This window comes from Actinotalea sp. JY-7876, from assembly GCF_014042015.1.
In the GTDB taxonomy this organism is placed as follows: domain Bacteria; phylum Actinomycetota; class Actinomycetes; order Actinomycetales; family Cellulomonadaceae; genus Actinotalea.
Genome location: NZ_CP059493.1, coordinates 2581552 through 2810501, shown reverse-complemented (window position 1 = coordinate 2810501; position 228950 = coordinate 2581552). Strand labels below are relative to the sequence as shown.

Genomic DNA, 228950 nt, shown 5'->3' with positions numbered 1-228950 from the left:
TGCAGCGTCAGCGCGCCCTCCCAGCCGGGACGGCTGACGGCCTGCGCGCCGGTGGCGAGGACCGCGGCGTCGGCGCGCAGCTCGCGCGCGGCCGTGGTGAGCGTGACGCCGTCGTCGTGCACCGCGAGCCCCGTGGCCGGCTCGGCGAGCGCGATGTCGGCGCCCGCGAGGTCGGCGCCCACCTCGTCCCGCAGCCAGGCGGGCGCGGTGCGGGTGAGCAGCTCCTTGGACAGCGGCGGGCGGTCGTAGGGCTCGAGCCCCTCGGCGCCGAGCAGGGTGACGTCCCCGGCGAAGCCCTGGTCGCGCAGGGCCGTGACAGCCATGGCACCCGCGAGGCCCGCGCCGACGACCAGGACCGAGGAGACGCGCACGCGCCCACGGTAGTCTCCCGGGCGTGAACCCCCAGCCCGAGGTCGAGCGCCACCGGGCGCCGGCCCTGTGGCTCGTCGTCGCGGCGCTGGTGGTCACGGTGCTCGTCACCGTGGCGCGCGGGGCGTTCGACGGTGCGGCCGTGCTCGTCAGCACGCTGGTCGTCGCGGCCATCGCGCGCCTGATCGGCCGCGGGCGCCGCCCCGAGGGCCTCGCGGTGCGCACCGCGTGGGTCGACGCGACGATCCTGCTGGCCCTCGCCGCGGGCATCGCCACCTTCATGCTCACCCCGGGCGTCTGACGGGCCCGCGCTCCGGCGGGGTCAGGTCTCTCGATGTCGAGTAACCTGACCGCGAAGCACAGCACACGCCGCCGGGCGCCCGGCACGGTCGCCAGGTCCTGCCTCCGCAGGTGGCCCGTGTCCTCGTGCGCGCCGACCACCTGAGCAACGGGAGTTTTCGCATGGGCAAGATCAAGGTCGTGGGTCCGGTCGTCGAGCTCGACGGCGACGAGATGACCCGCATCATCTGGCAGTTCATCAAGGACCGCCTGATCCACCCCTACCTCGACATCGACCTGCGCTACTACGACCTGTCGATCGAGAACCGCGACGCGACCGACGACCAGGTCACGGTCGACGCGGCGAACGCGATCAAGGAGCACGGCGTCGGCGTCAAGTGCGCGACGATCACGCCCGACGAGGCGCGCGTCGAGGAGTTCGGCCTCAAGAAGATGTGGGTCTCGCCCAACGGCACGATCCGCAACATCCTCGGCGGCGTCGTCTTCCGCGAGCCGATCATCATCAGCAACATCCCGCGCCTGGTGCCCGGCTGGAACAAGCCGATCATCATCGGTCGCCACGCCCACGGCGACCAGTACAAGTCGACGAACTTCAAGGTTCCCGGCGCCGGCCGGATCACGATGACCTTCGAGCCGGCCGACGGCTCCGAGCCGCAGCAGTTCGAGGTCGTGACGATGCCCGAGGCGGGCGGCGTCGCGATGGGCATGTACAACTTCAACGAGTCGATCCGCGACTTCGCGCGCGCCTCGTTCGCCTACGGCCTGCAGCGCGGCTACCCGGTCTACCTGTCGACCAAGAACACGATCCTCAAGGCCTACGACGGCCAGTTCAAGGACATCTTCGCCGAGGTCTTCGAGGCCGAGTTCAAGGCCGACTTCGACGCGGCCGGGCTGACGTACGAGCACCGCCTCATCGACGACATGGTCGCCGCGGCCATGAAGTGGGAGGGCGGCTACGTCTGGGCCTGCAAGAACTACGACGGCGACGTCCAGTCCGACACGGTCGCCCAGGGCTTCGGCTCGCTCGGCCTCATGACGTCGGTGCTCATGACCCCCGACGGCAAGACCGTCGAGGCCGAGGCGGCGCACGGCACCGTCACGCGCCACTACCGCCAGCACCAGCAGGGCAAGCCGACGTCGACCAACCCGATCGCGTCGATCTTCGCCTGGACGCGCGGCCTCATGCACCGCGGCAAGCTGGACGGCACGCCCGAGGTGACGCAGTTCGCGCAGACGCTCGAGGACGTCGTCATCTCGACGGTCGAGAGCGGCAAGATGACCAAGGACCTCGCGCTCCTCATCGGGCCGGACCAGGAGTGGCTCACCACCGAGGAGTTCCTCGCCGCCCTCGACGAGAACCTCGCCGCGCGGCTGGCCTGAGCGCCCGCCCTCCCCGACCCTCCCGACAGCCTCCAGAAGGAGTCAACGATGACCGCACCCGTGAACGTCACCGTCACCGGCGCCGCCGGTCAGATCGGCTACTCGCTGCTGTTCCGCATCGCCTCCGGCGCGATGCTGGGCGAGCAGACGCCGGTTCGCCTGCGGCTCCTCGAGATCCCCCAGGCGGTCAAGGCCGCCGAGGGCACCGCGATGGAGCTCGCCGACTGCGCGTTCCCGCTGCTCGACTCCGTCGACATCTACGACGACGCGCGTGCGGCCTTCGACGGCGTCAACGTCGCCCTGCTCGTGGGCGCGCGGCCGCGCGGCCCGGGCATGGAGCGGGGCGACCTCCTCGAGGCGAACGGCGGGATCTTCAAGCCCCAGGGCGAGGCGATCAACGCCGGTGCCGCCGACGACGTGCGCGTGCTCGTCGTGGGCAACCCGGCGAACACCAACGCGCTGATCGCCCAGGCCCACGCGCCGGACGTCCCGGCGCAGCGCTTCACGGCGATGACCCGGCTCGACCACAACCGCGCGCTCTCGCAGCTCGCGGAGAAGACCGGGGCCGGCGTCAAGGACATCGACAAGGTCACGATCTGGGGCAACCACTCGGCCACCCAGTACCCGGACGTCTTCCACGCCACGATCGGCGGCCGTCCGGCCGTCGAGGTGATCGACGACCAGGCGTGGCTCGAGAGCACGTTCATCCCGACCGTCGCCAAGCGCGGTGCGGCGATCATCGAGGCGCGTGGCGCGTCGTCGGCGGCGTCGGCGGCCAACGCGGCGATCGACCACGTGCGCTCGTGGGTCCTCGGCACGCCGGAGGGCTCCTGGACGTCGGCGGGCATCGTCTCCGACGGCTCCTACGGGGTCCCGGCCGGGCTCATCTCGTCCTTCCCGGTCACGTCGACCGGCGGCGACTGGGAGATCGTCCAGGGCCTCGAGGTGAACGACTTCTCGCGCACGCGGATCGACGCGTCGGTCGCCGAGCTGGCCGAGGAGCGCGACGCCGTCCGGCAGCTGGGGCTGATCTGAACCGCGGGACGGCACGACGCCTCGCCACGGCCCTGGCCGTCGGCGGGGCGCTCGTGCTGTCCGGGTGCGGGGGCGCCGCCGCGAAGCCCGAGCCGGAGCCCACGAGCGCGTCCGAGGACGTCGAGTGGGAGGACCCCTTCGACCACGGCGAGGACGGCGACCGGCTCCACGCGATCATGGCCGACCACGACGCGGTGCTCGACGCGTGGTACGAGGCCGAGGCCGCCGGCGATCTCGCCGCCTCCCAGCAGGGTGCGCTCGCGTACGCCGACGCGCTGCGGCCGATGCTCGGGGCCCTGCGGGACGAGACGTTCACGGCCGACTACCAGAAGGAGCACGCCGACACGGTGCTCGTCGCGCTCCAGGACGCCATCGCCTCGGCCGAGAACGCCGCCGCCGCACCGACGCAGGAGGAGTACGACGCGGCGGTCCTGGCCGGCTACGACGAGATCGGCGCTCGCGCGCACCTCGCCGTCCTCCTCCACTGGGTCTGACGGTGCCCGCGGGAGGTGCGGCGCCGCCCGTCCGGGTGGCGCTGCGCGTGCGTCCGGGCGCGTCGCGCAGTCACGTCGGCGGCTCGTACGCGGGCCGGCTCGTCGTGGCGGTGACGCCTCGCGCCGTCGACGGCGCCGCGACCGAGGCGGCGCTCGAAGCCGTCGCCCAGGCGTTCGGGGTGCGCCGTCGGCAGGTCGAGCTCGTCAGCGGCGCGACCAGCCGCGACAAGGTCGTCGCGATCGAGGCGTCCCCGGAGGCGGTCGCCGCCCGCCTCGGGGCGCTCCTGGAACCCTGAGGCGCGGCGAACCAGCGAGCTCGGTGACGGGTCCTGCCGACGTCGCCGTTCAGCGCGGGGCGGGCGGCGTGACAGCATGCGCGGATGCTGACGATGATCGGGCCCGTGCCCACGCACGAGCTGTTCGTCGCGCTGGGCGTCGGTGTCGCGCTGCTGATCCTCGTGGTGGAGGCGCGACGGCGCGGGCACACGGACGACCGCCTGCTGGTGGTGGTCACGGGCGGCCTCGTCGGTGGGGCGCTGCTCATGCGGCTGGGCACCTGGCTCCAGCACGTGGACCTGCGCGAGAACGCGTCCCTGGTCGAGCAGTGGGTGCACGGCAACCGGAGCGTGCTCGGTGGCCTCGTCGGCGCGTGGCTCGGTGTGCACGTCGCCAAGCGGCTCAGCGGTTACCGCGTCCGGACGGGTGATCTCTTCGCGCCGGCGGTGGCCGGGGGCATGGCCGTCGGTCGCGTCGGCTGCCTGCTCACCGAGCTGCCCGGGGAGCCGACCCGCGGCGCCTGGGGCGTGGTGCTCGACCGCGAGGCAGCGGCGCGCCTGGGCGCCCCGGCCGGCGTCCCGCTGCACCCGTCCTTCGCCTACGAGATCGCGTTCCACGCGGCGGCCTTCGCCGTCCTGTGGTTCTGGCTGCGGCACAAGCCGCTGCCGCCGGGGGAGACCTTCGTCTGGTACGTCGCCGCCTACGGGATCTTCCGCTTCCTCGTCGAGTTCGTCCGGGGCAACGAGGAGGTGTGGGCGGGCCTGTCGCGCGGACAGCTCTTCCTCGCGGTGACCGTGCCGCTCGTCCTCGCCCGCATCGTCGTCCACGCCCGCACGGAGTCCGGCGCGCGCCGGCCAGAGCTCGAGGAGGCCACCGCGTGAGCCCACGCACCGGACCCGGCATGCCACTGCGCGGGGGGCGCATCCACCGCTACGTCAACGCGTTCTGCCCGCTGTGCCACGAGGAGCGACCGGACCGCCCGCTCGCCGAGGTCCCGCGGCTGTCCGGGTGGCTGGTCGAGCGCGACGAGCGCATCTGGCTCGAGCGCGGCTGCGCGACGCACGGCCTGGTCAGGACCCTCTACGACGAGTCGCCCGAGATCCTCAGCTACCTCGAGCAGTGGACGGCGCCGACCAAGGCGCACACGCCCGACGTCGTCGGCAACTTCGCGCCCGTGCCCGCCGCCTACGCACACGGGCTGCCCGAGATGCAGACGCAGCACACCTGCATCCTGCTCGAGGACCTGCTCGACCACTGCAACCTCAAGTGCCCGACCTGCTTCGCCGCGTCGGCGCCCGCGCTGGCGTCGGTCGCGCCGCTCGAGGAGGTGCTGGCGTCGATCGACACGCGCCTGGCGCGCGAGAACGGCCGCATCGACGTCCTCATGCTCAGCGGTGGCGAACCCACCCTCTACCCGTGGCTCACCGAGCTGCTCGACGCGGTCGCGACGCGGCCCGTGGTGCGCGTGCTGCTCAACACGAACGGGCTCCTCATCGCGCGTGACGACGCCCTGCTCGCCACGCTGCGCCGGCACCGCGAGCGCGTGGAGGTGTACCTGCAGTTCGACGGCGTCACGGCGCAGGCCTCGACGCACCACCGCGGCGCCGACATCCGCCGGTTCAAGGACCGGGCGCTCGAGCGGCTGTCCGAGGCCGGGGTGTTCACCACGCTGACGATGACCGCCGCGCTGGGCGTCAACGACGACGAGATCGGCGACGTCGTCCGGCGCGGCATGGCGACGCCCTTCGTCGGCGGCGTGACGATCCAGCCCGTCTTCGGCTCCGGTCGCAGCGCGGGCCTGGACCCGATGGACCGCCTCACGCACACGGGGGTGCTCGCGCGGTTGGGGCCGCAGACCGACGGCGTGGTGACGTGGCGCGACATGACGGCCCTGCCGTGCTCGCACCCGCACTGCTGCTCGGTCGGCTACCTGCTCCGGGACGACGCGGGCACGTGGCGCTCGCTCGTCGCGCTCATCGGTCCGCAGCGGCTCAAGGAGTGGCTCGACCTCGAGCCGGACGTGCTGGCGAACCGCATCGCCGACGACGCCATCCCGGCCCAGCTGCGTGCGGCCGTCAAGGGGTCCCTGCTCGACCTCCTCTCGGAGCAGTCGTCGCTCTCCCACCCGTCGATGGCGACCATCTGGCGCGACATCTGCACCGCGTGCGACCTCGGCATCAGCACCCTCGCGACCCTCGCCGCCTCACGCCTGCCGGGTCAGCAGGACCGGATGCGGCGCCTCCTCGGGGAGCGCGTCCTGCGCGTGACGATCAAGCCGTTCATGGACATGAACACGATGATCGAGGAGCGGCTCACGCAGTGCTGCGTCCACGTCGCGACCGTCGAGGAGGAGTCGCGGGCGCACCAGTGCGCGCCGTTCTGCGCGGTCCAGGCGTGGGCGCCGCTGTCGCGGAGCCGGATCTCGAGCGCCGCGGGCGTGCCCCTCGCCGCCGCGACGGCGGCTGGGTCGGGCCGTGCGACGCGCGGTACACCGCCCGAGCGCCCGTCCCGGGTCTCGCTCCCGATGGTGCCCCGGTGAGCGACCCCCGGCAGGTCCGGCCGCCGCACGAGGCGGTCGCGGGCTCCGGCACCGCGGCGCCGCCGGACCCGCTGCGGCTGTGCGTCTTCGCGACGGTGGCGCTGCTGGGCTGGGTGCTCGGGCCGTGGGCGCTGCTCGGCTTCGCGGTGCTGGCGATCGTCGGGTACGCCCGGGCCCGGCGCGCCGGCCTGCTCCGCTCGCGCTGCAAGCTCGGCGACACGCGCCTCGTCCTGCTCTACCTCACCCTCCTCGCCGGGGCTGCCGCCACGGCGATCGTCCTGTCCCTGACCTGACCAGCGTCCCCACCGAGGAGCCACCGTGTCGCAGCAGCCGCCCCCGCAGGACGACCCGCAGCAGCCGGGCGCGCAGCCGGACGGCCAGCCGCCGTACGGTCAGCAGCCGCCGTACGGCCAGCCACAGCCCTACGGTCAGCAGCCCTACGGTCAGCAGCCCTACGGTCAGCAGCCCTACGGTCAGCAGCCTTACGGTCAGGGCGCCGCCGACCCCTACGCGCCGGTGCGCACGCCGTCGTCCAACAAGCGCAAGTTCTGGATCGGCGCGGCCCTCGCGATCCCCGCGCTCGTGGCCTGCTTCGTGGTGGCCGGTGGACTCGGGGGCCTGCTCCGCGGGGTCACGCACAGCGGCGGGATCGAGCAGATCGTCTCGACGATCGTCGGGATGGTGGCGGTCGGTGCGGTGATCGCCGGGGTCGTGGTGGAACGGACGCGCTGGTACGCGATCGGCGTGCTGGCGGGGGCGGCGATCCTGGCCATCGTCGCCGCGGGCGCCTGCGTCGCGTTCCTCGTCGCCCTCACGGCGAGCTACGGCGGCTAGCGCTCCGGGTGGCGGCCGTGGACGCCCGCTGTCCGCACTGCGGACGAGCTGCGGGCGCCACTGCAACCGCCTGACGGATCGCACGCACGGCCCTCCGGGGTGGTCGCGCGTCCACTGCAAGGGCGCGCCGCCACGCGTTGCCCGGCCTTGCGGCCCGGCGTTACCGTCGCGCCACCCGGCGGAGTTCACCCGGGTGAACATCGGTGGTGACAAGGGAGTCCCCATGACCTCGGCCCTCACGGCCTCGTCGACCCGCGCGCGCTCGGCGGCGCGGATCGGCTCCGTCCTCGCGCTCGCCCTCACGGCGACCGTCGTGCCGCCCGGTCCGGGCTCGGCGCCCGCGACCGCCGCGGACCGCTCGGTCGCCCTGGTCGGCGACCTGCAGAGCGAGCTCGGCTGCGCGGCCGACTGGGCGCCGGACTGCGCCGCGACGGAGCTCGCGCCCACGGGCGAACCGGGCCGCTACGCCGCGGAGTTCGAGGTCCCGGCGGGAGCCTGGCAGTACAAGGTCGCGCTCGACGACGCCTGGGACGAGGCGTACGGCGCCGACGGCGGCGGCGACAACACCCCGCTCGTCGTCGCCGGACCGACGCGGCTGCGCGTGACGTACGACGACGCCACGCACCGCACCGGCCTGGTCCCGCTGGACCTGGGAGGCGCGGCCTCGGACGCCGACGCCGCGCTCGTCGCCGACCCGGTGCGCCAGCCGGGCTCGGCCGAGCAGTTCTACTTCGTCATGACGGACCGGTTCGCCAACGGGGACCCGGGCAACGACACGGGAGGGCTCACCGGCGACCGCCTCGCCACGGGGTTCGACCCGACCGACAAGGGCTTCTACCAGGGTGGTGACCTCGCCGGCCTGCGCGCGCAGCTCGACTACATCGAGGGGCTCGGCACGACGGCGATCTGGCTCACGCCGTCCTTCCTCAACCGGCCGGTCCAGGGCACCGGCGCCGACGCCTCGGCCGGCTACCACGGGTACTGGATCACGGACTTCACGCAGATCGACCCGCACCTCGGGACGAACGCGGAGCTCGAGGCCCTCATCGCCGACGCCCACGCGCGGGGCATCAAGGTCTACTTCGACATCATCACGAACCACACGGCCGACGTCGTCGACTACGCCGAGGGGCAGTACTCCTACGTGGACCAGGCGACGCGGCCGTACACCGACGCCGCCGGCACGCCGTTCGACCCCGCCGACCACGCCGGCACGGGGTCGTTCCCCGAGCTCGACCCGGCCACGTCGTTCCCCTACACGCCCGTCGTGGACCCGGCCGACGCCGACCTCAAGGTCCCCGCGTGGCTCAACGACCCGACGCTCTACCACAACCGCGGCAACTCGACCTGGGCGGGGGAGTCCGTCACGTACGGCGACTTCGACGGCCTGGACGACCTCATGACCGAGCACCCGACGGTCGTCGAGGGCTTCGTCGAGGTCTACCAGGACTGGGTGGACCTCGGCATCGACGGCTTCCGGATCGACACGGTCAAGCACGTGAACCCCGAGTTCTGGGAGCAGTGGACCACGCAGGTCCTCGACTACGCCCACGCCCAGGGCAAGCCGGACTTCTTCATGTTCGGCGAGGTGTACGACGCCGACGCGGCCAAGCTCTCGCCGTACGTCCGCACCACCGACATGAGCTCGGTGCTGGACTTCACCTTCCAGGCCGCCGCGTCGACGTATGCCCGCGGCACGGGTCCGCAGACCCTGCGGCAGCTGTTCGCCTCCGACGACATGTACACGACGCCGACGACGAGCTCCACCGCCCTGCCCACGTTCCTCGGCAACCACGACATGGGCCGCATCGGCTACTTCGTCGCCCCGCAGGGCGACGGCCTGGCGCGCTCCGAGCTCGCGCACAGCCTCATGTACCTGACGCGCGGCCAGCCCGTCGTCTACTACGGCGACGAGCAGGGCTTCGCCGGCCTCGGCGGGGACAAGAGCGCGCGGCAGACCCTCTTCGCGTCGCAGACGCCCGAGTACACCGACCAGGAGCTGCTGACGGGGCAGGCCCTGGGTTCCGTCGACCGCTACGACACGGGCGCCCCGCTCTACGAGCACATCGCGGGCCTGGCGTCGGCCCGCAGCGCGACGCCGGCGCTCGCGACCGGCGCGCAGCTCGAGCGGCCCGTCACGGGTCCGGGCGAGGGCTCCGTCTACGCGTTCTCGCGCGTCGACCGCGAGGAGAGGGTCGAGCACCTGGTCGCCGTGAACAACGCCGCGGTGCCCGCGACCGTCACGGTCGACACGCTGACGCCGGGCGCCGGCTTCGCCGCCCTCGCCGGATCGCCGGACGACCACGCGGCCGTCACCGCGGCCGACGACGGCACCGTCGAGCTCACGGTCCCGGCGTTCGGCGCCGTGGTCCTGGTGGCCGACGGCCCGGTCGCTGCGGGGGCGGACGACCTGACGGTCGCCGTCCCCTCCCCGGGCGCGGCCGTCACCGGGGTGGCCCCCGTCGCGGCCGAGGTCGCCGACGTCTGGGCGGAGACCTCCTTCGCGTACCGCGTGGTCGGCGACGAGGACTGGACCCCGCTCGGCACGGCGGAGGACACCACGCCGCGCGTGTTCCACGACACCGCCGGCCTGGCGCGCGGGACGCTCGTCGAGTACCGCGCCGTGAGCGTCGACGCCGCGGGCGACCGCGTGGCGGCCTCGTCCTTCGCGTCCGTGGGCGTCGCCGTCGACGGCGCCGTGCCGGACGAGCAGCCCGCCGAGGGTCGCGAGGACCTGCTCGTCACGGTCGCGGGCGACCTGGACAGCGAGCTCGGCTGCTCGGCCGACTGGCAGCCCGACTGCACCGCCGTCGCCCTGACGCACCGCGGCGCGGGCGTGTACTCCGGCACGTTCGAGGTCCCCGCGGGCGACTTCCAGTACAAGATCGCGATCAACGGCACCTGGGACGAGAACTACGGCGCGGGCGGCGTGCGGGGCGGCGACAACGTGCCGATCTCGGTGCCCGCGACGCAGCAGGTCACGTTCGTCTACGACGACGCCACGAAGTGGTTCACGTCGAGCGCCCAGGGCCCGCTGCTGACGCTGCCCGGCTCCTTCCAGAGCGAGGCGGGCTGCCCGGCGGACTGGTCGCCGGACTGCGTCGTGACCTCCCTGCAGGACCCGGACGGCGACGGCACCTTCACCTGGACCTCGCGTCCGCTGCCCGCGGGCACGTACGAGGTCAAGGTCGCGCACGGCCTGACGTGGGACGAGAACTACGGGGCCGGCGGCGCGCCGGGCGGCGCGAACATCGCCTTCACGGCGTCCGCCGACGAGCGCGTGACCTTCACGTACGACCTCGCCACGCACGTCCTGACGGTCGGCGTCGTCGACCCGCCGCTGGCCGGCGTCGGCACCGCGCAGGCGCACTGGCTCGACGCCGGCACCATCGCGTGGCCCGCGGCGCTCCTGCCGGGGACGGACGCGTCGGCGCAGACGTGGCGCCTGCACCACGCGCCCGACGCGTCGCTCGAGGTGGTCGACGACGCCGTCCAGGGCGGCGAGGCGATCGAGCTCGCGCTCGACGAGGGCGGCCTCACGGCCGAGCAGCTCGCCGCGTTCCCGCACCTCGAGGGCTTCCTCGCGCTGAGCGTGGACGCCCCGCGGGCGGAGGTCGAGGCGCTGCTGCGCGGTGAGCTGCTCGTCGGCCAGTACGACGCCGCCGGCGCGGCGACGGCGATCACGGGCGTCCAGGTCCCGGGCGTGGTGGACGACCTCTTCGCGCAGGACGCGGCCGACCGCGCCCTGGGCGCGACGTGGCGGTCCGGCCGGCCCGACCTGGCCCTGTGGGCACCGACGGCACAGGACGTGGACCTCCTGCTGTGGACCCCGGACCGCCGCGGCCGGCTCGACCTCGACGCCGAGCCGCAGCGGGTCGCGATGGACCGCGGGGCCGACGGCACGTGGACGGTGCGCGGCCAGAAGGCCTGGGCCGACGCGGCCTACCTCTACGAGGTGACCGTCTACGCCCCGAGCACGGACGCGGTCGAGGTCAACCGCGTCACGGACCCGTACTCGGTCGCGCTGACGCTCAACTCGACGCACTCGGTGCTGGTGGACCTGGACGACCGCGACCACCAGCCGCGGCTGTGGCGCACGGCCGACCAGCCCGAGGTCGAGCCCGTCGACCAGACGATCTACGAGCTGCACGTGCGCGACTTCTCGATCAGCGACGAGACCGTCCCCGCGGAGCTCCGGGGCACCTACGGGGCCTTCGCGCAGGAGGGCACGGCGGGCCGGCAGCACCTGCGGGAGCTGGCCGACGCGGGGCTGACGACGGTCCACCTGCTGCCGACGTTCGACATCGCGACGATCGAGGAGGACCGCGGCGCCCAGGCGACGCCGCCGTGCGACCTCGCGTCCTTCCCGCCGGACTCGCCCGAGCAGCAGGCCTGCATCGAGCAGATCCGCGCCGGCGACGGCTACAACTGGGGCTACGACCCGCTGCACTTCAGCGCCCCGGAGGGGTCCTACGCGCGCGACGCCCACGGCGGTGCCCGGGTCGCCGAGTTCCGGACCATGGTCGGCGCCCTGCACGACGACGGCCTCCAGGTCGTCCTGGACCAGGTGTTCAACCACACCGCCGCCAGCGGCCAGGACCCGAAGTCCGTGCTGGACCGCGTGGTGCCCGGCTACTACCACCGGCTGGACGCGACCGGGCAGGTGGAGACGTCGACGTGCTGCCAGAACCTGGCCACCGAGCACGCCATGACCGAGAAGCTCATGGTCGACTCCGTGGTGACGTGGGCCCGCGACTACAAGGTGGACGGCTTCCGCTTCGACCTCATGGGGCACCACAGCGTCCAGACCATGCAGGCCGTGCGCGAGGCGCTCGACGCGCTCACGCCGCGCCGCGACGGCGTCGACGGCTCGGCCGTCTACCTCTACGGCGAGGGCTGGAACTTCGGCGAGGTCGCCGACAACCGTCTGTTCACCCAGGCGACGCAGGGCCAGCTCGACGGCACGGGCATCGGGACCTTCAGCGACCGGCTGCGCGACGCCGTGCGCGGCGGGGGACCGTTCGACGAGGACCCGCGCGTCCAGGGCTTCGGCAGCGGGGCGTTCACCGACCCGAACGGCGCCCCGGTCAACGGCTCGCAGGACGAGCAGCGCGCGCGCCTGCAGCACCAGGCCGACCTCGTCCGGCTCGGCCTCGCGGGCAACCTCGAGGACTTCGCGTTCCTCGCGAGCGACGGCACCGTGCGCACCGGCGCCGAGCTCGACTACAACGGGCAGCCCGCGGGCTACGCGACGTCACCCGAGGAGGTCGTCACCTACGTCGACGCGCACGACAACGAGACGCTCTTCGACTCGCTGACGCTCAAGCTGCCCCAGGACACGCCGATGGCGGACCGCGTGCGCATGAACACGCTGTCCCTCGCGACGACCGCCCTGTCGCAGACGCCGTCGTTCTGGCACGCCGGCACGGACCTGCTGCGCAGCAAGTCCCTGGACCGCAACAGCTACGACTCGGGCGACTGGTTCAACGAGATCGACTGGTCCGGGCAGGGGACGACCTTCGGGCGCGGCCTGCCGCCCGCGGCGGACAACGAGGCGAAGTGGCCCTACCAGGCGCCGCTGCTGGCGGACCCGGCGCTCGCGCCCACGCCCGCGGACATCGAGGCGGCGGGGGACCAGGCGCAGGACCTCCTGCGGCTGCGGTTCTCGACCGAGCTGTTCCGGCTCGGCGACGCGGAGCTCATCCGGGAGAAGGTGACCTTCCCCGGCAGCGGCCCCGACGCCGCTCCCGGCGTCATCGCGATGCACGTGGACGACACGGTCGGCCGGGACGTCGACCCCGAGCTGGACGGCCTGCTGACGGTGTTCAACGCGTCCGACGAGCCCGCCGTGATCGCGCTCGCGGACCTCGCGGGCGCGGACTACGAGCTGTCGCCGGTGCTCGCCGAGGGCAGCGACGACGTCGTGCGTCAGACCACGTGGGACGAGGCCAGCGGCACCGTCACCGTGCCGGCCCGGACCGTCGCCGTCCTCGTCGACGGCGAGGACGGCGACGGTCCGGGCACCCCGGGCGGCGGCTGGTGGCAGTGGTTCTGGGGCTGGATCGGCGGCTGGTGGCCGCCGTCGTGGTGGCCCTGGTGACGTCCGGGCGTCACGCCGCCGGCACAGCCTGCGTGCCCTCGTGGACCAGGGCCGCGATGTGCCGCTTGATCTCGTTGAACGCGGGCCCGGTGACGTCCCGGTCCTCGCCGAGGCCGACGGGGACGACCTCGCGGACGTGACCCGGCACGCCGTGCGAGGCGCCGCCCGCCATGACCACGACGCGGTCCGCGAGCACCACCGCCTCCTCGATGCTGTGGGTGACCAGCAGCACCGTCGTCCCGGTCTCGCGGTGGATGCGGCTCAGCTCCACCTGCATGGTGCTGCGCGTCAGGGCGTCGAGCGCGCCGAACGGCTCGTCCATGAGCATCACGGCCGGGTCGTTCGCCAGCACGCGGGCGATCGCGACGCGCTGCTGCATGCCGCCGCTGAGCTCGCCGGGGTAGGACCTGGCGAACCGGGTCAGGCCCACCGTCGCCAGGAAGCGCTCGGCACGCTCGGCGACGACGTCGCGGCTGTACCGCTTCTGCTTGGGGCCGTACGCGACGTTCTCCTGGACCGTCAGCCACGGGAAGAGGCCGTAGTCCTGGAAGACGACGCCCCGGTCCGGCCCCGGGCCGGTGACCGGCTCGCCCGCGACGGTGACCGAGCCGCCGGTCGCGGTCTCGAACCCGGCGATGATGCGCAGGAGGGTGCTCTTGCCGCAGCCGCTCGCGCCGACGACGGTGACGAGCTCGCCCGCCCGGACGTCGAGGTCGACGCCGGCCATCGCGGGGACGGTGTCGGTGGGGCGGTAGCGCTTCTCGAGGGCGACGGTGCGGATGTCCCCGGGCAGCTGGGGCCGGTCGGTTCCGATGCGAGGCATGGTGGCTCCTAGGAGAGGGTCGGGCGGCCGCGGGTGACGAGCGTGACCAGGCCGGCGAGGAGCCGGTCGGCGAGGAAGCCCGCGAGGCCGATGACGACCATCCCGGCGACGATGAGATCGGTCTTGGACATGTCCCGCGCCTGGGTGATCATCGACCCCAGGCCGGTGCTGATGCCGACGGTCTCCCCGACGACGAGGATGACCCAGGACAGCCCCAGGGCGATCCGCAGGCCGCCGACGATGCTGTGCATCGCGCCGGGCAGGACGACGTTGGTCAGGACCTGCGCCGGACGCGTGCCGAGCATCGCCGCGGCCTCGAGCAGCCGCTCCGGGACTCGGCGCACGCCCGCGATCGTGTTGAGCAGGATCGGGAAGAACGCGGCGAGGAAGACCAGGAAGATCGTCGAGCGGTCCCCGAAGCCGATGATGAGCAGCGCGAGGGGCGCCCACGCCGTCACCGGGATCGGTCGGACGACGTTGAGCAGCGGGTCGAGCATGCGGAACACGGCACGGAAGCGCCCCATGAGGACCCCGAGGGGGATCGCGCAGAGCGCCGCGAGCCCGAACCCGGACAGGACCCGTCCCGTGCTCGCCGCGAGGTGCTCCCACAGCGAGCCGCTGAACGCGTCGTCGAAGACGCCGCCGACGGTGATGTCGACGATGCGGCGCAGCACGTCCTCGGGGGCCGGGACGAAGGCCATCTTGATGCCGAAGGGCAGGGTCCAGGCGTTCTGGACGCCGAGCTTCCACAGCACGAGGGCGAGCACGGGGACGGGCACGGCCAGGGCGACGGCCGCCGCCGTGGCCCGGGGGTCGCGGGCGGGGCGGGGCCGGCGCGGCCGCCCCGCCCGCGCCGCGGGCGAGCCCGTGGTCGCGGCGGCGGGGACGGCGAGCGGTGCCTCGGACGGAGCGGTCGCGGTCATGGCGGGTTCCTTCACGTCGGGGCCGGGCTCAGGAGCCGGCGGTGGAGGACTCGACGAAGGTCGGGTCGATGACCTCGTCGGCGGTGGGCGAGGCGTCGAGGTAGCCGAGCCCGTGCATCTGCTCGGCGAGCGCCTCGACCTGGGCGCGGTACTCGGCGTCCAGGGACCAGCGCGGCCAGATGTTGCCGATCGCCGTGTCGACCACGGCGGCGTCGAGGCCGAACTGCTCGACGACGCCGCTCGACCACGCCTCGGGGTCGGCGAGCATCGCCTCGGTGGCCTCGATGTGCGTGTCCACCACCGCCTGCACGAGCTCGGGGTCCGAGTCGATGAGGCGCTGCGTGGTGACCAGGCCGATGTTCACCTTGCCGACGGGCGTGTCGTAGGGGGAGACGATCTGGTGGGCGCCGTCGAGCATGGCGATGGAGGGGCCGAGCTCGGCGCTGGCGAAGGCGTCGATCTGCCCGCTCGCGAGCGCGTTCGCCATGTCGGAGAACGGCAGGTTGACGAGATCGAGCTCCTCGATGTCGACGCCGTGCTCCTCGAGCGTGAGCCGCAGCAGGATCTCCTGCGACGCGCCCTGCGGGTAGCCCACGGTGCGTCCGACGAGGTCGGCGACCGAGGTGATGTCCGTCGTGCCCACGATGTTGGACCCGCCGTCGGCGGCCGCCGCGACGACCACGACGTCCTGGCCCGCCGCGACACCGGAGAGCGCGGACGGCACACCCGTGACCCCGAAGTCGACGTTGCCGCTGACCACGGCGTTCTTGATGTCGGGGGAGGTGTCGAACTGGACGACCTCCACCTCCATGCCGTCCGGGAGGAAGTCCTCGTACAGGAACGGGGCGAACAGGTGCGGCTGGCCCTTGAGGGTCCCGACGGTGACGGTGCCCGTGGCGCCGTCGGGCTCGTCGGCCCCGGCGGCCGCGCAGCCGCCGAGGCCGGCCAGTGCGGCGACGGCCAGGAGGGCGGTGGTGGGCCGCAGTCGTGCGGTCGGTCGTGCGGTCATGATGATCTCCGGTCGGGTGAGGGGTGGGAGCAGGTCCGGGCGCCGGGCGGTGCCGGTCAGGTGGTGCCGGTCAGGTGGTGCCGGGACGGTCGCGACGCCGGCGGTGCGCGCGCCAGCCGCCGGCGGCCGTGATGTCGGGCTCCTCGCCGGTCAGCGCGCCCGTGAAGCCGACGACGGCCCGGCCGTCGGCCAGCCGGACGCGGCCGAGCGCGAGCGGCGCGTCGACGGTGGTGAGCAGGGTGCCGAGCGCCGCGGGGGAGAGCAGCCACTCCTCGCCGGGCAGCGCCGCACCCGCGCCGGCGGCGGTCCGGACCACCACCGGGCGCAGGCCGTCCGCGGCCAGGTGCATGGCGTAGTCCGGCGCCGTCGTGACGTCGCCGACGAAGCGCGCGCCGAGCTCCTCGAGCTGGGGGTTGCGCGGCTCCCCGCGCAGGTGGGCGCCGAAGACGACCACCGGGACGCCGCCGCTGGGGTAGGGCTCGGGCGGGAGCCCGGCCTCCCCGGCGAGCACGGCGGCGAGGTCGAGCCCGACCTGGTCCTCGAACCCGCGGGTCACCACGGTGACGCCGAACAGCCCGCCGTCGGCCGTGCCGCCGGGCACCGCGACCGCGGCCATGCCGAAGAGGTTCACGAAGTTCGTGTACGTGCCGAGCCGCGCGTTGACCCCGAGCGGGTCGGCCGCGACCGCGGCGAGCGTGGGGTGCTCGGGCGCGGTCGGGACCAGCAGGGCGTCGTACCCCGCGAGCGCCGCCAGGGACTGCGCCCGCAGCGCGCGCAGGCGCTGCTGGTCGCGGACGACGTCGGCGCCGATGACGGTCCCGGCGCCGCGGGCGATCGTGGCGACCGACGGGTCGGCGTGCTCGGGGTGCGCGGCCAGGAAGTCGCCGAAGGCGGCGTAGCGCTCCGCGACGAGCGCGCCGTCGTAGAGCAGTCGCGCCGCGGCGAGCAGCGGCGTGAGGTCGATCTCGCCGACGCCGGCGCCGGAGGCCTCGAGCCGGCCCCGGGCCGCGGCGAACCGGGCCAGCGCCTCGGGCGAGAGGCCTGCCAGGTCGGCGGCACGGGGCACGGCCACGCGGGGTGCCGCGGGTGCGGCGAGCCGGACGTCCGCGGGCCAGGTGCTGGAGGCAGGGTCGGCGGAGGCGGGGCCCGTCATGACCCGGATCGCCGCGGTGGCCAGGGCCAGCGTCGGCGCCAGGATGCTCACGCAGTCGTACGACGCGCACGCCGGCACGACGCCGTCCTTGGGGACGAGACCGAAGGTCGGCTTGATCCCCACCACGCCGTTGAAGGCGGCCGGCACCCGGCCGGAGCCCGCGGTGTCCGTGGCGACACCGATGTCGACGACCCCGAGCCCCACCGCGGCGCCGGACCCGGCGCTCGAGCCGCCGGAGACGCGGTCGGGCACCAGGGCGCTGCGGACGGCGCCGTAGGGGCTGCGCGAGCCGGTGAGGCCGGTGGCGAACTGGTCGAGGTTCGTCTTGCCGAGCAGCACGGTCCCGGCGTCGAGGAGCCGCTCGACGGCGGTGGCGGTGCGCTCCGCGATCCGCTCGAAGTCGGGGTGGCCGGCCGTCGTGGGCAGCCCGGCCACGTCGATGTTGTCCTTGACGGCGAGGACCGTGCCGGCCAGCGGCAGGTGCTCCCCGGCGGCGAGCCGGGCCTCGACCGCGGCGGCGTCGGCCAGGGCGTCCGCCTCGGGTCGCAGGGTGATCCAGACCTCCGGGCGGTCGACGGCGGCGAGGCGCGCATAGGCGTCGAGCACGCGCTGCGTGGGGGAGGGCCGCACGTCGTCCGGCGCGGTCGCGGGTGCGGGGGTCAGGGTGCTCACCGGGCGTCCCGTCCGTCGAGGTGGCCCATCCGTGCCATGGCGAGCGCGTGCGCCGCCCGCTCCACGACGACGTCGCGCGAGGAGCCGACGTGCGCGTGCAGGGCGTCGAGCGCCGTGGTCAGCCGCCCGGCCAGGACGTGCTCGGCGATCTCGACGTGCTCGTCGACGGTCGCCCGCATGCGGTCGGTGGTGAGGTAGTCGTACATCCGTACTCCCCTGATCTTCTGGTTGACCTGGGCGAGCGCCGCGGTCAGGGCGTGGTTGCCGGAGCTGTCCAGCAGCACGGCGTGGAAGCGCTCGTCGACCGCCACGAAGCCGGCGGTGGGCGCCGGGGGCGTGTCGCGCATCTCGTGCCAGCGGGCGAGCTCGGCCTCCAGGCGGGCGCGGTCGTGCCGGACCGTGGGGTCCTGCACCGCGCGGCGGATGCCCTGCAGCTCGAGGGTGATCCGCAGCTCGTAGAGCGCGGCGAGGTCGGCGAACGTCGGCATGTAGACGTACAGCCCGCCGCCGCGCTTCTCGAGGAGGCCGTCGGCGAGGAGCCGGGTCAGCGCCTCGCGGACCGGCGTCCGCGACACCCCGAACAGGTCGGCGAGCCGCTCCTCGCCCAGGCGCTCCCAGGGCGAGAAGCGTCCGCTGACGAGCTCGTCCCGCAGCGACTCGTACACCTGCTCGCGGCGCGAGCGACGGGCCTGGGGGCCCGTATCCACGCGTGTGCTCATGCCTGGATACAGTTCTGGATCCGTGTTTCGGGAGCGCCGCCGCGGGGTGAACGGGGCGTTGCCACGTGTCACGGTCCTGTTTCGTGCCGGCTCACCCGGACGGCCGAGCCGCCGGCCGGGCGCGGGTGAAAGAGGGGGTGAGGTGCCACGGCGCGGCTCGTTCCCGGCCGGGCCGCGTCGCTAGGTTCGCTGTGTGCACCGCTTCCACGCCCCTCCCGGATGGCCCACCCCGCCGACCGGCTGGTCGCCGCCCTCCGGCTGGCGGCCGGACCCGGCCTGGCCCGCGCCGCCCGCCGACCACGTCTGGTGGGTCGACGACCTCGCCGACGGCCCGGTGCCGGCGGCGCCCGTCCGGAGGGAGCCCGGGCCGACGGCTCCACCGCCCGGCATGCACGTCCCGGCGCTGGTCCCGGACGAGCCGGACGACGCGCGCGCGGCGGTGCCGGTGCGCCGGGTCCAGGCCGAGCCGGCCGGGGCCGAGCGGACGTTCACCTCGACGCGCGCCGTGGCCGAGTCGGACTGGGCGCTGTACCACCGGGCCACCGACGACGCGGTGCCGCTGCCGGCCCCGGGAGCCCCCGGATGGGCGGAGACGGTCATCGGCCCGGACGGCACCGTGACGTTCGTGCCCCGCGGGGTCGCGTGACGCCGGGGACGGTCTGAGCCGTCCCCGCCCCCGTCAGCGCGTGGACGCCGCGGCGGCGAGGGCCGCCTGGAGTCCCGCGACGTCCGTCGCGCCGGTCGTGAAGGACCGCACGGCGGCCGCGACCGCGTCGAACGTCGCGAGCGCGACGGCGCCGTGGGTCAGCGAGCCGACGACGGTGCTCTCCCGGAACGAGGCCATCGCCGAGCGCTGGTAGGGGCCGAAGTCCGCCGGGTCGGCGTCCGTGCGCGCCGGGATCGAGCCCTTCGCGCGGCTGAAGGCCGTCTGCCCCTCGCGCGACGCCACGGTCTCGAGCCAGGCCCGGGCGCCGTCGGGGTTCCGCGCCCCGACGGGCAGGGTGAAGGAGTCGGCGAGGAAGTCGAAGACGCCGTCGGTCCCCGGTACGGGGAAGTGGACGACGCCGGTCCCGACCTCCCGGCCCGCGCCCTCGAACGCCGGCAGCGCCCAGTCGCCCATGACCGTGAAGGCGGCCTGGCCGTCGATCACCCGCTGCGTGGCGTCGGGCCAGTCGAGCTGGTCCCGGTCGGGGTTCGTGAGGCTCAGCAGGGTGCGGAAGTCCTCCAGGGCGGCCGTGACCTCGGGGCCGCGCCAGTCGGTCGTGCCGTCCCACAGGCCGGTGTAGGCCTCGGCCCCCAGGCCCGCCAGGAGCACGGTCTCCAGCAGGTGCACCTGGGTCCACGTCGTGCCCACGGCCAGCGGCGTGACGCCCGAGCGCCCGACGGTCTCGAGAGCCGCCACCCACTCGTCGATCGACGCGTACGTCGCGTCGGGGTCGAGGCCCGCCGCGGCGAGCACGTCGGGGTTCGCCCACACGACGTTCGCGCGGTGGATGTTCGAGGGCACCGCGTAGATGTCGCCGTCGACCGTGAGCGTCGCCACGAGCTCGGGCGGCAGCACGTCGCGCAGGCCGAGCTCGTCGTAGAGGTCGGAGAGGTCCTCGAGCCGCCCGCCCTCGGCGTAGTCGGCGAGCTCCGCGCCGGCGTGCGCCTGGAAGGTGTCCGGCGGGTCCTGGGCCGCGAGCCGCGAGCGCAGCAGGTCCTTGGCCGCCGTTCCCGCCCCTCCGGCCACGGCGCCGTCCACGAGCCGCACGTCGGGGTGCTGGGCGGCGAAGACCCCCACGACGGCGTCGAGGCCGCGCTTCTCGGAGCCGCTCGCCCACCACGTGAAGACCTCGACGCGGGAGGTCGCCTCCGGCGCCGCGACGGTGCCGCCGGCGGCGCAGCCCGCGAGGAGCAGGGCGGCGACGGCGGCAGCGATCAGCCGCGCTGTGCCTGACCTGCGCATGGGCTCCGCCTTCGTCGCCGTGTGCCGACCGCGCCAGGCTATCCTCGGGCGTGGCCAACGAGCGGGTGCCGCCAGGCTCCCAGACCTCTCTGCGCGAGGCCAACCGCGCCCGCATCGTGACCGCAGTGCAGCAGCAGGGTGCCATCACGCAGGTCGAGCTCGCCGGCCTCACCGGCCTGTCCGCCGCGACGATCTCCAACATCGTCAAGGAGCTCGCCCAGGCCGGCGTCCTGAGCACCGCGCCGACGTCGCGCAGCGGCCGCCGCGCCCAGCTCGTCACCCTGGCCCGCAACCTCGGCCTGCTCGCCGGCGTGCACGTCGCGGAGCGCTCGATGCGCGTGGCGCTGGGCGACGTCACCCAGCGCGTGCTCGCCGAGCAGCGGCTGCCCCTGCCGCCCGAGCACCGTGCCGACGAGGGCCTCGACCGCGCCGCGATGCTGGTGGAGGAGATGGTCGACTCGCTCGGGGCCGCGCCGGGCGAGGTCCTGGCGCTCGGGGTGGGCGTCCCCGCGCCGGTCGACGTGCGTACCGGCCGCGTCTCGGGCGTGGGGATCCTGCGGGGCTGGGACGGCGTGGACGTCCCGGCCGTGCTCTCGCACCGCCTCGGCGTGCCGGTCCGCGTGGACAACGACGCCAACCTCGGCGCGCTCGCGGAGGTCCGGCTGGGTGCGGCACGCGGACGGTCCCACGTCGCCTACCTGCGCGTCTCGCACGGCGTGGGCCTCGGGCTCGTGCTCGACGGACGCGTCTTCCACGGCCGGGTCGGCGCGGCGGGCGAGCTCGGTCACCTCGTCGTCGACGAGGGCGGGGCGCCGTGCCGGTGCGGCAACGACGGCTGCCTGGAGGGCGTCGTCGGCTCGAGCGCCGTCGTGCGGCGCATCCCGGAGCGGCACCTGACCCTGCGGGACCTCGTGGTGCGCGCGCGCGAGGGCGACGAGGGCTGCCGGGCGGTGGTCGCGGACGTCGGGCGCCGGCTCGGCGCGGCGATGGCGGGCGTGTGCACGCTCCTGGACCCGGAGATGATCGTGGTGGGCGGCGAGCTCGCGCACGCGGGCGAGGTGCTGCTCGGCCCGCTGCGCCGCGAGGTCGAGGAGCGCGCCCTGCTCTCGACGGCCGGTCCCGTCGAGGTGGTGGTCGCGACGCTCGGCGACCAGGCCGAGGTCCGCGGGGCCCTCGCGCTCGCGGTCGACGCGGCCCAGCTCGCGGCGCCCGTGCCGATGGCGGTCCGGTGAGGCGCGTCGCCCGGTGCGTCGGGCTGGTCGTGGCCGCCCTGGCCCTCGCCGCCGGCTGCACGGTGCAGCCGGGCGCCCCGCCGTCGTCCGACGCACCGGGCGCCACGATCGCCCTCCTGCTCCCGGAGTCGAAGACCTCGCGCTACGAGGGCATCGACCGGCCGGTGTTCGAGCAGGTGGTGGCCGAGCGCTGCGCCGACTGCGACGTGCTCTACGCCAACGCCGGGCAGGACGCCGCGCGCCAGCAGCAGCAGGCCGAGTCGGCGCTCACCCAGGGAGCGGACGTCCTCGTGCTCGGCGCGGTCGACGCGGCCGCCGCGCAGAGCATCGTGGTGGCGGCCGCCGACCGTGGCGTCGCGGTCGTCGCGTACGACCGGTTCGTCGCCGGCGCCCCGGTCGACTACTTCGTGGCGTACGACGCCGCCCGCGTCGGGCAGCTCCAGGGCGAGGCGCTCGTGGCGGCCGTCGGGCCGACGGCTCCCGGCGAGGGCGTGCTGCTCGTCCACGGGGCGTCGACCGACCCGAACGCCGCCGGCCTCAAGGCCGGGCTCGCCGCGGCGCTCGAGGGCTCGGGACTGACAGTGCTGGCCGAGTACGACACGCCCGACTGGAGCCCGGACAAGGCCCAGGAGTGGGTCCAGGGCCAGCTGACCCAGTACGCCGGCCGCGTCGTGGGCGTCTACGCCGCGAACGACGGCACGGCGGGCGGCGCGATCTCGGCGATGCGTGCCGCGGGGATGGACCCCGTCCCGCCCGTCACGGGCCAGGACGCCGAGCTCGCCGCGGTCCAGCGCATCGTGGCCGGTGACCAGCACATGACCGTCTTCAAGGCCATCAGCCAGCAGGCGCGCACCGCCGCCGAGCTGGCGGTGCGGCTGGCCCGCGGCGAGACGCCGCAGGCGACCGTCCAGGTCGGCGGCGTGCCGTCGATCCTCCTGGCTCCCGTGGCCGTGACCCGGGACCAGGTGGCCGACGTCGTCGTGGGCGGCGGCGTGCACAGCACGGAGGAGATCTGCGTGGAGCCGTACACGGACGACTGCCGGGCCCTCGGGCTGCTGGACGCGGGGGCGGGCTCGTGAGCGCCGTCGCGGAGCACCGCGCGGGTCGCGCACCCGGCGCGGACGGCCCGGTGATCTCGCTGCGGGGCGTCTCGCACAGCTTCGGCGCGGTGCGGGCCCTGGTGGACGTGGACCTGGACCTGCACGCGCACGAGGTCGTCGCGGTCGTCGGCGACAACGGCGCCGGCAAGTCGACCCTGGTCAACGTCCTGTCCGGCGTGCTCGTGCCGGACGCCGGCGAGGTCGTCGTCGAAGGGCGCGAGACCCACCTGCGCTCCCCGGGCGTGGCGCGCCAGCTGGGCATCGCGACCGTGTTCCAGGACCTGGCGCTCTGCGAGGACCTCGACGTCGTCGAGAACCTCTTCCTCGGCCAGGAGATCCGCCGCGGGCCCCTGCTCGACGAGGTCGCGATGGAGCGCGAGGCGTACCGCCTGCTCGCGCTGCTCGCGGCGCGTGTGCCCTCGGTGCGCGCGCCCGTGCGTGACCTGTCGGGCGGGCAGCGCCAGGCGGTCGCCATCGCGCGTGCCCTGCTGGGCGAGCCGCGTGTGCTCGTGCTCGACGAGCCGACGGCGGCGCTCGGCGTCACGCAGACGGCCGAGGTGCTCACGCTCGTCGAGCGCGTGCGCGAGCGCGGGTACGGCGTCGTGCTCGTCAGCCACAGCATGGCCGACGTGCAGGCCGTCGCGGACCGCATCGTCGTGCTGCGCCGGGGGCGCCTCAACGGCGACTTCGACGCGGACCGCACGAGCTACGAGGAGATCATCGCGGCGATCACGGGCGCGAGCCCCGTCCGGCGTCGTCGGCGGCAGGAGGACGTATGAGCACGGGCACCTGGACGACCGCCGGCGTGGTCGGTCGCCGCCCCGTCGGCGCTCCCGTCGGACCCCCGCCGCTCGGGTGGCGGGACCGCGAGCCGGGCTCGCTGCCCGTCGTCGTGGGGCTGGTGGTCCTCGCCCTCGTGTTCCAGGCGTTCAACAGCAACTTCCTGTCGAGCGACAACCTCGTCAACCTCACGCTCCAGTCGGCGACGACGGGGGTGATCGCCCTCGGCGTCGTGCTGGTGCTGCTCGTGGGCCAGATCGACCTCTCGGTCGGCGCCGTCAGCGGCCTGGCGGCGGCGGTGGTCGCCGTCGGCTTCGTCCAGGCGGGGTGGCCGCTGTGGGTGGCGGTGCTCGTCGCGGTCGCACTCGGGGCCGCCGTCGGCGCGGGGTACGGCTGGCTCTTCACCCGGCTCGGCGTCCCCAGCTTCGTCATCACGCTCGCCGGCCTGCTCGTGTGCGTCGGCCTGCAGGTGCGCGTGCTCGGCACCACCGGCTCGATCAACCTGCCCTACGAGTCCTGGCTCGTGCGGTTCAGCCAGCAGACGTTCCTCGCGCCCGCGACGTCGTACGCGCTCGCGGCGCTCGTCGTCGCCGGGTACGCAGCCACGCTCCTGGTCGGACGCCGGCGCCGCGTGGCCGCCGAGCTGCCCGCGGAGGGCCTGCGGAGCATCGCCGCGCGCACGGCGGTGCTCGCGGCCTGCCTCGGCCTGGCCACCTGGTACCTCAACCAGAACCGGGGCGTCGGCGCGATGTTCGCCCTGTTCCTGGTCCTCGTGCTCGCGGTGGACGTGCTGCTGCGCCGGACCCGGTGGGGCCGCTCGGTGCGGGCCGTGGGGAGCAACCCCGCCTCGGCCCGCCGCGCCGGGTTCGCCGTGCGGCGCGTGTACGTGTCGGTCTTCATGGCGTGCACCGCGCTGGCGGCGCTCGGCGGCGTCCTGTCCGCGGGCCGGCTCGCGGCCGCGAACCAGGGGACCGGCGGGTCGGACGTCAACCTCACGGCCATCGCCGCCGCCGTGATCGGCGGCACGAGCCTGTTCGGCGGCCGGGGCAGCGCCTGGTCGGCGGTGCTCGGCGCCCTGGTCATCCACTCGATCTCGAGCGGGCTGACGCTGCTCAACCTGGACGCGTCGATCCGCTACATCGTGACCGGTGTGGTGCTGGCCCTGGCCGTGACGATCGACGCGCTCTCGCGCCGGCGGGTCACCGCCGTGCCGTGAGCGCGCGGCTCAGCGGAAGACGATCGTGCGGTGCCCGTCCAGCAGGACGCGGTGCTCGGCGTGCCACCGCACCGCGCGCGCGAGGGCGCGGCGCTCGACGTCCTGGCCCAGCGCCACGAGGTCCTCGACCCGCTTGCTGTGGTCGACCCGCTCGACGTCCTGCTCGATGATCGGGCCCTCGTCGAGGTCGCCGGTGACGTAGTGCGCCGTCGCGCCGATGAGCTTGACGCCGCGGTCGTGCGCCTGCGCGTAGGGGCGCGCGCCCTTGAAGCTGGGCAGGAACGAGTGGTGGATGTTGATGACGCGCCCGCTCAGGGTGCGGCACAGGTCGTCGGACAGGATCTGCATGTAGCGGGCCAGGACCACGAGCTCGACGTCGAGCTCCTCGACGAGCGCGAGCAGCCGCGCCTCGGCGGCGGCCTTGGTGTCGCGCGTGACCGGCACGTGGTGGAACCCGATGCCGTAGAAGGCGGCCACGTCGGCCAGGTCCGTGTGGTTCGAGACCACCGCGACGATGTCGACCGGGAGGCCCTCGGACTGCTGGCGGAACAGCAGGTCGTGCAGGCAGTGCGCGGCCGTGGAGACCATGACGAGCGTGCGCATCCGGCGGCCCGCGACGTCCAGCCGCCACGTCATGGCGAACTCGTCGGCGAGGTGCGTCAGGGCGGCCCGCAGGTCCGCCTCGGGGGCGGACGCCTCGACCTGCACGCGCATGAAGAACAGGCCCGTCTGCGGGTCACCGAACTGCTGGGACTCGGTGATGTTGCCCCCGTGGGCGGCGAGCAGCCCGGCGACCGCCGCGACGATGCCCGGCCGGTCCGGGCAGGACAGGCTGAGCACCCAGTGCGTGGGGGCTGTCGGCGGAGCCGGATCGGGCGACGTGGAGGTGCTGGTCACGGGCCCGAGGCTACCGGCCGAGGCGCCGCGTCTCGCCAGCGGAGCGTCGCGGGCACGTGCCCGCGCCCGGATGGGAGCATGACCGGCATGAGCGAGCCCGAGGTGAGGATCGACGTCGTCGGCGACGAGGCGGCAGGTGAGCTGCTGACCGTGCGGCGTGCCGCCTTCGTCAGCGAGGCGCAGCTGTACGGGGACCCGAACATCCCGCCCCTGACGCAGACGCTCGACGAGCTCCGCGCCGACCTCGCCGACCCGTCGGTGGTGACCCTCGGTGCGTGGCTCGGCCACCGCCTCGTCGGGTCCATCCGCATCGGCCAGGAAGGGACCAAGGCGACGCTCGGCCGGCTCGCCGTCGTGCCCGACATGCAGGGCAAGGGCATCGGGACGGCCCTGCTCCTCGCCGTGCCGGAGCGCCTGCCGGCGGACACCTCCGAGCTCTGGGTCTTCACCGGCCAGGACTCGGTCCAGAACCTGCAGATGTACACGAAGCACGGCTACGAGCACCAGTACGACCAGGCGGCGGGGGACCTCACGTACGCCTACCTGCGCAAGATCCTGGGCGACGACGCGGAGGCGGTCGCCGACTGATCCTTGCGCGCCGGTCGCCGACCGGCGCCGCGCCGCCCCGACGGCGGCCCCCCGCCCGCCCCCGCACCGCCGCGCACCCCGCTGCTGCGAGGCGTCGGCGCGTCCTAGGTTGCGCGCCTGACTAGTCAGTCGTACTGTCTAGCCATGGACGAGGTGCGCTGGCCCGGGGAGTGGCTGCGGGGCGTGCTGTCGCTCTGCGTCCTCGCCGTCGTCGCGGAGGGCGAGACCTACGGGTACGCCGTCGCCCAGCGCCTGCAGGCCGCCGGTCTCGGCGCGATCAAGGGCGGCACGCTGTATCCCGTCCTGACCCGGCTCGAGGAGGACGGCCTCGTCACCTGCGCGTGGCGCGAGGGCGACGCCGGCCCCGGGCGCAAGTACTTCGCCGTCACCGACGCCGGGCGGGCCGAGCTCGCCCGTCGCGTCGCCGACTGGACCACCTTCACCCAGCGGGCCGTGGGCCTGCTCGACCCCGAGGGAGCGCGACGATGACCACCGAGGTGCGGGCCTACCGTGACCAGCTCCTGCTCGAGCTCCGCCTGCGCGACGTCCCCGGCCCGCGGATCGCCGAGGCGCTCGCCGAGGTGGACAGCCACGTCGCCGAGACGGGCGAGGGTGCCCTCGAGTCGTTCGGCCCGCCGCGCGCCTACGCCGACGAGCTCGCCGTGAGCCTCGGCCTGCCGGCTGGACGCGGCTGGTGGCGCACCATGCGAGCCGGGTTGACGTGGCGCGAGGCCCTCGTCGCCGCCGGTGCGGCGGCGGTGTCGTTCGCGGGCACGTGGCTGCTCCTCGACGGCGCCGTGGGCCTGGCGGACGGGGAGCCGGCGGTCGGGGGCCAGCCCGCGCTCGGGGTGCTGCTCGCGGGCCTCGCGCTGCTGGCGGCTCTCGCCGGCGGCGTGGTCCTGCGGACGCGTGCCGCGGCCGACCCCGTGCTCGACCCGCGCACGGGCCGCGACATGGCGCCGCGCGTCCCGCTGTGGGCCTGGCTCGTCGTGTGCGGAGGGCCCGTGGCGCTGCCGCTCGCGGCGGTGGCGGTCCGGCTGCTCACGGACTGAGGTCGCTCGTTGCTAGCATGACCCGGGTCGCGACTGGCGCAGGTGGGTCACCACCAGGGAGCGACGCAAGCATCAGACTTCGGGTCGTACGCCTGGGCCCCGGGTCACCACACCCTGTCGTGTGCGTGCCCGGACCGAGCCGGGGCCACCACGCACCCCTGATGCCGAGGAGAGTCCCATGAGCTCCGACCGAACGCTCGACCAGCCGCTGTCCGAGCTGGACCCCGAGATCGCCGCCGTCCTCGACGGTGAGCTGGCTCGCCAGCGCGACACGCTCGAGATGATCGCGAGCGAGAACTTCGTGCCCCGCGCGGTCCTGCAGGCCCAGGGCTCCGTCCTGACGAACAAGTACGCCGAGGGCTACCCGGGCCGGCGGTACTACGGCGGCTGCGAGCAGGTCGACGTCGCGGAGACCCTCGCGATCACGCGGGCCAAGGAGCTCTTCGGCGCCCAGCACGCCAACGTCCAGCCGCACTCGGGGGCCACGGCGAACGCGGCGGTCATGCACGCGCTCGCGAACGCGGGGGACCGGCTCCTCGGCCTCGAGCTCGCGCACGGTGGCCACCTCACGCACGGCATGAAGATCAACTTCTCGGGCAAGCTGTACGACGTCGGCGCGTACGGGGTCGACCCCGACACGTTCCTCGTCGACATGGACGTCGTGCGCGAGCGGGCCCTCGAGCACCGCCCGCAGGTCATCGTCGCGGGCTGGTCGGCGTACCCGCGGCACCTCGACTTCGCCGCCTTCCGCGCGATCGCCGACGAGGTCGGCGCGCGCCTGTGGGTCGACATGGCGCACTTCGCGGGCCTGGTGGCCGCCGGCCTGCACCCCAGCCCGGTGCCGCACGCCGACGTCGTCTCCTCCACCGTCCACAAGACGATCGGCGGCCCGCGCTCGGGCTTCATCCTCACCACGGACGAGCTCGCGAAGAAGATCGACTCCGCCGTCTTCCCGGGTCAGCAGGGCGGCCCGCTCATGCACGTCATCGCCGCCAAGGCCGTGTCCTTCAAGATCGCCGGCACGGCGGAGTTCCGCGAGCGCCAGGAGCGCACCCTGGAGGGTGCGCGGATCATCGCCGACCGGCTCTCGCAGCCCGACGTCGCCGGTGCCGGGGTCTCGGTCCTCACCGGCGGCACGGACGTGCACCTCGTGCTCGTCGACCTGCGGAAGTCCGACCTCGACGGCCAGCAGGCGGAGGACCTCCTGCACGCCGTCGGCATCACGGTGAACCGCAACGCGGTGCCCTTCGACCCGCGCCCGCCGCGCGTGACGTCCGGCCTGCGGATCGGCACGCCGGCGCTTGCGACGCGCGGCTTCGGCGCGACGGAGTTCACCGAGGTCGCCGACCTCATCGCGACGGCCCTGGTGCAGGGCCAGGCGACGGACGTCGACGCGCTCGCGGCGCGTGTCGCCCGCCTGACCGAGGCGTTCCCGCTCTACCCCGGCCTGCAGCAGTGACCGCGCGCGTCCTGGACGGGACGGCGACGGCCGCGGCCATCAAGGCGGAGCTGACGACGCGCGTCGCCGCGCTCGCCGAGCGCGGCGTCCGCCCGGGCCTCGGCACGCTGCTCGTCGGGTCGGACCCGGGCTCCACCTGGTACGTCAACGGCAAGCACAAGGACTGCGCGGAGGTCGGCATCGCGTCGATCCGCGAGGACCTGCCCGAGACCGCGACGCAGGAGGAGATCGAGGCCGCCGTCGAGCGCCTCAACCGGGACCCGGCGTGCACGGGCTTCATCGTCCAGCTGCCGCTGCCGAAGGGCATCGACACCAACCGCGTGCTCGAGCTCGTGGACCCGGACAAGGACGCGGACGGCCTGCACCCGACCAACCTCGGGCGCCTCGTGCTGCGCGTCAACGAGGCGGTCACCTCCTCGCTGCCCTGCACGCCGCGCGGGATCATCGAGCTGCTCGAACGGCACGGCGTCGAGCTGAACGGCGCGCACGTCGTCGTCGTCGGGCGGGGCACGACGGTGGGCCGCTCGATCGGGCTGCTGCTCACGCGGCGCGCGGTCAACGCGACGGTCACCCTCACGCACACGGGCACGCGGGACCTGGCGTCGCACACCCGCACGGCCGACGTCGTCGTGGCGGCGGCGGGCGTGCCCGGCATCATCACGGCCGACATGGTCAAGCCCGGCGCCGCCGTGATCGACGTCGGCGTCTCGCGGGTCACCGACCCGGCCACCGGCACGACCCGCGTCGCGGGCGACGTGGACCCGGGCGTCGCCGAGGTCGCGGCGTGGCTCTCGCCGAACCCGGGCGGCGTCGGGCCGATGACGCGCGCGATGCTGCTGGCGAACGTCGTCGACGCCGCGGAGGCGGCCGCCCCCGCCTGACGCGATGAGTTCCGGACGGCCCGCTGGTCATCATCTCCGGCGGGTCCGTCCGGGACCCGGGGAGAGGAGACCGTCATGGGAGACGTCCGACCGCACCTGTGGTTCAGCTCGGGTGCCGAGGAGGCGGCGGAGTTCTACGCCGCGACGGTGAAGAACTCGGCGGTCACGCGGGTCGCGCGGGCGCCCGAGGGGGTCCCGGGGGTCGAGGGCGGCGTCGCGTTCATCGTCGACTTCGTCCTGGACGGGATGCCCGTGACCGCGATCAACGCGGGTCCGCAGTTCCGGCTCGACGAGGCGTTCTCGTTCTACCTCACCTGTCACTCGCAGGAGGAGGTGGACCACTACTGGGAGGCGCTCGCGGCGGGGGGCGGTGAGCACAGCGAGTGCGGGTGGCTCAGGGACCGCTGGGGCGTCTCGTGGCAGGTCGTCCCGGCGCAGCTCGACGACATCATGGCCGGCCCGGACGCCGAGGGCGTCAACCGCGCGATGCAGGCGATGCTCGGCATGGGCAAGCTCGACATCGCGGCGCTGCAGGCCGCGTACGACGGCCGCGAGGTCAGTGCTCCGACGGCGTGACGGCGTCCGCGGCGTCGTCCGGCGCGGTGGCGTAGGTGAGGCAGAAGGGGTGGCCGGCCGGGTCCGCGTAGACCCGGAAGCCCGGCTCCTCCCACGGCAGCCGGCGGGCCCCGAGCGCCAGCACCTGCTCCTGGGCACGCTCGATGTCCGCGACCTCGATGTCCAGGTGGAACTGCTGCGGGACGGTCGGGTCCGGCCACGTCGGCGGCACGTGGTCCGGCGCGTGCTGGAACGAGAGCACGCGCCGGTCGGGGCCCGCGCCGGGCGGGCCGAGGTCGATCCAGCCCCCGTCCTCGCGCACGATCTCCAGGCCGAGGACGGCGGCGTAGAACTGCGCGGCCGCGCGCGGGTCGACGCAGTCCAGGACCACGGTCTCGAGGCGTCCGATCATGCGCCCATGCTGCTCGCGGCGCGTGACGAGCGCCACCCCTGACGGCGCCCCGACCCGTCGGGGGCGTTTGGTTGGATGGTCCGGTGCTGAGCATCGCGACCGTCAACGTCAACGGGATCCGCGCCGCCGTGCGGCGCGGCATGGACGCGTGGCTCGCGTCCCGGCGGCCCGACGTCGTCCTGCTGCAGGAGGTCCGCGCGCCGCAGGAGTCCGTCGCGGACGCGTTCGCGCCGGGGGAGTGGGACCTCGCGCACGCGGAGTCCGAGGTCAAGGGGCGCTCCGGCGTCGCGATCGCGTCCCGGCTGCCGATGCGTGCGGTCCGGATCGGCCTCGACGGCACCCTCGACGTCCCCGGCAACACCGGGCGCTGGGTCGAGGCGGACCTCGAGCTGCCGGCGGGGCGCACGCTGACCGTCGTGTCGACGTACATCCACTCGGGCACCGTGGGCACGCCGTCGATGGCCGAGAAGTACGGCTTCCTCGAGCGGGTGACCGCGCGGCTCGCCGAGCTGCGGGCCGACGGCGGCCTCGCCGTCGTGGCGGGCGACGTGAACATCGCCCACACGGAGGCGGACATCAAGAACTGGAAGGGCAACGTCGGCAAGGCGGGCTTCCTGCCGGAGGAGCGCGCCTACCTCGACCGCTGGTTCGACGCCGGCTGGGTCGACCTGGGCCGGCGCCTGGGCGGCGACGGCCCGGGGCCGTACACGTGGTGGTCGTGGCGCGGCAAGGCGTTCGACAACGACGCCGGCTGGCGCATCGACTACCAGATCGCGTCCCCCGAGCTCGCGGCCGCCGCGGTCAAGGCCGAGGTCGACCGCGCGGCGACGTACGACGCGCGCTTCAGCGACCACGCGCCGCTGGTCGTGGGCTACGACGTCTGAGCCCCGGGGGCGTCAGCCCGTGCCGCCGCGCAGCGCGGTGATCGGCTCGATGCCGGCCGCCTTGAGCGCCGGGTAGGTGCCCGCCCCGAGCCCGATCAGGCCGCCCAGGAGCGAGGCCCCGATGGCCACGAGCGGGTCGAGGATCGGCGTCCACTCCTTGCCGAGCGAGACGGCCACGACGACGAGCACGCCGATCGCGGCGCCGATGAGGCCGCCGAGGAGGCCGATCACCATGGACTCCGCCAGGAACTGGTTGCCGATGTTGCGCTTGCTCGCCCCCAGGGCGCGGCGCAGCCCGATCTCGCCGATCCGCTCCCGGACGGAGAGCAGGGTGATGTTGGCGATGCCCAGGCCGCCGACGAGCAGGGCGACCGCGCCCAGGGCCAGGAAGATCGCGTCGATGTCCGCCTGGACGTTCTCGCGGACGGCCGACGCCGGGGGCGGCACCTGGACCTCCAGCGAGTCCGGGTTGTTGGGCGCGAGCGCCAGCGGGGCCTGGTCGCCCACGACGGGTCCGGCGCCGACGGCGATCGTCGCGTGCGCCTGCTCCAGGCCCTGCAGGCCGAAGACGGCGCGCGCGGTGCCGACGGGCAGGATCACGGCGTCCAGGAGGTCGCTGCGGCGCTTGACGTCGTCGATGATGCCGATCACGGTGAACGAGCGCTCGCCGATGAAGATGGACGGCTGACGGTCCACGCGGTGCACGCCCAGGCGGGTCGCGGCGCGCGACCCGAGCACCACGACGCGGTCGGCGCGCTCGTCGTGGCCGGCGTCGAAGTACCGACCCGTGACGACCGAGCCGCGGACGGCGTCGAGCAGGCCGGGGCTGGTGGCCCGGACCTCCGGTGACGCGAGCGTCGGCGCCGACGGGTCGTTGACCGGCACGGCGGTGATGGTCGCGCCGTCGACGTCGACCGGTGCGACGGCGCCGGCCGCCTCGACACCCGCGAGACGCCCCAGGCGGTCCTCGACGTCCCACGGGATGGTGCCCGCGGCGCGCTCACCGCCGGCGGTGCGCGCCGTCGCGGGCTCGACGACGACCTGCGTCGCGGCGACCGCGTCGAACTGGGCGGCGATCTGCCCGGCCGCGGTCTGGGCGAGGCCGACCGTCACGACCAGCGACCCGACGCCCAGCACGGTCCCGATGATCGTCAGGACGAGGCGCCCGGGGCGGGCACCGATGCCGTGGGCGGCCTCGTTGACGAGGTCGCGCAGGCCGAACCGGTCGCCCTTGGGGCCGCGCGGCACGACCGACGTCGGCCGACGGCGCCCGGCGCGGGCGAGCAGGCGCCGGGGCAGCGCCGTCAGCGGAGCGATGCCCGCCATCACGCCACCTCGGTGAGCAGGCCGTCGGCGATCCGGATGCGCCGCTGGGCGCGCGCGGAGACGCCGGGGTCGTGCGTGATGACGACGAGCGTCAGGCCGTCGGCGTGGAGCTCGTCGAACAGGTCGAGCACGCCCGCGGAGTTCTCGGAGTCGAGGTTGCCCGTCGGCTCGTCCGCCAGGAGCACCGCCGGGCCCGCGACCACCGCGCGGGCCACGGCCACCCGCTGGCGCTCGCCGCCGGACATCACCGTGGGCAGGAAGTCGAGGCGGTGGTTGAGCCCCACCCGGTCGAGCGCCGCCAGCGCGCGGTCGCGGCGCTCGGCGCGCGGGACGCCGCTGTACAGCGTGGCGAGCAGGACGTTGTCGAGCACGCTGCGGTGCGGCAGCAGGTGGAAGGACTGGAAGACGAAGCCGATGCGCCCGCCGCGCAGCGTGGCGCGGTCCTCGTCCGAGGCCTGCCCGGTGGCGAGCCCGTCCAGCAGGTAGTCGCCCTCGGTCGGCCGGTCGAGGAGGCCGAGGATGTGGAGCAGGGTCGACTTGCCGGACCCGGACGGCCCGATGATCGAGACGTAGTCGCCCCGCTGGACGCGCAGGTCGACCGACTTCAGGGCGCGGACCGGCTCGGTGCCCGGGAACGTCCGGCTCAGACCCCGGAGCTCGATGACCGGCGGCTCGACCCCGGGCTCCGGTTCGGGCGCGGTGACGTCGAACAGCTCGACGACGCTCATCCGTCGCTGCCCTCGTCCTCGGCCTCGTCCGGCGACTCGGTCTGGCCCGCGGCGGTCACGCCAACGACCACGCGGTCACCCTCCGCGAGAGTGCCGTCGATCGCGGTGACCTCGACGAAGCCCGCAGCGGCGAGTCCGGTCTGGACCGTGACGAGCGTCGACTCGTCGCCGGACAGGACCTCGACGCGCGCCTCGCCGCCGGGGCCGGCGGTCAGCGCCGCGGTCGGGACGGCGAGGACCTCGCCCTCCGTCGAGCCCACCTCGATCGTCATCCGCACGTTCGCGCCCTGGAGCTGTCCGCGCTGCTCGTCGGTCAGCGCGTCCGGCACGACGACCAGGCGCATCCGACCGTCCGCACCGGCGCCGCCGGCGCCGCCGCTCTCGCCGCCGCCCTCGCCCTCGCCCTCGTCGCCGTCCTCGCCCTCCGCGTCGGCCGGCGGTGTGCCGATCGACTGCACCGTGCCCGGGATCTCGCTGCCGTCGGGCATCGTGATCGTCGTCACCGCGCCCACGGGGACCAGCGCCGCGTCCTCGGCGGAGACGTTCCCGGCGATCTGCAGCGTCGCGCCCGACACCTTCGCCACGGGAGCACCCTCCACCGTCGCGCCCCGGCGCACGTCGACGTCGTCGACCCGGCGAGGGAGGTTGGACAGGAACACGACCTCGGCCGCGGGCAGCGGCGTGATGACGTCCTCCTGGGCCCGCGCCAGCTCCTCGCGGGCGTCGTCGAGAGCCCGCTGGGCGGAGGCGAGGGCGGCGCGCTCCTCGGCCGCGTCGGGGGCGGCGAGCCCCTCCTCGCGGGCGGCGACCGCCTGGGCGAGCATGCCCTGGGCCTCGACGACGGCCGTCGGGTCGCACGGGGACTCGGGCGTCCCGCCGCCCTCGCAGGCGGCCCGCGCCTGGTTCAGGCGGGCCTGGGCGGTGTCGGCGGCCGTGTCGAGCGCGATGCGCTCGGACCGCTTGATCCCCGCGCCCGCGGTGGCCACCGCGCGCTGCGCGGCGCCGACCTGCTCCTCGGCGGCGCGGACGCCGTCGCGGGCCGTCTCGACCGCCTCCTGCGCCTCCTCGCCCCCGGTGGGCACCTCGTACCCGGCGCGCTCGTAGAGGGCCTGGACGGCGGCGGCGGTCTGGGTGTCGTAGGCGTTCGACGCCACGTCACCCGGGTTCAGGCCGAGCGAGGCCAGCGCGGCCTTCAGCTGGAGCACGTCCGGACCGGAGACGCCGACGCGCAGCGTGCGGTACACCGGCAGGTCGCCGGGCAGGAGGATGACGGGTCGTCCGGCGATCTCGAGCATGACGTCGCCGGCGTTGAGCGTCGCACCCACGGCGGGCACCCGCCCCGTGACGACGGCGGTCCCGCCCAGGTCGCCGGCCTCGATGGTCACGTCGACCGGGTCCTCGTAGACCACGTCGCCGCGCAGGACCACGTCGTTCTCGAGCTCCTTGAGCTCGACGGGGACGGTGATCGGTCCCGGCTCGGGCGGCGCCGCGTTGGCCGCCGCGTCGGCAGGGGAGACGATCAGCTGGCTGAGCCCCAGGCCCGCACCCAGGCTGACCACCGCGGTGAGCGCCATGATCCAGATGGTCCTCGTGGACCCGCTCATCTTCGGTGCCTTCATCGCCCTGCCCCTCGTCGCTGCGCGCCGTGCGCGTCGTGTCGCGTGCTCGTCGTCCGTGTGGTGCCGGTGGCTCGTGTCGTGCCGGTGTGGTCCTCACCGGCGGGCGGGGCGCCCTCACACCCCGCCCGGCCGGTGGCCGCGCTCCGGTGCCCCTCGCCCGGGGGCCCGCAGCGGTCTCAGCGAGACGCGACGACGGCGTCCCGCCAGGCCTCGAGCTCCTGCTTGTGGGCGTCGTAGAACGCCTGCTGGTGCTCGACGTTGATCTCGGCCTGCGTCCGCAGCATGTCGACGTCCTCGCGGCAGGTGTAGTCCGCCAGAGCGGTCTTCATCTCCTCCTCGGTGATGGCGCCGAGCTGCTCCTGGACCTGCTCCTCGACCGCCGCCCAGTCCTCCTCGGTGGTGTTCTCGTCGAACGACGCGCCCGCGTACACCTCGTCGTAGACCGCGTTGACCTTGTCGTAGATCGAGGTCTCCGCGTCCGTCGGCGCCGCGAAGCCGGGGTAGCCGGCGTCAGCCATGCAGGAGGCCCACTCCGCGTTCAGCTCGACCAGCTTCGGGTCGTTCTCGATCTCCATCCACATGGCTTCCATCTCGTCCTGCAGCGCCTCGAACTCCTCGCCGCCGACGCCGTTCTCGACGTCCACCTCGTGCTGCGCACGCCCCTGGCATCCGCCGGTCTCCCAGGTCCACTCGACCGGCTCGTCGCCCGTGCTCTCGACCGGCGGGCCCCAGAGCGCCTCGTTGTACGCCTGCACCTCGGTCTCGGACATGGCGCTGACGAGCTCGTCGTTGGGGTTGACCCACTCCTCTGCCCCGGGAGCCTCGGTGCCGTCGCCGTACGGGTTCGTGGTCGCGCCGTAGCCGTACTTCTCGGCGAACTCGAGGGTGCCCCACTCGACGTCGAGCTCCTCGCCCGGGTCGAAGCCGCCGCCCTGCGTCCAGTCGACGGGGATGTACTCGAAGCCCTGCTCCGCCATGCAGGCGGCGGTGCGCTCCTCGACATCCATCATCTGCTGGTTCATGGCCTCCTCGTTGTCGCCGCGGTACATCTCCTCGTACAGCTCGTCGATCGGGCCCTTCGGCAGGTCGGACGAGGAGGAGGCCCCACCGTCGTCGTCGTTGCCGCCGCCGCCACCACCACCGCCGCACGCGGCCAGGACGAGGAGGAGGGCGGCGCCCGCGGAGGCGGTCGCCGTGCGGTGCAGGGTGCTGGTCATGGGACGCCTCTCGAGGTGCGGTCGTGGTCGTGCGGTGCGAACGTATCCAGGCGCGTGCCTCGCGCAGATCGTCCTGCGGGATGACCTTGTGCGGCACCGACTCGGACGTCCGGATGAGCAGGCGGGTGCGGGCCGGCCCGCGGGTAGCACGCCGACGGGCGGGGCGCGCCGTCGCGCCCCGCCCGTCGGCCCTGCGGTCAGTCCCGCCCGGCGGGACCGCTCGCGGTCGCGAGCAGGAAGGCCGGGGCGGTGAGCCCCTCGGCCGCGAAGGCCTGCGCGACGGCGCGCGAGACGCGGTCGACGTCGCGCGTGCGTACGAGAGCGACCGCGGAGCCGCCGAAGCCGCCGCCGACCATGCGGCCGCCCAGCGCACCGGCGGCGGTGGCGGCCTCGACGGCGACGTCGAGCTCGCGGCAGCTCACCTCGTAGTCGTCGCGCAGCGACGCGTGGGCCGCGCTCAGGACGGGGCCGACCGCGTCGACGTCGCCCGCGTCGAGGAGCCGCTCCACCTCGCGGACGCGCTCGATCTCGGTCACGACGTGCCGCACCCGCCGGCGCACGACGTCGACGTCGTCCTCGCCGGTCGACGGGTCGAGCGAGCCGAGCGCCGCGAGCGCGGCGTCCAGGTCCGTGACCTCCCGGAGCGTGGCGACACCGAGGTGGGCGGCCGCGCGCTCGCACGCCGCGCGGCGCCGCGCGTACTGGCCGTCGGCGAGCTGGTGCTCGGCGCGCGTGTCGACCACGAGCAGGGTCAGCCCGTGGCGCTCCAGGTCGAGCGGGATGTGGCGCGTCGACCCGTCGCGGCAGTCCAGCAGGAGGGCGTGACCGGCACGGCAGCGCAGCGAGGCGGCCTGGTCCATGCCGCCCGTCGGCGCGCCCGCGATGTCGTTCTCGGCCCGGATGCACGCCTCGGCCAGGGCGGCGCGGCCGGCGTCGTCGCCGCCCAGCCCGAGCCCGTGGAGGTCGTCGAGCCCGACGGCCACCGCGCACTCGAGCGCGGCGGACGAGGACATCCCGGCGCCGTACGGCACGCACGAGTCGACGACGGCGTCGAAGCCGTCGACCGCGTGGCCCGCCTCGCGCAGCGCCCACGCGACGCCGACGACGTAGGCGGCCCAGCCGGGTACCGTGCCCGGCGCGACGTCGGCCAGGTCCATCGTGACGAGCCCGCCGTCGGCCTCCTGGGCCGACGCGAGGCGCACCGTGCCCGGCGCGAGGCCGGCGTCGGCCCGGCGCCGGCGCAGCGCGACGTAGGTGCGGTGCGGCAGGGCGATCGGCAGGCAGAGCCCGCCGTTGTAGTCGGTGTGCTCGCCGATGACGTTGACCCGCCCGGGTGCGGACCACACGCCGTCGGGCGCGGCGTCGAACCGCACCGTGAACGCGTCCGTCGCGCGCACGGCGGCCTGCGCCCGGTCCCACGCGACCAGCGGCTCGACGGCGCTCACGCCGCGACCTCCTGCAGGCGCGCGGCGATCCGCTCGGGCGTCGTGTCGCTGATCCAGGCGCCGACGCCCGACTCCACGCCGGCCAGGTACTTGAGCTTGCCGGGCGCGCGGAGCACCGAGAAGACCTGCAGGTGCAGGCGTCCCAGCTCGCGGCCCTCGCCGACGACGGCCTGGTGCCAGCCCGCGATGTAGGGCAGCGGGATGGCCCGGCCCGGCTCGCCGTCGGGCGCGTCCGGCTCGACGAAGAACCGGTCGAGCCGGCGCAGCAGCTCGAGGTAGGTGACCGCGAGGTCGTCGCGCTCGGCGCCCGTGAGGCCGGGCAGGTCGAGCACGTCGCGCTTCGGTGCGAGATGCACCTCGACGGGCCAGCGCGCGGCCGCCGGCACGTACGCGACCCAGTGCTCGGACTCCAGCACGACCCGCGTGCCCGCCCGCCGCTCCGCCGCGACGACGTCGTGCAGCAGGTGGCCGCCGGTGCGCTCGCGGTACGCGGCGGCCTGGCGCAGCATCGCCTGCGTGCGCGGCGCGACGAAGGGGAACGCGTAGATCTGCCCGTGCGGGTGGGGGAGCGTCACGCCGATCTCCTGGCCGCGGTTCTCGAAGCAGAAGACCTGCTCGATGCCGGGCAGGGCGCCGAGCTCGGCGGTGCGGTCGGCCCACGCCTCGACGATGGTGCGCACCCGCCGCGGTGTCAGGTCGGCGAAGGAGCTCGTGTGGTCGGCGCTGAAGCAGACCACCTCGCAGCGTCCGGCGGCCGGGGCCGCGGGCCACAACGGCTCGCCGTCGACGTCCCAGCCGTCCGCGCGCGTCAGGCCCGGCAGCTGCATCAGCGCGGGGAAGCGGTTCTCGAACACGACCACGTCGTAGTCCGTGTCCGGCACCTCGCCGTCCGAGTAGCCGGAGCCGTCGTCGGCGGTCCGTGCCGGGCACAGCGGGCAGGCGTCGGCGGCCGGCAGGAAGGTGCGGTTCATGCGGTGCGAGGCCATCGGGACCCACTCGCCCGTCAGCGGGTCGAGGCGCATCTCGGGGCCCTGAGGGCTCCCGCCCGGCTGGGCGGGGGCGAAGCGCTCGCCCAGCGGGCGGGGGTCGTCCAGGCGCCTCGTGGCGCCGCCCGAGACGTACGGCTCGGAGTCGTCGAAGTAGAGGAACGGGCGACCGTCGGCGAGCGTCGTCGCCGTCCTGCGGACGTGCGCGCGGTGGTCGTCGGTCGGGGTGCTGCCGGTCATGACTCTCCTGGTGGGCGCGCCGGGGCCGCGGACGGGCCGGTGCTCCGGTCGGGCGGCTGGGTGGCGCGGGGGGCGTCGTCGTCGTGGCCCGAGAGCTCGCGGCCGCCGGGTCCGCCGTCGTCGTACGTGGGGGCCAGGACGAGGCGGTCCACGCGCTCGCGCAGATCCGCGGCGGCCTCGTCGGGCAGGGCGTCGTCGCACACGAGCACCGCCACCTCGGACAGGTCGGCGATCCGGCTCAGGCCGACGGCGCCCCACTTGGAGGTGTCGGCGAGCACGACGGTGCGGGCCGCGGCCCGCACGAGCGCGCGGTCCGTGTCGGCCTCGAGGAGGTTCGGCGTGGTCAGCCCGGCGTCGAGGTCGACGCCGTGGACGCCGAGGAAGGCGACGTCGACGCGGAGCGTCTCGAGCGTGCGCAGAGCGATGGGTCCCACGAGCGCGTCCGACGGCGTCCGGGTGCCGCCGGTGAGGACGACCGTGAGCTCGCGGTCGTCGGGGCGGTGCAGCGCGTCGGCCGCGGGCAGCGAGTTGGTCACCACGGTCAGGGGCCGCAGCGCCGGGCTCGCGGCGATGAGCTCGGCGAGCGCGTGCGTCGTCGTGCCGGCCGAGAGCGCGACGGCGCTCCCCGGCTCGATCTCGGCCAGGGCCGCCCGTGCGATCGCGCGCTTCTGCGAGGCGGCGAGCTCACGCTTCGCGCCGAAGGCGGGCTCGTGGGCGGCCTGGCGTGCGTCGACGGCGCCGCCGTGGACCCGGTGCACGAGCCCGCGGCGCGCGAGCTCGGCGATGTCCCGGCGGATCGTCATGTCCGACACGTCGAGGCTCGCGACGAGGTCCGCCACCCGCACCGCCCCGGCGGTGCGGACGCGGGCGAGGATCAGGTCTTGCCGCTGCTGCGCAAGCATGTGAACAGTATCGGCCACGACCAAACAGAACACAACACGCCAGGCCCGAGCCGCACGCCGAGCCGCTGAGCCCGCCGCCTCCCACCCCTGCCCGCCGCGCCCCGCCCCGCCCCGCCCCGGCCCGCAGCCTCCCACCCCGGCCCCGCCCTGCGCGGATGTTCGGACGCGCACATCCGCGCGGATGGAGGTGAACGGAACGCCTCCAAGCGCACGGATGCGCGGGTCCGAACATGTGCGCGTCGGGGTGCGCGCGACGGCGTGGGCGGCGGCGCTGGCGGCGGTCGCCGTCGGGAGGGCCGGTCGGCGGTGGTCAGGGGGCGGCGGGTCGGCGGGTGGTCAGGAGGCGGCGGGTCGGCGGCGGTCGGCGGCGGTCCGGGTGGTCAACGGGTGACGGGGGAGAGGCCGAGCGATCGGCCCGCGAGCCCGCGCGAGCGGTGGGCGAGGGCGGAGGCGATGTCGCGCAGCACGCGGGCGCCGGGCGAGTCCGGGGAGGTCAGGACGACCGGGGTCCCGGCGTCGCCCGCCGCGCGGAGCTCGAGGTCCAGCGGGACCTGGCCGAGCAGGCGCACCGGCGCACCGGTCGCGCGCGTGAGGTTGTCCGCGACGGACTGCCCGCCGCCGGCGCCGAAGACCTCGACGCGCGTGCCGTCCGGCTGCTCGAGCCAGGACATGTTCTCGACGACGCCGACCAGCTGCTGGCGCGTCTGGAGCGCGATCGAGCCGGCGCGCTCAGCCACCTCGGCGGCGGCGGGCTGCGGCGTCGTGACGACGACGAGCTCGCTGGTCGGCAGCAGCTGCGCGACGGAGATCGCGATGTCACCGGTCCCCGGGGGGAGGTCCAGCAGGAGCACGTCCAGGTCGCCCCAGAAGACGTCGGCGAGGAACTGCTGCAGCGCGCGGTGGAGCATCGGCCCGCGCCACACCACGGGCTGGCCCGCCGGCACGAACATGCCGATCGAGATCACCTTCACGCCGTGCGCGACCGGCGGCAGGATCATGTCGTCGACCTTGGTCGGTGCCTGCGTGACGCCGAGCATCGCCGGGATCGAGAACCCGTAGACGTCCGCGTCGACGACGCCGACCTTGAGGCCCTGCTGCGCCATGGCGACCGCGAGGTTCGCGGTGACCGAGGACTTGCCCACGCCGCCCTTGCCGGACGCGATCGCGTAGACCCGCGTGAGGCTGTCCGGCTGGGCGAACGGGATGACCGGCTCGGCCGCGCCGCCGCGGAGCATGGAGCGCAGCTCGGCCCGCTGCTCCGCGCTCATCACGCCCAGATCCACCGTCACGGACGAGACCCCCTCGAGCGCCTGGACGGTGGCGGTCACGTCACGCGTGATGGTGTCGCGCATCGGGCACCCGGCGGTCGTGAGGTCCACGCCGACGACGACGGCGGCCGCGCCGTCCGCGGCGGGCGACAGCTCCACCGAGCGCACCATCCCGAGCTCGGTGATCGGGCGTCGGATCTCGGGGTCGATGACGCCGGCCAGAGCTGCGGTGACGGACTCGACGGTGGGAGCAGGCATGCCGTCCATCGTAGGTCGGAGCGCGTGCGCCCCGGGACGTCGCGGGCGGGCCGCCCGCGGCTCAGCGGCCGTCGGCCGGGACGTCCTCGGCGGGGTGCTCGCGGGCCTCGCGCTGCTCCTGCATCTCCTCGAGCAGGTTGCGCAGCTCGGAGCGGACGAAGTCGCGCGTCGCGACCTCGCCGAGCGCGATGCGCAGCGCCGCCATCTCGCGTGCCAGGTACTCGGTGTCGGCCAGCGAGCGCTCGGACCGCTGCCGGTCGTGCTCCAGCGCCACCCGGTCGCGGTCGTCCTGGCGGTTCTGCGCCAGCAGGATGAGCGGCGCCGCGTAGGAGGCCTGCACCGAGAAGAAGAGGTTGAGCAGGATGAACGGGTACGGGTCCCACTGCAGGCCCCACAGGGCCAAGACGTTCGTCGCGACCCACAGGATCACGAACACGGTCATGTAGACGAGGAAGCGTCCCGTCCCCATGAACCGGGCGAACCTCTCCGCGAGGCGCCCGACGGTGTCGGGGTCCATGGTCGGCCGCAGCGAGCGGCGCGGGATCTTCGGGGTGTCGAGCCGCTCAGCCACGCCCCGCCTCCCGCTGCTCGGTCATCGCCCGGTCGGTCTCCTCGGCATCGTTCTCGCGCCAGTCCTGCGGCAACAGGTGGTCCAGCACGTCGTCGACGCTGACGGCGCCGAGCAGCCGGCGCTCGTCGTCCACGACCGGCAGCGCGAGCAGGTTGTACGTCGCGAGCAGGCGCGTGAGCTGGCTCAGCGGCGCGTCCACGCCCACCCGCTCGATCTCCGCGTCGAGCAGGCCCCCGATGGGGTCGTGCGGCGCCTCGCGCAGGAGCCGCTGCAGGTGCACGACGCCGAGGAAGCGCCCCGTCGGCGTCTCGAGCGGCGGGCGGACGACGAAGACCATGGACGCCAGCGCGGGCGTGAGGTCCCGCCGGCGCACGTGGGCGAGCGCCGCGGCGATCGTCGTCTCGGGGCCGAGGACGACGGGCTCGGTGGTCATGAGACCGCCCGCGGTGTCGTCCTCGTAGGCGAGCAGGCGCCGCACGTCGCGGGCCTCCTCGGGCTCCATGAGCTCGAGGAGCTCCGTGGCCTGCTCCACGGGCAGCTCGCTGAGCAGGTCGGCCGCGTCGTCCGGCTGCATGACGTCCAGGACGTCGGCGGCCCGGCCGAGGCTCAGGGCCGACAGGATCGCGACCTGGTCGTCCTCCGGCAGCTCCTCGAGGACGTCCGCGAGCCGCTCGTCGTCGAGGGCCGCCGCGACCTCCATCCGGCGCACGGACCCGAGCGTGTGCATGACGTCGGCGAGGTCGGCGGGCTTGAGGTCCTCGTAGGAGGCCAGGAGCAGGTCGGCGCGCTGGGCGCCGCGCGGCGCGAGCGAGCGGACGTCGCCGACGTCGACCAGGAGGGTCTCGCCGCGCCGCCGGATGAGGGCGCCCTTGCCCGGGGGCTGGCGCCGGACGAACAGCTTGGTCAGGTGCCAGTCCCGCGAGCGCTGCTGCTCGATGGCGCAGTCCACCACGGTGGCCGAGCCGGAGCCGTCCGCCAGGTCCACGTGCCGGTCCAGCAGCTCGCCGATGACCAGGGTCTCGAACGGGCGCTGCTCGAAGCGCCGCAGGTTGAGCAGGCCGGTGATGATCACCTGACCGGAGTCGATGCTGGTGACGCGCGTGAGCGGCAGGAAGACGCGGCGGCGACCCGGCACCTCGACCACCAGGCCGACCGCGCGCGGCGCGCCCTTCGCGGCGAGCAGCACGACGACGTCGCGCACGCGCCCGACCTGGTCCCCGATCGGGTCGAAGACGCTGGTGCCGGCGAGGCGCGCGACGAAGACCCGGGTCACGGCGCTGCTCACGCCGTCAGACTAGTGGCCGGGGCCGCCGCGGGCCGGGGCGCGCCCCCTGGCCGTGCGACGCCTCCTGGGCGAGAATCGGCCCATGACGATGAACGGGACGTCCAGGGTGCCCGGTGTGCCGACGCTGCCCAAGGGGGAGCAGGTCGCGCGCTACCCGACCTACCTCGAGGCGCAGCGCGCCGTCGACCACCTCTCGGACAAGGAGTTCCCCGTCCAGAACGTCACGATCGTCGGGACGGACCTGCAGATGGTGGAGCGCGTGACGGGGCGCCTGACGTACCCGCGCGTCGCGCTCGCCGGCCTGGCGTCGGGCGCCTGGTTCGGCCTCTTCGTCGGCCTGCTGCTCTCGTTCTTCGCCAGCCCCGAGGGGGCCGTGCTCCCGCTGTTCCCGGCCATCGCGATCGGTGCCGCCTTCGGCATCCTCTTCTCGGTCATCTCCTACGCCCTCACGGGCGGCAAGCGCGACTTCACCTCGTCGAGCCAGATCGTCGCGTCGTCCTACTCGCTCCTGTGCGCGGGCGAGCAGGCGCACCGGGCGCGCGCCCTGCTCGGCGAGATCGGGGCGACCGTCGCCGGGGGCGTGCCGGGCGTGCCGCAGCAGGCGCCGGTCACCGCGCCGCCGCAGGCCCCGTACCCGCAGGCCGTCCCGCCGCAGACCCAGGTCCCGCCGCAGGCCGCGCCTCAGGACCCCTACCCGCCCCAGCAGCCGGCGCCGGGGCAGGCGCCCTACCCGCCCCAGCAGCCGCCCGCCGGCCCGCAGTCCTGATCCGGTCCTGATCCGGTCCTGATCCGGGCGGTCAGGCCTCGATCAGGCTCCGCATCCACGCCTCGACGTCGTCGGGACGCCGCGGCAGGGCCGCCGAGAGGTTCTCGTTGCCGTCGGCGGTGATGAGCACGTCGTCCTCGATGCGCACGCCGATGCCCCGCAGCTCCTCCGGCACGGCCAGGTCGTCCGCCTTGAAGTACAGGCCCGGCTCGATCGTGAACACCATGCCGGGCTCGAGGACCGCGTCGAGGTAGAGCTCGCGGCGTGCCTGGGCGCAGTCGTGCACGTCGAGGCCGAGGTGGTGGCTCGTGCCGTGCACCATCCAGCGGCGGTGGAACTGGCCCTCGGGCGCGAGCGACTCCTCGACAGTCCCCGGCAGCAGGCCCCACTCGCCGAGGCGTGCTGCGATCACCTCCATCGCGGCCGCGTGCACGTCGCGGAACCGGCTGCCCGGCCGCGCGACGGCGAAGGCGGCGTCGGCCGTGTCGAGGACCGCCTGGTAGACGCGGCGCTGGACGTCGGTGAAGGTGCCGTCGACCGGCAGCGTGCGCGTGATGTCGGCCGTGTAGAGCGAGTCGACCTCCACACCGGCGTCCACGAGGACCATCTCCCCCCGGCGGACGCGGCCGTCGTTGCGGATCCAGTGCAGCGTCGTCGCGTGGTCGCCCGCGGCGGCGATCGTCTCGTACCCGACCGTGTTCCCCGCCTCGCGCGCGTGGCCGTCGAACGTCGCCTCGATGACGCGCTCGCCCCGCGCGTGCCCCACGGCCCGACCCAGGTTCCGCACGACGCGCGCGAACCCCTCGATCGTCGCCGCGACCGCCGCGCGCATCTGCTCGACCTCGTACTCGTCCTTGAGCAGGCGCAGCTCGCTCAGGGCCTCCGCCAGCTCGGCGTCGAGGGCGTCGCGGTCGTCCGCCGCATGCTCGCGCACCCCGTCCACCAGCGCGGTCACGGCGTCGTCGGCGCCGGGCACCACGCGCACGCGCACGCCGTCCTCGCCGACGTCCTTGGCCAGAGCGGCGGCGAGCTCGTCGAGGTTCGCCGTCGTCAGGCCGGTGAGGACCGCGAGGTCGGACAGGGAGGGGCGGGCGCCGACCCAGAACTCGCCGTAGCGGGAGTCGGCGAAGAACTCCTGCGTGTCGCGCCCGGACGCCGGGCGGAAGTAGAGGACCGCCTCGTGGCCGGCGTCGACCGGGTGCAGCACGAGCACGGCGTCGGGCTCCTGGTCCGTGCCCAGCCCCGTGAGGTGCGCGAAGGCGGAGTGCGGCCGGAAGCGGTAGTCCGTGTCGTTGGAGCGCGTCTTCAGCGGGCCGGCGGGCACGACGAGGCGCTCGCCCGGGAAGAGCGCCGAGATCGCGGCGCGGCGTGCCGCGGCCCACGAGGCCGACGGCAGCGGTCCGGCGGGGCCTTCCGGGCGGTCCGCCCACCGGTCGGCGACGAACGCGAGGAACGCCTCCGACGTCGGGCGCTGCGACCGGTTGGAGCCGCGGTCGGCGAGGGGCTGCTCGGTCGTCCCGGGCTCCGCGGCAGGGTCGGGCGACGTCGCCGTCGGCGGCGCGGGAGCGAGCGCCCCGGCGGCCGCCGGGTCGGACGCGCTGTGCTGGTCGGTGCGGTGCTGGTCTGCCATGCACCCATGCTCGCACTGCCGGGACCCTCGGCGGCAGGTGCGGTCCCGCGCGCACCTATCCTTGTCCGGTGCGCATCGACCTCCACACCCACTCGGTGGCGTCGGACGGTACGGACGCACCGGGCGAGCTCGTCGCGGCGGCGGCCGCGGCCGGGCTCGACGTCGTCGCGCTGACGGACCACGACACGACCCGCGGGTGGGCCGAGGCCGAGGCCGCGGTGCCGCGCCACGGGGTCGCCCTGGTCCGCGGGGCGGAGGTCTCGTGCCTCGTCGACGGCCGGATGAGCGTCCACCTCCTGAGCTACCTGCACGACCCCACCCACCCCGGCCTCCTCGCGGAGGCGGAGCGCACGCGCGAGGCGCGGCTCCAGCGGGCCCGGGCGATGGTGGACCTGATCGCGGCGGACCTCGACCTCACCTGGGACGACGTCGAGGCCCAGACCGTGCCGGGCACGACCGTCGGCCGTCCCCACATCGCCGACGCGCTCGCCGCCAAGGGGCACGTGCCCGACCGCTCGGCCGCGTTCGCCACGGTGCTCGCCGTCGGCTCGCCCTACTACGTGCCGCACTACGCGCCCGACGCGGAGACGGCCGTGCGTCTCGTGCGCGCCGCGGGCGGCGTCCCCGTGCTGGCCCACCCCGGCGCCCACGTGCGCGGTCGCATCCTCAGCGACGACGCGATCGGTCGGCTCGTCGATGCCGGTCTGCTCGGGCTCGAGGTCGACCACCGGGACCACGACGAGTCCCAGCGGCGTCGGCTCGCCGGGATCGCGGCCGACGCCGGTCTGCTGGTCACGGGGTCGAGCGACTACCACGGGGCCGGGAAGCCGAACCTCCTCGGGGAGTTCACGACGTCGCCCGAGGTGCTCGAGGCGATCGAGGCCCGCGGTCTGCTGCCCGTGGTCCGCCCGTGAGCGCCGTCGTCGACGGGCAGCTGCTCGCCTCGGCGTTCATCACCCTCTTCGTCATCATGGACCCGCCCGGCACCGTGCCGATCTTCCTCGGGCTCACCGGGACGATGACCCGGCACCAGCGGAACCGGGCGGCCCGGCAGGCGATCCTCGTCGCGTTCGGCGTCATCGTCTCGTTCGCGCTGTTCGGCCAGCAGCTCCTCGCCTACATGCACATCTCGCTGCCCGCGCTGCAGGCGTCCGGCGGGCTGCTGCTGCTCCTCGTGGCCATGGAGCTCCTCACGGGCAAGTCCGAGGAGCCGCAGCCCTCCGGCAACCAGGGCGTCAACGTCGCGCTCGTGCCGCTCGGCACCCCCCTGCTCGCCGGCCCCGGCGCGATCGTCGCGACCATGGTCTTCGTCCAGGGGGCGCGCGAGCCGGCGGACTGGGTGGCGATCGGGCTCGCCGTCGTCGGCGTCCACGTGTGCCTGTGGCTCTCGATGCGCTTCGCGGGCGTCATCCAGCGAGTCCTCAAGGACAGCGGGGTCACGCTCGTGACCCGGATCGCCGGTCTGCTGCTCGCGGCGATCGCCGTGCAGCTCATGGCCGACGCGATCCGCGCGTTCGTCGAAGCGGGGTAAGGGCTCGGTCGGGGTTCGGGCGTGGTGCCTGGTTCGGGCGTCGTGCGTCGTTCGCGCGGCGCGGGCAGGTGACGCGGATCGGCCGCTGCCCGGCGGTGCCACCGGCGCGGGGTCGTGTCGGTGGTCGCCCGTAGTGTGCCGGTATGTCCAGGTCGCGGGTTGTCGGTGGTGCGGCCGGTGCGCCGCGCCCCGGTGGTGCCGGTGGTGGCCGCGAGGTGGATCCGCAGGTGGAGGCGTGGGTGTGGGCGGTGTGTCACGCGGTCGCGGCGGAGCTCGCCGAGGCGGCGCCGGGCGTGGGGTTGGCCGAGCGGTTGGCGGGGTTGGAGCCGGCCGACGTCGACGAGGCGGGCCTGGTGGAGGCGCTCGCCGCGTGGGAGCGGGTGGTCTCGTGGGCGGTCGCCGGGCAGGCTCGGGTGATCGCCGAGCTGGCCTCACGTGAGCGCGGTGCGCGCGGGGAGTTCCTGGCCGAGGAGGTCGCGGTGGCGTTGTCGGTGACGCGCCGCGTCGCGGAGGAGAAGGTCGCCTTGGCCGTGGGCCTGGGCCGGATCCCCGCGGCCGCGGACGCGCTGGCGGGTGGCCAGGTCGACGTGCGGCGGGCGACGGTGCTGTGCGAGGAGCTCGCGCACGTGCCCGACGAGGTGGCGCAGGACGTGGCCGCGGCGGTGCTGCCCGGTGCGGGCTCGTGCACCGCCCCGCAGCTGCGGGGCCGGCTGCGGCGCCTGGAGCTGTGCCGCGATCCCGACGGTGCGCACAAGCGCCATGTCCGGGCGCGCGAGCAGCGGCGAGTCGAGCTGCACCCGGCGCCGGATGCGATGGCGTGGTTGAGCGCGTACCTGCCCGCCGACGAGGCGGTGGCGATCCACACCGGCCTGACCGCCCTGGCGGGGGACGCGTCGCCGGGCGATGCGCGGACGCTGGACCAGCGCCGCGCCGACGCGCTGGTGGACGTGACCACGCGCTGGTTGGACGCCGGGGTCCACCCCGACGGGACGCCGTTGCCGGTGCGGCAGGGTCGCCGCCCCCACCTGGCGGTGACCGCCTCGGCGGCCACGCTGCTGGGGCTCAGCCACGAGCCGGGCGAGCTCGCCGGGTACGGGCCGATCCCACCGCAGATGGCCCGGCGGATCGCCGCCCGCTCGACGTGGGAGCCGTTGCTGACCGACGCGTGGAGCGGTGCGCCGCTGGCCCGTTCGACGCGCCGCTACACCCCGACCCAGGCGCAACGCGACGTGGTGGTGCTGCGGGATGTGACGTGCACCTTCCCTGGGTGCCGGATGCCCGCCGCGCGCTGCGATATCGACCATGTTGTGCCCTACCGCCCCGACGACGAGCAGCGGGGGACGGGTGAGGCGCCCGATCCGGGCGTTGGTCCGGACCCGCAGGCTCGCGAGGGTGAACGCGACCAGACCAGCGTGGCGAACCTGCAGGCCTTGTGCCGCCACCACCACCGGGCCAAGACCCACGCCGGGTGGACACCGCACCGCGAGGCCGACGGCACGACCCTGTGGCGCTCACCCACCGGCCGGATCTACCCCCGCGCGCCCGAGCACGCACCGCCACCGGTCCCACCGCGACCACCCAGCGATTACGACGAGCGCATCGACCTCTACCCACCCCCACCCTTCTGAGCAGCACCCTCTGAGCAGCGGGGTATCGGCTCGCGGCACGACCTGGCGGCGGCCCAGCGGTGCGCAGGGACGCCGGAGTGGTGCGCGGGGAGCCGCGAAGACGCCGGAGCGGTGCGAGGCGGGCCGGAGTCGTGGGCGGGGATGGGTCCGCGCGCTGGTTCAGGCCGGCGGGAGGCGTACCCCGGCGTGCCGGAGCTCCAGGGCGGCGAGCGCGCGGACGACGGTCTCGTCGCCGCGGCGCCAGTCGCCGGCGGGGTCGTCGCTCACCCGGCTCAGCGTCGTCAGGGGAGCGCGGGCGAGCGCACGCAGGGCGAACAGGTCGAGGTCGGTCCCGGCGGCGACGAGGCGACGCGCGCTCGCCGAGCGACGGGCGAAGCGGACGCGGAGCGCGACCCACGTGCCGGCCACGAGGAGCACCGGCCACAGCGCGACCGACCACCCGGCGAGGACCGCGGCCTGCGCGACGCCCTCCTGCAGGTCGACGCCCGCCTGCGTCAGCGTGCCGGCGGCGTCCCCGGCGGCGTCGAGCGGGGCGCGGAGCTCGTCACCGATCAGCGGCACCTCGGCGACGCCGTCGCCCGCCCCCCGCAGACCCTGCTCGAGCGACGTCCCGGCATCCGCCATGGTCCGGCCGGGCGCCGCCAGCGCCGCCACGAGGTCGTGGACGACCACGCCCGCCCAGATCCAGGCGGCCACCCAGGCGACCACCGCCGCGTCACCGATCAGCTGTCGCGTGCGTCGGGCCGGGTGCTCCGCGTAGAGGCTCATGCCCCGATCCTGCCGGGAACCGGCGCGGTCAGGTGACCGACGGCGCCGTGGAGCGCGCCGGCAGTACGGCCCGGGACGACGAGACCCCCGAGCCTCGCGGCCCGGGGGTCTGGTCGATCGGTGCTCAGCCCTCGCTGGGGCCGGCTGCGCTCGTCGTCGCCTCGGAGCCGGTCCCCGGGCGCCCGCCGCGCGTCCGACGGCGGTTGCGGGAGCGCTTGCGCGCTGCCTCGCCGCCCTCGCTCGGGGCACCGCCGCCGGCCTCGGTCACGTCGGCGGCTGCGCCGTCCGTGCGCGGGGCGTGCTCGCGCGCGCCGCGCGCCTCGCCACGCCGTCCGCCGCGCTCACCGCGCTCGCCGCGCTCACCGCCGCGTTCCCCGCGCTCGCCGGAGCGCTCGCCGCGACCGCCGTCGCGCCGCTCACCGCGACCGCCGTCACCGCGACCGCCACGCAGGCCGTCGCCTCGACCGGCGTCGGGCCGGCCGCCGCTCTTCGCCTGGCGCTTGCCGGTCTCGCCGAGGTCCTCGAGCACCTCGGCGTCGAGGCCGGCGCGCGTCTGGGCGGCCTTGGGCAGGCGCCCCTTCGTGCCCTCGGGGATGTCGAGGGTGGTGTAGAGGTGCGGCGAGCTGGAGTACGTCTCGACCGGCTCGGGGTAGCCGAGGTCGAGCGCCCGGTCGATGAGGCCCCAGCGCGGGACGTCGTCCCAGTCGACGAACGTCACCGCGGTGCCGGTGCGCCCGGCGCGGCCCGTGCGGCCGGTGCGGTGCAGGTAGGTCTTCTCGTCCTCGGGGCACTGGTAGTTGATGACGTGCGTGACGTCGTCGACGTCGATGCCGCGCGCGGCGACGTCCGTCGCGACCAGGACGTCGATCTTGCCGGAGCGGAACGCGCGCAGCGCCTGCTCACGCGCGCCCTGGCCCAGGTCGCCGTGGATCGCCCCGGCGGCGAAGCCGCGCTCGGCGAGGTCGTCCGCGACCTTGGCGGCCGTCCGCTTGGTGCGTGCGAAGACGATGGTCAGGCCGCGGCCGCGGGCCTGGAGGATCCGCGCGAGCACCTCGACCTTGTCCAGTGCGTGCGCCCGGTAGACGACCTGCTTGATCGCCTTGAGCGTCGCGCCGCCGTCGTCGGGGTCCTGCGCGCGGATGTGGGTCGGCTGCGTCATGTACCGGCGCGCCATCGCGACGACCGCACCGGGCATCGTGGCCGAGAACAGCATGGTGTGGCGCGACGCCGGCGTGCGCGTGAGCAGCTTCTCGACGTCGGGCAGGAAGCCGAGGTCGAGCATCTCGTCGGCCTCGTCCAGCACCACGGTGCGCACCCGGGTGAGGTCCAGGATCCCCTGGTTCATCAGGTCGATCATGCGTCCCGGCGTGCCGACGACGACCTCGACGCCGCGCGAGAGCGCCTCGACCTGCGGCTCGTAGGCCCGGCCGCCGTAGAGCAGGACCACGCGGACCTTGCGGTGCTTCGACGCCGTCTGCAGGTCTCCGGCGACCTGCCCCGCGAGCTCGCGCGTCGGCACGATGACGAGCGCCTGCGGCTTGCCCGGGGCGGGGAGCTGCTCGAAGCCCTCCTCGCCGGGGGCGACGACGTGCTCGAGCAGGGGGAGTCCGAAGCCGAGGGTCTTGCCGGTACCCGTCTTGGCCTGGCCGATGATGTCGTGCCGCGACAGGGCGACCGGCAGGGTCATCGCCTGGATCGGGAACGGGTGCGTGATGCCGGCGTCGGCGAGCGCGCGGACGATGTCCTCGCGGATCCCGAACTCGGCGAAGGAGGGGTTCTGCGTGCTCTGCACGCTCTGGCTCGTCGTGCCCTGGCCCTGGCCCTGGACCTGGTCCTGGTCCTGGACCGAGGCGGCGTCGGCCGCCTCGGGCTGCTCGGGCACGAACGGCTCGGTGGTGCTCGTCGTCATGGTTCTCCGGTGGTCGGCCCGAGGGGCCACACGCATCGGGCGACGTCGCGTCGCACCGGGAGCGGGCCGCGCCGCGGGCGGGGGCCGGCAGCCGATCGTGGAAGGCGCCGCCCTGGCGGGGCGTCGCGCTGCGGTGGTTCGGGGGTGGTTCTCGGGTGCAGCGTGCGCTCGCGGGCGAGGATGTCGGGACGACCGGTCAACCGATGTACGAAGTCATGCTACCGGACATGCCTTGGCGCGCGCCCGGCGCGACGGGGCGGCGCGCCGGGCGCGCGCGGCTAGCCTGGTGCGATGACCATCCCCGTGGCCCCCGATCCCTCAGCGAGCCCGGCGACGGCGGGCTCCGCGATCGCGCAGGACGGCGTCGCGGCAGCCGATCCGGCCTCCGCCGAGAGCACGAACGCGGTGCTCGGGATGATCGCGTACGGCCAGCTCGCGGCGTTCTCGAGGCTGGCGGCCGACGCCGCCCTCGCGCCCGAGCTCTCGCAGCGTCTGCGCCTGAGCCGCCTGGCCGGCCTCGCGCTGCGTCGGCTGGACCGGGTGGCCGAGCGCCTGGAGGAGCTCGGCCACGACCTCGAGCCGGTCATGGCGCCGTTCGCGGGCGTGCTCGTCGAGTTCGACCAGCGCACCGCCCCGGGGACCTGGTGGGAGCGGCTGCTCAAGGGCTACGTCGGCTACGGCGTGGCCGACGACTTCAGCCGGATCGTCGCGCAGCGGCTCGACCCTGACACGCGCGACATGGTGGTCGACGTACTCGCCGACGAGGCGTACGCGGAGCTCGTCGTGGACGCCCTCGCGGCCGCGGCCGCGCAGGACCCGACGCTCGCGTCCCGCCTCGCGCTGTGGGGACGGCGCCTGGTCGGCGAGGCGCTCGGCGTCGTGCAGCGCGTCCTGGCGGACCACCCAGACCTGCGTGGCCTGCTCGAGGTCGGCACACCCGGCGACGCCCAGCAGCGGCTGTTCTCCGCCCTCACGGCCGAGCACAGCCGCCGCATGGAGCGCCTCGGGCTCACGCCCTGAGGTCGGCCGGCCTCGTCAGAGGTTGTGGAAGCCGACCTTGCCCTTCTCGTCGCCGCCGATCTCGACGTAGCCCACCGCGGACGCCGGGACCACGACGCGGCGGCCGCGGGTGTCCGTCAGCTCGACGGGCGCGCCCACCTCGAGCGCCTTGAGCACGCCCTTGACGACGTCGTCCGAGGTCTGGTCGGTCTCCAGCACCAGCTCCCGTGCTACGTGCTGCACACCGATCGTGATCTCCACGCCCATCGCCTCCGTCTGTCGCCGTCGTGCCTGCGTCCTGCCTGCCGTTCATCCTAGGCAGGCCCGGCGGGCTCGGCCCGCCCTGTCCGCGCAGGGCTGATCACGCCGCGCGCCCGGCGGGGCGCCGGTCACGTGCCGGTGGGCTCGGGGGACTCGCGGTCGCGGACCAGGCCCGCGACGCCGCGCCAGGCGAGCTGGGTGACCAGCTCCACGGTGTCCTCGACGCCGACCTCCCGCGAGCGGTAGCGGGTCGTGGCGGCCACCCGGGCCATGCCCACGAGGGCCGAGCTCAGCAGCTCCGCCTGCTCCGGGGGCAGCCCGGCCAGCTCGCGCAGGGCCCGGCAGATCGCGTGCGCGGCGTCCGCGGAGGCCTGCTCGACGCGCGAGCGCACACCGCTGTCCCGGGTCACGTCCGACTCGAACAGCAGGGAGAAGGAGTCGCCGGCGTGCTCCACGAACTCGACGTAGGCCTGGACGATCCCGCGGACGACGGCGCGGCCGTTCTGCTGGTCACCCCGGCCGGCCGTCGCCAGGGCGTCGTCGACGGCGGCCACGAGCGCCTCGCCACGGTGGTCGACGACGGCGAGGTACAGGTCGAGCTTGGACGGGAAGTGGCGGTAGAGCACCGGCTTGCTGACCTCGGCACGCTCGGCGATGTCGTCCATCGAGACGTGGTGATAGCCCTCGCGCGCGAACAGGTCCTGCGCGACGGCGAGCACCTGGGCGCGTCGCGTATCGCGATCCATGCGCGCGGCGCGGGGCCGGTGCCCAGGACTGGTCATCCGCCGATGCTAGCGAGAGGGCTCCCACGCGGCGGGGCCCGGACCTCGGCCGTGGTACCCGGACTCGCCGCCCGGGTGTCACCATGGGTCGGTGCCCTCCCACGTCGACCCGTCGCCCCGGGGCCGCGCCCCGGTGCGCCGCCTGCTCGAGCGCCGCGTGCCGGCGGGCGCACTCGCGGTGGCGGCGCTGCTCGGGCTCGGCGCCGGCGTCGCAACCGGTGCCGTGGCGCAGGGCCCGACGACCGTCGCGGTCGCGCGCGCCCTCGAGCGCGACGTGGTCGGGGCGGACGGACCCTCGACGTCGGAGCCGGCGCCCTCCGCGGAGACCGACCCGACGGGGGTCGCGCGGACGGCCGACGGTGTCGCCGTGCCGCGCGACGTGCCCGCCGCCCCCGCCACCGTGCCGCTGCCCGCGCCCCCGGCGGCCGCCGCCGTGCTCGACCCCAACGCCGTCGACGCCGCGGGTCTCACGCTCGCCGACCGGCAGGCGGGCCTGCTCGCGGCCGCCGTCCCGGAGTCGGCGTCGGGCACGCTCGTCGTCGTGCCGGGGAGCGTGGCCGCGCCGGCACCGGAGCGCCCCGTCCGGACGATCCGCGTGGAGGTCGAGGTCGGTCTGGAGGTCGACGGCGCCCTCTTCGCCGAGACCGTGATGGCGACGCTGAACGACCCGCGCGGGTGGGGCGCCGACGGCTCGGTGACCTTCGCGCGGACGGACGGGCCCGCCGACATCCGCGTGGTCCTCGCCTCGCCGTCGCTGGTCGACGAGATGTGCGCGCCGCTCGAGACCGAGGGCCTCTTCTCGTGCGGCACCCGGGGCCACGCCGTGCTCAACGTCCGGCGCTGGGTGCAGGGGACCGACGAGTTCGCCGACCGCACGACGTACCGGCAGTACCTGGTCAACCACGAGGTAGGCCACCTGCTGGGCAAGCGCCACGTCGAGTGCCCGGCCCCCGGGGCGACGGCGCCGATCATGCAGCAGCAGACGGTCGGCGTCGCGCCCTGCGTCGCCAACGGCTGGCCGTTCCCCGGCTGACCGTTCTCCGGCTGACGCTCCGGCGGCGGGTCCGCGGGCCGGAGCGGATCAGTCCCCGACCCGCTCCAGCACCACCTCGGCGAGGCCCATCTCGACCGGGCCGGTGGGGTGCGCGCCCCCGGCGAGCGCGTCGAGCGCGTCCGTGAGCTCGTCGAGCTCCACGGGGTCGAACGCCGCCGCCGCGTACGGGTCCGTCCGCCACGTGCGCACGTTCATCGCGTGCAGCGCCGCCATCGCGGGCACGGCGGGGCGCAGCGGCACCACGTCCGCGTGCAGGACGCGCGTGCCCGGCGTCGCCCGCGCGAGGTCGGCCAGGCGGGCGCCGATGTCCAGGGCCTGCCCGTGGTGGCGCTGCAGCTGCGCGACGAGCTCGTAGTAGCGCGCGAGCACCGGGTCGGCGGACGACATGTGCGCGGTCTCCTGGGCCAGCAGCCGACCGGCGGGCGCGAGTGCGGAGGTCCACACCGCCAGCGCGCCGCCCGGGTCCGCGAGGTGCGTGAGCAGGAAGCGTGCGAGGGCCAGATCCACCGGTGGCACGGGGAGCGGCGCGACCGTGACGTCGTGCTCCACGATCTCCGCGCCCGCCGGCAGGCCCGCTCGGCCGCGGGCGACGTACTCCGCGGAGCGCTCCAGACCTACGGTGCGTCGCGCGGCGCCGACGTCGTGCAGCAGACGGGTCGTGTGGCCGGGTCCGCACCCCAGGTCGACGGCCAGCCCCGGCGCCTCCGGTCGCCAGCTCGCCAGGAGCGACCGGGTCGGCGGGTCGAAGACCTCGGCCAGCAGGGCGAGCCGTCGTGCCGCCGTCGGCGTGTCCCCGAAGGTGTAGGTGTCGCCGGCGGGCGGCGCGGCCGTCGTCGGTCCGGTGCTGGGGTGCTCCATCCCCGCAGCATGCCCGGCCGGTGCGGTGGGGCGACAGGGAGGACGGACGGTCCGCGGGCGTGGGCCGCCGAGGGGGCGGTCCGGGGTGTCGGTGGCGCGTGATGGGATCGTGCGCGTGACGGTCACCCTGGTTCCCCCGCCGGTCCGCACGGCCGCGCTCGCGCCGGACGCGGACCAGCGGCGTGTCGTCGAGCACCGCGGGCCGGCGCTGCTGGTCCGCGGGGCCGCGGGCACCGGCAAGACGACGACGGCGCTCGCGCTCGTCGCCGAGCGCGTGGCGTCGGGCGAGGTGCGCACCGAGGACGTGCTCGTGCTCGCGCCCACGCGACGCGCCGCGGCGCGCCTGCGCGACGACCTCTCGGCGCGCCTGGGCCGGACCACGGGGCAGCCCGTGGTGCGCACGCCGGCGTCCGCGGCCTTCTCGATCCTGCGCGCGCGTGCCTCGCTCCTCGGTGAGCCCGCGCCGACGTTGATCTCCGGCCCGGAGCAGGACCTCGTCCTGGCGGAGCTGCTCGCGGGTCACGCGGCGGGCGAGGGGGCGCGGGTGGCCTGGCCGGCGCGCGTGCCGGCGGCCGCGGTCGGCCTGCGCGCCTTCCGGGACGAGCTCCGGGACCTGCTGATGCGGGCGGCGGAGCGCGGCCTGCGCCCGGCCGAGCTGGCACGCCTCGGCGAGGAGCACGGGCGGCCCGAGTGGGTCTCGGCCGCCGCCGTCTACGCCGAGTACCTGGACGTCACGCGGCTGCGCTCGGGGACGCCGGACGCCGGCGCCCGGTACGACGCCGCCGTCGTGGTGGACGAGGCCGCCGAGGCCCTCCACGCCTGGGAGCAGGAGGTGCCCGGCGCTCCGCGCCCGTCCTGGCGGCTCGTCGTCGTGGACGACTACCAGGAGACCACGGCGGCCACGGCACGGCTGCTGCACGTCCTGGTCGCCGGCGGCGCCGACCTCGTGCTGCTCGCGGACCCGGACGCCGCCGTCCAGACCTTCCGCGGTGCGACCCCGGGTCTGGCCGAGCGGGCGGGCGCCGCGCCGGGTTCCGGGCTGGGGGCCTTCGGCGCGGACGAGGTGGTGCTCGGGACCGTGTGGCGGCACGGGGGCGCGCTGCGCGACGTGGTGCGTGCGGTGACGCGCGAGATCCGCGGGCCCGGCCGGAGCCAGCGGGCCGCGGCGCCCGCGCCCGGGGCGCACGACGGCGAGGTCACCGTGCGGTTCCTGCGCTCGCCCGCCCAGGAGGCCGCCTACGTCGCGCACGCGCTGCGCTCGGCGCACCTGCACGACGGCGTGGCGTGGAGCCGGATGGCCGTCGTGGTGCGGTCGGGCGGGCAGGTGACCGAGCTCCGCCGCGCCCTGCTGGCGGCCCAGGTGCCCGTCGCCGTCGTGGGCAGCGACGTCGCGCTGCGCGCCGAGCCCGCCGTGCGGCCCCTGCTCCTCGCGCTCGGGGCGGTGCTCAGCCCCCGTGAGCTCGACGCCGAGCTCGCGGCGGAGCTACTGGTCTCGCCGCTGGGCGGGATCGACGCCGTCGGGCTGCGGCGCGTGCGCCGGGCCCTGCGGGCCGAGGAGCTCGCGGGTGGCGGGGACAGGTCGAGCGACGAGCTGCTGGTGGAGGCGCTCGGCGCACCCGAGCGGTCCGCCACCCTGCCGGTGCAGGTGCGTCGCCCGGTGCAGCGCCTCGCGCGCGTGATCGGCGCCGGGCGCGAGGCGGCCGGTGCGGCGGGGGCCGGGGTCCTCGACGTGCTCTGGGCGCTGTGGTCGGCGGCGGACCTCGCGGAGCCGTGGCGCCGGCGGGCGCTCGCGGGCGGGACCGGCGGCGCCCGCGCCGACCGGGACCTGGACGCGGTGCTGGCGCTGTTCAAGGCCGCCGAGCAGTTCGTCGACCGCCTGCCGATGGCGCCCCCGACCGCGTTCCTCGACCACCTGCGCGCGCAGGACCTGCCGGCGGACTCGCTCGCGGCCCAGGGCGACGTCCAGGAGTCCGTGCCCGTCCTGACGGCGGCGGCAGCCGCGGGCGGTGAGTGGGACGTCTGCGTCGTCGCGGGCGTCCAGGAGGGGATCTGGCCGGACCTGCGGCTGCGCGACTCGCTGCTCGGTGCCCAGCACCTGGTCGAGCTCCTCGCGGGCCGGGCGGTCCCTGCCGCCTCGGCCGCCGCCCCCGGTGCCTCCGTGCCGGCGGTCTCGGCCGAGGCCCGCGCGGCGGTGCTCGACGACGAGCTTCGGGCCTTCGCCGTGGCCGTGTCGCGCGCGCGGCGGCGCCTGCTCGTGACCGCCGTCCAGGACACCGACCACCAGCCCTCGGGGCTGCTGGACCTCCTGGGCCCCGACCCGGCCGAGGGCGCCGGCGACCCGCGGCTCGTAGCCGTGCCGCCGCCGCTCGACCTGCGCGCGGTGGTCGCGCGCTGCCGCGCGACGCTCGAGGGCGCGGCGCTGGCCCGCCCGCTCGCGGAGCCGGCGCTCGCGGACCACCCGGCCGCGGCGCTCCTGCGCCGGCTGGCCGCGGAGGGCGTGCCCGGTGCGGACCCGGCCCAGTGGTACGGCGTGTGCGAGCCATCCACGTCGGCGCCCCTGTGGCCGGCCGACGGGCCGGTCCCGCTCTCGCCGTCGAAGATCGAGTCGGCGGCGACCTGCGCCCTGCGGTGGGCGCTCGAGGCGGCCGGCGGCACCGCCGCCGACTCCGGCGAGCAGTCCCTGGGCACCCTCGTCCACGCCGTCGCGGCCGCGCTGCCCCGGGGCGATGAGGCCGAGCTCGCCGCGCTCCTCGACGAGCGCTGGGGCGAGCTGCGCCTGGGCGACGGCTGGGTCGGCTCCGTCCAGCGCCGCCGTGCGGACGCCATGGTCCGGCACCTGGCGCGGTACCTGCGCGACGCCGGTGACGTGGTGGCGGTCGAGGAGCCGTTCGAGGCGCGCGTGGGCCGGGTGCTCCTGCGCGGCACGGTCGACCGTCTCGAACGCGTGCCCGCGGACGACGAGGGCCCGGACCGGGTGCGGGTCGTCGACCTGAAGACCGGCCGCGCGACCGTCTCGGCGGACGCCGCCGGGCGGCACGCGCAGCTCGGGGCCTACCAGGAGGCCGTGGCCGCCGGCGCCTTCGCCGAGCGGGTCGGCCAGGCGCGTCCCGGCGGTGCGGCCCTGGTGTACGTCGGCACCACGCAGAAGAGCCCACCCGTGCGCGAGCAGGCGGCGCCGGAGCGCGACGCCGAGCCCGACTGGGCCCGGCGCCTCCTCGACGACGTCGCCACGACGGTCAGCGCGTCGGCGATGGCGGCCACGACCAACGACCTGTGCCGGCGCTGCCCGGTGGCGCGCTCGTGCCCCGCCCAGCCCGAGGGGCGGGTGGTGGGCGCATGACGCTCACGGAGCTCGCGGCGGACGCCGGGGCCGTGCCGGCCGGTGGGCCCGCCGAGGCGCCCGTGCGGCTCGGCGCCGCCGACGTCGCGCGGATGCTCGGCCTGCCCGAGCCGACACCCGAGCAGGTCGCCGTCATCGAGGCGCCGCTGGAGCCGTTGCTCGTCGTGGCCGGGGCGGGGTCGGGCAAGACGGAGACGATGTCGGCGCGGGTGGTCCACCTCATCGCGAACGGCCTCGTGCAGCCCGACCAGGTGCTCGGCCTGACCTTCACGCGCAAGGCGGCGGGGGAGCTGTCCGAGCGGGTCCGGCGCCGGCTGCGGGCGCTGCGGCTGGTCTCGCGCCGCGACCTGGACCAGCCCACGCTCGTCGTGCCGACGATCTCGACGTACAACTCCTACGCGGCCGGGCTCGTGGGCGACCACGCGCTCCGCCTCGGCATCGAGCCGTCGTCGCGCCTGCTCGGCGAGGCGGCGCGGTGGCAGCTCGCGCACGACGTCGTCGAGCACTGGGCCGGTGACCTGGACGTGGACCTCGCGCCGTCGACCGTCACGGCCGCCGTCCTCGACCTCGCGGGCGGGCTCGCCGAGCACCTCGTGGAGCCGGACCGGCTGCGCGACGAGGCGGCGCGGCTGGTCGACCGCCTCGCGGCGCTGCCGCCGGGCACGGCCCGCGCCAAGGACGAGAAGCTCGTGCGGGAGGTCGGCGCCTCGCTGGCCCTGCGCGCCCGGCTCGTCGACCTCGTCGAGGAGTTCACCGCGCGCAAGCGCGAGGGCGACCTCGTCGACTTCGCCGACCAGGTGGCCCTCGCCGCGCGCCTGGCCCGCGAGGTCCCCGACGTGGGCGCCGGTGAGCGGGCGCGCTTCGCCGTCGTGCTCCTGGACGAGTACCAGGACACCTCGGTGGCGCAGCTCAGCCTCCTGCGGCACCTCTTCGGCGGCGCTGGCGACGGCCTCGGGCACCCGGTCACCGCCGTCGGCGACCCCCACCAGTCGATCTACGGCTGGCGCGGCGCGAGCGCCGGGGGGCTCGAGCGCTTCCCGCTGGACTTCCCCCTGCGATCGGGGCCCGACGGCCCGGTCCCCGCGGCCCACCGCGCCCTGTCGACGTCGTGGCGCAACGACGAGCAGGTGCTGCGCGTCGCCAACGCGACGGCGGCCCCCCTGCGCGCGGCCGCGGAGCGGGGCGCCGGGGTGAGCCTGCCCGAGCTGCGGGCCCGGCCGGGCGCGGGCGCCGGTGAGGTCGTCGCCGCGTACCTGGAGACGATCGAGGACGAGGCGCGCGCGGTCGCGGAGTTCGTGCGCGAGCGACGGACCCGCCCCGACGACGGCACCGGGACCGCGGAGCCGCGGACGGCCGCGGTGCTGTGCCGCAAGCGCTCGCAGTTCGCGCCGCTGCAGGCGGCCCTGCTCGACGCCGGGCTGCCGGTCGAGGTGGTGGGCCTGGGCGGGCTGCTCAGCGCGCCCGAGGTGGTCGACCTGGTGGCGGCCCTGGAGGCGGCGCACGACCCGTCACGCGGCGACTCGCTGATGCGGCTGCTCACCGGCCCGCGGGCCCGGCTCGGCCTGGCGGACCTGCACGCGCTCGGCGACTGGTCGCGCGAGGCGGGCCAGGACCAGCACCCGCGGCAGGGACGCGGCACGAGCGGTCCCGACGTCCTCGACGAGCGGAGCATCGTCGACGCGCTCGACGCCCTGCCCCCCGCCGGCTGGGTGAGCCGTCGCGGACGCGAGCTGTCGGCGCCGGGTCGGGCGCGCCTGGCCGACCTCGGCACGCTGCTCCGGGCGCTGCGCGGGCTGACCTTCCTGCCGGTGGTCGACCTGGTCGCCGAGGCTGAGCGCCTGCTCGGGCTGGACATCGAGGTCGCGGCGCGCCCGGGCATCGCACCCGGCACCGCCCGGGCCAACCTCGACGCCTTCCGCTCGGTCGCTGCCGGGTTCAGCGACACGGAGGGCGGGACGCTGGGCGCGTTCCTCGCGTGGCTCGACGCGGCCCAGCGCGAGGAGCGCGGGCTGGAGGCCCCGGTCGGCGACATGGACCCCGGCGCGGTCCAGCTCCTGACCGTGCACGCCTCGAAGGGGCTCGAGTGGGACGTCGTGGCGGTGCCCGGCATGGTCGCGAAGACGTTCCCCATGAGCCCGCGCACGTCCGGCTGGGTCAAGGACCGCGGGGCCCTGCCGACGAGCCTGCGCGGCGACCGAGACAGCCTGCCGGACGTCGAGCTCTCGGTGGCGACGGACCGTCGTGACGCCGCGGAGCGGATCGAGCAGTACGTCGCCGACCACGGGGCCCACCAGCTGGACGAGGAGCGGCGGCTCGCGTATGTCGCCCTCACCCGCGCGCGGCGGCACCTGTTCGTGTCCGGGTCCGTGTGGCGCGACGCGCAGCGCCCGACGCCGCCGTCGGTGTTCCTCACCGAGGTGGTCGAGACCGTCGGTCCCGGTTGTGTCCTCGAGTGGGCGCCCGACCCGGCCGCGCCCGACGAGGACGGCGTGCCGCGCACGCCGCAGAAGCCGCCGCCGCCGGTCGCCGCCGCGCCGACGTGGCCCTCACCCGCGCCGTTCGGGGAGCGGCGGCACGCCGCCCTGGCGGCGGCCGCGGCGGCGGTGCGGTCCGGCGGCGGCGAGGGTCCGGCGCTCGGGACCGGTGCCGCGGGCCAGAGCGGTGCGCGTCCCGCCTCGGAGCTCGAGCAGACCGTGGAGCTGCTGCTCGAGGAGCGGCGCCGGGGCCGGGCGGAGCAGTCGGGCGTCGCCCTTCCCGCGCACCTGTCGGCGTCCGCCCTGGTCCGCCTCGCGGCTGACCGCGACGCGTTCGCGCTCCAGCTGCGCCGACCCGTGCCGCTCGCGCCGTCGACCCACGCCCGGCGGGGGACCGCGTTCCACGCCTGGGTCGAGCGGTACTACGGGCGCGCGGCCCTGGTCGACGTCGACGCGCTGCCCGGGGCTGGCGACGAGGCCGCCGACGTGCTCGACCTGGCCGCGCTGCAGGAGGCGTTCCTCGCGTCACCGTGGGCGTCGCGCACGCCGTCTGCGGTCGAGGTGGACGTCGAGACGCCCGTCGGCGGCGTCGTGCTGCGCTCGCGCATCGACGCTGTCTTCCCCGAGCCGGACGGCGGCGTGGTGGTGGTCGACTGGAAGACCGGCCGGCCGCCCGCCGACGCCGCGGGCGCTGCGGCGCGTGAGCTGCAGCTCGCCGTCTACCGCCTCGCGTGGTCGCGGTGGACCGGCAAGCCCCTCGACCGGGTGCGCGCGGCGTTCTTCTACGTCGCGGCGGGGGTCACGGTCCGCCCCGAGCGGCTGCTGGGCGCCGAGGAGCTCGAGTCGCTGCTGCGGGGCGGGGGTGGTGCGCCCTCCGCCTGAGACGGGGTCAGGCCGAGCCGGGCGACCGGACGTCGTCCTCGTCCGCGCCGGGGGCCGGGTCCTCGGGCTGCTCGCTTCCGGCCGGCGCGCTGCCGGTCTGCTCGCCGTCGGCCTGCTCGCCGTCGGGCTCGCCCGGCGCGTCGGCGGGGGCGTCATCCGGGGATGCGTCGTCGCCGGCGGCCTGCGGCTCGTCCGTGGCGTCGTCGCGCGCCCGACGCGCGTCGGCGTCGTCCGCACCGTCCTCGCTCACGTCCGCCTCGTCCTCGCTCGCGTCGCCGTCGACCACGGCCTCGTCGCGCTCTGCGTCGTGCGGCTCCGCCGCGTCGTCGGGCCCGTCGGTGGCCGTCCAGCCGGGGGCCACGGCCGGCGCGGGCACCTCGACGACGGGGGAGACCTCGGCGGTGTGCGCGGCGAGGTCGTCGAGCATGGCGGTGGCGTCGTCCACGATGGCCGCGTCGTCCGAGCGCACGCCGTGGAGCAGCCACCGTGCCAGGGCCAGCTCGCCGGCGAGCAGCGCCCGCGCGGCGAGGTTGCGGTCGGTGAGCTCGGTCCGGCGCAGGTTGTACGCCTCGAGGATCGGGTCGACGCCCTCCTGCGGCGCCGCCACGAGCAGCCAGGCGAGGTCGTCGGCGGGGTCGGCGACCTTCGCCTCCGACCAGCCGAGGATGCCCGCCGCCTCGTCGCCGCGGCACAGCACGTGCTCGGCGGACAGGTCGCCGTGGACGACGGTCGGCCGGAAGCGCCACATCCCGACGTCCTCGAGCGCACGCTCCCAGCGCCGCAGCAGCGACGTCGGCACGTGGCCGGTCCGGGCGGCCTCGTCGACCTCGGCGAGCCGGCGTCGGCGGTAGTCCTCCGCCTCGTACACCGGCAGCCCTGCGTCCTCCACCACGCTCGTGGGCAGCTCGTGCAGGGACGCCACCGCGCGCCCGACGGAGGCGGCCAGGCCGGGGCCGGGGCCGAGCCGCTCGAGGCGCAGGGGCCGGCCCGGCAGCTGCGCGTGCACGAAGGCGCGTCCCCCCTCGGGCAGGTGTGCCGATCCGACGGTCCGCGGCACGTCGAACGGGAGGTCGCCGGCGTCCACGTGGCGCACGAGCGTCTCGAGCAGCGCCACCTCGGCCTCGAGCGCGGCCCCGGCGCCCGGGGTCGCGGGCGCGCGGACGACCCAGCGCCGGCCCGTCGCGTCGATGACGACGGCGGTGTCCACGCCGGCCGCGGGGTGGGCGGCCCGCCGCACGTCGAACGCGTCCAGGCCGGGCACAGCGACGGTGGCGAGAGCCGCGAGGGCGAGCGGAGAGCGTGGCACGGCCCCACGGTAGGCGCACCGCGCGGCGGCGGCGACGTGCCGTGCCGCGTGTCACCGAGCGGACGGGACCCGGACGGCACCCGGACGTGACCGGCTGCGGACCGGCGCCACCCGGGACCCGCCCGGCCCGACCGCGTGGGCCGGGCCGGGCGCCCGTACCGTGGACCGGTGGACTGGACGCGGCTGCCCCTCGCTCGCACCGACCTGGAGCGGGCGGCGCACCGGCGCGCCGAGCCGGACCTGCTCGCCGTGCTGGGGTCCGAGCCGTCGACCCGCGTCCTGCTGCTCGCGGACGGGCGCCTCGCCACGCGGCCGACGCCCACCGGTGCCGAGCTCGACCTCGTCTCCCCGCGGGAGGCGGACGCCGTCCTCGCGGACCGACCCGTGGGCGCCGGGGCCCCCCTGGTCATGTTCCTCGGCGAGGACGGGGTGAGCGCCTACCTCGCGTACGCGGTCGACGAGGTCCCGGGCGGCGGGGTGGACCTCGAGGGTGTTCCCACGGGCGGCGCGGGCACCGCCGGCGCGTCGCGGCAGTGGTCCACGCTGCGCGACGTCGGCCACGTCCTGCCGGACCGCGACGCCGGCCTCGCCGCGGCCGCGGTCGGGCTCGCGGCGTGGCACGAGCGGCACCCGAGGTGCCCGCGGTGCGGCGCCGTCACCCAGCCGTCGGCGGCGGGCTGGACCCGCACGTGCACGGCCGACGGCACCGACCACTACCCGCGGACCGACCCGGCGGTGATCATGGCGGTGCTCGACGGCGACGACCGGCTGCTGCTCGGGCACGCGGCGCACTGGCCCGAGCGTCGCTTCTCGACGCTCGCGGGCTACGTCGAGCCGGGGGAGTCGCTCGAGGCCGCGGTGCGCCGTGAGGTCCACGAGGAGGTCGGCGTGCGCGTGGGCGAGGTGACCTACCGGGGCAGCCAGCCGTGGCCGTTCCCGGCCTCGCTGATGCTCGCCTTCACGGCGCGCGCCACGTCCACGGCCATCGAGGTCGACGGCGTCGAGGTGACGCAGGCCAGGTGGTTCACGCGGGAGGAGCTCGCCGCCGCCGTCGCCGACGGCGAGGTGCTGCTCCCGATGCGCACGTCCGTGGCCCGCGCGCTCATCGAGGACTGGTTCGGCGGCCCGCTGGAGGCCTGACGGACTCAGACGGCGAGGCGCTGCTGCACCTCGGCGAGGGAGGGGTTCGTGGCGGCGCTGCCGTCCGGGAACAGCAGGGTCGGCACCGTCTGGTTGCCGCCGTTGACCTTCTCGACGAACTCGGCCGCGCCGGGCGTCTCCTCGATGTTGACCTCGGAGTAGCGCACGCCCGCGGAGTCCATCTGCGACTTCAGGCGCCGGCAGTAGCCGCACCACGTCGTGGTGAACATCGTCACGGTGCCCTCGGCCGGCAGTGCTGTCGCGTCGGTCATCGGTTCTCCTTCTCGTCGCTGTCCGGCTCGGCGGGGGCCGGCCGCTCCGGGCCGGCGCGTGCACCGTCCCTCCCGCCAACCATCATCGCCGCCCGGGGCTTCCCGTTCGCGTCGGGACGTGTCGGCGGCGGCTGAGAGACTGCGGGTGATGTCCGCCGACCAGCTCCTCGACGCCCTCGACCCCGACCAGCGAGAGGTGGCCCTCGCGCTCACCGGTCCCGTGTGCGTGCTCGCGGGCGCCGGCACGGGCAAGACCCGTGCCATCACCCACCGCATCGCCTACGGCGTCCGCACCGGCACCTACGCGCCCTCGAGCGTCCTCGCGGTGACGTTCACCGCGCGCGCCGCGGGCGAGATGCGCACCCGGCTGCGCGGGCTCGGCGTCGCCGGGGTCCAGGCCCGCACGTTCCACGCCGCCGCGCTGCGGCAGCTGTCGTTCTTCTGGCCCCAGGTGGTCGGCGGGGCGCCGCCGCGGATCCTCGAGCACAAGGCGCCCGTCGTCGCCGAGGCCGCGACGCGCCTCGGCCTGGGCGTCGACCGGCTCAGCGTGCGGGACCTGGCCTCGGAGATCGAGTGGTCCAAGGTGAGCCTCGTCGCGGCCGACGACTACGTGCGCGCCGCGTCCGCGACCGGGCGGCCCGCCCCCGCGGGCTACGACCGCGCCACCGTGGCCCGCCTCATCGCCGCGTACGAGGACGCGAAGGACGCCCGGGGTGTCATCGACTTCGAGGACGTCCTGACGATGCTCGGCCACGTGCTCGAGAGCCGGCGCGACATCGCCGAGACGGTGCGCGCGCAGTACCGCCACTTCGTCGTCGACGAGTACCAGGACGTCTCGCCCGCGCAGCAGTACCTGCTCGACCAGTGGCTGGGGGGACGCACCGAGATCTGCGTCGTCGGGGACCCGAGCCAGACCATCTACTCCTTCACGGGCGCGACGCCGCACCACCTGCTCACCTTCGGTCAGCGGTACGCGGGCGCCACGGTCGTGCGCCTGGTGCGCGACTACCGCTCCACGCCGCAGGTCGTCGACGTCGCGAACCGGCTCCTCGCCTCGACCGGCCGCCGCCGCGGCAGCGGGCTGGAGCTCATCGCCCAGCGCCCGTCCGGGCCGCCGGTCGGCTTCACCGCGTACGACGACGACGAGGCCGAGGCCCGCGGCGTGGCCGCCCGGGTGGGCCGCCTGATCGCCGCCGGCACACCGGCGCGCGAGATCGCCGTCCTGTACCGGACGAACGCGCAGTCGGAGGCCTTCGAGCAGGCCATGGCCGACGCTGGCATCGGGTACCTCGTGCGGGGCGGCGAGCGGTTCTTCGGCCGCAAGGAGGTGCGCGACGCGCTCGTGCTGCTCCGCGGCGCCGCGCGCTCGACGGCCGACATCCCGATGCCCGAGGCCGTGCGCGACGTCCTGGCCTCCGCCGGGTGGAGCCCCGACCCGCCGGCCGCGCGCGGCGCGGTGCGCGAGCGGTGGGACTCGCTGCAGGCGCTCGTCGCGCTCGCCGACGAGCTGGCCGCCGCGGCTCCGCAGGGCCGCACCCCCTCGCTCGTCGACCTCGTCGCCGAGCTCGACGAGCGCGCCGCCGCCCAGCACGCACCCGCGGTGGACGGGGTGACGCTCGCGTCCCTGCACGCGGCCAAGGGCCTGGAGTGGGACGCGGTGTTCCTCGCCGGGCTCAGCGAGGGCCTGATGCCGATCTCGCTCGCCGAGACGGACGAGGCCGTCGCGGAGGAGCGCCGCCTGCTGTACGTCGGCGTCACCCGGGCCCGCGAGCAGCTCGAGCTGAGCTTCGCGCGCGCGCGGCACCCGGGCGGACGCGCGGGCCGCCGCCGGACGCGCTTCCTCGACGGCATCTGGCCCGACGGCGACGCGCGCCGCCGCACGGGTGCCGCGGCCCTCCGGGCGACCGGCGCGCTCGGTGACCAGGACCCGGTGCTCGTCGCGGCGCTGCGCGAGTGGCGCGAGGCAGCCGCGGCCGAGGCGGACCGTCCCGTCTGGACCGTGCTCGCCGACGCGACGCTGGCGGGCATCGCCGAGCTGCGACCGTCGACTGTGGGCGAGCTGTCCCGGGTGCGCGGCATCGGCCCGGCCAAGATCGACAAGTACGGTCCGGCCCTGCTGGAGATCGTCGCGCGGCACCGCTGACGGCGCCCGCCGCACGGGTGGCGGAAGGTCGTCGAAACTCGTGGGAATAATCGGTTGTGGCGCCTCGCGGCGCGGCTCTAGGGTTCTCGAGTCCTTGTTGGAGGCACGGCCGAAGAGGCCGGGGCCTGAGTCGAGAGGAGGTGGGTGCACTGATGGACACGATGACCGTGGTGACGTTCGATCTCGCCGAGCGCTCTCTGCCGCGTCCCGCCGCGCCCGCCTTCGCCCCGATCCAGGGGACAGGTGTGCGCGCTGCCGGCGGCCTCGGCCGGCGACTTCGCGGGCGCACCCCGTCCACCGAGCCCGACTCCCACCCGGGGGCATGCCTGGTCTGATCGACCAGACGCCTCACCGGCCGCGGAGTCCATCTCGGGACCCGCGGCCTTCTTCATGTCCTTCCGCTCCGGGCGGTCGGCGAAGGTCCACGGTCCCCGCACCGAACGACCAGCTGATCAGACTCCGGACCAGGAGGACCACCGTGCGGCTCACCTCGCTGCTCGACACCCTGAACGACAGCGGATCCGGCCCGTGGCCCGAGACCCGCCGTACCGACCGACCGAGCCCGACGGCTCCCACCGACGCCGAGACCTTCGACCAGCTGGTCGCCACCCTCATCCCGTGCCGCGAGAACGACGCCGAGCTCTGGTTCGCCGAGTCGACCGCGCAGGTGGAGGCGGCCAAGGCGCTGTGCCGGCAGTGCCCCTTGCGCGCCGGGTGCCTGGAGGGTGCGATCGCCCGCCGGGAGCCCTGGGGCGTCTGGGGTGGTGAGGTCTTCGTCGGCGGCGTCGTCGTGCCGCGCAAACGCGGCCGTGGCCGTCCGCGCAAGGACGAGACCTCGGCGGCCTGACCACCCGCTCCCTCCGAGCCAGGCCCCCGGCAGCACGCTGCCGGGGGCCTCGGCGTCCCGGGCTCAGCCGGTCGCCACCGGGTCGGGCGCGGTGCAGCCGCACTCGTGGCGTCGCGGCCAGGCCACGACGTGGGGCAGCACGTCCGGCAGCCGGAGCAGGAGCGACGCGTCGTGGACCGTCACGGGCCGCCCGTCGACGTGGGCGAGCGCCTGCGCGGTGGCGAGCGCGGCGGTGGCCAGCGCGAGGGTGGTCTCCTCCGGGGCGGCCGGCGCCCGGGCGAGCTGCGCGGCGAGCGTCGGCCAGCGGTCGTCACGCGCGGTGCGCTCGAGGTCGACGCAGCGCAGGCACCCCGTCCTGCCCGGCACGACCAGCGGCCCGACGAGCGCCGACGCCTCGCGCACGACGACCGAGAGGTGGCTCCGGCCCGCCTCGTGCAGCAGGGCGTAGCCGACGGGGTCGGCGACGTGGTGCTCGACCACCACGACGAGGTCCGGCTCGCCGTCGGACGTGCGGACGTCGGGCGCGACGTCGCGCAGCAGCCGGGCGACCGCGTCGGCGCGCGGACGCCCCACGTCCTGGTCGCGCAGGCCGCTCGCCCCCACGTCGTGCCGGGTCACGTGGCCGGCGTCCTCGAGCACGAGGGTGCCCACGCCGGCGCCGGCCAGGCCGGCGGCGACGCCGGTGCCGACCCGGCCCAGGCCGCGTACCCCCACGACGGCGCGTGCGCGACGGCGCAGCACCCGCGCGCCGTCGGCGTCGTGGGCCAGGAGGGCCCAGGCCTGCTCGTCCGGCGAGGCTCCGGGCGGCGGGCACGCCACCAGCAGCTCCGCCGAGGTCAGGTGCGCCACGACGGCCGAGGTCGCCGCCTCGGGCGCCCCGGCACGCCGCAGGGTCGTGACGACGGCGCGCCGGTCGGCGCCGGCCGGGAGCTCGCTCAGCGCCCGCGCGGCGGCGGGCGGCAGCCCGGAGACGCCGAGCGCCCAGCGCGGGTCGGTGCCCACCTGGACCTCGTCGGCGCCGCGCCACAGGACGGGCAGCCGCCCGCGGAGCCGCCGCTCGGGTGCCGACGAGGTTCCCACGCGTGCCGCCACCCGGTTCCCCCCGCCGCCCCGGTTACGCGGTCCGTGCGGGCCGCCAGAGCAGGCTGCCGCGGCCGCGCCCACCGGCGGCGTTGTCCACAGGACCAGTCGTCGCCGGTCCAGGGCCGGACATGCCGAGAGGCGGCCCCCCGACCGGGGAGCCGCCTCTCGCGGTGTGGTTCAGGCCTTGCCGAGGATCCGGTTCAGCTTGGTGCCGCACACGGGGCACACACCCTTGGCCATCTTGCGGCCGTTCGCGACGACGACGTCGCCCTCGGCCTCGCGCTTCTCCTTGCACTTCACGCAGTAGAAATCGCCCTTGTAGGTCTCGGCCATGAGGTTCTCCGTTCAGAAGGCTTGCGCACCGGACGTGATCGACCCGGCCGGCTTCGTGAGCGCGACCAACAGCTGGCCGGGCGTCACCGTGCATCGGACAGCGTAGTGCTCACCGGACATCGCGCACGTGCGGGGGACCTGCGGCGCGCCGCACGGGCGATCCCCGGGGTGCGCGCGGGGGAGATGTCCACCGTGGCGCCCCAACCCTGTGCCTGGCGATCACGGACGGCTAGCGTGCTTCCGTGGTCCGGACCCGCCCCTCCCTCGACGCCGCGGTCGCCGCCGCGCTCGCCGACGTCGAGGTGCGCCGGAGCCGGCGGCGCGTGCGCACCGTGACCGCGTTCCGCGAGAACGGCCGCATCGTGGTCGCGATCCCGGCCCGGTTCACGCGCACGCAGGAGCGCGAGTGGGTCGAGCGGATGGTCGCGCGCCTCGCGTCGCAGGACGCGCGCCGCCGGCCGTCGGACGTCGAGCTCGCGCGCCGGGCGGCCGAGCTGTCCGAGCGCTACCTCGCGGGCCGGGCGCGGCCGTCGAGCGTGCGGTGGTCGTCCAACCAGGGACGCCGCTGGGGCTCCTGCACGCCGTCCCAGGGCACCATCCGGATCTCGACGCGCGTGCGCGGCCTGCCCCTGTGGGTGCTCGACTACGTGCTCCTGCACGAGCTCGCGCACCTGCTCAGCAGCGGGCACGGGCCGGACTTCTGGGCGCTCGTGGCGGCCTACCCCCGCGCCGAGCGGGCGCGGGGCTTCCTCGAGGGGTACGCGTACGCCGCCGACGCCGTGAGCGACGGCGGGGACGACGTGGCGGGCGGCACGGACGTCGACGACGGCGCCGACCTCGACGACGGCCAGGACGTCGTGGAGGAGGACGTCCCGGACGGTCAGCTGTTCTGAGGCCCGCCCGGGCCCTCGTCGGCGCGGAAGATCTCGTCGATCGCGCGGTCGACGTCCGACTCCTCGCCCGCCGCCGCCCGCCGAGCCGTGTAGGCGTGCGGGTCGTCGAGGTCCTCGGCGGTCGGCAGGAAGTCCGGGTGGTCCCACACGTGGTCGCGCGCCTCGAGGCCGCCGTCGGCCTTCACGTGCGCCCACAGCGCCGCGGCGTCGCGGCTGCGGCGGGGGCGCAGCTCCAGACCGACGAGGGTGGCGAAGGTGTCCTCGGCGGGACCACCCGCCGCGCGGCGGCGGCGCATCATCTCGCGCAGCGCGGCGGTGTGGGGCAGGTGCGGCGCGGTCGCGTCGGTGCTGACCTCGTCGACCCAGCCCTCCACGAGCGCGAGCGCCGTCTCGAGGCGCGCGAGCGCGGCCTGCTGGGCCGGCGTCGTGCCGAGCGAGAAGACGCCCCCGGAGAGCGCCTCCTGCAGGGCGCGGGGGTCGGTCGGGTCGATCGAGCGCACGGCCTCCTCGAGCGAGTCCGTGTCGATCGTGATGCCGCGGGCGTAGGCCTGCACGGCGCCGATGAGGTGAGCGCGCAGCCATCCGACGTGCGTGAAGAGGCGCGCGTGGGCGGCCTCGCGCACCGCGAGGAAGAGCCGGACCTCGTCCGCCGGGATGTCGAGGCCCTCGGCGAAGGCGTCGACGTTGCGGGGGAGCAGGGCGGTGCCGCGGCCCTCGATGAGGGGCAGCCCGATGTCGGTGGTGCCGAAGACCTCGCGCGCGAGCGTGCCGGCGGCCTGGCCGACCTGCATGCCGAAGACCGCGCCGCCGAGCTGGCGCATCATCGCGCCCGGTCCACCGGCGCTCCCGCCGGCGAAGGGGTCGACGCCCTCCGGGAGCTGGCTCGCGAGCGCCCCGGCGAGCGCGTCCGCGACCGAGGCGGCGACCGGCTCGGCGAGCGTGCGCCACGTGTCGAGCGTCTGCTCGACCCACTCGGAGCGGCTCCAGGCCTGGCGCGGACCGCCGGCCGGCGGAAGCTCCGTGGCGGTGTCCAGCCAGAGCTCCGCGACGGTGAACGCCTCCACGACCTCGCGTCGGGCGGCCTCGCCGACCGACGGGTCGCCCTCGGCGACGGCCGCCTGCCGGGCGAGGTCGTGCGCCAGCTCCCAGTTCACCGGACCGTCGCCCGAGGCGGCGAGCATGCGCTGGATCTGGCCGAGGATCTGGCTCAGGACCGCGGGGTCGTCGGGCAGCCCGGCCGCCGCGGCCATCTGCGCGAGGTCCAGCGGCGTGCCGTCAGGGCCGGTGAGTCCGAGGGCGCCGAGCCCACCGCGCTCCGACATCTCGCGCAGGACCTCGTCGGCGTCCGGGCCGAGGACCTGGCGCAGCAGCTGCTCCCACTGCGGCGGCACGCCGGATCCGGAGTCGTCGGCGTCGTGCGGCGGCGTGCTCATCGGTGTGCTCCTGAGACGATGGGCTGGGGCGCTCCACGGTAACCACAGCTGGACGGCCCCGAGGGGAGGGCGGACGTGATGAGCAGCGGTATTCGCTCAGGGCGCAGCGCCGCGGGGGACCTCGTCGTCGTGGGCCGCGGACCGGTCGCCGCGGCGGTCGTCTCGCGGCTCGCCGCGGCAGCGGACCTGGCGCAGGGGCTCGTGCGCGCCCTGCCCGACCTGCCCCTGGAGGCGCCGGGTGACGCGGTCGCCGGTGCGCGCGTCGTCGTGCTCGTCGCCGACGAGGCCGACCTGTCCGCCCCCGACCGCACGGGCCGTTCCGACCCGGACCCCGAGCGTCGCCGGGCCGAGGCCGTGGCGCTCGCGCAGCGGGCCGTGGCCGCCGCCCGGACGGGGCACGTCGAGCACGTCGTCGCCGTGACGTCCGCGATGGTGCACGGCGCCGCGCCCGGCCGTGCCGTCATCACCGACGACGAGCCGCCGTCCACGACACCCGGGGCGGGCCTGGTCGGGGACCTCGTCGCCGTCGAGGCGGTCCTCGCGCGCGCCGCCGCCCGCCGCGGCGCGAAGGCGCCGCGGATCGCCGTCCTGCGCCCGGCCGCCGTCGTCGGACCGGGCGTGGACACCCTGGTGACCCGCCACTTCGCCGCCCCCCGCCTGCTCGTGCTGCGCGGGGTCGAGCGGCCCTGGCAGCTGGTCCACGTCGACGACGTCGCCGCCGCGGTGGAGGTCGCCGTGCGGGAGCGCTGGACGGGGGCCGCGACGGTCGCGGCGGGTCCGCTGCTCAGCGCCGCGGAGGTCGCGCGCCGGGCGGGGATGCGGCGGATCGAGCTCCCCGCGGTCACCGCGTTCGGGACCGCCGAGCGGCTGCACCGCGTGGGGGTGCTGCGGGCGCCCGCGGAGGAGCTCGCGTTCACCGTCTACCCGTGGACGGTGGAGCCCGCGCGGCTGCGCGCCGTGGGGTGGGAGCCGGTGCACGACGCGTACGCGTGCCTCGACGTGCTCCTCGCCGGGGTGCGGGGGCGGACCGTGCTGGCGGGCCGCGAGGTGGGCGGGCGGCACGTCGCCCTGGGCGCGGCCGGTGCCGCCGTCGCGCTCCTCGGTACCGCGGCGGCGTGGCGCCAGGCCCGCGGCCGCGGCTACGGCTGAGCCGACCCGCCGGGGGATGATGGGCGCGTGACGCAGCAGAGCGAGCCGGGCCACCACGCCGCCGGGCCACCCGACGGACCGTTCGCCCAGGGACCGTTCGCCGAGGGACCGGGCTCCCGGCCCGAGCCGGCGCCGCTCACGCCGCGCGCCATCACGGCGTCGGTCGCGACGGTCGTCACGGCGGTGCTGCTCGCCGTCTGCGCGGCGCTGCCGCTGCCGTACGCGATCGAGTCGCCCGGGCCCACGCGCGACACCCTGGGCGAGGACGACGGCACGCCCCTGATCACCGTGGAGGGTGCGCCGACGTTCGACTCGAGCGGGGAGCTGCTGCTCACCACCGTGCGTGTCGCGGGCGGCCCCGGCTCGGCGGTCTCGCTCCCGCAGGTCGTGGCCTCGTGGTTCGACCGGACCCGCGCCGTGCTGCCCGTCGAGCAGCTGTACCCGTCCGAGGAGACCCGCGAGGAGGTCGAGGAGCGCAACCAGGCGGCGATGGCCTCGTCCCAGGAGAACGCGACGGTCGCGGCCCTCGAGGAGCTCGGCTACGAGGTGCCCACGCGGCTCGTCGTCGCCGACGCCGTGCCGGGGTCGGGCTCCGAGGGCGTCGTGCTGCCCGACGACGTGATCGTCTCCGTCGACGGCACGCCCGTGGACGCGTTCTCCGAGCTCGACGACGTGCTGGGGACGGTGGAGCCCGGCGCCGACGTGGTGCTGGGGGTCGAGCGTGACGGCGAGCCCGTCGACCTCCGCGTGACGACGACGCAGGGACCGGACGGCACGGCGCTGCTCGGCGTCTACCTCGCGCCCGAGTTCGAGCTGCCCGTGGACGTCACGATCGAGATCGACTCCATCGGCGGACCGAGCGCGGGGACCATGTTCGCGCTCGGGATCATCGACCGGCTCACCGAGGCGGACGAGACCGGCGGCCAGACCATCGCCGGCACCGGGACGATGGACCTCACGGGCGCCGTCGGCCCCATCGGCGGCATCCGGCAGAAGCTGGCCGGCGCCAAGGAGGACGGGGCGACCTGGTTCCTGGCGCCCGAGGCCAACTGCGACGAGGTCGTCGGCTACGTGCCCGACGGCCTGCGGGTGGTCTCCGTGGCGACGCTCGCCGAGGCGCGCGAGGCAATGACGGCGATCGGCGCGGGCCGGGGCGAGGAGCTGCCGACCTGCTCGGCAGCCCCCCGCACCCCGGCCGGCTGAGGTCCCGCCGCCCTCAGAGCAGGGTCGCCGCGACGGCGTGCACGAGCCCGGGCACGAGGTCCGGGCCGCCGCCGACGCGGTCGTCGGCGTCGTCGGCGCGCGTCCGCACGGCGCACCACGTCTCGCCGCCGCGCAGGACGCCGACGGCCAGGCGCACGTCCTGCCGGTCCGGGTGCGCCATGAGGTAGGCGAGCGCCGCGTCCGGGTCGTCGGGCATGGCCTCCTCCGCCTCCGGCGGGAGCATCACGCGCTCGACGACGACGGCGGCGCCGTCGACCGTCTCGGGCCACGAGAGCCGCGCGAGCAGGTCCTCGAGCGAGTCCGCGGCGGGCAGGTCCTCCTGCTCGACGGACGTCAGGTGGTTCGGGTCGCGACGGGCGCGCGCGACCACCTCGGGCGGCAGCTGACGCTCGAGGCCCGGCTCGGTCTCGAGCGCCCGACCCGTCGCCACGAGCGCGAAGACCCGCACCGGCCCGTCCCACCCGGCGCCCGCGACGTGGCGCTCGATCTCGTGGACCGCCTCGGCGAGGGCCGCCCGGCCGGGCGTCAGGGGGGCCGCCGTCGCGCCGGCGGCGGCGGGGTCCGGGGCGGCGTCGGCGTGGTCGCGGGGGGTGGCGTCGGTGGGGTCGCTCATCCCCTCATCGTCTCAGGCGTGTGGGAACCTGTCCGCAGGCGTCAGCGTTCACACGGTGACGCGGGCGCCGCGCGCGCACCCGCCGATCGACCGTTCCGACCGACACGAGGTACCGAGCTGTGACCTTCGCACCGACCCCACGCCCCGCCGCGCGACCTGCGGCTCGGCGTCGGGGAGCCCTCATCCCCACGCTCGTGGTGCTGGTGATCGCGGGCATCCTGCTCATGATCACGTCCCAGGTCTGGACGGAGGTCCTCTGGTACGACCAGCTCGGCTTCGTCGACGTCCTGCGCACCGAGTGGGTGACCCGCGGCGCGCTGTTCGTCGCCGGCTTCCTGCTGATGGCGGGCGCCGTCTACGCCTCGCTCCAGGTGGGCTATCGGACGCGGCCCGTGTACGCCCCGTCGACGCCGGAGCAGGCGTCCCTCGACCAGTACCGCGAGATGATCGAGCCGCTGCGCCGCATCGTCATGCTCGCGGCGCCGGCCGTGCTCGGGTTCTTCGCCGGTGCCGCGGCGTCGGCGCAGTGGGCCGACGCGCTGCTGTTCCTCAACGGCGGGCAGTTCGGCCAGACGGACCCCCAGTACGGCCTGGACCTGTCGTTCTTCATGTTCGACCTGCCGATCCTGCGCTTCGTCGTGTCCTTCCTCATGGCCGTGGTGGTCATCGCGGGCATCGCCGGGATCGCGACCCAGTACCTCTACGGCGGCCTGCGCATCGGCGGGACGGGTGACCGCACGACGCCGGCCGCCCGCGTCCAGCTGGGCGTGACGGCCGCGCTGGTCATGCTTCTCATCGGCGCCAACTACTGGCTCGACCAGTACTCGCTGCTGACCAAGGCCGGCGAGCTGATCCAGGGCGCGTCCTACTCGGACGTCAACGCCGTCCTGCCGTCCAAGCGCATCCTCACCGCGGTCGCCGTCCTGGTCGCGGTGCTGTTCCTCGTCGCGGCGTTCCGTGGGACGTGGCGCCTGCCCGCGATCGGCGTCGGCCTCATGGTCGTGTCCGCGGTCGCGATCGGCGGGATCTACCCCGCCGTCGTGCAGCGCTTCCAGGTCGCCCCGAACGAGCAGGAGGCGGAGAGCGAGTACATCCAGCGCAACATCGACGCCACCAAGGCCGCGTTCGGTCTCGAGGACGTCGAGGTCATCCCGTACGACGCGGCGACGGAGGCCGAGGCCGGCGCGCTGCGCGCGGACGCCGAGACGGCGGCGAGCATCCGCCTGCTCGACCCCGCGATCGTCAGCCCCTCGTTCCGCCAGCTGCAGCAGAACAAGCAGTACTACGACTTCCCCGACACGCTGTCGGTCGACCGCTACGTGATCGACGGCGAGAGCCGGGACACGGTCATCGCCGTGCGCGAGCTCAACCTCGACGGCCTCGGTCAGGACCAGCGCACGTGGGTCAACGACCACACGGTCTTCACCCACGGGTTCGGCGTCGTCGCCGCGTACGGCAACACGACGGCGGCCGACGGCCGGCCCGCGTTCTACCAGGGCGGGATCCCCTCCGAGGGCTCCCTCGGCGACTACGAGCCGCGCATCTACTTCGGGCAGAACACGCCCGAGTACTCGATCGTCGGCGCCCCCGACGACACCGAGCCGTGGGAGCTCGACTTCCCGGACGACGAGGCCGGCGGGCAGGTCAACACGAGCTTCCCGACGGACGAGATCGAGGCCGGGCCCAGCATCGGCAACCTGTGGAACCAGCTGCTCTTCTCGCTGAAGTTCGGCTCGGAGCAGATCATGTTCTCCGACCGGGTCACCGAGGAGTCGCAGATCCTGTTCGACCGCGACCCGCACGACCGGATCGAGAAGGTCGCGCCGTACCTCACGCTCGACAGCCGTGCGTACCCGGCAGTGGTCGACGGCAAGGTCCTGTGGATCGTCGACGGCTACACGACGGGGGACACGTACCCCTACTCCGCCTCGCGCCCGCTGGACGACGTCACGGCCGACGCACTCACGGCCACGTCGGACACCATCGCGGCGCTGGCTCCGCAGGAGGTCAGCTACATCCGTAACTCGGTCAAGGCGACCGTGGACGCGTACACGGGTGAGGTGACGCTGTACGCGTGGGACGAGGAGGACCCCGTCCTCGCCGCCTGGCAGAGCATCTTCCCGGCGACGATCGAGCCGATGAGCGAGATCGACGGCGAGCTCATGAGCCACCTGCGCTACCCGGAGGACCTGTTCAAGGTCCAGCGGAACCTGCTCGCGACGTACCACGTCGACACCGCGGCGGAGTACTACTCGGGCCAGGACTTCTGGCGCAACCCGCAGGACCCGGTCACCGAGTCCCAGCTGCAGCCGCCCTACTACCTGACGCTGCAGATGCCGGGGCAGGACGATCCGACCTTCTCGCTGACCTCGACCTTCGTGCCGGGCGGTAACACCGACCGTGAGGTGCTCACGGGCTTCCTCGCCGTGGACGCCGAGCCGGGCAGCACGGACGGCGAACCGCGCGAGGGCTACGGCCAGCTGCGGCTGCTCGAGCTGCCACGCAACTCGACCGTGCCCGGACCGGGGCAGGTGCAGAACAACTTCGACGCCAGCCCCGAGGTGTCCCAGAACCTCAACCTGCTGCGCCAGGGCAACTCGACGGTGCGCAGCGGCAACCTGCTGACGCTGCCGGTCGGCGGCGGTCTCCTGTACGTCCAGCCGGTGTACGTGCAGTCGTCCCAGGGCACGCAGTTCCCGCTCCTGCAGCGCGTGCTCGTCTCCTTCGGTGACCAGATCGGCTTCGCCGAGACGCTCCAGGAGGCGCTGGACCAGGTGTTCGAAGGTGACGCGGGCGTCGAGGACGTCCAACCGGGTGAGGACGCCGAGGTGGTCCCGGACGCGCCGGTGGACCCGGACGCGCCCGAGGTGGTCGACCCGGACGCGACGGCCGAGCCGACGACGGAGCCGACGACGGAGCCGACCACCGCGCCCACCACCCAGCCGGCGCCCTCGGGCGACCCCCGGGCGCGGCTCGACGCGGCGCTGGCGGAGGCCCAGCAGGCGATCGAGGCCGGCCAGTCGGCGCTCGCGGAGCAGGACTGGGTCGCCTACGGCGAGGCCCAGGACCGCCTGCAGGCGGCGCTGGAGGCGGCTATCGCCGCCGAGCAGGAGCTGGAGGGCTGACCGGCCCGCATCCCGCAGGACCGTGAAGGGCTGCCGTCGCACCGCGACGGCAGCCCTTCATGCGTCGGGGACCCGCTCGGCGTGTGTGGACCGCTGCTGTCGCTGCGCGGGAGCCCGGGTCCGCGGTTCCGTCGGTGGCGCGGTGCGGCCCGGCCCGGGCCGACGGTCCTGCGGGCCGGCCAGCCGACCGGCGGGCACCGCGGCGTGTCGGAGGTCACCGGTGAGGGAGGAGGCGCGATTTGCCCCGGGGTCCGGGCGGCACGTATGGTTACGGAACCGACGCGGGGTGGAGCAGCTCGGTAGCTCGCTGGGCTCATAACCCAGAGGTCGCAGGTTCAAATCCTGCCCCCGCTACTTGTGAAGTAGCAGTTCAGAGGCCCTTTCGATCTTCGGATCGAGAGGGCCTCTGGCGTTGGCGGACGCGGAACGTACGCCACAGGCGAGTCCGGACACCCCCGCACGGGGGTGTCCGGACTCGTACGGGATGGTGTTCTTCGCGCGGCCGCCTCGACGACGAGCGGTCACGCCGCACCGTCTACGGCCGACCAGCCGGTCCGGGTGCGGGTGCGGGTGCCGCAACGATCCGAGTCGCGGGTGCCGATGCGGCGAACGGCCCGGGCACGACCGGGTCCCGTGGAACCCCGAAGACGTCGGCGCTCAGGTCCAGATCGGACCCGTCGGGATTGGTGTACGGCATCTCGGCCTGGTAGCTCGTCCCGAGGCGCGCGGTCGTCACCGGAGCGACGACGTCGATCCCGCCCGCGTCGCTCACGTCCACGCGGACGGTTCCGGCGTCGGCGTCGACCACCTCGACGCGCACCGGTGACGTACCGGTCACGACGGCCGTGGGCTCCGCGCGGAACGGCTCGGCACCCTCTGCGTAGAGGTTGCCCTCGATCCAGACCGGGAGCCGTGGCCCGGCCAGGTCGCTGCCGCGCTCGTTGGGGTACTCCTGCGCCGTCGGGTAGGCGTCGTACTGCGACGTGCCGACGGGGGTCGGGACGAAGGTCGCCTGGCCGGGCACGCCGTCCATGTCGATCGCGCCGGACCAGAAGCTGGCGAGCGCCGGTTCCGCCTGCGCGTCCGCTCCGGTCGGTTCGCCGGTCGCGCGGTCACCGACGAAGAGGTTGTTGTAGAACCGGTTGTCGCCGCCGGGGATGTTCGAGACGCCGTAGACGGCCGTCGAGTGCGGGACGTGGTACGGGGTGTACCGCTGGTGCTCTGTGCAGTTCGCGATGCGACCCGCGATGTAGTTGTGGACGTAGGCGCCACCGGTGGACATGTCCTTGACCGCCCACGGCGACAGGAAGAGGTTCGAGTCCACGAGGTACGGGCCGTGGCAGACCTCGACCATGAAGTCCTCGGCGGTCGAGGCGTAGAACACGTTGCCCCGCACCAGGGTGCCCTGGGCCTGCCAGTCGAGCCACAGCGCGCGGTGGGTGTGATGGATCGTGTTTCCGCTGATCACGGTGTCGATGGCGGCGTGCAGTTTGATCCCCGCCACCTCGGCGCCGTGCCACTGTCGCTTCACGTGGATGCGCGAGATGTGGTTGTCGGCGACGGTCGAGAACGCCGCCCCCAGGTGCCCGACGACGCCGGCCTGCTCGCAGTCCCGGATCGTGTTGCGGCGCACGGTGTGGGAGCCGACGTGGTCCCGGTGCCACGGGTGCGGCTCGCCTGCGTCGGGCCCGCCCAGGACGAGTGCCCGCTGGATCACCTCGCGCTCGCGCTGCGTGCCGCCCTTGGCGCCCTCCGGCCCCGCGGCCGCCTCGTTCTGCCCGGTGCTGGCCTCCTTGCCGAGCGAGACGCCGACGTTCTTCGAGTCGGTGATCGTGTTGTCCTCGATCACCCAGCCCTTCGACCAGTGCGGGCCGATCAGACCTTCCTGCAGCGCGGTGGGCGGTGCCCACTGCGTGGCGGCCTTCGTCAGGGTGAACCCGCGCACCGTGACGTAGTCGATGCCCGTCGCCGTCGGCCAGAGGACGAAGGTGCGCGCGTTGATCTCGATCTCATGCGCGGCCGGGTCTGCGCCCCCGAAGTTCGCCCAGATCGTCGTGACGTCGTCGCCCACCTCGCAGTACCAGGTCAGCAGCGAGCCCTCCGGGTCGAACGAGTCCGGGGTGACCTCGGGGTGCTCGACGCCGCCGAGCGTCAGGGACTCGTACATCGACTTTCCGTCGAGATACACCTCGCCCGTGTGCCAGGTGTTGACCTGGTCGAAGAACCAGTCCCCGCCGATGCGCTCCGCGTACGGGTTGCGCTCCCCGAACAGGGCGTTCGGCACCTCCGTGAACCAGACGCGGCCCTCGGCGCCGGGGTGGGGGCGCCAGTCGGTGATCACCTCGGCACCGGAGATCGTGACGGGCTCGAAGCGCCCGTCCGGGCCCACCGCGGCCTGGTAGGTGATCGGCGCGTCGACCGTGCCGCCGCGCGGCGGGTTCACCCACTCTCGGTACACACCTTCGTGCACGGCGACGGTGTCGCCCGGCATGGCAGCCTGAGCGGCCCGGTTGATGGTCCGGAACGGGTCGTCGGCCGACCCGTCAGCACGGTCGGAGCCGGTGGTGGTGACGTGCAGGATGGTCACGACAGCGCCTTTCGTCGTTCACTCGGTCGTGGGCGGGGAGGAGCAGCACGGCGGAAGCGCGTCAGACCTCCGCCTCCTCCGGCTGCGATGTCACGTACCCCCGGTCGACGAAGAACCGCTCGAGCAGGGAGCACCACCACAGGAGGATGAGGCCGGGTGCCACGAACACCGCGGGCATGAAGTTCCAGACGGCGAAGCCCGCGAGGAGCACGGCGATCCCGAGCAGGAACGTCAGGCTGGGCGTCGTCAGGCCCAAGGTGAAGCCGTTGCGCACCTGGCGCCACGTGGGGTTCGTGAAGCGGGCTGCGAGGGGGAGGCACCAGAAGACCAGGAGCAGGAGGAAGAGCCCGATGACGAGGAGCGGCACCAGGACCTCGGCCAGCCCGAGAGTGGGCAGGTAGGAGACCGTGAGGATGCCGAGGGCCGCGACCGGGACGGCCAGCAGGCCGATGAGGGTCGCCTGCCTCCAGCTCTGGCGCGCGGCCTTCGTGGCGACCGCCCAGAGACCTGCGTCCTTGCCCAGCACGTACCGGCGGCAGAGCTCGTAGGCGACCACCGTTCCTGCTCCCGCCGTGACGACGAGGCCGAGACTCAGGAGCCAGACCAGGCTGATCACGATGACGGAGCCGAGCGAGTCCAGGATGCGCCACAGTCGCGATCCGGGGTTGTACCGGAAGATGGTTGAGCCCTCTCAGTGCGGAGTGCGGGTCCCGAGGACGGGGCCGGCCTCCCGCGGTGCGCGGGAGGCCGACGTCGTCAGCCCTTCACGGAGCCGATCATGAGACCGGACACGAAGTGCTTCTGCAGGAACGGGTAGACGAGCAGGATCGGGACGGCCGCCACCATGGTGATCGCGGACCGCAGCGCGATCGGTGTGGTGAGCTGCCCGCCCGCTCCCACGGCTGCCGCGTTGCCCGCGGTGTTCGCGCCGGCGTTCATCGAGCTCGACAGCAGCTTCTGCAGCTCGTACTGCAGCGTGGACAACCACTGCTCGCCCGAGTTGTACAGCAGCGTGTCCAGCCAGGCGTTCCAGCTGCCGACGGCCACGAACAGCCCCACCACGGCCAGCGTGGGCTTGCACAGCGGCATCACGATCTGCCACCACGTGCGGAACTCGCCGGCGCCGTCGATCCGTGCCGACTCGGTGACCTCGTCGGGGATCGACTTCATGTACGTGCGCAGGATGATCAGGTTGAACGCGCTGATGATGGTCGGCACCCAGTAGGCATGGAAGCTGTTCAGCATGCCCAGGTCCTTGATGAGCAGGTAGTTCGGGATCAGCCCGGCGTCGAAGTACATCGTCAGCACGAAGATCAGGGTGATCGGGCGGCGGAAGATGAACTCGTTGCGGCTGAGCGCGTAGGCGAGCATCGAGGTGAAGAACAGGTTCGTCGCCACCACGACGACGGTCTTCATGACGCTCATGAAGAACGCCTGGTAGATCGTGTCCATGTTGAGCACGACCTCGTAGTTCTTCAGCGAGAAGACCCGGGGCCAGATGCCGATCCCGCCACGGACAGCGTCCATGCCGTCGTTCAGGGAGATGGCAAGCGTGTTCAGCAGCGGGTAGACCATGAGCACCGCGAGGAGCACCAGGAAGGTCGTGTTGAGCGTCGTGAAGATGACGCGCTCGGTGGTCCACGCGCGACGCGGTGACCCTCCTCGTGACGCGCGCCGGACGCGCGGCTTCGTGACGGAGATACTCGACATGACAGCCTCCTAGACCAGCGTCTCTTGGTTGAGCCGCTTGGCCGCTTGGTTCGCCGAGCCCACGAGGATGATGGCGACGACGGTCTTGAAGATGCCCGCGACGACGGCGAGGCTGTAGTTGCCCAGCTCGTAGCCGTAGCGGAGCACGAAGACGTCGATGGTCTCGGCCCTCTCGGAGATCAGGCCGTTGCCGAGGAAGTACGGCAGCTCGAAGTTCGTGGACAGGATCCAGCCGCTGTTGATGATGAGCAGCACGACGATCGTGGGCATGATCCCCGGGAGCGTGATGCTGAACATCTTGCGGTAGCGGCCCGCGCCGTCGACCTCGGCGGCCTCGTACTGGGTCGGGTCGATCGCGGTGATCGCGGCCAGGTAGAGGATCGTGTTCCAGCCCAGCTCCTTCCACAGGTTCGTCCCGGCGACGATCCCCCAGAAGTAGTTCGGCTCCGTCAGGAACAGGACCGGGTCCTGGACGATGTTCAGGCTCATGAGGGCCTGGTTGATGAACCCGCCGGACGAGGGCAGCGAGAGCGCCACCGATGCCAGGCTCGCCACGATGACCCAGCTGAGGAAGTGGGGCATGTACGTGATGTTCTGCAGGACCCGCTTGAAGGGCAGGTTCTTGACCTCGTTCAGCAGCAGCGCGAGGACGATGGCCCCGACCGTCCCGACGACCAGGGTCAGGACGGACTGTCCCAGCGTGTTGACCACGACCCGGCGGAACCGTTCACCGTTGACACCGGTGAACAGGTCGACGAAGTTCTCGAAGCCGACCCACTCCTGGTTCAGGATGTTGCCGCGACCCGGCTTGTAGTCCTGGAAGGCGATCGCCCAGCCGTAGACCGGGACGTACTTGAACAGGATCTGGTACAGCAGCAGCGGGACGGCCATCGCGAGCAGGGCTCGCTGCGCCCGGACCCTGTCCCAGGTGATCTTCCGCTTGGGGTCCTTCAGGCCCTTCTTCCGGGCCTTGCGGCTTGCACCCGAGCTCACGGGTTCCAGGGCCGGTTCGAGCCCGGCGGCGGTCACCACGTTGCTGACCGGGGCTTGCGTCATCTGTCCAACCTCGCCGTCAGGAGCAGTCGATGGTCCTCGAGAACGCCTCGTGGTGGGGGGCGGCGTGCGCCCCCCACCACGAGTGCTCGCGGACTGTTACCAGTTGGACAGTCGTTCCTGGATGCCGGCGTTGATGGCGTCCTCGTACACCTGGACGTCGATGTTGCCGATGGCGCCGACGTAGGCCTCCCAGTTCGCATCGAACTCGGCAGGGTCACCGGCGATGATCTTCGGCAGGTGCTGCACGTTGGCGTCGGTCAGCTGCTGGTTGACCTGGTTGGCGTCGTCGGAGAGCGCGATGTTCCACGCCGGGTAGTACTTGGGGTTCTCCGGCGGCGCGTTCACGAACTCGCGCCAGGTCTTCTTGTCGTACTGCTCCATGAAGCCGCGGTCGTAGTCGGTCAGCGTCTCGAAGAACTCGGTGGGCTGGTCGTCCGGGCTGAAGGCGTTGCCGTCGGAGAACTGGCCCTGGTGCTTGGGCAGCATGTCGAGCAGCGCCTCGAGACGGTTGGAGGCACGCCACGTGAGGTCGCGGGCGTTGGCGCGCTGCTCCTCGGTGCGGACGAACATGCCGTCGTCGCCGACCTCGTAGTCCTCGCCCTCGATGCCCCAGGAGAGCACCTTCTGCCAGGGCTCGCTGAGCATGATGTCGAGGAACTTCAGTGCCTTCTCCGGCTGCTCGCTGGAGGCGGACACACCGAAGCCCTGGTTGGTGTTCATGACGTCGCGGTCGGCGTACCAGGGCTCCACACCGTCGTAGACGGGCATGAGGGGCACGTAGGTGTACTCGTCCTTGCCGGCGCTGCGGAGCGAGTCGCTGGCGGTCTGGAAGTTCCAGCCCTGGTCGTGCATGCCGAGCACGTTGCCGGCGGCCAGCTTCGCGGTGTACTGGTCGAACGTCAGGGTGAAGGACTCGGGGTCGACGAGACCCGCGTCGTACTGCTCGTTGAGGACCTCGTAGAAGTCCCTCGCGATGTCCTTGTCGGCGTAGATCTCCGCGTTGCCGTCCTCGTCGACGATCACGCCACCGTTGTTCGGCGAGCCCGACAGCAGCGCCGGCGGGTTGGTCATGCCCCACTCACGGCCCGTCGACGCCAGCAGCTCGAAACCGACGGTCGGGATGCCCTCCGTCTCGGGGTTCTCCGCCTTGAAGTTCTCGATGAGCTCGAAGTACCGCTCGAGCGTCATGTTCTCGAGGTCCGGGTAGCCGGCGTCCTCCAGCACACGCTTCTGGATCCAGAACGCGGGCCCGTAGTACGTGCCGCCCGTGATCTCGCCGTAGAAGCGGTTGTAGTTCGGGATGATGTACAGACCCGGGTCCACCTCGGTGCCCGAGTAGCTCATCTTGTTGATGTCGTCCTCGACGTGCGTGGCGAGGTTGGGGTAGTCCCCGGTCTCCAGCATGTCGTCCAGGGGCAGCAGGGCGCCGCCCTCCAGGAGACGCATCTTCAGGTCGGTGGTGCCCACGAGGTCGGGGAACTCGCCGCCCGCGAGCATGACGCCGATCTTCTGGTCCACGTTGTCCGGAGTGACGATCTCGTACTTCAGGGTGACACCGAGCTGTTCCTCGAGCAGCGCGGTGATCTTGTTGTCGTTCGCAGGGACCTGGCTGGCCGACGTGATCCAGGTCGTGATCGTCGTCGGGTTGCTGGGGGTCAGCGTGCCCGACTGGTCCGCGAGATCACCCTCGGGGATGACGACGTCCTGCGGCTCGTCGGGGGCGTCGTCAGCGGAACATCCGACAAGCCCTGCGGACACGGCCACAGTCAGGACAAGGGCTGAAAGCTTCGTTCTTGCGGTACGCACCGGGGTCTCTCCCTTGAGAACGGTTCCGTCGTCCTCGAGCGGAACCAGTGCACGTCGGACGCACGTCGGCGTCCTCATCCCGGGTGGGATTTTAGCGTTAAAGTAGAGACGCCGTCAGAAGCCGTCAAGTCCCTCCACGTCTCAAGATGGTCACGGCCGCATCCGGAGGTGGGAACGGCAGGCCACCTCGTGGAGGACGGCGTTCCTGCGGCCCGGGCGCTGAGGCCTCGAGTTCGCCCCTCAGAGCCGGGTGGAACGCCGGGAGCTCACGCAAAGTCTCGTGATCAAGGGCCTTGCCACGGTTCGTTTTATCGATATATTGAGCGCGCCACGGCGGCGTGGCCGGGCCCCTCCGGGTCGGTGAGCGCATGCTGGACCGGCAGGATGACGCGGGAAGAAGGACGCGCATGGTGAGGATGGCGGACGTGGCGCGCGAAGCCGGCGTCTCGGTGATGACCGTGTCGAACGTCCTCAGTGAGCGGCTTCCGGTCGGCGAGGCGACGCGCTCCCGCGTCATGGCCGCCGTCGAAGCCCTCGGGTACGAGGTCAACCTGACTGCGCGGCACCTGCGGGCCGGACGGACCGACACCGTCGCCTTCGTCGTTCCGAGCTTCCACGACTACTTCAGCGAGCTCGCCGACCAGGTTGCCCCCCTGATCGAGGCGGAGGGCCGTCACCTCGTCCTCGAACGGACGAGCGCCAACGCGGAACAGGAGATGGAGGCGCTGAGCGTCGCGCGGCTCCAGATGTACGACGGCGTCCTGCTCTCCATCGCCGGGCTCGACCTGGAGCCGCTGGAACGGGTCCGCACCTCCACGCCGATCGTGCTGCTGGGCGAGCGCGACGTTCCCGACCGCTTCAACCACGTGCGCCTGGCGAACGAGTCAGGTGCCCGCCTCGCCACGGCACACATGATCGAGCGCGGATCGCGCCGCATCCTCGCGCTCGGATGCTCTCTCGACGCCGCACACATGATGACCACGGACCGCCGCGTCGGGTGGGAGAACGCGTGCCGCGAGGCCGGCCTCGCGGCCGACCCGGCCTACGTCGTGCCCGTCAGCGACTACACGTCTCTCGGTGGTCGCGAGGCGATGCTCGAGGTCATCGCCTCGGGGCTGCCCTTCGACGGGGTCTTCGCCGTCACCGACATGGTCGCCCTCGGGGCGCTGTCCGCCCTGGCAGAGAGTGGGCTGCGCGTCCCCGTCGACGTCCAGCTCGTCGGGTTCGACAACCTCGACATGTCACGCTTCATCCCTCCGGGCATCACGTCGGTCGACGTCGACCGCGAGGGCGTGGCCGAGGCGGCGGTCAGACTCTTGCACCGCCAGATGTCGGGCTGGACCGGTCCTGCCGAGCACGTCGTCGCACCCGTCCGCCTCGTGGTGCGTGGTTCCACCCGGGGCGGCGCCTAGCCGCACGCGAGCGAGCGGCTCTCCGCCTCACCCACTCGCACCCGGTCAGAGGAGACCAACCCCGTGAGCACCCCTGTGCCTCCGCCCGTCCGCACGACAGTCCGCGCGTCGCTCACCTTCACCAATCCCGTCATCTTCGCGGACGTTCCCGACCCGGACGTCGCCGACGACGGTCGGCACTACTACATGGTCAGCACGACCATGTACTTCGCTCCGAGCGTGCCGATCATGCGATCGAGCGACCTGGTGCACTGGTCGATCGCCGGCTACACCGGCCCGATCCTCGACGACACGGACGCGCTCGCCCTGCGCAACGGGCAGAACGCCTACGGACAGGGCAGCTGGGCCGCGAGCATCAGGTACCACGAGGGCACGTTCTACGTCGCGGTCGCCAGCCTGACCACCAGGAAGACGTATATCTACGCGACGCCCAGCATCGAGCACGGGCCGTGGACGAGGTCGGTCCTCGACGGCTACGCCCACGACCCGTCGCTCCTGTTCGTCGACGAGCATGCCTACCTCGTCTTCGGCGGCGGAGTGATCGACCTGCGCCGGCTCGGCCGGGACGGCGAAGGGACCTTCGTCTGGGACGGCCCGGCGACGCGGCTCGTCGAGGACGCCAACGTCGACCAGGCCACCGGGCTGGACGCAGAGGGTGCGCACGCCTACAAGATCGGCGACCACTACTACGTCTTCATGATCGAGTGGCCGACGGGCGGGATCCGCCAGGAGGTCGTGTGGCGTTCGACGTCGCTGACGCCGCAGTCCCAGGGCGGAACCTGGGAGGGCAGGGTCGTGCTCAGCCAGGCGGTGCGGGTCGAGGGGCGCCAGGGCGACGGCGCCGCTCAGGGCGGCGTCGTCCAGGCGGCTGACGGGCAGTGGTACGCCATGCTCTTCCAGGACGAGGGCCCGCTCGGGCGCTCACCGCAGCTCGCGCGCGTGACCTGGGACGAGGACGGGTGGCCGGCCTACACGCTCGACGCCACGATGGCGGTCCCCGCAGGGGCGCCGTCGGCGGGAGCGACGGACCTCCTCGTCTCGGACGACTTCGACAACCAGCCCGGGCCGGCCGGCTACTGGAACACGGCCGACGCCGGTGCACTGACGACGTCGGCCGAGAACCGCTGGAACGGGTCGAGCCTCGGGCTGGCGTGGCAGTGGAACCACAACCCCGACAACCGGTTCTGGTCGCTCACCGACCGGCCTGGCCACCTGCGGCTGACCACGGGCAGCATCGCGTCGGGCATCCTCGACGCCCGCAACACGCTCACCCAGCGCACGTGGGGGCCCGCGAGCGCCGCGGCGATCTCGCTGGACGTCTCCGGGATGAAGGACGGCGACGTCGCCGGCTTGTCCGCGTACCAGCTGAAGTACGGGTACGTGGGGGTCGAGATGGCCGACGGCGCCCGTCGGCTCGTGATGCGCCGTGCCGACCGGCACGGGAGCACCGCCTTCACCAGCGCTCATGTGCCGTTGACGGCCGAGACGGTCCTGCTCCGCGTGGACGTGGACTTCCGGGATGCCGCCGACCGCGCCTCGTTCGCGTACTCGCTCGACGGTGCCGCCTGGACGCCGATCGGCGACGACCTGGCGATGGAGTACAGCCTCGACCACTTCACCGGGTACCGGTTCGCGATCTTCTGCTACGCCACGGCCGAGACCGGCGGCCATGTGGATGTCGACTGGTTCCGTGTCGGCGACGACATCGAAGGGGCGAGGCCATGACCAGGCGACTGGTGGACCTGACCGTGGCCGACAAGGTGGTCCCCGGCCCGCTTCGGGGTCGACGCGGCTCGGGTCGCCATCGGTGAGGCGAGCGCAGGCGCCTTCCTCGCGGCTCTTGCTGTGCGATCGATCGGATCGGCATGCTGAGGGGATGCCCGACGTCGACGATGGTCCGCTGCCGGACGCGGTCGGTCGTCCAGCCCTCCGGGCCCTCGAGGCCGCCGGGTACCGCAGCGTCCGCGACCTCCACGACGTCGGCGAGCGGGATCTGCTCGCTCTGCACGGGGTGGGGCCGCGCGCGATCAGGGTCCTGCGAGAGCACGGCGTAGAGCTCTCGCCGTGACAGGCGAGTCACCCGGCAGCGGACAGGCCCAGCGGTGCTCCTGCGGCGGACGTCAGGAGCCCGTGACTCGCCGGTAGCCCGTGCCGTCCTCGCGGCCGGTCCGGGACCAGCCCCCGGCCGTCACGGACCCGTCCGGCGCGAGGGTGCCGCGCCACGCGTAGGTCGTGGGCCACCGCCGGAACACGGGGACGACGGTCGTGACCACGCGCATGAGGAGCGGCAGCCGCCGCGGGCGCCAGCGCTGCGTCACCCGGAGCGTCACCACGCGCGCGTCGCCGTCCGCACGCACCGACCAGGTGCCGCCGGTGAGGCGGGTGCCGTCGACGTCGGCCATCCACGTGCCCGCCGACGTCCCACCCGGCGCCGGGAACGGGGGAGCGAAGCGCACGGTGGCGCTGTGGTCGCCGTCGGGCCCGTGCCCGACGGCGGTCACGGCGTGGGTGCCGCCGTCGGGCGCGACCTCCGTGGCCTCGTCGCCAGGCGGCCCGGAGCGGACGTCGTCGTCGCGGTTGACCTCCACCGTGACGAGCGGCGCCGCGTACTTGATCAGGTGGCGCCGGTGCAGGCGCGCACCCGGCAGCGTGCCGACGGCGGCGGCCTCGCCGTCGATGCGGACGAGCGGCGGACGGCCCGGCACCCGTCGCACCAGGTCGAAGGCCGGCATCCACACCAGGAGCAGCGACGTGGGCTCGGTGATCGCGGCGCCGACGGGTGCCAGGAGCCCGCCGCGCCGGCGCGCGCGGCCGTCACGGTCGTCGACATCGACCTCCACGACGCGCCCGTCGACGTCCGTGAAGCGCACGTGCGCCGACACGCCGTCCTGGCCCACCGTCAGGCTCGCGACGTCGAAGTGGGTCGTCGACCACGACCGTGTGCCACCCCCGAGCGAATATGCGCGCGGGTCGAGCCGCAGGCCGGGCTGCGCGTAGTAGTCGACCGTCCGGCCCTCCCGGCGGGACAGGAAGGCCAGCATCCCCGTGCCGTGCGCCTCGTCGTCGAACCACTGCAGCTCGAACGCCTCGTAGACCGGGTGGTCCGCGAGCTCGGCGTTGAGCATGGCCGTCAGGGTGCCGACGCGCAGGCGCACGGGGGAGGTGCGGGCCGCCGTCGGCCCGTCCGTGCTCGTCGGTGCCACCACGGCCATCGCGCTCCCCGTCCGCGTCGATGCGAGACACGCTAGCCACCCGCGACGGCGGTCCGCGCGGGCCGAAGGTCCGCCACCACGGCCTCCGGTGCTACTGGGGCACCTGCGGTGTCAGCGCGCGGTCAGCGACTCCAGGATCGGGGCGAGGGCAACCGCGGGCCTCCTCGAGCTGGTCGGCCTCCTCCCAGAGCTACGCCACTCCGAGTCGTTGCCCAGGACGCGCAGGAGCGCCCGGGTGGCGAGCGCGCGCACCTCGGGGTCCGGATCCAGGGAGGAGACGGTGTCCGCCGCGGGGCCGTAGTTCTCGTCGAGCGCGGGGCCGCCGGGACGGCACCGCGCTCGACGGCGACGGCAGCGATGGCGATGGCGGCGGCGGGTCCGCCGGCCGGACGGGGCTCGTGACCCACGGAGCTGCACTGCCAGGATGGCGGTATGCCCTCTTCTGCCCGGACGCCCGGCCGGTCCGACGTCGCCGTCGCGGTCGGGACGTTCCTGGTCGCGCTGACCGCCCTGCTGTCGGTCGCCGCGGCGAGCGGGGTCGATGCGGCCCCCGCGGCGGACCTGCCCGCGCCGACGAGCGCGTCGTGGTGGGCCGGTGTCGCGGTGCTGGTCGCGCAGGCGGTCGTCCTCCTGTGGCGCCGCGTGCACCCGCGGGCAGTCCTGCTGCTGGTGGCCGCCGGGGTGCCGCTCGCTGCCGTGCTCGGGCTCGGCGAGGCCATCGGGACGACGGCGATCCCCGTGCTGGTGGTCGCGTACGGCGCGACGGTCGCCGGGCCGATGCGCTCCGCGGCCCCGGCGCTCGGCGCGGGCGCGGCGCTCGTCGCGGTCGGGACGATGGTGGCCCAGCCCGTTCCCGGCGCGCCGCTGGTGACGGTCGGCGCGGCCCTCGCGCAGGCGGCGGCGATCGTCGGCCTCCCGATGCTGGCCGGCGTCGTCGTCGGCGCGCGGAGCGAGACGGCCGAGGCGCGGGCCCGCCAGGCCGAGGCGCTGAGCCGCGAGCACGGCGCACGCGTGGAGACCGCCGTCGCGCGCGAGCGCGCTGCGATGGCGCGCGAGCTCCACGACATCGCAGCGCACCACCTGTCGGGCATCGCCGTGATGACCGGGGCGATCGGCCGCCAGATCGACGTCGACCCGGAGGCCGCCAAGACGGGCGTGGAGCGCGTCCGCGCGGAGACGTCGGCGATGCTCGACGAGCTGCGCAGCCTCGTGCGTCTGCTGCGGGACACGCCCGACGAGGCCGACCACCCGGTCGAGACGCTCGCGGCGGTCCCGGCGCTCGTGGAGCGGGCGCGAGCCTCGGGCGTGGACGCCACCCTCACCACGCTCGGCAGCCCGGCCGACCGGTGGGACGCCGTCGGGCCGCTCGCCCAGCTCGCCGCGTTCCGCACCGTGCAGGAGTGCCTCGCCAACGTCGTCCGCCACGCGCCGGGTGCGCGGTGCGAGGTGCTCCTCGACGCCCGTGACCACGCGGCCCTGGTCGTCAGCGTCACGAACGGCCCGGCGGCCGGGGGAGCGGTGCCGCTCGACGTCGGCGCCGACGCCCGCCCCGGGGGTGGGCTCGGGCTGGTGGGCATGCAGGAGCGCGCGGACCTGACCGACGCGAGGCTGACGTACGGGCCTCGGCCCGACGGCGGCTGGCGGGTGGAGCTCGCCGTGCCGACGCACCAGGACCTGGTCCCGCGCGACACCGACCCCCTCGAGACCGACCCCCTCGGCAGCGACGCCTCGCTCGCCGGACCGCAGGACGGAGCGACCCGATGATCCGTGTGGTGATCGCCGACGACCAGCCGCTCGTGCGCGCCGGCCTCGGCGCCATGCTCGGCGTGGAGCCGGACCTCGAGGTCGTCGCGGAGGTCTCCGACGGCGCCCAGGCCGTCGAGGCCGCGCGCCGGCTGCGCGCCGACGTCGTCTGCATGGACGTGCGCATGCCGGGCACCGACGGCATCACCGCGACGCGGGAGCTGTCCGGACCCGGCACCGCGGAGCCGATCCCCGTGCTCATCCTGACGACCTTCGACGTCGACGAGTACCTGTTCGGGGCGCTGGAGGCCGGCGCCTCGGGCTTCCTGCTCAAGGACGCGGAGCCCGCGACGGTGGTCGAGGCCGTGCGGTCCGTGGCGGCCGGCAACGGCACCCTGGCGGACACGCTGACCAAGCGCGTGGTCGAGGAGCTGTTGACCCGCCGGCGCACCCAGCCGGTGACGGCCGCGCGCGCGAGCGAGCTGCTGACGGCGCGCGAGCTCGAGATCCTCCTGCACCTCGCGCAGGGCATGTCCAACGAGGAGATCGCCCAGGCGCTGTACCTGGAGGTGTCCACGGTGAAGTCCCACCTGGCGCGGATGATGCCCAAGCTGGGCGTGCGCTCGCGGCTCCAGGCCGTCGTGTGGGCCTACCAGAACCGCGTGGTCGACGTCGGCGTCTGAGGGCCTCCATCGAAGGATGGAACTGTGCCGGGCCCTCCTTCAGAGGCTCGATGGGCACCCCCGCCGCTTCCTAGGTTCGAGATCGACATCAACGACCTCGAACCCACGGGAGCAGATCATGACGACGCCGATCACGGCAGAGGCGACGGCGACCGCCGTCCGCCTCGTCGACATCCACAAGACCTACCCGGGCCGGGAGCCCGTCCACGCCCTGCGCGGGGTCTCCCTCGAGCTGCTCGCCGGCTCGGTGACCGCCGTCGTCGGCCAGTCCGGCTCGGGTAAGTCCACGCTGCTCAACTGCGCGGCGGGGCTCGACACGCCCACCCGCGGCGCCGTCGTCGTCGGCGGCCACGACCTCACGGTGCTGCGGCCCGACGACCTGACCCGGTTCCGCCGCCAGCACGTCGGCTTCGTCTTCCAGGCCTACAACCTCATCGGGCACCTGACGGCGCGCGAGAACGTCCGGCTGCCGCTGGCGCTCTCCGGCCGCCAGGTCGATCTCGCGTGGGAGGCGTCCCTGCTGGAGTTCCTCGGAGTCTCCCCGCTCATGGACCGCCTGCCGGGCGAGCTGTCCGGGGGGCAGGCCCAGCGCGTGGCGATCGCCCGCGCGCTCATCACGCGGCCCGCGGTCGTCTTCGCCGACGAGCCGACGGGCGCGCTGGACTCCCGCACGGGGGCCGCCGTGCTCGAGGTGCTGCGCGACACGGCCGGCGAGCTCGGCCAGACGGTGGTCATCGTGACGCACGACGCGGTGGTCGCGGCCGCCGCCGAGCGCGTCGTCGTCCTCGCGGACGGGCTGGTCGTCGACCAGCTCGAGCGCCCCACCGCCGAGCAGGTCACCGCTCGCCTCCTCACGAAGGGTCGGTGAGCACCATGTGGCAGCTCGCGTCCTCGGGCGTCCGCGCCCACCGCGGTGCCTTCGCCGGCACCGCCGTCGTCCTCGCCGTCGCGGCGGCCGTGCTGGCCGTCACGGGTGTCATCTTCGAGTCCGGCCTGCGCACGCAGGCCGCCGGGGCCACGGCCTCCGGAGGGACCCTCGTCGCCCTCGCCTCGTCCTACTCCGGGACGCTGCTCGTCGTCGTGGTCATGGTCGTCGCGGCGACCGTGAGCCTCGCGCTGCGCAGTCGGCGGCGCGAGTTCGCGCTGCTCCGCGCGGTCGGCGCCACGCCGGCGCAGGTCCGGCGGGCGGTCACCCTGGAGGTGGCGGTGGTCTCGCTCGTCGCCGCCCCCGTCGGCGCGGTGGCCGGGCTGTTCGGCGCCCGGCTGCTCGACCCCGTGCTGGTCCGCAGCGGGATGGTCGCGCCGGACTTCACCTCGGCGCTCTCGCCGCTGCCCGTCCTCATCGCCGTGCTGCTGATCATGGTCACCGCGGTGCCCGTGGGCCGGCTCGGAGCGCGGGAGGCGGCGCGCACCGCACCCACCGCGGCGATCCAGCAGAGCGCGGTCGAGGACCGCCAGGTCGGCGCCGTCCGGCGCGTCATCGCCCTGCTGCTGACCCTCGGCGGCCTGGCCATGGCGTTCGCCGGGCTGTGGCTGCCCGGGACGACCGGCGGCGCCATGGCGTCGCTGTCCGCCTTCATGCTGGTCGGTGCCGCGGCCCTCGCGGGGCCGGTCCTCGTCGGCTGGGTCTTCGACCGCCTGGCGCGGATGGGTCCGGCCAGCGGCCGCCCGGCGACGATGCTCGCCGTCCGGAACGTCCGCGGGTTCTCGCGGCGGCTGACGACCGTCGTCGTGCCCCTCGCGCTGGTCGTCTCGGCCGCGACGATCCAGACCAGCGTCAACCGGGCGATCGAGACCGGCATGCGGCAGGAGATGACCGCCGCGATCACCTCGGACCTCGTCGTCACGCCGGCCGGCGACCCGTCGCCGGACCTGCCCGCACAGGTGGCCGACGTGCCCGGGGTGGCCACCGCCGTCCCGCTGGCTCAGGTCCCCGCCGAGGTGGGCACCGACGGCGAGGAGGGCGGTCCCATGACCTGGGAGGCCGCGGCCCTGCGGGTCGTCCCGGGCGACACCGGGATCCTCGACCCCGACGTCGTCAAGGGCACGCTGGCCGACCTCGACGCCCCGGACACGGTGGCTATCAGCACCGACACGGCCTTCACGGCCGGCACCGGGCTCGGGGAGACCCTGGCCGTGCGGTTCGGGGAGGAGGTCGTGGAGGCGAGGGTCGTCGCGGTGTACTCCCGCGGCCTGGGCGTCGGAGGACTCCTCACCGGTCCCGCCACGGCGCAGGCGCACGGGCTTCCCGTGGTCGCCGACACCGTGCTCGTCGACCTCGGACCGGGCGCCGAGCGCTCGGACGTCGTGGCGGCGATCGCGGCGCTGGGCGCGACGGCGACCGGCGTCGAGGCGTACGTCGGCACCGCGATGCAGGCGGGCGGCGACAACGAGATCGGCGTCGTGCTGCTCATGCTGCTCCTGGGCGTCGTCGCGGTGGGTGCGGCGAGCACGCTGGCGATGACCACTGTCGCCCGGCGGGAGGAGCTCGCGCTGCTGCACCGCACCGGCAGCACCCGGCGCCAGCTCATGGCGATGACGACCGTCGAGGCGACGATCACGGGCGTGACGGCGTGGGTGCTCGGCACCGTCGCGGTGGTCCCCGCGATCATCGGCGTCAGCGCCGGGGTCCTCGACGGCCCGCCGGTGGTCGACCTGCCGGCGTACGGCGTCGTCAGCGCTGCCGTGGTGGTGTTCGCGCTGGTCGCGACGGCGCTCGCGGCGCGGCGCACCACGCAGGTGGCGACAACCGTCGTCGCCTGAGCAGGCAGAAGGGCCGCCCCGCTCGTGCGGGGCGGCCCTTCCGCTGCGCGCGGGGACCTACGACGGCAGACCGGTGAGCGCCAGGCCGCGCTCCGCCAGCTCCGTCAGCCGCAGCCCGGGCCAGCCGTGCACGACGTCGCGCCACGGCCCCGGCACCGCCGAGGCGCCCCAGCGGGCGCCGAGCAGGGCGCCGGCGATGGCCGCGACGGTGTCGGCGTCGCGGCCCCCGCGCACCGCCGCCTCGAGGGCCAGCCGCAGGTGGTCCGCGGGGTCGGCGTCCGGGACGGGCGTGCCGACGACCGCGGACCACGCCGCCTGGAGGGCCTCGACCACCCAGCCGTTCTTCGTGAAGTCGGCCGGCCGCCGCCCCTCCGCGTCGGCCAGGCGCGCCTCCCAGAGGTCCCGGCGGTCGGCGTCGAGCAGCCGCAGGCCGTCACGCACGTCCACCACGCCGTCGAGCACCGCGAGCCGGATCGCGGCGCACCAGAGCACGCACGCGTCACCGGCGTCGGGGTCGCGGTGCGTCAGCTCGCTGACGGCCCGGGCGGCCGCCACCATGCCGGCCTCGTCGTCGAGGTAGGCGAGCGCGACCGGCGCGGTCCGCATGAGCGAGCCGTTGCCCCCGGTGCGGCCCGTGAGCTCGTGCAGCTCGCGTGCGGCGGCCCGCATCGCGGCGGCGGTGACCTGCCCGGCGTCCGACGCCGCGTCGATCACGCGGCTCGTCTGGATGCCGACGTCGGTCGCGGTCCCGGCCCACTGCGCCCAGCCGGCGGCGACGTCGTCGAGCAGGTCCGTCAGCGCGGCGCCGCGGCGCCGCGCCTCCTCGGCCGCCTGCAGGATCACGACGGCCATCTGGGTGTCGTCGGTCCACTCGCCCGGGGCCCAGCCCAGGTCGCCGCCCCCGATCATGGCGACCTCGACGTCGTCGGGCAGCGGCGGCCCGAACTCGTACGGTGCCCCCAGGGCGTCGCCGCAGGCCATGCCGGCCAGCACGCCCGCGGCGCGGTCGCGGACCGCCGGATCCGCGACGCCGACACCGGTGCCGGAACGGGTCATGAGCAGTCCTCCACGAGCGCGCCGGGTGTGCATGCCTCGGGAGAACGTACCGGGCCCCGCCGCAGACGTGGTCTGCGCCGGGGCCCGGGTCGGTGGCCGTGCGGCCCGGGCTACGCCGTCGCCGGCGGCACCGGGCCGTAGAGCGGCTGGACCTCGTCCATCTCGAGCTCGGCCGTGCGCTGGATGAGCGCGAGCAGCTCGGGGTCCAGGCCGGGGGAGAACTCCTCGAAGCGCTCCTCCGCGATCGTCATCGGCACCCCGGCCGGCGCCTGCTCGCTCGCGTCGAGCTGGGTGCCGTCCTTGGACGGGGACATGCCCTGGAAGATCTTCCCGGCCTCGGACTGGGCCGTGAGGTCGAAGCTGTACTGCTTGCTCTGCAGCCCGAGCTCGACGAGCTTCTTGACCTCCGGGAACTTCTCCGCGGACGTCTTCGGGATCGGCAGCACCTTGCCCCAGTCCACCCCGAGCGTCTCCAGTGCGCGCGCATAGGCGTTCTCGTGCGCCTGGTCACGGACGATGAGGTACGCGATCGTCGATCGTGCCGTCTTGTTGTCCGTCATCTCGTAGATCCGGCACTTCTGGAGTCGACCGGTCGCCTCGAGCATGAGGTTGTACAGGAGGTCGAGCACGAGGTTGCCCGAGTTGTAGACGTACGTGCCGCTCCACGGGTTGCCCGCCGCGTCGACCGGCCGCGCGCCCTGGGCCGCCACCAGGTAGTGGTGGATGTTGCTGGTGTCGAGCGCGATGTCGAGGGGCGTCGCGCCGCCGGCTCCCGGCTCGTCGAGCGGGTCCGTCTTCTTCCCCTGGTAGCGCGGTGACCCGTCGAGCAACCGGGAGATCGTCGTCCCGATGAGCTCGACGTGGCTGATCTCCTCGGTGCCGACGCCCTGGATCAGGTCCTTGTACGGCTTGGCGTCCGGGCCCCGGAAGTTGATGCTCTGGAACAGGTACTGCATCATCGTGCGCATCTCGCCGAACTGGCCGCCGAGCCCCTCCTGGAGGGCGTTCGCGGCTGCCGGGTCCGGCTCGTCGGGGACGATCTCGTTGATCAGTCGCTGAACATGCAGGTACATGTCGCCTCCTCCGTTGGGACGTGCGGTACCCCCACCGTCGCTCCTCTCGCGCGGAACGGCACCTCGAGGCCTCGGGTGCCGTCGGTGAGCTCGATGACGGGGGCATGCTGGACGGGGCAGGCAGGATGGGGGGATGGCCAGGACGTCGCTCGTACCCGGGGACCTCCTCGTCGCGGTGCCGCACCTCGCCGACCCGAACTTCCGGCGCGCCGTCGTCCTCCTGCTCCACCACGACCACGAGGGCGCGCTCGGCGTCGTCCTCAACCGGCCGATCGCGGTGCCGGTCGGCTCGGTGCTGCCCGCGTGGCATGACGCGGTGAGCGAACCGGCGACCCTCTTCCAGGGCGGCCCGGTGGGGCTGGACGGCGCGCTCGGGCTGGCCGTGCTGCGCGTGGGCGTGGAGCCGCCGGCGTCCGTGTCCCCGGTGACGACGTCGTTCGGCCTGGTCGACCTCGACGGCGATCCCGACGAGGCGCGCGGCGTCCTGGGGATGCGGGTCTTCGCCGGTCACGCCGGCTGGGGCGGTGCCCAGCTCGAGGACGAGGTCGCCGCGGGGGACTGGTTCGTGTTCCCCGCTCTGCCGTCCGACGCGATCACGTCCGACCCGGAGCGCCTCTGGCGTGCCGTCATGCGCCGCCAGGGCGGCTCGATGGCGATCATCTCGACGTTCCCGGACGACCCGCGCCTCAACTGAGGACGCGGGTCGCCCGGTACCGCGCTCAGGCCTCGCTGAGCACCTCGCGCACGAAGCGCTCGGACCGTGCGCGCAGCCCGGCGACGCGGCGCTCGACGACGACGTCGGCCGGGTCGGTGCCCAGCTCGACGATCTTCGGCAGGCGCCGCACGTTGCGCGAGCACTCGAAGGTCGTGCACACCAGGGTGCCGACGGTGTCGCCCTTGCGCCCGGCGGCGCCCGCGCGCGCCGCGACGTACAGGGCGACGTCGTTGGTGGCGTAGACGTCCTCGCACCAGGCGCACACGGCACGACGACGCCGCCCGCCCGGCTCGGGCGCGCGCAGCGCCACGCCCACGGGCGCGTCGTCGACCGGGACGACGACGTACGCGCGCAGCGGCGCCTTGCGGTCGATCCAGCCCAGGAGGTCCAGGCGGTCCCAGCGGGTCTGCGCCAGGTCGAGCGGGAGCGCGAGCTGCGCGGCCTCGCGGCGCGAGCAGTTCACGAAGGACGAGCGGATCTGCTTCTCGGTCAGGGGGTTCATGGCTCTCGGGTCTCTCGAGGGCCCGCGCGGGCGTCGCCGAGGGCGGCCGCCAGGACGGGGCGGAGGAAGGGTGGTCGGGGACGACCGCCGAGAGGCCGGAGAACCCCGACCGGGGTCGGGGCAGGGGCGCCGTGAGGCGTCAGGCGTCGAGGGCGGCCGTCGAGGCCCCGCCCGAGCAGGCCTGGTCGGCCGCTCCGTCCCTGCGTCGCATCGCGACCCCGTCCCTCGTCCACGGGCCCGTCCCGTGGCTCTGCCCCTCATCATGCGCCTCTGGCGGGCCGACGCCCAAGCCGGGCGTGCCGGACGGCGTCGTTCGTCGCCGGCGGGCCCGCGGGAAGCGCCGGGGCGATCACGGTGTTGCCGCAGAGCACGGCGCCGGAGGACCGGCGACGCAGGCACGACGAGGGAGCGCGACGCGATGACGGACTACGGGCACGACCTCCTGCTCGGCTCGTTCCTGACGCCGACGGCCCAGGCGCCCGAGCGGGTCGTCGACCTCGCCCGCCTCAGCGAGGACGTCGGGCTGGACCTGGCGACCTTCCAGGACCACCCGTACCAGGGCGGGTTCCTCGACACCTGGACGCTCATGAGCTGGGTCGCGGCCGTGACCGAGCGCATCCACGTGGCCGGGAACGTGCTCAACCTGCCACTGCGTCCGCCCGCCGTGCTCGCGCGCGCCGCCGCGAGCCTCGACCTGCTCAGCGGCGGACGCGTCGAGCTCGGCCTGGGTGCCGGGGCGTTCTGGGACCCGATCGTCGCGATGGGCGGACGGCGCCTGACGCCCGGCCAGAGCGTCGACGCCCTGAGCGAGGCGATCGACGTCGTGCGCGGCATCTGGGCCGCGCAGGACCGGTCCCGCCTCGTGGTCGACGGCGCCCACCACCACCTCGACGGCGCCAAGCGCGGGCCGGCGCCCGCGCACGACATCGGGATCTGGCTCGGCGCGTACAAGCCCCGCATGCTGCGCCTGACGGGTGCGAAGGCCGACGGCTGGCTGCCGTCGCTCGCCTACGTCGAGGGCCTGGGTGACCTCGCGGCCGCGAACGCGATCGTCGACGAGGCCGCGGAGGCCGCCGGGCGGCGCCCGGGCGACGTCCGGCGCCTGCTGAACATCGGCGGCCGCGTCACGGCGCAGGCGAGCGACCGGTTCCTGGTGGGGCCGCCCGAGCAGTGGGTCGACCAGCTCGCGGCCCTCACCCTGGAGCAGGGCTTCAGCGGCTACGTCCTGGGCGGGGACGACCCGGCGCTGCTGACCGTCTTCGGCCGCGAGATCGGGCCCGCGCTGCGCGAGCTCGTCGCCGCCGAGCGCGCGCGCTGAGGGGGACGGCCGTGGACTACGGGCACCCGCTGACCCTCGGCGTCTTCGTCACGCCGTCCAACGACGCGCCGCTGCGGCCCGTCGAGCTCGCCGTGCACGCGGAGGAGGTCGGCCTCGACCTCGTCACGTTCCAGGACCACCCGTACCAGCCGCGGTTCCACGACACGTGGACGCTGCTGAGCTGGGTCGCCGCGCGCACCGACCGCATCCGGCTCGCACCGAGCGTGATCGACCTGCCGATGCGGCCCGCCGCGGTCCTCGCGCGCGCCGCGGCGAGCCTCGACCTGCTCAGCGGCGGGCGGCTGGACCTCGGGCTCGGGGCAGGCCACTTCTGGGACGCGATGGCGTCGATGGGCGCCGAGCGCCTCACCCCGGGCGCCTCGGTCGACGCGCTCGGCGAGGCCGTGGACGTCCTGCGCGGGATCTGGGCGGCGTCCGAGCGGCGACCGCTCGCCGTGCCGGGGGAGCACCACCGCGTCGCGGGCGTCCAGCGCGGCCCCGCGCCCGCCCATGACATCGGCATCTGGGTCGGCGGTGGCCGGCCGCGCATGCTCCGGCTCGTCGGGACGACGGCCGACGGCTGGGTGGTCCCCGGCGGCACCGACGGGCTCGTCGCCCTGCCCGCCGGGAACCGCGCGATCGACGAGGCCGCGCTCGCGGCGGGCCGCGACCCGCGCGAGATCGTCCGGGTCGTCAACGTCTCGGGTCGCTTCGCCGAGCGCGACGGCGGGCTCCTGCAGGGCCCGCCCGCGCAGTGGGTCGACCAGCTGCTCCCGGTCGTGCTGGAGCACGGCGCCGGCACGATCGTGCTCGCGACGGACGACGCGGACGACATGGCCCGCTTCGCGGCCGAGGTCGCGCCGGCGCTGCGCGAGGCCGTGGCGGCCGAGCGGTCCGCGCGGGGGACCGCGGTCGGCGTCGTACGGCGGCTCGAGGTGCGCGCCCGGCGGCGGGACGGCATCGACTACGCGGCCGTGCCCGCGGCCCTGCGCGGCACCGCGGTCGAGCCGGGCGACCCGGCCTACGGTGCGGTGCGCTCCGGCTACATGCGCGGCGGCTCGCCCGGCCTCGTGCTGCGGCCCGGCGACGCGGCGCAGGTCGGGCAGGCGCTCGCCTTCGCCCGCTCCCAGGCCGTCCCGCTCGGGATCCGCAGCGGCGGCCACGGCATCTCGGGACGGTCGACGAACGACGGCGGCATCGTCGTCGACCTGTCCCGGATGAACCGGATCCAGGTGCTCGACCGCGCAGCCCGCCTCGTGCGCGTCGAGGCCGGCGCGCGCTGGGGCGACGTCGCGGCCGCGCTCGCGCCGCACGGCTGGGCGATCACCTCGGGCGACTACGGCGGCGTCGGCGTCGGCGGGCTCGCGACCGCGGGCGGCGTCGGCCTGCTCGGCCGGCTCCAGGGGCTGACGATCGACCGCGTGCGCGCCGCCGACGTCGTGCTCGCCGACGGGAGCCTGGTGCGCGCGAGCGCGACGGAGCACCCGGACCTCTTCTGGGGCCTGCGCGGGGCGGGCTTCGCGCTCGGCGTCGTGGTGGCCTTCGAGCTCGAGGCCGGCGAGGTGGGCGACGTCGGCTACGCGCAGCTCGCGCACGACGCGACCGACACCGCGCGCTTCCTCCAGGCGTGGGGCGCCGCGGTCGAGGCGTCCCCGCGGGACCTCACGAGCTTCCTGATCATGGGCGGCTCGGGCGGCGGGCAGGTCGTCGCGCAGACGATGACCGTCGTCGCGTCGGACGACGTCGACACGATCGTCGCCCGGCTGCAGCCGCTCGCCGAGATCGCACCCCTGCTCGGGCAGCAGGTGGTGCTGACGCCGTACTCGGGGGTCGTCGCGGCGCCGGCGGCGTCGCACGCGGCGCAGGGCGAACCGGTGAGCCGCAACGGGACGCTCGAGCACGTGACGCCGGCCTTCGCGGCGGACGCCGCGCGGCTGCTCGCGAGCGGCGCGACCCCGTTCTTCCAGATCCGCGCGACCGGGGGCGCCGCGGGCGACGTGCACCCGGCGGCGACCGCCTACGCCCACCGGTCGGCCAACTTCGTCGTCTCCGCGATGGGCGGCAGCCAGACGCGCCTCGACGCGGCGTGGGAGCCGCTGAGCCGGCACGTCACGGGGGCGTACGTGAGCTTCGACACCGACCGCCGTCCCGAGCGGCTCCTCGACGCCTACCCCGGGCCCACCCTCGATCGCCTGCGCGAGCTCAAGCGGCGGTACGACCCCACGAACGTCTTCCGGGACAACGTCGACCTCGCGGTCCCGGACGACGAGGCGTCCCGGTGAGCGGGGCCACCGCTCGCCGACGTCGGACCCGGGCGTAGACTCCGATGCGGATACGGGTCATCCCTTTGCTGCCCCGCCGCCGCGACGCGCGGCGTACCGGGCGTGCGGCCTCGCGGCCGTCCGGGGACCCGCGCACCACGACCCCCACCGTCCGAGGAGACGCACGTCATGGCTGAGCTGCTCTACCGTCTGGGGCGCTTCTCCGCCCGGCGCGCCTGGACCGTCCTGGTCGCCTGGCTCGTCCTCCTCGCCCTCGCCGGCATTGCGTACCTGACGCTGGGCGGCACCGTGAGCTCGGCGATCACCATCCCCGGGACGGCGACGGCCGAGGTGACCGACCGGCTCGAGGCCGAGCTCGAGACCGCGTCCGGCGGCACGGCGAGCGTGGTGTTCCACACGGCCGACGGCTCGGAGATCACCGCGGAGCAGCGCGCGGGCATCGCCGCCGCCGTGGCGCGGGCCGCCGACGTCGACGGGGTCGAGGCCACCGTCGACCCGTTCGCGACTGAGGCCGAGCGCGCGGGGCAGGCGCAGCAGCTCGCCGAGGGACAGGCCCAGCTCGAGGCGGGGCGGGCGCAGCTGGCCGAGGGCCAGGCGCAGCTCGACGCCGCCCGCGCGCAGGCCGAGGTCGGTCAGGTGCAGCTCGACGAGGCCCGCGCCCAGGCCGAGGCGGCCGGGATGCTGGCCATGGTCGCCCCTCAGCTCGACGCCCAGCAGGCGCAGCTCGACGCCGGCCTGGCGCTCCTCGACGAGCAGCAGGCGGCGCTGGACGCCGCCCGGGCCGAGCTCGAGGCGCAGGAGCCCGTGCTGGCCGACGGCCTGGCCCTCCTCGAGATGGCCGAGGGCTTCCGCACGGTCTCGGAGGACGGCTCCGCCGCCATCGCCACGGTGCTCTTCACGGACCCCGTGTTCGAGGTCGCGCCCGAGACCAAGGAGGCGGTGCGGGACGCCTTCACGGCCGAGCCCGTCGAGGGCCTCGAGGTCGACTGGTCCAACGAGCTCGTGGCCGGCGTGCCGAACATCGGCGGCGCGGCCGAGGTCGTCGGCGTCGTCGTGGCCGCGCTCGTCCTGCTCGTCATGCTGGGCACGCTCGTCGCGGCCGGCCTGCCGCTGCTCACGGCGCTGATCGGCGTCGGCATCGGTGCGCTGGGGACGATGGCGCTCTCGGGCACCGTCGAGATGATCTCGGTGACCCCGGTCCTCGGCATCATGCTGGGCCTCGCGGTGGGCATCGACTACTCGCTGTTCATCCTCAACCGGCACCGCCGCCAGCTCCGTGAGGGCGCCGACGTGCACGAGTCGATCGGCCTGGCGAACGGGACCTCCGGCAACGCCGTCGTGTTCGCCGGTTCCACGGTGATCATCGCGCTGCTCGCGCTCAACATGACCGGGATCCCGTTCCTGGCCCTCATGGGCACGGTCGCGGCGTTCAGCGTCCTCGTGGCGGTCCTGGTCGCGGTCACCGCGACGCCCGCGCTGCTCGCGCTCGTCGGCCGGCGGATGCTGCCGCGCCGCCAGCGGACCGCGAAGCCGACGCCGCCGCCGTCGGACCTCCCGCCGATGTCCACCGGCAAGGCCGTGCTGCGCCTGGTGGTGGGCGTCGGCGTCCTGCTGGTCGTGGCGATCCCGGCGCTGTCCATGCGCCTCGGCCTGCCCGACGGCTCCTCCGAGCCGGAGGACTCGAGCCAGTACCGCGCCTACATGGTCACCGCCGACGCGTTCGGCGAGGGCGTCAACGGCCCGCTCGTCGTCGTCGCCGACCTGCCCCAGGGCACGCAGGAGGCGGACGTCATGGGCCTGCAGGCCCGCATCGGCGCCGAGATCCTCGCGGTCGACGACGTCGAGGCCGTCGTGCCGGTCGGCACGTCGGACGACCTCACGCTGATGGCCTTCCAGGTGGTGCCGGCCGAGGGCCCGAACGCCGTCTCGACCGAGGAGCTCGTCCACGAGCTGCGCGGCATGAGCGTGGACGGCGCCGAGGGCGAGCTCGCCGTCGCGGGCGCCGCCAGCGGCAACATCGACATCTCCGAGAAGCTCGCGGCGGCGCTGCCCGTCTACCTCGCCGTCGTCATCGGCCTGTCGCTGATCATCCTCGTCGTGGTGTTCCGGTCGCTCGTCGTGCCGCTCATCGCGACGGCCGGCTTCATCCTGTCCGTCTACGCGGCCTTCGGCGGCGTGGTCGCGATCTACCAGTGGGGCTGGCTCGGCGACGTCTTCGGCGTGCACGACCCCGGCCCCGTGCTGAGCTTCCTGCCGATCATCCTGGTCGGCGTGCTGTTCGGCCTCGCGATGGACTACCAGCTGTTCCTCACGTCAGGCATGCGCGAGGCGTACGCGCACGGCGCGGGCGCCCGCCGGGCCGTGACGCAGGGCGTGCGCGCCGGGCGCGCGGTGGTCACCGCCGCGGCGATCATCATGATCGCCGTCTTCGGCGGCTTCGTGTTCTCGCACACCGCGATCATCCGGCCCATCGGCTTCGGCCTGGCGTTCGGCGTGCTCGTCGACGCCTTCCTCGTCCGCATGCTGCTCGTCCCCGCGCTGATGCACCTCGTGGGCGAGAAGGCGTGGTGGCTGCCGCGCTGGCTCGACCGGCTCCTGCCGGACGTCGACGTCGAGGGCGCCCAGCTCGAGCGGCGGCACCACGCGATCCACGAGGACGCCGACGACCGGACGTCGGTCACCTCGTCCTGACCGGTGCGGTGGGCGGGCCGCTCAGCGGCCCGCCCACCGCCGGCTGATCTCGACCGCCTCGTCGGTGGTCAGCGGGGCCGGGAGCGGGGCGCGTCCGGGTCCGCTGCGCAGGCCGTCGGTGAGCAGCTGGAGGTAGCGGACGTAGGCGTCGGGGCGGACGTCGGCGCTGTGCTCGGCCAGCTCCGTGAGCATCCACAGCAGCACGTAGACGTCGTCGCCGGTGACGCCCGGACGCAGGTCGCCCTCGGCGCGCGCCTGGTCCAGCAGGGTGCTCGCGACCGCGGCGAACCCCTCGCGCTCGGCGGTCAGCGTGCTCGGGCCGTCGCCGCGCGTGAGCGCGACGTCGCGCAGGCCCAGGTTCGCGGCCAGGAGGGCCGCCCCCTCGCTCAGCAGCAGCATGAGCCCGTCCCACGCCCGCGGCGCCCGTAGCGCCTGGTCGGCGACGTCGCGCATGCGCTGCAGCGGCTCGGCGAGCGCCGCGTCGACGAGCGCCTGCTTGTCGGGGAAGCGCCGGTAGACGGTGCCGACCCCGAGGCCCGCGTGGTGCGCGACCTCGTTGAGCCCGACCCCCAGGCCGCGCGAGGCGAACAGCTCGCGCGCCGCCCCGATGATCCGGTCCCGGTTGCGCGCGGCGTCGCTGCGCAGCGGACGGGTCTCGTCCTCGACGCTCCGCGACGGCTCTGGCGTGGGGCTGGGCACGGTCCCGAGCCTAGCCAGCGCCACCCGGGACCACGCCGCCGCCACGGTCCGGGACCGCCTCGGCGAGCGCGGCCGGAGGGCCAGGGCCCGGCGGGACCCGAAGGTCCCGCGTCGCGGGGGCGCAGCGCCACGAGCATGGAGCCGCCGCAGCGTCGCCCGTGCGGCGCCACCGCCGGTCCCAGGAGGAAGTCATGCCGTACGACCACCTGCTCGCCCCGATGACCCTGCGCGGGCTCGAGCTGCGCAACCGCGTCGTCTTCCCGGCCATGGCCACCGGCTTCGTGGCCGACGGCGGCCACGTCAGCGACCAGCTCATCGACTACCACGTCGCGCGCGCCGAGGGCGGCTGCGGGCTGCTCATCACCGAGTGCTGCTCGGTCCACACGCCCTCCGCCCCGCGGAACTTCCTGAGCATCGCCGACGACACGTACGTCGCCGGGCTCCGGCGCTTCACCGACGCCGTGCACGCCGCCGGCGCACGCTGCGCCGTGCAGCTGTGGCAGGGCGGCATGGCCGCCTGGGGGCAGGACCCCGCAGCGCTCGAGCTCGTGACGGCGAGCGGCCTGCCGACGCCCGGCGGCCAGATCCCCGGCTCGAGCGTCGAGAAGATCGCCGAGGTCGTGCAGGCGTGGGGTGAGGCGGCAGCCCGCGCCGTCGCCGCGGGCTTCGACGCGGTCGAGTTCCACTGCGCGCACAACTACTCGCCCCACTCCTTCCTGTCGCCCGCGCTCAACCAGCGCACGGACGAGTACGGCGGCTCCTTCGAGAACCGTGCCCGCTACCCGCTGGAGTGCATCCGCGCGATCCGCGCGAGCATCCCCGACGACATGCCGCTGCTCATGCGCATCGACGCGCTCGACGACGAGCTGCCCGGCGGGCTCACGCGCGACGACGTCATCGCGTTCTGCCGCCTCGCCCAGGAGGCGGGCGTGGACGTCCTGGACGTCTCCCGCGGCAACATCGTCACCTCGGCCATCAAGTACGAGGTGCCGCCGATCGACCTCGAGCGCGGCTTCAACGTGGAGAACGCGGCGGCGATCCGGCGGGGGACCGGCATGCCGACGATCGCCGTCGGGCGCATCAACCACCCGGCGCAGGGCGACGACATCATCGCCTCCGGGATGGCGGACATGGTCGTCGTCGGGCGCGGGCAGATCGCGGACCCCGACTTCTGCCGCAAGGCGGCCGAGGGACGCGCGGAAGACATCGTCATGTGCGTCGCGTGCAACCAGGGCTGCTTCGACCGCTTCGTGCTGGGCCAGCCCATCACGTGCCTGCGCAACCCGCGGGTCGGGCGCGAGGGCGAGGGCACGCTGCAGGTCACCGGGCGGCCGCGACGCGTCCTGGTGGCGGGCGGCGGCGTCGCCGGGATCGAGGCGGCGCTCGTGCTGCAGGAGCGCGGGCACCGCCCGGTGCTGTGCGAGGCGAGCGGCGCGCTCGGCGGTCAGTTCGAGCTGGCTGGGCACGCGCCGCGCAAGGGCGAGATGCGCGACGCGGCGGTGTCGCGCGGCGAGCAGGCGGTGCGGGCCGGGGTCGAGGTGCGCCTGAGCACCCCGGTGACGCCGGCGCTCATCGACGAGGTGGCGCCCGACGCCGTCGTCGTCGCGACGGGTGCCGTGCCGCGCGCGCTCCCGGTGCCCGTGGAGGACGGGGCGAACCTCACCGACGCCTTCGCCGTGCTGCGCGGCGAGGCACCGGCCGTGCGCAGCGGGGTGCGCAGCGCCGTCGTCATCGGTGGCGGTCTGGTCGGCCTCGAGGCCGCCGAGCACCTCGCCGAGCAGGGCGTCGCGGTCACGGTCGTCGAGACGGCCGAGGCCGTGGGCGGGGACCTGGGTCAGCTCCGGCGCATCTGCGTCATGGAGGCCGTCGCGCGCGAGGGCATCACCGTGGTGACCGACGCGACGTGCGCGCGCGTGACCGCCGCGGGCGTCGTGGTCGAGAGCGACGGGGAGCTCGGCGAGATCGCGGCCGACCTGGTGGTCGCCGCCGTCGGGTCCGTGCCGGTGGACCACTCGGCGCTCGTCGAGCACTGCGCGGCGCGGGGCATCGAGTGCCACGTGGTGGGCGACGCCGTCAGCGCCCGCCGGGCCATCGACGCCATCGCCGAGGCCTACGAGGTCGCGCGCGCGCTCTGAGCCGCGCAGGGTGACGCGTCCGCGTCGGATACCGACCCGAGCGCGTCACCCTGATGGCCGCGGTCCAAGGTCCCGGCGGCGTGCCTGCCGGGGGTGGGAGCCTGGCTGGGCGGGACACGGACGTCTCGCCGGCCCCCGCGGGGCGCGACCCGCTCCGCCGGCCGACGTGGCCCACCGGCCACGGCCCCACGAGCGCAGGAGACCCCCGTGCACCCCGACCTGTACCTCTCGCTCTACCGCTCCCAGGAACGCCGCCTCGAGCAGCGCCTCCAGCGCCGCGTCGCAGCCGCCGAGCGCGGCGTGCCGCCCCGCGTCCGCGGCGTCCACCTGCCGCACCTGACGCTGCACCGCCGCCCGACGCACGGGTGACGGGCACGGGCCGCCGTCACCGGCGGCCCGCCGCCCACCCGGGTTCAGGCGTCCGACGCGCCCGACGTGCCCGCCTCGAGGATCGAGACGATCGAGAACAGGGTGAAGCAGACGGCGCCGAGCCCGACCAGGACGTGGGCGGGGACGAAGAACGCCGGCCCCGTTAGCGTCGCCTGGAAGAGGAACGCGGCGTAGAAGAGGCACGTCAGCGCGGTCCCCACCGGGATGAGCGGGATGCGGTTGGCGAGCGGGAACGAGCGGCGCCAGACGAGGGCGAGCAGCACCACCTTCGACAGGATGCTGAAGCACACGAGGCCGAGCCCGATGAGGACGTTGCCCGGGGCGATCCGGGCCGGGTCGTCCGAGCCGAGCAGCACCGCGAGGCCGAGGACCACGTTCGTCGTGCCCATCGCCACGACCCACCACGTCCAGCGGAGGCGCTCGGCGTCGCCGAACTCGTTGCGCACCTGGCGCACCACGCTCGCGACCAGGGAGACGAGCGCCGCGCAGATGACGGACAGCCCGGTGAGCACGTTCCCCGCGACGAGGGCGTGCGTGCCGCCCTGCGCGTAGAGCGTGCCGGCGATCACCAGCCCGGCGAGCGCGACGACGGCGGGGATCGCCACCAGGACGATCCCGGCCCGCCGGGAGTAGGCGCCGTCGGGCGGGCCGCCGCCCGGTCCCAGCGCGCCGCTGCGCTGGATGAGGACGAACTTCGTGGACGCCGTGGCCACGGTGCTCACGCACGTCGCGATGAACCCAATGCCGAGCACCACGTGGCCCGCCACGACGAACTGGGGCTCCTCGCCCCGTCCGAGGATCGAGATGCCCCAGCCGACCGTGGCGAGCGCGACGGCGTACCCGAGGGCCGGCAGGGCGATCTCCCAGGGGCGGCCGTAGCGGTGGATGAGCTGGCGGATGATCGTCGCGGCGGTCGTGAAGAGCGCGACGCAGATGGCGGTGAGGGCGACGAGGACGTGCCCGGCGACGAAGTGCGCGGCGTCGTCCCCGGCGGCGAGGACGTCGAGCCCGAACGCGAGGCACACCGCCCCCATCGCGAGCGGGATGGCGCGGAAGAGGACGCTGATGGTCGGGTTCATGCTCACTCCTTGCGCCGGACGAGCGATCGACCGTCCACTGTAGGCACCGCGAGCGGCTACCCGCCCGGCGGCGAGAGCTCCCGCACCGTGCCGATCGTGTCCGCCTCGGCCGGCGTCTTGTCGTCCCGGTAGCGCAGGACGCGCGCGAAGCGCAGCGCCAGGCCGCCCGGGTAGCGCGTCGAGCGCTGCAGCCCGTCGAACGCGATCTCGACGACCTGCTCCGGGCGCAGCGTCACCGTCCACCCGTCATCGGCGACCTCGAGCTCGCGGAACCGCTGCGTCTGCCACGCAGGCCATCGCGGCGGCCGGTGCGTCGCTAGCCCGCCGCTCGCTCACGTTGGCGAGTCGATGACGGGGTTCTCTTAACGCGGCACTACTTGTCGGACTTCCGTGCGGCGCTCACCAATGTGAGCATCCGTGCGGAGGGTCGCTGAACCTACGCCGGCCTCGGCTCGTACGACGAGCAAAGCGACCCGAAGGACCATGCGATAGACAAGGTGCTCCCGGAGGAGCCTGGACCTGTAGACGCCGTCTCGAGGTGGAGGCGACGTTCAGTCGAGGCAGAGTTCCTGCCCTCGTGGAAGTACGACCGCGGCGTCTGCGGCGCGGTCGTGAAGGTCCTGCTCCCGTCGGAGTTCGACGCCCAGGACCCTGACGCCTGCGTGAGGTGCGGCTTGCACCTCACCGAAGGGACGCGGGCGCCTCTGCGAGACGAACCGAGGGATACCGGGCTATCGGCCGTGACCTCGGACATCCGGGAAAGTCGCCCTTCACCGGTTCGTTTGTCCTCGGTGTGCGGCGCCACCGGAAAGGACCGCGCGACCTTCCACGAGGCGTTCCGTGAGTCACAAGAGCACAACCGCTCGCACATTAAGGCAGATCCACTCAGAGCCTAGCCCTCCTCATGGGAGCGGGGCTCTTCGTGGTTTGCGCGCCTCCATACGCGAAGCGCCCACCGGCGACAAGCCCTCTCACCCGGCTGGACGTCGGTGAGGCGCCTCGCCAAGAGGCGTGCGGTGCCGCGCGCGCCACTGTCAACGTCCGTCCCGCCCACAGAACGCCCCGCACGGCGCAAGCCCTCTCGGACGGAGGTGCGCCCACAGCGAACTACATGCGCGTAGTACGCCCTTCGGATACTCTGGGCCGGTACCGCCCGGACGATAGTTCGGGCAAGTCGATCAAGGAACGGAGGTGTCCACAGATGGCAAAGCACGAACTAGCGCGTTGGTTCTAGCGCCCGTGATCTCCCGTGACGGGAGTCGGGCTGTGGAAACAGAGAGGACGTAGTACCGCACGACTTCACGGGCGCCGGGACCGACGCCTAGGCCTTCCGAGACCACCCGGTACGCACACCGTGAAGCGCATTTTCTTCCGCCCAAGCGGGGCCGCCATCGGCCTGTACGCCTCGGGCCTGCTCGTCAGCGGCGCCCCGCTGTTCGCCTACGTGCTGCTCGCCGGGGCATGGGTGGCCGCGCTCCTGCGCGAGCCCGTTCGTCTCGCGTTCGGCGTCTGGTCGTACGACCAGGTGCTCCGCCGCTCCGTCCTGACGAAGAAGGAGCGTCGCAAGGCGCTGGCCACGCACCTCGCCTCTCTGGACCGTGAGCCGCCGTGAGACGTAGTGCACCCCGCGCGCCGGGCGTGCGAATGGCGCCGCGACCTTCGCGCGCGAAACCGTGCGCCGTCGTTGGGCCGTGCGCCGACGGCACGGCGAAACTTCGCGACGAGTACACCCACCCGACCGGGCGCTCGTCGGGTGCGTCGCCTGAGAGGCGCGCGCGGACGGCGTCGATCGTTTCGGCATCCTCCGGCGCCTTGTCCTCTCGGTGCTGGACGACTCTCGCGAACCTGAGCGCCAGGCGGTCCGGGTAGCGCGTCGACCGCTGCGGCCCGTCGGAAGCGACATTCACGACCTGCTCCCGGCGCAGCGTCACACCCTCCAGCCGTCGTCGTCGACGACGAGCTCGCAGAACCGCTGCGTGTGCCACGCGAGCATCTCGTCGGTCATGCCTTTGAGTGTCTTGAGTAGAGGAGTGGCTGAGAGTCGACCAGGCCGCCTTGAATTATCGCTTCCAGCCGGCCCTTATGCGGCGTCGGACAGCAGTGGCAGGTGGCTCGAGACGGGCTCCCAGACGGCACGCACCTCTGCCTCGTGGAAGTTCGCCCATGTCGAAACAAACGCTCTTGCTGTGACCTCCTCGCCCAGGAAGTCGAGGTCCTCGCCGATCTCTTTAAAGATCTCGTGCCGATCGGTGTTCGTCAGCAGGCGTGTGCGCAGGACTTCCCCGACACGATTCTCGTGTCCGGTGTCCATTTGCAGAGCGAGAGTTAGTCGCGGTAGGACTCGGCCGTTCCTCTCTATGAGGTCAGCAAGTTGCTCGACGATCACCGCCTCCGGGTCGGAGGTCCCGCTGAAGAAGGTCACGAATGGGCTTCCGTCGATGTTGAGATCCTCGCGTGCAGCTGGGAGGTAGTCGGACTGCCTGCTCTTGTCGCCATCCAGGAGGGCAAGTGCATTGAAGCGACGGGCCGGGTTTGCGTTGTTGTGCCGCGCTTGGTCGCGGGCCTGCGCGGCGCCACCGAGCGCGTGGATTTCGACACCTTTAAGATCGAGCGCTTGATCCGTTAGATCGCCGAAGCGCCGAAGTGTAACCTCCGCGACTAGGCTTCCAAACCTGTCTTCGGCAAACACCGCGAGACGTGCGTCAATCTCGCCGGTCAGTGCGCGAAGCGACTCGACGTCGAGTTTGCCTTGCGTGAGCTTTCCTCGGTAGGACGACCACACGGCCTCGCCCGGCAGCGGACTCAAAGCGGCGTTGCTGTGCGTGGTGAAGATGACTTGGCAGCCCTTGCGTCGGCACACCGCGATCAGGTACTCGACGAGGCGCCGAGTCGCGATGGGATGGAGGCCGTTCTCGACTTCTTCGATGAGGATGAGCGCTTCGTCCTCAACCGACTCGATCTCGCTGACGATCCGGATGATACTGGCTTCACCCGCGCCAAAATGGAACTCCGAGTAGCCCGGCGAAGCCTGGCTGCTTGGCTTCAATGCCAAGATCGAATACTTGCCCTGTTCGTCTGCGTGGACCTGAAGATAGTCCGCTGCGCGCTTGCCCAAGATTCGCTCGACGGCAGAAACAACTTCAGCGGTGAAGGATTCTTCGGTGACGCCGACAAAGTCGCCCTTTGCGAATCGCTGAACGTCGGTACGTTCTGTTAAGGGCAAGGTGCGGCTCACGCCGATGACCTTCACGGGCCGTGCCACACCTTTCCTGTTCCACTTGCTGCGCGTGACGTCGGCTGTTGCTTCGGTGTACGACGCCGTACGGGGGACGGATGTGCCGCCAGAGTAGACCTCGTACTCGACCTTCCATCCCTGCATTGACGCATCATACGTACCGCCTCGCGCGAAGAACCGACGGGGTTGAACGTCAGCGTAGATGAGTCCCGCAGCGCCTAGGACTGTCGTCTTCCCTGCGCCGTTCGGCCCTACGAGGGCTGTCACGGGAAAGTCGAACCGGACGTGGGCATCGACAAAGCCGCGTACCTTCTTTAGATCCATCGAGAGTAGGTAGTTCCGGTATCCACGTCGCCGAACGCGGTTCAGCAAATCGTTGATCTGGCTGGGGCTTATTGCGTTCATCGTCGCGTGCAGCCTTCCGGTCGTAATCGCCTCGGCTTGCATCCTGCCATACAAGTCTTCGTGGCAGCCTGTCCCCGCCGCTCCGTCTCGACCCTCTCGATGGGTAATCCGTTGCTGCTTTGATCGTGGCGGCTCCGTGGGGACCAATGTCTGCAGCGTATCGGACGACGTGAGCAAACCTCAGGCCGCGCCGACCGGGCGATCGTGGGGATGGCTGAACCCCTCACTGAGACTCGCCCGGACCGCACTCTGTCACGCGAGCATCTCGTCCGTAATGCCCTGAACGTCTTGCGGGCAACCCGATCACCTTGGGGCTCGCGGCGGCGTCACCACGCCGCCGGCGCGTCGGCAAGTGGCGGTCGGCGCCAATGTCGGGGTTCAATCCAAAGTGATCGACACGTTCACGAGCGACCCTGCTCCGCAGGAAGTCTGCAATCGGCGCGTGTCTGCAGGTGCCCGACCAACGGTCCAATCATGCAGTCGTACTCGCCTGCAGCTTCGGGAACATCGGCGACCCCGATCACGTCCCATTGCATGGGAACCGCACGCCTCGCGCATGCGTTCCTTGTCTCGCTCCTCCGCGATTCACATAGTCGCAGTCGTGCGCTCCTCCTGTAGTCAGGCGCTGGCGCCATCGCCTGGATGGAGCAGGGACCGCACCGTGCCGATCGTGTCCGCCTCGGCGGGCGTCTTGTCGTCCCGGTAGCGCAGGACGCGCGCGAAGCGCAGCGCCAGGCCGCCCGGGTAGCGCGTCGAGCGCTGCAGCCCGTCGAACGCGATCTCGACGACCTGCTCCGGCCGCAGCGTCACCGTCCACCCGTCATCGGCGACCTCGAGCTCGCGGAACCGCTGCGTCTGCCACGCGAGCATCTCGTCGGTCATCCCCTTGAACGTCTTGCCCAGCATCACGAAGCCGCCCGTCTCGGGGTCGCGCGCGCCGAGGTGGATGTTCGAGAGCAGGCCGCTGCGGCGGCCGGATCCGCGCTCGACGGCGAGCACCACGAGGTCGAGGGTGTGGCGGGGCTTGACCTTGACCCACGCGCCGCCGCGCCGGCCGGCGTCGTACGGCGCCTGCGCGTCCTTGACGATGACGCCCTCCTGCCCGGCCGCGACCCAGCGCGCGAAGGCCTCCTGGGCGACGTCGGCGTCGTCGGTCACCACGCGCTCGACCGTGTGGTCCGGCGCGATCGCGTCGAGGACGGCGAGGCGCTCGCGCAGGGGAGCGCCCAGCAGGTCGCGGCCGTCGACGTGCAGCACGTCGAAGAAGAACGGGGTGAGGGTCGCCGCGCCGGCGAGCTCGGCGTCGCGCGTCGCGCTGCGCGACGCCGTCTCCTGGAACGGGCGCGGTCGCCCGTCCGCGCCCAGGGCCAGGGCCTCGCCGTCGAGCACCGCCGTGGTCACGGGCAGCGCCCGCACGACGTCGACCACCTCCGGGACGCGCGCCGTGATGTCGTCCAGGCTGCGGGTGTAGACGCCGACGTCGTCGCCGTCCCGGTGCACCTGGATGCGGATGCCGTCCAGCTTGGCGTCGACGACGACGGTCCGGCCGTCGAACCCCGCGACGGCGGTCGCGACGTCGAGGGCCGACGCGGCCAGCATCGGCCGGACCGGGCGCCCGACGGTGAGCGTGAAGGCGTCGAGCGCGGCGAGCGCGTCCTGCGGCGACGGCGCCCCGAGCGCCGCGGCGGCGACGGGCTCGGTCGCGCCCGCGAGCATCGCGGCCCGGCGGACGGCGTCGGCCGGCACGCCCGCGGCCTGCGCGACCGCGTCGAGCAGCAGCGCGTCGAGCGCGCCCTGTCGCAGCTCGCCGGTCACCAGGCCCCGGAGCAGGCGCTGCTCGTCGGCCGTGGCGGCGGCGAAGAGCTCCGTGGCCAGCGCCGTGCGGGCGGTCGCGGAGCCGGGGCCGGCGAGCGCGGCCATGCGCTCGAAGGCGGCGTCGACCGCGAGCACGTCGAGCGTCGGCGCGGCCGCCGGCTCGGGGAGCGTCGCGAGCGATCGCCAGCCCAGGCCGGTGCGCCGCTGCCGCAGCTCGCCGCCGAGGTACCGGGCCACGACGGGGACCTCCGCCGGCGCGGTGCGACGCAGGAGGTCGACCAGCAGTGCGCGCTTGGCGAGGCGCGAGCGGGTCGCGGCGAGCGCGGTCGAGGTGGCGGCGACGTCGGCGAGCAGCACGAGGCCCATCCTCCTGCGCCCGCCGGTGCCGCGCGCGGGTTCTGGCACGGATCCCGGCGCGGCGGCACCCGGATCCGTGCCAGAACCGGCGTCAGGCGTCGACCGGGGGGACGCCGAGCTCGGCGAGGAGCGTCAGGACGCGGGCGCGGATCTCGTCGCGGATGGGGCGCACCGCCTCGACGCCCCGGCCGGCGGGGTCCTCGAGGGCCCAGTCCTCGTACCGGGTGCCGGGGTAGTACGGGCACGCGTCGCCGCAGCCCATGGTCACGACCACGTCGGACGCCTGGACGGCCTCGGCGGTGAGCACCTTGGGGCGCTCGGAGCGGAGGTCGATGCCCACCTCCGCCATCGCCTCGACGGCGGCCGGGTTGATCTGCTCGGCGGGCATCGATCCCGCGGATCGCACCTCGACCGCGCCGCCCGACAGAGCCGTGAGGAAGCCCGCCGCCATCTGCGAGCGCCCGGCGTTGTGGACGCACACGAACAGGACGCTCGGGCGCGCACCGGCCTCGACCGCGCCCGGCGCGGCGGCCGCGCTCACCGGTCCGACGCCGACGGCGCGACCGGCAGGTGCTGAGCCCACCAGCGCAGCACGTGCTCGAAGCGCGTGATGCGGTGGCGGGGGCGGCCCGAGCGCGTGAGCTCGTGCCCCTCGCCGGGGAACAGCAGGAGCTCCGCGGGCACGCCGCGGCGCTTGAGCTCGACGAACCAGCGCTGGCCCTGCTCGACGGGGCAGCGCCAGTCCTGCTCGGAGTGGATCACCAGGGTCGGCGTGCGCACGCGGTGCACGTGCGCCATCGGCGACTGCGCGGCGAGCGCCGCGGCCTCCTCGGGCGTGTCCCCGCCGCCGAGGTACTCGAGCCCGAAGAACCAGCCGATGTCGCTCGACCCGACGAAGCTGATGGGGTCGAGGAAGCCGCGCTCGACGATCGCGGCGGCGAAGCGGTCCGTGCGCGTCGTCAGCCAGGCGGTCATGTAGCCGCCGTAGGAGCCGCCGAGGACCCCGACGCGCTCCGCGTCCAGGCCGAGCGAGGCGTCCGCGAGCGCCGCGTCCAGCAGCGCGACGACGTCGTCGGCGTCGACCGTGCCGAAGCCGCGGCGGATCGCGCGGCCGTGCGCGCGCCCGTACCCGGCGGAGCCGCGCGGGTTGCCGTAGACGACCGCGTAGCCGGCCTCGGCGAGCACCTGCACCTCGTCGAACAGCGCGTGCGTGTACTGGGCGAACGGTCCGCCGTGGATGAGCAGCAGCGTCGGGTGCGGCCCCGTCCCGTAGCGCTGCGGGTCCGGCAGCGCGACCCAGCCGTGGACGGGGTAGCCGTCGGGCGCCGTCGCCGTGAGCTCGCGCGGCGTCCTGACGCGGCCGGTCGCGCGCAGCGGCGCGGACAGGTCCGTCAGGGCGCGCACGGCGCCGGTCGCGCGGTCGACCGCGAGCACGTCCCCGGAGGAGACCGGGGAGGCGGCGCACACGACGACGGCGTCGGCCGCCGCGTCCAGGCCGGTCACCACGGCGGGCGAGTCGACCAGCACCCGCGGCTCGCCCTCGCCCGTCGCGGGCACGGCGAGTAGCACGACGGCGCCGCGCCGCTGGTCGGCGACCAGCACCTCGTCGCCGGCCAGCGCGAGCAGGCCGGGGACGAGGTCGGTCGTCTCGGCGTCCGTCAGGCGGCGCGGGGTGACGTGCGGTGCCAGGACCGCCTCGCCGGCGTCCTCGGCGCCCTCGAGCTCCGTGGGCCGGACCGGCTCGTCGAGCCGGGCGCGCACCTGCGCCAGGTCGAGCGTGAACAGGCCCGTCTGGGAGGCGACGAAGTCGAGGCGCGACGGCCCCTGGTCGCCCGCGAGCAGCCACAGCGTGCGCCCGTCCGCGGACGGCAGGACGGTCTCGACCGAGAGCGTCGACCCACGGGCGGCGTCGGTGAGGGGGCGGGGGAGCGGCGGCTCCGACCCGGCGGCGCGCGGCGTCCGGGGCGCCTCGACGAGCACGGCGTCGCGCAGCAGGTCCTCCTCGCGCCCCGGGTGCAGGGCGGCGACCGCCACGAGCGCCTCGCCGTCGGGCAGCCACCGGGGCGCGGCCACGTCGACGTCTCCGGACGTGAGCTGCACCGGCTCGGGCAGGTCGCGGGCGGCCTCGCCGGGCTCGCCGTCGCGCGGGACGTCGACCACGAAGACGTGCTGCGGGCGGTCGCGGAAGAAGCCGATGCCGTCGCCGCGGTAGCGGAAGGTCGTGATGTGGCGCGGCGCCTCGGCGCCCGGGTCCTCGCCCGCGACGTAGCGGCCCTCCTCGGGGACGCGCGCGAGGTAGGCGAGGCGCGCGCCGTCGGGGGAGAAGCGGGGCTCGCTCACGCCGAGGGGGGCGTCGGTCAGCCGCACGGGCTCGCCGCCGCCGGCCTCGACGACGTGCAGCTGCGGGCGGCCCTTCGGCTCCGCGCGCACGAAGGCGATCAGGCGGCCGTCGGGCGACCACACGGGCGACGTGTCGCGGTGGCCGCGGGTCAGCGGCGCGGGCGGGCGCGAGCCGTCGACGGGGACGGTCCAGAGGCTGCCGACGTACTCGTCGGTCTCCGGGTCGGGCGCGACGACCGGGACGACGACCGTCGTCCCGTCCGGGCTGAGCGCCGGGGCGCCGGGCGTGCGGAGCAGCGGGAGGTCGGTGGGAAGCACGGGACCAATCTATGCACCCCCGGTCCGTCCGGCGCTGTCCGTCCGGCGCGGTCCGCCCGGCGCTAAAATGTGATATCACTTTGCTATACGCCGCCGATCCGGCGGTCGTCAGCACCAGGAGGAGCCCATGTCCGAGACCGTCCCCCCACCGCAGGCCTCCGTCGGCGGCGACCCCGCCGGGCGCCCGGTCGGCCACTCCGGCGCGCGCGTCGACGTCGCCGAGCGCCTCGCCTGGTCGCTGGGCACGGGTCCGGCCCTCCTCGTGATCCTCGCCGCGCTCGTGATGATCGGCGCGTGCGTCCCGCTGTTCATCGCGGCCGACGGCGGCGAGGACCTGGCGGGCGTCCTGGGCATCGTCCTGGCCCTCGTGGGGCTGGTGCTGCTGACCAGCGTCGCCGTCATCAGCCCGGGGCAGACGCGCGTGGTCCAGCTCTTCGGCCGGTACATCGGCACCATCCGCCGCACCGGCCTGGTGCTCACGGTGCCGCTGACCACCCGCAAGAAGGTCTCCGTCCGCGTCCGGAACTTCGAGACCAACGAGCTCAAGGTCAACGACGCCGACGGCAACCCGATCAACATCGCGGCGATCGTCGTGTGGCAGGTCGCGGACACCGCCAAGGCGACCTTCGCCGTCGAGGACTACGCCGACTTCGTGCGGGTGCAGTCCGAGTCCGCCCTGCGCCACGTCGCGATGTCCCACCCCTACGACCAGGCCGACGCCGGCGAGGAGTCGCTGCGCGGCGCGACGGACCTGGTCTCCGCGGAGATCGCGACGGAGGTCGCGGCCCGCGTCGTCATCGCGGGCCTGGAGGTCATCGAGGCGCGGATCTCGAACCTCGCCTACGCGCCCGAGATCGCCCACGCGATGCTCCAGCGGCAGCAGGCCGGCGCGATCATCGCCGCCCGCGAGCGGATCGTCGACGGGGCGGTCGGCATGGTCGAGAGCGCGCTCAACCGGCTCGAGGCTGACGGGATCGTCGACCTCGACGACGAGCGGCGCGCCGCCATGGTGTCGAACCTGCTCGTCGTCCTGTGCGGGCAGAGCGGCGCCACCCCGGTCGTCAACACGGGGTCGCTGTACACGTGAGCGACGAGCAGCCGGCCCGGCCGGGTCGGGGACGCGAGCGCCGCCAGGTGCTGCTGCGCCTCGACCCGGCCGTGCACGACGCGCTCGCGCGCTGGGCCGCCGACGAGCTGCGCAGCGTCAACGCGCAGGTCGACCTCGTCGTGCGGCGCGCGCTCGCGGAGCAGGGCCGGCTGCCCTCCGCGGCGGGGCCGCCGCCGCGCCGCGGGCGCCCACCGGCGGCGCCGTCGGCCTGACGCCGGGCCGAGCGCTCGGCCCGTGCGGCGCGGCGGCGCCGGGAGCGGCGTGCCCGCGCGTCGCCGCCGGATTTGCGGCGAGGGCCTGACGACCGCGCTGCCACGCGAGTAGACTGAAGGCTCCAGACCCTCCCCTCCGTCCCGGGCCTGGTGGGAGAAATCCGATGCCGCCCCGTCCTGCTGCTCGCCGTTACCTCGCCACGAGCCCGTTCAACGCCGCTCGCGAGGCCGCCATCAAGACCATCGTCCCCGTCGAGGCGGGCGACCGCGTCTGCCACGAGCGCCACGGCCTCGGCCGCGCCGTCCGCATGGACGGCGACCGCGCCGCGATCGTCGACTTCGGCGGCGACCTGCGTCGCGTCGAGCTCGACAGCCCGCGCCTCGACCGCCTCTGACAGACCCGTCGGCCCCGGCCGACAGCCCAGCGCGGGGGCGCCCCGCGTCGCTGCATGACGCCTTGGCGTCGCCCAGCGACGCCAACGCGTCACCCACCGCGGCGCGATCGCCGGTGTCAGGCGGTGACGAGCACCGGCGTGCCGAGGGGTACGTCGGCGAACGGCGCCAGGGCATCGGCCGGCACGCGCAGGCACCCGTTCGAGATCGGCCCGCTGTAGGTCGCGTAGGCGTGGATCGCGATCGGCGCCGGCCCGCCGTTGAACTCGTCCAGCGTGGGCGAGTGCGAGCCGAAGTACACGAACACCGGTGAGTACCGGGCGCCCGGGTCCGGCGCGATCGACATGACGAACGTGCGGCCCAGCGGGGTCGGCGTCTCCGGGGTGCCGAACCCCGTCACCGTCCGGGCGACCTCCTCCTCGCCGCGGTGCAGCACCACCTCGCCCGTGCCCAGGGACGCCGTGATCCGGTAGTCCGTGGAGCTCGTCAGGACGTCGTCGGCGTGCACCCAGCCCGTGGCCTCGTTGACGCCGTCCGGGCCCACCTGGCTCGGCAGACCGCGCCGCACCGTGAGCAGCACCTGGTACCAGTCGCCCTGCTGCGCGACCACCGGGTAAGAGGTCACGCCCTGGTACTGGACCAGGGGGAGCAGCGCGAACGGTGCGCCGCGCGGGGCGTCGTACAGCGCGATCCCGGGGTCGGTGTCCGGGGTGACGAGCAGGCCGCTCGGCATCGTCCCGGGGTCCGGGTCGGCCACGGCCTGCGGCATCACGGCCCAGGGGTCGGCCACCGGCAGGGTCGCGAGGTCGACGTCGGGCGGGGTCCACGCCGCGACGGGTGGTGGCGCGGTGCGCGACGCCTCGGGGGCGGGCGCGACGGTGGTCGGCGCCGGCGCCGGCGCCGGCTCGGCCGCGCACCCCGCGAGCCCGACCGCCCCGAGCACGCAGGCGAGGACGGCGCCGAGGCGCGGGCCCCGACGTCGCCCCACGGAGCGTGCTCGTGCCACCTCGCCACCTCCTCTGCGCGGGCCTGGCGGCCGCGGCTCCCAGCATGGCGTGCGCGGCCGCGTGCGGCGACCACGGTTCACGCCCGCGCGACCGCCCACCGGTAGCGGTTGACGAGCCGGTAGCCGCCGTCGGGCGAGCGGAACGGGCGCGCCGCCTCGACGACCATCGCCCGGGCGTCGGCCAGGCCCGCCGCGTCCTCGCCCAGGAGCACGCCGCGCACGAGCGCGTCGTCGTCGGGCACCTGCCAGGGGACCTCGACGAGCCCCGCCGCGACCGGCGCCAGTCCCGCGTCGCGCAGCAGCTCCTCGAACCCGCCCTCCCGGTGGAGCAGGCCGTCGGGCGGGACGTCGTCGCCCGCGCGGCGCGCGACCGCGGCCTCGATCCGCTGCAGGTCGTTGCGCGAGCCCTCGGCCCAGCCCGCGAGCGCCACCCAGCCGTCCGGCCGCAGGACCCGGACGGCTTCGGCGAGGGCGTCGTCGACGTCGTCGGCCAGGTGCAGCGCGTTGACGCACGTGACGACGTCGAACGTCGCGTCGGGGAAGGGCAGGTCGTCCGCCGAGGCGATCACGACCGCCCCGGGCGCGTGCCGGGCCGCGCGCCGCGCCATGCCCGGCGCCGGGTCGACGCCGACCGCGTCGCCACCGCGGCCGCGCGCCGCGCGGAGCAGCTCCCCGCTCCCGCAGCCGACGTCGAGCAGGCGCGTGCCCGGGCCGACACCGGTCGTCCCCAGCAGCACCGGCCACACGGGCGCGCCGCTGGGGCCCCACAGCTGCGACCAGCCCTCGGCCACCGCCGACCACGGGTCCTCGTCCGCGCCCATCGCACCGTCCCGCCCGTCCGCCGCACACCGCCGTGCCACGAGGCTAGGCCCCGCCGCGGACGACGCGCGGGGTGGGCGCCGCGAGTGCCGGCGCCTATCGTCGGACCCAGGGAGGGCGCATGGACCACGACGAGGACCCGATGCGCTCGGCGGCCCGGTACCAGGTGGACCGCCTGGTCGAGCAGGACGCCGACGTGCCGCAGGCCGCGGAGCCGGACGGCGCCGCGGCCCCGGTGTCGCAGCTCGACGGGCGCGGGCGCATGGACCGGCGCGGTGAGTGGGTCGACGAGCTCGTCCGGCAGGCCATCGCGCGCGGCCAGTTCGACGACCTCCCGCTCGCGGGCAAGCCGATCCCGAGCATCGACGGGCGCCACGACCCCGACTGGTGGCTCAAGGGACTCGTCGAGCGCGAGCGCATCACGGGCGTGCTGCCCGAGGCGCTCCAGCTCCGCACGGACGACGCCGTCCTCGACCAGCGCCTCGACCGCCTGGCCGGTCCGGACCAGGTGCGCGCGGCGGTCACGGAGTTCAACGCACGGATCGTCGCGGCCCGGCGCCAGCTGCTCGGCGGACCGCCGGTGGTGACGCCGCTGCGCGACGTCGAGGCCGAGGTCCGCCGCTGGGCCGAGCGCGCGCGCCGCCGCCGCGACGCCGACGCGGAGCGCAGGACGGCCGAGCGCGCGCGGGCGGAGGCGGAGCGCGCGCACCGGCGCGCACGGGGCCGCGCCCGACGGCGTTCGTGGTGGCGCCTCGGCGGGACCCGCCCGACCGACGCCGGCTGAGCGCCGCGGTCGGCACGCCCACGGGCGGCGGCGCTGGGCGCGCGCGCCGCGGGCCGCGGCCTCACACTGCGCTCACGGAGCAGTTGTCGGACCGCAGTTGTCGGAGTGCAGTCGTCGGAGCCGTGTCCCGGGACAGGGAGGCCGCATGTCCACCACACCCACCGCGCCGCGGGAGGCCACCGACGGCGCGCCGGCCGACGACGGCGGGCTGCGCCGGACCGTCGGTCGCAAGGTGCTGCTGCTGTTCGTCGTGGGGGACATCCTCGGCGCCGGCATCTACGCCCTCACGGGGAAGGTGGCGGCGGAGGTCGGCGGCGCGATCTGGGTGCCGTTCCTCGTCGCGTTCAGCCTCGCCACGCTGACCGCCGCCTCGTACGTCGAGCTCGTCGGCAAGTACCCCAGTGCGGCGGGCGCCGCGCTGTACGCCAACCGCGCGTTCCGGCGCCCCTTCCTGACGTTCCTCGTCGCCTTCGCCGTGATGATGTCCGGCATCACGTCGGCGTCCGCGGCCGCGCGGGCCTTCGGCGGGGACTACCTGGCCGAGTTCGTCAGCGTGCCCACCGTCGCGGCGGCGTGGGTGTTCCTCGGGCTCGTGACGGTGATCAACCTCGTGGGCATCTCGGAGTCGGTCCGGGTCAACGTCGTGCTCACGCTCGTCGAGCTCACCGGGCTGCTCGTCATCGTCGCGATCGGCGTGTGGTCGGTCGCCACGGGCGAGGGCGACGTGAGCCGGGCCGTGCGCCTCGACGGCGACGGCGGCAGCGTCCTGCTGGCGGTGCTCGGCGGCACCGCCCTCGCCTTCTACGCGCTCCTGGGCTTCGAGGACTCGGTCAACCTGGCCGAGGAGTGCCGCGACCCGCGCCGCGACTTCCCGCGCGCCGTCTTCGCAGGACTGGCCATCACCGGCGTCATCTACCTCTCGGTGGCCTTCACGTCCTCCATGCTCGTCGACACCCAGACCCTGGTGGACTCGAGCGGGCCGCTGCTCGAGGTGGTCAAGGTGGCGGGGGTCCCGTTCCCGCCGGCGCTGTTCGCCGTCATCGCCCTGCTGGCCGTGGGCAACACCGCGCTCATCAACATGATCATGGCGTCGCGCCTGGTGTACGGGATGGCGCGGGAGGGCATCGTGCCGCGCGTGCTCGGCCGGGTGCACGAGACGCGGCGCACCCCGTGGGTGGCGATCGCGTTCACGCTCGCCGTCGCCCTGACGCTCGTCAGCACGGGCGACCTGGCAGGGCTGGCGGACACCACGGTGCTGCTGCTGCTCCTGGTGTTCGTGGTCGTCAACGTGTCGGTGCTGGTCCTGCGCCGCACGGACCCGGGCGAGGGCGGCCACTTCCGCGCCGCCACCTGGGTGCCCGTCGCGGGGGCGGTCGTCAGCGCGGTGCTCGCGAGCCCTCTGACGGGGCGCGGCGCGGACGTCTACCTGCGGGCCGGGCTGCTGCTCGCGATCGGCGTCGTGCTGTACGCGGTGAACCGGGCCGTCGTGGGCCGGTCGGTTCCCCCTTCCGGGTGACCTTGGTCTCTCGCCTCGGCCTCTCGTGGCGTGGTATCGCCGTCCCCCCCTAATCTCAGGCCACCGAGATCAACAAGGGAGACGAGTGAGCGCTGGTGGAGCCATGACCGACGCGTGGGTCGAGCGGATGCAGGAGGAGGCGCGGGTGCGGCTCGAGGCAGCCGCCCGGCTCGAGCAGGAGCTGGCCGGTGCGCGGGCGACGGGTCAGAGCACCGAGCGCGCCGTCACCGTCACGGTGGGCTCCTCCGGCGTGGTGACCGACGTCGTCTTCACGTCCGTGGCCGAGCGGCTCTCGGCCGACCAGCTGCGGACGGCCGTCCTGGAGGCGCTCGGGCGCGCCCAGGTCGCGATGGGGGAGCAGGTCGCGGCGCTCACCGCGGGCATGCCCGGCGCCGAGGACGTGCGCGACCTCATCGCCGGCCGCGTCCCGGAGTCCACCCGGGACCTGCTGCGCGACGAGATCGCCGACCGGCGGCAGCGCGAGTCGGAGGCCGGCGCGTGAGCGGCGAGTTCTCCGTCGAGCACGACGCGCTGAGCCTCGCGGCCAACCGCCACCACGACCTCGCCGGCCGGTACGCGAACCTGCAGGGACGGCGCGGGGAGCTGAAGCTGCCGTCCGGGAGCCTGGGCAAGCTGCCGTCGTCGGACGAGATCCAGGCGGCGTTCGATCAGCGGTACGAGGGCCTGGGGGAGGCGCTGACCGCCCTGAGGGAGATCTACGACAACGTCGGCGACGCGCTGTCGCTCTCGCGCGACGCGTACGTGGGCTCCGACGAGGCCGTCGCGACGATGTTCACCAAGCTGATGTCCGGAGGCAGCTGATGTCGGTCGGTGGAGCGGTCTCCGTCTGGGACAAGATCAACGGCTGGATGGCGCCCCTCGACGGGCTCGTCGACGCCGTCCTGCGGCCCGTCGTCGCGCCGCTGGCGGACCTGTTCGACTCCGTCACGGGCGACTCGGAGGAGGTCCGGTCCACGGCCCAGCGGTGGCGTGACCTGGCGACCACGCTGGACCAGCTCGTCGACCACCACCGCGACGTCCTCCAGCCCCTCGCCGGCGCCTGGGAGGGCGACGCGCACGAGGCCTTCGCCGCCTCGATGAAGGAGCTGCAGACCAAGGTCGAGGGCCTCGCCGACTCCACGCGGGAGACGGCCGAGTTCCTCGACGACGCCGCGATGGAGGTCGAGACGGCCGAGGAGCTCGTCGCGACGATCATCCGCGAGCTCATCGAGTGGGCCCTGCTCTCCCTCGTCGTGGGCGCGGCGCTGAGCGTGGTCACGCTCGGGGCGTCGGCCGCGGCCGGTGCCGCCGCGGCCGCGGCGCGCGGTGCCGTCGCCTACTCGAAGATCGCGACGGTCCTGGCGAAGGTCGCGAGCCTGCTGACCCAGCTCGCCAACCTGCTCCGCGCGGTCAACAAGATGAAGTTCTTCTCGCGCAACGGGTTCCTCATCAAGACGCTGCTCGTCAAGGGCCTGATCCTCAAGCCGGTCGTGCAGCCGCTGACCGGGCTGTCGGCGTCGCCGCTGACGGAGGCGGGCAGGACCGGGCTCCAGGGGTTGCGCGACATCATCGCGGACGAGGCCGACGACCAGCTGAACGGCAACGACGGGATGCAGACGCCGCTGCGCGACGGGCTGGACAACGGGCTCGGGCCGATCGGGAACATCCCGGAGCCCATCCGGTCGGGTCTCCGCGGTGCGTCCGAGGTCATCGACAAGATCGACAAGGGCATCCCGTCACCCCCGCTGCGCTGAGCGGACCGCGCGGCGCCGCCGGCTGAGGCCGTGCGGCGCCCGCGGCTCGGCCGCGCCGACCGTCAGCGCGGCGAGCTCTCCCGGCGGACCAGGCGGGACGCGAGCGAGGCGCCCGTGACGATCAGGACGACCCACAGCACACCGAGCACGACGACGCCCGCGAGAGCGCCGACGACCAGGCCCAGGCGGCCCACGAAGAGGTAGCCGACCAGGCCCAGGCCGCCGACGACCACGACGACGGCGAGCGCCCACACCGCGATCTCGAGCAGGCCCTGGCCCATCTCGCGCGCCATGTCCTTGCCCAGCTCGCCCATGCTCGGCAGGGGCGGGTCCGCGGACTGCGGCTGCTGCGGGTACGGCTGCTGCGGGTGGGGCTGTTGCGCGTACGGCTGCTGCGGGTACGGCGGCTGCGCGTACGGCTGCTGCGCGTACGGCGGCGTCGGACCGGGGGGACCGGGGGGCGGCGGCGGAGGGGGCGTCGTCACCGGCGTGACGCTAGCAGCGGCCCGCGGCCCGCAGCACGCCGGGCGCGGTCCTCACGCGGGGCGCCGTGCGACCGTCAGCACGTGCGTGTCGGGCCACGGCACGCCGTCGCCCGTGACGGGGTCGACGAGGCGTGCCCCGACCGAGAGCCGGTGGGTGACGAGCCAGTCGTTGCGCCACGCCGTGCTCGCCGGGGCGAGCTCGAAGCCGACGTCGTGCAGGAGGGCGGACCAGTCGGGCCACGTCATGTCGCAGAAGCGCTCGTGGCACTCGGACAGCCAGCTGCGCACGTAGTCGCGCGTGTACAGGAACTCCATCGCCGCGCGCAGGCTGAGCTCGGCGACCGACGTGACGCCGCCGTCGTCGCGCGTCGTCGTGGCCGCCCAGCGCACGTCGCACGCGCCGCCGGACAGGGCGGGGAAGTCGCGGGCGAACTGCGCGAGGCGGCCCGCGGGGGAGAGCGCCTCGACGTAGGGGGCGACGTCGTCGCCCGGGAGCGCCCCCAGGTCGCGGGCGTCGCCGGGCTCGCCGTCCAGGTGCAGGTGGACCGTGCGGTCCCCGCCCTCGGGACCCAGGACGTCCGAGTTCACCCACACGCCGCCGGGTGCGGTGTGGGCGAAGATCCGCCGCGCGAGCAGCTCGAGGTCGTCGCGCCCGCGCCCGTAGCTCGAGATCTCGTGCGTCAGGGCGATCGTCGTCGTCGTGCTCACGGTCGCGTCGGGGAAGACGGGGCCCGTGAGCAGGTTGCGCTGGGCGAAGAAGACGTTGGGGTTGGCGAACACGCCCTGCGCCTTGCGGTGCTCCGCCTCGGCGACGAGGTGGCGGGAGACGTCGATGCCGTACAGGTCGGACTCCGCCAGCCGCGGGTCGCGCGCCGCGCGCTCGAGCAGGCCGCCGGCGGCGCAGCCGAGGTCGACCACCCGGCCCGGCTGCACGTGCGGTCCGACCTGCGCCCACTTGCGGTCCGACGCGTCGTCGAAGTCGGCCGTGTAGGACCGGTAGTCGCGCGTGGCGGTGAGGTCGCCCTCGGCGCCGACGGTCGGGTCCAGGTAGGCCGTGCGGACGACGTCGGCCAGGCCGTAGCGCTCGTAGTACGCGAGGGCTGCGGGGTGGGCCAGGTCGCGCCACCGGTCGTCGCCGGCGACGGCGAGCTCGAGGACGTCCCACGGGCGCGCCGGTGCGTCCGGGTGGCCGTCCTCGACGGGCGCAACCCGGAAGCCGAGCGCCGCCCAGAGGGCCGCCACGGCCGGGGTCGAGCACGCGACGACGGTGTCCGCCGGCGTCAGGGTGAGGCCGAGGCAGACCTCGACGCTGCCGAGGACGGTGCGCGCGAAGCGGTCGCTCGGGGGGACGTCGGCGACCGGCACCACGAGCGGCTCCGTCCCCTCGGCGGCGCCGACGCGCTCGATCATCGCCTCGCGCCGGTGGGCCGGGACCGGGTTGCGGCGCGTGCCGGAGTGGGTGGCCGAGGTGACGGCCCACACGACGCGCGCGTCGTCGTCGCACCGCACGGGCTCGCCCGCCGTGTCCGTGAGGCGGCCCGCGAGCAGGTCGCGCAGGTAGTCGGTCTGGAACCGCGTGACGAGGTGGTGGCGGCCGGGGAACAGGACGTGGCGCACGGGCATGTGCCCACCGTGCCGGATCCGCGGCGCGCCCGCCGACGTGTCCGCCGCGGGCGGTGGCGGCGTGGGACGGGGCTGTCGCAGGCGCGTGTGACGATGGGCCGGTGGAGCAGCAGCGGACCGTGACCCTGCCCGGGCCGGTCGACGTGCGGCGCACCCTGGCGCCGCTGCGCCGCGGCCTCGGGGACCCCGCCTGGCAGCTCGGGCCCGACGGCGCGGTGTGGCGGGCGACGCTCATGCCGTCGGGTCCGGCCACCGTGCGCCTGGCGCCGTGCGGGCCCTGCGCCGTCGACGTCCTCGCATGGGGTCCGGGCGCGGGGGAGGCCCTGGCCACGGCGCCGGCGGTCCTGGGCGCGCACGACGACGCCGCGACCTTCGACCCGCCGCCGGGTCCGGTCCGCGAGGCGCACCGCCGGGCGCCGTCGCTGCGCATCGGTCGCACGGGCCGGGTCCTGGAGGCGCTCGTCCCGGCGATCCTTGAGCAGCGTGTCATCACGCGCACCGCGCACGACGCCTGGCGCCACCTGCTGCGGGCGCACGGCACGCCGGCCCCGGGACCGGCGCCCGCGGGGATGCGGGTGCCGCCGTCGGCGCAGGCGTGGGCCGCGGTGCCCGTGTGGGACTTCCACCGCGCGGGCGTCGACCCGGGACGCGCGCGGACCGTGGTGGCCGCGGCGCGGCTCGCGCACCGGCTCGAGGAGGCGGGGCGGCTACCGCGGGAGGAGGCGCTCGCCCGGCTGCGGTGCGTGCCGGGCGTCGGCGTCTGGACCGCCGCCGAGACGGCGCAGCGCGCGTTCGGCGACGCGGACGCGGTGTCCGTGGGCGACTACCACCTGGCGGGCCAGGTCGGCTGGGCGCTCGTGGGGGAGAAGGTCGACGACGACCGCATGCTGGCGCTCCTCGAGCCCTACCGCCCGCACCGCCACCGGGCCGTCCGGCTGCTCCTGCTCAGCGGCGCGGCGCGCGTGCCGCGCCGGGGGCCGCGCCTGGCGATCGAGGACCACCGCCGTCGCTGACGGCGCGGCCGGGCCTCTCGCCCGCGGCGCGGGACAGCGGGCGGTGGCCGGGTGCTCCTGCGGCGAGGCGCTCGGCGAGCGCGACCGCCGCACCGAGCAGGTCGGCGAGGAGCGCATCGGTCCGCGGCACGCCCGCCGGGCCGAGCGAGCGCACCGCGAGCTCGACGACGGCGTCGGCGTCGGGTCCGCGCCGCGGCGAGAGGGCCGCGACGAAGCCGGTGGCCCACCGCGTGGCGTCGGGGGCCGCGTCGAGCGCGGCGCGGGCGTCCGCGCGCAGGGCGCCCGGGCCGGCGACCTGCTCGCACGTGAGCAGCGCCGCCGCGAGCGGCCGCTGGTACCACGGTGCCGCGTGCGGCAGTGCCATGGTCGCCGCCAGGAGCGCCAGCTCGAGGTCCCACGCGGCGTCATCCGGCGCGCGACCGCGCCGGCGGCTCCGGCGCGGTCGCTCGCGCTGCGTCCCGATGCCCGGCGGTCGCAGGCCGACGAGCGACGGCGCGAGGAGGGCGAGCCGCGGGCGTGCCTCGTCCGACGTCGCGTCGTTGACCAGCCGCGCGAGGCGCGCCAGGAGCGGGTACGTGCACGGCGGCGCGTCGCTCCAGCGCTCACCGGCGAGGACGCTGACGAGCTCCATGAGGCACGCGCCCTGGCTCGGGCGCCGGTGCCGCCCGGCCGCCAGGAGCGGCAGGCCGTCGGGGGTGCTGGAGGTGAGCTGCACGGTGACCACCCGCTCCGTCGAGGCTTTCCTCGAGTCTGCGCCCGTGCCGCGGGGACGGCAACGCCTCGGGCCGCCGGCTCGGGACGGGTGCCCTCAGGATGATTTGCGCCTGACCTGTCCGGTTCGCCCGTCATGTGCGAGCCTGGGGGTCCAGACACGAACGCCCGGACCGGGCGCCGACCGCAGCAGCGCGCGCCGACGCCCCGACCGGGACCTAGGACGTCGGATGAGCGAAGGCAGGGCACGCGCGATGCGGCGCGGGCGCACCGGCACGGCGCGGCGCAGTCCGCGTCGGACCGCCGCTGCGTCGCTCGCGACGGTCCTCCTCGTCTCGGGCGGCATGGCAGCGGGCACGGCCGCCGGCTCCCTCGACCCCGACGCCCTCGCGCGCGTCCAGGCGGCGCACGCCGCGGTGGCGGGTGCACCGGGCGAGGCCGCGGCGCGGGCCGCCGAGCGGCGCCTCACCGCACAGTCGGCCGCATGGGCGACCGCCTGGCGCGCGGAGACGCTCGCCGTCGCCCGTGCCGCGCTGCAGGCCGCCGACGGCGCGTCCGAGGTGGTCCGGACGGCCGCCGGACGGGCCGCCCCGACCGTCGAGCCGACCGCGGACCGGACGCAGTCGCCCGCGCCGCCCGAGCTGGCGTGGACCCAGCAGCTCGGGCTCGACGACGCTGCCCTGCCGCAGGCCCTGACCCCGCGGCCCGCTCGCGCGGTCGGGTCGCCGGAGCGGGGCGCCGGGCGAGCCGGTGCCGCGCAGGTCCCGACCGCGGAGCCGACGCCCGGGGCGGGCGGCGGGTCCGGGCCGACCCACATCGACGCCACCGGGCTCGATGTCGCCGCCCTGGACTTCCTCGACGACGGTGGTGCGCGCACGGACGACGCGGCGCCCGGCGGCGGTACGGAGTCCGGCGAAGGCACCGCTCCCGGCGAGAGCACCGCGCCTGAGGAGAGCACCGCGCCTGATCAGAGCACCGCGCCTGATCAGAGCACCGCGCCCGACGGCGCCGTCGGTGGAGCGGGCGCCGCCGAGGCCGAGCCCGATGCACCCGTCGACCCGGCCGAGCTCGCGGCCGCCCGGGCCGCGCTCGCGGCGCTGGTCGAGCGCGCGGCCGCCGCGCCCTCGGGCGCGAACCCGCGCGACGTGCCGTACGCGCCCGGTGGCGACGTCGTCGCGCTGACGGCGCAGTCCGACGTCGCGGTGGCCGGCGAGCTCGAACGGGCCGCCGCGGAGCTCTTCGCGCTCGCGATGCGCGCCGAGCGGGCCGTCGAGCTCTCGGCCGTCGCCGAGCAGGGCCGGGCGCTGACCGCGCTCGAGGAGGCGACGCAGCGCGCGAGCGCGCAGGTCGCCGCCTTCACGGGGGTGCCGCAGGGCCCCCCGACGGCGACCGTCGCCGACTCGTGGCCCAACGGGGCGATCCCCGCGAGCGCGCTGTGCGCTCCCGCCTTCGCCCCGACGGCGCTGCTGCGGTGCGACGCCGCCGCGGCGCTCGATCGGCTCAACGCGGCGTACCGCGCGGACACGGGGCGCGACCTGGGGGTCTCCAGCGCCTACCGCTCGGCGGAGCGGCAGGCCGAGATCCGCGCGCTCCGCGGGGCGCTCGCGGCGCCTCCGGGCCGGTCGAACCACGGCCGTGGCGTCGCCGTCGACCTGGCCGGCATGGGCGGCCTCGGGGAGTTCGACGCCCCCGCCTACCTGTGGATGAAGGAGCACGCGGCGGCGTTCGGCTGGTACCACCCGCCCGTCATGGAGCCGGGCGGCGGCGGGCCGCAGGAGCCCTGGCACTGGGAGTACGGCACGTCCGCCGGCTACGACGACCGCGACCGTCCCGCTGTCGCGCCGCGGCGCGGGCTGACCCCGATCCACCCGCCGGTGGCGGTCCCGCGGGCCGTGGCGCCGCACGCGACCGCTCCGTCGCCCGTCGCGCCGTCGCCCGTCGCGCCCCCGGCGGCGCCGCCGCCCGTCGTCGCACCCCCCGTGCCGCCCGTCGCGCCGCCGCCCGCCGCAGCGCCGCCCGTCGCGACGCCACCCGCCGCACCGCCGCCCGTCGCGCCGCCGCCCCCGGTGGAGCCGGCGCCAGAGGCGGCGCCGGAGGCCGTGCCGTCGGTCGGCGAGTAGGCGCCCGTCCGGCCGCCGCCGGATTGCGGGCCGTCCCGGGGCGTGATTGCGTCGGAGCAGCACGCAGGACGAGCCGGCGAGAGGTGGACATGAGCGAGGACGTCAGCACCCCCATCCCGGACGAGCCCGGTCAGGACCCCGACGCGCCGGTCCAGGACCCCGTCAACGACGGCTACGGGTTCTCCGACAGCCCGACCTCGGGCTTCGACCTCGGCAACGAGGACCCGGCGATCCCGAGCAGGCGCGAGGAGGTCGCGCCGGGCGAGCGCCAGGGCGACGCCCGCACCGAGCCGGATGCCGGCACGGCACCGGACGCGTCCCCGGTCGTCTAGTGCCCCCGGTCGTCGCGCCTCAGGCCGTGTAGCGCATCGCCCCCGGCCACACGCCGGGCTCGGCCGCGCCGTAGTCGCGGCGTTCGAGGACGCTGCCGTCGACGTCGTGCACGGAGTGCTCGCACGCCAGCTCGATCGCGATGGCGCGGCCCTCGGCGACGGCCGTCGTGCGGCTCGTCCACGGTGTGCCCTGCTGCAGGCCGTCCACCATGTTGCGCCAGGTGTAGGCCTCGTAGACGGTGTGTACCTGGACCACGGTTCCCCCCGGGGTACGGGAGCATCGTTGCTCGTCCGCCATCATCGCGCGGCGGGCGACGTCCTGCCAGTGGGCGAGGGCCCCGGCATCCGTCAGCGGGACCGCCCGCGCCCCGTGCCGCCGCGCGCCCCCGGCGGGCGCCCGCCGCGACCGGACCCGGCCGCGCCGCCCCTGCCCTTCGCCGGCTTCGCGGTGCCCGCGCCGGACCTGCCGGCGCCCGTCCGCCGGGCGGCCGGGCCGCCCGCGCCGCGCGCGTCCTGGGCACCCCGGCCCGTCCCGGTCTCGGCGCCCTCGGCGGGCGGCGTCGCGCCGCGCGAGCTGCGCGCCGTGCGACCGCGGACGATGCCGATGAAGTCCTCGACCAGCGGCGTGGTCCGCTCCGTCAGCCACGCGAGGCCGACGCGGGTGTGCTCGAGGTCGACGACCGGCCGGTGCGTCACGTCGCGGCGGTGGTGCAGCCGGGCGACCGACATGGGCACCACCAGCACGCCCACGCCGGCGGCGACCAGCTCCACGGCGTCGGCCGTGCCTGTCCACGGCGGTGCGGGGCGTCCGGTCGGCGCGCGCCCGCCGGCGGCGTCGATCCAGCCGGGGACGGAGGCCGGGTCCTGCAGCAGGTCCTCGTCGACCAGGTCGGCGACGGCCACCTCCTCGAACAGCGCCACGGGGTGGTCCCGCGGCACGACGACGACGGCGACCTCGCTCCACAGCGGGATGACCTCGAGACCGTCCCGGGGCACCGGCAGGCGCACGAACGCGGCGTCGACGGCGCCGTCGTGCAGCGGGGCCACCTGGGCGGCGGCGTCGAGGACGTCCGGCGGTGCCGCCTCGAGCGGGACGACCTCGAGCGGGACGTCGGGGCGGCGCTCGGCCCACACCCGGCCCCACTTGCTCACCGTGACGCCGGGGGCGACGGCCACGCGGAAGGGGGTCGAGGGCTCGGGAGGCACCCGGTCAGGCTACGGGTCGGGCGCGCCGCCGCGGCGCCGGGGGCCGACGTCGGCCCGCCCGGCTACCGTGCGTGCATGAGCGCACCCAGGGTCCTGTTCATCGGCGGCAGCGGCACCATCAGCTCCGCCAGCACGCGGCTGGCAGTGGAGCGGGGGATCGACCTGCACGTCCTCAACCGCGGCGAGAGCACGACGCGGCCCCTGCCGGACGGCGTCACGACGCTGCGCGCCGACATCCGCCGCCCCGAGACGGTGCGCGAGGCGCTCGGGGACCTCGAGTTCGATGCCGTGGTCGACTGGGTCGCGTTCACGCCCGAGCACGTCCGCACCGACATCGAGCTCTTCACGGGTCGCACGGGGCAGTACGTCTTCATCTCGTCGGCGTCGGCGTACCAGACGCCCCCGGCGCGCCTTCCCGTGCTCGAGTCCACCCCGCTGCGCAACCCGCACTGGGAGTACTCGCGCAACAAGATCGCGTGCGAGGACCTGCTCGTGCGGGCGTACCGCGACGACGCGTTCCCCGCGACGATCGTGCGCCCGTCGCACACCTACGACAAGACGCTCGTCCCGCTGGACGGCGGCTGGACCGTGATCGAGCGGATGCGGCAGGGCAAGGAGGTCGTGGTCCACGGCGACGGCACGTCGCTGTGGACGCTGACGCACCACGCGGACTTCGCCAAGGGCTTCGTGCCGCTGCTGGCCCACCCGCGCACGGTCGGGGAGGCGTTCCACCTGACGTCGGACGACGTCCTGACCTGGGACCAGATCGCGCACACGCTCGCCGCGGCCGCCGGGACGACGGCGCGCATCGTGCACGTCCCCTCCGACGCGATCGCGGCGCAGGACCCGGAGTGGGGCGCCGGCCTGCTGGGCGACAAGGCGCACTCGATGGTGTTCGACAACACCAAGGTGCGGACCGTGGTGCCGGACTACCGGGCGACGATCCCGTTCGAGCAGGGCGCGCGCGAGATCGTCGAGTGGTACGACGCCGACCCGGCGCGCCGCACGGTCGACACGCGCGTCGACGCGCTCCTGGACCGGCTGGTCGATCAGTTCCGCGTCGCCTGACGGTCCGGCACGCCGACGCGAGAGGTGCATCGGCACCGGGTGCGCGGAATAGCAGCGCCGAGGTTGTGGTTCCGGCGGTAGCGGTTGAAGATTGAACTAACCGACGGCAGGAGCACCCCATGTCCGCGCAGCGCACCACCGGTCCGGCGCCGCAGATGCAGTTCGGCATCTTCTCGGTCAGCGACATCACGACGGACCCGACGACGGGCCGCACGCCGGGCGAGGGCGAGCGGCTCAAGGCCGTCCTCGCCATCGCGGCCAAGGCGGAGGAGGTCGGGCTCGACGTCTTCGCGCTGGGGGAGCACCACAACCCGCCGTTCTTCTCGTCCTCTCCGACGACGACGCTCGCGTACGTCGCCGCGCGGACGGAGCGGCTCCTGCTCTCGACCGCGACGACCCTGATCACCACGAACGACCCGGTGAAGATCGCCGAGGACTACGCGATGCTCCAGCACCTGGCGGACGGGCGCGTGGACCTGATGATGGGCCGCGGCAACACCGGGCCGGTCTACCCCTGGTTCGGCCAGGACATCCGCAACGGCATCCCGCTCGCGGTCGAGAACTACGCCCTCCTGCACCGCCTGTGGCGCGAGGACGTCGTGGACTGGCAGGGCCGGTTCCGCACGCCGCTGCAGTCGTTCACCTCGACCCCGCGCCCGCTCGACGGCGTCCCGCCCTTCGTCTGGCACGGCTCGATCCGCTCGCCGGAGATCGCCGAGCAGGCCGCGTACTACGGCGACGGCTTCTTCCACAACAACATCTTCTGGCCGATCTCCCACACCCAGCAGATGGTCGCGCTGTACCGCCGCCGGTTCGAGCACTACGGCCACGGCGCCGCCGACCGGGCGATCGTCGGCCTCGGCGGCCAGGTCTTCATGCGCCGGAACAGCCAGGACGCCAAGCGGGAGTTCCGGCCGTACTTCGACAATGCGCCGGTCTACGGCCACGGCCCGTCGATGGAGGACTTCACGGAGCAGACGCCGCTCACGGTGGGCAGCCCGCAGGAGGTCATCGACCGTTACGCCGCGATGCGCGACCACGTCGGGGACTACCAGCGTCAGCTGTTCCTGATCGACCACGCCGGGCTGCCGCTCGGCACCGTGCTCGACCAGCTCGAGATCCTCGGCGGCGAGGTCGTCCCGGTGCTGCGCAAGGAGCTCGCCGTCGGCCGTCCCGCGCACGTGCCGGACGCACCCACGCACGCCGCGCGGGTCGCCGCCGCGGGCGGCGGACGCGACGCGACGGTCCACGGCGCGGGCGACGACGTCACGGGCGCGTCGCCGGAGCCCGCCGGGGCCGGCGACCCGCGGGTGACGCGGTGAGCCGCCGGATCGCCGTCGTCTCGGGCGGCTTGCGCCAGCCGTCGTCGACGCGGCTGCTCGCCGACCGCATGGCGGAGGCCGTCGAGCGCGCGCTGCGCGAGGCGGGCGAGGACGCGGTGCTCGACGTCGTGGAGCTGCGGGACCACGCGCAGGACCTCACGGCCGCCCTGCTCACGGGCTTCGCGACCGAGCGCCTGACTTCCGCCCTGGAGACGATCACGACGGCCGACGGGCTCGTCGCCGTGACGCCGATCTTCTCCGGGTCGTACTCGGGCCTGTTCAAGAACGCCGTCGACGTGCTCGAGGACGGTGCGCTGGAGGGCATGCCCGTGCTCATGGGCGCGACCGCCGGGACGGCGCGGCACTCCCTCGCCCTGGAGCACGCCGTCCGGCCGCTGTTCAGCTACCTGCGCACCATCACGGTGCCCACCGCGGTCTTCGCGGCGACGGAGGACTTCGGGCAGGCGGCCGGCTCGACCACCGGCGACGTCGTCCCGCTGGGGGCCCGCATCGACCGCGGCGCGCGCGAGCTCGCCGCGCTCGTGGCCGGCCGCCCGCCGCGCGGTGCCGCCGGCCCGCGCGACCCGTTCGCCCTGACCGTGAACTTCGAGGACCTCCTCGGCGGCTGACGGGCATCGGCTGCGCTGCGGCCCGGGGCGTGACCGAGGTCATCGACTTCCCCGCGCGAGAAGCGCGGGCCGGTGCTCTACTCGGCATACCGGGCGCCGCGTCCCGACGCCCACGGCCTGTGGGGGCAGCATGAGAAGCGCAGCAGTGCGGTCCGTCCTCCTGGTGGCGACGTCGGCCGTCGCGCTGACGGCCTGCGCGCAGGGCACGGGGGCCACCGGCGAGAGCGGCGGCGAGGACGTCGCCTACGACCCCGACGCGGAGCTCACCGGCGAGATGTCCGTGATGGGGTTCGGTCTGGTCGACGAGGTCGCGGAGGTCCGGCACGACCTCGCGCTCGAGGAGCTCGGCGACGGCGTGGACGTCTCGCTGGTCGAGGGTGACCTCGACATCCAGCAGTTCCTCTCGGCCGTGGCCGCGGGTGACCCGCCCGGCCTCGTCTACGCGAACCGCGACCAGATCGGCACGTTCGCCTCGCGCGGTGCGATCGTCCCGCTCGACGCATGCGTCGAGGGCGAGGGGATCGACACGTCCGTGTTCCGCGAGACCGCGCTCGAGCAGGTCACCTTCGACGGCGCGCTCTACGCCCTGCCGGAGTTCATGCAGGTCCAGATCACGATGGCGAACGGGGACCTGCTCGAGGCGGCCGGTCTGAGCGTCGACGACGTCAACGGCTCGGACTGGGAGGCGGTCACCGCCGCCACCACCGCGCTCACGCAGGGCTCCGGGGGCGACCTCAGCGTCATCGGCTACGACTCCAAGCTCCCGGAGTTCCTCCCGCTGTGGGCCAAGGCCAACGGCGCGGACCTCCTGTCGGACGACGCCCGCAGCGCGAACCTCGACGACCCGAAGGTGGTCGAGGCCCTCGAGTTCGCGGTCGAGGTCTACGACCAGCAGGGCGGCTTCGGCGGCGTCAAGGCCTACCGCGACGCGGCGGACTTCTTCGGCGAGGGCAACCAGTTCGCGACCGGCGTGCTGGGTGCCATGCCGATGGAGAACTGGTACGTCAACGTGCTCAACGAGGTCTCGGCCGACGCCCCCATGGTCTTCGACACCTTCCGCGGGCGCGACGGCGAGGCGCTCGCCTACTCCGGTGGCTCCGCGTGGGCGATCCCGGCGGGGACCGAGGAGACCCAGGCCGCCGCGTGCCGGTTCATCCGCGTCATCACGGCGACCGACTCCTGGCTCGCGGCCGCGCAGGAGCGCGCCGACCAGCGCGCCGAGTCCGGGCAGCTCTTCACCGGCCTGCTCACGGGCAACGCCGAGGCGGACGAGCAGATCCGCTCCGAGCTCGTGCCCACGGACGCGCCCGAGCCGTGGGCGACGGCCGTCGCCGCGATCTACGAGGCCAACGACCATGCCGTGAACCTCCCGGCGAACCCGGCGGACGCCGAGTTCAAGGCCGCGTGGCAGGACGCGGTCAACCGCGTGCTCAACGGCCAGGCGGAACCCGCGGAAGCCCTCGCCCAGGCGCAGGCCGAGGCGCAGGAGGCGCTCGACGAGGCGTGGGCGGAGTGGGACGAGGACCAGGGCTGAGGCCGCGATGACCGCGACGACGTCGTCGCCGGCCGCGGCCGAGGGCCGCGGCCGGAGCGCGGGCCGCCCGGCGGAGCGGCCCGGCCAGCGCCGGACCCGGCACCGGGAGCTGCGCGGTGCCCTGCTGTTCCTCAGTCCGTGGATCGTCGGCTTCCTGGTCTTCACGCTCTGGCCCGTGCTCTACAGCGGCTACCTGTCGCTCACGGACTACGACGTCCTGACCGACCCCGAGTTCGTCGGGCTCGAGAACTACGAGCGCATGGCGCAGGACGACGACGTGCGCCTCGCCCTGTGGAACACCTTCTACTACACGGTGCTGCACGTGCCCCTGCTGGTGATCCTGTCGCTCGCGCTCGCCCTGCTGCTCAACCAGGCGGGGCGCTCGGCGGGGTTCTTCCGCACGGCCTTCTTCCTGCCCAAGATGACCCCGCCGGTCGCCGTCGGCGTGCTGCTCCTGCTGCTGTTCAACGGGCAGGGCGGCCTGGTCAACGAGGTGCTCGGCTGGTTCGGGATCGACGGCCCGAACTGGACGACCGACCCGGCGTGGGTCAAGCCCGGCATCGTCCTCATGAGCCTGTGGGCCATCGGCTCGTCGGTGATCATCCTGCTCGCGGCGCTGCGCAGCGTGCCGCAGGAGCTCTACGACTCGGCCCGGGTCGACGGCGCCGGCTTCTGGCAGCGGACCCTGCGGATCACGCTGCCGATGATCAGCGGCCCGATCTTCTTCATCGTCGTCGTCAACACCATCGCGAGCTTCCAGACGTTCACCGAGGCGTACACCGCGTTCTTCGGGTCGGGGAACACGACCTACAGCAACGACGCCGCCCTGTTCTACGTCATCTACCTGTTCCGGCAGGCGTTCGAGTTCCTCGACATGGGGTACGCGTCGGCGCTCGCGTGGCTGCTCTTCGTGATCATCCTGCTCGTCACGCTGGTCCAGCTGCGGGTGTCCAGGCGGTTCGTCTTCTACGAGGGGGAGGACCGGTGAGCGTCAACGTGGGCGCCGCGGGGTCCGCGGACGCGACGCGCGTCGAGAGCCTGGGCCTCGCCGCCGTCGTGCAGGAGACGGGCGGGCTGCCGCCGCAGCGGCGACCGCGGCTGACAGTCGGACGGGTGCTGGTGCTCGCCGCGCTCGGGGTCGCCACGCTGATCTTCGTCTACCCGTTCGTGTGGTTGCTCAGCGCGTCCTTCAAGCCGCGCGGCGAGGTGTTCGACAACAAGCTCATCCCGGACACGTTCACGGTCGAGAACTACCTGAACGTGTGGCAGGAGGCGCCGATGGCGCTCTGGCTGCTCAACACGGTGATCGTGACGGTGCTCGCGGCCGTCACGGTGACGATCTCGAGCGCGATGGTCGCCTGGGGGTTCTCGTACTTCCGGTTCCGGGGGCGGGAGGCGCTCTTCGGCCTCGTGCTGGCGACGATGATGCTGCCGGGTGCCGTGACGATGATCCCGACGTTCCTCATCTGGAACTCGCTCGGGCAGGTGGGGACGCTGACGCCGCTGTGGGCGGGCAACCTCTTCGGGTCCGCGTTCTACATCTTCCTCATGCGGCAGTTCTTCCAGGGCCTGCCGCGGGACCCGTTCGAGGCGGCGACGCTCGACGGCGCCAACAACTGGACGCTGTTCTGGAAGATCGCCCTGCCGCTGACGCGACCCGCCGTCGTGGTGACGCTGCTGTTCGAGCTCCAGGCGGCATGGACGGACCTCATGCGGCCGCTCATCTACCTGCGGGACTCGAGCACGTTCACGATCCCGCGCGGGCTCAAGTCGCTCGTGGACCAGTACGGGTTCGGCGGCGAGTGGCACTGGGAGATCATCGTCACGGCCAGCGTCATCACGACGGTGCCGATGATCATCATCTTCTTCCTCGGCCAGCGTCACTTCATCGAGGGCATCGCCACCACCGGCGCCAAGGGCTGATCCGCCGGGGCGGTCAGCCGATCAGGCCGACGGCGTACCCGATGAAGGTCAGGACGCCCAGGAGCGTGAGGCCGAGGATCACCGCGTAGACGGCCTTGTTGGCGCCGGCGCTCGGAAGGTCGGGCTGCATGCGCTTGACGCCGCCCGTGGTCGACGACTCCCCGGGCGGCGTGTCGCCCGGCATCACGCCGCCGCCGGGCTCGAGGCCCGGGGTCTGCTCCGGCTGCGGGTCGGTGCTGGGGCTGCTCATCCCGCCACGCTAATCGCGGTCCGCGGGGCTGCAACCGCGCGCGGCGCCGCACTCACTCCCCTCGGTCATGGGGGGTACCGCCCGTGAAGAGCTCTGCGGTCGCGCCGCTGAACAGGTCGGCGCCCTTGATGCGGCTCGTCTCCTCCGGGCCCAGGATCACGCGACGCCCGTCCTGCTCGACCTGCGAGGCGCCGCCGTCGGGGCCCAGCGGCAGCACGATGCGCTCCGGCGCCGCGGTGTACGTCGCGCTCGGGGCCCGGCCGGCGATCGCGTCCCGGATGTTCGCGACGACGACGGCGGCGTGGTCGCGGGCCGCCGTCGCACGCTTGGACTCGCGCACGTCGGTGATGTCGCCGACCGCCCACACCGCGTCCTGGCCGCGCACCTGCAGGTGCTCGGTGACCGGCAGCGTGCCGTCGTAGTGCCGCAAGTCGGCGAGCGCGGTGTCGAGGTAGCCGGTCATCGGGCGCGAGCCGTAGCAGCGGAACCACATCTGCGCGGTCACGGCCTCGCCCTCCGTCGTCTCGACCGTGAAGGGCGCGTAGGTGCCGACGTCGAACGGGGGCAGGTATCCCAGCGGGGCGCCGAGCACGAGGTCGATCCGGCGCTCCGCGAGCTGTGCGCGGACGGCGTCGCGCAGCTCGGGCAGGTACTGACCGAGCGGCAGGATGTCGTCCTCCTGCTCGACGATCGACACGCGCAGGTCCGGGAACGCGCTGGTCAGCTCGCCGGCGAGCTCGAGGCCGACCGGGCCGGCGCCGATCAGCATGACGCGCTCGCACTGGCGCAGGCCCTCACGCATCCGCTCCAGGCGAGCCCGCGCGACGACCGTGTCGTCCTCGAGGAACTTGGCCGGGAACGGGTAGCCGGTGCCGGTGGCCAGGACGACGTGGTCCGCCTCGAGCGAGGCGGAGCGCGACAGGTGCACCACGCCGGGCGAGACGAGCCGGGCCCAGTCGCGCACGACGCGTCCCCGCCGCAGCAGGGTGTCGTAGCCGAAGAACACGCGGTCCTGCCAGGCCGGGTCGACGGCGGCCCGGAGCGTGGCGACCGCGTGGACGAAGGCGTCCTTCGGTTCGACGAGGGTCACCTCGGCGTCGTCCTGGAGCGCGGACGCCACCGCCACCCCGCCGTACCCGCCACCGACGACGACCACCCGCTGCTGCATCACGCCTCCAGACCGCGACCGCGACGTCCGCGGTCGGCTGCACGGCCATCGTCGCCGCGCCCGGGGCGGCGGTCCAGCCGGCGCCACCATCGTCGCCACCACCCCGCCGCCCCCGCCGGGACGAACGGCCCGCCGCCACCTCCCGCGCCGGCGTCCGAGGTTCCGGCGGAGGCTTCCGCCCGGCATGTGGTCACAACCCTCCGACGTCGCGAGATCGGCGGTGGTGCGTCGGTGGGCGGGCGCGTCAGGAGGCGAGCTGGCGGGCGAGGTCGGTGGGGTCCGTGGTGGGGCGCTCGCACACGAAGCCGCGGCAGACGTAGGCCGTCGGTCGACCCGCGACCAGCGGGCGGTCGTCGAGCAGCCCGACCCGGTGCCGGGTCGCCGCGTCGTCCGTTGACGCCGACTCCCTCGGCGGGCCGAACGCCAGGACGGCGCCCGGCGCCGGGCTCGAGACCGCGGCGCGGACCAGCTCGCGCGTCGCGGGGTCCGCCGGGTCGCCGACGACGGCGACCTCGCGGGGCCCGTCGAGCAGCGCCTCGGCGGTCGCGAGCGCCCATCCGGCCGCACGCGGGTAGCGGCGTGCGACCAGCAGCGGCTCGGTCAGCGCGCCCTCGGCGGCCTCGCGGTGGCGCAACGAGCCGGTCAGGGCGGCATAGGTCACGAGCGCGCCCGCGGCGGCCGCCTGGCCGGACGGCGTCGGGCCGTCGGCGACGTCGCGCGGCCGGCGGATGCGGGCGAGGACCGCGTCGGTCTCGTCGACCGCGGTGTCGTAGAAGCCGGTGCCGCCACCGGCGGCAGCACCCGCCTCCGAGAACCGCGCGAGCACCTCGTCCAGCAGCTCGCCCGCGCGCACGACGTAGGCCTCGTCGCCCGTCGCCGAGTACAGCGCCAGCAGGCCCTCCGCGACGTCGGCGTAGTCCTCGAGCACGCCCGCCGCGGCGCCGACGACGCCGTCGCGGCTCGCCCGCGCCAGGCGCACGACGTCGCCGTCGCGCGTCACGTGGCGTTCCAGCAGCGCCGCGGCACCGACCGCGGCGTCGACCCAGTCGGCCCGCTCGAGGAGCGCACCGGCGTCGGCCAGGGCCGCGATCGCGAGCCCGTTCCAGGCGGCGATGACCTTGTCGTCGCGTGCCGGCCGCGGTCGCGCCTCGCGGGCCTCGGCGAGCCGGCGCCGCACGTCGGCCCACCGCTCGGGGTCGGGTGCTCCGTCCGCGTCCGTCGGGTCACGCAGCAGCTGGAGCACCGAGGCGCCCTCCTCGAAGGTGCCTGCCGCGGTGACGTCGAAGGTCCCCGCCGCCCAGGCGGCGTCGTCGTCGCCGAGCACCTCGACGAGCTGCTCGGGGGTCCAGACGTAGAAGGCGCCCTCGTGCGGGTGGCCGTCGGGGTCGCCCGCGGGCACGGAGTCGGCGTCGAGCGCCGAGGCGAAGCCGCCCTCGGGCGTGCGGAGCTCGCGCAGCAGCCAGTCCGCCGTCTCGGTGACCACGCGGTGGGCGAGGGGCGAGCGTGTGAGCCGCCACCAGTGGGCGTAGACGCGCAGCAGGAGCGCGTTGTCGTAGAGCATCTTCTCGAAGTGGGGGACCACCCAGCCGGCGTCGACCGAGTACCGCGCGAAGCCGCCGCCGAGCTGGTCGTACATGCCTCCGCGGGCCATCGCCTCGAGGGTGCTGCTCGCCATGGCGAGCGCTTCCGGCTCGCCCGTGCGGGCGGCGCGCCGCAGCAGCCACTCGAGCAGCATCGACGGCGGGAACTTGGGCGCCCCGCCGAACCCGCCCCGGGCGGCGTCGTACGAGCGGCGCAGCGTGGACGCGACGTCGGCCAGGAGCGCCTCGTCGAGCACGCCGGCCGCCGGCAGCTCGCCGCGGACCTGCGCGCCGAGCGCCTCCCGGATGCCGGACGCGCTCTGGTCGACCTCGCCGCGGCGCGTCGTCCACGCGGCCGCGAGGCTCGCCAGCACCTGCGGGAACGACGGCATGCCGCTCACCGGGCGCGGCGGGAAGTAGGTGCCGCAGAAGAAGGGGTCGCCGTCGGGCGTCGCGACGACGGTCATCGGCCAGCCGCCGTGGCCCGTCATGGCCTGCGTCGCCTCCATGTAGATGGCGTCGACGTCGGGCCGCTCCTCGCGGTCCACCTTGATGCAGACGAAGTGCTGGTTCATGAACGCCGCGGTGGTCGCGTCCTCGAAGGACTCGTGCGCCATCACGTGGCACCAGTGGCACGCCGCGTACCCGACCGAGATCAGGAGCGGGACGTCGCGCTCGCGGGCGGCGGCGAACGCCTCGGCCCCCCACTCGTACCAGTCGACCGGGTTGTCGCGGTGCTGCTGCAGGTACGGGCTCGTGCTGGCGGCGAGGCGGTTGGGCATCGGACTCCTTGCTGCTCCCGGGGTCGCGGCGTGACAACCGCCGACGACGCGGTCTCCTCGACGCTACGTGACCCCGCCAGACGGCGCCCGCGCGGACGGCCCGCGCGGACGCCGCCTGGCGAGCCCGTCAGCCGGACGCCGTCCCCGGCTGCGGGGGAGGAGCGCCGCCGGTCCCGGCCGTCCCGGCTGTGCCGGCGGTCCCTGCTGTGCCGCTGGTCCCGGTGCCCGAGGACGGCAGCGGGTTGACCAGCACGATGTCCGCGCTCGCCCGCTCCTCGGGCGTCCGGCGGTCCCACGACGGGCGCCGGAGCGCGTAGAACAGCAGCGGTGGCCCGCCGAGGACGACGACGACCCCGGCCACGACCAGCGGGTAGGCGCTCTCGGACAGGCCCGTGAACCCGGACGGCCGGACGAAGGCGAGCACGAAGGCCGTCACGCACGCGACCAGCCCGACCCCGGCGACGAACGTCATCGCCGGCGTCCGGTACGTCCTGACCACGTCCGGCTTGGTCTTGCGCAGCCGGATCGCCGCCGCGAACATGAGGATGTACATGATCAGGTAGAGCGCGGCGGCCATGTCCACCAGGGCGATGAACGCCGTGTTGCCGCTCGGCACCAGCACGAAGAGCAGCGCGAGCAGCGTCACGATCGCGCCCTGCACGCCCAGGATGCCGACCTGGACCCCGGCCTTGTTGCGGCGCTGCAGCGCAGGCGGCAGCAGGCCCGTCCGGGCGGCGGCGAGCAGACCGCGCGACGGCCCGGCGATCCACGTCACCACGGAGGCGAAGGCGCCGAGCGCGATGAGCAGCGAGATCGCCGGCGTCCCCCACGCGATGCCCCAGTGGTCGAAGAACTCCTTGAACGCCAGGTTGATCCCGTTGGTCAGGCCCAGCTCGCTCTTCGGCACCGCGAGGCTGATCGCGATGGTGGGCAGGATGAACACCAGCAGGATGAGGAGCGTCGCGAACGCGATCGACCGCGGGAACCCCTTGCCGGGGTTCTTCAGGTCGTTGGCGTGCACGGCGTTGACCTCCATGCCCGCGTAGGCCAGGACGTTCGAGACGATCAGCACGATCGACGCGATGCCCGTCCACGGCGGGATGACGGCCGACGCCTCGAGCGACGTGTCCGACTTCTCCCCGGTCGCCAGCCAGATCGCGCCGAACGCGATGAGGAGCACCGCGGGGAACAGCGTGCCGAGGATGCCGCTCCACGAGCCGACCTTGGCGAACAGGTTGCCGCCCGCCAGGGTGATCAGCGTGGAGCCCCAGTACAGGATGAGGATGACGGCCGCGGTGTAGAGGCCGTTGTTCGACAGCCCCTGGTCGCCGATGACGAACGACAGGCTCGCCGCGATGAACGCGATCTGCGTCGGGTACCACACGACGTTCTGGATCCACTGCAGCCAGATCGCCACGAACCCGGTGCGGTCACCGAACGCCTCGCGGACCCAGGTGAAGACGCCGCCCTTCCAGCCCGTCGCGAGCTCGGCCGCGACGAGCGCCGTCGGCACGAGGAACACGATCGCCGGGATGATGAACAGCGTCACCGAGCCGAGCCCGTACAGCGACATCGCGGGCAGCGACCGCAACGAGGCCACGACGACGACGGTGAGCATCGCCAGCTGCCCGACCGACATGGCGACGGTCGCGCTCGCGGCCGGCGCCCCGATCGCCGGGCCGGTGTGCTCCGGCGGGATGCGTGCGCCGGGCGTGCCATACGGGTGCGCCTTGACGTGCTCGGCCGACGGCGCGTGGGTGCCGTCCGCCCTGACGTGGGGCCACCGGGCGTGGGAGCCCGAAGGACTCGCCTCGGCCCCGCTCGATCCTGGTGTGGTGCTGTGCGTGGACATGGTTCTCCCCCTGCTCGAGCATGCTCCGCCCTGCCCTGGATCAGTGGTGGAAGCCGGACCGCTGGCCCTCGGTCGGCATCGGACCGGTGAGCGCGTCGAGGTACTCCACCTCGGCGGCGAGGTCGGCCAGGAAGGCCGACGCGAGGTCGTGGCTGAACCCGTTGCGCACGACGACGCGCTGCACGGTGACGTCCGGCAGGTCGTCCGGCATCGGGTAGGCCGGGACGAGCCAGCCCTTCATCCGGAGCCGCTCGGACAGGTGGTACAGGTTCCAGTTCTCCGTGTGCCCGTGGCGGAGCCGCCAGGCGAAGACCGGGATGTCCGAGCCGTCGTTCCAGAGCTCGAACGCGGGCATCTTGGCGATCTCCCCGGAGAGGTACAGCGCCACGTCGTGGGCCGTGCGCTGCACGGCGGTGTAGCCCGCGCGGCCCAGCCGGATGAACAGGTAGTACTGGAGCAGCACCTGGGCGCCGGGGCGCGAGAAGTTCAGCGCGAACGTCGGCATGTCGCCGCCGAGGTAGGACACGCGGAACACGAGGTCCTCGGGCAGGGACTCGACGTCCCGCCACACGACCCAGCCGAGTCCGGGGTAGACCAGGCCGTACTTGTGGCCGGAGGTGTTGATGGAGGCGACGCGGGCGACCCGGAAGTCCCACTCGAGGTCCGGCTGCACGAAGGGCGCGATCATGCCGCCCGAGGCGCCGTCGACGTGGATCGGGACGTCGAGGCCGGTCGACTCCTGGATCCGGTCGAGCGCCGCGGCGATCTCCGTCACCGGCTCGTACATGCCCGTGTAGGTGACGCCCATGATCGCGACGACGCCGATCGTGTTCTCGTCGACGTACTTCTCGAGCTCGAAGCCGTCGAGGACCTTGTGCTCCTCGGTGATCGGGACGTATCGCGCCTCGACCTCGAAGTAGTTGCAGAACTTCTCCCAGCAGACCTGCACGGCGCTCGACATCACGAGGTTGGGCCGGTCCGTCGCCTTGCCCGCCGCACGGCGCGCGTGCTGCCAGCGGCGCTTGAGCGCGAGCCCACCGAGCATCGCCGCCTCCGAGGAGCCGATGGTCGAGGTGCCGATCGTGTGCTCCGGGTCGGGCGCGTGCCACAGGTCGCCCAGCATGGTCCAGCACCGGGTCTCCACCGCGGCGGTCTGCGGGTACTCATCCTTGTCGATCATGTTCTTGTCGGCGGCCTCGAGGTAGAGGCGCGACGCGTACTCGTCCATCCACGTGCCGACGAACGTCGCGAGGTTCAGTCGCGCGTTCCCGTCGAGCATCGCCTCGTCGTGGACGACCTGGTACGCCGTCGACGGCATCGACTCGTCGTCCGGCATCCGGAACTTCGGTAGCTCGGTCGCCTCGCCTGGACGCGCGAAGACCGGGTTGAGCTCGACGACGTCCGGCTCGTCCTGCCGGCGCGCGACTCGACGCGTGTTCGTGACCATGGTGCCCCCCTAGTGAACGTGGCCCCGCACCTGGAGGCCACTTACCACTGTAAACGCCGTGATCTGGGACGCATCTCGTGAATCGGGCACGGGCACGAGTCCGGTGGCGCCCGGCGGGGGCCGGCCGCCGGGGGACGCGGTCAGGCGAGGGAGAGGAACAGCTTCTCGAGCTTGGCCACGTCGAGCGTCGGCGCGGCGTCCTCGTCGCCGGCCGCGGGCGCCGTGAGGCACTGCCGCATGCCCGACGCGATGATCGCGAACCCCGCGCGGTCCAGCGCGCGCGAGACTGCCGAGAGCTGCATGACCACGTCCTCGCAGTCGCGGCCCTCGTCGAGCATCCGCACGACGGCCGCGAGCTGCCCCTGCGCGCGCCGCAGGCGGTTCGTGACCTTGACCATCTCGTCCTTGTCGAGCTCCATGCGGGGTCTCCTCGTGCGTCAGGCGGTCAGCGGGGGCAGGTGCACTGCTCGGCGCGGGGCACGTCGGCCATGACGTCGTCGACGTGCATGCCGCATCCCTCCCACGTGGTCTTGCGGCAGGTCGCGCAGCGGACGGGGTAGCACATGGTGGTCTCCTTCGAGCTCGGCGGGGTGGCGCGGGCGCTCAGGCCCGGGTGAGCCGCGGGTGGACGGCGGTCAGCGTCAGCCAGCCGCCCGAGAGGTTGCGGGCGTCCAGCCCCGCGGCGAGCAGGACGCGCGTGGCGATGTGCGACCGCACGCCGCTGGCGCAGTGCACGCTGACGGGGCGGCCGCCGGCGGCGTCGCGCACCTCGTCCAGGCGCGCGCGCAGCTCGGTGTGCGGGATGTTCAGCGCGCCCTCGAGGTGGCCCCGGCCGTACTCGGCGCGGGAGCGGACGTCGAGCACGAGGGTCTCGGCCAGGACGGCGTCGAGCTCGTCCGGGTGCCACTGCGGCATGGTGCCGTCCAGGACGTTCTGCGCGACGAAGCCGAGCATGTTGACCGGGTCCTTGGCGGACCCGTACGGCGGCGCGTACGCGAGCTCGAGCTCGGCGAGGTCGTCGGCGGTCATGCCGGCACGCAGCGCGGTCGCGAGGACGTCGATGCGCTTGTCGACGCCGTCGCGCCCGACCCCCTGCACACCGAGGAGGCGCCCGTCGGGGGCGAACGTCGCCACGAGGTGGACCTGCTCGGCGCCGGGGAAGTAGCCCGCGTGGTGACCGGGGTGGATCCGGACGACCTCGTGCGCCATCCCGGCGCGCCGCAGGTCCGCCTGGCCGGGGCCGGTCATGGCGGCGGTGAGCCCGAAGACGCGCACGATCGCGGTCCCGAGCACCGGGGCCTGCGGGGTGGTGCGGCGTCCCAGCATGGAGTCCGCGGCGCGTCGGCCCTGCCGGTTGGCCGGTCCGGCGAGCGGCACCGGACCGAGCGCACCGGTCACGGCGCGGGTCACCTCGACGGCGTCGCCGACGGCCCAGATGTGGGGGTCGGAGGTGCGCTGGTCGGCGTCGACCCGGATCGCGCCCGTGGGGCCGAGGTCCAGGCCCGCGTCGCGGGCGAGGTCGCTCGCCGGTCGCACGCCGACGTTGACGACGACGACGTCGGCCGGGACGTCGGTGCCGTCCGAGAGCGTCACCGTGACCGCGCCGTCGTCGTCCCGCGCGGTGATGCGCCGCGCGGACGTGCCCACGTGCAGGTGGACGCCGTGGGCCGTGAGCTCGTCGGCGACGAGCGGCGCGAGCTCGGCGTCCAGCGGGGGCAGCACGTGCTCCGCGAGCTCGACGAGGTGGACCTGCAGGCCGCGCGCGACGAGCGCCTCGACGGCCTCCAGCCCGATGAACCCGGCGCCGACGACGACGGCCGTGGGCGGCGTCGAGCCCGCGTCGCGGGTCAGGGCCGCCACCCGGGCGTCGAGCGCGTCGAGGTCGGGGACGGTGCGCAGGGCGTGCACGGACGGGTGGTCGAGCCCGTCGATCGGCGGCCGGACGGCGACGGCACCCGGCGCCAGCAGGAGCGCGTCGTAGGAGAGGGTGTCCGGCCCGTCCGCGGTGAGCACCGTGACGGTGCGAGCGGCCGGGTCGACGGCGGTGACGCGTGTCCCGGTGCGCACGTCCAGCGCGAGGGCAGCGGCCAGGGATGCGGGCGTGTGCAGGAGGAGGGCCTCGCGCTCCGCGATCTCGCCGGACAGGTGGTAGGGCAGGCCGCAGTTGGCGAACGAGACGTAGTCGGACTGCTCGAGGACGACGATCTCGGCGTGCTCGTCCAGCCGCCGGGCGCGCGCGGCGGCGCTCATGCCGCCCGCGACACCTCCGACGACGACGATCCGCGCCGGGGCGGTGGGAGGGGTCGTGGACATGCCTCCACGATACCCCCGGGGGTATGGCGGGGTGGGTCGCGGGGCGTGTCCTGCCTCACGATCACCTGCGGCAGGGACGGGTCACGCGTCGTCACCCCGGGCGATGCGGGCCGCGCGGAGGTGGGCCGTGGGTCGGACGCCGCGCGCGTGGCGTCGGTCGCTCGGGCGACGTGCCCGCCGGGGCTCCCCGCCTAGCGTCCGGAGCGCCGGCGCGGCACACCCGCCGCACCACGGACCCGAGGAGATTCCATGCCCACGAGCACGAGGCCGTCCCGCCGCCTGTCGACGACGCTGCTGGTCCTGGGCGTCGTGCTGTCCTTCTCGTCCGCCGTCTGCTTCCTCCTGCTCGACCTGCCGGGCGCGGGCACGGCGCTCTTCACGGGCGTCGTCGTGGTGGCGGCCGTCGGGTTCGTCGCCGAGCGTGCGGACGAGCGCCGGCGCGCCGCGTGGTTCGCCGCCCGGCACGGGTCCGTCGCCGCCGTCGCCGCCGGGCTCGACGTCGACGCGGTGCGGCGGTGCCGCGACCAGCAGGGCGAGGTGAGCGCCGTCGTCGCTGTGCGCAGGCAGCAGCCGGACCTCACGCTCCTGCAGGCCGTCGAGCTCGTCCGGTCCCTGTGAGGCCGCGGGGCCGGGGTGCGTCGACCGGCCCCGCCGGGCTAGGGCTCAGCGCGAGCGAGCGAGCAGCCCGGCGAGGTCCTCGAGCGGGGCCGGCCGGCCCAGCAGGTAGCCCTGCGCCCGGTCGCAGCCCGCCAGGCGTGCGGCCTCGTACTGCGCGGGCGTCTCGATGCCCTCGGCGACCACCCGGGCACCGTCGGCCTTCGCGGCGGCGACGATCTCGCGGACGACGTCGACCGTGCCGATGCTCGCGTCGTCCATCGCGGCGGTCAGCGCGCGGTCGACCTTGACCTCCCCGACCCGCAGCTGCGCGAGGCGGCCCGGGGAGGAGGCGCCGGTGCCGACGTCGCTCACCGAGACGCGCACGCCGCGACGGTGGAGCCCGAGCGCGACGTCGCGCGCCGCGTAGATCTGGGCGAGCACGTCGCGCAGGCCCATCTCGACCGTGAGCAGCTCGATGGGCAGGCCGGCCGCCCGCGTGGCCTGCTCGACCTCGGTGAGGAAGGTGGGGTCGGTGAGCTGGGAGGCCGTGACGTTGACGGCGACCTCGATGGTGCGGCCGCGCGAGGCCAGCCAGGCGCCGTCGCGGCACGCGGTGCGCAGGGCCCACGTGTCGATCATGCCCATGAGACCGTTGCTCTCCGCCAGGGGCAGGAACTGCCCCGGCGTCATGAGGCCGTGGTCGGGGTGGGCCCAGCGGATCAGCGCCTCCATGGCGACCACGCGGCCGTCGCCCAGGTCCAGCTGCGGCTGGTAGTGCATGCGCAGCTGGCCGCCGCCGAGCTCGCGCTGCAGCTCGACCTCGAGGGCGTCGGGACGACGGTTGAACAGGCCGAGCGCGAGCTGCGCGGCGCCCTGGTCTGCGTCCAGCGCGGTGTCGGTGTTGGCGGCGCGGTCGAGCGTGGCCATGCGTGTCCCTTCGGTAGCCCGGCCGACCGGCGTGCGGTCCCGTGGCGTTGCGGCCCCGCCTCGCGACGGGTGTGCCCTTGTCGTCGTCCCGGTGAGGGACTGTCACTGAGTGTGAGCGCGGCGCGGGCGCGCGATGACGCGAGAGTTGCGGTTGCCGCCGCGGGTTCACCCGCTCGGCCCACCGGGGCGGGTCAGCCGCGGGCGATCGCCACGATCGTCGCGACGGCGGGTGCCATGACGTCGAAGACCTGCGCGTAGACCGCGTCCCCGCGCCGGTACGGGTCGACGACGTCGTCGGCGTCGGGCGCGACCGGGGTGCGCCCGCGCTGCGCCGTCGCGAGCGGGACGAGCGCGGCGAGGCGCTCGGCGGGGGTCCCGGCCGGCAGCTGCGCCGGGTCGACGGCGGCCGCGAGCCGGGCGAACTCGAGCAGCGTGAAGGCGCGCCGCACGGTCGCCGGTGCGGCCTCGACGACGGCGCTGCGGTGGGCGCGCGTCAGGGCGAGCACCAGGTCGGCGTCGCGCGCGAGGCGCTCGGTGAGCTGCCGGGCGGCGAAGCCGTCCGCGGTGCCGCCAGCGGTGGTCAGCAGCGGGACCATCGGCTCGGAGACGGGGTAGCCGACCATCGCGTGGGTCCCGGCGCTGGTCACGCTCACGCCGGAGTCGGGGCCGAGCCCGGCCGCGAGGAGGCGCTCGACCGCGGGGGAGCGGCAGATGTTGCCCGTGCACACGGTCAGGATCGAGAAGGTGGCGCGAGACGTCGGTGCGGAGGAGTCGGTCGTCACGGGCACAGTGTGGCGGGTCGGGGCGCCGCGCGTCAGTCGGCGTCGTGGCCGTGGTGGTCACGCGCGCCGCCGCGATGAGTAGGCTCGGCCGCTGCACGGGGTCAACCAGAGGAGCCAGTGGTGACGAACGCCGGGGGCGTGGAGGCCGCGCCCACCCGCCGTTCGCGCCGGGCCGCGGAGGCGCCGCGGCACGCGTCCGCCGCCCGACGTCGCCGACGCCGCCCCGTCCTGACCGCCGTGCAGTGCCTGCTGGTGCTGCTCGTCGCGTGGGCCGGGTGGCTCGCCCTCGACGCGCTGCGCGCCCGGGAGGAGCTGCTCACCGCGGCGGGCCTGGTGACGCAGCTCCAGGACCAGGTGCTCGCCGGTGACCGTGCCGCCGCCGAGACGACCCTCGCCGACCTCCAGGACCACTCGGACCGCGCCATGGCAGCAGCGCACGGCCCGCACTGGTCGGCCGCGAGCGTGCTCCCGTGGGTGGGGCCGAACGTGCGCGCGGTCCAGGTGGTCAGCGAGGTGGTCGACGGGCTCGCGGACCGTGCGCTCCCCGGGCTCATGGACGCCACCGCCATCGTGGACCCGTCGGCCCTGGCCCCGGTGGACGGGCGCGTCCCCCTGGCGCCGCTCCAGGAGGCCGCGCCGGCGGTCGTGGCCGCCGACGCCGAGGTCCAGAGCGCGGCGGAGCGTGTGGCGTCCCTGGACCCCGCGGCGCTCTGGGGGCCGCTGGCCGGCCCCGTCGCAGACCTCACCGGCCAGGTGAACGCGGTGGCGATGACCACGGCGACCGCCGCCAAGGCCGTCCAGCTCTTGCCCCCGATGCTCGGCGCGGACGGCCCGCGGTCGTACGTCCTGCTGGTGCAGAACACCGCCGAGCCGCGGGCCACCGGCGGCATCCCGGGCGCCGTGATCCTGCTGGAGGCCGAGGGTGGGGCCGTGCGGGTGGTGGAGCAGCGGTCCGGCGGTCCGTTGGTCGAGCTACCGGAGCCCGTGCTTCCGCTGACCGCCGCCGAGCAGGCGCTCTTCGGCGAGGACCTGGCCTCGGACATCCGCGACGTCACGTTCACGCCCGACTTCCCGCGCACCGGGGAGCTGACGAAGGCGATCTGGGAGCAGGAGCTCGGAGGGACAGTCGACGGCGTGCTGTCGGTGGACCCGGGGACGCTGGCGCTCGTGCTCGGCGCCACCGGCCCGGTGCCGCTTCCGCCCGGCGCGGTGTCCGACGCGGTCGGCGGCTCGCTCACGAGCGAGAACGCGGTCGAGGTGCTGCTCAACACGGTCTACCTGCTGCTACCGCCGGCGGAGCAGGACGCGTTCTTCGCCGAGACGTCGCAGGGCGTGTTCTCGGCAGTCGTCGGAGGCCAGGGGTCTCCGGCCGCCGCGGTCGACGCCTTGGCGGAGGCCGCACGACAGGGCCGGCTCATGGTGTGGTCGGCTCGCGAGGAGGAGCAGAATGCACTTTCGGGAACGGTTCTGAGCGGTGAGCTGCGCGGATCCGCAGGTAAAAATCCTGTTATCGGGGTGTTTCTCAACGATGGCAACGCCGACAAGATGGGGTACTACCTCGGCTTCGAGACGACCCTGGGCGGCGGCACGTGCTTCGCCGACGGAACGCGGGAACTGGTCGTCACGGTGACCCTGCGGAACGAGGTCCCGGGCGATCCGGCGCAGCTGCCGACGTACGTCACGGGGACCGATCCAGATTTCCCCAAGGGGCATATCCAGATGAACGTGCTGGTCTACGCCCCGCACGGCGGCCTGGTCGACGAGGTCGAGTCCACGGCGGGCGAGCCGGGAATCACGTCACAGCGGCACGACGGGCTGGCGGTCGTCGGGCGCACGGTCACCCTCGCGCCCGGCGCCACCGAGACCATCACCTATTCGGTCCTGTCGGGACCCGAGCCCGGGAATCATCCTGAAATGCGGACAACCCCGGTTCCGCGCCGGGTGACTTCTGCGCCCGCCCTTCCCATGTGCACGTGAGGCCCGCTAGAGTTCCGGCAGCCACCGAGTGATCATGCTCACGGTACCCCCACACGCTGCAGCCCCAGGGAATCTCACATGAACCGTCGCCGTATCGCCCTCACCGTTCTCGCCGCCGCGACCCTCGCCGTCGCCCCGACCGCCGCGATGGCGTATGACGCGCCGAGCTTCAACACCAGCACCACGGACGCCACGCCCACCGTCGGCGAGGCATTCACCATCACGACGAATGGCACGACGGCCGGTGAGGCCTACACGCTCACCATCACGTCGAACCCGGCGTCCATCTCCAACGACGCCATCACGATCGCGGGCACGAAGTCGCTCGCCAAGACGGCGACGGGCTCCTCGGTGACGTACAGCGTGACGCTGTCGGCCGCTGGCACGTACACCGCTCAGGTGTTCGACGCTGCGGGCAACCTGGTCGGCGACGAGGTCCTCACGGTCACGGCTGCCGGTGCTGCTGCCGGCGCCCTCCCCGCCACGGGCTTCGACGGGGTTGAGCTGGCCGCTGGTGCCGGTGCCCTCGTGCTCGCGGGCGCAGGTGCGGTTCTCGTCGCGCGCCGCCGCCAGACGGCCCAGGCTCGCTGATACGCCAAGCGTGGAACGAAGGCCGGGTCCTTGGACCCGGCCTTCGTTGTTTCTCCGGTCGAACGTCGTGCCCGTGCTCCTGAGGGCGAGGGGCGCGCTATGGACAAGGACTCGCGTGGCCTCTGCCGACCGCCGGGTCGGGATCTCCCACCTGCAGCCCGGCAGCGTGAGCACCCCTGATGCCCATTGAGCGTTTCGCCACGGCATGGAGCAAATGCGCGAGCCGCACGGGAGCGGCCATGGCAAAGAGCTCGATGTCGAAGGCAAGTCCGGCGCCAGAGTCGCGCACAGGCTTCTGACAATCGCTCGTCGTGCCGGTCGTCGAATGACGCAGGCACGCAATGCGCGGGCACCGTGAGCTCAAGTGAGGAGCTCTCCACCTTCCGCGACCAAGGCGGTGTTGGGCCCACCGGCGCTATCAGGTTGGTTCCGCCCTCTCGTTCGTCACTTCTCCATCGCAAGAACCGTCGCAGCATCATCGGGAGAAGCGACCGAGAGACGCAGGAGGATGAGTTGAGGGGCGGATTGTCAACGACGGCTGAAATGGCCCCCTGGCGACGTGAGTTGTCGAGGGTTCGTCGCACACCACTCCTGGTAGGTCACGGGTGTGGACATGGGACGACGGGGTCGTAAGCGTCCACGTTCAGAGCCGAGGACCGCACCCGCGTCGAAGCCCCCTGAACGGCCGGCCCGCCGAGTCCTCGGCTGGCACACCGGCACAAGTCTTCGGCGACGCCGTGCCATCGCCACCCGGTCAGCGTTGGGCGACCGACAGAAACCACCCTCGAACCCGTCCGACGCTAAGGGTCCGTTTCAGACGACGGCGACACGGACACGCACTACCGCCAGGTCGTCATTCCTCGCGGTCTGCACTCAGGGGCCCGCCCGGCCACCGGCTACTCCCGCTAGCGGTTGGTGACGGCCCGAAGAACGCCTCCACCGATCCCTCAGGCCGGGGATCCTTACGCGATGCCCTCCGCGACACGCGCTCGGGGTCGCGCGGCGGTGTGCTCGCTTGGACCGTCCTGGCTTCCTCGGCGGCACGCGCAGACATCCGCCGACTCCGCTTTGCCTCGCTCGTCGGCTCAAGAGGCGAGTAGTCGTAGTAGGCGTAGCTCCCAGCGCTCTTCGCGGGGACGCGGTTCAGGACCAGCCCAAGGACGCGGGCCCCCACGGTCTGAAGGGCACCCAGTGACTGCTTCAGCTCGTTCTGGTGAATTAGGTGCGCCCCGACCACCACAATCGCGCCCCCCGTGAGCCGCGCGAGGATCGCCGCGTCCGTAACCGGTAGCAGCGGCGGCGTGTCGATGATCACAACGTCGTATCGCATACTCAGCATGGCGAGGAGGTCGGCCATGGTGCGCGAGCCCAGCAGCTCGCTCGGATTTGGTGGGATCTGGCCGGACGGAAGCACGTGCAGGTGCCCGTTCCCCCAGGGCTGAACGACGTCCTCCACCGCGGCGCGACCGATGAGTACGGTCGTCAGGCCGACGCTGCCCTCGAGTTCCATGTACTTGGCGACGGATGGACGCCGTAGATCAGCGTCGACCAAGAGGACCTTGGTCCCCGCGTCCGCGAGCGTGATCGCGAGGTTGATGGCGGTGGTCGATTTTCCCTCTCCGGGGAGTGACGAAGTCACCACCATCGTCTGGAGATCATCCGTCACGTCCAGAAACTGGAGGTTCGTTCGCAATCGGCGGAAGGACTCCGAGCGTTGACTGTGCGGGTTTGCCACCGTCAGGAGCGGGGACTTCGCTGCGCTGTCATCCTGGGTGATGGTTGCCACAACAGAGGTGGTCGATACCTTTCGCAGGTCAGCCTCGGTGCGTACGCGTGTGTCAAGGAGTTCTCGCAGCAGAGCCAGGCCAAACCCAAGCGCCAGGCCCACGCCAGCGCCGAGGGCGAGGTTGATCTTCACATTCGGGCTCGCGGGCTCGAGTTGGGCGGAGGCAGACCGCACGGGACTGATCTGAACCGGCGACGGAGCGCCATCTGGCTTCTCGAGCGCCGTCACCTGAGTCGCCAAGCTCTCGGAAGTTGCGTTCGCCACGTCGGCGGCCAACTCCGGGCTCCGGCTCGTTGCGGTGATGTTGATCAGAACCGTGTCGAGGGGGTTGTCCGCCGTGACGGTCTCTGCGAGCGCGTCTGGAGTCGTGTCGAGCTCCAGCTGCTCGATCACGGGGATCAGGACCCTAGGGCTCGTGGCCAGATCCGTGTACGACTTGACCTGGCGCTGCGTGAAGTTGCTGCCTTGGACGAGGTCCGATGTCGTTCCCCCCGCGCGGACCGACACGAAGACCTGAGCCCGCGCCTCGTAGGTCGGAGTCATCGCGAGGGTGATTCCCACCGCGGTGCCGATCGTGAGCAGCGCGATGAGCAGGATCGACCGCCAGCGCTTCCGCAGCACCGCGATGTAGTCCTGAAGTTCCATCGAGTGCTCCCCGTCGTTCGGTGTCGTGCTGAAGGTCCGCGCACCATGATCTCACGGCGGGAAACCGGGATGGACAGGAATCGGACGCGTCCAGGAGCGGGCGCCACTCGAGCCCTGCATCAGGCACAGGAACCCGGGCCGATAGCCGAAGAAGCCGGCCAGGATGCCATCCGCAGCCTGCAAGCCGGGGCCCGCGAGCGCGGGCCTGTGGCGAGGCTCCGTCACGAGACCTCATGGCCCGCTCCACCCGACCTCGATCGCACGGGTATCACCACCGGCGGAAAGCCCTACCGCGACGATCCGGGCGGTTGGGGCATGACCAAAACTGTCCACGCATGGCCACCTCGCGCCCGGATGTGGATCGAGCACCCTAGGATGCCCGTGGCCGAACCCGCGAACGTAAGCAGGAGGTGTCTTGTGCCTTCCGAGCGGCTCCCGCGCGCCGACGGCGAGTCCAGCGCGCTCGCTCGCGATTCGAGGGCTGACAACGTCGTGGATCGGCCGACGAACGAGCGCTGGTTTCCGAAGTACGCGACCAGGATTCTCGTAACGGACGCGGCCGCGATATACGTGGCTGTATTCTCTGCGTACGTGACCCGTATCGACAGTGCGGGGATCACTCGGGTCAGCGGCGAGCTGTCGCCAAGTTATCTCGCGGTGTCAGTGGTGATCATGTGGGCGTGGATGTTTGCGCTGATCGCAGGGCGCACCCAAGACCGCAGGCTCGTCGGGGTCGGCCCCTTAGAGTATCAGCGCGTGGTGTCCGTATCCTGGAAGCTATTTGCAGGCGTCGCCGTAATTGCGTACCTGGGTCGGATGGAGATTGGGCGGGGATACCTAGGCATTGCATTCCCCCTCGGCGTACTGCTGATCTTAGGCGGCCGATCTGCCTGGCGAAGATGGTTGCGGAAGGAGCGGGCCCGCGGGCGATATCAGGCGCGCACACTGATCATCGGTCACCGGCGGCAAGCCGTGGAACTGGCCCGCGACGTCGAAGGAAGGTCGGGTGCTGGCTTTACCGTAGTCGGACTATGCCTGCCTGAAACTGAATCCCAGGGGCCGGACGCCTCCGGTGTGCCCGTGCTCGGATCGGTTGAAGAAGCCGCCATTATCGCGCGGACCGAGCGAGTCGATGCTGTCACCGTCGTAGGCTCCGACGCACTCTCAGCGGATCTGGTCCGTCGGCTCGGCTGGGACTTGGAAGGCAGCGGAGTTGATCTCACGTTGGCAGTATCCCTGCGCGACGTCGCTGGTCCTCGCGTCATCCTAAATCCAGTCAACGGACTGCCCCTCGTGTACGTCGACGAGCCGCGCTTCGCCGGGCCAAAATACCTCGTAAAGACGGTCTCCGATTGGCTGAGCGCGCTCCTGCTGTGCGTGTTCCTCTCGCCCGTCCTTGTGGCAGTGGCGATCCTTGTCCGGATGTCGAGCCCCGGTCCCATCTTCTACAGGCAGGAACGGGTCGGGGTAGGTGGCAAGACATTCAAGATGTTCAAGTTCCGCTCGATGGTGGTCAACGCCCACGACCGCTTGACGGAGGTCCTGGCCGCAGAGGGCGTCCGCGAGGTCGGGCTGTTCTATAAGCCGAAGAACGACCCGCGCGTGACTGCTGTTGGCAGGGTTTTGCGGCGATACTCGCTCGACGAGCTGCCCCAATTGTTCAATGTACTACGAGGCGAGATGAGTCTCGTTGGACCCAGGCCGCAGATTGCCGACGAGGTCGCACAGTATGACCGGCGCGCCCATCGGCGGCTGCTTGTGAAGCCGGGCCTCACTGGCCTCTGGCAGACTTCTGGCCGATCCCAGCTAAGTGCAGATGAGGGTATTCGGATGGACGTGTACTACGTCGAGAACTGGACGCTCTTTGGCGATTTTATGATTCTCCTACGGACGGCCAAAGCCGTCCTAGCCGGCGAAGGTGCGTACTGAGGATGGCTGGTGTCCTCGTTCACGAGTGGTTAGCGACCACTGGTGGATCCGAGAACGTATTCGATTCAATGGTCGCGACGTTTCCGGAGGCGGATCTCGTCTGCTTATGGAACGACGCGCCGGCCCGGTATGGTAAGCGTCCCGTCCGGGAGACGTGGCTTGGCCGCACGCCCCTCCGCAAAAACAAGACCGTCGCCGTGCCGTTTATGATACCGACTTGGCGCCGCCTGGGCGGCGACAACTACGAATGGGCCCTGGTGAGCTCTCATGCCTTCGCCCACCATGCCCGCTTTCCTCATTCCGGCCCCGCGATGCGCAAATTTGTTTACGTCCACAGTCCGGCACGCTACCTCTGGGCGCCTGAACTCGACCAGCGCGGTGCGAATCTGCTCGCGCGGCTTGCCTCGCCAGCCTTGAAGAACCTTGACAGGCGGCGCGCGCGCGAGGCGTATGCCATCGCTGCGAATAGTCATTTCGTGCGGAAACGAGTTGAGCGAGCGTGGCAACGGGAGGCTACCGTCATCTATCCGCCCGTCGAGGCGCAAGCGATCATCGAGGTCGCGGACTGGCGGGAACGCCTAAGCGCGGCGGAACTCGAGGCACTCGAGCTCTTGCCACGGGAGTTCATTCTCGGGGCCTCAAGACTCGTGCCCTACAAGGGCCTCGATCTCGTTATCGAGGCTGGCGCCGCGGCCGACATCCCGGTCGTGATCGCGGGCTCCGGTCCGGAGGAGCAACGATTGCGCGCCATTGCAGAAGGTAGCCGCGTTCCGGTCCACTTTGCCGGGCGCGTAAGCGACGCGATGCTCTACGCCCTTTACCAGTCGTGCGTCGCCTATGTGTTTCCAGCGATCGAAGACTTCGGGATCATGCCTGTAGAGGCGATGGCGGCCGGGACGGCGGTCGTCGGTCCGCCTGCGGGCGGATTGACGGAGACCATCGTCCCAGGGGAATCGGGCGTCATTGCGAACTCGCTATCGGCTACCGACATCGCGAACGCAGTGCTCCAGGCGAGCACGATAAGTCCAGACAGCTGCCGAAGGGTCGCTCGCCAGTACGATCGAACCAATTTCGAGTCACGGCTAAGAGAGTGGGTCGAGTCATCGTGAGTCGTGCGTCAGAGCCCATTCGGGAGTCGGGGCACGTGACTGTGCTTGCTACCGCCGACTTCCAGAGCGACGTGTGGACGAATAAGCAACACCTTGCCGTCGGCCTCTCAGAAGTCTTCGATACGACCTACCTCGAGTCGTTCGGGCTCCGGCAACCACGACTCGCCCGCTCAGACATGGCCCGAATCGCCCGGCGCCTCTGGCGCCGACCTGAAGGGACGGCAACGCAGTATCGGGGAAAGGTTCACGTCGTTCGGCCCGTGGTGTTGCCGTACCACGCACGCAGGGGCGCACGTGCGTTGAACCGCGAGCTGGTTGCGCGAATAAGCCTTCCTCGGCTTGCGGAGGGCGTGCTGTGGACCTTCTCGCCCATCACTTATGGACTGGAACAACGAGCCAAGCGCGTCGTTTATCACTCTGTAGACTTACTACACGCGCAGCCCGGGATGCCCGCACACCACCTCCTTGAGGCGGAAACGCGACTGGCCAATGAAGCCGACGTGGTGATCGCGAGCAGCCGGGGCGTGTATGACCATCTTGTGGGCCTGGGCAGGGCCGACACACTTCTATGGGAGAACGTCGCTGACACGGCACTGTTCGGGTCGGTCGCTGCGGATCGCAGTCCACGTGCGATTTTCGCAGGGAATCTGACTCCATCGAAGGTCGACGTGCAGCTGTTGCTCCGCCTCGCCGACGCAGGTGTGGACGTTGCGGTGGCCGGGCCCATCGGGATCGACGGAACTACTCTGAGCGCCGCAGAGGCCGATGTGCTCCGGCACCCTCGCGTGTCGCATCTTGGTACCCTGACGCCGGCAGAACTCGCGCGCGAATTCGCAAGGAGCGAAGTGGGCCTGGTGCCGTACTGCCTTAACGAGTACACCCGTGGGGTCTTCCCGCTCAAGGTGTTCGAGTACCTCGCGGCAGGACTCGCAGTCGTGACGACCCCGCTTCCGAGCGTGGTCTCCTCGCCACCCTACGGCGTTCGATTCGCGGACTCGGACGATTTCGTACCTGCCGTCCTGGAGGAGCTGGGGTCGTTCAGCGGCGATGAAGCGGCCCTGAGGAGGCAGCGCGCGATGGGTCACTCATGGGGCGCCCGTGTGGCGGACGCTGTCGCATTGGTGCACCGGCTCTTGGAGACGCCTGATGCGCGCCGATAGCGACGGCGTTCGGGCCCGCGAGCAGGAGGACTCAGCCCAACGAAAACCAGCTGACGTGTCCGGACCTAGGCTCGGCATCGTCACCGTGCTTCACAACTCTGATCATGTGCTCCGCGAGTTTGCCGACGCTCTCGGTCCTGTGGACGTGGGTAATGTTTCGCTAGTCCTGGTCGATTCCGGCTCGGCTGACGTGACTATCGCTCGGCACGTCGCGGCGGAACTAGGCGCGGAGTTTGTGGTGGCGCCGGGAAATGTAGGCTATGGAACCGCCTCGAATCTTGGGGCGCGGCGCCTCGAGGTCGATTGGTTCCTTTTCGTGAACCCCGATGTGCGCGTGCACCTGGGAGATCTGCAGAGACTTGTCCGGGCTGCGCAAGAGGCTGGCTTCGCGTGTGCTGCGCCGCTACTCACTCGCGATGTCGGTCGGCGGCGTGAGGACGAGAACGCGATGCCTGTACGCCCCGAGTTTCCCGTAAGCGGCGCGTGCATGGCCGTAGCTGCGGGAGCCTTCCGCGAGGTGGGCGGATTCGACGAGTGCTTCTTCATGTTTGCCGAGGAGGAGGACCTCCAATTGCGCCTGGCTTCGAAGGGCTATGTGACGGGGATAGTGGAGACGGTGCTGGCCGACACACGTGGCGGCGCCAGTTCTGCGGGAGTTTCGGCCAGATGGTCCATGGCAGAGAGAGAGGTCGCGCGAGGGCGTCTCATCTTGAAGCACCGAGGCTGGCTCATGTTCTGCGCGAGTTCGGCACGGTCAATGGTCCGTATAGCATCGTGGAGCGCACTATCGCCGAGGCGCCAGAGCCTCGCGCAGATAGTTCGTGGGCTTGCGAAGGCCGCCCGTGATCAGTCCACGGGACGCCACCGCCGGTGTGAAGCCCGACTGGTCGACCCGGAGGGGACTGAATCATCAGCAGCGCAAAGATCGTAAGCCTCTCCCGCGTCCTTCCCTACCTGGGAATCGACCATGCCGGCGGGGAGTTGTACCGCCTGCACTGTCACGCGTTGGTTTCGTGCGGGTTCGATGTCACAGCCGTCGTCCCCGATGAGCCCCGAAACATTGTCGGGCACTCGAAGATCGACCCGCCGGCGATTTCCGGCCTGCTGGTGGCGCCGGTAGAGTCACGGGTTCCCGTTCTTGCATTCGTCCAGCGACTCGTCGATCGCGCGGTGCCGGCGGGCGTCACGAAAGCGTATCGACGGGGTCTTCGCTCCTCGCCCGTTGCTCTCAATGCGATCGCGTCCGCGGATCTGGTGGAGTTGCAGTGGAGCGAGACTGGGTCGCTCTACAAGTTCGTACGTCGCTACAACGCGACGGCCCCTATTGTCATGTACCTCCATGATGTCCTGGCGCAGAAGCACAGGCGGATGCGCGACTCGGAGGGCCGCATTCATTTGAAGTGCCTAAGGACGATCCGGTTGGCTGCAGTCAGGCGAGCCGAGCGGAGGCGCCTTGCCGATGCCGACCTCGTGGTCGTGCTCAGCGCGAAGGATGAGCTAGAGGTGCTGCGACTGTGCCGGAGGGCTAATGTGGTTGTCGCCCCTCCTCCGTTGGCAAGAGCCTCCGACGTTCCCGCTCAGGAGGCTGTGGCGGGCGAAAGGAGGGTGATATTCGTAGGGGCTCTCGCCCGCCCCGAGAACGACGAAGCCGTGCGTTGGTTCATCCGCGCAATCTGGCCGCGTGTCCGTGGCCGTTTCCCTCTCGCGGAGTTCGTTATCGTAGGCCGCGGCCCGAGTGAAGAGTTGATGCGGTCGGTGGGGGAGGCCCCCGGAGTCTCGCTCGCGGGCTTTGTCGACGATCTCGCGGATGTCTATCGAGATGCGACCGTGGCCGTCGCGCCACTTCTCCGCGGCGCTGGCGTAAAGTTCAAGACGCTGGAGGCCATTCTCGCGGGACTCCCCATCGTCTCGACTTCCGTCGGCGCCGAAGGTATCGCCGCGCTTCCGCCGCTCGAAACGTTTGATTCTGCCGAGGAGTTTGCTGACGGCCTCGTCGCGGTCCTCGAATCGCCGGCGCTGGCCCGCGAACGGGCGCGTTCCTTGCAGAACTGGGCGCAAGAGGAGTACAGCGTACGGAAGTACGCTTCCAAGATTCAAACGACCTACGAAAATGTGATCCGCGGCGGTGTGTCGTGACCGTACTTGCGGCAGGTCGGGATCCCGCGCAGGCTTTCGTTCCGTCGGAAACCAGTTCGCACTTGGCGCGTGTTACGGCCGGCGCCGTAATCGTGTTGGTATGGCTGCAGGGTAGCGCCCCAGGTGTCGTAAGTGTCCTGGGTGGTTCCCGGCGCGCTTCTTCAGAGTACGGCACTTCCATTCTTCTGTTGTCTCCGCTCGGAACACTTCTCGGGGGTGCTCTGGCTGTTGGAGTGCTTGCCGCCGCCGGTCTCGCTCTTCTAGTCCAGATCGGCAGCCGTCGCCGCTGGCACTTCCTCGCGCTCGTCGTGATGCTCGCGCCGTGCATCGCTATCGCGGGCATCGCGGCGGCATGGAACGGGCGTGGGCCAAGCCTCGGTGCAGTCGCGTACGTCATGTGTGCAGCTGTATTTGTGATGGCCGGCGCGGGCGGGGTCCCGGTCCGCCTCATCGGGGGCCTCGGGATCGCGACCAGCGTGACTTCACTGGTTCTCGGTGCCCTTGGTGGTGGGGCTCTCATGCCGCCATCGGCAAACGACGCAAACAAGAGCTTCTTGTTTGAGCGCCTCCTCGCGGGGCCCTATGGGCACTCGAACACTCTCGCGATTGTGGTTGCACTTACGTTTCCCTTTGTGTGGCGATCATTTCCCAGCTCGCGTTTCCTGCGCTCCGCGTCTGCGCTCTTGATGCTAGTGACGTTGCTTTGGTGCGGGTCGCGCACAGTACTTGGGGCGCTGGCGGTCGGCCTCGTCATCTGGATGGTCGCTCGAATGGTGCGCCATACCCCGACACTTCAACGAGCGATTGGGCTCGTCATGGCGGTTCTGAGCATCGCCGTCATGCTGGCCGTGCCGATGGTCACTGGTGACGCCGGCGCATTCACCTCTCGGGGTCGTATCTGGCAGGCGGCGATCGAGTACGGTAGGAGCGCGGGATTTTTTGGTCTGGGTCCGTGGGCATTTTCCGAACGCGGGGTCCTGACGTCATCGCTCGGCTTCACCCCCGAGCACGGTCACAACGTTGCCGTCTCTGCGTTCGCGATGGGCGGCCTTGTGGGCCTCGTCGCTGTAATGGTGCTGCTTGCGGGCGCCTGGCGCGGGGCGCTACGCGGCCTTCCGGGAACGTCGGCTCCTTTGCTCTTTGTCGCGACCCTGACGTGCGCTGGGGCCCTCGAGACGGTGATCGACGTCAGGGGGATTGGGGCTGCGTCATTCGTCGCGTTGCCCATGTTGGCGCAACTACTCGCCACTCAGCGGCCTGACCCCGCAAGCTGGGATGTCCGAGTCACCGGTGCACCCACTGTTCAGGGCGTCAGTAGCGGCGGCGGCGACGCCGGTGCCGTGGTCGACCGTGCTGCAGGCATGGCGGAAACCCGGGCTCCGAGTATCGGCGGTCCGGCGATCGTGATCCCTAGGCCCAGGGATCACAGGTGAGCCTCGCTGGCCGAGCAGGGCGCGGTGCCCTCGTTACCGTTGGTGCCCAGGCGACGCGTTTCGGCACGCAAGTCGCGGCGGTGGCTGTGCTCTCGCGGCTCTTGGAGCCAGCTGTTTTCGGCCAGATGGCCGTTGTGCTCGTCGTCGTCGGGTTCGCGGGGATAGTTGGCGACCTGGGCCTCTCCCTCTCGGCGATGCAGTCGACGGAACTCCGTCCCGAGGAGGAGGCGGGGCTCTTTTGGACCGGCGTCGTCATCGGGATTGTCCTGGGTGCGTCTCTTTTCGTTTTGGGCCCGGTCGTCGTGTCGTCTTTAGGGATGCCGCAGGCAGGCGACCCGATGCGGACGATGGGTCTCCTGTTTGTGCTCAGCGGCGCGAGTGCTCAGTACAAGGCACGGCTCGCTCGTTCCATGCGGTTTACCGCTCTCGCGGCAGCGGAAGTTTCCGCTCAGGCGCTAGGCCTGGTTGCGGCTGTTCTCGGTGCAGCTTACGGCGTGGGAGTGTGGGCTCTGGTTATGCAGCACCTGGTCGGCGCCGTAGCTCTCCTGGCACTTCTTGCTCTGGTCACGCGTTGGGTTCCTGGTGGGCCAATGAACGTCAGGTTTGTGCGCAAGCATCTCGCGTTCGGTGCACCTATGACAGCGCTGCAACTGCTCAACTTTGCTGGATCGAGCTCCGGGACGGTGATGATCGGCCGGATCTGGGGGGACGTAGTGCTGGGCGTCTACAATCGCGCCTTCCAGTTGTTCATGCTGCCTATGCAGCAGATGGTGGCGCCGCTCACCCGCGTCGCGGTCCCCGTCCTCGCCAAGGCCGCAGGATCACCGAATTTCGGGAGTCAGCTCCTTCGACTCCAGGCGAGCGCCACTTACCCCTTGATATTCATTTTATCGCTAATCGGGGGAATGGCTGGATCAATTGTGTCGATCGCGCTGGGCTCAGGGTGGTCTGGCGCGGCCACTGTGGTCAGTGTCCTGGTGATCGGGGGCGTGTTTCAGGCCCTCGGCTACGTATATTACTGGGCGCTCGTGGCGGCGGGCGAGGTGCGCACGCTCTTCGTATGTGAGGCGATCGGACGTATTCTGATGATTCTAGCCTCCGTCCTGGTTGCGCCGTTCGGTATTGTCTGGGTAGCAGCGGCTCACTCGATGGGTCTTATTGTTGTGTGGCTAGCCATGAGCCTTGGTGGCGTACGCCGAATCAATGTTTCGAGCGGTGCGCTGCTGCAATCATCGTGGAGGCCGGTGCTTCTAGGTGCAATGACTTTTGCTGCGACTGGTTTGCTTGAGGACTGGGCGTCGGGCCATGCGGTCGATGCGTTTGGAACTCTCGTCCTTGGGTTATGCGCGGGTCTTGGGCTGGCTGCGGCGTTTGCCGTGTTTGCGCCGTTCCGCAGGGACTATCGCGTAGTGTTCGGCGTTCTTGAAGGAGCCTTGCGGCGCAGGCGGGCGTAGCATCGTGGTTTGTGTGACCGGCGGCTGGCTCGGCTGTTGTGCGGTTCACGTGTCGGGAGGTCTTGCGTGTCGTGTGCGGCCGTTCCAGGTGGCCTCGGGGGCATGGTTCATGAGGGCGTTCGTCGGGGCAGACGCGCGGGCCAGGAAGGTGTGCCCGGTGGGCCTGCCGCTCGTGATCACCGTCTCTCCGTGCGGGCCGCGGACGTTGGTTCCCGTCGGGTCTGCGAGGGCTTGGCGAGGGTAGTTTCAGGCGGCCGGGTCGTGCCCGCTCTTGCCTCAACTCTGGCGCCCGGGCAGCGGGACTTTCGGTGACACGTGGACTGCCGGCGCGGCGACGCCGGGGCTCATCCAGGATCTGGCTCGCGTGGCTGCTTGCCGTGAGCGTCAGTGGCTGCGGTATGGGGCAGCCGGAGGATGTTTCGCCTTCCGCATACGCGGGCCGCCTCGCCAGAGCGAGTATGGACGCTCGCCTCGAGTCTGGCGGTGGTGAGTTGGAGGTGTCGGACTGCGCGGCTGAGAGCGCGCGTGGGCGGCTTCGCGGCCTAATCGGGAGCGTGTCGCTCGAGCACGCCCCGCTCGACGACGTCATGGCCGAGTGCGGCGTCTCCGTCGCCGCCGAGAACCTGAGCCGCGCCTCCGCACCGCCGCAGGACGTCGTCGACGCCTGGATGGAGTCGCCCGGGCACCGGGCCAACATCCTCGATCCCGAGCTCACGCACCTCGGCGTCGGGTGCGTCGAGGACGGCGACGAGATGCTCTGCTCCCAGATCTTCCTCGGTCCCTGAGCCCTCGGCGGGGGAGTGATTCACCCGGCGTGCCCGAATTCGCGTCTCGCGCCTCCTCAAGTCCGGTCCCCTCCCGCCGATCACCTGTGTGGCGGCAGGACGCCGCTGGATCCACGCGGGTTGCCCGCCGGCACTGACCGGCGACGGCCCCGCGCGACCGGGGCCATGACGGTCCAGCAGGGAGGACGACCGCATGGGCCCCGCCTCGGCTCGGTGTCTCGCCGTCGGCCTCCTCGCCGCCGTCGCGGTGGTCCCCCTCCAGTCGACCGCTCTGCGTGAGTTCCTCATCGCCGTCGTCGGCGTGCTCTCCGTCGTCGCGATCGTCGTCGGCGTCCGCGTGCACCGACCGGTCCGTCGCGCGCCCTGGTACCTGCTCGCCGCCGGCGTCGGCTGCTGGGCGCTGGGCGACGTGCTCTGGGCGGTCGTCGAGCACGTGCTGGGGTCCGACGCGTTCCCCTCGGTCGCCGACTACGCCTACGTCCTCGCGTACCCGGTGCTCGCCTGGGGACTGGCGCTCCTCTCGCGACCCGCGGGCAGGACCGCCGGCCGCGACGCGCTGCTCGACGCGCTGATCGTCGCCACCACGCTCGGGCTCGTGCTGTGGGTGTTCTTCATCGCCCCGTCCTGGACGGACCCGGAGGGCACCCTGCTGGAGCGCGTCGTGGGGGTGGCGTACCCGGTCGGCGACGTGGTGCTCGTGACCCAGCTCGTGCGCCTCATGAACGCCCGCCGCCGCACGCCGGCCCTCGTCCTGCTCGGTGCCGGGTTCGGCCTCGTGCTCGTCGCCGACCTGCTGTTCCAGGCCGGCGCCTACCTCCCGGTTCTCGCGGCCGACATGGGCCTGATCGACCCGCTGTGGATCGCGCCGTACGCCTGCTGGGCCGCGGCCGCACTGCACCCGTCGATGGCGCGAGCCGGCGACGAGCCGTCCGGCACGGCGCTGCCGCTGACGGTCCGGCGCGTGGCCTTCCTGGCCGGAGTGAGCCTGGTCCTCCCCGCCCTCGTGCTGATCGAGGCCGTGCTCGGCGTCCCCCTGCACAGCGTCGAGGTCATGGTCGCGGCGCTCCCGCTCATCGGCTTCGTGCTGCTGCGGATGCTCGGCCTGGTGCACCGGATGTCGCAGCAGGCGCGCGACCTGGCGCACCTGGCCGAGACCGACTTCCTCACCGGCCTCGAGAACGGTCGTCGCCTCACGGCGCGCATCGAGGACGCGCTCGGCGGTCCCGACGCCGGGGCACCCGCACGCGGCGCCGCGCTGCTGCTGGTCGGCGTCGAACGCTTCGCGGAGATCAACGAGACGCTCGGCCTGCGCACGGGTGACGAGCTGCTGCGCGCCGTGGCGGGGCGGCTGGTGGTCGCGGCAGACGCCGACGGCGTCGTCGCCCGCCTGGGTGGCGAGGCATTCGGGGTGCTGCTCCCCGGCGTGAGGTCGGGGACGCGCGCCGTCGAGCGTGCCATCGACATCCGGGAGCTCTTCGCGGAGCCCTTCCGGCTCGGCGAGGTCACCGTCAGCGTCGACATCGCCATCGGCGTCGCCCTGGCGCCCGACGACGCCGCCGACGCCGGGGCGCTGCTGCAGCGTGCCGACGTCGCGCTGTCCGCGGCGCGCGAGCGGCGCGACCTCGTGGCGCGCTACGCCCAGCAGATGGAGACGGGCGGCGCGCTGACGCCCCAGCTCATGAGCGAGCTGACGTCGGCCATGGCGGAGAACCAGGTCGTGGTCCACTTCCAGCCGCAGGTCGAGATCAGCACCGGGCGCGTCGTCGGCGTCGAGGCCCTGGTCCGCTGGCAGCACCCCGAGCACGGCATGCTCGGGCCGCTGGCGTTCGTGCCCGCCGCCGAGCGCACCGGTCTCATCCGCGCCCTCACGCTGCACGTGCTGGACCGCACGCTCGCGCAGGCCGCGCTGTGGCGCGCGGGCGGGCGGACGATCCCCGTCTCGGTGAACCTCTCGGTCCGCAACCTGCTGGACCCGCACTTCGTGAACGACGTCCGGCGCGCGCTGGAGCGCCACCGGATCCCGGCGACGCAGCTCGAGCTCGAGGTCACCGAGACCATGGCGATGCTCGACCCGGCGCGCTCGCTCGAGGTGCTGGGCGCGCTCGACGAGCTGGGCGTCATGCTCTCGGTCGACGACTACGGCACCGGTTACTCCTCGCTCGCCTACCTCACCCGGCTCCCGGTGCGGCGGCTGAAGATCGACCGCTCCTTCGTCGCCGGCCTGCTCGACGACGACGCGAGCGCGGCGATCGTTCGCTCGACGGTCGAGCTCGCCCGCCACCTGGGCCTGGCGGTCGTCGCCGAGGGCGTCGAGGACGACGCGACGCTCCTCGCCCTGCGTGACATGGGTTGCTACGCGGCCCAGGGCTTCGGGCTGGGGCGGCCGACGTCGGCCGACCGGATCCCCGCGATGCTCGACGCGATCGAGACGCGCGTGCCCGGCCTGGTGCGCGAGCGCATCCCGGTGCAGCGCACCGCCTGACGCGCCGGTCCCGCGCCGCGGGACGACGACGTCGTCGCGCCGGACCGGGCGCGGCCACGTACGTTGACGGTCATGACTGACGCGACGCAGGGCCTGACCGTGGTGCGCGAGACCGTCCGCGCCGCGGGGCACGACGTCGCCGTCGTGCGCCTCGGCCCCGCGGGCGGGGGTGTCGGTGCGATCCCGCCCGTGGTCCTCGTGCACGGCATCGGCGTGTCGGGGCGGTACTTCGAGCCGCTCGCGCGCGAGCTGGCGCGGACCGGGCCCGTGCTCGTCCCGGACCTGCCGGGGTTCGGCGCGAGCCGGTGGACGGGCGCGACCCTCGGCATCGCCGAGCACGCGCGCGTGGTGACCGAGCTGGTCGCGCGCGAGGGCTGGTCCGGCGTGGTGCTGGTGGGGCACTCGATGGGGACCCAGGTGGTCACGGAGGCGGCGGCCGCCTCACCGGGGCTGGCGTCGGCGGTCGCGCTGTTCGGACCGGTCACCGAGCCCGGGGCGCGGTCCGCCGTGCGCCAGGGCCTGCGGCTGCTGCGCGGCACGCGGCACGAGACGCCGCGTGCCAACTGGACGGTGTTCTCCGACTACTTCCGGGCGGGACCGCGGCGGTACCTCGCCACGTTGCCGCACATGATCGACTACCCGCTCGAGGACCGGCTCGCCGAGCTCGTCGTGCCCGTGCTGCTCATGCGCGGTGGGAAGGACCCCGTCGCCCAGCCGCAGTACCTCGAGGGCCTGGCGCGGCGCGCGCTCGACGCGCGGATCGCGGAGGCGGCGGGGGCCGGGCACGTCCTGATGATGCGCCGGCCCGTCGAGGTGGCGGACGAGGTGCGAGGGCTGGCCGGTGCTGCTGCTGGGCTCGGGGCGGAGCGGGCCGGCGGCGGAGCGGTGCCCGTCGCGGGCCCGTCGTGATCGGACGCGCCGCGAGGTTCGTCGCCCGGCACGCCCGCCACGCGTGGTGGCGCACGACCGACTACGCGTACGTCGTCGTCCGGCAGGCGGAGGGGCTGCTGCGGCGCGGCGGGGCGGACGCCTACCGGGACGGGCGGGTCGCGCCCGACGTCGTCCTGGTGCCGGGGGTGTACGAGAGCTGGCCGTTCATGCGGCCCGTCGCGGACCTGCTGCACCGCAACGGGCACGGCGTGCACGTGCTGCCCGCGCTCGGCTACAACGTCGGGCCCATCCCGGCGGCCGCGCAGGTGCTGGGGAGGTACCTGCGCGAGCAGGACCTGCGCGACGTCGTCGTCGTCGCGCACAGCAAGGGCGGGCTCATCGGCAAGCGCGCGATGCTGCGCGAGGACCCGGACGGGCGCATCCGCTCGATGGTCGCCATCAACACGCCGTTCGCGGGGTCGGCGTACGCGCGGTGGCTCCCGATCGCGTCCCTGCGCGTGTTCCGGCCCGACGACGTCGGCCTGCTCGAGCTGGGGACGGAGCGCGAGGTCAACGCGCGCATCACCTCGGTCTACGCGCCGTGGGACCCGCACATCCCCGGCGGCAGCGTGCTGCCCGGTGCGGCGAACGTCGAGCTGGCGACCCCCGGGCACTTCCGCGCGCTCGCGGACCCGCGGCTCGAGCGGATCCTCCTCGACGCGGTGCGGGGCGAGGCGGGGCAGCCGCAGGCGCCCCCCGGCCCAGCCGGTGCGGGTGGCGCGGCGGGCCGCGCGTCCACCGCCTGACGCAGGCGCCGCGCTGCCGTCCCGGTGTGGTGGCGCTCGGCCGGGGGCAGGCCTAGCGTCGAGGCATGGCAGACGGCGCCGCCGAGCCCGGGTCGGGGATGCGCTCGGGTGAGCCCGCGGCCGGGGCGGGTGCCGTGGCCGGGTCGCCCGGTGCGCCGCCGGCGCGCGCCGAGCCCCACGCCGCCGGCCTGCAGGCGCGGCTCAACTGGCTCCGCGCGGGCGTGCTCGGCGCGAACGACGGGATCATCTCGACCGCCGGCCTGGTGATCGGCGTCGCCGCCGCGACCGACGACAGCAAGGCGATCCTCGTCGCCGGCATCGCCAGCCTGGCCTCCGGGGCGGTCTCGATGGCCCTGGGCGAGTACGTGTCCGTCAGCAGCCAGCGCGACACCGAGCGCGCGCTCATCGCGCTCGAGCGTCAGGAGCTGGCCGACGACCCCGAGGGCGAGCTCGCCGAGCTCGCCGGGCTCTACGAGGCCCGTGGCCTGGCGCCGGAGACCGCGCGCCAGGTCGCGCTCGAGCTCACCGCGCACGACGCCGTCGGCGCGCACGTCGAGGCCGAGCTGGGCCTGGACCCCCTCGAGCGGACGAACCCGTGGCAGGCCGCCTTCGCCTCGGCCGTCTCGTTCACCGTGGGCGCGCTGCTCCCGCTGCTCGCGGTGGTGCTCGCGCCGCCCGGCACGCGCGTGGCGGTGACGGCCGCCGCCGTCGTCGTGGCGCTCGCCCTGACGGGGACCATCAGCGCCCGGCTCGGCCGCGCGCGGCGGCTCCGCGCCGTCGTACGGCTCATCGTCGGGGGAGTGCTCGCGATGGCGATCACCTTCGCCATCGGCAACGCGCTCGGTCAGACCGTCCTCGCCTGACCACCGCCCCTGGTGGGGAGGCGACGCCTACGCGCTCTCGCGCAGGGACAGGCGCGCCTCGTACAGGATCGGCTGCGGCGGGACCTCCTCGCCGGCGAGGAGCGCGAGCAGCATCACCGCGGCCCGCGCCACCATCTGGTCGAGCGGTTGGGCGACCGTGCTGAGTGGCGGGTCGGTGGTCTCGGCGACCCCGATGTCGTCGAACCCGAACACCGCGATCTCCTCGGGCACGCGCCGCCCGCGCTGGGCGAGGTGCGTCAGCGCGGCCGAGGCCATGAGGTCGTTGGCGACGAACACCGCGTCGAGGTCCGGGTGCGCCTCGAGCAGGCGCGCCATGGCCGCCGCTCCGCCGCGCGCCGTGAAGTCGCCGAACTCGACGGCATCGTCAGCGTGGCCCGCCGTGCGCATCGCCTCGCGCCAGCCGGCCAGCCGGTCGACGCCCGCGGTCATGTCCGGCGGGCCGGCGATGGTGGCGATGCGGGTGCGGCCCGACGCGATGAGGTGCTCGGTCGCCATGCGCGCACCGGCCGTGTGGTCGACGTCGACGTAGTACGGGTGGCGCACGTCGAGCGGGCGCCCCAGGAAGACGCAGGGGAGGCCGGAGTCGACCAGCTCGCGGTTGAGCGCGTCGTCGCGGTGGTGCGAGGCGACGACGGCGCCGTCGACGTGGCCCTGCGTGAGGTACCGCGAGGCGCGCTCCGTGCTCGCGCCCCGGCGCGCGATGACGAGGACCATCTGCAGGTCCGAGTCGTCGAGCGCCAGGCTCAGCCCGTTGACGATGCCGCCGAAGAAGGGGTCCGTCAGCAGCCGGTTGTTCGGTTCGGGCACCACGAGGGCGACCGAGCCCGTGCGCCTGGTCGCGAGGTTGCGCGCCACCGGGTTCGGCACGAACGCCAGCTCCGCGATCGCCCGCTCCACGGCGGCGCGCGCCTGCGGGCTCACCAGGTTGCCGCCGTTGATCACGCGCGAGGCCGTCGCCCGGGAGACACCGGCAGCCGCCGCCACCTGGCGGATCGTCGGTGCCCCCCGGCGGGCGAGCGGGCTGGGGGTCACGGGCGCACCGTACCGCCCAGGGGCACGGTGCCGGTCGCGATCGCTGAGGCGTAGACCCGGGCGCTGGTCTTGGGCGTGCGCTCGAGCGTCTCGAAGTCGACGTGGACGATGCCGAACCGCTTGTCGTAGCCGAACGCCCACTCGAAGTTGTCGAGCAGCGACCACGCGAAGTAGCCGCGCACGTCCGCGCCCGCCTCCACCGCGCGGCCGAGCGCCGCGAGGTGCTCGACCAGGTAGTCGGTGCGCTCGACGTCGTGCACCGTGCCGTCCGGGCCGACCTCGTCCTCGAACGCCGAGCCGTTCTCCGTGACGTACAGCGGGATCCCGGCGGGCCCCGTGTAGTCCTTGTGGAGCCCGATGAGCAGGCGCTCGAGCCCGTCCGGCTGGACCTCCCAGTCCATGGCCGTGCGCGGCAGGCCGCGCGCGACCGGGTAGGCGCCGACGACGCCGACCGACGGGTTGCTGACCGTGCGCTCGGGGGGCGCCCCCGCGGGCACCACCGTCTCGGGAGCCGGCTGGTGGCCCGTGATGGCCATGCCGTTGTAGTAGTTGACGCCCAGGAAGTCGATCGGCGTCGCGATGACCTCCAGGTCGCCGTCGCGCACCGGCAGCTCGGTGCCGACCGCCGCGAAGGCGTCCACCGCGTCCTGGGGGTAGGCGCCCAGCACGACAGGCTCCACGAACAGCCGGTTCTGCATCGTCTCGACCAGCGCGGCCGCGCGGACGTCGGCCTCGTCGGACGGGTCGACCGGGTCGGTCACCGTGAAGTTCAGCGTGATGCCGAGCGACGCCGTCGGGTCCACCGCGCGGATCTCGCGGATCACGTGACCGTGCGCGAGCAGCAGGTGGTGGGCCGTGGAGACCGCGGCCTGCGGCTCCTGTCGCCCGGGCGCGTGCTGCCCGCCGGCGTAGCCGAGGAACGCGCTGCACCACGGCTCGTTCAGGGTCGTCCACTGCCGGACCCGGTCGCCGAGCGCGGAGTGGAGCACCATCGAGTACTCGGTGAAGTGGTCCACGACCTCGCGCGAGGTCCAGCCGCCCCGGTCCTCGAGCCACTGCGGCATGTCCCAGTGGTAGAGGGTCAGCCACGGCGTGACGCCCGCCTCGAGCAGCCCGTCGACCAGGCGCGAGTAGAAGTCGATCCCGCGCTGTTCGACGCGGCCCGGCTCGGGCATGATCCGCGGCCAGGCGGTCGAGAAGCGGTACGCCCCGAGGCCGAGCTCGGTCATCAGGGCGATGTCCTGCGGCCAGCGGTGGTAGTGGTCGCACGCGACCTCGCCGGTGTCGCCGTTGGCGACCGCGCCCGGGACGCGGCAGAACGTGTCCCAGATGGAGTCGGTGCGGCCGTCGGCGGTGCTGGCGCCCTCGATCTGGAAGGCGGCGGTGGCCGCTCCCCAGACGAAGCCGCGGGGGAGCTTCAGGTCGTGGTTCATCCCTTCACCGCGCCCTGCATGATGCCGGACACCAGCTGCTTGCCGGCGAGCACGAACAGGAGGATGAGGGGGAGTGTTGCTGCGACGACGCCTGCCATGATCAGAGCGTAGTCCTTGAAGTACGAGGCCTGGAGAAGCTGGAGCGCCACCGGGAGCGTCGGGTTCGAGGACCCGAGGACGATGAACGGCCAGAAGAAGGCCGTCCACGAGCCGACGAACGTGAACAGCGCCAGCATGGCCGCCGCCGGGCGCGCGGCGGGCAGCGCCACGTGCCAGAACGTCCGGATCATCGAGCAGCCGTCGACGCGCGCCGCCTCGATGAGCTCGTACGGCAGTGCCTCCTCGAGGTACTGGGTCATCCAGAAGACGCCGAACGCCGTGACCATGCTCGGCACGATGACGGCGATGAGCTTGCCGGTCCACTCGAGCTTCGACATCACGATGAACAGCGGGACGACGCCGAGCTGCACGGGCACCGCCATCGTCGCGACGATGAAGACGAGCAGCCCGCGCCGGCCGCGGAAGCGCAGCTTCGCGAACGCGAAGCCGGCCAGCGTCGCGAAGAAGACGACGGACACCGACGTGACGACGGAGACGACCACGCTGTTGGTGACCGCCTGCCAGAACTTGATGTCCGAGGAGACGACGCGGCCCAGGTTCTCGAGCAGGTTCGGCCCCGGGATCAGCGAGGGCACCGGGTTCTGCGCGATCGTCGCCGAGTCCGACGACGCCAGGAGGAACGCGTAGTAGATCGGGTACGCGGAGATCGCGAGCACCAGGCCGAGGATCACGTACGTGACCCAGCCGGGGCGGCGGTTGACGCCGGCGCCCCCGAGCCCGCGCTTGCGGGCCGCGGCACGCGCGGCACCGGCCCCCGCGGTCTGGGCGATCATGGGAACGGAGCTCATCGCCGTCCGCCCTTCTCGATGGTGCGGGCGGCGGCACGCGCGGCGGCGCGGCGCTGACGCCGGCCGGGGTCGGCCTGGCCGGTGGACGCGATGCGCCGGGTGAGCGCGAAGTTGACGAGGCCGATCACGACGATGATGAGGAAGAGGATCCACGCGACGGCGGCCGCGCGGCCGAAGCTCTTCTGCGCGCCCCAACCGAGCTCGTAGAGGAACATCGTCACGGTCATCCACTGCCGGTCCGCGCCGCCCGTGCCGAGCTGGTCGTACATGCGCGGCTCGTCGAAGATCTGCAGGCCCCCGATGGTCGAGGTCAGGATGACGAAGATCATCGTCGGTCGGAGCATCGGGACCGTGACCGAGAAGAACTGCCGGAAGCGGTTGGCGCCGTCGATGACTGACGCCTCGTAGATGTCGCGCGGGATCGCCTGCATCGCCGCGAGGAAGATCAGCGTGTTGTAGCCGATCCACCGGAAGTTGACCATCGTCGCGATCGCGACGTGGCTGGCGAGCGCGTCGGCGTGCCAGCGGATCGGCTCGATCCCGACCGTCCCCAGGAGCGTGTTGACCATGCCCGCCTGGTCGGCGAAGAGGCGCGAGAAGATGAGCGCCACCGCGACCGGTGCGACGACGTAGGGCAGCAGGACGCCCATGCGCCAGAAGGTCTTGGCGCGCAGGTTGGCGTCGAGGACCGCCGCGATGACGATGGCCGCGATGAGCTGCGGCACGGACGACAGCAGGAAGATGCTGAACGTGTTCCGCAGCGCGGTCATGAACCGGGGCTGCTGCAGGACGTCGGTGTAGTTCTGCCACCCGACGAACTCGCCCTGGCCGCCGATGAGGTGCCACTCGTGGAACGAGACGTACGCGGTGTAGACCAGCGGGAACAGCCCGACGATCGCGAAGACGACGAAGAACGGCGAGATGTACAGGTAGGGCGAGAGCCGGACGTCGAGCCTGCCGCGCAGGTTGCGCAGGCGCTGGCGGGCGTCGTCCGGTGGTGCGGTGGCGGCCGAGGTCGCGCGCTCGTCCTGCTCGGGGCGCTCGGGCTCGGTCCCGACGGGGACGGTCACTGACACGGGAAGCTCCAGGTGGCGAAGACGACGTCGTCCGTGCGAACGCCGGGCCGGGCCGGGGTGGCGTGCTCCCCGGCCCGGCCCGCGCTCATCGCGGACCGTGCGGTCCGGACTGCTCGGTCAGAGGCCGAGCTCGGCGTACGCCTGGAGCGTCTTCTCCCAGGAGGACGCGGCGTCGTCGGTCTGGTCCACGTCGACGCGGGTCAGGCCGTCGGCGACCGTGGTGTGGATCGCGAAGTAGTTCGTGCCCTTGTAGGGGGTGGCCGTGACCGCCTCGGCGCGGTTCACGAGGATCTGCCCGGTCGGGGCGTCGTTGAAGAAGTCGTTCGTGGAGGTGAGGAGGTCGTCCGACTCGTGCGCCGCGGACTGGCTCGGGAACGTGCCCTTGGAGTTGAACGCCTTGATCTGCTGCTCGGGAGCGGTCAGCCAGTTGGCGAGCGCCATGGCCTCCTCCGGGTGCTCGGACTGGGTCGGCACCGTGAGGTAGGACCCGCCCCAGTTGCCGCCGCCGCCGGGGAAGACGTCGGCGATGTCCCAGCCGGTCACGCCCGCCGCGTTGCCCTCGATGATGCCGAGCATCCAGCCGGGGCAGGCCATCGTGGCGAAGGCGCCGTTCTGGAACGCGGCGTTCCAGTCGTCGCTCCACTGCGCGAGGTGCGCGGACAGCTCGCGGTCGACGCTCGCCTCCAGGACGGTGGTGTAGAGGTCCTCGACCTCCGAGCCCTCGAGCGGGATGGGCGTGCCGTCGTCCTCCTCGTAGGCGTTCTCGAGCTGGTTGACCATCGCCTGGTAGGTCGCGCCGGCCGAGTCGAACCAGGCGGCGTCGGAGTTGGCGACGAACTGCTCGCCGACCGTGAAGTAGTTCTCCCAGTCGCCCTCGAGCAGCGCCGCGACCTCCTCGCGGTCCGTCGGCAGGCCGGCGGCCGCGAACAGGTCCGAGCGGTAGCAGATGCCCTGCGGCCCGATGTCCGTGCCGTAGCCCATGAGCATGCCGTCCTCGGTGGTGGCGGCCTCGGTCTTCCAGTCGATCCAGCGGTCCTCGACCTCCGGGTCGCTGAGGTCCACGAACTTGTCCGAGAACTGCATGAGCTCGGTCAGCCAGTCGACCTCGATGGCCTCGATGTCCGCGAGTCCGGAGCCGGCCGCGAGGCGGGTGTTGAGGTTGTCGCGCGCCTCGTTGGCGGTCGCGGCCTTGCGGTGCTCGACCGTGATGCCGGGGTTGAGGTCCATGTACTCCTCGACGAGCTCCTCGTACCCGAACTCGTTGAACGTCGCGACGGTGAGGGTGATCTCCTCGGAGTCACCACCGCCCTCGCCCTCGTCGCCGCCGGCGTCGTCGGTGCCGGTGCCGGTGCCGGTGCCGGTGCTGCAGGCGCTGGCGAGCAGGGCGAACCCCGCCACGCCGGCGCCGAGGGTGAGTGACCGCTTCCTGGTGGTGCGCACGTGTGACTCCTTCGTCGTCATGAGCGGCGGCTCTGCCGCTCCGTACGTGCCACGCTCGGGACGAGCGCGGAGGCGTCGGCTGGGATCGGTCTCATCCGCACGCGCACGGCGCTCGGTAGCGTTCTGAGACCGGTCTCATCGATTGCGCACACCGTGCGCCCGTGCGTCGACCGGTGTCAACGGTCGTGACCCGATCGTGACCGAGGGCGGCTCTCGCCGGGGCTCGGCGTCGCTCCCGCCGGGGCCGGGCGCCGCTCGGCGCGACAGGGCGCGGGTCCCACGCGATGCTCGGTGAGTGGACACGCCCTCGACAGCAGCGCCGACCGCGCCGCCGGAGCCGCGGGAACCGCGGTCCGCGCACGACGCCGGGTCCGCGCCCGCGCCCCGGGGCCGGCACGTCGCCGACGAACCGGCCGCGCACGGCGCGGGAGCGTCGGCCGTGCGCCTCCTCGACGGCCTCGGGTCCGGCCTGGCGGCAGTGGTCGAGCGGGCGGCCCGGGCGCGACGCGCCAAGCCCATGCACCCGCGCGGCGCCGTGCTGCGCGGGCGGCTGGAGCGCACCGGCGGCTCGACGGGGGTGGCGTGGTTCGACGGCGCGGGGACCGACGACGTCGTCGTGCGCCTCTCGCGCGGCGCGGGCCTGCCGGACGGCTGGCCGGATGTGCACGGCCTCGCGCTGCGCACCCCCGCGGGGGAGGACCTGCTGCTGTCGACCACGGGCCGACCCGTCGGGCTGCGGCACGTGCTGGCGGCGCAGCGCGCCGTCGGGCGCGGGACGTACAGCTCCGTGATGCCGTTCCGCACCGCGCGCGGGCCCGTCATGGTCGCGGCGCTCGCGGACCCGCCGCGCGAGCTGCCGACGCAGCCGGCGGCGCTCGCGGAGGCCCTCGATCTCGACCCGTGGCGGCTGACGCTCGTCTGGGCGCCGTTCGGCGGCGCGTGGCGCGCGTTCGGCTCGCTCGTCGTCGCCGGTCGGGCAGGCCCCGAGCTGGACCCGCCCGTGCGCTTCGAGCCCCTCGCCCCGCCGGCGGGCCTGGGGGTCTACCCGTGGCTCGCGCGGCTGCGCGAGCCGTCCTACCGCGCGGCGCGGCGCGGCTTCCCGCCCGGGGCCCCGCCCGGAGCCGACGACCCGCCGCACCCACGACCTGACGCCGCCTGATCACGCTGGACGAGGAGACGACGATGGCCCACCACCGCACGGACGAGCACGCGACCGAGAAGACGGACGCGCCGCACCCCGACCACCCCGGCAAGCCCGACTCACCGACCGACCTGACGAAGCCGTCGTGGTTCTACGTCCTGAAGAAGACGTTCCGGGAGTTCCTGCGCGACCAGTGCACCGACATGGCCGCCGCGCTGACCTACTACGCGGTGCTCGCCGTGGCGCCGGCCGCGCTGGCGCTCGTGTCGCTGCTCGGAGTCTTCGGCAACGGTCAGGAGATCGTCGACCGCGTGATGGACCTCGCGAAAGACATGGCGCCCGGGCTGGACCTCAAGTTCGTCGAGGACATCGTCAAGAACCTCGCCAGCCAGGAGGGTGCGGGTCTGGCCCTCATCACCGGTCTGCTCGTCGCCCTGTGGTCGGCGTCGGGGTACGTGAACGCCTTCAGCCGCGCGATGAACCGGATGTACGAGATCGACGAGGGCCGGCCGATCTGGAAGCTGCGGCCGTGGATGCTCCTCATCACGCTGATCACCCTCGTGCTGGTGGCCGTCATCTGCGTCGCGCTCGTCCTGTCCGGTCCCGTCGCCGAGGCGATCGGGGGCGCCGTCGGCCTGGGTGCACAGGCCGTCACCGTGTGGAACATCGCCAAGTGGCCGGTCATCGTGCTGCTCGTCGCGCTCGCGGTCGCGATCCTCTACTGGGGGACCCCGAACGTGCGCCAGCCCAAGTTCCGGTGGCTGAGCGTCGGGTCGTTCGTGTTCATCCTCGTGTGGGCGATCGCGACCGCTGCCTTCGGCTTCTACGTGGCGAACTTCAGCAGCTACAGCGCGACCTACGGTGCGCTCGCCGGCGTCATCATCTTCCTGCTGTGGGTCTGGCTCACCAACAACGCGCTGCTGTTCGGCGCGGAGCTCGACGCCGAGCTCGAGCGCGGACGTGAGCTGCAGGCAGGCATCGAGGCCGAGGAGACCATCCAGCTGCCGCCGCGCGACACCAAGGCCAGTGAGAAGAAGCAGCAGCAGCACGCCAAGGACGTCGCGGCCGGACGGGCGCTGCGCGAGTCGCGGGGCTCCGACGCGGACCCGGACTCCCAGGCCGACGCGGACACCGCCACCCGGCGCTCGCGCCGCTGACGCCGTGCCGGCCGCGCCCGCTCGCCGCGCGGCGAGCGGGCGGGCGCGGTAGGACAGTGGGGTCCCCAACCGACCCGAGCAGAGGAGCGCCCCCGCATGGAGCACTTCACGATCGCGACCGTCGCCCAGCAGAGCCCCGACTTCCGACGGGTGCTCTGGACCGGCGAGCACACCCAGCTGGTCATCATGACGATCCCGCCGGGCGGCGAGATCGGCGAGGAGGTCCACGAGGACACCGACCAGATCCTGACGTTCGTCAGCGGCATCGGTGAGGCGACCGTCTCGGGGCAGAAGCGCAAGGTCAGCCAGGGCGACCTCGTCGTCGTCCCGGCGGGCAGGAAGCACAACTTCGTCAACACCGGCGAGAACCCGCTGATCCTCTACACGGTCTACGGTCCGCCGGAGCACGCCGACGGCGCCGTCCACGCCACCAAGGAGGAGGCGGACGCGCTCGAGGAGGCCGGCAAGGACGAGCCGCCGACGTCCGAGTGACGTCGTAGCGCGCCGTCGAGCGAGCGCCGCCGAGCGAGACGCGGCCGTCGAACGGCGAAGGGCCCGAGCCTCGCGGCTCGGGCCCTTCGCCGTCTCTGGGGTCGTCTCTGGGGTCGGAGGCGGGCGGTGCGGCCCACCCGCGCGAAACGTGCGGAGCGTGGTGCTGATGGGGCTGGTGGTGCTGGAGGGAATCCCTCCAGCACCACCAGCCACACCGGTCACACGCTCCGCACACTCGACGCGCGGCGGGGTCAGGAGGAGCGTGGTGGCGGGGTCAGGAGGAGGTGGAGTCGCCCTCGACGCCCTCGTCGTCGTTGTCGGTGACGTCCTCGGGGTTGAAGCCCGCCTCGATGCAGCCCTCGCGCAGGGCGTCCTCGTCGACGGTGAACTCGCCGCGCTGGTCGGAGCCGATGCGCTCGGAGCTGGCGTTCGTCACGGGCGGGTCGACGGTGTCGCGGATGGGGCGGGACTCCGCGCTCGCGGCCGACGCGGCGACCGCGTCCATGAGCTCGTCGCGCTCGTCGCCGTCGAGCCTCTCGGCGGCCCACAGGTCGCGGCATGCCACGAAGCCCATCGGGTCGTCGTGCGCGAGGTCGAACCCGCTGGAGAGCGAGTTGACGTCGTTGTCGGGGCTGCATGCCGCGAGGGGCAGGGCGAGGGCGGGCAGGAGGGCAGCGGCGAGCACGGGTCGCAGGCGTCGTCGGTCCATGTGATCAGTAAAGAGGGGCGGCCCCGTGGACGCACGCGGACACCCCGGCCCTGCTCTGACCTGGGTGGCCGGTCAGTACGGCGTCGGCGCGGGGCTGACCGTCAGGGTGACGCGCTCGCCCGGGCGCACGTAGGGCGGCAGGTCGGCGGCCGTGGTCTCGACGACGGCTGGCGGCACGGCATCGACCTCCACGCGCACGTGCTCCCCGCGGGCCGACACGGCCGCCACGGTGCCGCTCCAGGGCTGGTCCGCCGCTCCGGCCGGCCCCAGCGCGATGGCTGACGGCCGCACGGCGACGCGCGCACCCGCGGCGGGCGGCCCGCCGGCGGTCGGGAACGGGACCGGTGCCTCGAACAGGTTGAGCCCGAGCAGGTGCGCCGCGTACGGCGTCGCGGGCCGCCGCACGACGTCGCCCGGGGTCGCGTCCTGCACGACCCGACCCGCCTCGAGCACGACGAGGCGGTCAGCGAGGACCAGCGCGTCCACGACGTCGTGCGTCACCAGCACGCATGGCCCGGCGAAGCTCGCGAGGTGCTCGGCGAGCGCGCGCTGCACGTCGGCCCGCGTGCGCGGGTCCAGCGCCGCGAGCGGCTCGTCGAGCACGAGCGCGCGCGGCGCCGCGGCGAGCGTCCGGGCCAGGGCGACGCGCTGGGCCTGGCCACCCGAGAGCTCCGCGGGCCGGCGCTCGGCCAGCTCCGCCACGCCCAGCCGCTCGAGCCAGCCGCGCGCGGCGTCGGCCGCCCTGCCACGGTCGGCACCCGCGGCGCGCGGCCCGAACGCGACGTTGTCGAGCGCCGTGAGGTGCGGGAAGAGGCGGTGGTCCTGGAAGACCGTGCCGACGGCGCGGCGCGCGGGCGGGACGAAGGTGCCGGCGGCGGCGTCGTCCAGCGCCCGCCCGGCCAGCTCGACCCGACCGGTCTGCAGGGCCTCGAGGCCGGCGACCGCGCGCGCGAGGGTGGACTTGCCCGCGCCGTTCGGCCCGACGAGCGCGACGACCTCGCCTGGGCCCACGGCGAGGTCGACGTCGAGCACGAAGGCACCGCGGCGGACGCTGCCCGCGAGACGGAGCCCGGCGGCGGCGTCGCCCGGCTGCCGCCCGCCTCTGGCCGGGCTCATGCGGATCCGTCCGCGCCCGACGCGATCCCGGCCCGGGGCGTCGGGCGCTCCGGCCCGGCCTCCCCGACCCAGCGGCCGCGCAGGCCGACGAGGACCGCGACGCAGACCGCGAGCAGCAGGAGGCTGAGCGCGACGGCGGCGTCCGGGTCGCGGTCGAGCGCCGCGTAGACCGTGAGGGGGAGCGTCTGGGTGCGCCCCGGGAAGCTGCCGGCGAAGGTCACCGTGGCGCCGAACTCCCCGAGGGCCCGCGCCCAGGTCAGCACCGCACCCGCGGCGACCGAGGGTGCGACGAGGGGCAGCGTCACGCGGCGCAGCACGGTCAGCCGGGACGCCCCGAGCGAGGCTGCGGCCTCCTCGAACCGGCGGTCGGAGGCCCGGAGGGCACCCTCCACGGTCACGACGAGGAACGGCATGGCGACGAACGTCTGCGCGACCACGACGGCGGCGGGCGTGAACGGCAGCGTGATCCCGACGGCGTCGAGCCACCCGCCCACCAGGCCTCGTCGCCCGAGCACCGTCAGCAGGGCGACGCCCCCGACCACGGGCGGGAGGACCAGGGGCAGGGTCACGACCGCCCGCACCAGGCGGCGCGCGGGCAGCCGGCCGCGCGCGAGCAACCACGCGAGCGGCACCCCGAAGAGCACGCAGACGAGCGTCGAGACCGTCGCCGTCCACAGCGACAGGCCGAGCGCCTGCCGGACGGCGGGCTCGCCGAGCACGCGTCCGAGGTCGTCCCACGGCGCGCGCGCGGCGAGGCCGACGAGGGGAAGGGCGAGGAAGCCGATTCCGAGCGCGGCGGGGACCACCGCGGCCGGCGGCAGGGCGCGTCCCGGCGGCGTGCGAGGCGGGACGGGGCGGCCCGGCTCGTCGGTCGGGCCGGCGCCGGGCGCGGGCACCATCGGGGAGGTCGCGCGGTTCACGGGGGCGGTCCGAACCCGGCGTCGCGCAGGACGGCGCGGCCGACGTCGGACGTCAGGAGGTCGACGAACGCGCGCGCGCCGGCGGGATGGGGCGCGTCGGGCAGGACGAGGACCGGGTACGACGTCGTCCACGGCGCGGCGCCGTCGCCGGTGAGTGCGGTGCCGGGCTCGCCCGCGGCCCCCCGATCGCCCGTGGCGCCGTCGAGCGGGACGCCGACGACCCGTCCCGCCCGCACGAGGGGCGCCGACGGGTGCACGTCGGACGCGTAGACCAGTCCCGCGTCCACCTCGCCCATCGCCACCTTGGTGAGGACCCCGCCCACGTCGTTCTCGTACGTCACCGGCGCGCGTGCGACGCCGGCGGCGGCCAGCACGGCGTCGGCGCCCTCACCGCACGGGACCTCGGGGCGGCACACCGCGTACCGGGCGTGGGCGAGGTCGGCGAGGGACCGCACGGCGTCGTCGTCGTCTGGCGCGTCGCCGTTGCCGGGCGCGGACGGCCCCGGGACGGCGAGGGCCATGGTGTTCGTCGCGACCACGACGGGCTCGGGCGTCCCGGTCCCGGCCTCGTCGAGCGCGCCGGTCGCGGCCGCCATCGTCTCCACGCTGGCCGTGGCCAGGACGTCGGCGGGCGCACCCGCCGCGACCTGCGCGGCGAGGGCGGTGCTCGGTCCGGTCGAGATCGTCACGGTCAGCCCGGGGTGGCGCCGCTCGAGCTCGGCGGCGAGCGTCTCGTAGGGCTCGGCGAGCGACGCTGCGGCGAGGACGACGACCTCGCCCGCGGCGTCGTCGTCCGCGCCGCCGGGTGTCGCGCGGGGAGCCGCGTCCGCCGCGTCCGTCCCTGCGGACGCGGTCCCGCCCTCCGCGAGCCAGACCCCGCCGCCGACGAGCAGGACCGTCGTCGCCGCCCACGCGATCGGGCGCCACGCCGCGCGACGCGTGCTCACGCGGCACCACTCACGACGGCGGACGGACGCCGCGCCGGGGGACGCCTGCTCATGCGGCGCCCCTCACGGCGACGGGCGCCTGGCGCCGGGGCCGACGTCGTGCGTGCTCGGGCGCTCGATCGCGACCGTCGTGGCCTTGGCGGTCGCCGTCGCGAGGACGCCCGGCTCGAGGCCGAGCTCGTCGGCCGCCTCCCGGCTGATGAGGGAGACCACCCGGAAGGGGCCCGCCTGGATCTCGACCTGGGCCATGACCGTGTCGCGCACCACGCGGGTGACCAGGCCCGTGAACCGGTTGCGCACCGAGTGCCCGGACGAGCCCTCCGGGCCGGGGGTCGAGGCCAGCTCCTGGGCGAACGCCGCAAGCTCGGCGCCGTCGACCACGCGACGTCCGGTGTCGTCGAGCCGCGCCGTCAGCCGCCCGGCGTCCACCCACCGGCGCACGGTGTCCGTGCTCACGCCCAGCAAGGTCGCAGCGTCGCGGATGCGGTAGGTCGACACCGGCCCACCGTACTCACGTGCGTTCATGTTGGGCCAGAACGGCCGCACCCGCGCCCGAAGGAGCCAACGGCCGGGTCCGCGGGCGGAGGCGTCCGGACAGGCGCCCGCGCCCACCACCACCCGTGTGCGCGGAGCGTCGTGCCCTGTGCGCGGAGCGTCGTGCGTCCGAGCGTGGCGCCGCGTGCCGTGCGTGGAGCGTTGTGCGGCCGAGCGGAGCGTCGTGCGCGGTGCGTGGAGCGTCGTGCTCGGACACGCCGGTGTGTCTCGGCACAACGCTCCACGGTCGGCGTCGGGCCCGTTGCGGCGGAGGCGTCAGCTGTCCGGCCACGGTGGTAGCCGGACGCGGCGAGCCGTCTGTGCGGAGCGTCGTGCGGCTGAGCGGAGCGTCGTGCGCGGGATGTGGAGTGTCGTGCTCCGACACGCCGGTGTGTCTCGGCACAACGCTCCACGGTGGGTATCGGGACCCGTGTGCGGCACTCACGGTGGATGGTGTCGGGGCCCATGCACATCGCTCCACGGTGGGTGTCGGGGCCCGTGGCACGGCGCCGCGCGGGGGTGGGTAGCGTGGCGCGCATGGGGGTGCCGCCGCTCGTGGAGCCGGGTCCGCCGCTCACGGCCGCGCAGGTCGAGCGGTGGTCGCGCCACCTGCTGCTGCCGGCGCTCGGGGAGCTCGGGCAACGCCGGCTGCGCGCCGCGCGCGTGTGCGTCGTCGGCGCGGGTGGCCTCGGCGCGCCCGCGCTGCTCTACCTCGCGGCGGCGGGCGTCGGGCGACTGGGCATCGTCGACCACGACGACGTCGAGCTCAGCAACCTCCAGCGGCAGGTGGTCCACGGCCGTGCCGACGTCGGCCGGGCCAAGACCGAGAGCGCCCGCGACGCGGTCCACAGGATCGACGACGACGTCGACGTCGTGCTGCACCACGTGCGGCTGGACGCCGCCACCGTCGACGAGGTGCTGGGCGGCTACGACCTCGTGCTCGACGGGACCGACAACTTCCCGACCCGCTACCTGGTCAACGACGCGTGCGTACGTCTCGGACTTCCCGAGGTCTGGGGGTCCGTCTACCGCTTCGACGCTCAGGTGTCGGTGTTCTGGGGGCGCCCGCCGCAGGGCAGCGGCGTGCCCGCCGTGCAGCTCCGCGACCTCTTCCCGGCCCCGCCGCCCCCGGGCAGCGTCCCCTCGTGCGCCGAGGGCGGCGTCCTGGGCGCCCTGGTCGGGCAGGTCGGTTCGATCATGGCGACCGAGGCCGTGAAGCTGATCACCGGCACGGGCGGCCCGCTGCTGGGGCGTGTGCTGGTGCTCGACGGCCTCGCCGCGCGCTGGTCGGAGGTGCCGCTGCTCGCCCACGCGCCGGCCGCGACCGACGGTGCAGCCCCGACAGACGGTGCAGCCCTCACCGACGACGTCCCCGACGACGTCCCCGACGACGTGCCCGCCGTCACGCCCGACGACGTCCCGACGATCACTGCGCTCGCCCTCGCCGAACGGCTCAGGGCCCGCGAGCGCGGCGAGGACGACTTCACGCTGGTCGACGTGCGCGAGCCGGGGGAGCGCGCCATCGTCGCGATCCCCGGCGCGCTCGCGATCCCGCTCGCCGACCTGCTCGACGGCACCGGACTGCCGCGCGTCCCGGGCGACCGTCCCGTGGTGCTGCACTGCCGCAGCGGCGTCCGCTCGGCGCAGGCCGCGCGCGCGGTCCGGGCCGCGGGCCGCGACGTCGCGCACCTCGACGGCGGCGTGCTCGCGTGGGTCCGCGACGTCGACCCGTCCCTGCCGTCCTACTGACGCCCGACCGCCCGCGGGGCGTCCCGGCCGCGCGGCCGGCGCGGCGGCGGCCCGGACCGCGGCGCTACGGTCGACCCCCATGACCGTCTCCCTCCACCGCCTCGATCCCACGGGTGTCGACCGCGCCGACCTCGTCGAGTTCATGACACGCAACGTCTTCCCGTTCCACGTCCGGCCGCGGCTCACCGCCGAGGACGTCGAGCGCGCGATCGCCGACGGCGCCTACCGGGACGAGGACCACGACTCCTTCTGGCTCGAGCACGACGTCCTCGGGCGGATCGGCTTCCTGCGGCTGGAGGACCTCAGCGACGACGCACCGCTGTTCGACCTCCGGCTGGACCCGCCCGCCCGCGGCCGGGGCCTGGGTGCCGAGGCGGTGCGCGCGGCGACGGACCTGGTGTTCGGGACCATGCCCGACGTCCACCGCTTCGAGGGCCAGACGCGCGAGGACAACGTCGCCATGCGCCGCACCTTCCTGCGGTGCGGCTGGCTCAAGGAGGCGCACTACCGCGAGGGGTGGCCGGTGGCGGGCGGGCAGCCGGTGGCCTCGGTCGCCTACGCCATCCTGCGGCGCGACTGGGAGACCGGCACGACGACGCCCTTCGTCTGGGAGGACCTCACGGCCTGACGCACGGTCATACTGGCGCGCATGCGAACCGTCACCGAGCACCGCGCCGCCGTGCTCGGCCTCGTCGAGCCGCTGCCCGTCGTCCGCGTCCCGATCGCCGACGCCGCAGGACTCGTGCTCGCGCAGGACGTCCGCGCGCCCGAGGCCCTGCCCCGCTGGAACAACTCCGCGATGGACGGCTACGCCGTGCAGGCGCACGACGTCGCCGCCGCGACCCTCGCGGAACCGGTGCGCCTCACCGTCCTCGCGGACCTGCCGGCCGGCAGCGCCGCCGAGCCCGTCGTGACACCCGGGACGGCGGCGCGGATCATGACCGGCGCGCCGCTCCCGCCCGGCGCGGACGCGGTCGTCCCGGTCGAGCAGACGGACGGAGCGACCGACGTCGTCGCCGTCCACGCGCCGGCGGCCCCCGGAGCGCACGTGCGACGGGCGGGCGAGGACGTCGCCGCCGGTGAGCTCGTGCTCGCGGCGGGGACGCTCCTGGGCCCGCGGCAGGTCGCGGCGGCCGCGTCGGTGGGCTGCGGCGAGGTCGCCGTCCACCGGCGGCCGGTCGTGGCGGTCCTGTCCACCGGGAGCGAGCTCGTCGCCCCGGGCGCGCGCCTGGCCCGCGGCCAGATCCCGGACTCCAACTCGTTCCTGCTCGCCGCGGCCGCGCGGGCCGCGGGCTGCGACGTCGTGCGCGTCGGCGCGGTGCCCGACGAGGCGGACGCGCTGCGCGCGGCGCTCGACGCGCAGGACGGCGCCGTCGACCTCGTCATCACCTCGGGCGGCGTCAGCATGGGCGCGTACGACGTCGTGAAGGAGGTGCTCGCCGCCGACGCCGGCATGGCGTTCGTCAGGGTCGCGATGCAGCCGGGCAAGCCCCAGGGCTACGGCCGGCTGCGGGGCGGCACCCCGATCGTGGCGCTGCCCGGAAACCCGGTGAGCGCGTCGGTCTCCTTCGAGGTCTTCGTCCGGCCCGCCGTGCGCCGGCTGCGCGGGCTGGCCGCCGACGTCGTCGAGGAGGAGGCCGTCGCGCTCGAGGGGTGGACCAGCCCGGCGGGCCGCGAGCAGTACATGCCGGTGACGTACGTGGGCACCGCCGCGCCGGGCGACGGCGGGGCGTCGCTGCCCGCGGTGCGCCCGGCCGTGCGCGGCGGCTCGGGCTCCCACCTCGTCGCCGGGCTCGCCCGCGCGGAGGCGCTCGCGGTGGTCGCGGCCGACGTCGAGCGCGTCGAGCCCGGGGATAGGGTGCGGCTCATGCGAGCCGAGCGATGAGCTTCACGCACCTGGACGACGCCGGCCACGCGCGCATGGTGGACGTCACCCACAAGCAGCCGACCGTCCGGCAGGCCACGGCGGCCGGTCACGTCCTGTGCGCGCCGCACGTGGTCGCCGCGCTGCGCTCGGGCGACGTGCCCAAGGGCGACGTGCTCGCCGTCGCGCGCATCGCCGGCATCAGCGCCGCCAAGCGCACCGCCGAGCTGCTGCCGCTGGCCCACGTCATCGGCGTGCACGGCGTCGTGGTGGACCTCGAGGTGGTCGACGGCGGCGTGGACGTCACCGCGACCGTCCGCACGGCGGACCGCACCGGCGTGGAGATGGAGGCGCTGACCGCCGTGAGCGTCGCCGCGCTCGCCGTCGTCGACATGGTCAAGGGCATGGACAAGGGCACGTCGATCACCGACGTGCGGCTCGTCGCGAAGTCCGGCGGGCGCTCGGGGGACTGGCGCCGGGAGTGACCTTCGACGCGATCGTGCTGGCCGGTGGGCAGGGGCGCCGGCTCGGTCGCGTGAGCAAGCCCGACGTCGTCGTCGCCGGACGGACGCTGCTCGACCACGCGCTCGCCGCGACGGCCGGCGCGCGGCGCGTCGTCGTGGTGGGGCCGCCCGAGCTCGCCCGGCCGGGCGTGACGGTGGTCCGCGAGGACCCGCCGTCGGGCGGGCCGGTCGCGGGCATCGACGCGGGCCTCGCGGCGCTGGACGCGCTCGCCGGCGACGAGGTGCCGGGTGTTGGCGGGTCCGCGGCTGCCGTTCCGCCGGGCACCGACGAGTCCGCCGCCGCCGACGCGCCGGTGCTCGTGCTCGCGTGCGACGTGCCGCAGGCGGCCGCCGTCGTGCCGGACGTGCTCGCCGCGCTCACCGCCGACGTCGACGGCGCCCACCTGGTCGACGCCGAGGGCCGCGCGCAGCTCGTCGCGGCGTACCGGCGCACCGCGCTGCGCCGGGCGCTGGCCGCCCTCGCCGCGCAGGGTGGCGTGCACGGCGGGCCGGTCCGCGGGCTCCACGCCCACCTCGTGATGGCGTCCGTCCCCGACCCGCACGGCCGTGGCGACGACGCGGACACGTGGGACGATGTGGCACGCCTGGACGCTCTGCTCACGGCGCGGTCCGCCGGTCCGCCGGTCGGGCCGCCGCCCACCCCCGCCCGCCCGCTCGACCGGAGGGACAGCATGGCCGCCACCCCGCCCGACGCCACCCCGCCCGACGACGCCCCGCTCGACGACGCCCCGCTCGAGCCGACGCCGACCGCGGACGCCGTCCTGACGCCGCGCGCCGACGCCGCGCCCGACGCGCCGTCCGCCGGCCCCGTGCTGCGCGGCAGCGACCTGCACCGCTGGGTCGTGGTCGTCGGCGACGCGCTCGGCGTCGACCCCGGCTCCCTCGACGTCGACGCGCTGCTGGACGTGACGCGCGACGTCGCGCACAGCGTGGCCCGGCCCGCCGTGCCGCTGACCGCCTTCCTCGCCGGCTACGCCGTGGCCACGGGCGGCGGCGGGCGCGAGGCGTTCGACCGCGTGGTGGACCACGTGGGCGCGCTCGCGGCCGAGTGGGCCGCCGCGGTGGAGGCGGCGCAGGCCCGCGAACGGCAGGGCGGCCCGGGACCAGCGGGCGCCGTCCCGCCCGCGCCGTGACCCCCGCCACCGCGCCGGCTCCGGAGCCGGGTGCCACGCCGGCACCCGGGCCGGGTACCGCGCCGACGTCGTCCTCGGCCGTGACCGTGCGCTACTTCGCCGCGGCGGCCGAGGCCGCCGGTGTCGCGACGGAGGCGCTGGCCGCCGGGACCGCCGACGAGCTCCGCGCCGCGATGGTGGCCGCCCACGGCGCCGACCTCGCACGGGTGCTCACCCGCTGCGCGCTGCTCGCCGACGGCACCCGCGTCGAGGGCGAAGACGAGGTCCCCGCCGGCGCCACGCTCGACGTCCTGCCACCCTTCGCGGGCGGCTGACCCACGCGCCGGGCCGGCGCCGAGGCGGTCAGCCGCCGATGGCGCTCATGGGGCGGTCCGGCTGCAGGAACGTCGGGTCGTCGATGTCGTGGCCCGGCTTCTTGCCCGCGAGGCAGCGGCGGATCGCGGCGGCGAGCGCGGCGTCGTCGGCGCCCTCGCGCAGCAGGGTGCGCAGGTCGGTCTCGGTGCGCGAGAAGAGGCACGAGCGCAGCTGCCCGTCGGCCGTGAGCCGCACGCGGTCGCAGGTGCCGCAGAACGGGGCGGTCACCGACGCGATGACGCCCACCGTCGCGGGGCCGCCGTCGACGTACCAGGTCTCGGCGGGGGCCGACCCGCGCCCGGGCACCTCGGTGAGCGTGAACGCCGCCCGCAGCGACGCGAGGACCTCGGCCTGGGTGACCATCGCCGTGCGGTCCCACGTGTGGCCGGCGTCGAGCGGCATCTGCTCGATGAAGCGCATCTGGTAGCCGCGGTCGACGGCGTACCGGACCAGGTCGACCACCTCGCCGTCGTTGACGCCGCGCATGGCGACGGCGTTGAGCTTGATCGGCGAGAAGCCCACCGAGTCGGCCGCCGCGATGCCCGCGAGCGTGTCGTGGAGGCGGTCGCGCCGCGTCAGGGCCTTGAAGCGCTCGCGGTCGAGGGTGTCGATGCTGATGTTGACCCGCGCCAGCCCGGCGTCGCGCAGGGGCGCGGCGAGCGCGGGCAGGCGCAGCGCGTTGGTGGTCAGGGAGACCTCGGGGCGCCCGGCCGGACCCTCGAGCGCGGCCATCCGGCGCACGACGTCGACCACGTCCGGCCGCAGCAGCGGCTCCCCACCCGTGAGGCGGATCTCGCTGATCCCCTGCTCGACGGCGACGCGCGCGATGCGGACGAGCTCGTCGGTGCCGAGCATGGTCGAGCCCTGGAGCCACGGGACGCCCTCGGCCGGCATGCAGTAGGTGCAGCGCAGCGAGCACCGGTCGGTGAGCGAGATCCGCAGGTCCCGGTGCACGCGCCCGAACCGGTCGACGAGCGGCGCGACGGCGCCCGGGCCCGCGTCGCCGGACGGAGCGTCCGGCGCAGGGCCCGGCCGCGGCCCGGTCATGCCGAGCCCACCCAGACGTGCGACCCGTCCCGCAGGACCTCGCGCTTCCACACCGGCAGCTCGGCCTTCACGCGCTCGACCAGCTCGCGGCACGCGGTGAACGCGAGGTCGCGGTGCGCGCTGGCGACGGCCGCCACGACGGCGGCCTCGCCCACCCCGAGGAGCCCGACACGGTGGGAGACGGCGACGCCGATCACCCCGTCGGTGCGCGCCGCGGTGTCGGCGAGGCGCGCGAGCACCGCCGCCGCGTCGGGGTGGGCCGAGTAGTCGAGCGCCACGACCTCGCCCGCCACGGACGGGTCGTGGTCACGGACCTGCCCGAGGAAGGTCGCGATGGCACCCGCGCGCGGGTCCGCCACCGCGGCGACGTGCGCCGCGAGGTCGAGCGGCGCGGCGGTGAGGACGGCGAGGCGCGCCGTGCCGACGGCGCTCATCCGTGGCCACCCCCGTCGAGCTGGTCCAGCAGGTGGGGGAGCAGCGGCGCGAGCACCTCGAGCCCCTCGCGCACGCCGTTCGGGGACCCGGGGAGGTTCACGACGACGGCGCCGGCGTCGGTCACCCCGGCGATCCCGCGGGAGAGCACCGCGGACGGCAGGTGCGTCGCCCCCGCGCGCCGCAGCGCCTCGGCCACCCCGGGCAGCTCACGGTCGACGACGGCGCGCGTCGCCTCCGGGGTGCGGTCGCGCGGGCCGACACCCGTCCCGCCGCTGGTCACGACCACGCGCGCGCCGCGCGCGAGCGCGCCGCGCAGGGCGTCCGCGACGGACTGCTCGCCGTCGGGCACCACGAGGACCGGCGCGACGTCGAACCCGGCCGCGCCCAGGAGCTCGCTCGCGAGCGGGCCGGAGCGGTCGCTCGCCTCGCCGCGCGCGCAGCGGTCGGACGCGACGACGACGGCGGCCGTCGCGACGGCGGCGCGCCCGGGCGGCGCCGTCGCCGTGCTCGGGGTCGTCATCACCTCACCGTACCCACCCGAACCGGGCGGTGGACGGTGGGCTCCGGACCGGGGTGGTCGGAAGGTCCCGGGGTCGGGGCCGGGGCAGCCGTGACACTGGGCGACGTGACCAGTCTGAGCGCGCACCGGACCCTGGCCTCGGAGAGCCGAGTGCGGATCCTGCACCTGCTCCAGGAGCACGACCGGCCGCTGACGGTCGACGAGATCGCCCAGGCCGTCGACCTGCACGTGAACACGACGCGCGAGCACCTGGACCGGCTGATCGCCACGGGCTTCGTCAGTCGCGAGTCCGAGGTGCGCCTGACGCGGGGGCGGCCCCGCATGCTGTACCGGCCGCTCGCCCGCGCGGCCGCCGAGGACATGGACCCGCGCGCCCGCGAGCACCTGCTGCAGGTCCTCCTGGAGGGCTACGGGCGGCCCGTCGAGCCGGGTGCCGCGGAGGAGTCCGGACGCACGTGGGGCGCCGAGCTCGCGGCCACCGCGGCCGCCGACGACACACCGTCCGACCCGCCCGGCGCCGCGCCGGCTGCTGCCCGCCAGCTCGACGCGCTCGAGCGGCACTTCGCGGAGCTGGGCTTCCAGCCCGAGGTCGACGCCGAGAACGCGCGCCTGCACCTGACCCGGTGCCCCGTGTACGACCTGGCCTGCGCGCGGGCCGAGGTCATCTGCGCGGTGCACCTGGGGCTGGCGCGCGGCGTGCTCGCGCAGGTCGAGGGCCCGCTCGAGGCGGAGCGGCTCGAGCCGTTCGTCGGCCCCCAGCACTGCGTGCTCCACCTCACCGGGGCCTGACAGCCCGGACCGCCGACCGTCCGCCGCGCCGGGTCCCTCGGGCGGCGCCGACCGGGCTCGCGGTGCTACGTTCGGGCCATCCCCCCGTGATGACGCCTGTGGTAGCGCGACGGGGGATGGTGCGATGGCAGCACAGCAGGGTCTGGCCACCCGCAACCTGGCGCTCGCGCTCGCCGGCTTCATGCTGAACTTCTGGGCCTGGGCGCTGATCAGCCCGCTCGGCGCGGCCTACCGCGAGCAGCTCGACCTGACCGCCTTCCAGCAGTCCGTGCTGGTCGCGGTGCCCGTCGTCGTCGGCTCGCTCGGCCGGATCCCCGTCGGTGCGCTGACCGACCGGCTCGGCGCGCGCCTCATGTTCCCCGTCGTCAGCCTCCTGACGGTCCTGCCCGTCCTGTTCATCGGGCTCGTCGCCGAGTCCTACGTGGCGATGCTCGTCGGCGGGTTCTTCCTCGGGCTGGGCGGGACGGCCTTCGCGATCGGTGTGCCCCTCGTCAACGCCTGGTACCCCCCGGCGCGGCGCGGGACGGCGCTGGGGATCTTCGGCATCGGCATGGGCGGGACGGCGATCTCGGCGTTCACCACGGTGCGCCTGTCCGACGCGTTCGGACGCGAGGCGCCGTTCCTCCTGGTCGCGGGCGTGCTCGTGGTCTACGCGGCCGTGGCGGCGGCGTTCGTGCGGGACGCGCCGGACCGCGCCGTCGCGACCGGGTCCTTCCTCGCGCGGACGTGGGCGACGGCCAAGATCCCGGCGACCGGCCAGCTGTCGGTGCTCTACGCGCTCGGCTTCGGGGGCTTCGTCGCCTTCTCGGTCTACCTGCCGACCTACCTCACCAACGCCTACGGCCTGGCGGCCGAGGACGCCTCCCTGCGGACCGCCGGCTTCGTCGTGCTCGCGGTCGCCATGCGTCCGGTGGGCGGCTGGCTGTCCGACCGGGTCGACCCCGTCCTCGTGCTGGTCGTGTGCTTCACCGGCTCGGCGCTGCTCGCCGCCCTGGCCGGCCTCGAGCTCGCGCTCATGCCCCTGGGGACCATCGCCTTCCTGGGGCTCGCGGCGCTCCTCGGCGCGGCCTCGGGGGCGGTGTTCGCGCTGGTCGCACGGCTCGCACCGGCCGAGAAGGTGGGCGCCGTCACCGGCCTGGTCGGCGCGGCGGGCGGGCTGGGCGGCTTCGTCCCGCCGCTGATCATGGGCGCGTTCTACGACGCCCTGGACGACTACAGCCCCGGGCTCTACCTGCTCGCCGTGGTCTGCCTCGCCACGGCCGCGTTCACCCGCGGGCCCGTCGCCCGCAACGCCCGGCAGGGCGCGACCGCACGGACGTGAGCCCTGCGTCGCGGGGCCGGCGGCCCCGGAGCGACGACCACCCGGACCTCTCGAGAGGACACGCACCGTGACCATCCACGACGCCCCGCAGGCCGCTCCGGGCTCGGGGCCGGGCCTGGACGGCCCCGCCTCCGACGTCGTCCTGCGGCTGGGCAGGTACCTGCGGCGCGGCGAGGTCTCCGACGACCTGCGGACCATCCACAAGGAGGGCGGCCGCGACGCCGACGCGTTCTACCGGGACCGGTGGAGCCACGACAAGGTCGTCCGCTCGACCCACGGCGTCAACTGCACCGGCTCGTGCTCGTGGAAGGTCTACGTCAAGGACGGGATCATCACGTGGGAGTCGCAGCAGACCGACTACCCCTCGGTGGGGCCGGACAGCCCCGAGTACGAGCCCCGCGGCTGCCCCCGCGGTGCGGCCTTCAGCTGGTACACGTACTCGCCGACGCGGATCCGCTACCCGTACGTGCGCGGCGTGCTGCTCGAGATGTTCCGCGACGCGAAGATCGCGGTCGGCGGCGACCCCGTCGAGGCGTGGGCGCACATCGTCGAGGACCCCATCCGGGCCGCCCACTACAAGTCCGTGCGCGGGCAGGGCGGCCTCGTGCGCGCCTCCTGGGACGAGGCGATCGAGATCGCGGCCGCGGCGCAGGTCCACACGATCCGCCGGTACGGCCCGGACCGCGTCGCCGGCTTCTCGCCGATCCCCGCGATGTCGATGGTCTCCCACGGCGCGGGCGCCAGGTACCACGCGCTCCTCGGCGCCCCGATGCTCTCGTTCTACGACTGGTACGCGGACCTGCCGGTGGCCTCGCCCCAGGTGTTCGGCGACCAGACCGACGTGCCGGAGTCGGGGGACTGGTGGAACGCCGGGTACCTCATCATGTGGGGCTCGAACCTGCCGGTCACCCGCACGCCGGACGCGCACTGGATGGCCGAGGCGCGCTACCGCGGCCAGAAGGTCGTCGCCGTCTCGCCCGACTACGCCGACAACGTCAAGTTCGCCGACGAGTGGCTCGCCGTGCAGCCGGGGACCGACGGCGCGCTCGCGATGGCGATGGGCCATGTGACGCTGCGCGAGTTCTTCGTCGAGCGCCGGACCCCGTACTTCGCCGACTACGTCACGCGGTACACCGACCTGCCGTTCCTCGTGCGGCTCGACGAGGACGCGGACGGCGCGTACGTGCCGGGCAAGTTCCTCACCGCCGCCGACCTGCCGGGCGCCGAGGCGGAGACCGAGAACGCCCACTTCAAGACCGTCCTGCTCGACTCCCGGACGGGCGCGCCCGCCGTCCCGAACGGCACGCTCGGGGACCACTACGGCCCGGCGGGCGAGGGGCGGTGGAACCTGGACCTCGGCGACGTCGAGCCGGCCCTGAGCCTGCTCGACATCGCGCCGTCCCGGCGCACCGCGACCGGGGACCCGACGGCCGTCGAGGTCGACCTGCCCCGCTTCGACACGCTCGACGGCGCCGCGTCCAGCGCCCGCCGCGGCGTGCCGGTGCGGCGGGTCGGCGGCCACCTGGTCACGACGGTCTTCGACCTCCTGCTCGCGCAGTACGGCGTGGGCCGGCCCGGGCTGCCCGGCGCCTGGCCCACCGGGTACGACGACGCCTCCCAGCCCTGCACGCCCGCGTGGCAGGAGCAGTTCACGGGCGTCCCGGCGGCCAAGGCGGAGCGGATCGGGCGCGAATTCGCGGCCAACGCCGAGGAGTCGCGCGGGCGCTCGATGATCCTCATGGGCGCCGGCACCAACCACTGGTTCCACTCGGACACCATCTACCGCTCGTTCCTCGCGCTCACGACGCTCACGGGCTGCCAGGGCGTCAACGGGGGCGGCTGGGCCCACTACGTGGGCCAGGAGAAGGTCCGCCCGATCACGGGCTTCACGACCTACGGCATGGCGATGGACTGGGCCAGGCCGCCGCGCACCATGGTCCAGACGGCCTACTGGTACCTGCACACCGACCAGTTCCGCTACGACGCCTTCGGCGCCGACACGCTGACCTCGGCCCGGCCGGGGCCCGGGCGTGAGGCCGCGGGGAGCCTGGCCGGCAAGACCACCGCCGACGTGATCGCGCAGTCGGCCCGCATGGGCTGGATGCCGTCGTACCCGACGTTCGACCGCAACCCGCTGGACCTGGCGGACGAGGCCGACGCGGCCGGGATCCCGGTGACCGAGCACGTGCCGGCCGAGCTGAAGGCGGGCCGCCTGCGCTTCGCCGCGGAGGACCCCGACGCGCGGGAGAACGTCCCGCGCGTGCTGACCGTGTGGCGGGCGAACCTCCTCGGCTCGTCCGGCAAGGGGGACGAGTACTTCCTGCACCACCTGCTCGGTGCGGCGTCGAACCTGCGCGCGCAGGAGGCGCCGCCCGGTGCCCGGCCCCGCGACGTCGTCTGGCGCGACGAGGCGCCGACGGGGAAGCTCGACCTGCTGCTGACGTTCGACTTCCGCATGACGAGCACGACCGTCTACTCCGACGTCGTGCTGCCGGCCGCGACCTGGTACGAGAAGCACGACCTGAGCAGCACGGACATGCACCCGTTCGTGAACTCGTTCACGCCCGCGATCGCACCGCCGTGGCAGACCCGGACGGACTTCGAGATCTTCCACACCCTGGCCCGGCGCTTCAGCGCGCTCGCGGCCACGCACCTCGGGGTGCGCCGGGACGTGGTGGCCGTGCCGCTCATGCACGACACACCGGACGAGATGGCGAACCCGCACGGGCGCGTGCAGGACTGGAAGGACGGCACGTGCGAGCCCGTCCCGGGGCGCACGATGCCCAAGCTCGTCGTCGTCGAGCGCGACTACGCCGCGGTCGCGACGAAGCTCGCGACCCTGGGCCCGCTCGCGGAGACGCTCGGGCTCTCGACCAAGGGCGTGACGTTCGACGTCGGCCCGGAGGTCGAGTACCTCGCGAGCAAGAACGGCGTGGCGGGCCGCACGCCGGGCGGCGTCGCCGACGGGCGCCCGCTGCTCACGCGCGACGTGCACGCCTGCGAGGCGATCCTCGCGCTGTCCGGCACCACCAACGGACGCCTCGCGGTGCAGGGGTTCCACACGCTGGAGAAGCGGACCGGGACGCGCATGGCCGACCTGGCCGCCGAGCACGAGGGCAAGCAGGTCACCTTCACGGACACCCAGGCGGCGCCGACGACGGTGATCACGTCCCCCGAGTGGTCGGGCACCGAGCACGGCGGGCGGCGCTACTCGCCGTTCACCGTCAACGTCGAGCGGCTCAAGCCGTGGCACACCCTCACGGGCCGCCAGCAGTTCTACCTGGACCACGACTGGATCACGGAGATCGGCGAGGGGCTGCCGGTCTTCCGGCCGCCCCTGAACATGCAGGCGCTCTTCGGCGAGCCGCCCCTGGGGGAGGTGGGCGACGCGGCGGCGACGGGCGGACCGGGCAGCGTGGGGGTCACGGTGCGGTACCTGACCCCGCACAACAAGTGGTCCATCCACTCGGAGTACCAGGACAACCTGTTCATGCTCTCCCTGTCGCGCGGCGGCCCGATGATCTGGATGAGCGACCGCGACGCGGTCAAGGTGGGCATCGCCGACAACGACTGGGTCGAGGCGGTGAACCGCAACGGCGTCGTCGTCGCGCGCGCGGTGGTCTCCCACCGCATGCCCGAGGGCACGGTCTTCATGCACCACGCCCAGGACCGCCTCATCGACGTCCCGCTCTCCCAGACGACGGGACGGCGCGGCGGCATCCACAACTCGCTCACGCGCCTGCTGGTCAAGCCGAGCCACCTCATCGGCGGCTACGCGCAGCTGTCCTACGCGTTCAACTACCTCGGCCCGACGGGCAACCAGCGCGACGAGGTCACTGTCATCCGGCGACGGAGCCAGGAGGTGGAGTACTGACATGCGCGTCATGGCTCAGATGGCGATGGTCATGAACCTCGACAAGTGCATCGGGTGCCACACGTGCTCGGTGACCTGCAAGCAGGCGTGGACGAACCGCACGGGCACGGAGTACGTCTGGTTCAACAACGTCGAGACGCGTCCGGGACGCGGCTACCCGCGCACCTACGAGGACCAGGAGAGGTGGCGGGGCGGCTGGACCCTGAACCGGCGCGGCCGCCTCCAGCTCAAGGCCGGCGGGCGCCTGAGGAACCTCAGCACCATCTTCTCGAGCCCGCGGATGCCCTCGATCGGCGACTACTACGAGCCATGGACCTACGACTACGAGAAGCTCACGACCGCGCCGGTCCAGGAGCACACGCCGGTCGCGCGGCCGGTGTCGCTGATCAGCGGCAAGAACCTCGCCGTCTCGTGGAGCGCCAACTGGGACGACGACCTCGGCGGCTCCGCGGACCTCATGACGACGGACCCCGTCCTGGCGAAGATCTCGGACAAGGTCAAGCTCGAGTTCGAGCAGACGTTCATGTTCTACCTGCCGCGCATCTGCGAGCACTGCCTCAACCCCTCGTGCGCGGCGTCGTGCCCCTCGGGCGCGATCTACAAGCGCGAGGAGGACGGCATCGTCCTGGTCGACCAGGACGCGTGCCGCGGCTGGCGCAAGTGCATCACCGGCTGCCCGTACAAGAAGGTCTACTTCAACCACCGCACGGGCAAGGCCGAGAAGTGCACGTTCTGCTTCCCGCGGGTCGAGGTCGGCCTGCCCACCGTCTGCTCGGAGACGTGCGTCGGGCGGCTGCGCTACATCGGCCTGGTCCTGTACGACGCCGACCGCGTGCTCGAGGCGGCGAGCGAGCCCGACGAGCACGCGCTGCTCGCCGCGCAGCGCAGCGTGCTGCTGGACCCGCACGACCCCCACGTGCAGCGCGAGGCCGAGAGGGCGGGCATCCCGCACGACTGGGTCGAGGCCGCCCAGCGCTCGCCGGTCTGGCGGCTCATCCACGACTACGAGGTGGCGCTGCCGCTGCACCCGGAGTACCGCACCATGCCGATGGTCTGGTACATCCCGCCGCTCTCGCCGGTGGTCGACGTCGTCGCGGAGACCGGCGAGGACGCCGAGGACCCGCACAACCTCTTCGCGGCGATCGACACGCTGCGCATCCCCGCCGAGTACCTCGCCGAGCTGTTCACGGCGGGCGACACCGTTCCGGTCGTCGGCGTGCTCAAGCGGCTCGCGGCGATGCGCTCGTACATGCGGGACCTGAGCATGGGCCGCGAGGGCGACCCGCGGATCCCGGCTGCCGTCGGCATGGACGAGCAGAGCATGTACGAGATGTACCGCCTGCTCGCCCTCGCGAAGTACGACGAGCGGTACGTGATCCCGAGCGCGCACGCGGAGCAGGCCCACGGCCTCGAGGAGCTCGCGACCGAGTGCAGCCTGGACTACGACGGCGGTCCGGGCATGGGTGGGTCCGGTCCCTTCGGCGAGGGCTCGGGGCCGGGGTTCTCCGACCCGGTCGCCGTCGAGAACTTCCACATGCTCAAGGCCCGCCAGACGTCGGACACCGTCGCCGACCCCGCGTCGCGCGGCGCCAAGGTCAACCTGCTCAACTGGGACGGCAAGAGCGCACCGCCGGGCCTGTTCCCGCCGCGCAGCGACGAGCAGGGCGGCGGGGTGCCGGACGGCGCCTCGCGCGCGGACCTGCGTGAGCCGGACGTGCCGACCGACGCGGCGCAGGTCCGGCCGCTGCCCTCGGGTGGCTCGGACTCCGGCCCCACCGGCTCGGGGACGGCGCCACGATGAACCGGGGCCAGCGCGCCGCGACCGCCCGCCGGGTCGCGAGCCGGGAGACGGCGCTCGTGCACCGCCTCGCGGCCCTGACGCTCGAGTACCCGACGGCGGAGCTCGTCGGGCTGGTCCCGACCCTCGCCGGCGCGACGACGGAGCTGGCGCCCCGCCTGCGCGCCCCGTTCGAGCCGCTCCTGGAGCACCTGGCCGCGCGCGACCTCGGCGACCTCCAGGCGCAGTACGTCGCGACGTTCGACCTCAAGCGGCGGTGCTCGCCCTACCTGACGTACTTCTCCTACGGCGACACGCGCAAGCGCGGCGTCGCCCTGGTCGAGTTCAAGCAGGCCTGCCGCCGCGCGGGCTTCGAGGTCGTCGACGACGAGCTGCCCGACCACCTGTGCGTGGTCCTCGAGCTCTCCTCGTCCCCGCACCCGGCGGCGCAGGAGGAAGGGCTGCGGCTGCTGCTCGCGCACCGGGCGGGGCTGGAGCTGCTGCGGCTCGCGCTGCTCGACGTCGGCTCGCCGTGGGCGGGCGCGCTCGTCGCCGTCTGCGCGACGCTCCCGGCGCTCGGGGGCGACGAGCACGAGGCCGTCGAGCGGCTCGCCGCGCAGGGGCCGCCCGACGAGGAGGTCGGGCTGGACGCGTACGGACCCGTTCAACTGCCCACGCCGGGAGCACGCCGATGACCTCCACCGACATCGTCCTGTGGGTCGTGATCCCGTACCTGTGCCTCGCGGTGTTCGTCCTCGGGCACGTGTGGCGCTACCGGTACGACAAGTTCGGGTGGACCACGCGCTCGTCCCAGCTCTACGAGAGCCGGCTGCTGCGCTGGGCGAGCCCGCTCTTCCACGTCGGGATCCTCGCCGTCTTCCTCGGCCACGTCATGGGGCTCGGGATCCCGAAGTCCTGGACGCAGGCCGTGGGCCTCGGCGAAGCGGCGTACCACGCCATGGCCGTGGGCATCGGCGGGGTCGCGGGGCTGTGCACCGTCGTCGGGATGGCGCTGCTGATCTACCGCCGCCGGACGGTCGGTCCCGTGTTCAGCGCCACCACGCCCATGGACAAGGTGATGTACCTGGTGCTGGCCGTGGTCATCGTCCTCGGCCTGTGGAACACGGTCGCGGGCTCGGTCCTCAACCTCGGCGGGGACTACGACTACCGCGACGGCGTCTCCGTGTGGTTCCGGGGGATCTTCCGGTTCGACCTGCACCCCGAGCTGATGGCGGACGCGCCGGTCGGGTTCCAGCTGCACGGCATGAGCGCGATGCTCCTGTTCGCGCTGTGGCCCTTCACGCGGCTCGTCCACGTCTTCAGCGCGCCGGTCGGCTACCTCTGGCGGCCCTACGTCGTGTACCGCTCACGGCCCGACCGCCGTGGCACACGCCCCGCGCCGCGCGGGTGGGACGAGGTGCCGGGCCGGGAGCCGTCCGGGCGGCGCTGAGCCCGGCGCGCCCGGGCGGGCTCCCGTCGGCGCCGGTCCGGTGGTGCGCGGTCAGTCGAGCGGACCGGACCACGGTCGCGGGGGCAGGCCGTCCGCCTGTCGCGTCATCTCGCGGGTCATCCACCGGCGCAGCTCCACGAGGCGCGGCGGCGTCGCCAGGCTGAGCAGCGCAGCCGTCTGCGCGTAGGCGTCGAGCTGGTCCATCGCGTCCTGCCAGGCCTGGAGCATCTCCGTGCTGGCCGACGAGGACGGGAGACGCAGGTCGATGGTGTCGTCGCCCCGGAGCAGGGCGGTGGTGCGCTGCGCCTCGACGGTGGCGATGTCCCCGCCGTGGCCCGCCGCCATGCGCTGCGCGAGGGCCAGCAGCCCCTGCGGCGCGGCGCCCTCCACGCCCTGGGTCAGCAGCGCGCACTCACGCAGCACACCGCTGGAGTGCTCGCGCCCACGGATCCCGAGGCGGACCGGGTAGCCGACCAGCACGACGGCGGGGCGCTCGCCGCCGTCCGCGGGGTCGCCCACGGCCTGTCCGTGCACGACCGGCACGGCCTCCGCGCGGCCGGGGCCGAGCAGCAGCTCGTCGCCGTCCGGCCACGCCGCCAGGATCGTGTCGGGGTCCAGCGCGTCGCCCACGGGGCCGCCGGTGGCCGCGTCGAGCTCGCACCACACGGCCTTCGACCCGTCGTCGAGCAGCTCGACCCCCCAGGACCGGGCGAGCAGGCCGACCATCTCCATGCCGCGGCCGGTGGCCGAGCGCACCGTGTGCACCAGGCGGCGGGGCATGCCCGTCGAGCGGTCACGGACCTCGAGCCGCACCACGTCCGGCGAGGTCTCGACGCCGACGTGGACCTCGGTGCGGGCGTGCAGGACGGCGTTGGTCACGAGCTCGGAGATGCACGCCTCGGCGCGGTCGCGCAGGTCCTCGTCGAGCTCCGCGAGCGCGCGCGAGACGAGCCGGCGCGCGAGGGGCACCGAGGCGGGGGCCGCGGGCAGGGTGACCAGGCGCGGCCCGGCGGTCCCGCCGCCCGCGACGTCGCGGGAGCGGGAGCCGGGCGCGGGGTGGCTCATCGGTGCCTCCAGGTGCCTCCAGATGCCGCCCGGGGCGGCGACATCATCAGGACACACCGTGAGAGGGGTGACGAACCGGACTATGACGCGAGTCGCCGGTGTGCGTCGTGGCCCGCAGCCACGGTGCGGCCCCCGTCCAGCGCCGCGCGGCGCGCACTCGTGGTCCCGGACCGCTACACCCGGGCGGCGTCCGGCCGATGAGTTCCGCGAGATGCAGGAGCCACGTGAGATCCCCGACCCCGTGACCGACGAGCCGGAGCCTGACCCGGCCCTGGACGGTCTCCTCGCCCTGGCGCGGGACCTCGCCGGGGCGACGGAGCCCGGGGCGGTGAGCCGGGTGCTGAGCACCGCGATGCCGCGCGTCGTCGGGAGCGACACGTCGGCCGTGATGCTGTGGGACCCCGCCGCGGGAGCGCTGCGCGCGGTCGCGAGCCACGGCGTGTCCGACCGCCAGGAGGCCCTGCTGCGCTCGACCGACGTCCGGGCCGAGGTGTTCCCCGAGATGGTCGAGCTGCTGACCCACCGCCGGGTGCTCGTCGTCGACTCCCACGCCGCGAGCGCGCCGCTCGGCGCGCTGCTCGAGTCGCTGGACCTGCGCTCCGTCGTCGTCGCGCCGCTGGTCGCGGGGGAGACGCTCCTGGGCGTGGTCACGGCGGGCTGGCGCGGCGCGCGGCCGTCGGGCGACGCGTCCCGGACGCTCGCGCGGATCCGCGGCGTCGCCGACGTCGGCTCCATCGCGCTCCACACGACCCGGCTCCTGGCCGCGGTGCAGCACCACGCCCGCTACGACGGCCTCACCGGGCTGCCGAACCGGGCCCTGTTCACGCGCGAGCTCGACGACGCCCTGCGCGACGTCGTCCCCGGCACGGGCACCGCGGTGCTCTTCTGCGACCTGGACCGGTTCCGCACCGTCAACGACGCCCTGGGCCACGCGGCGGGGGACGAGCTGCTGCGTCAGGTCGCGGCCCGCCTGCGCGCGGAGCTGCGGCCCATCGACGTCGTCGGGCGCCTCAGCGGCGACGAGTTCGCCGTGCGCCTGCACGACGCCGACGAGCACGCCGCGCTGGCCGTGGCCAGCCGCGTGGTGGACGCGCTGGACCAGCCCTTCCGCATCGACGGACGCGAGGTGCGGGTCACCGTCAGCGTCGGCGTCGCGGTCCACACCGGCCCGGACGGCCGCGGCGAGCGCCTGCTGGCGGCGGCGGACGCGGCGATGTCCAAGGCCAAGGAGCACGGCCGGGACCAGGTCGCGCTCTTCGGGGAGGTCGCGGCGGGCTCCGTCGTGCCCTCGCTCGAGTCCGAGCTGTCGCACGCGATCGACCGCGGGCAGCTGCGGCTCTACTTCCAGCCCGTGCTGCACGTCGGGGGCGACCCGCGGGGCGTCGTCGGCGGTGAGGCGCTGCTGCGCTGGGCCCACCCCCGCCTGGGCCTGCTCGGTCCCGGGGCGTTCCTGCCGCTGGCCGAGGAGAGCGGCCTGGTGAGCAGCCTGGACCTGTGGGCGATCGACGCGGCCTGCGCGGCGCTCGCCGGCTGGACCACGGCCCCGGGCGGCGAGCCGATGCGCGTCGCGGTGAACCTCGCGAGCCGCACGCTCCTGGATCCGCGGCTGCTGCCGGCGGTGCGCGCGGCCCTGACCGAGCACGGCGTCACCGCCGACCAGCTGCACCTGGAGCTGGTGGAGACCCGGTCGCTCGCCGACATGCCGGGTGTCACGGCGCAGCTCGTGGAGCTGCGGCGCCTGGGCGTGCGGATCTCCCTGGACGACTTCGGCACCGGCTACTCGACGCTGACGTGGCTCCAGTCGCTGCCCATCGACCAGATCAAGATCGACCGCAGCTTCACCAAGCAGCTGCCCTTCGACGGTGCGTCCGTCGCGGTGGTGCGCGGGGTGATGGCGCTCGCTCGCGAGCTGGGGATCGAGGTCATCGCGGAGGGGGTCGAGGAGCCGGCGCAGCTGACGATGCTCCAGGACCTGGGCTGCTCGATGGTGCAGGGCTACCTCCTGGGCCGCCCCTCGCCGGTGCTCGACCAGCGCGTCCGCACCGCCGTCGCCTGAGTCGGTCGGTCGGTCGGTCGGGCCGGTGGGGCCGGGAACACGCGCGCCGGGCGTATAGTTGCATCAACAACTGTTGCCGCGAAGCCCCGGAGGACCCCAGTGACCATCGCACCCGACCCCGCACCCGGCCCCGCGCCCGCCACCCGGGCCCGACCCGCCGACGAGCTCCTCGCCGGCGACACCGCGATGGGCCCGGTGGCGCTGCACGTCGCCGACCTCGACGCCATGACGTCCTACTACCGCGACGTGCTCACGCTCGAGGTGCTCTCGGCCGTCGGTGACACCGTGACCCTGGGCCGCGCGGGCGTCCCGCTCGTCGTCCTGCGGCACGGGCCCCGGCTCGCGGCGGCGTCGCCCGGGCACGCGGGCCTGTTCCACACCGCCCTGCTCTTCGAGTCCCCGACCGCGCTCGCGGGAGCGCTGGCCACGGTCGCGCGTCGCGGCGCCGGCACCTACACGGGCAGCGCGGACCACCTCGTGAGCCAGGCGTTCTACCTGACCGACCCCGAGGGCAACGGCGTCGAGCTGTACGTCGACCGCCCGCGCGAGGCGTGGAGCTGGCGCGACGGCCAGGTCGAGATGGCGAGCCTGCCGCTCGACGCCACCGGCTTCATCCGGCGGCACCTCACGCCCGAGGCGGAGGCACGCCCCGAGGCCTCCGGCGCCGTCGTCGGGCACGTGCACCTCCAGGTCGGCGACATCGCGACCGCGCGGGCGTTCTACGTCGACACGCTCGGGTTCGAGGCGACGTTCGAGATGCCGACCGCGCTCTTCGTCTCGGCCGGCGGCTACCACCACCACATGGCCATGAACACGTGGCGCAGCGCGGGCGCGGCCCGGCGGCCGGTCACGCTCGGGCTCGGGGAGGTCACCATCGACCTGCCCACGCCCGACGACGTCGGCCTGCTCGCCGAGCGGCTGCGCCGGCGCGGTCTCGCCGTGCGCGACGAGGGTGCCTCGCTCGCGGTCGACGACCCGTGGGCCAACCTCGTGCGGGTCCGGGTCGCGGGGGCGTCCGCCGCCTGAGCGGCCGTCCCCCGGACGGCCCAGCGGCTGAGGTCGGGGCCGCCCGACGCTTGATGGCGCACGGGTCCGGCCGATGGTGCGGTCGACATGGGATCTGATCTGACCCGCGACGCGGGCACCACCGTGGCCCTTGCGCTGCGGGGGCGTGGCGCCGTGACGGAGGCCGTCGACGGCGTGCGTCGGAACCTGCTCCCGCGCGGCCGTCGCGACCGCGAGGCCGAGCTCGAGGTCGAGATCGCGGCGCTGCGCGTCCAGCTGGACGAGCTGCGCCGCGCGGCGTCCGACCTGGTGGGCAGCGACGACGTCCCCACGGTCCTGGAGCGCGTCATCGAGCGGGCGGCGTCCGCCGGCCTGACGTCCGCCGCGCTCCTGCTCGTGGCGACGCCCGACGGCGGCTCGGCGTTCCGTGCGCACGGCCTGGGACGCACCGAGGCCGAGCAGCTGGCCGGGCGGGTCCGGCGGGGGGAGCCCCTGGGTCCCGACGCCGTCGTGGTCGACGTCGCCTCCGCCCGGCGCCGGCACGGCCGCCTGGTCGCGTTCTACCCCGAGCCCGCCGCCGCCGCGCAGGGCCGGTACCTGCTGGAGGCGTGCGCCCAGCACGCCGCCGCCGCGCTGGACCTGCTGCTCGCCGTCGAGCGGAACCGGACGGAGGCCACGCGCGCCACGGCGCTCCTGCGCCTCGCGCACGACCTCGCGGTGGCGGCGGACGCCAACGCCGTGGCGCAGGTGACGGCCGACGCGCTGCCGGGCATCGTCGGCAGCACGACCGCCGCGGTGCTCCTGCCGGAGCCCGGCGCCGAGGCGCTCGTGCCCGTCGCGATCGCGGGGCTCGGCGACGACCGGCGCGCCTGGCTCCGCGGCGTGCGGATGCGCTTCGCGGCCCTCCCCGAGCTCGCACCGCTCGCGCAGCGGCGCGAGCCGGTCGTCCTGACGTCGGACGCCGCCAGCCCGGTCCTGGCCGACCTCATGACCCGCATGGGGCTGACCGGCATGCTGGCCGCACCCCTGCTCGCGGGCGAGGCCCTCATGGGCATCGTGCTGGTGGGCTGGGAGGGCGCGGCGCGATCGGTCGAGCTCGAGGAGGCGAAGGTCCGTGTGCTCGGGGCCTCGGACCAGGCGGCGACGGCGCTGCAGAACACGCGCCTGCTCGCGACCGTCCGGCACCAGTCGCTGCACGACGCCCTCACCGGCCTGCCCAACCGCGTGCTCTTCGCGCGGTCGCTGGACCTGACGCTGCGCCAGGCCGCCGCGGGCGTGGGCACGTGCGTGCTGTTCTGCGACCTCGACGCGTTCAAGCGCGTCAACGACGAGCTGGGGCACGCCGCGGGGGACGAGCTGCTGCGCCAGGTCGCGCAGCGCCTGCGCGGCCAGGTCCGTGGCGGCGACGTCGTCGCACGGCTCAGCGGTGACGAGTTCGCCGTCGCGCTGGTCGGGACCCGGGAGGAGGCGCAGGTCGTCGCGGGCCGGATCGTCGCCGCGCTCGAGGAGCCCTTCCGCCTCGACGGCCGCGACGTCCGCGTCACCACGAGCGTCGGCATCTGCGCGCACGTGGGCCCCGACGGGCGCGGCGACCGCATGCTCGCGGCCGCCGACCAGGCGATGTACGACGCCAAGCAGCGGGGCCGCAACCAGGTCGCGGTGGCCGACGACCCGGAGCGCGGGCTGGTCGTGCCCTCCCTCGAGGCCGAGCTGGCCGCCGCGGTCGACGCCGGGCAGCTGCGGCTGTTCTTCCAGCCGCTCGTCGGCGTGCAGGCCAGCGGGTGCGACGTGCGCGGTGCCGAGGCGCTGCTGCGCTGGGCGCACCCGCGGCTCGGGCTGCTCGCGCCCGCCTCGTTCCTGCCGCTGGCCGAGGAGAGCGGGCTGATCACCGAGCTGGACCTGTGGGCCGTGGACGCGGCGTGCGCGGCCCTCGCGGACGAGGGGTCGATGATGCGCCTCGCCGTGAACCTGTCGTGCACCACGCTCATCGACGACCGGCTGGTGCCGGCGGTGCGCGCCTCCCTGGACCGGCACGGCATCGACGCGTCGCGGCTCAACCTCGAGATCGTCGAGAGCGCGTCCCTGCGCGACCTGCCGGGCGTGCTCGACGCGATGAGCCGGCTCCGCGCCCTCGGGGTGCGCATCGCGCTGGACGACTTCGGCACCGGCTACTCGACGCTGGCCTGGCTCCACACGCTGCCCGTCGACCAGATCAAGATCGACCGGAGCTTCGTCGCGCGCCTGCACACCGACCGGGCCTCGCTCGCCGTCGTGCGGGCGGTCCTCTCGCTCGCGGCCGAGCTGGGGCTCGAGGTGGTCGCCGAGGGCGTGGAGGAGGAGGCGCAGCTCGCCGTCCTGCGCGAGGCCGGCTGCGGGCTCGTCCAGGGGTACCTGCTGGGCCGGCCGGGGCCGACCTTCCGTGCCGAGCTCGACCGCGCCGAGCTCGACCGCGCCGAGGTGCCCGCGCCGGCGCGGACGCGCCGCGCGGGCCGCCACGCGAGCCCCTGAGGCGCCCGCTCGGTGCCGACCTGCTCGGTGCCGACCTACTCGGTGCCAGGCCGCAGGGCCTCCGGCTCCGCGCGCGGCCGGCTGCGCGCCAGGACCGCCGGCAGCGCGAACCACGCGAGCACCAGGAACACGAGGACCGAGCCGGCGACCGCGACCGCGGTGGTGCGCCCGGTGACGACGTCGAACACGAGCAGGACGACGCCCGCGACCACGAGCGAGAGCAGGACGAGGCCGACCCGCATGAACCGGTCGGCGCTCGTGACGAGCTCGGACTTCGCGCGGCGACGGAACAGCCAGCGGTGCAGGCTCACGGGGGCGACCACCGTCCCCGTCGTCAGCGCGGCGAGCGCCACGAGCACGAGGTAGAAGGTGCGCTGGGTGTCGGTCAGCTCGGCGAACCGCTCCTGGAACGGCACGGTCAGCAGGAATCCGGTGAGGATCTGGATGCCCGTCTGCGTGACGCGGAGCTCCTGGAGGATCTCGTTCCAGTTCCGGTCCAGCTTCTCCGTCGGGGTCTCGCGTCTCCCGTCCTCGCCGGGTCCCGGCGCAGGGGCGTGCGCGGGGCCGGGGTGCGCCTCGGGAGCGGTGGCGCCTGAACCGTCGTCGGCTCTGTGGGTCATGGTCACATGGTGGCGAAACGAGTGCGCCCCCGCTCGCCGGGGCGAGCGGGGGCGGGTCCGGCAGGTGTCTCACCCGCACAGGGCGTGGCACCCACCAGCGGCCCGTCGTACGGACCGGGTCTCCGCTCTCGCGGGCGACCTGGAGGTTTGACGAGACCATAGGACGCCCGTGACCGGTCCGCACCCCGAACGAGGAACCTCGTCCGGACCCCGGGACCGTGCCGGCCCCGAGGTGCCGCTCAGAGGTAGCGCGTCGGGTCGAACTCCGCGAGCGAGATGATCCGCAGGCGGGGCAGGCGCACGTTGAACGCGCGGACGTCCGTCTCGAGGTCGAACACCTGAAGCCCGCCCTCGGCGAGCTGCTGCAGCGCCGTGCTGGTGAACTCCTTGAACGCCATCATGCCGACGTTGCGCCCGGGGCCGAGGAGCGCGCCGAGCTGGGGCGCGAAGTCGCCGTCGTGGCTCGCGAGCAGCACGTCGCCGTCGCGGTCGGCGAGCGCGTCGAGCGTGCGCTGGATGCCGATGTCGACGACCTTCTCGTGCGCCTCGCCGGCCAGCGGGATCGGCGTGAAGCCGATGGCCACGAGGGCCTGGACGAACGACATCGGCATCGTGCCGTTGGACGCGTTGAGGAAGAACAGCCCCTTGACGTCCTCGCCGCCCCAGACGGTGCGGGCGAACTCGAGCACACGCTCCCAGCGGGGGCGCTCCTCGGGTGCGGGGCGGGCGCCGAGGATCGAGCCGCCGAGCGTCGCGTCGATGTTCTCGCCGTCGACGAGGAGGTAGGTCGTCACGGTCCCGACCCTAGTGCGCCCGTGCTCGGTCAGGGGTACAGGCCGCGCGTGCGGTGGGCCTGGGCGACGCGCTGGACCCCGATGAGCAGGGCGGCGTCGCGCAGCGGCACGCGCTCGCGCCGCGCGACCTCGGCGACGGCGTCGTAGGCGTGCAGCATCCGCTCGGCGAGGCGGTGCTCGATCTCCGCCTCCGTCCACCAGTAGGCCTGCTGCGCCTGCACCCACTCGAAGTAGGACACGACGACGCCGCCCGCGTTCGCGAGGATGTCGGGCACGACGACGACCCCGCGCTCGGTCAGGATGCGGTCGGCCCCGGCGGTCGTCGGGCCGTTGGCGCCCTCGACGACCCAGCGGGCCTTGACCTGGTCCGCGTTCGCCTCGGTGATGACCCCCTCGACCGCCGCCGGGACCAGGACGTCGACGTCGAGCGTGAGCAGGTGCGCGTTGTCCATCGGGTCGGCGCCCGCGAAGCCGACGACCGAGCCCGTCTCGCGCACGTGGTCGAGCAGCCGCGGCACGTCGATGCCGCCGGCGCGGTGCAGGCCGCCGTACTGGTCGGAGACCGCCTCGACGCGCGCGCCGCCCTGGGCGAAGATCGCCGCCGCGTGGGAGCCGACCTTGCCGAAGCCCTGGACCGCGACCCGCACGTCGCGCAGGTCCAGGCCCTGCTCGCGGATCGCCGCGGTCGCCGTGTGGACCACGCCCTGGGACGTGGCCGTGGCCCGCCCCAGCGAGCCGCCCACCTCCAGCGGCTTGCCGGTCACGACGCCGGGGATCGTGTAGCCCTGGTTGACGGAGTAGGTGTCCATCACCCAGGCCATGGTCTGCGCGTCCGTGCCGATGTCGGGGGCCATGATGTCCCGCTCCGGACCGATCATCGGCATGATCTCGCTCGTGTAGCGGCGCGTGACGCGCTCGAGCTCACCCTGGGAGTACCGCCGCGGGTCGATCGCGACGCCACCCTTGGCGCCGCCGTACGGCAGCTCCACGACGGCGCACTTCCACGTCATCCACATCGCGAGGGCGCGGACCTCGTCGACGTCGACGCTCGGGTGGAACCGCAGCCCGCCCTTGCCCGGTCCGCGCGAGACGTTGTGCTGCACCCGGAAGCCGTGGAACAGCTCGGTCGTGCCGTCGTCGCGCCGCAGGGGGATCGCCACGTTGATCTCGCGCCGCGGCGTCGCGAGCATCGCGTGCATGCCGGCGTCGTAGCCCAGCCGCTCGATGGCGCCCGCGAGCTGGGTCTGCGCCGTCGCCAGCGGGCCGGCGTGCGTGGGCCGCGCCGAGTCGGGCGCGATGTCCGGCACCCCGCTGCGCAGGGCTCCGTCGCCGGACGCGGTGGCGGGGGAGTGGGTGGTCGGGTCGACGTCGGTGTCGGCCATCGGTGGCGCCTCCAGGGTCGGTCGCGGCCTCGTCGCCGCGCTGCGCCGCCGGCGGACGTGGGCCGGGGCCGTCCCACTCTCCCACCCGCCGGCCACCCCGGAGCGCACCCCGCCCGGCACGTCCGCGCGACGGCCGGCCCCGCACCACCCCGGGTCGCCCGCTACGTCCGTTCCCAGCGGGTACGTCCGCTGCGCAGGACGTGCTGGGTGGGAACGGACGTGCTCACCGGAGGGGTGGCCGGCGTCCGCGGTCGGTCGGGGGCGGGGTGGTCAGCCGGTGAACTCGAAGTGCCAGTACTCCGGGTTGGAGCCGCCCTGGCGGGCCCAACCCGGGGCGACCCAGCCGTACGCGGGGCCGTGGGCCACGAGCCACTCGTACCGCGCCGAGCCGAAGGCGTACGCCTGCCACTCCCAGGTGTCGAACGCCAGCCCGGTGCCGTGGTTCGACGTGCCCGGACGCGCCGCGGCGGAGCCGTACGCCTCGCGCATCTGGACCTGGTCCTCGTAGGACCGGTAGGTCATGTCGACGGCGATGTTCTCGCCGAACTGCGCCCGGAAGGCCTCGTTCAGCCTGGTCAGGGCCGCAGCGGCGTCGTGGCGCAGCCACTGCTGGTTCCCCTGCGAGTCCTGGCACCAGCCGAGCGGGGACAGCTGCGAGCGCGGCACGCGGCCGTTGCTGCCGTCCCCTGACTCGCTCGGCGTCGAGGTGTAGAAGGTCGGCCCGTCGTTGCGGGGCGGCTCCGCCGACGCGGGGCTGCCGCAGTCGGGGCCGGCGCCGGTGCTGGGCGGTCCGCCGAGGCGCGGTGCCGAGGGCGCGGACGACGGCGCGCGGGCGGCGTCCGCGGCCGCCCGGCGCTCGGCCTCCGCCTGCGCCGCGGCCGCGGCCTCGGCGGCGAGGCGTGCCTCCTCGGCCGCGACCCACTCCTGCTGCGCCTGCACGACGGCGCCCGACGCCGCCACCATCGCGGCCACCGCGGCGTCGAGGTCGGCCGCGACCGGGAGGGCGAGCGAGCCGACGTCGTCGGCGCCCGCGTCCTGCTGCGCCGGCTCGGCCGCGGCGAGCAGCGCCCGCACCGCGTCCATCGCCGCCGCGAGCCCGGCCCGGACGGCGTCGTCGGCCACCTGGCCGGCCGACGCCGCCAGGACGCCGTCGGCCGCCGCCAGCTCGGTCTCGGCCTGGGCCGCGGCGACCGCCCACGCCTCGGCGGCGACGCGCGCCGCCTCGGCCGCCTCCCGTTCCGCCGCCTCGCGTGCCGCCTCCTCGGCGGCGCGCTCCTCCGCCGCGAGCGCCGCCGCCGCAGCGGCACGGTCGTCGCGCGCGTGGCCCGCGCGGACCTGCACGACGACGAGCGTGACGACCAGGGCCAGCACGCACGCCAGGGCCGCGACCGCCGCGAGCTGGGTCCGTCGGGGCAGGGCGGCGAGTCGGGCGAGCACGCCTGCAGTCTCACCGGCGGGTGCGCGCGGTGTCGAACCGGTCAGCGCGACGGTCCACCGGGGACGCACGTCGGCGTGCGTCCCCGGTGCGGTGTCGCCCGGTCAGTCCGTCGCGTCCAACGCGTCGATGCGCGCGACCTCCTCGTCGCTCAGCGCGACGCCGGCGCCGGCGAGGTTCGCCTCGATGCGCTCGGGGGTGACCGACTTCGGGATCACGACGACGCGGTGATGCAGGTGCCAGGCGAGGATCACCTGGTGCACGGTGGCGCCGCGCGCCTCGGCGATCTCGACCAGCACCGGGTTCTCGGCGTCGGTCCGCTTGAACGGGCTGTAGCCCTCGAGCGCGACGCCCCGCTGCGCGTGGCCCGAGACCGTCATCGGGTCGTGGTCGGACGGGCTCCACGGGATCTGGTTGATCGAGGGGGCCTCGCCGGTCGCGTCGATCAGCTCGTCGATCTGCGCGAGCGAGTAGTTGCTCACGCCGATCGCCCGGACCTTGCCCTCGTCCCGCAGCTCGCGGAACGCCTGCCAGGTGCTGGGCGTGGCCTGCTTGTTCGGCGGCCAGTGCACGAGCCACAGGTCCACGTGGTCCGTGCCGAGCAGGCGCAGGCTCTGCTCGAGCGTCTCGCGCTCGCGGCCGGCGGCGTCGGGCGGCAGCTTGGTGGTGACGAAGACCTGGTCGCGGTCGACCGAGGAGTCGGCGAGCGCGCGGCCCACCTGGTCCTCGTTGCCGTAGGCGGTGGCGGTGTCGACGTGGCGGTAGCCGACGTCGAGCGCGTGCCGGACGGCGCGGTAGGCGTCATCACCCTCCGACTGCCACGTCCCCAGCCCGAGCAGGGGGACGGGGATCGCGCCGAGGGGTGTGCGCAGGTCGATGGTGGGGATGTCTGGCGTGGTCATGGCGGCAAGTCTGCGGGACCTGCGACCCAGGCGCACGCCCGCCGCGGGAGGGAGGCTGAGAGCCACACGACCCCCGAGGAGGTGGTCCCGATGCAGGTCCTGGTCGCCGTGGCCTCACGGCACGGCTCCACGCGCGAGATCGCCGAGGCGATCGCCGACGAGCTGAGGAGCGGCGGGCACCGCGTCGACGTGCGCGACCCGGACGAGGTCGAGGACCCGTCGGGCTACGACGCGGTCGTGCTCGGCTCGTCCGTGTACGTCGGGCGCTGGTCCGCGTCGGCACGCGCGCTGGTCGACCGCCTCGCGGCCACGTACTCGGACCGCCCGGTGTGGCTCTTCTCCTCGGGTCCGGTCGGGCGCCAGCCCGTGCCGAGCGACGACCCGGAGGAGGTGCCCTCGCTGCTCACGCGGCTCGCCGCGCGGGGCCACCGGACCTTCGCCGGGCGCCTGGACCACGGCTGCCTGACGCTGGCCGAGCGCGCCGTCGTCTCGCTCGTGCGCGCGCAGGCCGGCGACTTCCGCGTGTGGCCGGAGGTCGCGCGCTGGGCCCGCGACATCAGCGACGCCCTGCACACCGAGGACGCGCGGCGGGTCCGCCGCGGCCCCCTGCGGCTCGCCCGGGGCTGAGCCGCCTCAGCCCTCCGCCACCAGGCGCCCGTCGGCGAGCCGCAGCGTGCGGTCCGCCAGCGCCTGGAGCGTCTGGTCGTGCGTCGAGACGATCGCCGTCATGCCCTCGGCGCGGACCACGGACTGCAGCAGGGCCATGACGGTCGCCCCGGTCTCGGCGTCGAGCTGACCCGTCGGCTCGTCCGCGATGAGCAGGCGCGGCGAGTTCGCCAGCGCCCGGGCGATGGCGACGCGCTGCTGCTGGCCGCCGGACAGCTCGGAGGGGCGCTGCGCCGCGTGGCGCGTCAGGCCCACGAGCTCGAGCAGGTGCGCGACGCGCGCCTCGCGCTCCGCCGTCGGCGCCTTCTTCAGGCGCATGGGCAGGCCGACGTTCTCGGCCGCGGAGAGCATCGGCACCAGGCCGAAGGTCTGGAACACGAACGCGAGCCGGTCCCGGCGCAGGGCGGTGCGCGCGCGCTCGTCGATCGCGCTCACCTCGGTGCCGTCGACCACGACGCGGCCCGACGTCGGCCGGTCCAGCCCGCCCACGCAGTTCAGCAGGGTCGTCTTGCCCGAGCCGGAGCGTCCGACGAGCGCCACGAGCTGGCCGCGGTCGACCTCGAAGCCGACGTCCCGCAGCGCGTGCACCTCGCTGCCCGAGGAGCGGTAGGTGCGGCTGAGGGCCTCGACGACGACCATGGGTGCCCCGTCGGCGGCGGCGGCGGTGCCTCGGGTCTGCGGCGCGGTGCTCATCGCGGGTCCTCCTCGGTCGGTGCGGGCGCGCCGCGGCGCGGTGCCGGGCGCGTCGCGTCCGGCCAGATCCCGACGTGGTCCGGCTCGAGCTCGAGGCGGACCCGGTCCCGCAGCCCCAGGGTGCTGCGGTACTCCGCCGGGAGCTGCAGGCGGCCGACCCGGTCGAGCACGGCGTACTCCTCGGCGATGACCTCGGACGCGCCGTGCTCGTCGACCTCGGTGCGCCGCACGACCTCCGACGCCGTCCGGCCGTCGCGGATCGCGACGGTGCGCTGCACCTGCGTCGAGACCCCGGAGTCGTGCGTCACGATGACCACCGTCGCCCCCAGGTCCGTGTTGGCCGAGCGCAGCGCGGCGAAGACGTCCTCGCCGGTCGCGGAGTCGAGCTCGCCGGTGGGCTCGTCCGCGAAGAGCACCTGCGGCCGGTTGGCCAGCGCGACGGCGATCGCGACGCGCTGCTGCTCGCCACCCGAGAGCTCGCCCGGGCGGCGGTCCGCCTTGGCGCCCATCCCGAGGGCCTCGAGCAGCTGGCTCGTGCGCCGGCGCCGGGCGGGCGCACGAGCCCCCGAGAACGCCATCGGCAGCGCGACGTTCTCCGCGGCCGTGAGGTAGGGCAGGAGGTTGCGGGACGTCTGCTGCCAGACGAACCCGACGACGCTGCGGCGGTACGTGAGGCGGTCGGCCGCGGACATGCGCAGCAGGTCCCAGCCCGCCACGCGCGCCCGGCCCGCCGTCGGGACGTCCAGCCCCGACAGCACGTTGAGCAGCGTCGACTTGCCCGAGCCGGACGCGCCGACGATCGCGATCATCTCGCCCGGGTCGACGAGGAGGTCGAGCCCCTGCAGGGCCTGCACCTCGATCTGCTCGACCTGGTAGATGCGCACGAGGTTGTCGCACACGATGAGCGCGTCCGCGCCGTACTCGCGGTGGGACCGGCCCGCGGGCTCGGGCGCCTCGTCACCGCGCGCCTCGTCGCCGCGTTGGTCGCGTCCGGCGCGGCTGCCGCGCCGCGTCGCGGGCGGGGTCTCGATCGGTGTCGTCATGCCGTGTCTCCCACTCTGAGGACCTCGCTGAGCCGATCGCGACGGTGGGCCAGGACCTCGGCCAGCACCGCGACGAGGAGCAGGACGGCCGCGGCTGCCGCGACGCCCATGATGACCTGTGGGTCGACGGCCGGGTCGGGGGCGCGCACGCCACCGGACAGGACGTCGAGCCCGAGCGCCGGCGCGAGCACCAGCACGATGGTGACGGCGGAGAGCGTCCCGCCGACGAGGGCCGCCACCACGACGGGGGCGAGCTCGGCGAGCGCGAGCCACCAGCCCAGGCGGGGGCGCATGCCCAGCGTGCGCAGCATCGCGAGCGCACGCCCGCGCTCGCGCGCCCCGGCGAGCACCGTCGCGACGAGGGCGACCACGCCGAGCACGGCGATCGCCGCGACCGCGTAGGCCATGAGCCGCTCGACGCCCGCGAGCAGCGCCCCGTCGCGCCGGGCCTCGAGCCACTGGGCCCGCTGCTGGACGGTCTCGGGCGGCACGTCCAGCGCGGTCGCCGCCTGCGCCGAGCCCTCGCCGACGAACCACACCGTGTCCGCCGTGGGGGCGAGCTCGGCGTGCGCCGCGACGGCCTCGAGGTCGGCGTACACGTACGGGCCCGCGAGGTAGCCCTCGGTGGCGCCGACGATCGTGCCGACCACCTCGACCGTGACGTAGGACGCGCCGACGTACAGCGCGGTGTCGTCGCCGACGACGCGCTCGGCCAGCTCCGGGCTGACGAGCACCGGCACGCGACCCGCCGTGCTGGCCGACCCGCGCAGGTCGCGCAGCGCGGCGGCCTGCGACCGCGCGACGTCCAGCGCCGCCGGGTCGTCCTGCCCGCGTGCGGCCTGCAGCGCGAGCAGGAGGTCCGGGTAGCCCTCGTCGACCGCCAGGACGGTGACCGCGGCGGAGCTGGTCCCCAGCGACAGGGAGGCGCCGGACGTGACCTCCGCCGACGCGACCGTCGGCCCGTCGCCGGTGGTACCGGCCTCGGCACGCACCCGCGTCACCTGGTCGAGCGGGACGGCGACCTCGCGCCCGTCGACGCGCACGTCCGCGCCGACCCGGTCCCACGACGCCTCGACCTGGCCGCCGCGCACCGTGCCGAGCAGGAGGCCGCCGGCGATCGCGATGCCGATGCCGAGGGTGAGGGCCAGCAGCGGCAGCGGCGCGACGGCGCGCTGCGCCCGGACCGCGCCGAGGACGCCCAGGACGCCGCGCGTGCGCCCGCCGAGCGTCGCGGCCGCGCGCACGGGCCACGGGTAGACCCGCAGCACCAGCAGCGTCACCGCGACGGCGACGAGCACGGGGCCCGCGGCCAGGAACGGGTCGGCGCCCGCCGAGTCCTCCTGGAGCAGGCCGCGCCCGCGCAGGGAGACCACCGCCGCCCCGGCGAGCACCACCACGGCGCCCTCGGCGACGACGCGGCGCACGCGACGGCGCTTGGCGAGCTGGGCGCGATCCTGGCGGTTCGCCGGCTCGCGGCGTCCGGTCCACGCGCGGCGCACGAGCCACGCCGCCTGGACCGGTCCGGCCAGCAGCGAGACGACGGCGACGACGACGAGCGGCGCGAGGTCGGTGGGCCGCCCGGGGGTGAGGAGCCATGCCGCACCCAGGCCCAGCGCGACGCCCAGGCCCGTGAGGACCAGCGCCTCGGCCAGGAGCCGCAGGCACACGGCGGCCGCCGACGCGCCCCGAGCGCGCTCGAGCCGCAGCACGCCGCCGCGCCGCACGACCAGGAGCCGCGCGAGCAGCACGAGCACGACGGCCGCGACGCCCACGACCCCCCAGGTCATGACGGACATCTGCGCGAGCGCCGCGCGGGCCTGGGGCGGGTACGCGGCCAGCACGTCGTCGAGCGCGGTGCGCACCGTGACCGAGACGCCGCCGGACCCGGAGAGCCCCGACCCGTCGGCGCGCACGTCCGCGATCGCCTCCACGACGTCCTCGGCGAGAGGGACCGTGAACGCCTCCGGGACGACCTCGAAGCGCGCGGTGCCCGTGAAGAGGGCGCCGGCGTCCAGGACCCGGCTCACGCCCGCGGGAGCCGCGAGCACCGTCGCACGGCTGAAGGCGGCGCGGTCGGAGCGGGCCTCGCGGTGCGTGGGCTCCCAGACCTCGGGCACGGCCTCCCAGGCGGGTGCCGTCGCGTCCGCGGGCGCGACGAGGCCGACGACGACGAGCTCGGACGCCGGCCGGCCGTCCACCACGACCGCGCCCTTCGGGGCGGCGACCGCGACGCGGGTGCCGACGCCGAGCCCGAGGCGCTCGGCCACCGCGGTCGAGACGACCACCTCGACCGGCGCCAGCTCGTCGCCGCCCCCGTCGCCCGGCAGGGCGCCGGCGACGAGGTCGAGGCCGACCGTCCCCGCCGCGTCCCGCGGCAGGGCGGCGACGCGGAGCTCCACCTGGCCGTCGGCGTCGGTCGCGCGGTCCAGCACGTCGTCGCGCGCGAGCAGCGGCGTGGGTGGTCCGACCAGGGTCGCCGTGGTGTCCCCGGCCACCGTCCCGAGGGCGGGCGGGAGGAGCGCCGGCAGGGCCTCGGCGAACTCCGCGAAGCCCTGCGCGGAGGTCACCGTGGGCGTCGTCGTCGCGCTCGGCCGACCGACCACCGTCTCGAAGGCGAGCGTGGCCGAGGGGCCGGCGCCCCGGACGGCGTCCTGCACCCCGCCGTCGATCGTGGACGTGACCGTGCGGGGGCCCGAGACCGCCAGCACGGCGCTGAGGGCGACGAATCCGACCAGGGCGAGCAGCAGCCACACGTCCTCGCGGGCGCGTCGCCGGGCGAGGAGCAGGCCCGAGCCGGTGACGGAGCGCGCGCGGCGCGCGAGCGTCGACCGCGGGCTCGCGGAGTGACGGTCGCTCATCGCTCGTCCCCCAGCCGCATGACACCGGCCGGGTCGGCGGACCGCTGGGTGCGCGCGACGACCAGCACCACGACGGCGAGGACCGCGACGACCTCCAGGGCGAGCAGCGCGACCTGGCCCCACGGGACCTCGACGAGCACGGTGGGCACGGGCCGGGTGCCCGTCGCGGACACCGCGACGAGGGGACCGACCAGGTGCCCGAGCAGCGTCCCGAGGGCGATGCCGAACCCGGCGCCGAGGGTCCCGAGGAGGAGCGACTCGAGCGCCACGACGCCGGTCAGCCGCCCCCGGGTGAGGCCGATCGCCCGCAGCTGCGCGAACTCGACCGACCGCGACCGCAGCGAGACCGTGGCGTGCACCGCGAAGCCGACGGCGGCGAGTGCCGCCGCGGCGCCCGTGACGAGCCAGAGCGCCGCCTGCGTCGCGACGCGCAGCGGGTGCTGGAGCATCGCGTCGGTGACCTCGACCTGCGCTGTCGCACGCCGGGCGCCGGGCTCGCCGTCGGGCAGGGCCGGCAGGCCGGCGAGGTAGGCGGGCACGTCGTCTGGCGCGACGTCGAGCCACCACTCGTCGACGGGGGTGCGGGCGCCGCCCGCCTGCGCGATCGCGCGCGCCAGCTGGGTGTGGTCCACGACCACGCTCTCCTCGCGCACGAGGGTCGGCACGCGCGGCACGACGTCCGCCACGACCACCCGGACGACGGTGGTGTCCAGGACCAGCTGCAAGCCCGTCCCCGGCTGCGCGCGCAGGTTCTCGGCGAGCCCGGAGGAGAGCACGACCGGCAGGCTCCCGACCGGGTCCCACACGGTCTGCGTGACCGTCGCGACGCCCGCCAGGAGGAGGTCCACGAGCAGGCCGTTCACGCGCACCGCGACCTGGGTGCCCGGCAGGGGCTCCGTCGGCACCGCATCGATGCTGACGCCGAGCACGGTCCAGTCGGTCTCGGCGGGCACGTCGAGGGGGGCGCGGAGGAGCCCGAGGGTCGCGAGGTCGGGCGCACCGCCGGGCGGCTGCGCCGCCGCGGCGTCCGCGTCGTCGGCCGGCGCGTCGGCCGGGGGCGCGGCCGGGTCGGGGAGGAGGGCCGAGATCTCCGCGAGCGAGAGCACCGCGCGCAGCTCGAGGGACAGCATCTCCTCGGCGGCCTCCTGGTCGACGACCAGCAGGCTCGTCTGCCACCCCACCACCTGCGCCGGCGTGCGCAGGCCGGCCGGGAGCAGGGCGTCGAGCCGGTGGTCGGTGCCGTCGAACGGCACGGAGCCCAGGGAGACGGTGCTCAGGAGCCCGCCCGCGTCCTCGACGACGGCCCGCACGAGCGCCACCACCGGCACGGGCTCCGTCGCGTCGCCGACGCGGACGACCGCCGAGAGCCCGCGCGCGTCGTCGGGCAGGGCCAGGCCGGTCGCCGAGGGCAGGTCGACCTCCAGCGCGGCGATGTCCGTCCCGGACACGCGGCCCATGCGCCCGCGGTCGAGCATCGCGCGGCTCTCCGCGGTGAGCGCGAGCAGCCGCACGGGGCGACCGTCGGGCACGCCGTCGTAGGTGACGACGTCGGCGGGCGCCAGCTCGGCGTCGCGGCGCGCGGTGGGCTGCGGCACGGCGTCCGTGACGTCCGGCGCCGACAGCGCGGTCGCCTGGGCGCTCGTGGGGTCCGCGTCCTGCACGACGACGGCCGCCGCGGTCGCGAGCTGCGCCTGGTCCAGCTGCGACTGCCGCCACGTCGCGAGGAAGGTCTGGGAGAAGGTGCCGACCGCGAGCGCGAGCGTCAGCAGCAGGACGGCCGCGGTCGCGCGGGTCGAGCGGCGGCCGACCTCCCACGCCGCGAGCGGGCCGACCGCGCCCCGGCCCCGGGCGCCGAGGCGCTCGGCCACGCGCGACGCCGCGGGCAGCAGGCGCGCCCCGACCAGGGCGCCCGCCAGCAGCACCACCGCCGGTCCCGCGACCAGCACCGGGTCGACGACGAGCGACGCGCCGTCCGAGGCGAGCGGGCTCTGGTAGCTGCGCAGCTGGGCGAAGGCGACGGCCGCCACGACGACCAGCGCCAGGTCGAGCCCGGACCGCGCCAGCACGGCGCGCCGGTCCGGGCGGGCGCGTGCCTGCTCGCCGTCGACGAAGGTGCCGCCGCGCCGCAGCAGCGGGCTGACGAGCACGACGGCGAAGACGACGGAGACGGCGCCCGCGGTGAGCCACGCCGCCGCCGGGACGCCGGGGTCCTGGGTGATGCCGGCGGCCACCATCGCCGGCTGCCGTGCGAGGCCGAGGTGCACCAGGCGGGCGAGGACGGGGCTGAGCGCCGTCGTCAGGAGCGCGAGACCCACGGCCTCGGTGAGGGCGAGGCCGAGGAGCTGACGCCCCGACGCCCCGCGGGCGCGCATCAGGCCCTGCTCGGCGGACCGCGCCTCCACCAGGAGGCGCGCGGTCTGCAGGAGCGCCGCGACGGCGAGGAGCACGAGCAGCAGCCCGACGACGAGCACGCTTGCGCGCGTGACCACCAGCGCCGTGCCGACCTCCTGCACGACGGGCGCGAGGGGGGTGGAGACCCGGACGTCGTCACCCACGGCACCCACCGCCGCCGGTCCGCGGTCCGCCGCCGCCCCGAGCCGCTCGAGCAGCGGCACGACGTCGGCCACCGCCGCCCCGGCGAAGTCGGGCGCGTAGCTGATCGTCAGGCGCTCGACGGCGGCGCCGGCCGCGTCGAGCGCGCCGGGGGCGGTCACCAGGGGTCCGTACGCGTCGGTCTGGAGCGCCCCGCCGGTCCCCGGGATCGCGAACGCCGGCTCGTGCGCGCGCCCCTCGAGCACGTCCGTGGACCAGAAGCGCGAGCCGGGAGCGGTGACCGCGAAGACGCCGACGACCTCGAGCTCGAGCGCCGGCGTGGACGAGGTGAGCGGCCGCACGGGCACCCGGCTGCCGACGGCGAGCCCGAGGTCGCGGGCCGCGGCGGCCGGGACGGCCACCGGGAGGGTCCCGCCCGCGCCGGACGGCGCGGGCCAGGCGCCGGCGTCGAGCGTCGCCGCGTCGGCGACGCCGTCGACGTGGCCGAGGTAGACGACGGCGGGGAGCGCGCCGGGTCGCTCGACGCGCTGCAGGCTGGACTGCTCGGCGCCGAGCCCGGCGACCGTCGCGGGGGAGACCAGGGCGGTGGCGGCGTCGTCGGCCGCGGCGCGCGCGTCGGCCGTGGGCACCGTCAGCGTGTCGATGGTGACGCGGACCTCGGCGCGCGCGGGGTCCGCACGGGTCAGGGCGTTCTCCACGCCCTGGTTCTCGGTGGCGACCAGCAGGACCGCGAGCGAGCTGAGGAGCGTTCCCACGAGGACCGCGACCGTGGCCACGACCGCGAGCAGGCGCCACTGCCGGGCGGAGCGCCGCAGCGCGGTGCGCAGACGCCAGGGCCGCAGGTCGCCGCTCACGCGTCGCCGTGCGGGCGCGGTACGGCAGGAGGTGCGCTGACGCCGCCGGCGCGAGCTCGCATCATCACCTCGTCGTGTGGGAGCCGCGGGTCGTCGTCGAGCCGCGGGTGGGTCGGACGCGATCATGCCGGATCGCTGGGCGCGCTCCCACCCTTCGCGGACGCCGTGACCGGATCGTTACGGGCGACCGCTGCGCCTCGGCGGTCGGGTCGGACCGCGGGACGGCCGCGCAGGTCAGGCGGAGTCGCGCGCCACGACCTCGGCCCCGAAGATGCGGGGCTCGAAGGACGTGGTCTGCCCGGCGATCTGCTCCAGGAGCAGCTCGCCGGCCACCCGGCTCATCTCGACGACGGGGTTGCTCATCGTGGTGAGCGGGGGCGCGGTGGACGCGGCGACGCCGAGGTCGTCGAAGCCGATGACGCGGATGTCCCCGGGCACGGAGACCCCGCGGCGGGCGAGCACGCCGAGGGCGCCCGCGGCCATGAGGTCGGAGGCGGCGAAGACGCCGTCGATGTCCGGGTGCGCGTCGAGCAGCCGGTCCATCGCCGCGGCGCCACCGGCGGACGTGAAGTCGCCGCGGACCATCGCCTCGTCCGAGAGCTGCGCGTCCTGCAGCGCCTGGCGCCAGCCGGCGAGGCGGTCGACGCCGGCGGCCATGTCGAGCGGCCCGGCGATCGTCGCGATGCGCCGGCAGCCACGCCCGATGAGGTGCTCGGTCGCCCGGCGTCCGCCCAGGTAGTTGTTGACGTCGACGTACTGCATGGGGCGCGGTGCGGCCCAGGGGCGGCCGACGAAGACGCACGGCAGGCGCGACTCCGCGAGCACCGTGTCGAGCGCGTCGTCGCGGTGGTGGGAGACGATCACGGCCCCGTCGACGTGGCCGTTGCGCAGGTACCGGCCCGTGCGGTGGGCCTCCTCGCCCCGGCGCGCGATGAGCAGGATGAGCTGGATGTCGGTGTCGACGAAGGCCGCGCTCAGGCCCTGGAGCGTGCCGGCGAAGTACGGGTCGGTGAGGACCTTCTCGTCCGGCTCGGGGACGACGAGCGCCACGGAGTCCGTGCGCCGGGTCACGAGCGAGCGCGCGGCGCGGTTCGGGGTGTAGCCGAGCTCGGCGACGGCCTGGTCGACGGCGGCCTGGGCCTCGGGGCTCACCTTGAGGCCCCCGTTGATCGCGCGGGAGGCGGTCGAGCGGGACACGCCGGCTCGTTCCGCGACCTCTTCGAGCGTGGGGGCGTGCGGGAGGTCCGAGGCGGGCGGCAGCCCGGGCGGACGCACGTCTGCCGTCATCGGCGAAGTCCTTCCTGAGCGCCCGGGGCTCGTGGCCGGGCGGCCGTGCGGTGCGGCGTCGCACCGGGCAGGGTCGTTGGGCGTGGCGTCACCACGCCGTCCCGCGCGTCGGGCCCAGGATGAGAGCGGTTCCACTACGTCCGGTAGTCTCGCGGCGCCTCGGGAGGCGTGTCAACAGCACGCGCCGTCGCCGCGCCGCGTTCTCACCACGTGCGACCGGCGCCGCTCACCGGGCGAGCCACGCCCGGGCCGTCCGCTCCTCGGCCGCGATCGCGGCCTGGAGGGCGCGAGCGGTCTCCTGCTCGACGGCCGAGGCGAAGAGCGGGATCGACGCCTTCAGCTCGCCCTGGATCTCCTGGACGGTCGCGTCGCCGTCGGACGTCAGGCGCATGGTCCCGGTCAGCCGGACGGGGACGCCCACGATCTCGACCACGACGGTGCCGCGCCGCTCGTCGCCGCCCGGCGCCACCCACGCCTCGACCTGGCGGACCTCGAGCGTGGCGCCGACCAGGGAGCGGAACTGCGCGGGGATCTGGTCGGTGGGCATGTGGCGGCGCGTGGTCACGGTGAACGCCTCGTCGGCGGTCCCCACGACGTCGACCTGCTGGGAGACGGCCCCCGACGCCCGGACCTTCGCCGCGACGAACTCCTCGTCGGCGAGCATGGCGACCACGCGGTCGAAGTCGGCGTCGTAGCGCGCGTGTGCGGACAGGTGCACCCTTGCCTCCGGGTCATCAGCGGTGACCTGAGGCTAGTGCCTCGTGCGGGGGCGGCGCGCGCTGCCTGGCGCCTCCGCCGCCCGCCCGGGGCCGGCCCCGGTGCGCCTACGCTTTGGGCGTGTCCACACTGAGCGACCTCGTCTCCCGGCATGCCGACCTCAGCCCGGCCGACGTGGAGTGGCTGCACCTGCTCGTCGGCGACTGGCAGCTGATCTCGGACCTGGCGTTCGGCGACCTCGTCCTGTGGCTGCCCACCACCGCGGGGGACTTCGTCGCGATCGCCCAGGCGCGTCCCTCCACCGGGGCGACGGTCCACTACGACGACATCGTCGGGAGCAGCGCCCCGGAGGGCCAGCGACCTCAGCTGGAGCGGGCCCTCGCGGAGGTGCGCATCCAGCGCTCGCGCGAGCCGCGCTGGTTCGGCACCTACGCGGTCCGCGAGGAGGCGGTCCCCGTCGTGCACGGCGACCGGCCGATCGCGGTCATCGCGCGGCAGACCAACCTCGGCGGCACGCGCACGCCGAGCCGGCTCGAGCTGAACTACGTCGAGGCCGCGGACGACCTCGTCGCGATGATCTCCCGCGGCGAGTTCCCGTCGCCGAACGCGCCGACCGGCCCGCGCCGCGGGGCGCCGCGCGTCGGGGACGGGCTCATCCGGCTCAACTCCGAGGGCGAGGTGCTCTACGCGAGCCCCAACGCGCTGAGCTGCTTCCACCGCCTCGGCGTGCTCGGCTCCCTCGTCGGCCGCTCGCTCGCGGAGGTGACGACCGAGCTGCTGGAGGAGAGCTCGGCCATGGACGAGTCACTGCCGCTCGTGGTCATGGGCCGCGCGCCGTGGCGCACCGACGTCGAGGCCCGCGGCGTGTGCCTGTCGCTGCGTGCGGTCCCGCTCACCGAGCACGGTCAGCGCATCGGCGCCGTCCTGCTGTGCCGCGACGTCTCGGAGCTGCGCCGGCGGGAGCGCGAGCTCATCACCAAGGACGCGACGATCCGCGAGATCCACCACCGCGTGAAGAACAACCTGCAGACGGTCGCCGCGCTGCTTCGGCTCCAGTCGCGGCGCATGACGTCGCAGGAGGGCCGCGACGCGCTCGGCGAGGCGATGCGGCGGGTGACGACGATCGCCCAGGTCCACGAGACCCTCTCGCAGACGCTCGACGAGACGGTCGACTTCGACACGCTCGTGGACCGGAGCCTGCGGCTCGCCGCCGACGTCGCCTCCGCGGGGGCGTCCGTGCGCACCGTGCGGACGGGGACGTTCGGGATGGTCCCGGCGGAGGACGCGACGGCGCTCGCCCTGGTGCTGACCGAGCTGGTCACCAACGCGGTCGAGCACGGCTTCGCGGGCGGCCTCACGGGCACCGTGGAGATCACCGCGGAGCGGACCGGGACGCACCTGCGGGCGACGGTCGCGGACGACGGCGTCGGCCTGCCGCCCGAGGCGGGTGGCCGCGGGCCGATGACCGGCCTGGGCACGCAGATCGTGGGCACGCTCGTCCGCAACGAGCTCCAGGGGACGATCGACTGGTCCGCCCGGCCGAGCGGCGGGACGCAGGTCGTGCTCGACGTCGACCTGCGCGAGCGCAAGCCCGCCTGAGCGCCGGGTGGACCCACGCCGGGTGCACCCGCCGAGATGACGACGACCCCGGCGCCGCCCTGAGGGCGGGACCGGGGTCGTCGTGGGTGCGGTGCGGAGGCGGCTGGTCAGCCGGCGCGGCGGGCGCGGGCCGTGCGACGCTTGAGGGCGCGACGCTCGTCCTCGGAGAGCCCGCCCCAGACGCCGGCGTCCTGCCCGGACTCGAGCGCCCACTTCAGGCACGTGTCGATGACGGGGCAGCGGCGGCACACGGCCTTGGCCTCGTCGATCTGCTGGAGCGCAGGTCCGGTGTTGCCGATGGGGAAGAAGAGCTCAGGGTCTTCGTCCAGACATGCAGCGCGATGGCGCCAATCCATGCGATCTCCTCGGGCGCGCGTCGAGCCGGCACCCGGGGGAGGGTGTGGGCTCTGGTGGGGGGCGTGCGGGAACGTCCTACGACTGCATCAAGCGTCACATGCCGCCGCCCGGCTGCACAAGGGGTAACGAGAAGGTTTCATCCGTATCACCGTGAGGTGTTGGTCACAGCGTTTCGACCCCGCCGGACCAGCGCCGATACCTCCCGTGAGGGCCGCGCCGGGACCCGCCCCGGGACGGCCGCCACGGGGCGTCCGCGGCGCGGGTCGGTGGTCCTAGGCTCGTGCCGTGCCCGGTCCCGAACCCCTGTCGCCCGAGGGCGGCGAGCCCGCCGCCGCGTCCGTCCCGGGCCCCCGCGGGACGTCGCCCGGCGGGCGGTCCCGGTCCGTCTCGCTGCTCGTGGCGCTCCTGCTGCTGGAGGCCGCGGCGCTCGGCGTCGGGGCGGTCGTGGGGCTGGTCGCGCTCGTCTCCACCGAGAACCGTGCCGTCGCCGCCTTCCTCGTGCTGTCCGCCGCGGGCGTGGCGGCCGCCCTCGCCGTGGGTGCCCGCTCGATCTGGCGCGGGTCGGTCGCCGGGGACGACGCGCGGACCGCCTCCGGGCCGGCCGAGCGCGCCGCGGGCACCGATCACGGGGACGCCGCCGACGAGGACGCCGCCGACGAGGGGGACCTCACCGCCGCGCGCGGCCGGGTGCGCGGACCCGCCGCCACCTGGCAGCTCCTCCAGATCGCGACCGCGGCGACCCTGCTCCAGGCGCAGGTCGCCCCCGCGGTCGCGGCGATCGCGTGGGCGGCCCTCGCAGTGGCGGTCGCGGCCCTGGTCCTGCTGGTCGTCGCGGCGCGGCGCCCGGCCTGACCCCCCGCGGCGTCCGCGCTCACCCGTCGGGTGCGTCGTCCGCGAGGGCGACCTGCACCGGCACGGCGCGGCCGCGCACGACGAGCGCGCCACGGCCCGGTGCCCGGGGCCGGTCCGGGTCGACGACCAGCGTGAGGTCGGTCCCCGCCACCTCCGCCGAGCCCGCCGTGAGGGGGGCGAGGACGAGGGTCGGGACCGTGCCGCGCAGCTCGGCCAGGACCCCGCGGTAGGCCGCGGCGGCCCGGTCGGTGCGGGCGGCGAGGACGACCGCCGGCGCGGCCCCCGGACCGTCGCCGTGCCCGAGGCGCGCGGCCAGTGCCTCGTCGACCGCGGGCGCCAGGGCGTCGGCGTCGTCGACCAGCACGACGGCGCGGGCCGCGGGTGGCACCCCGGTGACCCGCGCCGGGAGCTGGTCGGGGCGGACGGTCTGCACGGCGGGGCCGAGCCGCGCGCACTCCCGGGCGAGCGGCCCGTCGGCGGCGACGACGACGAGCGCGACGCCCGCTCGGACGAGCCCGGCCGCGATCGTCGCCAGGGCCGTGGAGCGTCCGCTCCCGGGCGGTCCCACGACCAGCGCCCCGCGGGAGACGTCGAGGAGCACCGGCCCGCCGTCGTCCCCGCCGAGGGCGACGGCGACGGCGTGCGGCGCGGGCGCCGTCGCGCCGGGGGCGGCGAGCTCGCGTCGGCGGACCGACCGCGGCACCGGACGCAGCCTCGGCGGCGGTCCAGCGCCGGGCGGCGTCGGCGCCGGGGGCGCCGAGCCCGGCCGGGCGAGCTGGCACACGACCGGCCGGACGCCGCCCACGTGCACGGCGCGACCCGGCGGCCGGCGGGTGGCGGGTCCGAGCCCTCGCGGCACGCCCAGGAGGGCGTCGTCGTGGTCGTCGGTGGCCAGCACGAGCCGCTCGGGGCAGCGGGGGAGCAGGCGGAGCAGCTCCGTGGGGGTGCCGGCCACGGCCACCCGCAGCCCGGCGCGCGGGCCGTCCGCCAGCAGCCGGTCGAGGAGGTCGGCCGCGGCCGCGCGTGGCACCCGCTCGAGCGCGCGCTGCACCGCGCCGACGTCGTCGACCACGACGACCACGGGGGGCGCCTCCGCGCGGCGGGGCTCCCGGTCGAGCAGCAGGGTGAGCAGGCGGGCGACGCGGCGCGGGTCGTCCGCGCCGACGACCGTCCCGAGCGCGGGGTGCGGCGCGGCCGGCTCCGCGCCGACGACGTGGACGGGCCACCCCCGCGCGAGCGCGGCCCGGACCACCACCCGCAGCGCCGTCGTCCGGCCGCTGCCGGGGCGCCCGACCACGGCGAGCGGGGCGCCCGCCCAGGTGAGCACGCCGTGGCCGGGCAGCTCCGGCAGGTCCGTGACGCCCAGGACGAGCCGGTCGTCCCGCGGGTCCGCCGCGCCGGGCGTGGGCGCGCGGGGCAGGTCGTCGTCCGCGACGCCGGTCGGCAGCGGCGCCGCCCACACCGGGAGCGGGGCGCCCAGGCCCAGCCGGAGCGCCGCGTCCGCGCACGCCGCGACCAGGCGGGGCGTCTCGTCGGGCGGCGCGCCGGCGAGGTCGGCGTGCGATCCCGCCTCGCCCGCCGGGCGCGCCTGCCCTGCGGCGGGCGCCGTCCCGGGCGGCGCGGCCGCCCACCGCACGCGGACCGGGTCGCCCGGTCGGGCGGGCGCCTGCCAGGCGCCGGCCGGGTGGGCCGCCCAGGCCGTCTGGACCGGCACGACCGCGCCGGCGCGTCGCACCAGCGCGCGTCCGGGCGTCCCGACGGCGATCGCCGCCGCGTCGGGGACCTCGACGACGTCCTGGGAGTCGGCCGCGTCCGTGACCCGCAGGCACAGGCGCAGCGCGAGGTTGGCGCGCATCTGCGCCGTGACCGCGCCGGCCGGACGCTGCGTGGCCAGGACGAGGTGCAGCCCCAGGGAGCGACCCTGCGCGGCGAGGTCCACCAGGCCGGGCACAAAGTCGGGCAGGTCGTCGGCGAGCGCGCGGAACTCGTCCACGACGACGAGCAGGCGGGGCGGCGCGGCGCCACGGGCGCGCAGGTCCTCCAGGTCCGCGACGCCCGCGCTCGCGAACGCGGCCTTGCGGCGGCGCATCTCCGAGCGCAGTCCGGACAGGGCCCGCGCAGCGGTCCCGGCATCGAGGTCGGTGACCATGCCCACGACGTGCGGCAGGCCCGCGCACGCCACGAGGCCCGCACCCGCCTTGAAGTCCACGAGCACCATGGCCAGGTGCGTCGGCGGGTACCGCAGCGCGAGGCCCAGGACCCAGGCCTGGAGCAGCTCCGACTTGCCCGAGCCCGTGGTGCCGGCGACGAGCGCGTGCGGGCCGTGCGCGAGCAGGTCCACGTCGAACGCCCCCGCCGCGTCCACCCCCAGCGGCGCGGTCAGGGACCGCAGCGGGGAGGCGGCAGCCACCCCGCGCCAGGTCGCCGCCACCCCCGCGGGTGACGGGCTCCCGCACAGGTCCGCGAGCGCCACGAGGTCGGGCACCCCGGCGGCGGCGCCCTCGTCGACCGCCCACCGGGCCGCCAGGCGGCGGGCGTGCGCGTCGGCCCAGGCCCGGGACGCGACCGGGAGGTGCACGGGACCGGACCGGGCGGGGCCCCGCAGCGACCCCCGGCCGTCCTCGTCGCTCGTGACGACCCAGCGGCACCACGCCGGGACGTCCGCGGCGTCCGCGACGAGCACGACGGCGCCGTCGTCCCGGTCGCCGCCCGCCCACCACCGGTGCACGGCCGGCGGCACGGCGCCGTCGGCCACGACGAGGTGCGGCGACGTCGCGGCCGGGGGCGCGGCGCCGGACCAGGTAGCGCGCAGCCGGCCCCCGGACGCGGCCGCCGGCCAGCGCACCCACGACCAGTCCGCGGCGCGGCCGCCCACGCCCGTGACGGTGCCCGGCCGGGCGAGCCGGTGCGCGACCAGGACCCGCGCCACGGCGTGGCGTCCCGGTCCGACGACCGCGAGGCCCTCGCGCGCCCACGGCCACCACGCGGGCGCGTCCTCGGCGGGCAACCCGGGCGCCGCGGCTGTCCCGACGGCGAGCGCGGCGGCGTCCCGTGCCACCGGCCGACGGTCCGCGCGGCTGCGGCGACCGGCGCGCGCCCCGGACCGACCGGGAGAGCCGGGACGCTCGCGCGCCTCGCGGCGGCGGCGCAGGAGCGCCGTCACCAGCGCCGCCGCGGGGCCCGCGAGCCCCAGGGCGAGCAGCACCGGGCTGCCCGTGACGGCCGCGAGCCCGACCGACACCACGAGGGGCGCCAGCCAGGTGGCCGCTCCGGCTCGCTCGCCGCCCGCGGGCCGCGCCCGGTGCGGGGGCCCGCCCGTCGGCTCCGCGGCGGTGGCGGGCGCGCGGCCGGCCACCGGC

Annotated in this window: 195 protein-coding genes, 1 tRNA gene, 1 pseudogene and 2 riboswitches (2 of these 199 only partly in view); of the genes and pseudogenes, 106 read left to right on the top strand and 91 right to left on the bottom strand. The window is 74.4% G+C overall.

The window, feature by feature from the left end; genetic code table 11:
- On the bottom strand, positions 1-371 hold the beginning of the coding sequence (locus tag H2O74_RS12920; RefSeq protein ID WP_255491626.1) for an NAD(P)/FAD-dependent oxidoreductase. Its footprint begins 847 nt before the window's first position; only the first 371 of its 1218 coding nucleotides appear in the window; its start codon is at positions 369-371; its stop codon lies off the left edge, out of view.
- 23 nt (positions 372-394) lie between these two features.
- Here H2O74_RS12920 and H2O74_RS12915 point away from each other — a divergent pair, with 23 nt between their 5' ends.
- From H2O74_RS12915 to pulA, 10 genes are all read left to right on the top strand, one after another.
- Positions 395-670, top strand: coding sequence for a hypothetical protein (locus H2O74_RS12915; protein WP_182111950.1), 276 nt, complete (start codon positions 395-397; stop codon positions 668-670).
- 161 nt (positions 671-831) lie between these two features.
- Positions 832-2049 carry an NADP-dependent isocitrate dehydrogenase gene (locus H2O74_RS12910; protein ID WP_182114273.1) on the top strand — a complete coding sequence of 406 codons (1218 nt, stop codon included), beginning with the start codon at positions 832-834 and terminating at the stop codon, positions 2047-2049.
- A 48-nt stretch (positions 2050-2097) separates the two neighbouring features.
- Positions 2098-3084 carry a malate dehydrogenase gene (locus H2O74_RS12905; RefSeq protein ID WP_182111949.1) on the top strand — a complete coding sequence of 329 codons (987 nt, stop codon included), beginning with the start codon at positions 2098-2100 and terminating at the stop codon, positions 3082-3084.
- A gap of 53 nt (positions 3085-3137) precedes the next feature.
- Entirely contained in the window at positions 3138-3578 is a 441-nt protein-coding gene (locus H2O74_RS12900; RefSeq protein ID WP_182111948.1) for a hypothetical protein, read from the top strand.
- A gap of 2 nt (positions 3579-3580) precedes the next feature.
- Positions 3581-3874 (top strand): DUF167 domain-containing protein, encoded by a 294-nt coding sequence (locus H2O74_RS12895; RefSeq protein ID WP_182111947.1) that lies wholly within the window; start codon positions 3581-3583, stop codon positions 3872-3874.
- A gap of 84 nt (positions 3875-3958) precedes the next feature.
- Positions 3959-4735, top strand: a complete 777-nt coding sequence (locus tag H2O74_RS12890) for a prolipoprotein diacylglyceryl transferase (protein ID WP_182111946.1) — start codon at positions 3959-3961, stop codon at positions 4733-4735.
- Positions 4732-6393: a radical SAM protein gene (locus H2O74_RS12885; protein ID WP_309232707.1), complete on the top strand. Its 1662-nt coding sequence runs from the start codon at positions 4732-4734 to the stop codon at positions 6391-6393. The genes H2O74_RS12890 and H2O74_RS12885 overlap by 4 nt, the downstream gene beginning before the upstream one ends.
- Positions 6390-6686 carry a hypothetical protein gene (locus H2O74_RS12880; protein ID WP_220457965.1) on the top strand — a complete coding sequence of 99 codons (297 nt, stop codon included), beginning with the start codon at positions 6390-6392 and terminating at the stop codon, positions 6684-6686. The genes H2O74_RS12885 and H2O74_RS12880 overlap by 4 nt, the downstream gene beginning before the upstream one ends.
- A 25-nt stretch (positions 6687-6711) precedes the next feature.
- Positions 6712-7227: a hypothetical protein gene (locus H2O74_RS12875; protein ID WP_182111945.1), complete on the top strand. Its 516-nt coding sequence runs from the start codon at positions 6712-6714 to the stop codon at positions 7225-7227.
- A gap of 223 nt (positions 7228-7450) precedes the next feature.
- Complete coding sequence (pulA, locus tag H2O74_RS12870; protein WP_182111944.1) at positions 7451-13327, top strand: pullulanase-type alpha-1,6-glucosidase; 5877 nt, start codon at positions 7451-7453, stop codon at positions 13325-13327.
- Positions 13328-13337: 10 nt separating this feature from the next.
- Here pulA and H2O74_RS12865 read toward each other — a convergent pair whose 3' ends face one another.
- The 5 genes from H2O74_RS12865 to H2O74_RS12845 all read right to left on the bottom strand — a co-directional run bounded on the left by H2O74_RS12865 (position 13338) and on the right by H2O74_RS12845 (position 18626).
- Positions 13338-14150: an ABC transporter ATP-binding protein gene (locus H2O74_RS12865; RefSeq protein ID WP_182111943.1), complete on the bottom strand. Its 813-nt coding sequence runs from the start codon at positions 14148-14150 to the stop codon at positions 13338-13340.
- Positions 14151-14158: 8 nt separating this feature from the next.
- The gene (locus H2O74_RS12860; protein ID WP_182111942.1) at positions 14159-15073 is read right to left on the bottom strand and encodes an ABC transporter permease; all 915 of its coding nucleotides are present in this window, start codon (positions 15071-15073) and stop codon (positions 14159-14161) included.
- A 28-nt stretch (positions 15074-15101) separates the two neighbouring features.
- Complete coding sequence (locus H2O74_RS12855) at positions 15102-16082, bottom strand: ABC transporter substrate-binding protein (RefSeq protein WP_182111941.1); 981 nt, start codon at positions 16080-16082, stop codon at positions 15102-15104.
- A 70-nt stretch (positions 16083-16152) separates the two neighbouring features.
- Positions 16153-17907, bottom strand: coding sequence for an allophanate hydrolase (gene atzF, locus H2O74_RS12850; RefSeq protein ID WP_220457964.1), 1755 nt, complete (start codon positions 17905-17907; stop codon positions 16153-16155).
- Positions 17904-18626 carry a GntR family transcriptional regulator gene (locus H2O74_RS12845; RefSeq protein WP_182111940.1) on the bottom strand — a complete coding sequence of 241 codons (723 nt, stop codon included), beginning with the start codon at positions 18624-18626 and terminating at the stop codon, positions 17904-17906. The genes atzF and H2O74_RS12845 overlap by 4 nt, the downstream gene beginning before the upstream one ends.
- Before the next feature lie 193 nt (positions 18627-18819).
- Here H2O74_RS12845 and H2O74_RS12840 point away from each other — a divergent pair, with 193 nt between their 5' ends.
- A complete protein-coding gene (locus tag H2O74_RS12840) occupies positions 18820-19272 on the top strand; it encodes a hypothetical protein (protein ID WP_182111939.1) in 453 nt (150 codons plus the stop codon).
- Between the two features lie 33 nt (positions 19273-19305).
- Here the strand turns inward: H2O74_RS12840 and H2O74_RS12835 are convergent, their stop codons facing one another.
- Entirely contained in the window at positions 19306-20574 is a 1269-nt protein-coding gene (locus H2O74_RS12835) for an ABC transporter substrate-binding protein (RefSeq protein ID WP_182111938.1), read from the bottom strand.
- Between the two features lie 50 nt (positions 20575-20624).
- Between H2O74_RS12835 and H2O74_RS12830 the strand changes: the two genes are divergently transcribed.
- Genes H2O74_RS12830 through H2O74_RS12815 form a run of 4 tightly spaced genes read left to right on the top strand, consistent with a single transcriptional unit; the run spans position 20625 to position 24902 of the window.
- On the top strand, positions 20625-21806 hold the full coding sequence (locus H2O74_RS12830) for an ROK family transcriptional regulator (protein WP_182111937.1): 1182 nt from the start codon (positions 20625-20627) through the stop codon (positions 21804-21806).
- On the top strand, positions 21803-22885 hold the full coding sequence (locus H2O74_RS12825) for a substrate-binding domain-containing protein (protein ID WP_182111936.1): 1083 nt from the start codon (positions 21803-21805) through the stop codon (positions 22883-22885). Before H2O74_RS12830 ends, H2O74_RS12825 begins: the two co-directional genes overlap by 4 nt.
- Positions 22882-23685 (top strand): ATP-binding cassette domain-containing protein, encoded by an 804-nt coding sequence (locus H2O74_RS12820; RefSeq protein WP_255491624.1) that lies wholly within the window; start codon positions 22882-22884, stop codon positions 23683-23685. The genes H2O74_RS12825 and H2O74_RS12820 overlap by 4 nt, the downstream gene beginning before the upstream one ends.
- The gene (locus H2O74_RS12815) at positions 23682-24902 is read left to right on the top strand and encodes a sugar ABC transporter permease (protein WP_182111935.1); all 1221 of its coding nucleotides are present in this window, start codon (positions 23682-23684) and stop codon (positions 24900-24902) included. The genes H2O74_RS12820 and H2O74_RS12815 overlap by 4 nt, the downstream gene beginning before the upstream one ends.
- 9 nt (positions 24903-24911) lie before the next feature.
- On the opposite strand, the gene purU is transcribed toward H2O74_RS12815, so the two are convergent.
- The gene (gene purU, locus H2O74_RS12810) at positions 24912-25799 is read right to left on the bottom strand and encodes a formyltetrahydrofolate deformylase (RefSeq protein ID WP_182111934.1); all 888 of its coding nucleotides are present in this window, start codon (positions 25797-25799) and stop codon (positions 24912-24914) included.
- A gap of 87 nt (positions 25800-25886) precedes the next feature.
- Here purU and H2O74_RS12805 point away from each other — a divergent pair, with 87 nt between their 5' ends.
- The 6 genes from H2O74_RS12805 (at position 25887) to H2O74_RS12780 (ending at position 30355) form a co-directional block, all read left to right on the top strand.
- On the top strand, positions 25887-26387 hold the full coding sequence (locus H2O74_RS12805; protein WP_182111933.1) for a GNAT family N-acetyltransferase: 501 nt from the start codon (positions 25887-25889) through the stop codon (positions 26385-26387).
- Positions 26388-26531: 144 nt separating this feature from the next.
- Positions 26532-26876, top strand: a complete 345-nt coding sequence (locus tag H2O74_RS12800; RefSeq protein ID WP_182111932.1) for a PadR family transcriptional regulator — start codon at positions 26532-26534, stop codon at positions 26874-26876.
- A complete protein-coding gene (locus H2O74_RS12795; protein WP_182111931.1) occupies positions 26873-27439 on the top strand; it encodes a hypothetical protein in 567 nt (188 codons plus the stop codon). The genes H2O74_RS12800 and H2O74_RS12795 overlap by 4 nt, the downstream gene beginning before the upstream one ends.
- A 19-nt stretch (positions 27440-27458) precedes the next feature.
- Positions 27459-27544, top strand: a riboswitch (ZMP/ZTP riboswitch).
- A 73-nt stretch (positions 27545-27617) separates the two neighbouring features.
- On the top strand, positions 27618-28898 hold the full coding sequence (gene glyA, locus H2O74_RS12790) for a serine hydroxymethyltransferase (RefSeq protein ID WP_182111930.1): 1281 nt from the start codon (positions 27618-27620) through the stop codon (positions 28896-28898).
- A complete protein-coding gene (locus tag H2O74_RS12785; RefSeq protein ID WP_182111929.1) occupies positions 28895-29779 on the top strand; it encodes a bifunctional methylenetetrahydrofolate dehydrogenase/methenyltetrahydrofolate cyclohydrolase in 885 nt (294 codons plus the stop codon). Before glyA ends, H2O74_RS12785 begins: the two co-directional genes overlap by 4 nt.
- A 75-nt stretch (positions 29780-29854) precedes the next feature.
- A complete protein-coding gene (locus H2O74_RS12780; protein ID WP_182111928.1) occupies positions 29855-30355 on the top strand; it encodes a VOC family protein in 501 nt (166 codons plus the stop codon).
- Here H2O74_RS12780 and H2O74_RS12775 read toward each other — a convergent pair.
- The gene (locus tag H2O74_RS12775; protein WP_182111927.1) at positions 30336-30746 is read right to left on the bottom strand and encodes a VOC family protein; all 411 of its coding nucleotides are present in this window, start codon (positions 30744-30746) and stop codon (positions 30336-30338) included. The two genes, H2O74_RS12780 and H2O74_RS12775, sit on opposite strands and share 20 nt — an antisense overlap.
- A gap of 83 nt (positions 30747-30829) precedes the next feature.
- Here H2O74_RS12775 and H2O74_RS12770 point away from each other — a divergent pair, with 83 nt between their 5' ends.
- The gene (locus H2O74_RS12770; protein WP_182111926.1) at positions 30830-31630 is read left to right on the top strand and encodes an exodeoxyribonuclease III; all 801 of its coding nucleotides are present in this window, start codon (positions 30830-30832) and stop codon (positions 31628-31630) included.
- Between the two features lie 12 nt (positions 31631-31642).
- Here H2O74_RS12770 and H2O74_RS12765 read toward each other — a convergent pair whose 3' ends face one another.
- The 10 genes from H2O74_RS12765 to H2O74_RS12720 all read right to left on the bottom strand — a co-directional run bounded on the left by H2O74_RS12765 (position 31643) and on the right by H2O74_RS12720 (position 43475).
- Positions 31643-32956 carry an ABC transporter permease gene (locus H2O74_RS12765; RefSeq protein WP_182111925.1) on the bottom strand — a complete coding sequence of 438 codons (1314 nt, stop codon included), beginning with the start codon at positions 32954-32956 and terminating at the stop codon, positions 31643-31645.
- Positions 32956-33684: an ABC transporter ATP-binding protein gene (locus H2O74_RS12760; protein WP_182111924.1), complete on the bottom strand. Its 729-nt coding sequence runs from the start codon at positions 33682-33684 to the stop codon at positions 32956-32958. Before H2O74_RS12760 ends, H2O74_RS12765 begins: the two co-directional genes overlap by 1 nt.
- Positions 33681-35288, bottom strand: a complete 1608-nt coding sequence (locus tag H2O74_RS12755; protein WP_255491622.1) for a hypothetical protein — start codon at positions 35286-35288, stop codon at positions 33681-33683. The genes H2O74_RS12760 and H2O74_RS12755 overlap by 4 nt, the downstream gene beginning before the upstream one ends.
- A 191-nt stretch (positions 35289-35479) precedes the next feature.
- Positions 35480-36520 (bottom strand): hypothetical protein, encoded by a 1041-nt coding sequence (locus tag H2O74_RS12750; RefSeq protein WP_182111922.1) that lies wholly within the window; start codon positions 36518-36520, stop codon positions 35480-35482.
- A gap of 197 nt (positions 36521-36717) precedes the next feature.
- The gene (gene galK / locus H2O74_RS12745; protein WP_182111921.1) at positions 36718-37965 is read right to left on the bottom strand and encodes a galactokinase; all 1248 of its coding nucleotides are present in this window, start codon (positions 37963-37965) and stop codon (positions 36718-36720) included.
- Positions 37962-39191, bottom strand: a complete 1230-nt coding sequence (gene galT / locus H2O74_RS12740) for a galactose-1-phosphate uridylyltransferase (protein ID WP_182111920.1) — start codon at positions 39189-39191, stop codon at positions 37962-37964. Before galT ends, galK begins: the two co-directional genes overlap by 4 nt.
- The gene (locus tag H2O74_RS12735) at positions 39188-40093 is read right to left on the bottom strand and encodes a DeoR/GlpR family DNA-binding transcription regulator (protein ID WP_182111919.1); all 906 of its coding nucleotides are present in this window, start codon (positions 40091-40093) and stop codon (positions 39188-39190) included. Before H2O74_RS12735 ends, galT begins: the two co-directional genes overlap by 4 nt.
- A gap of 380 nt (positions 40094-40473) precedes the next feature.
- Entirely contained in the window at positions 40474-41628 is a 1155-nt protein-coding gene (locus H2O74_RS12730) for an Mrp/NBP35 family ATP-binding protein (RefSeq protein WP_182111918.1), read from the bottom strand.
- Between the two features lie 52 nt (positions 41629-41680).
- On the bottom strand, positions 41681-42190 hold the full coding sequence (locus tag H2O74_RS12725) for a DUF1003 domain-containing protein (RefSeq protein ID WP_220457963.1): 510 nt from the start codon (positions 42188-42190) through the stop codon (positions 41681-41683).
- Entirely contained in the window at positions 42183-43475 is a 1293-nt protein-coding gene (locus H2O74_RS12720) for a magnesium transporter MgtE N-terminal domain-containing protein (RefSeq protein WP_182111917.1), read from the bottom strand. Before H2O74_RS12720 ends, H2O74_RS12725 begins: the two co-directional genes overlap by 8 nt.
- An 82-nt stretch (positions 43476-43557) precedes the next feature.
- Between H2O74_RS12720 and H2O74_RS12715 the strand changes: the two genes are divergently transcribed.
- The gene (locus tag H2O74_RS12715) at positions 43558-44241 is read left to right on the top strand and encodes a general stress protein (RefSeq protein WP_182111916.1); all 684 of its coding nucleotides are present in this window, start codon (positions 43558-43560) and stop codon (positions 44239-44241) included.
- 31 nt (positions 44242-44272) lie between these two features.
- Here H2O74_RS12715 and H2O74_RS12710 read toward each other — a convergent pair whose 3' ends face one another.
- The gene (locus H2O74_RS12710) at positions 44273-45871 is read right to left on the bottom strand and encodes an aminopeptidase P family protein (protein WP_182111915.1); all 1599 of its coding nucleotides are present in this window, start codon (positions 45869-45871) and stop codon (positions 44273-44275) included.
- Between the two features lie 68 nt (positions 45872-45939).
- Here H2O74_RS12710 and H2O74_RS12705 point away from each other — a divergent pair, with 68 nt between their 5' ends.
- From H2O74_RS12705 to H2O74_RS12695, 3 genes are all read left to right on the top strand, one after another.
- Positions 45940-46785, top strand: a complete 846-nt coding sequence (locus H2O74_RS12705) for a PHP domain-containing protein (RefSeq protein WP_182111914.1) — start codon at positions 45940-45942, stop codon at positions 46783-46785.
- Positions 46782-47402: a MarC family protein gene (locus H2O74_RS12700; RefSeq protein WP_182111913.1), complete on the top strand. Its 621-nt coding sequence runs from the start codon at positions 46782-46784 to the stop codon at positions 47400-47402. Before H2O74_RS12705 ends, H2O74_RS12700 begins: the two co-directional genes overlap by 4 nt.
- Positions 47403-47617: 215 nt before the next feature.
- Entirely contained in the window at positions 47618-49030 is a 1413-nt protein-coding gene (locus tag H2O74_RS12695; RefSeq protein WP_182111912.1) for an HNH endonuclease signature motif containing protein, read from the top strand.
- A gap of 159 nt (positions 49031-49189) precedes the next feature.
- Here H2O74_RS12695 and H2O74_RS12690 read toward each other — a convergent pair whose 3' ends face one another.
- Positions 49190-49798 carry a hypothetical protein gene (locus tag H2O74_RS12690; RefSeq protein WP_182111911.1) on the bottom strand — a complete coding sequence of 203 codons (609 nt, stop codon included), beginning with the start codon at positions 49796-49798 and terminating at the stop codon, positions 49190-49192.
- A gap of 124 nt (positions 49799-49922) precedes the next feature.
- On the bottom strand, positions 49923-51707 hold the full coding sequence (locus tag H2O74_RS12685) for a DEAD/DEAH box helicase (RefSeq protein ID WP_182111910.1): 1785 nt from the start codon (positions 51705-51707) through the stop codon (positions 49923-49925).
- Positions 51708-51998: 291 nt separating this feature from the next.
- On the opposite strand from H2O74_RS12685, the gene H2O74_RS12680 reads away from it, so the two are divergent.
- Positions 51999-52727: a ferritin-like fold-containing protein gene (locus tag H2O74_RS12680; protein WP_182111909.1), complete on the top strand. Its 729-nt coding sequence runs from the start codon at positions 51999-52001 to the stop codon at positions 52725-52727.
- A gap of 15 nt (positions 52728-52742) precedes the next feature.
- Here H2O74_RS12680 and H2O74_RS12675 read toward each other — a convergent pair whose 3' ends face one another.
- Together H2O74_RS12675 and H2O74_RS12670 are read right to left on the bottom strand one after the other, a co-directional pair.
- The gene (locus H2O74_RS12675; protein ID WP_223148400.1) at positions 52743-52973 is read right to left on the bottom strand and encodes a DUF3107 domain-containing protein; all 231 of its coding nucleotides are present in this window, start codon (positions 52971-52973) and stop codon (positions 52743-52745) included.
- A gap of 122 nt (positions 52974-53095) precedes the next feature.
- Positions 53096-53749, bottom strand: a complete 654-nt coding sequence (locus tag H2O74_RS12670) for a TetR/AcrR family transcriptional regulator (protein WP_182111907.1) — start codon at positions 53747-53749, stop codon at positions 53096-53098.
- A 91-nt stretch (positions 53750-53840) separates the two neighbouring features.
- Here H2O74_RS12670 and H2O74_RS12665 point away from each other — a divergent pair, with 91 nt between their 5' ends.
- Positions 53841-54782, top strand: coding sequence for a DUF3152 domain-containing protein (locus H2O74_RS12665; RefSeq protein WP_255491620.1), 942 nt, complete (start codon positions 53841-53843; stop codon positions 54780-54782).
- 48 nt (positions 54783-54830) lie between these two features.
- On the opposite strand, the gene H2O74_RS12660 is transcribed toward H2O74_RS12665, so the two are convergent.
- Positions 54831-55661, bottom strand: coding sequence for a class I SAM-dependent methyltransferase (locus tag H2O74_RS12660; RefSeq protein ID WP_182111906.1), 831 nt, complete (start codon positions 55659-55661; stop codon positions 54831-54833).
- A 115-nt stretch (positions 55662-55776) separates the two neighbouring features.
- On the opposite strand from H2O74_RS12660, the gene H2O74_RS12655 reads away from it, so the two are divergent.
- Entirely contained in the window at positions 55777-59001 is a 3225-nt protein-coding gene (locus H2O74_RS12655; RefSeq protein ID WP_255491619.1) for an ATP-dependent DNA helicase, read from the top strand.
- Complete coding sequence (locus tag H2O74_RS12650; protein ID WP_182111905.1) at positions 58998-62357, top strand: ATP-dependent DNA helicase; 3360 nt, start codon at positions 58998-59000, stop codon at positions 62355-62357. The genes H2O74_RS12655 and H2O74_RS12650 overlap by 4 nt, the downstream gene beginning before the upstream one ends.
- 7 nt (positions 62358-62364) lie before the next feature.
- Here H2O74_RS12650 and H2O74_RS12645 read toward each other — a convergent pair whose 3' ends face one another.
- Entirely contained in the window at positions 62365-63663 is a 1299-nt protein-coding gene (locus H2O74_RS12645; RefSeq protein ID WP_182111904.1) for a phosphotransferase, read from the bottom strand.
- Positions 63664-63831: 168 nt separating this feature from the next.
- Between H2O74_RS12645 and nudC the strand changes: the two genes are divergently transcribed.
- A complete protein-coding gene (nudC, locus tag H2O74_RS12640; RefSeq protein WP_182111903.1) occupies positions 63832-64803 on the top strand; it encodes an NAD(+) diphosphatase in 972 nt (323 codons plus the stop codon).
- Positions 64804-64808: 5 nt separating this feature from the next.
- Here nudC and H2O74_RS12635 read toward each other — a convergent pair whose 3' ends face one another.
- Entirely contained in the window at positions 64809-65075 is a 267-nt protein-coding gene (locus tag H2O74_RS12635) for a mycoredoxin (protein ID WP_182111902.1), read from the bottom strand.
- A 148-nt stretch (positions 65076-65223) separates the two neighbouring features.
- On the opposite strand from H2O74_RS12635, the gene H2O74_RS12630 reads away from it, so the two are divergent.
- From H2O74_RS12630 to H2O74_RS12620, 3 genes are all read left to right on the top strand, one after another.
- Positions 65224-67218, top strand: coding sequence for an ATP-dependent helicase (locus H2O74_RS12630; RefSeq protein ID WP_182111901.1), 1995 nt, complete (start codon positions 65224-65226; stop codon positions 67216-67218).
- 152 nt (positions 67219-67370) lie between these two features.
- Positions 67371-67553: a hypothetical protein gene (locus H2O74_RS12625; protein ID WP_182111900.1), complete on the top strand. Its 183-nt coding sequence runs from the start codon at positions 67371-67373 to the stop codon at positions 67551-67553.
- Between the two features lie 143 nt (positions 67554-67696).
- Positions 67697-68065, top strand: a complete 369-nt coding sequence (locus H2O74_RS12620; RefSeq protein WP_255491618.1) for a WhiB family transcriptional regulator — start codon at positions 67697-67699, stop codon at positions 68063-68065.
- A 63-nt stretch (positions 68066-68128) separates the two neighbouring features.
- Here the strand turns inward: H2O74_RS12620 and H2O74_RS12615 are convergent, their stop codons facing one another.
- On the bottom strand, positions 68129-69145 hold the full coding sequence (locus H2O74_RS12615) for a ThiF family adenylyltransferase (RefSeq protein WP_182111898.1): 1017 nt from the start codon (positions 69143-69145) through the stop codon (positions 68129-68131).
- Positions 69146-69325: 180 nt separating this feature from the next.
- A complete protein-coding gene (locus tag H2O74_RS12610) occupies positions 69326-69481 on the bottom strand; it encodes a DUF5679 domain-containing protein (RefSeq protein ID WP_182111897.1) in 156 nt (51 codons plus the stop codon).
- A 242-nt stretch (positions 69482-69723) separates the two neighbouring features.
- On the opposite strand from H2O74_RS12610, the gene H2O74_RS12605 reads away from it, so the two are divergent.
- Positions 69724-70374 carry a M48 family metallopeptidase gene (locus H2O74_RS12605; RefSeq protein ID WP_220457962.1) on the top strand — a complete coding sequence of 217 codons (651 nt, stop codon included), beginning with the start codon at positions 69724-69726 and terminating at the stop codon, positions 70372-70374.
- On the opposite strand, the gene H2O74_RS12600 is transcribed toward H2O74_RS12605, so the two are convergent.
- Entirely contained in the window at positions 70362-71807 is a 1446-nt protein-coding gene (locus H2O74_RS12600) for a zinc-dependent metalloprotease (RefSeq protein ID WP_182111896.1), read from the bottom strand. The two genes, H2O74_RS12605 and H2O74_RS12600, sit on opposite strands and share 13 nt — an antisense overlap.
- A gap of 78 nt (positions 71808-71885) precedes the next feature.
- On the opposite strand from H2O74_RS12600, the gene H2O74_RS12595 reads away from it, so the two are divergent.
- Together H2O74_RS12595 and H2O74_RS12590 are read left to right on the top strand one after the other, a co-directional pair.
- Positions 71886-72956: a nucleoside-diphosphate sugar epimerase gene (locus H2O74_RS12595; protein ID WP_255491617.1), complete on the top strand. Its 1071-nt coding sequence runs from the start codon at positions 71886-71888 to the stop codon at positions 72954-72956.
- Positions 72957-72983: 27 nt separating this feature from the next.
- Positions 72984-74159, top strand: coding sequence for a PDZ domain-containing protein (locus H2O74_RS12590; RefSeq protein ID WP_182111895.1), 1176 nt, complete (start codon positions 72984-72986; stop codon positions 74157-74159).
- Positions 74160-74172: 13 nt separating this feature from the next.
- Here the strand turns inward: H2O74_RS12590 and H2O74_RS12585 are convergent, their stop codons facing one another.
- Positions 74173-74793, bottom strand: a complete 621-nt coding sequence (locus H2O74_RS12585; RefSeq protein WP_255491616.1) for a PPA1309 family protein — start codon at positions 74791-74793, stop codon at positions 74173-74175.
- A 119-nt stretch (positions 74794-74912) separates the two neighbouring features.
- On the opposite strand from H2O74_RS12585, the gene H2O74_RS12580 reads away from it, so the two are divergent.
- Positions 74913-77918, top strand: a complete 3006-nt coding sequence (locus H2O74_RS12580) for a UPF0182 family protein (RefSeq protein WP_182111894.1) — start codon at positions 74913-74915, stop codon at positions 77916-77918.
- 280 nt (positions 77919-78198) lie between these two features.
- Positions 78199-78272 (top strand) — tRNA-Met (locus H2O74_RS12575).
- A 181-nt stretch (positions 78273-78453) separates the two neighbouring features.
- On the opposite strand, the gene H2O74_RS12570 is transcribed toward H2O74_RS12575, so the two are convergent.
- The 5 genes from H2O74_RS12570 to H2O74_RS12550 form a co-directional block, all read right to left on the bottom strand.
- Positions 78454-80505 (bottom strand): right-handed parallel beta-helix repeat-containing protein, encoded by a 2052-nt coding sequence (locus H2O74_RS12570; RefSeq protein WP_182111893.1) that lies wholly within the window; start codon positions 80503-80505, stop codon positions 78454-78456.
- A gap of 61 nt (positions 80506-80566) precedes the next feature.
- Complete coding sequence (locus H2O74_RS12565; RefSeq protein ID WP_182111892.1) at positions 80567-81121, bottom strand: hypothetical protein; 555 nt, start codon at positions 81119-81121, stop codon at positions 80567-80569.
- Between the two features lie 140 nt (positions 81122-81261).
- Positions 81262-82215, bottom strand: a complete 954-nt coding sequence (locus H2O74_RS12560; protein WP_182111891.1) for a carbohydrate ABC transporter permease — start codon at positions 82213-82215, stop codon at positions 81262-81264.
- A 9-nt stretch (positions 82216-82224) separates the two neighbouring features.
- Positions 82225-83271: a sugar ABC transporter permease gene (locus H2O74_RS12555; protein WP_182111890.1), complete on the bottom strand. Its 1047-nt coding sequence runs from the start codon at positions 83269-83271 to the stop codon at positions 82225-82227.
- A gap of 96 nt (positions 83272-83367) precedes the next feature.
- Positions 83368-85029: an extracellular solute-binding protein gene (locus tag H2O74_RS12550; protein WP_255491615.1), complete on the bottom strand. Its 1662-nt coding sequence runs from the start codon at positions 85027-85029 to the stop codon at positions 83368-83370.
- Positions 85030-85445: 416 nt separating this feature from the next.
- Here H2O74_RS12550 and H2O74_RS12545 point away from each other — a divergent pair, with 416 nt between their 5' ends.
- The 3 genes from H2O74_RS12545 (at position 85446) to H2O74_RS12535 (ending at position 88557) form a co-directional block, all read left to right on the top strand.
- Positions 85446-86489, top strand: coding sequence for a LacI family DNA-binding transcriptional regulator (locus H2O74_RS12545; RefSeq protein WP_255491614.1), 1044 nt, complete (start codon positions 85446-85448; stop codon positions 86487-86489).
- Positions 86490-86552: 63 nt separating this feature from the next.
- Positions 86553-88214, top strand: coding sequence for a glycoside hydrolase 43 family protein (locus H2O74_RS12540; protein ID WP_182111888.1), 1662 nt, complete (start codon positions 86553-86555; stop codon positions 88212-88214).
- 151 nt (positions 88215-88365) lie between these two features.
- On the top strand, positions 88366-88557 hold the full coding sequence (locus H2O74_RS12535) for a helix-hairpin-helix domain-containing protein (RefSeq protein WP_182111887.1): 192 nt from the start codon (positions 88366-88368) through the stop codon (positions 88555-88557).
- Positions 88558-88609: 52 nt separating this feature from the next.
- Here H2O74_RS12535 and H2O74_RS12530 read toward each other — a convergent pair whose 3' ends face one another.
- Positions 88610-89701, bottom strand: a complete 1092-nt coding sequence (locus H2O74_RS12530) for a hypothetical protein (protein ID WP_182111886.1) — start codon at positions 89699-89701, stop codon at positions 88610-88612.
- A gap of 432 nt (positions 89702-90133) precedes the next feature.
- Here H2O74_RS12530 and H2O74_RS12525 point away from each other — a divergent pair, with 432 nt between their 5' ends.
- The 4 genes from H2O74_RS12525 to H2O74_RS12510 all read left to right on the top strand — a co-directional run bounded on the left by H2O74_RS12525 (position 90134) and on the right by H2O74_RS12510 (position 94890).
- Positions 90134-91465, top strand: coding sequence for a sensor histidine kinase (locus tag H2O74_RS12525; RefSeq protein ID WP_182111885.1), 1332 nt, complete (start codon positions 90134-90136; stop codon positions 91463-91465).
- The gene (locus H2O74_RS12520) at positions 91462-92127 is read left to right on the top strand and encodes a response regulator transcription factor (RefSeq protein WP_182111884.1); all 666 of its coding nucleotides are present in this window, start codon (positions 91462-91464) and stop codon (positions 92125-92127) included. Before H2O74_RS12525 ends, H2O74_RS12520 begins: the two co-directional genes overlap by 4 nt.
- Positions 92128-92245: 118 nt before the next feature.
- Entirely contained in the window at positions 92246-92995 is a 750-nt protein-coding gene (locus H2O74_RS12515; protein ID WP_182111883.1) for an ABC transporter ATP-binding protein, read from the top strand.
- 5 nt (positions 92996-93000) lie between these two features.
- Positions 93001-94890 carry an ABC transporter permease gene (locus H2O74_RS12510; RefSeq protein WP_255491904.1) on the top strand — a complete coding sequence of 630 codons (1890 nt, stop codon included), beginning with the start codon at positions 93001-93003 and terminating at the stop codon, positions 94888-94890.
- Between the two features lie 57 nt (positions 94891-94947).
- Here the strand turns inward: H2O74_RS12510 and H2O74_RS12505 are convergent, their stop codons facing one another.
- The gene (locus tag H2O74_RS12505; protein ID WP_182111881.1) at positions 94948-95946 is read right to left on the bottom strand and encodes an ADP-ribosylglycohydrolase family protein; all 999 of its coding nucleotides are present in this window, start codon (positions 95944-95946) and stop codon (positions 94948-94950) included.
- A gap of 110 nt (positions 95947-96056) precedes the next feature.
- Positions 96057-97019, bottom strand: coding sequence for a manganese catalase family protein (locus H2O74_RS12500; RefSeq protein WP_182111880.1), 963 nt, complete (start codon positions 97017-97019; stop codon positions 96057-96059).
- A gap of 133 nt (positions 97020-97152) precedes the next feature.
- On the opposite strand from H2O74_RS12500, the gene H2O74_RS12495 reads away from it, so the two are divergent.
- Positions 97153-97713 (top strand): YqgE/AlgH family protein, encoded by a 561-nt coding sequence (locus H2O74_RS12495; protein ID WP_182111879.1) that lies wholly within the window; start codon positions 97153-97155, stop codon positions 97711-97713.
- A gap of 25 nt (positions 97714-97738) precedes the next feature.
- On the opposite strand, the gene H2O74_RS12490 is transcribed toward H2O74_RS12495, so the two are convergent.
- The gene (locus H2O74_RS12490) at positions 97739-98236 is read right to left on the bottom strand and encodes an FBP domain-containing protein (protein WP_182111878.1); all 498 of its coding nucleotides are present in this window, start codon (positions 98234-98236) and stop codon (positions 97739-97741) included.
- Between the two features lie 418 nt (positions 98237-98654).
- Here H2O74_RS12490 and H2O74_RS12485 point away from each other — a divergent pair, with 418 nt between their 5' ends.
- The 3 genes from H2O74_RS12485 (at position 98655) to H2O74_RS12475 (ending at position 104527) form a co-directional block, all read left to right on the top strand.
- Positions 98655-99554 (top strand): LLM class flavin-dependent oxidoreductase, encoded by a 900-nt coding sequence (locus tag H2O74_RS12485; RefSeq protein ID WP_182111877.1) that lies wholly within the window; start codon positions 98655-98657, stop codon positions 99552-99554.
- A gap of 11 nt (positions 99555-99565) precedes the next feature.
- The gene (locus H2O74_RS12480) at positions 99566-101836 is read left to right on the top strand and encodes an LLM class flavin-dependent oxidoreductase (RefSeq protein WP_182111876.1); all 2271 of its coding nucleotides are present in this window, start codon (positions 99566-99568) and stop codon (positions 101834-101836) included.
- 168 nt (positions 101837-102004) lie between these two features.
- On the top strand, positions 102005-104527 hold the full coding sequence (locus H2O74_RS12475) for an MMPL family transporter (protein WP_182111875.1): 2523 nt from the start codon (positions 102005-102007) through the stop codon (positions 104525-104527).
- 21 nt (positions 104528-104548) lie between these two features.
- Here the strand turns inward: H2O74_RS12475 and H2O74_RS12470 are convergent, their stop codons facing one another.
- Positions 104549-105226: a TetR/AcrR family transcriptional regulator gene (locus tag H2O74_RS12470; RefSeq protein ID WP_182111874.1), complete on the bottom strand. Its 678-nt coding sequence runs from the start codon at positions 105224-105226 to the stop codon at positions 104549-104551.
- Between the two features lie 191 nt (positions 105227-105417).
- Here H2O74_RS12470 and H2O74_RS12465 point away from each other — a divergent pair, with 191 nt between their 5' ends.
- Together H2O74_RS12465 and H2O74_RS12460 are read left to right on the top strand one after the other, a co-directional pair.
- Complete coding sequence (locus H2O74_RS12465) at positions 105418-107361, top strand: FAD-dependent oxidoreductase (protein WP_182111873.1); 1944 nt, start codon at positions 105418-105420, stop codon at positions 107359-107361.
- Between the two features lie 207 nt (positions 107362-107568).
- Entirely contained in the window at positions 107569-107730 is a 162-nt protein-coding gene (locus tag H2O74_RS12460) for a hypothetical protein (RefSeq protein WP_182111872.1), read from the top strand.
- 44 nt (positions 107731-107774) lie between these two features.
- On the opposite strand, the gene H2O74_RS12455 is transcribed toward H2O74_RS12460, so the two are convergent.
- Positions 107775-108830 carry a DUF2776 family protein gene (locus tag H2O74_RS12455; protein WP_182111871.1) on the bottom strand — a complete coding sequence of 352 codons (1056 nt, stop codon included), beginning with the start codon at positions 108828-108830 and terminating at the stop codon, positions 107775-107777.
- Between the two features lie 56 nt (positions 108831-108886).
- Positions 108887-109120, bottom strand: a pseudogene (locus tag H2O74_RS12450) (ATP-dependent DNA ligase); the annotation flags it as partial.
- Between the two features lie 1064 nt (positions 109121-110184).
- Here H2O74_RS12450 and H2O74_RS12445 point away from each other — a divergent pair.
- On the top strand, positions 110185-110442 hold the full coding sequence (locus tag H2O74_RS12445; RefSeq protein WP_182111870.1) for a hypothetical protein: 258 nt from the start codon (positions 110185-110187) through the stop codon (positions 110440-110442).
- A 468-nt stretch (positions 110443-110910) separates the two neighbouring features.
- Here H2O74_RS12445 and H2O74_RS12440 read toward each other — a convergent pair whose 3' ends face one another.
- The 4 genes from H2O74_RS12440 to H2O74_RS12425 form a co-directional block, all read right to left on the bottom strand.
- The gene (locus H2O74_RS12440; RefSeq protein WP_182114261.1) at positions 110911-112470 is read right to left on the bottom strand and encodes an ATP-dependent endonuclease; all 1560 of its coding nucleotides are present in this window, start codon (positions 112468-112470) and stop codon (positions 110911-110913) included.
- Between the two features lie 618 nt (positions 112471-113088).
- Entirely contained in the window at positions 113089-114642 is a 1554-nt protein-coding gene (locus tag H2O74_RS12435; RefSeq protein WP_182111869.1) for an ATP-dependent DNA ligase, read from the bottom strand.
- 91 nt (positions 114643-114733) lie between these two features.
- A complete protein-coding gene (locus tag H2O74_RS12430; protein WP_255491612.1) occupies positions 114734-115183 on the bottom strand; it encodes an arsenate reductase ArsC in 450 nt (149 codons plus the stop codon).
- The gene (locus H2O74_RS12425) at positions 115180-117300 is read right to left on the bottom strand and encodes a S9 family peptidase (RefSeq protein WP_182111868.1); all 2121 of its coding nucleotides are present in this window, start codon (positions 117298-117300) and stop codon (positions 115180-115182) included. The genes H2O74_RS12430 and H2O74_RS12425 overlap by 4 nt, the downstream gene beginning before the upstream one ends.
- A 127-nt stretch (positions 117301-117427) precedes the next feature.
- Between H2O74_RS12425 and H2O74_RS12420 the strand changes: the two genes are divergently transcribed.
- The 3 genes from H2O74_RS12420 (at position 117428) to H2O74_RS12410 (ending at position 119015) form a co-directional block, all read left to right on the top strand.
- On the top strand, positions 117428-118387 hold the full coding sequence (locus H2O74_RS12420; protein WP_182111867.1) for an SPFH domain-containing protein: 960 nt from the start codon (positions 117428-117430) through the stop codon (positions 118385-118387).
- A complete protein-coding gene (locus H2O74_RS12415) occupies positions 118384-118620 on the top strand; it encodes a hypothetical protein (protein WP_182111866.1) in 237 nt (78 codons plus the stop codon). Before H2O74_RS12420 ends, H2O74_RS12415 begins: the two co-directional genes overlap by 4 nt.
- A gap of 164 nt (positions 118621-118784) precedes the next feature.
- On the top strand, positions 118785-119015 hold the full coding sequence (locus H2O74_RS12410) for a hypothetical protein (protein WP_182111865.1): 231 nt from the start codon (positions 118785-118787) through the stop codon (positions 119013-119015).
- 116 nt (positions 119016-119131) lie between these two features.
- On the opposite strand, the gene H2O74_RS12405 is transcribed toward H2O74_RS12410, so the two are convergent.
- A complete protein-coding gene (locus H2O74_RS12405; protein ID WP_182111864.1) occupies positions 119132-120019 on the bottom strand; it encodes a L,D-transpeptidase in 888 nt (295 codons plus the stop codon).
- A 77-nt stretch (positions 120020-120096) separates the two neighbouring features.
- A complete protein-coding gene (locus tag H2O74_RS12400) occupies positions 120097-120840 on the bottom strand; it encodes a class I SAM-dependent methyltransferase (RefSeq protein ID WP_182111863.1) in 744 nt (247 codons plus the stop codon).
- 119 nt (positions 120841-120959) lie between these two features.
- Between H2O74_RS12400 and H2O74_RS12395 the strand changes: the two genes are divergently transcribed.
- The 5 genes from H2O74_RS12395 (at position 120960) to H2O74_RS12375 (ending at position 124892) form a co-directional block, all read left to right on the top strand.
- Positions 120960-121622, top strand: a complete 663-nt coding sequence (locus tag H2O74_RS12395) for a DUF1992 domain-containing protein (RefSeq protein ID WP_182111862.1) — start codon at positions 120960-120962, stop codon at positions 121620-121622.
- A gap of 145 nt (positions 121623-121767) precedes the next feature.
- Entirely contained in the window at positions 121768-123138 is a 1371-nt protein-coding gene (locus H2O74_RS12390; RefSeq protein ID WP_182111861.1) for an APC family permease, read from the top strand.
- 103 nt (positions 123139-123241) lie between these two features.
- Entirely contained in the window at positions 123242-123640 is a 399-nt protein-coding gene (locus H2O74_RS12385) for a YbaB/EbfC family nucleoid-associated protein (protein WP_182111860.1), read from the top strand.
- On the top strand, positions 123637-123960 hold the full coding sequence (locus H2O74_RS12380) for a WXG100 family type VII secretion target (protein ID WP_182111859.1): 324 nt from the start codon (positions 123637-123639) through the stop codon (positions 123958-123960). The genes H2O74_RS12385 and H2O74_RS12380 overlap by 4 nt, the downstream gene beginning before the upstream one ends.
- Positions 123960-124892, top strand: a complete 933-nt coding sequence (locus H2O74_RS12375) for a WXG100 family type VII secretion target (protein ID WP_182111858.1) — start codon at positions 123960-123962, stop codon at positions 124890-124892. Before H2O74_RS12380 ends, H2O74_RS12375 begins: the two co-directional genes overlap by 1 nt.
- Before the next feature lie 62 nt (positions 124893-124954).
- Here the strand turns inward: H2O74_RS12375 and H2O74_RS12370 are convergent, their stop codons facing one another.
- Together H2O74_RS12370 and H2O74_RS12365 are read right to left on the bottom strand one after the other, a co-directional pair.
- A complete protein-coding gene (locus tag H2O74_RS12370; RefSeq protein ID WP_182111857.1) occupies positions 124955-125377 on the bottom strand; it encodes a hypothetical protein in 423 nt (140 codons plus the stop codon).
- A 51-nt stretch (positions 125378-125428) separates the two neighbouring features.
- On the bottom strand, positions 125429-127000 hold the full coding sequence (locus H2O74_RS12365; RefSeq protein WP_182111856.1) for a class I SAM-dependent methyltransferase: 1572 nt from the start codon (positions 126998-127000) through the stop codon (positions 125429-125431).
- Between the two features lie 101 nt (positions 127001-127101).
- On the opposite strand from H2O74_RS12365, the gene H2O74_RS12360 reads away from it, so the two are divergent.
- Entirely contained in the window at positions 127102-128013 is a 912-nt protein-coding gene (locus H2O74_RS12360; RefSeq protein ID WP_182111855.1) for a DNA-3-methyladenine glycosylase, read from the top strand.
- Here the strand turns inward: H2O74_RS12360 and H2O74_RS12355 are convergent.
- Positions 127946-128728, bottom strand: a complete 783-nt coding sequence (locus tag H2O74_RS12355; protein ID WP_182111854.1) for a hypothetical protein — start codon at positions 128726-128728, stop codon at positions 127946-127948. The two genes, H2O74_RS12360 and H2O74_RS12355, sit on opposite strands and share 68 nt — an antisense overlap.
- A 226-nt stretch (positions 128729-128954) precedes the next feature.
- Between H2O74_RS12355 and H2O74_RS12350 the strand changes: the two genes are divergently transcribed.
- Together H2O74_RS12350 and H2O74_RS12345 are read left to right on the top strand one after the other, a co-directional pair.
- Complete coding sequence (locus H2O74_RS12350) at positions 128955-130844, top strand: M15 family metallopeptidase (protein ID WP_182111853.1); 1890 nt, start codon at positions 128955-128957, stop codon at positions 130842-130844.
- An 89-nt stretch (positions 130845-130933) separates the two neighbouring features.
- On the top strand, positions 130934-131176 hold the full coding sequence (locus H2O74_RS12345; RefSeq protein WP_182111852.1) for a hypothetical protein: 243 nt from the start codon (positions 130934-130936) through the stop codon (positions 131174-131176).
- A 19-nt stretch (positions 131177-131195) separates the two neighbouring features.
- Here H2O74_RS12345 and H2O74_RS12340 read toward each other — a convergent pair whose 3' ends face one another.
- Complete coding sequence (locus H2O74_RS12340; protein WP_182111851.1) at positions 131196-131432, bottom strand: DUF2188 domain-containing protein; 237 nt, start codon at positions 131430-131432, stop codon at positions 131196-131198.
- A 92-nt stretch (positions 131433-131524) separates the two neighbouring features.
- Positions 131525-132382, bottom strand: coding sequence for a LysR substrate-binding domain-containing protein (locus H2O74_RS12335; protein WP_182111850.1), 858 nt, complete (start codon positions 132380-132382; stop codon positions 131525-131527).
- A gap of 75 nt (positions 132383-132457) precedes the next feature.
- Between H2O74_RS12335 and H2O74_RS12330 the strand changes: the two genes are divergently transcribed.
- From H2O74_RS12330 to H2O74_RS12305, 6 genes are all read left to right on the top strand, one after another.
- A complete protein-coding gene (locus H2O74_RS12330; protein ID WP_182111849.1) occupies positions 132458-133450 on the top strand; it encodes an NAD-dependent epimerase/dehydratase family protein in 993 nt (330 codons plus the stop codon).
- A gap of 155 nt (positions 133451-133605) precedes the next feature.
- A complete protein-coding gene (locus H2O74_RS12325; protein ID WP_182114259.1) occupies positions 133606-134772 on the top strand; it encodes an LLM class flavin-dependent oxidoreductase in 1167 nt (388 codons plus the stop codon).
- Positions 134769-135401, top strand: coding sequence for an FMN reductase (locus H2O74_RS12320; protein ID WP_182111848.1), 633 nt, complete (start codon positions 134769-134771; stop codon positions 135399-135401). Before H2O74_RS12325 ends, H2O74_RS12320 begins: the two co-directional genes overlap by 4 nt.
- Before the next feature lie 130 nt (positions 135402-135531).
- Positions 135532-136935 carry an extracellular solute-binding protein gene (locus tag H2O74_RS12315; RefSeq protein WP_182111847.1) on the top strand — a complete coding sequence of 468 codons (1404 nt, stop codon included), beginning with the start codon at positions 135532-135534 and terminating at the stop codon, positions 136933-136935.
- Between the two features lie 7 nt (positions 136936-136942).
- Positions 136943-137923 carry a carbohydrate ABC transporter permease gene (locus tag H2O74_RS12310; protein ID WP_182111846.1) on the top strand — a complete coding sequence of 327 codons (981 nt, stop codon included), beginning with the start codon at positions 136943-136945 and terminating at the stop codon, positions 137921-137923.
- Positions 137920-138858 carry a carbohydrate ABC transporter permease gene (locus H2O74_RS12305; protein WP_255491608.1) on the top strand — a complete coding sequence of 313 codons (939 nt, stop codon included), beginning with the start codon at positions 137920-137922 and terminating at the stop codon, positions 138856-138858. The genes H2O74_RS12310 and H2O74_RS12305 overlap by 4 nt, the downstream gene beginning before the upstream one ends.
- 13 nt (positions 138859-138871) lie before the next feature.
- On the opposite strand, the gene H2O74_RS12300 is transcribed toward H2O74_RS12305, so the two are convergent.
- From H2O74_RS12300 to H2O74_RS12270, 7 genes are all read right to left on the bottom strand, one after another.
- Positions 138872-139108: a DUF6480 family protein gene (locus tag H2O74_RS12300; RefSeq protein WP_182111845.1), complete on the bottom strand. Its 237-nt coding sequence runs from the start codon at positions 139106-139108 to the stop codon at positions 138872-138874.
- 52 nt (positions 139109-139160) lie between these two features.
- Entirely contained in the window at positions 139161-140276 is a 1116-nt protein-coding gene (locus H2O74_RS12295; protein ID WP_182111844.1) for an FAD-dependent oxidoreductase, read from the bottom strand.
- Between the two features lie 244 nt (positions 140277-140520).
- On the bottom strand, positions 140521-142638 hold the full coding sequence (locus tag H2O74_RS12290) for a thioredoxin domain-containing protein (RefSeq protein WP_182111843.1): 2118 nt from the start codon (positions 142636-142638) through the stop codon (positions 140521-140523).
- Positions 142639-142765: 127 nt separating this feature from the next.
- Positions 142766-144490, bottom strand: coding sequence for an APC family permease (locus H2O74_RS12285; protein WP_220457960.1), 1725 nt, complete (start codon positions 144488-144490; stop codon positions 142766-142768).
- 40 nt (positions 144491-144530) lie between these two features.
- Positions 144531-145937: a glutamate decarboxylase gene (locus tag H2O74_RS12280; RefSeq protein ID WP_182111842.1), complete on the bottom strand. Its 1407-nt coding sequence runs from the start codon at positions 145935-145937 to the stop codon at positions 144531-144533.
- A 140-nt stretch (positions 145938-146077) separates the two neighbouring features.
- Positions 146078-146356 (bottom strand): metal-sensitive transcriptional regulator, encoded by a 279-nt coding sequence (locus tag H2O74_RS12275; protein ID WP_182111841.1) that lies wholly within the window; start codon positions 146354-146356, stop codon positions 146078-146080.
- 184 nt (positions 146357-146540) lie between these two features.
- Positions 146541-148250 carry an FAD-dependent oxidoreductase gene (locus H2O74_RS12270; protein WP_182111840.1) on the bottom strand — a complete coding sequence of 570 codons (1710 nt, stop codon included), beginning with the start codon at positions 148248-148250 and terminating at the stop codon, positions 146541-146543.
- 249 nt (positions 148251-148499) lie between these two features.
- On the opposite strand from H2O74_RS12270, the gene H2O74_RS12265 reads away from it, so the two are divergent.
- Complete coding sequence (locus H2O74_RS12265; protein WP_182111839.1) at positions 148500-148868, top strand: hypothetical protein; 369 nt, start codon at positions 148500-148502, stop codon at positions 148866-148868.
- A gap of 45 nt (positions 148869-148913) precedes the next feature.
- On the opposite strand, the gene H2O74_RS12260 is transcribed toward H2O74_RS12265, so the two are convergent.
- Together H2O74_RS12260 and H2O74_RS12255 are read right to left on the bottom strand one after the other, a co-directional pair.
- A complete protein-coding gene (locus tag H2O74_RS12260; protein ID WP_182111838.1) occupies positions 148914-149774 on the bottom strand; it encodes an EAL domain-containing protein in 861 nt (286 codons plus the stop codon).
- A 9-nt stretch (positions 149775-149783) separates the two neighbouring features.
- A riboswitch (cyclic di-GMP riboswitch) is annotated at positions 149784-149860 on the bottom strand.
- A gap of 105 nt (positions 149861-149965) precedes the next feature.
- Positions 149966-150556 (bottom strand): low molecular weight phosphatase family protein, encoded by a 591-nt coding sequence (locus H2O74_RS12255; RefSeq protein ID WP_182111837.1) that lies wholly within the window; start codon positions 150554-150556, stop codon positions 149966-149968.
- Positions 150557-150676: 120 nt separating this feature from the next.
- On the opposite strand from H2O74_RS12255, the gene H2O74_RS12250 reads away from it, so the two are divergent.
- Both H2O74_RS12250 and H2O74_RS12245 read left to right on the top strand, forming a co-directional pair.
- Positions 150677-152533 carry a DUF4012 domain-containing protein gene (locus H2O74_RS12250; protein WP_182111836.1) on the top strand — a complete coding sequence of 619 codons (1857 nt, stop codon included), beginning with the start codon at positions 150677-150679 and terminating at the stop codon, positions 152531-152533.
- Positions 152534-152611: 78 nt separating this feature from the next.
- A complete protein-coding gene (locus H2O74_RS12245) occupies positions 152612-153124 on the top strand; it encodes an LPXTG cell wall anchor domain-containing protein (RefSeq protein ID WP_182111835.1) in 513 nt (170 codons plus the stop codon).
- Positions 153125-153977: 853 nt separating this feature from the next.
- Here H2O74_RS12245 and H2O74_RS12240 read toward each other — a convergent pair.
- The gene (locus H2O74_RS12240) at positions 153978-155555 is read right to left on the bottom strand and encodes a polysaccharide biosynthesis tyrosine autokinase (protein WP_182111834.1); all 1578 of its coding nucleotides are present in this window, start codon (positions 155553-155555) and stop codon (positions 153978-153980) included.
- 381 nt (positions 155556-155936) lie between these two features.
- Between H2O74_RS12240 and H2O74_RS12235 the strand changes: the two genes are divergently transcribed.
- The 12 genes from H2O74_RS12235 (at position 155937) to H2O74_RS12180 (ending at position 170582) form a co-directional block, all read left to right on the top strand.
- Complete coding sequence (locus tag H2O74_RS12235; protein ID WP_255491606.1) at positions 155937-157484, top strand: sugar transferase; 1548 nt, start codon at positions 155937-155939, stop codon at positions 157482-157484.
- Between the two features lie 2 nt (positions 157485-157486).
- Positions 157487-158593, top strand: a complete 1107-nt coding sequence (locus H2O74_RS12230) for a glycosyltransferase (RefSeq protein ID WP_182111832.1) — start codon at positions 157487-157489, stop codon at positions 158591-158593.
- 35 nt (positions 158594-158628) lie between these two features.
- Positions 158629-159753: a glycosyltransferase gene (locus tag H2O74_RS12225; RefSeq protein WP_182111831.1), complete on the top strand. Its 1125-nt coding sequence runs from the start codon at positions 158629-158631 to the stop codon at positions 159751-159753.
- Positions 159740-160684: a glycosyltransferase gene (locus H2O74_RS16930; protein WP_182111830.1), complete on the top strand. Its 945-nt coding sequence runs from the start codon at positions 159740-159742 to the stop codon at positions 160682-160684. The genes H2O74_RS12225 and H2O74_RS16930 overlap by 14 nt, the downstream gene beginning before the upstream one ends.
- A 50-nt stretch (positions 160685-160734) precedes the next feature.
- A complete protein-coding gene (locus H2O74_RS12215; RefSeq protein ID WP_182111829.1) occupies positions 160735-161889 on the top strand; it encodes a glycosyltransferase in 1155 nt (384 codons plus the stop codon).
- Positions 161890-162122: 233 nt separating this feature from the next.
- Positions 162123-163322, top strand: coding sequence for an O-antigen ligase (locus H2O74_RS12210; protein WP_182111828.1), 1200 nt, complete (start codon positions 162123-162125; stop codon positions 163320-163322).
- Positions 163319-164776 (top strand): lipopolysaccharide biosynthesis protein, encoded by a 1458-nt coding sequence (locus H2O74_RS12205; protein WP_182111827.1) that lies wholly within the window; start codon positions 163319-163321, stop codon positions 164774-164776. The genes H2O74_RS12210 and H2O74_RS12205 overlap by 4 nt, the downstream gene beginning before the upstream one ends.
- A 398-nt stretch (positions 164777-165174) precedes the next feature.
- Positions 165175-165561: a CAP domain-containing protein gene (locus tag H2O74_RS12200; protein ID WP_370525903.1), complete on the top strand. Its 387-nt coding sequence runs from the start codon at positions 165175-165177 to the stop codon at positions 165559-165561.
- Between the two features lie 193 nt (positions 165562-165754).
- Entirely contained in the window at positions 165755-168043 is a 2289-nt protein-coding gene (locus H2O74_RS12195) for a bifunctional diguanylate cyclase/phosphodiesterase (protein ID WP_182111825.1), read from the top strand.
- A 72-nt stretch (positions 168044-168115) separates the two neighbouring features.
- Positions 168116-168952: an alpha/beta fold hydrolase gene (locus tag H2O74_RS12190; protein WP_182111824.1), complete on the top strand. Its 837-nt coding sequence runs from the start codon at positions 168116-168118 to the stop codon at positions 168950-168952.
- On the top strand, positions 168949-169719 hold the full coding sequence (locus H2O74_RS12185) for a triacylglycerol lipase (protein ID WP_182111823.1): 771 nt from the start codon (positions 168949-168951) through the stop codon (positions 169717-169719). Before H2O74_RS12190 ends, H2O74_RS12185 begins: the two co-directional genes overlap by 4 nt.
- Before the next feature lie 65 nt (positions 169720-169784).
- Positions 169785-170582, top strand: coding sequence for a VIT family protein (locus H2O74_RS12180; RefSeq protein WP_255491604.1), 798 nt, complete (start codon positions 169785-169787; stop codon positions 170580-170582).
- Positions 170583-170609: 27 nt separating this feature from the next.
- Here the strand turns inward: H2O74_RS12180 and H2O74_RS12175 are convergent, their stop codons facing one another.
- The 5 genes from H2O74_RS12175 to H2O74_RS12155 all read right to left on the bottom strand — a co-directional run bounded on the left by H2O74_RS12175 (position 170610) and on the right by H2O74_RS12155 (position 176492).
- On the bottom strand, positions 170610-171635 hold the full coding sequence (locus H2O74_RS12175) for a LacI family DNA-binding transcriptional regulator (protein WP_182111822.1): 1026 nt from the start codon (positions 171633-171635) through the stop codon (positions 170610-170612).
- Positions 171632-173068, bottom strand: coding sequence for a GH1 family beta-glucosidase (locus H2O74_RS12170; RefSeq protein ID WP_182111821.1), 1437 nt, complete (start codon positions 173066-173068; stop codon positions 171632-171634). Before H2O74_RS12170 ends, H2O74_RS12175 begins: the two co-directional genes overlap by 4 nt.
- Entirely contained in the window at positions 173065-173976 is a 912-nt protein-coding gene (locus H2O74_RS12165; RefSeq protein WP_182111820.1) for a carbohydrate ABC transporter permease, read from the bottom strand. Before H2O74_RS12165 ends, H2O74_RS12170 begins: the two co-directional genes overlap by 4 nt.
- Positions 173973-174950, bottom strand: coding sequence for a carbohydrate ABC transporter permease (locus tag H2O74_RS12160; protein WP_182114255.1), 978 nt, complete (start codon positions 174948-174950; stop codon positions 173973-173975). Before H2O74_RS12160 ends, H2O74_RS12165 begins: the two co-directional genes overlap by 4 nt.
- Before the next feature lie 219 nt (positions 174951-175169).
- Positions 175170-176492, bottom strand: a complete 1323-nt coding sequence (locus H2O74_RS12155) for an ABC transporter substrate-binding protein (protein ID WP_255491603.1) — start codon at positions 176490-176492, stop codon at positions 175170-175172.
- Positions 176493-176931: 439 nt separating this feature from the next.
- Between H2O74_RS12155 and H2O74_RS12150 the strand changes: the two genes are divergently transcribed.
- From H2O74_RS12150 to H2O74_RS12140, 3 genes are all read left to right on the top strand, one after another.
- Entirely contained in the window at positions 176932-177651 is a 720-nt protein-coding gene (locus tag H2O74_RS12150) for a phosphodiesterase (protein ID WP_182111818.1), read from the top strand.
- Between the two features lie 23 nt (positions 177652-177674).
- Entirely contained in the window at positions 177675-178790 is a 1116-nt protein-coding gene (locus H2O74_RS12145) for a YihY/virulence factor BrkB family protein (protein WP_182111817.1), read from the top strand.
- Positions 178791-178886: 96 nt separating this feature from the next.
- The gene (locus H2O74_RS12140) at positions 178887-179282 is read left to right on the top strand and encodes a cupin domain-containing protein (RefSeq protein WP_182111816.1); all 396 of its coding nucleotides are present in this window, start codon (positions 178887-178889) and stop codon (positions 179280-179282) included.
- Between the two features lie 274 nt (positions 179283-179556).
- Here the strand turns inward: H2O74_RS12140 and H2O74_RS12135 are convergent, their stop codons facing one another.
- The 5 genes from H2O74_RS12135 to H2O74_RS12115 form a co-directional block, all read right to left on the bottom strand.
- Complete coding sequence (locus tag H2O74_RS12135) at positions 179557-179991, bottom strand: hypothetical protein (RefSeq protein WP_182111815.1); 435 nt, start codon at positions 179989-179991, stop codon at positions 179557-179559.
- A gap of 72 nt (positions 179992-180063) precedes the next feature.
- On the bottom strand, positions 180064-181107 hold the full coding sequence (locus H2O74_RS12130; RefSeq protein WP_182111814.1) for an ABC transporter ATP-binding protein: 1044 nt from the start codon (positions 181105-181107) through the stop codon (positions 180064-180066).
- Positions 181104-182027: an ABC transporter permease gene (locus H2O74_RS12125; protein ID WP_255491602.1), complete on the bottom strand. Its 924-nt coding sequence runs from the start codon at positions 182025-182027 to the stop codon at positions 181104-181106. Before H2O74_RS12125 ends, H2O74_RS12130 begins: the two co-directional genes overlap by 4 nt.
- Positions 182024-182974 (bottom strand): molybdate ABC transporter substrate-binding protein, encoded by a 951-nt coding sequence (gene modA, locus H2O74_RS12120; RefSeq protein ID WP_255491600.1) that lies wholly within the window; start codon positions 182972-182974, stop codon positions 182024-182026. Before modA ends, H2O74_RS12125 begins: the two co-directional genes overlap by 4 nt.
- 63 nt (positions 182975-183037) lie before the next feature.
- A complete protein-coding gene (locus H2O74_RS12115) occupies positions 183038-183499 on the bottom strand; it encodes a molybdopterin-binding protein (RefSeq protein WP_370525745.1) in 462 nt (153 codons plus the stop codon).
- A gap of 546 nt (positions 183500-184045) precedes the next feature.
- Between H2O74_RS12115 and H2O74_RS12110 the strand changes: the two genes are divergently transcribed.
- From H2O74_RS12110 to H2O74_RS12085, 6 genes are all read left to right on the top strand, one after another.
- On the top strand, positions 184046-185257 hold the full coding sequence (locus tag H2O74_RS12110; protein WP_182111812.1) for a ThiF family adenylyltransferase: 1212 nt from the start codon (positions 184046-184048) through the stop codon (positions 185255-185257).
- 79 nt (positions 185258-185336) lie between these two features.
- The gene (locus H2O74_RS12105; protein WP_182111811.1) at positions 185337-185885 is read left to right on the top strand and encodes a GNAT family N-acetyltransferase; all 549 of its coding nucleotides are present in this window, start codon (positions 185337-185339) and stop codon (positions 185883-185885) included.
- Between the two features lie 21 nt (positions 185886-185906).
- Positions 185907-187142, top strand: coding sequence for a gephyrin-like molybdotransferase Glp (glp, locus tag H2O74_RS12100; protein ID WP_182111810.1), 1236 nt, complete (start codon positions 185907-185909; stop codon positions 187140-187142).
- Positions 187139-187606 (top strand): cyclic pyranopterin monophosphate synthase MoaC, encoded by a 468-nt coding sequence (gene moaC, locus H2O74_RS12095; RefSeq protein ID WP_182111809.1) that lies wholly within the window; start codon positions 187139-187141, stop codon positions 187604-187606. Before glp ends, moaC begins: the two co-directional genes overlap by 4 nt.
- Entirely contained in the window at positions 187603-188778 is a 1176-nt protein-coding gene (locus tag H2O74_RS16710; protein WP_255491599.1) for an NTP transferase domain-containing protein, read from the top strand. The genes moaC and H2O74_RS16710 overlap by 4 nt, the downstream gene beginning before the upstream one ends.
- Entirely contained in the window at positions 188775-189092 is a 318-nt protein-coding gene (locus tag H2O74_RS12085) for a MoaD/ThiS family protein (protein WP_370525744.1), read from the top strand. The genes H2O74_RS16710 and H2O74_RS12085 overlap by 4 nt, the downstream gene beginning before the upstream one ends.
- A 28-nt stretch (positions 189093-189120) precedes the next feature.
- Here H2O74_RS12085 and moaA read toward each other — a convergent pair whose 3' ends face one another.
- Genes moaA through H2O74_RS12070 form a run of 3 tightly spaced genes read right to left on the bottom strand, consistent with a single transcriptional unit; the run spans position 189121 to position 191134 of the window.
- Positions 189121-190179: a GTP 3',8-cyclase MoaA gene (gene moaA, locus H2O74_RS12080; RefSeq protein ID WP_182111808.1), complete on the bottom strand. Its 1059-nt coding sequence runs from the start codon at positions 190177-190179 to the stop codon at positions 189121-189123.
- The gene (locus H2O74_RS12075; protein WP_182111807.1) at positions 190176-190613 is read right to left on the bottom strand and encodes a molybdenum cofactor biosynthesis protein MoaE; all 438 of its coding nucleotides are present in this window, start codon (positions 190611-190613) and stop codon (positions 190176-190178) included. Before H2O74_RS12075 ends, moaA begins: the two co-directional genes overlap by 4 nt.
- The gene (locus H2O74_RS12070; RefSeq protein ID WP_182111806.1) at positions 190610-191134 is read right to left on the bottom strand and encodes a molybdenum cofactor biosynthesis protein B; all 525 of its coding nucleotides are present in this window, start codon (positions 191132-191134) and stop codon (positions 190610-190612) included. The genes H2O74_RS12075 and H2O74_RS12070 overlap by 4 nt, the downstream gene beginning before the upstream one ends.
- A 105-nt stretch (positions 191135-191239) precedes the next feature.
- Here H2O74_RS12070 and H2O74_RS12065 point away from each other — a divergent pair, with 105 nt between their 5' ends.
- The 6 genes from H2O74_RS12065 to narI all read left to right on the top strand — a co-directional run bounded on the left by H2O74_RS12065 (position 191240) and on the right by narI (position 200345).
- A complete protein-coding gene (locus H2O74_RS12065) occupies positions 191240-191923 on the top strand; it encodes a metalloregulator ArsR/SmtB family transcription factor (RefSeq protein WP_182111805.1) in 684 nt (227 codons plus the stop codon).
- Positions 191924-192047: 124 nt separating this feature from the next.
- A complete protein-coding gene (locus H2O74_RS12060; RefSeq protein ID WP_182111804.1) occupies positions 192048-193244 on the top strand; it encodes a nitrate/nitrite transporter in 1197 nt (398 codons plus the stop codon).
- Between the two features lie 73 nt (positions 193245-193317).
- Positions 193318-197118 (top strand): nitrate reductase subunit alpha, encoded by a 3801-nt coding sequence (locus tag H2O74_RS12055; RefSeq protein WP_220458071.1) that lies wholly within the window; start codon positions 193318-193320, stop codon positions 197116-197118.
- 1 nt (position 197119) lies between these two features.
- Entirely contained in the window at positions 197120-198919 is a 1800-nt protein-coding gene (narH, locus tag H2O74_RS12050; RefSeq protein WP_182111803.1) for a nitrate reductase subunit beta, read from the top strand.
- Positions 198916-199590 (top strand): nitrate reductase molybdenum cofactor assembly chaperone, encoded by a 675-nt coding sequence (narJ, locus tag H2O74_RS12045; RefSeq protein ID WP_182111802.1) that lies wholly within the window; start codon positions 198916-198918, stop codon positions 199588-199590. The genes narH and narJ overlap by 4 nt, the downstream gene beginning before the upstream one ends.
- Entirely contained in the window at positions 199587-200345 is a 759-nt protein-coding gene (narI, locus tag H2O74_RS12040) for a respiratory nitrate reductase subunit gamma (RefSeq protein ID WP_182111801.1), read from the top strand. Before narJ ends, narI begins: the two co-directional genes overlap by 4 nt.
- Positions 200346-200396: 51 nt before the next feature.
- Here narI and H2O74_RS12035 read toward each other — a convergent pair whose 3' ends face one another.
- Entirely contained in the window at positions 200397-201410 is a 1014-nt protein-coding gene (locus H2O74_RS12035; protein WP_182111800.1) for an ATP-binding protein, read from the bottom strand.
- Positions 201411-201621: 211 nt separating this feature from the next.
- On the opposite strand from H2O74_RS12035, the gene H2O74_RS12030 reads away from it, so the two are divergent.
- The 3 genes from H2O74_RS12030 (at position 201622) to H2O74_RS12020 (ending at position 206979) form a co-directional block, all read left to right on the top strand.
- Entirely contained in the window at positions 201622-203466 is a 1845-nt protein-coding gene (locus tag H2O74_RS12030) for a bifunctional diguanylate cyclase/phosphodiesterase (RefSeq protein WP_182111799.1), read from the top strand.
- A gap of 186 nt (positions 203467-203652) precedes the next feature.
- Positions 203653-204492 (top strand): VOC family protein, encoded by an 840-nt coding sequence (locus H2O74_RS12025; RefSeq protein WP_182114250.1) that lies wholly within the window; start codon positions 203653-203655, stop codon positions 204490-204492.
- Between the two features lie 87 nt (positions 204493-204579).
- Positions 204580-206979: a bifunctional diguanylate cyclase/phosphodiesterase gene (locus tag H2O74_RS12020; protein WP_182111798.1), complete on the top strand. Its 2400-nt coding sequence runs from the start codon at positions 204580-204582 to the stop codon at positions 206977-206979.
- Positions 206980-207014: 35 nt separating this feature from the next.
- On the opposite strand, the gene H2O74_RS12015 is transcribed toward H2O74_RS12020, so the two are convergent.
- The 5 genes from H2O74_RS12015 to H2O74_RS11995 all read right to left on the bottom strand — a co-directional run bounded on the left by H2O74_RS12015 (position 207015) and on the right by H2O74_RS11995 (position 212112).
- The gene (locus H2O74_RS12015; RefSeq protein WP_220457959.1) at positions 207015-207599 is read right to left on the bottom strand and encodes a DUF6328 family protein; all 585 of its coding nucleotides are present in this window, start codon (positions 207597-207599) and stop codon (positions 207015-207017) included.
- A 239-nt stretch (positions 207600-207838) separates the two neighbouring features.
- Positions 207839-208393, bottom strand: a complete 555-nt coding sequence (locus H2O74_RS12010) for an NYN domain-containing protein (protein WP_255491598.1) — start codon at positions 208391-208393, stop codon at positions 207839-207841.
- Positions 208394-208422: 29 nt separating this feature from the next.
- Positions 208423-209775: a Glu/Leu/Phe/Val dehydrogenase gene (locus tag H2O74_RS12005; protein WP_182111797.1), complete on the bottom strand. Its 1353-nt coding sequence runs from the start codon at positions 209773-209775 to the stop codon at positions 208423-208425.
- A gap of 270 nt (positions 209776-210045) precedes the next feature.
- Complete coding sequence (locus tag H2O74_RS12000) at positions 210046-211212, bottom strand: M15 family metallopeptidase (RefSeq protein WP_182111796.1); 1167 nt, start codon at positions 211210-211212, stop codon at positions 210046-210048.
- A gap of 102 nt (positions 211213-211314) precedes the next feature.
- Entirely contained in the window at positions 211315-212112 is a 798-nt protein-coding gene (locus H2O74_RS11995; RefSeq protein WP_182111795.1) for an aldo/keto reductase, read from the bottom strand.
- A 90-nt stretch (positions 212113-212202) separates the two neighbouring features.
- Here H2O74_RS11995 and H2O74_RS11990 point away from each other — a divergent pair, with 90 nt between their 5' ends.
- Entirely contained in the window at positions 212203-212739 is a 537-nt protein-coding gene (locus tag H2O74_RS11990; protein ID WP_182111794.1) for a flavodoxin domain-containing protein, read from the top strand.
- Positions 212740-212745: 6 nt separating this feature from the next.
- Here H2O74_RS11990 and H2O74_RS11985 read toward each other — a convergent pair whose 3' ends face one another.
- The 6 genes from H2O74_RS11985 to H2O74_RS11960 form a co-directional block, all read right to left on the bottom strand.
- A complete protein-coding gene (locus tag H2O74_RS11985; RefSeq protein ID WP_220457958.1) occupies positions 212746-213471 on the bottom strand; it encodes an ABC transporter ATP-binding protein in 726 nt (241 codons plus the stop codon).
- The gene (locus H2O74_RS11980; RefSeq protein WP_182111793.1) at positions 213468-214514 is read right to left on the bottom strand and encodes an ABC transporter ATP-binding protein; all 1047 of its coding nucleotides are present in this window, start codon (positions 214512-214514) and stop codon (positions 213468-213470) included. Before H2O74_RS11980 ends, H2O74_RS11985 begins: the two co-directional genes overlap by 4 nt.
- Entirely contained in the window at positions 214511-217372 is a 2862-nt protein-coding gene (locus tag H2O74_RS11975) for an FtsX-like permease family protein (RefSeq protein WP_182111792.1), read from the bottom strand. The genes H2O74_RS11980 and H2O74_RS11975 overlap by 4 nt, the downstream gene beginning before the upstream one ends.
- Complete coding sequence (locus tag H2O74_RS11970; protein ID WP_182111791.1) at positions 217369-220779, bottom strand: ABC transporter permease; 3411 nt, start codon at positions 220777-220779, stop codon at positions 217369-217371. Before H2O74_RS11970 ends, H2O74_RS11975 begins: the two co-directional genes overlap by 4 nt.
- Positions 220780-221013: 234 nt before the next feature.
- Positions 221014-222066, bottom strand: coding sequence for a LacI family DNA-binding transcriptional regulator (locus H2O74_RS11965; protein ID WP_182111790.1), 1053 nt, complete (start codon positions 222064-222066; stop codon positions 221014-221016).
- Between the two features lie 226 nt (positions 222067-222292).
- A complete protein-coding gene (locus H2O74_RS11960) occupies positions 222293-222784 on the bottom strand; it encodes a DUF2505 domain-containing protein (protein ID WP_255491597.1) in 492 nt (163 codons plus the stop codon).
- A 119-nt stretch (positions 222785-222903) separates the two neighbouring features.
- Here H2O74_RS11960 and H2O74_RS11955 point away from each other — a divergent pair, with 119 nt between their 5' ends.
- Positions 222904-224382 (top strand): sensor histidine kinase, encoded by a 1479-nt coding sequence (locus tag H2O74_RS11955; protein ID WP_255491596.1) that lies wholly within the window; start codon positions 222904-222906, stop codon positions 224380-224382.
- Positions 224383-224489: 107 nt separating this feature from the next.
- Here the strand turns inward: H2O74_RS11955 and H2O74_RS11950 are convergent, their stop codons facing one another.
- Positions 224490-224738 carry a WhiB family transcriptional regulator gene (locus H2O74_RS11950; protein ID WP_182111789.1) on the bottom strand — a complete coding sequence of 83 codons (249 nt, stop codon included), beginning with the start codon at positions 224736-224738 and terminating at the stop codon, positions 224490-224492.
- 286 nt (positions 224739-225024) lie between these two features.
- Between H2O74_RS11950 and H2O74_RS11945 the strand changes: the two genes are divergently transcribed.
- Positions 225025-225591 (top strand): hypothetical protein, encoded by a 567-nt coding sequence (locus tag H2O74_RS11945; RefSeq protein ID WP_182111788.1) that lies wholly within the window; start codon positions 225025-225027, stop codon positions 225589-225591.
- A 19-nt stretch (positions 225592-225610) separates the two neighbouring features.
- Here the strand turns inward: H2O74_RS11945 and H2O74_RS11940 are convergent, their stop codons facing one another.
- On the bottom strand, positions 225611-228950 hold the 3' portion of the coding sequence (locus tag H2O74_RS11940; RefSeq protein WP_182111787.1) for an FtsK/SpoIIIE domain-containing protein. The gene runs 587 nt beyond the window's last position; only the last 3340 of its 3927 coding nucleotides appear in the window; its start codon lies beyond the right edge, outside the window — the gene reads right to left on this strand; the stop codon is at positions 225611-225613.

Excerpts from the sequence above, each read along its gene's own strand:
- H2O74_RS12170 (WP_182111821.1), bottom strand. The coding sequence starts at position 173,068 with ATGAACCACGACCTGAAGCTCCCCCGCGGCTTCGTCTGGGGAGCGGCC.
- moaA (WP_182111808.1), bottom strand. The coding sequence starts at position 190,179 with ATGACCGGGCCGCGGCCGGGCCCTGCGCCGGACGCTCCGTCCGGCGAC.
- H2O74_RS12020 (WP_182111798.1), top strand. The coding sequence starts at position 204,580 with ATGGGATCTGATCTGACCCGCGACGCGGGCACCACCGTGGCCCTTGCG.
- H2O74_RS12325 (WP_182114259.1), top strand. The coding sequence starts at position 133,606 with ATGCAGTTCGGCATCTTCTCGGTCAGCGACATCACGACGGACCCGACG.
- H2O74_RS12485 (WP_182111877.1), top strand. The coding sequence starts at position 98,655 with ATGACGGACTACGGGCACGACCTCCTGCTCGGCTCGTTCCTGACGCCG.
- H2O74_RS12500 (WP_182111880.1), bottom strand. The coding sequence starts at position 97,019 with ATGTACCTGCATGTTCAGCGACTGATCAACGAGATCGTCCCCGACGAG.
- H2O74_RS11995 (WP_182111795.1), bottom strand. The coding sequence starts at position 212,112 with ATGACCACGCCAGACATCCCCACCATCGACCTGCGCACACCCCTCGGC.
- H2O74_RS12180 (WP_255491604.1), top strand. The coding sequence starts at position 169,785 with ATGGCAGACGGCGCCGCCGAGCCCGGGTCGGGGATGCGCTCGGGTGAG.
- H2O74_RS12270 (WP_182111840.1), bottom strand. The coding sequence starts at position 148,250 with ATGTCCACGACCCCTCCCACCGCCCCGGCGCGGATCGTCGTCGTCGGA.
- H2O74_RS12025 (WP_182114250.1), top strand. The coding sequence starts at position 203,653 with ATGGGCCCGGTGGCGCTGCACGTCGCCGACCTCGACGCCATGACGTCC.
- H2O74_RS12490 (WP_182111878.1), bottom strand. The coding sequence starts at position 98,236 with ATGAACCCCCTGACCGAGAAGCAGATCCGCTCGTCCTTCGTGAACTGC.
- narI (WP_182111801.1), top strand. The coding sequence starts at position 199,587 with ATGACCTCCACCGACATCGTCCTGTGGGTCGTGATCCCGTACCTGTGC.
- H2O74_RS11965 (WP_182111790.1), bottom strand. The coding sequence starts at position 222,066 with ATGACGGCAGACGTGCGTCCGCCCGGGCTGCCGCCCGCCTCGGACCTC.
- H2O74_RS12855 (WP_182111941.1), bottom strand. The coding sequence starts at position 16,082 with ATGACCGCACGACCGACCGCACGACTGCGGCCCACCACCGCCCTCCTG.
- H2O74_RS12245 (WP_182111835.1), top strand. The coding sequence starts at position 152,612 with ATGAACCGTCGCCGTATCGCCCTCACCGTTCTCGCCGCCGCGACCCTC.
- H2O74_RS12295 (WP_182111844.1), bottom strand. The coding sequence starts at position 140,276 with ATGCAGCAGCGGGTGGTCGTCGTCGGTGGCGGGTACGGCGGGGTGGCG.
- H2O74_RS12505 (WP_182111881.1), bottom strand. The coding sequence starts at position 95,946 with ATGACCCGTTCCGGCACCGGTGTCGGCGTCGCGGATCCGGCGGTCCGC.
- H2O74_RS12440 (WP_182114261.1), bottom strand. The coding sequence starts at position 112,470 with ATGAACGCAATAAGCCCCAGCCAGATCAACGATTTGCTGAACCGCGTT.
- H2O74_RS12265 (WP_182111839.1), top strand. The coding sequence starts at position 148,500 with ATGCCCACGAGCACGAGGCCGTCCCGCCGCCTGTCGACGACGCTGCTG.
- moaC (WP_182111809.1), top strand. The coding sequence starts at position 187,139 with ATGAGCTTCACGCACCTGGACGACGCCGGCCACGCGCGCATGGTGGAC.
- H2O74_RS12135 (WP_182111815.1), bottom strand. The coding sequence starts at position 179,991 with ATGGACCGACGACGCCTGCGACCCGTGCTCGCCGCTGCCCTCCTGCCC.
- H2O74_RS12350 (WP_182111853.1), top strand. The coding sequence starts at position 128,955 with ATGAGCGAAGGCAGGGCACGCGCGATGCGGCGCGGGCGCACCGGCACG.
- H2O74_RS12685 (WP_182111910.1), bottom strand. The coding sequence starts at position 51,707 with ATGACGACGAGCACCACCGAGCCGTTCGTGCCCGAGCAGCCCGAGGCG.
- H2O74_RS12635 (WP_182111902.1), bottom strand. The coding sequence starts at position 65,075 with ATGACCGACGCGACAGCACTGCCGGCCGAGGGCACCGTGACGATGTTC.
- H2O74_RS12275 (WP_182111841.1), bottom strand. The coding sequence starts at position 146,356 with ATGGAGCTCGACAAGGACGAGATGGTCAAGGTCACGAACCGCCTGCGG.
- H2O74_RS12730 (WP_182111918.1), bottom strand. The coding sequence starts at position 41,628 with ATGGACGGCATGCCTGCTCCCACCGTCGAGTCCGTCACCGCAGCTCTG.
- H2O74_RS12030 (WP_182111799.1), top strand. The coding sequence starts at position 201,622 with ATGCAGGAGCCACGTGAGATCCCCGACCCCGTGACCGACGAGCCGGAG.
- H2O74_RS12890 (WP_182111946.1), top strand. The coding sequence starts at position 3,959 with ATGCTGACGATGATCGGGCCCGTGCCCACGCACGAGCTGTTCGTCGCG.
- H2O74_RS12070 (WP_182111806.1), bottom strand. The coding sequence starts at position 191,134 with ATGACGACCCCGAGCACGGCGACGGCGCCGCCCGGGCGCGCCGCCGTC.
- H2O74_RS11950 (WP_182111789.1), bottom strand. The coding sequence starts at position 224,738 with ATGGATTGGCGCCATCGCGCTGCATGTCTGGACGAAGACCCTGAGCTC.
- H2O74_RS12285 (WP_220457960.1), bottom strand. The coding sequence starts at position 144,490 with ATGTCCACGCACAGCACCACACCAGGATCGAGCGGGGCCGAGGCGAGT.
- H2O74_RS12760 (WP_182111924.1), bottom strand. The coding sequence starts at position 33,684 with ATGAGCGTCGTCGAGCTGTTCGACGTCACCGCGCCCGAACCGGAGCCC.
- H2O74_RS12105 (WP_182111811.1), top strand. The coding sequence starts at position 185,337 with ATGACCGTCTCCCTCCACCGCCTCGATCCCACGGGTGTCGACCGCGCC.
- H2O74_RS11980 (WP_182111793.1), bottom strand. The coding sequence starts at position 214,514 with ATGACGACACCGATCGAGACCCCGCCCGCGACGCGGCGCGGCAGCCGC.
- H2O74_RS12710 (WP_182111915.1), bottom strand. The coding sequence starts at position 45,871 with ATGGCAGACCAGCACCGCACCGACCAGCACAGCGCGTCCGACCCGGCG.
- H2O74_RS12750 (WP_182111922.1), bottom strand. The coding sequence starts at position 36,520 with ATGACCAGCACCCTGCACCGCACGGCGACCGCCTCCGCGGGCGCCGCC.
- H2O74_RS12525 (WP_182111885.1), top strand. The coding sequence starts at position 90,134 with ATGCCCTCTTCTGCCCGGACGCCCGGCCGGTCCGACGTCGCCGTCGCG.
- H2O74_RS12680 (WP_182111909.1), top strand. The coding sequence starts at position 51,999 with ATGACCATCCCCGTGGCCCCCGATCCCTCAGCGAGCCCGGCGACGGCG.
- H2O74_RS12060 (WP_182111804.1), top strand. The coding sequence starts at position 192,048 with ATGGCAGCACAGCAGGGTCTGGCCACCCGCAACCTGGCGCTCGCGCTC.
- glyA (WP_182111930.1), top strand. The coding sequence starts at position 27,618 with ATGAGCTCCGACCGAACGCTCGACCAGCCGCTGTCCGAGCTGGACCCC.
- H2O74_RS12200 (WP_370525903.1), top strand. The coding sequence starts at position 165,175 with ATGGGGCAGCCGGAGGATGTTTCGCCTTCCGCATACGCGGGCCGCCTC.
- H2O74_RS12625 (WP_182111900.1), top strand. The coding sequence starts at position 67,371 with ATGGACACGATGACCGTGGTGACGTTCGATCTCGCCGAGCGCTCTCTG.
- H2O74_RS12650 (WP_182111905.1), top strand. The coding sequence starts at position 58,998 with ATGACGCTCACGGAGCTCGCGGCGGACGCCGGGGCCGTGCCGGCCGGT.
- H2O74_RS12005 (WP_182111797.1), bottom strand. The coding sequence starts at position 209,775 with ATGGCCGACACCGACGTCGACCCGACCACCCACTCCCCCGCCACCGCG.
- H2O74_RS12465 (WP_182111873.1), top strand. The coding sequence starts at position 105,418 with ATGCCGTACGACCACCTGCTCGCCCCGATGACCCTGCGCGGGCTCGAG.
- H2O74_RS12610 (WP_182111897.1), bottom strand. The coding sequence starts at position 69,481 with ATGGCCGAGACCTACAAGGGCGATTTCTACTGCGTGAAGTGCAAGGAG.
- H2O74_RS11985 (WP_220457958.1), bottom strand. The coding sequence starts at position 213,471 with ATGAGCACCGCGCCGCAGACCCGAGGCACCGCCGCCGCCGCCGACGGG.
- H2O74_RS12905 (WP_182111949.1), top strand. The coding sequence starts at position 2,098 with ATGACCGCACCCGTGAACGTCACCGTCACCGGCGCCGCCGGTCAGATC.
- H2O74_RS12495 (WP_182111879.1), top strand. The coding sequence starts at position 97,153 with ATGGCCAGGACGTCGCTCGTACCCGGGGACCTCCTCGTCGCGGTGCCG.
- H2O74_RS12475 (WP_182111875.1), top strand. The coding sequence starts at position 102,005 with ATGGCTGAGCTGCTCTACCGTCTGGGGCGCTTCTCCGCCCGGCGCGCC.
- H2O74_RS12260 (WP_182111838.1), bottom strand. The coding sequence starts at position 149,774 with ATGGCCACGCTCGACCGCGCCGCCAACACCGACACCGCGCTGGACGCA.
- H2O74_RS12420 (WP_182111867.1), top strand. The coding sequence starts at position 117,428 with ATGTCCGAGACCGTCCCCCCACCGCAGGCCTCCGTCGGCGGCGACCCC.
- H2O74_RS12230 (WP_182111832.1), top strand. The coding sequence starts at position 157,487 with ATGGCTGGTGTCCTCGTTCACGAGTGGTTAGCGACCACTGGTGGATCC.
- H2O74_RS12795 (WP_182111931.1), top strand. The coding sequence starts at position 26,873 with ATGACCACCGAGGTGCGGGCCTACCGTGACCAGCTCCTGCTCGAGCTC.
- H2O74_RS12835 (WP_182111938.1), bottom strand. The coding sequence starts at position 20,574 with ATGCGCAGGTCAGGCACAGCGCGGCTGATCGCTGCCGCCGTCGCCGCC.
- H2O74_RS12345 (WP_182111852.1), top strand. The coding sequence starts at position 130,934 with ATGAGCGAGGACGTCAGCACCCCCATCCCGGACGAGCCCGGTCAGGAC.
- narH (WP_182111803.1), top strand. The coding sequence starts at position 197,120 with ATGCGCGTCATGGCTCAGATGGCGATGGTCATGAACCTCGACAAGTGC.
- H2O74_RS12280 (WP_182111842.1), bottom strand. The coding sequence starts at position 145,937 with ATGGTCACGAACACGCGTCGAGTCGCGCGCCGGCAGGACGAGCCGGAC.
- H2O74_RS12385 (WP_182111860.1), top strand. The coding sequence starts at position 123,242 with ATGACCGACGCGTGGGTCGAGCGGATGCAGGAGGAGGCGCGGGTGCGG.
- H2O74_RS12310 (WP_182111846.1), top strand. The coding sequence starts at position 136,943 with ATGACCGCGACGACGTCGTCGCCGGCCGCGGCCGAGGGCCGCGGCCGG.
- H2O74_RS12510 (WP_255491904.1), top strand. The coding sequence starts at position 93,001 with ATGTGGCAGCTCGCGTCCTCGGGCGTCCGCGCCCACCGCGGTGCCTTC.
- H2O74_RS12555 (WP_182111890.1), bottom strand. The coding sequence starts at position 83,271 with ATGACGCAAGCCCCGGTCAGCAACGTGGTGACCGCCGCCGGGCTCGAA.
- H2O74_RS12780 (WP_182111928.1), top strand. The coding sequence starts at position 29,855 with ATGGGAGACGTCCGACCGCACCTGTGGTTCAGCTCGGGTGCCGAGGAG.
- H2O74_RS12395 (WP_182111862.1), top strand. The coding sequence starts at position 120,960 with ATGGACCACGACGAGGACCCGATGCGCTCGGCGGCCCGGTACCAGGTG.
- H2O74_RS12715 (WP_182111916.1), top strand. The coding sequence starts at position 43,558 with ATGACGATGAACGGGACGTCCAGGGTGCCCGGTGTGCCGACGCTGCCC.
- H2O74_RS12515 (WP_182111883.1), top strand. The coding sequence starts at position 92,246 with ATGACGACGCCGATCACGGCAGAGGCGACGGCGACCGCCGTCCGCCTC.
- H2O74_RS12455 (WP_182111871.1), bottom strand. The coding sequence starts at position 108,830 with ATGAACCCGACCATCAGCGTCCTCTTCCGCGCCATCCCGCTCGCGATG.
- H2O74_RS12815 (WP_182111935.1), top strand. The coding sequence starts at position 23,682 with ATGAGCACGGGCACCTGGACGACCGCCGGCGTGGTCGGTCGCCGCCCC.
- glp (WP_182111810.1), top strand. The coding sequence starts at position 185,907 with ATGCGAACCGTCACCGAGCACCGCGCCGCCGTGCTCGGCCTCGTCGAG.
- H2O74_RS12560 (WP_182111891.1), bottom strand. The coding sequence starts at position 82,215 with ATGTCGAGTATCTCCGTCACGAAGCCGCGCGTCCGGCGCGCGTCACGA.
- H2O74_RS12365 (WP_182111856.1), bottom strand. The coding sequence starts at position 127,000 with ATGCCCGTGCGCCACGTCCTGTTCCCCGGCCGCCACCACCTCGTCACG.
- H2O74_RS16930 (WP_182111830.1), top strand. The coding sequence starts at position 159,740 with ATGCGCGCCGATAGCGACGGCGTTCGGGCCCGCGAGCAGGAGGACTCA.
- pulA (WP_182111944.1), top strand. The coding sequence starts at position 7,451 with ATGACCTCGGCCCTCACGGCCTCGTCGACCCGCGCGCGCTCGGCGGCG.
- H2O74_RS12140 (WP_182111816.1), top strand. The coding sequence starts at position 178,887 with ATGGAGCACTTCACGATCGCGACCGTCGCCCAGCAGAGCCCCGACTTC.
- H2O74_RS12765 (WP_182111925.1), bottom strand. The coding sequence starts at position 32,956 with ATGGCGGGCATCGCTCCGCTGACGGCGCTGCCCCGGCGCCTGCTCGCC.
- H2O74_RS12290 (WP_182111843.1), bottom strand. The coding sequence starts at position 142,638 with ATGCCCAACCGCCTCGCCGCCAGCACGAGCCCGTACCTGCAGCAGCAC.
- H2O74_RS12660 (WP_182111906.1), bottom strand. The coding sequence starts at position 55,661 with ATGGAGCACCCCAGCACCGGACCGACGACGGCCGCGCCGCCCGCCGGC.
- H2O74_RS12845 (WP_182111940.1), bottom strand. The coding sequence starts at position 18,626 with ATGAGCACACGCGTGGATACGGGCCCCCAGGCCCGTCGCTCGCGCCGC.
- H2O74_RS12600 (WP_182111896.1), bottom strand. The coding sequence starts at position 71,807 with ATGAGCACGCCGCCGCACGACGCCGACGACTCCGGATCCGGCGTGCCG.
- H2O74_RS12145 (WP_182111817.1), top strand. The coding sequence starts at position 177,675 with ATGGCCCACCACCGCACGGACGAGCACGCGACCGAGAAGACGGACGCG.
- H2O74_RS12530 (WP_182111886.1), bottom strand. The coding sequence starts at position 89,701 with ATGGCCGTGGTGGCACCGACGAGCACGGACGGGCCGACGGCGGCCCGC.
- H2O74_RS12630 (WP_182111901.1), top strand. The coding sequence starts at position 65,224 with ATGTCCGCCGACCAGCTCCTCGACGCCCTCGACCCCGACCAGCGAGAG.
- H2O74_RS12585 (WP_255491616.1), bottom strand. The coding sequence starts at position 74,793 with ATGAGCGACCCCACCGACGCCACCCCCCGCGACCACGCCGACGCCGCC.
- H2O74_RS12595 (WP_255491617.1), top strand. The coding sequence starts at position 71,886 with ATGAGCAGCGGTATTCGCTCAGGGCGCAGCGCCGCGGGGGACCTCGTC.
- H2O74_RS11990 (WP_182111794.1), top strand. The coding sequence starts at position 212,203 with ATGCAGGTCCTGGTCGCCGTGGCCTCACGGCACGGCTCCACGCGCGAG.
- H2O74_RS12535 (WP_182111887.1), top strand. The coding sequence starts at position 88,366 with ATGCCCGACGTCGACGATGGTCCGCTGCCGGACGCGGTCGGTCGTCCA.
- H2O74_RS12115 (WP_370525745.1), bottom strand. The coding sequence starts at position 183,499 with ATGAACGCACGTGAGTACGGTGGGCCGGTGTCGACCTACCGCATCCGC.
- H2O74_RS12910 (WP_182114273.1), top strand. The coding sequence starts at position 832 with ATGGGCAAGATCAAGGTCGTGGGTCCGGTCGTCGAGCTCGACGGCGAC.
- H2O74_RS12110 (WP_182111812.1), top strand. The coding sequence starts at position 184,046 with ATGGGGGTGCCGCCGCTCGTGGAGCCGGGTCCGCCGCTCACGGCCGCG.
- H2O74_RS12130 (WP_182111814.1), bottom strand. The coding sequence starts at position 181,107 with ATGAGCCCGGCCAGAGGCGGGCGGCAGCCGGGCGACGCCGCCGCCGGG.
- H2O74_RS12015 (WP_220457959.1), bottom strand. The coding sequence starts at position 207,599 with ATGACCCACAGAGCCGACGACGGTTCAGGCGCCACCGCTCCCGAGGCG.
- H2O74_RS12520 (WP_182111884.1), top strand. The coding sequence starts at position 91,462 with ATGATCCGTGTGGTGATCGCCGACGACCAGCCGCTCGTGCGCGCCGGC.
- H2O74_RS12195 (WP_182111825.1), top strand. The coding sequence starts at position 165,755 with ATGGGCCCCGCCTCGGCTCGGTGTCTCGCCGTCGGCCTCCTCGCCGCC.
- H2O74_RS12400 (WP_182111863.1), bottom strand. The coding sequence starts at position 120,840 with ATGGGCGCGGACGAGGACCCGTGGTCGGCGGTGGCCGAGGGCTGGTCG.
- H2O74_RS12670 (WP_182111907.1), bottom strand. The coding sequence starts at position 53,749 with ATGACCAGTCCTGGGCACCGGCCCCGCGCCGCGCGCATGGATCGCGAT.
- H2O74_RS12035 (WP_182111800.1), bottom strand. The coding sequence starts at position 201,410 with ATGAGCCACCCCGCGCCCGGCTCCCGCTCCCGCGACGTCGCGGGCGGC.
- H2O74_RS12190 (WP_182111824.1), top strand. The coding sequence starts at position 168,116 with ATGACTGACGCGACGCAGGGCCTGACCGTGGTGCGCGAGACCGTCCGC.
- H2O74_RS12375 (WP_182111858.1), top strand. The coding sequence starts at position 123,960 with ATGTCGGTCGGTGGAGCGGTCTCCGTCTGGGACAAGATCAACGGCTGG.
- narJ (WP_182111802.1), top strand. The coding sequence starts at position 198,916 with ATGAACCGGGGCCAGCGCGCCGCGACCGCCCGCCGGGTCGCGAGCCGG.
- H2O74_RS12165 (WP_182111820.1), bottom strand. The coding sequence starts at position 173,976 with ATGAGCTCCGTTCCCATGATCGCCCAGACCGCGGGGGCCGGTGCCGCG.
- H2O74_RS12735 (WP_182111919.1), bottom strand. The coding sequence starts at position 40,093 with ATGCTTGCGCAGCAGCGGCAAGACCTGATCCTCGCCCGCGTCCGCACC.
- H2O74_RS12805 (WP_182111933.1), top strand. The coding sequence starts at position 25,887 with ATGAGCGAGCCCGAGGTGAGGATCGACGTCGTCGGCGACGAGGCGGCA.
- H2O74_RS11975 (WP_182111792.1), bottom strand. The coding sequence starts at position 217,372 with ATGAGCGACCGTCACTCCGCGAGCCCGCGGTCGACGCTCGCGCGCCGC.
- H2O74_RS12800 (WP_182111932.1), top strand. The coding sequence starts at position 26,532 with ATGGACGAGGTGCGCTGGCCCGGGGAGTGGCTGCGGGGCGTGCTGTCG.
- H2O74_RS12240 (WP_182111834.1), bottom strand. The coding sequence starts at position 155,555 with ATGGAACTTCAGGACTACATCGCGGTGCTGCGGAAGCGCTGGCGGTCG.
- H2O74_RS12315 (WP_182111847.1), top strand. The coding sequence starts at position 135,532 with ATGAGAAGCGCAGCAGTGCGGTCCGTCCTCCTGGTGGCGACGTCGGCC.
- H2O74_RS12860 (WP_182111942.1), bottom strand. The coding sequence starts at position 15,073 with ATGACCGCGACCGCTCCGTCCGAGGCACCGCTCGCCGTCCCCGCCGCC.
- H2O74_RS12410 (WP_182111865.1), top strand. The coding sequence starts at position 118,785 with ATGCCGCCCCGTCCTGCTGCTCGCCGTTACCTCGCCACGAGCCCGTTC.
- H2O74_RS12775 (WP_182111927.1), bottom strand. The coding sequence starts at position 30,746 with ATGATCGGACGCCTCGAGACCGTGGTCCTGGACTGCGTCGACCCGCGC.
- H2O74_RS12690 (WP_182111911.1), bottom strand. The coding sequence starts at position 49,798 with ATGAGCCTCTACGCGGAGCACCCGGCCCGACGCACGCGACAGCTGATC.
- H2O74_RS12545 (WP_255491614.1), top strand. The coding sequence starts at position 85,446 with ATGCTGGACCGGCAGGATGACGCGGGAAGAAGGACGCGCATGGTGAGG.
- H2O74_RS12390 (WP_182111861.1), top strand. The coding sequence starts at position 121,768 with ATGTCCACCACACCCACCGCGCCGCGGGAGGCCACCGACGGCGCGCCG.
- galT (WP_182111920.1), bottom strand. The coding sequence starts at position 39,191 with ATGACCGGCAGCACCCCGACCGACGACCACCGCGCGCACGTCCGCAGG.
- H2O74_RS12330 (WP_182111849.1), top strand. The coding sequence starts at position 132,458 with ATGAGCGCACCCAGGGTCCTGTTCATCGGCGGCAGCGGCACCATCAGC.
- H2O74_RS12300 (WP_182111845.1), bottom strand. The coding sequence starts at position 139,108 with ATGAGCAGCCCCAGCACCGACCCGCAGCCGGAGCAGACCCCGGGCCTC.
- H2O74_RS12675 (WP_223148400.1), bottom strand. The coding sequence starts at position 52,973 with ATGGGCGTGGAGATCACGATCGGTGTGCAGCACGTAGCACGGGAGCTG.
- H2O74_RS12755 (WP_255491622.1), bottom strand. The coding sequence starts at position 35,288 with ATGAGCGGGTCCACGAGGACCATCTGGATCATGGCGCTCACCGCGGTG.
- H2O74_RS12075 (WP_182111807.1), bottom strand. The coding sequence starts at position 190,613 with ATGAGCGCCGTCGGCACGGCGCGCCTCGCCGTCCTCACCGCCGCGCCG.
- H2O74_RS12865 (WP_182111943.1), bottom strand. The coding sequence starts at position 14,150 with ATGCCTCGCATCGGAACCGACCGGCCCCAGCTGCCCGGGGACATCCGC.